Annotated in this window: 223 protein-coding genes, 2 other RNA genes, 7 pseudogenes and 4 riboswitches; of the genes and pseudogenes, 181 read left to right on the top strand and 51 right to left on the bottom strand. The window is 37.8% G+C overall.

The window, feature by feature from the left end; genetic code table 11:
• Positions 1-25: 25 nt before the first annotated feature.
• From ACIQAA_RS15135 to ACIQAA_RS15120, 4 genes are all read left to right on the top strand, one after another.
• Positions 26-391 carry a VOC family protein gene (locus ACIQAA_RS15135; RefSeq protein WP_402620960.1) on the top strand — a complete coding sequence of 122 codons (366 nt, stop codon included), beginning with the start codon at positions 26-28 and terminating at the stop codon, positions 389-391.
• A 24-nt stretch (positions 392-415) separates the two neighbouring features.
• On the top strand, positions 416-1,444 hold the full coding sequence (locus ACIQAA_RS15130) for a hypothetical protein (RefSeq protein ID WP_402620957.1): 1,029 nt from the start codon (positions 416-418) through the stop codon (positions 1,442-1,444).
• A 69-nt stretch (positions 1,445-1,513) separates the two neighbouring features.
• Positions 1,514-2,647, top strand: coding sequence for a M20/M25/M40 family metallo-hydrolase (locus ACIQAA_RS15125; RefSeq protein WP_402620954.1), 1,134 nt, complete (start codon positions 1,514-1,516; stop codon positions 2,645-2,647).
• A 358-nt stretch (positions 2,648-3,005) separates the two neighbouring features.
• Positions 3,006-3,473, top strand: coding sequence for an SRPBCC family protein (locus ACIQAA_RS15120; RefSeq protein WP_402620952.1), 468 nt, complete (start codon positions 3,006-3,008; stop codon positions 3,471-3,473).
• Positions 3,474-3,516: 43 nt separating this feature from the next.
• Here ACIQAA_RS15120 and ACIQAA_RS15115 read toward each other — a convergent pair whose 3' ends face one another.
• Positions 3,517-3,900 (bottom strand): hypothetical protein, encoded by a 384-nt coding sequence (locus ACIQAA_RS15115; RefSeq protein WP_402620949.1) that lies wholly within the window; start codon positions 3,898-3,900, stop codon positions 3,517-3,519.
• 380 nt (positions 3,901-4,280) lie between these two features.
• On the opposite strand from ACIQAA_RS15115, the gene ACIQAA_RS15110 reads away from it, so the two are divergent.
• The 12 genes from ACIQAA_RS15110 to ACIQAA_RS15055 all read left to right on the top strand — a co-directional run bounded on the left by ACIQAA_RS15110 (position 4,281) and on the right by ACIQAA_RS15055 (position 12,372).
• A complete protein-coding gene (locus tag ACIQAA_RS15110) occupies positions 4,281-4,499 on the top strand; it encodes a hypothetical protein (RefSeq protein ID WP_402620946.1) in 219 nt (72 codons plus the stop codon).
• 96 nt (positions 4,500-4,595) lie between these two features.
• Positions 4,596-5,009, top strand: coding sequence for a VOC family protein (locus ACIQAA_RS15105; RefSeq protein ID WP_402620943.1), 414 nt, complete (start codon positions 4,596-4,598; stop codon positions 5,007-5,009).
• A 15-nt stretch (positions 5,010-5,024) separates the two neighbouring features.
• Complete coding sequence (locus tag ACIQAA_RS15100; RefSeq protein WP_402620940.1) at positions 5,025-5,498, top strand: GNAT family N-acetyltransferase; 474 nt, start codon at positions 5,025-5,027, stop codon at positions 5,496-5,498.
• A gap of 58 nt (positions 5,499-5,556) precedes the next feature.
• Complete coding sequence (locus ACIQAA_RS15095; RefSeq protein ID WP_402620937.1) at positions 5,557-6,216, top strand: AraC family transcriptional regulator; 660 nt, start codon at positions 5,557-5,559, stop codon at positions 6,214-6,216.
• 349 nt (positions 6,217-6,565) lie between these two features.
• A complete protein-coding gene (locus tag ACIQAA_RS15090; RefSeq protein ID WP_402620934.1) occupies positions 6,566-7,069 on the top strand; it encodes a CBO0543 family protein in 504 nt (167 codons plus the stop codon).
• A gap of 67 nt (positions 7,070-7,136) precedes the next feature.
• A complete protein-coding gene (locus ACIQAA_RS15085; protein WP_402620931.1) occupies positions 7,137-8,174 on the top strand; it encodes a DUF3231 family protein in 1,038 nt (345 codons plus the stop codon).
• 47 nt (positions 8,175-8,221) lie between these two features.
• Entirely contained in the window at positions 8,222-9,259 is a 1,038-nt protein-coding gene (locus tag ACIQAA_RS15080) for a DUF3231 family protein (protein ID WP_402620928.1), read from the top strand.
• Between the two features lie 70 nt (positions 9,260-9,329).
• Complete coding sequence (gene fosM / locus ACIQAA_RS15075; RefSeq protein WP_402620925.1) at positions 9,330-9,749, top strand: FosM family fosfomycin resistance protein; 420 nt, start codon at positions 9,330-9,332, stop codon at positions 9,747-9,749.
• 104 nt (positions 9,750-9,853) lie between these two features.
• The gene (locus ACIQAA_RS15070; protein ID WP_402620922.1) at positions 9,854-10,597 is read left to right on the top strand and encodes a metallophosphoesterase family protein; all 744 of its coding nucleotides are present in this window, start codon (positions 9,854-9,856) and stop codon (positions 10,595-10,597) included.
• Positions 10,598-10,610: 13 nt separating this feature from the next.
• Entirely contained in the window at positions 10,611-11,213 is a 603-nt protein-coding gene (locus tag ACIQAA_RS15065; protein WP_402620919.1) for a nucleotidyltransferase domain-containing protein, read from the top strand.
• Between the two features lie 63 nt (positions 11,214-11,276).
• The gene (locus ACIQAA_RS15060; RefSeq protein ID WP_402620917.1) at positions 11,277-12,107 is read left to right on the top strand and encodes a GNAT family N-acetyltransferase; all 831 of its coding nucleotides are present in this window, start codon (positions 11,277-11,279) and stop codon (positions 12,105-12,107) included.
• Positions 12,108-12,240: 133 nt separating this feature from the next.
• Positions 12,241-12,372 carry a hypothetical protein gene (locus ACIQAA_RS15055; protein WP_307195828.1) on the top strand — a complete coding sequence of 44 codons (132 nt, stop codon included), beginning with the start codon at positions 12,241-12,243 and terminating at the stop codon, positions 12,370-12,372.
• A gap of 487 nt (positions 12,373-12,859) precedes the next feature.
• On the opposite strand, the pseudogene ACIQAA_RS15050 reads toward ACIQAA_RS15055, so the two are convergent.
• Positions 12,860-13,000, bottom strand: a pseudogene (locus ACIQAA_RS15050) (DUF3231 family protein); the annotation flags it as partial.
• 259 nt (positions 13,001-13,259) lie between these two features.
• Between ACIQAA_RS15050 and ACIQAA_RS15045 the strand changes: the two are divergent.
• From ACIQAA_RS15045 to ACIQAA_RS15035, 3 genes are all read left to right on the top strand, one after another.
• Positions 13,260-13,757: a hypothetical protein gene (locus tag ACIQAA_RS15045; RefSeq protein ID WP_402620914.1), complete on the top strand. Its 498-nt coding sequence runs from the start codon at positions 13,260-13,262 to the stop codon at positions 13,755-13,757.
• A gap of 738 nt (positions 13,758-14,495) precedes the next feature.
• The gene (locus ACIQAA_RS15040; protein WP_402620912.1) at positions 14,496-14,972 is read left to right on the top strand and encodes a hypothetical protein; all 477 of its coding nucleotides are present in this window, start codon (positions 14,496-14,498) and stop codon (positions 14,970-14,972) included.
• Positions 14,973-15,621: 649 nt separating this feature from the next.
• Positions 15,622-15,903, top strand: a complete 282-nt coding sequence (locus tag ACIQAA_RS15035; RefSeq protein ID WP_402620909.1) for a hypothetical protein — start codon at positions 15,622-15,624, stop codon at positions 15,901-15,903.
• A 115-nt stretch (positions 15,904-16,018) separates the two neighbouring features.
• On the opposite strand, the gene cls is transcribed toward ACIQAA_RS15035, so the two are convergent.
• Positions 16,019-17,467: a cardiolipin synthase gene (cls, locus tag ACIQAA_RS15030; RefSeq protein WP_402620906.1), complete on the bottom strand. Its 1,449-nt coding sequence runs from the start codon at positions 17,465-17,467 to the stop codon at positions 16,019-16,021.
• Positions 17,468-17,683: 216 nt separating this feature from the next.
• On the opposite strand from cls, the gene ACIQAA_RS15025 reads away from it, so the two are divergent.
• Positions 17,684-18,274 carry a class I SAM-dependent methyltransferase gene (locus tag ACIQAA_RS15025; protein ID WP_402620903.1) on the top strand — a complete coding sequence of 197 codons (591 nt, stop codon included), beginning with the start codon at positions 17,684-17,686 and terminating at the stop codon, positions 18,272-18,274.
• Positions 18,275-18,310: 36 nt separating this feature from the next.
• Positions 18,311-18,931, top strand: coding sequence for a DUF2238 domain-containing protein (locus ACIQAA_RS15020; protein ID WP_402620900.1), 621 nt, complete (start codon positions 18,311-18,313; stop codon positions 18,929-18,931).
• Between the two features lie 319 nt (positions 18,932-19,250).
• Here the strand turns inward: ACIQAA_RS15020 and ACIQAA_RS15015 are convergent, their stop codons facing one another.
• On the bottom strand, positions 19,251-19,679 hold the full coding sequence (locus tag ACIQAA_RS15015; RefSeq protein ID WP_402620897.1) for a DUF2383 domain-containing protein: 429 nt from the start codon (positions 19,677-19,679) through the stop codon (positions 19,251-19,253).
• Positions 19,680-19,834: 155 nt separating this feature from the next.
• Here ACIQAA_RS15015 and ACIQAA_RS15010 point away from each other — a divergent pair, with 155 nt between their 5' ends.
• Together ACIQAA_RS15010 and ACIQAA_RS15005 are read left to right on the top strand one after the other, a co-directional pair.
• The gene (locus tag ACIQAA_RS15010) at positions 19,835-20,248 is read left to right on the top strand and encodes a sigma-70 family RNA polymerase sigma factor (RefSeq protein ID WP_402620894.1); all 414 of its coding nucleotides are present in this window, start codon (positions 19,835-19,837) and stop codon (positions 20,246-20,248) included.
• The gene (locus ACIQAA_RS15005; protein ID WP_402620891.1) at positions 20,239-20,751 is read left to right on the top strand and encodes a DUF4030 domain-containing protein; all 513 of its coding nucleotides are present in this window, start codon (positions 20,239-20,241) and stop codon (positions 20,749-20,751) included. The genes ACIQAA_RS15010 and ACIQAA_RS15005 overlap by 10 nt, the downstream gene beginning before the upstream one ends.
• 34 nt (positions 20,752-20,785) lie before the next feature.
• Here the strand turns inward: ACIQAA_RS15005 and ACIQAA_RS15000 are convergent, their stop codons facing one another.
• On the bottom strand, positions 20,786-21,397 hold the full coding sequence (locus ACIQAA_RS15000; RefSeq protein ID WP_402620888.1) for a cell wall hydrolase: 612 nt from the start codon (positions 21,395-21,397) through the stop codon (positions 20,786-20,788).
• A 476-nt stretch (positions 21,398-21,873) separates the two neighbouring features.
• Between ACIQAA_RS15000 and ACIQAA_RS14995 the strand changes: the two genes are divergently transcribed.
• From ACIQAA_RS14995 to ACIQAA_RS14970, 6 genes are all read left to right on the top strand, one after another.
• The gene (locus ACIQAA_RS14995; RefSeq protein ID WP_402620886.1) at positions 21,874-22,875 is read left to right on the top strand and encodes an LLM class flavin-dependent oxidoreductase; all 1,002 of its coding nucleotides are present in this window, start codon (positions 21,874-21,876) and stop codon (positions 22,873-22,875) included.
• 220 nt (positions 22,876-23,095) lie between these two features.
• A complete protein-coding gene (locus tag ACIQAA_RS14990) occupies positions 23,096-23,593 on the top strand; it encodes a hypothetical protein (protein ID WP_402620883.1) in 498 nt (165 codons plus the stop codon).
• Between the two features lie 265 nt (positions 23,594-23,858).
• A complete protein-coding gene (locus ACIQAA_RS14985; RefSeq protein WP_402620881.1) occupies positions 23,859-24,524 on the top strand; it encodes an LbetaH domain-containing protein in 666 nt (221 codons plus the stop codon).
• 90 nt (positions 24,525-24,614) lie between these two features.
• The gene (locus ACIQAA_RS14980; RefSeq protein WP_402620878.1) at positions 24,615-25,493 is read left to right on the top strand and encodes an AraC family transcriptional regulator; all 879 of its coding nucleotides are present in this window, start codon (positions 24,615-24,617) and stop codon (positions 25,491-25,493) included.
• 820 nt (positions 25,494-26,313) lie between these two features.
• Positions 26,314-27,081, top strand: coding sequence for an SRPBCC domain-containing protein (locus ACIQAA_RS14975; RefSeq protein WP_402620875.1), 768 nt, complete (start codon positions 26,314-26,316; stop codon positions 27,079-27,081).
• Positions 27,082-27,093: 12 nt separating this feature from the next.
• On the top strand, positions 27,094-27,534 hold the full coding sequence (locus tag ACIQAA_RS14970) for an SRPBCC family protein (protein WP_402620873.1): 441 nt from the start codon (positions 27,094-27,096) through the stop codon (positions 27,532-27,534).
• A 44-nt stretch (positions 27,535-27,578) separates the two neighbouring features.
• On the opposite strand, the gene ACIQAA_RS14965 is transcribed toward ACIQAA_RS14970, so the two are convergent.
• Positions 27,579-28,889, bottom strand: a complete 1,311-nt coding sequence (locus ACIQAA_RS14965; protein ID WP_402621014.1) for a TrkH family potassium uptake protein — start codon at positions 28,887-28,889, stop codon at positions 27,579-27,581.
• Positions 28,890-29,116: 227 nt separating this feature from the next.
• On the opposite strand from ACIQAA_RS14965, the gene ACIQAA_RS14960 reads away from it, so the two are divergent.
• From ACIQAA_RS14960 to ACIQAA_RS14925, 8 genes are all read left to right on the top strand, one after another.
• Positions 29,117-30,145, top strand: coding sequence for a threonine aldolase family protein (locus ACIQAA_RS14960; protein ID WP_402620869.1), 1,029 nt, complete (start codon positions 29,117-29,119; stop codon positions 30,143-30,145).
• A gap of 194 nt (positions 30,146-30,339) precedes the next feature.
• Entirely contained in the window at positions 30,340-30,900 is a 561-nt protein-coding gene (locus tag ACIQAA_RS14955) for a CBO0543 family protein (RefSeq protein WP_402620867.1), read from the top strand.
• Between the two features lie 157 nt (positions 30,901-31,057).
• On the top strand, positions 31,058-31,588 hold the full coding sequence (locus tag ACIQAA_RS14950; RefSeq protein WP_402620864.1) for a cupin domain-containing protein: 531 nt from the start codon (positions 31,058-31,060) through the stop codon (positions 31,586-31,588).
• Positions 31,589-31,952: 364 nt separating this feature from the next.
• Complete coding sequence (locus tag ACIQAA_RS14945; protein ID WP_402620861.1) at positions 31,953-33,410, top strand: amino acid permease; 1,458 nt, start codon at positions 31,953-31,955, stop codon at positions 33,408-33,410.
• A 143-nt stretch (positions 33,411-33,553) separates the two neighbouring features.
• A complete protein-coding gene (gene pabB, locus ACIQAA_RS14940; RefSeq protein WP_402620859.1) occupies positions 33,554-35,296 on the top strand; it encodes an aminodeoxychorismate synthase component I in 1,743 nt (580 codons plus the stop codon).
• 224 nt (positions 35,297-35,520) lie between these two features.
• Positions 35,521-36,096, top strand: coding sequence for a hypothetical protein (locus ACIQAA_RS14935; protein WP_402620856.1), 576 nt, complete (start codon positions 35,521-35,523; stop codon positions 36,094-36,096).
• A 116-nt stretch (positions 36,097-36,212) separates the two neighbouring features.
• A complete protein-coding gene (locus tag ACIQAA_RS14930) occupies positions 36,213-36,752 on the top strand; it encodes a glutathione peroxidase (RefSeq protein ID WP_402620853.1) in 540 nt (179 codons plus the stop codon).
• 135 nt (positions 36,753-36,887) lie between these two features.
• Positions 36,888-37,187: a BC1872 family protein gene (locus ACIQAA_RS14925; protein WP_402620850.1), complete on the top strand. Its 300-nt coding sequence runs from the start codon at positions 36,888-36,890 to the stop codon at positions 37,185-37,187.
• Positions 37,188-37,253: 66 nt separating this feature from the next.
• Here the strand turns inward: ACIQAA_RS14925 and ACIQAA_RS14920 are convergent, their stop codons facing one another.
• Positions 37,254-37,571, bottom strand: coding sequence for a hypothetical protein (locus ACIQAA_RS14920; protein WP_402620847.1), 318 nt, complete (start codon positions 37,569-37,571; stop codon positions 37,254-37,256).
• 270 nt (positions 37,572-37,841) lie between these two features.
• Between ACIQAA_RS14920 and ACIQAA_RS14915 the strand changes: the two genes are divergently transcribed.
• The 5 genes and pseudogenes from ACIQAA_RS14915 (at position 37,842) to ACIQAA_RS14895 (ending at position 41,160) form a co-directional block, all read left to right on the top strand.
• Entirely contained in the window at positions 37,842-38,531 is a 690-nt protein-coding gene (locus tag ACIQAA_RS14915; RefSeq protein WP_402620844.1) for an N-acetylmuramoyl-L-alanine amidase, read from the top strand.
• A gap of 188 nt (positions 38,532-38,719) precedes the next feature.
• Complete coding sequence (locus tag ACIQAA_RS14910) at positions 38,720-39,112, top strand: hypothetical protein (protein WP_402620841.1); 393 nt, start codon at positions 38,720-38,722, stop codon at positions 39,110-39,112.
• Between the two features lie 128 nt (positions 39,113-39,240).
• Positions 39,241-40,197: an alpha/beta hydrolase gene (locus tag ACIQAA_RS14905; RefSeq protein ID WP_402620838.1), complete on the top strand. Its 957-nt coding sequence runs from the start codon at positions 39,241-39,243 to the stop codon at positions 40,195-40,197.
• 124 nt (positions 40,198-40,321) lie between these two features.
• Positions 40,322-40,868, top strand: a pseudogene (locus ACIQAA_RS14900) (N-acetyltransferase family protein).
• Between the two features lie 100 nt (positions 40,869-40,968).
• Positions 40,969-41,160 (top strand): hypothetical protein, encoded by a 192-nt coding sequence (locus ACIQAA_RS14895; protein WP_402620836.1) that lies wholly within the window; start codon positions 40,969-40,971, stop codon positions 41,158-41,160.
• A 30-nt stretch (positions 41,161-41,190) separates the two neighbouring features.
• On the opposite strand, the pseudogene ACIQAA_RS14890 reads toward ACIQAA_RS14895, so the two are convergent.
• From ACIQAA_RS14890 to ACIQAA_RS14880, 3 genes and pseudogenes are all read right to left on the bottom strand, one after another.
• A pseudogene (locus tag ACIQAA_RS14890) lies at positions 41,191-42,015 on the bottom strand (aminotransferase-like domain-containing protein); the annotation flags it as partial.
• 246 nt (positions 42,016-42,261) lie between these two features.
• Positions 42,262-42,588: a hypothetical protein gene (locus ACIQAA_RS14885; protein WP_402620833.1), complete on the bottom strand. Its 327-nt coding sequence runs from the start codon at positions 42,586-42,588 to the stop codon at positions 42,262-42,264.
• 619 nt (positions 42,589-43,207) lie between these two features.
• Positions 43,208-43,363 (bottom strand): hypothetical protein, encoded by a 156-nt coding sequence (locus tag ACIQAA_RS14880; RefSeq protein ID WP_402620830.1) that lies wholly within the window; start codon positions 43,361-43,363, stop codon positions 43,208-43,210.
• A gap of 384 nt (positions 43,364-43,747) precedes the next feature.
• On the opposite strand from ACIQAA_RS14880, the gene ACIQAA_RS14875 reads away from it, so the two are divergent.
• The 6 genes from ACIQAA_RS14875 to ACIQAA_RS14850 all read left to right on the top strand — a co-directional run bounded on the left by ACIQAA_RS14875 (position 43,748) and on the right by ACIQAA_RS14850 (position 48,276).
• Entirely contained in the window at positions 43,748-44,308 is a 561-nt protein-coding gene (locus tag ACIQAA_RS14875; RefSeq protein WP_402620827.1) for an AAA family ATPase, read from the top strand.
• Positions 44,309-44,344: 36 nt separating this feature from the next.
• Positions 44,345-44,878, top strand: coding sequence for a GNAT family N-acetyltransferase (locus tag ACIQAA_RS14870; RefSeq protein WP_402620824.1), 534 nt, complete (start codon positions 44,345-44,347; stop codon positions 44,876-44,878).
• 3 nt (positions 44,879-44,881) lie between these two features.
• Positions 44,882-45,988, top strand: a complete 1,107-nt coding sequence (locus tag ACIQAA_RS14865) for a D-TA family PLP-dependent enzyme (RefSeq protein WP_402620821.1) — start codon at positions 44,882-44,884, stop codon at positions 45,986-45,988.
• A 92-nt stretch (positions 45,989-46,080) separates the two neighbouring features.
• Positions 46,081-46,458 (top strand): VOC family protein, encoded by a 378-nt coding sequence (locus ACIQAA_RS14860; protein WP_402620819.1) that lies wholly within the window; start codon positions 46,081-46,083, stop codon positions 46,456-46,458.
• Positions 46,459-46,616: 158 nt separating this feature from the next.
• Complete coding sequence (locus ACIQAA_RS14855; protein WP_402620816.1) at positions 46,617-47,753, top strand: MBL fold metallo-hydrolase; 1,137 nt, start codon at positions 46,617-46,619, stop codon at positions 47,751-47,753.
• 85 nt (positions 47,754-47,838) lie between these two features.
• Positions 47,839-48,276 (top strand): MarR family winged helix-turn-helix transcriptional regulator, encoded by a 438-nt coding sequence (locus tag ACIQAA_RS14850; RefSeq protein WP_402620813.1) that lies wholly within the window; start codon positions 47,839-47,841, stop codon positions 48,274-48,276.
• A 38-nt stretch (positions 48,277-48,314) separates the two neighbouring features.
• On the opposite strand, the gene ACIQAA_RS14845 is transcribed toward ACIQAA_RS14850, so the two are convergent.
• Positions 48,315-48,509, bottom strand: coding sequence for a hypothetical protein (locus tag ACIQAA_RS14845; protein ID WP_402621011.1), 195 nt, complete (start codon positions 48,507-48,509; stop codon positions 48,315-48,317).
• Positions 48,510-48,711: 202 nt separating this feature from the next.
• Here ACIQAA_RS14845 and ACIQAA_RS14840 point away from each other — a divergent pair, with 202 nt between their 5' ends.
• Positions 48,712-50,166 (top strand): DHA2 family efflux MFS transporter permease subunit, encoded by a 1,455-nt coding sequence (locus ACIQAA_RS14840; RefSeq protein WP_402620810.1) that lies wholly within the window; start codon positions 48,712-48,714, stop codon positions 50,164-50,166.
• 67 nt (positions 50,167-50,233) lie between these two features.
• On the opposite strand, the gene ACIQAA_RS14835 is transcribed toward ACIQAA_RS14840, so the two are convergent.
• Positions 50,234-50,686 (bottom strand): CBS domain-containing protein, encoded by a 453-nt coding sequence (locus tag ACIQAA_RS14835; RefSeq protein WP_402620809.1) that lies wholly within the window; start codon positions 50,684-50,686, stop codon positions 50,234-50,236.
• A gap of 235 nt (positions 50,687-50,921) precedes the next feature.
• Between ACIQAA_RS14835 and ACIQAA_RS14830 the strand changes: the two genes are divergently transcribed.
• Together ACIQAA_RS14830 and ACIQAA_RS14825 are read left to right on the top strand one after the other, a co-directional pair.
• The gene (locus ACIQAA_RS14830; protein ID WP_402620806.1) at positions 50,922-52,082 is read left to right on the top strand and encodes a DUF4317 domain-containing protein; all 1,161 of its coding nucleotides are present in this window, start codon (positions 50,922-50,924) and stop codon (positions 52,080-52,082) included.
• A 135-nt stretch (positions 52,083-52,217) separates the two neighbouring features.
• Positions 52,218-53,444 carry an AraC family transcriptional regulator gene (locus ACIQAA_RS14825; protein WP_402620803.1) on the top strand — a complete coding sequence of 409 codons (1,227 nt, stop codon included), beginning with the start codon at positions 52,218-52,220 and terminating at the stop codon, positions 53,442-53,444.
• 173 nt (positions 53,445-53,617) lie between these two features.
• Here ACIQAA_RS14825 and ACIQAA_RS14820 read toward each other — a convergent pair whose 3' ends face one another.
• The gene (locus ACIQAA_RS14820) at positions 53,618-54,181 is read right to left on the bottom strand and encodes a hypothetical protein (RefSeq protein WP_402620800.1); all 564 of its coding nucleotides are present in this window, start codon (positions 54,179-54,181) and stop codon (positions 53,618-53,620) included.
• A 189-nt stretch (positions 54,182-54,370) separates the two neighbouring features.
• Here ACIQAA_RS14820 and ACIQAA_RS14815 point away from each other — a divergent pair, with 189 nt between their 5' ends.
• Both ACIQAA_RS14815 and ACIQAA_RS14810 read left to right on the top strand, forming a co-directional pair.
• On the top strand, positions 54,371-56,494 hold the full coding sequence (locus ACIQAA_RS14815; RefSeq protein ID WP_402620797.1) for a glycoside hydrolase family 3 protein: 2,124 nt from the start codon (positions 54,371-54,373) through the stop codon (positions 56,492-56,494).
• A gap of 139 nt (positions 56,495-56,633) precedes the next feature.
• Positions 56,634-57,422, top strand: a complete 789-nt coding sequence (locus tag ACIQAA_RS14810; RefSeq protein ID WP_402620794.1) for a DUF2935 domain-containing protein — start codon at positions 56,634-56,636, stop codon at positions 57,420-57,422.
• 115 nt (positions 57,423-57,537) lie between these two features.
• Here ACIQAA_RS14810 and ACIQAA_RS14805 read toward each other — a convergent pair whose 3' ends face one another.
• Together ACIQAA_RS14805 and ACIQAA_RS14800 are read right to left on the bottom strand one after the other, a co-directional pair.
• The gene (locus ACIQAA_RS14805) at positions 57,538-58,005 is read right to left on the bottom strand and encodes a GreA/GreB family elongation factor (RefSeq protein WP_402620791.1); all 468 of its coding nucleotides are present in this window, start codon (positions 58,003-58,005) and stop codon (positions 57,538-57,540) included.
• A gap of 342 nt (positions 58,006-58,347) precedes the next feature.
• Positions 58,348-58,578, bottom strand: a complete 231-nt coding sequence (locus ACIQAA_RS14800; RefSeq protein ID WP_402620788.1) for an ABC transporter — start codon at positions 58,576-58,578, stop codon at positions 58,348-58,350.
• 228 nt (positions 58,579-58,806) lie between these two features.
• Between ACIQAA_RS14800 and ACIQAA_RS14795 the strand changes: the two genes are divergently transcribed.
• The 4 genes from ACIQAA_RS14795 to ACIQAA_RS14780 all read left to right on the top strand — a co-directional run bounded on the left by ACIQAA_RS14795 (position 58,807) and on the right by ACIQAA_RS14780 (position 61,731).
• Positions 58,807-59,802: a DUF3231 family protein gene (locus ACIQAA_RS14795; protein ID WP_402620785.1), complete on the top strand. Its 996-nt coding sequence runs from the start codon at positions 58,807-58,809 to the stop codon at positions 59,800-59,802.
• Between the two features lie 102 nt (positions 59,803-59,904).
• A complete protein-coding gene (locus tag ACIQAA_RS14790; protein WP_402620782.1) occupies positions 59,905-60,087 on the top strand; it encodes a hypothetical protein in 183 nt (60 codons plus the stop codon).
• 228 nt (positions 60,088-60,315) lie between these two features.
• Positions 60,316-60,912, top strand: coding sequence for a spore protease YyaC (gene yyaC, locus ACIQAA_RS14785; protein ID WP_402620779.1), 597 nt, complete (start codon positions 60,316-60,318; stop codon positions 60,910-60,912).
• A gap of 147 nt (positions 60,913-61,059) precedes the next feature.
• Complete coding sequence (locus tag ACIQAA_RS14780) at positions 61,060-61,731, top strand: GntR family transcriptional regulator (RefSeq protein WP_402620777.1); 672 nt, start codon at positions 61,060-61,062, stop codon at positions 61,729-61,731.
• 46 nt (positions 61,732-61,777) lie between these two features.
• Here the strand turns inward: ACIQAA_RS14780 and ACIQAA_RS14775 are convergent, their stop codons facing one another.
• Positions 61,778-62,584: an aspartate dehydrogenase gene (locus ACIQAA_RS14775; protein WP_402620774.1), complete on the bottom strand. Its 807-nt coding sequence runs from the start codon at positions 62,582-62,584 to the stop codon at positions 61,778-61,780.
• A 759-nt stretch (positions 62,585-63,343) separates the two neighbouring features.
• Between ACIQAA_RS14775 and ACIQAA_RS14770 the strand changes: the two genes are divergently transcribed.
• Entirely contained in the window at positions 63,344-64,792 is a 1,449-nt protein-coding gene (locus ACIQAA_RS14770; protein ID WP_402620771.1) for a hypothetical protein, read from the top strand.
• Between the two features lie 168 nt (positions 64,793-64,960).
• Complete coding sequence (locus tag ACIQAA_RS14765) at positions 64,961-65,647, top strand: NAD(P)-binding domain-containing protein (protein WP_402620768.1); 687 nt, start codon at positions 64,961-64,963, stop codon at positions 65,645-65,647.
• A 63-nt stretch (positions 65,648-65,710) separates the two neighbouring features.
• Here ACIQAA_RS14765 and ACIQAA_RS14760 read toward each other — a convergent pair whose 3' ends face one another.
• Both ACIQAA_RS14760 and ACIQAA_RS14755 read right to left on the bottom strand, forming a co-directional pair.
• Positions 65,711-67,093: a hypothetical protein gene (locus tag ACIQAA_RS14760; RefSeq protein WP_402620765.1), complete on the bottom strand. Its 1,383-nt coding sequence runs from the start codon at positions 67,091-67,093 to the stop codon at positions 65,711-65,713.
• 433 nt (positions 67,094-67,526) lie between these two features.
• Entirely contained in the window at positions 67,527-67,862 is a 336-nt protein-coding gene (locus ACIQAA_RS14755; protein WP_192653271.1) for a hypothetical protein, read from the bottom strand.
• Positions 67,863-68,120: 258 nt separating this feature from the next.
• Here ACIQAA_RS14755 and ACIQAA_RS14750 point away from each other — a divergent pair, with 258 nt between their 5' ends.
• The 12 genes from ACIQAA_RS14750 to ACIQAA_RS14695 all read left to right on the top strand — a co-directional run bounded on the left by ACIQAA_RS14750 (position 68,121) and on the right by ACIQAA_RS14695 (position 76,998).
• Positions 68,121-68,450 carry a 2Fe-2S iron-sulfur cluster-binding protein gene (locus ACIQAA_RS14750; protein WP_402620762.1) on the top strand — a complete coding sequence of 110 codons (330 nt, stop codon included), beginning with the start codon at positions 68,121-68,123 and terminating at the stop codon, positions 68,448-68,450.
• A gap of 70 nt (positions 68,451-68,520) precedes the next feature.
• On the top strand, positions 68,521-69,291 hold the full coding sequence (locus ACIQAA_RS14745; protein WP_402620759.1) for a creatininase family protein: 771 nt from the start codon (positions 68,521-68,523) through the stop codon (positions 69,289-69,291).
• Between the two features lie 228 nt (positions 69,292-69,519).
• Positions 69,520-70,251, top strand: coding sequence for an iron-containing redox enzyme family protein (locus tag ACIQAA_RS14740; protein ID WP_402620757.1), 732 nt, complete (start codon positions 69,520-69,522; stop codon positions 70,249-70,251).
• 148 nt (positions 70,252-70,399) lie between these two features.
• Positions 70,400-71,863, top strand: a complete 1,464-nt coding sequence (locus tag ACIQAA_RS14735) for an aldehyde dehydrogenase family protein (protein WP_402620754.1) — start codon at positions 70,400-70,402, stop codon at positions 71,861-71,863.
• A 28-nt stretch (positions 71,864-71,891) separates the two neighbouring features.
• Entirely contained in the window at positions 71,892-72,371 is a 480-nt protein-coding gene (locus tag ACIQAA_RS14730) for a GlcG/HbpS family heme-binding protein (RefSeq protein WP_402620752.1), read from the top strand.
• A 101-nt stretch (positions 72,372-72,472) separates the two neighbouring features.
• On the top strand, positions 72,473-73,069 hold the full coding sequence (locus ACIQAA_RS14725; protein WP_402620749.1) for a chromate transporter: 597 nt from the start codon (positions 72,473-72,475) through the stop codon (positions 73,067-73,069).
• Positions 73,066-73,596, top strand: coding sequence for a chromate transporter (locus tag ACIQAA_RS14720; RefSeq protein ID WP_402620747.1), 531 nt, complete (start codon positions 73,066-73,068; stop codon positions 73,594-73,596). The genes ACIQAA_RS14725 and ACIQAA_RS14720 overlap by 4 nt, the downstream gene beginning before the upstream one ends.
• A 53-nt stretch (positions 73,597-73,649) precedes the next feature.
• Complete coding sequence (locus ACIQAA_RS14715) at positions 73,650-74,339, top strand: GntR family transcriptional regulator (RefSeq protein WP_402620744.1); 690 nt, start codon at positions 73,650-73,652, stop codon at positions 74,337-74,339.
• Between the two features lie 168 nt (positions 74,340-74,507).
• Positions 74,508-74,858, top strand: a complete 351-nt coding sequence (locus ACIQAA_RS14710; RefSeq protein WP_402620741.1) for a 2Fe-2S iron-sulfur cluster-binding protein — start codon at positions 74,508-74,510, stop codon at positions 74,856-74,858.
• A 381-nt stretch (positions 74,859-75,239) separates the two neighbouring features.
• Positions 75,240-75,527: a putative quinol monooxygenase gene (locus tag ACIQAA_RS14705; protein WP_402620739.1), complete on the top strand. Its 288-nt coding sequence runs from the start codon at positions 75,240-75,242 to the stop codon at positions 75,525-75,527.
• A gap of 21 nt (positions 75,528-75,548) precedes the next feature.
• Positions 75,549-76,544, top strand: a complete 996-nt coding sequence (locus tag ACIQAA_RS14700; RefSeq protein ID WP_402620736.1) for a Gfo/Idh/MocA family protein — start codon at positions 75,549-75,551, stop codon at positions 76,542-76,544.
• A 67-nt stretch (positions 76,545-76,611) separates the two neighbouring features.
• Entirely contained in the window at positions 76,612-76,998 is a 387-nt protein-coding gene (locus tag ACIQAA_RS14695; RefSeq protein ID WP_402621008.1) for a GNAT family N-acetyltransferase, read from the top strand.
• Between the two features lie 54 nt (positions 76,999-77,052).
• Here the strand turns inward: ACIQAA_RS14695 and ACIQAA_RS14690 are convergent, their stop codons facing one another.
• The gene (locus tag ACIQAA_RS14690) at positions 77,053-77,751 is read right to left on the bottom strand and encodes a sulfite exporter TauE/SafE family protein (RefSeq protein WP_402620733.1); all 699 of its coding nucleotides are present in this window, start codon (positions 77,749-77,751) and stop codon (positions 77,053-77,055) included.
• Between the two features lie 221 nt (positions 77,752-77,972).
• On the opposite strand from ACIQAA_RS14690, the pseudogene ACIQAA_RS14685 reads away from it, so the two are divergent.
• Both ACIQAA_RS14685 and ACIQAA_RS14680 read left to right on the top strand, forming a co-directional pair.
• Positions 77,973-78,065, top strand: a pseudogene (locus ACIQAA_RS14685) (enoyl-CoA hydratase); the annotation flags it as partial.
• A 36-nt stretch (positions 78,066-78,101) separates the two neighbouring features.
• Positions 78,102-78,401: a hypothetical protein gene (locus ACIQAA_RS14680; protein ID WP_402620730.1), complete on the top strand. Its 300-nt coding sequence runs from the start codon at positions 78,102-78,104 to the stop codon at positions 78,399-78,401.
• Positions 78,402-78,499: 98 nt separating this feature from the next.
• On the opposite strand, the gene ACIQAA_RS14675 is transcribed toward ACIQAA_RS14680, so the two are convergent.
• Both ACIQAA_RS14675 and ACIQAA_RS14670 read right to left on the bottom strand, forming a co-directional pair.
• Positions 78,500-78,766 (bottom strand): DUF3006 domain-containing protein, encoded by a 267-nt coding sequence (locus ACIQAA_RS14675; RefSeq protein ID WP_402620727.1) that lies wholly within the window; start codon positions 78,764-78,766, stop codon positions 78,500-78,502.
• 1 nt (position 78,767) lies between these two features.
• Entirely contained in the window at positions 78,768-79,979 is a 1,212-nt protein-coding gene (locus tag ACIQAA_RS14670) for an MBL fold metallo-hydrolase (RefSeq protein WP_402620724.1), read from the bottom strand.
• Between the two features lie 246 nt (positions 79,980-80,225).
• Here ACIQAA_RS14670 and ACIQAA_RS14665 point away from each other — a divergent pair, with 246 nt between their 5' ends.
• Complete coding sequence (locus ACIQAA_RS14665; protein WP_402620721.1) at positions 80,226-80,570, top strand: avidin-fold protein; 345 nt, start codon at positions 80,226-80,228, stop codon at positions 80,568-80,570.
• Positions 80,571-80,725: 155 nt separating this feature from the next.
• Here the strand turns inward: ACIQAA_RS14665 and ACIQAA_RS14660 are convergent, their stop codons facing one another.
• Positions 80,726-81,538 carry an EcsC family protein gene (locus ACIQAA_RS14660; protein WP_402620719.1) on the bottom strand — a complete coding sequence of 271 codons (813 nt, stop codon included), beginning with the start codon at positions 81,536-81,538 and terminating at the stop codon, positions 80,726-80,728.
• Between the two features lie 314 nt (positions 81,539-81,852).
• Here ACIQAA_RS14660 and ACIQAA_RS14655 point away from each other — a divergent pair, with 314 nt between their 5' ends.
• The 5 genes from ACIQAA_RS14655 to helD all read left to right on the top strand — a co-directional run bounded on the left by ACIQAA_RS14655 (position 81,853) and on the right by helD (position 89,072).
• Positions 81,853-82,203 carry a helix-turn-helix domain-containing protein gene (locus ACIQAA_RS14655; protein ID WP_402620716.1) on the top strand — a complete coding sequence of 117 codons (351 nt, stop codon included), beginning with the start codon at positions 81,853-81,855 and terminating at the stop codon, positions 82,201-82,203.
• 112 nt (positions 82,204-82,315) lie between these two features.
• Positions 82,316-83,929 (top strand): spore germination protein, encoded by a 1,614-nt coding sequence (locus ACIQAA_RS14650; RefSeq protein WP_402620713.1) that lies wholly within the window; start codon positions 82,316-82,318, stop codon positions 83,927-83,929.
• Positions 83,926-85,053, top strand: coding sequence for a GerAB/ArcD/ProY family transporter (locus tag ACIQAA_RS14645; RefSeq protein WP_402620710.1), 1,128 nt, complete (start codon positions 83,926-83,928; stop codon positions 85,051-85,053). Before ACIQAA_RS14650 ends, ACIQAA_RS14645 begins: the two co-directional genes overlap by 4 nt.
• Positions 85,034-86,248: a Ger(x)C family spore germination protein gene (locus tag ACIQAA_RS14640; RefSeq protein ID WP_402620708.1), complete on the top strand. Its 1,215-nt coding sequence runs from the start codon at positions 85,034-85,036 to the stop codon at positions 86,246-86,248. Before ACIQAA_RS14645 ends, ACIQAA_RS14640 begins: the two co-directional genes overlap by 20 nt.
• Positions 86,249-86,765: 517 nt before the next feature.
• Positions 86,766-89,072, top strand: coding sequence for an RNA polymerase recycling motor HelD (helD, locus tag ACIQAA_RS14635; RefSeq protein WP_402620705.1), 2,307 nt, complete (start codon positions 86,766-86,768; stop codon positions 89,070-89,072).
• A gap of 71 nt (positions 89,073-89,143) precedes the next feature.
• Here helD and ACIQAA_RS14630 read toward each other — a convergent pair whose 3' ends face one another.
• Positions 89,144-89,722 carry a class I SAM-dependent methyltransferase gene (locus ACIQAA_RS14630; RefSeq protein ID WP_402620702.1) on the bottom strand — a complete coding sequence of 193 codons (579 nt, stop codon included), beginning with the start codon at positions 89,720-89,722 and terminating at the stop codon, positions 89,144-89,146.
• A gap of 194 nt (positions 89,723-89,916) precedes the next feature.
• On the opposite strand from ACIQAA_RS14630, the gene ACIQAA_RS14625 reads away from it, so the two are divergent.
• Positions 89,917-90,777, top strand: coding sequence for a metallophosphoesterase (locus ACIQAA_RS14625; protein ID WP_402620699.1), 861 nt, complete (start codon positions 89,917-89,919; stop codon positions 90,775-90,777).
• Positions 90,778-91,072: 295 nt separating this feature from the next.
• Here ACIQAA_RS14625 and ffs read toward each other — a convergent pair.
• Together ffs and rnpB are read right to left on the bottom strand one after the other, a co-directional pair.
• Positions 91,073-91,338: signal recognition particle sRNA large type (gene ffs, locus ACIQAA_RS14620), an RNA gene on the bottom strand.
• A 54-nt stretch (positions 91,339-91,392) separates the two neighbouring features.
• Positions 91,393-91,778: RNase P RNA component class B (gene rnpB, locus ACIQAA_RS14615), an RNA gene on the bottom strand.
• Positions 91,779-92,016: 238 nt separating this feature from the next.
• Here rnpB and ACIQAA_RS14610 point away from each other — a divergent pair.
• The 27 genes and pseudogenes from ACIQAA_RS14610 to ACIQAA_RS14480 all read left to right on the top strand — a co-directional run bounded on the left by ACIQAA_RS14610 (position 92,017) and on the right by ACIQAA_RS14480 (position 119,203).
• Positions 92,017-93,561, top strand: coding sequence for a spore germination protein (locus ACIQAA_RS14610; RefSeq protein WP_402620697.1), 1,545 nt, complete (start codon positions 92,017-92,019; stop codon positions 93,559-93,561).
• Positions 93,542-94,642, top strand: a complete 1,101-nt coding sequence (locus ACIQAA_RS14605) for a GerAB/ArcD/ProY family transporter (protein ID WP_402620694.1) — start codon at positions 93,542-93,544, stop codon at positions 94,640-94,642. The genes ACIQAA_RS14610 and ACIQAA_RS14605 overlap by 20 nt, the downstream gene beginning before the upstream one ends.
• Positions 94,639-95,748 (top strand): Ger(x)C family spore germination protein, encoded by a 1,110-nt coding sequence (locus ACIQAA_RS14600; protein WP_402620691.1) that lies wholly within the window; start codon positions 94,639-94,641, stop codon positions 95,746-95,748. Before ACIQAA_RS14605 ends, ACIQAA_RS14600 begins: the two co-directional genes overlap by 4 nt.
• A 129-nt stretch (positions 95,749-95,877) precedes the next feature.
• The gene (locus tag ACIQAA_RS14595; protein ID WP_402620689.1) at positions 95,878-96,252 is read left to right on the top strand and encodes a DoxX family protein; all 375 of its coding nucleotides are present in this window, start codon (positions 95,878-95,880) and stop codon (positions 96,250-96,252) included.
• A 318-nt stretch (positions 96,253-96,570) separates the two neighbouring features.
• Positions 96,571-96,735, top strand: a complete 165-nt coding sequence (locus ACIQAA_RS14590; protein ID WP_402620687.1) for a hypothetical protein — start codon at positions 96,571-96,573, stop codon at positions 96,733-96,735.
• A gap of 320 nt (positions 96,736-97,055) precedes the next feature.
• Positions 97,056-98,336, top strand: a complete 1,281-nt coding sequence (locus ACIQAA_RS14585; protein ID WP_402620684.1) for an ROK family protein — start codon at positions 97,056-97,058, stop codon at positions 98,334-98,336.
• A gap of 137 nt (positions 98,337-98,473) precedes the next feature.
• Complete coding sequence (locus ACIQAA_RS14580) at positions 98,474-99,739, top strand: ABC transporter substrate-binding protein (RefSeq protein WP_402620681.1); 1,266 nt, start codon at positions 98,474-98,476, stop codon at positions 99,737-99,739.
• A 70-nt stretch (positions 99,740-99,809) separates the two neighbouring features.
• Positions 99,810-100,757, top strand: coding sequence for a carbohydrate ABC transporter permease (locus ACIQAA_RS14575; protein WP_402620679.1), 948 nt, complete (start codon positions 99,810-99,812; stop codon positions 100,755-100,757).
• A gap of 69 nt (positions 100,758-100,826) precedes the next feature.
• On the top strand, positions 100,827-101,588 hold the full coding sequence (locus ACIQAA_RS14570; protein ID WP_402621005.1) for a carbohydrate ABC transporter permease: 762 nt from the start codon (positions 100,827-100,829) through the stop codon (positions 101,586-101,588).
• A gap of 40 nt (positions 101,589-101,628) precedes the next feature.
• Positions 101,629-102,603 (top strand): ROK family protein, encoded by a 975-nt coding sequence (locus ACIQAA_RS14565; protein ID WP_402620676.1) that lies wholly within the window; start codon positions 101,629-101,631, stop codon positions 102,601-102,603.
• Positions 102,604-102,633: 30 nt separating this feature from the next.
• Positions 102,634-103,653 (top strand): Gfo/Idh/MocA family protein, encoded by a 1,020-nt coding sequence (locus ACIQAA_RS14560; protein ID WP_402620673.1) that lies wholly within the window; start codon positions 102,634-102,636, stop codon positions 103,651-103,653.
• A complete protein-coding gene (locus ACIQAA_RS14555) occupies positions 103,650-104,618 on the top strand; it encodes a Gfo/Idh/MocA family protein (RefSeq protein ID WP_402620670.1) in 969 nt (322 codons plus the stop codon). Before ACIQAA_RS14560 ends, ACIQAA_RS14555 begins: the two co-directional genes overlap by 4 nt.
• Before the next feature lie 144 nt (positions 104,619-104,762).
• Positions 104,763-105,602 carry a sugar phosphate isomerase/epimerase family protein gene (locus ACIQAA_RS14550; protein ID WP_402620668.1) on the top strand — a complete coding sequence of 280 codons (840 nt, stop codon included), beginning with the start codon at positions 104,763-104,765 and terminating at the stop codon, positions 105,600-105,602.
• A 14-nt stretch (positions 105,603-105,616) separates the two neighbouring features.
• Complete coding sequence (locus ACIQAA_RS14545) at positions 105,617-106,609, top strand: Gfo/Idh/MocA family protein (protein WP_402620665.1); 993 nt, start codon at positions 105,617-105,619, stop codon at positions 106,607-106,609.
• Between the two features lie 251 nt (positions 106,610-106,860).
• On the top strand, positions 106,861-107,808 hold the full coding sequence (locus ACIQAA_RS14540) for a carbohydrate ABC transporter permease (protein WP_402620662.1): 948 nt from the start codon (positions 106,861-106,863) through the stop codon (positions 107,806-107,808).
• 12 nt (positions 107,809-107,820) lie between these two features.
• The gene (locus ACIQAA_RS14535) at positions 107,821-108,696 is read left to right on the top strand and encodes a carbohydrate ABC transporter permease (protein WP_402620659.1); all 876 of its coding nucleotides are present in this window, start codon (positions 107,821-107,823) and stop codon (positions 108,694-108,696) included.
• 104 nt (positions 108,697-108,800) lie between these two features.
• Complete coding sequence (locus ACIQAA_RS14530; RefSeq protein ID WP_402620656.1) at positions 108,801-110,174, top strand: ABC transporter substrate-binding protein; 1,374 nt, start codon at positions 108,801-108,803, stop codon at positions 110,172-110,174.
• Between the two features lie 105 nt (positions 110,175-110,279).
• A complete protein-coding gene (locus ACIQAA_RS14525; RefSeq protein WP_402620653.1) occupies positions 110,280-111,143 on the top strand; it encodes a sugar phosphate isomerase/epimerase family protein in 864 nt (287 codons plus the stop codon).
• 19 nt (positions 111,144-111,162) lie between these two features.
• Positions 111,163-112,224, top strand: a complete 1,062-nt coding sequence (locus ACIQAA_RS14520; RefSeq protein ID WP_402620650.1) for a Gfo/Idh/MocA family protein — start codon at positions 111,163-111,165, stop codon at positions 112,222-112,224.
• Positions 112,225-112,402: 178 nt separating this feature from the next.
• Positions 112,403-113,611 (top strand): MFS transporter, encoded by a 1,209-nt coding sequence (locus ACIQAA_RS14515; RefSeq protein WP_402620647.1) that lies wholly within the window; start codon positions 112,403-112,405, stop codon positions 113,609-113,611.
• A 48-nt stretch (positions 113,612-113,659) separates the two neighbouring features.
• Positions 113,660-113,866 (top strand): hypothetical protein, encoded by a 207-nt coding sequence (locus ACIQAA_RS14510; protein ID WP_402620643.1) that lies wholly within the window; start codon positions 113,660-113,662, stop codon positions 113,864-113,866.
• 235 nt (positions 113,867-114,101) lie between these two features.
• Positions 114,102-115,031 (top strand): DMT family transporter, encoded by a 930-nt coding sequence (locus tag ACIQAA_RS14505; RefSeq protein ID WP_402620641.1) that lies wholly within the window; start codon positions 114,102-114,104, stop codon positions 115,029-115,031.
• Between the two features lie 197 nt (positions 115,032-115,228).
• The gene (locus ACIQAA_RS14500) at positions 115,229-115,765 is read left to right on the top strand and encodes a VUT family protein (RefSeq protein WP_402620638.1); all 537 of its coding nucleotides are present in this window, start codon (positions 115,229-115,231) and stop codon (positions 115,763-115,765) included.
• 138 nt (positions 115,766-115,903) lie between these two features.
• Positions 115,904-116,605: a YwaF family protein gene (locus ACIQAA_RS14495; RefSeq protein ID WP_402620635.1), complete on the top strand. Its 702-nt coding sequence runs from the start codon at positions 115,904-115,906 to the stop codon at positions 116,603-116,605.
• A 340-nt stretch (positions 116,606-116,945) separates the two neighbouring features.
• Positions 116,946-117,179, top strand: a pseudogene (locus tag ACIQAA_RS14490) (carboxylesterase family protein); the annotation flags it as partial.
• 188 nt (positions 117,180-117,367) lie between these two features.
• Entirely contained in the window at positions 117,368-118,333 is a 966-nt protein-coding gene (locus tag ACIQAA_RS14485; RefSeq protein ID WP_402620633.1) for an alpha/beta hydrolase, read from the top strand.
• Positions 118,334-118,546: 213 nt separating this feature from the next.
• Complete coding sequence (locus tag ACIQAA_RS14480; RefSeq protein WP_402620630.1) at positions 118,547-119,203, top strand: hypothetical protein; 657 nt, start codon at positions 118,547-118,549, stop codon at positions 119,201-119,203.
• Between the two features lie 202 nt (positions 119,204-119,405).
• On the opposite strand, the pseudogene ACIQAA_RS14475 reads toward ACIQAA_RS14480, so the two are convergent.
• A pseudogene (locus ACIQAA_RS14475) lies at positions 119,406-119,648 on the bottom strand (GntR family transcriptional regulator); the annotation flags it as partial.
• 175 nt (positions 119,649-119,823) lie between these two features.
• A riboswitch (TPP riboswitch) is annotated at positions 119,824-119,934 on the top strand.
• A 161-nt stretch (positions 119,935-120,095) separates the two neighbouring features.
• Between ACIQAA_RS14475 and ACIQAA_RS14470 the strand changes: the two are divergent.
• The 8 genes from ACIQAA_RS14470 (at position 120,096) to ACIQAA_RS14435 (ending at position 125,752) form a co-directional block, all read left to right on the top strand.
• Positions 120,096-120,695, top strand: a complete 600-nt coding sequence (locus ACIQAA_RS14470; RefSeq protein WP_402621003.1) for a thiamine phosphate synthase — start codon at positions 120,096-120,098, stop codon at positions 120,693-120,695.
• Positions 120,679-121,797 (top strand): glycine oxidase ThiO, encoded by a 1,119-nt coding sequence (gene thiO, locus ACIQAA_RS14465; RefSeq protein ID WP_402620627.1) that lies wholly within the window; start codon positions 120,679-120,681, stop codon positions 121,795-121,797. The genes ACIQAA_RS14470 and thiO overlap by 17 nt, the downstream gene beginning before the upstream one ends.
• A gap of 4 nt (positions 121,798-121,801) precedes the next feature.
• Complete coding sequence (gene thiS / locus ACIQAA_RS14460) at positions 121,802-122,005, top strand: sulfur carrier protein ThiS (RefSeq protein ID WP_402620624.1); 204 nt, start codon at positions 121,802-121,804, stop codon at positions 122,003-122,005.
• 3 nt (positions 122,006-122,008) lie between these two features.
• Positions 122,009-122,776, top strand: a complete 768-nt coding sequence (locus ACIQAA_RS14455) for a thiazole synthase (RefSeq protein WP_402620622.1) — start codon at positions 122,009-122,011, stop codon at positions 122,774-122,776.
• Positions 122,773-123,789, top strand: coding sequence for a ThiF family adenylyltransferase (locus ACIQAA_RS14450; protein ID WP_402620619.1), 1,017 nt, complete (start codon positions 122,773-122,775; stop codon positions 123,787-123,789). The genes ACIQAA_RS14455 and ACIQAA_RS14450 overlap by 4 nt, the downstream gene beginning before the upstream one ends.
• A 549-nt stretch (positions 123,790-124,338) precedes the next feature.
• A complete protein-coding gene (spxA, locus tag ACIQAA_RS14445) occupies positions 124,339-124,734 on the top strand; it encodes a transcriptional regulator SpxA (protein ID WP_402620616.1) in 396 nt (131 codons plus the stop codon).
• Between the two features lie 129 nt (positions 124,735-124,863).
• Positions 124,864-125,277: an RrF2 family transcriptional regulator gene (locus tag ACIQAA_RS14440; RefSeq protein ID WP_402620613.1), complete on the top strand. Its 414-nt coding sequence runs from the start codon at positions 124,864-124,866 to the stop codon at positions 125,275-125,277.
• 133 nt (positions 125,278-125,410) lie between these two features.
• Positions 125,411-125,752, top strand: coding sequence for an IDEAL domain-containing protein (locus ACIQAA_RS14435; RefSeq protein ID WP_402620610.1), 342 nt, complete (start codon positions 125,411-125,413; stop codon positions 125,750-125,752).
• A gap of 61 nt (positions 125,753-125,813) precedes the next feature.
• On the opposite strand, the gene ACIQAA_RS14430 is transcribed toward ACIQAA_RS14435, so the two are convergent.
• On the bottom strand, positions 125,814-126,611 hold the full coding sequence (locus tag ACIQAA_RS14430) for an HAD family hydrolase (protein WP_402620608.1): 798 nt from the start codon (positions 126,609-126,611) through the stop codon (positions 125,814-125,816).
• A gap of 1,039 nt (positions 126,612-127,650) precedes the next feature.
• Here ACIQAA_RS14430 and ACIQAA_RS14425 point away from each other — a divergent pair.
• Together ACIQAA_RS14425 and ACIQAA_RS14420 are read left to right on the top strand one after the other, a co-directional pair.
• Entirely contained in the window at positions 127,651-127,986 is a 336-nt protein-coding gene (locus ACIQAA_RS14425) for an ArsR/SmtB family transcription factor (RefSeq protein WP_335397594.1), read from the top strand.
• 41 nt (positions 127,987-128,027) lie between these two features.
• Positions 128,028-129,026, top strand: coding sequence for an NADP-dependent oxidoreductase (locus ACIQAA_RS14420; protein ID WP_402620604.1), 999 nt, complete (start codon positions 128,028-128,030; stop codon positions 129,024-129,026).
• A 411-nt stretch (positions 129,027-129,437) separates the two neighbouring features.
• On the opposite strand, the gene ACIQAA_RS14415 is transcribed toward ACIQAA_RS14420, so the two are convergent.
• Positions 129,438-132,470, bottom strand: a complete 3,033-nt coding sequence (locus tag ACIQAA_RS14415; RefSeq protein ID WP_402620601.1) for an efflux RND transporter permease subunit — start codon at positions 132,468-132,470, stop codon at positions 129,438-129,440.
• Positions 132,471-132,797: 327 nt separating this feature from the next.
• Between ACIQAA_RS14415 and ACIQAA_RS14410 the strand changes: the two genes are divergently transcribed.
• The gene (locus ACIQAA_RS14410; RefSeq protein WP_402620598.1) at positions 132,798-133,505 is read left to right on the top strand and encodes a DNA alkylation repair protein; all 708 of its coding nucleotides are present in this window, start codon (positions 132,798-132,800) and stop codon (positions 133,503-133,505) included.
• A 118-nt stretch (positions 133,506-133,623) separates the two neighbouring features.
• Here the strand turns inward: ACIQAA_RS14410 and ACIQAA_RS14405 are convergent, their stop codons facing one another.
• Positions 133,624-133,824: a hypothetical protein gene (locus ACIQAA_RS14405; protein WP_402620596.1), complete on the bottom strand. Its 201-nt coding sequence runs from the start codon at positions 133,822-133,824 to the stop codon at positions 133,624-133,626.
• Positions 133,825-134,202: 378 nt separating this feature from the next.
• Here ACIQAA_RS14405 and ACIQAA_RS14400 point away from each other — a divergent pair, with 378 nt between their 5' ends.
• The 17 genes from ACIQAA_RS14400 (at position 134,203) to ald (ending at position 152,096) form a co-directional block, all read left to right on the top strand.
• Positions 134,203-135,567 carry an aspartate aminotransferase family protein gene (locus ACIQAA_RS14400; RefSeq protein ID WP_402620593.1) on the top strand — a complete coding sequence of 455 codons (1,365 nt, stop codon included), beginning with the start codon at positions 134,203-134,205 and terminating at the stop codon, positions 135,565-135,567.
• Between the two features lie 381 nt (positions 135,568-135,948).
• Positions 135,949-136,995, top strand: coding sequence for a putative 2-aminoethylphosphonate ABC transporter substrate-binding protein (locus tag ACIQAA_RS14395; RefSeq protein WP_402620591.1), 1,047 nt, complete (start codon positions 135,949-135,951; stop codon positions 136,993-136,995).
• 135 nt (positions 136,996-137,130) lie between these two features.
• A complete protein-coding gene (locus tag ACIQAA_RS14390) occupies positions 137,131-138,138 on the top strand; it encodes an ATP-binding cassette domain-containing protein (protein WP_402620589.1) in 1,008 nt (335 codons plus the stop codon).
• 71 nt (positions 138,139-138,209) lie between these two features.
• The gene (locus ACIQAA_RS14385) at positions 138,210-140,015 is read left to right on the top strand and encodes a putative 2-aminoethylphosphonate ABC transporter permease subunit (RefSeq protein WP_402620586.1); all 1,806 of its coding nucleotides are present in this window, start codon (positions 138,210-138,212) and stop codon (positions 140,013-140,015) included.
• Between the two features lie 257 nt (positions 140,016-140,272).
• Positions 140,273-141,610 carry an MFS transporter gene (locus ACIQAA_RS14380; RefSeq protein WP_402620583.1) on the top strand — a complete coding sequence of 446 codons (1,338 nt, stop codon included), beginning with the start codon at positions 140,273-140,275 and terminating at the stop codon, positions 141,608-141,610.
• Between the two features lie 29 nt (positions 141,611-141,639).
• Positions 141,640-142,764, top strand: coding sequence for a 2-aminoethylphosphonate--pyruvate transaminase (phnW, locus tag ACIQAA_RS14375; protein ID WP_402620580.1), 1,125 nt, complete (start codon positions 141,640-141,642; stop codon positions 142,762-142,764).
• Between the two features lie 135 nt (positions 142,765-142,899).
• Positions 142,900-143,697 (top strand): DeoR/GlpR family DNA-binding transcription regulator, encoded by a 798-nt coding sequence (locus ACIQAA_RS14370; protein ID WP_402620578.1) that lies wholly within the window; start codon positions 142,900-142,902, stop codon positions 143,695-143,697.
• Positions 143,698-143,756: 59 nt separating this feature from the next.
• The gene (locus ACIQAA_RS14365; RefSeq protein ID WP_402620575.1) at positions 143,757-144,275 is read left to right on the top strand and encodes an MgtC/SapB family protein; all 519 of its coding nucleotides are present in this window, start codon (positions 143,757-143,759) and stop codon (positions 144,273-144,275) included.
• Positions 144,276-144,470: 195 nt separating this feature from the next.
• Complete coding sequence (locus ACIQAA_RS14360; RefSeq protein ID WP_402620572.1) at positions 144,471-145,667, top strand: saccharopine dehydrogenase family protein; 1,197 nt, start codon at positions 144,471-144,473, stop codon at positions 145,665-145,667.
• Positions 145,668-145,841: 174 nt separating this feature from the next.
• Positions 145,842-146,651 (top strand): phosphonoacetaldehyde hydrolase, encoded by an 810-nt coding sequence (gene phnX / locus ACIQAA_RS14355; RefSeq protein WP_402620570.1) that lies wholly within the window; start codon positions 145,842-145,844, stop codon positions 146,649-146,651.
• A gap of 75 nt (positions 146,652-146,726) precedes the next feature.
• On the top strand, positions 146,727-147,233 hold the full coding sequence (locus tag ACIQAA_RS14350) for a BMC domain-containing protein (RefSeq protein ID WP_402620567.1): 507 nt from the start codon (positions 146,727-146,729) through the stop codon (positions 147,231-147,233).
• A complete protein-coding gene (locus ACIQAA_RS14345; RefSeq protein WP_402621000.1) occupies positions 147,233-148,711 on the top strand; it encodes an acetaldehyde dehydrogenase (acetylating) in 1,479 nt (492 codons plus the stop codon). The genes ACIQAA_RS14350 and ACIQAA_RS14345 overlap by 1 nt, the downstream gene beginning before the upstream one ends.
• Positions 148,712-148,724: 13 nt before the next feature.
• A complete protein-coding gene (locus ACIQAA_RS14340; protein WP_402620564.1) occupies positions 148,725-149,006 on the top strand; it encodes a BMC domain-containing protein in 282 nt (93 codons plus the stop codon).
• A 3-nt stretch (positions 149,007-149,009) separates the two neighbouring features.
• Positions 149,010-149,822 carry a phosphate propanoyltransferase gene (gene pduL / locus ACIQAA_RS14335; RefSeq protein ID WP_402620561.1) on the top strand — a complete coding sequence of 271 codons (813 nt, stop codon included), beginning with the start codon at positions 149,010-149,012 and terminating at the stop codon, positions 149,820-149,822.
• A 28-nt stretch (positions 149,823-149,850) separates the two neighbouring features.
• Positions 149,851-150,630, top strand: coding sequence for a hypothetical protein (locus ACIQAA_RS14330; RefSeq protein WP_402620558.1), 780 nt, complete (start codon positions 149,851-149,853; stop codon positions 150,628-150,630).
• The gene (locus ACIQAA_RS14325; RefSeq protein WP_402620555.1) at positions 150,630-150,908 is read left to right on the top strand and encodes a EutN/CcmL family microcompartment protein; all 279 of its coding nucleotides are present in this window, start codon (positions 150,630-150,632) and stop codon (positions 150,906-150,908) included. Before ACIQAA_RS14330 ends, ACIQAA_RS14325 begins: the two co-directional genes overlap by 1 nt.
• A 54-nt stretch (positions 150,909-150,962) precedes the next feature.
• Complete coding sequence (gene ald / locus ACIQAA_RS14320) at positions 150,963-152,096, top strand: alanine dehydrogenase (protein WP_402620552.1); 1,134 nt, start codon at positions 150,963-150,965, stop codon at positions 152,094-152,096.
• A 75-nt stretch (positions 152,097-152,171) separates the two neighbouring features.
• Here ald and ACIQAA_RS14315 read toward each other — a convergent pair whose 3' ends face one another.
• From ACIQAA_RS14315 to ACIQAA_RS14295, 5 genes and pseudogenes are all read right to left on the bottom strand, one after another.
• Positions 152,172-153,389, bottom strand: a complete 1,218-nt coding sequence (locus ACIQAA_RS14315) for an amidohydrolase family protein (RefSeq protein ID WP_402620549.1) — start codon at positions 153,387-153,389, stop codon at positions 152,172-152,174.
• Positions 153,390-153,392: 3 nt separating this feature from the next.
• The gene (locus tag ACIQAA_RS14310; protein ID WP_402620546.1) at positions 153,393-154,481 is read right to left on the bottom strand and encodes a hypothetical protein; all 1,089 of its coding nucleotides are present in this window, start codon (positions 154,479-154,481) and stop codon (positions 153,393-153,395) included.
• 210 nt (positions 154,482-154,691) lie between these two features.
• Positions 154,692-154,973, bottom strand: a complete 282-nt coding sequence (locus ACIQAA_RS14305; protein ID WP_402620544.1) for a hypothetical protein — start codon at positions 154,971-154,973, stop codon at positions 154,692-154,694.
• A gap of 11 nt (positions 154,974-154,984) precedes the next feature.
• On the bottom strand, positions 154,985-155,317 hold the full coding sequence (locus ACIQAA_RS14300; protein ID WP_402620541.1) for an SHOCT-like domain-containing protein: 333 nt from the start codon (positions 155,315-155,317) through the stop codon (positions 154,985-154,987).
• Between the two features lie 12 nt (positions 155,318-155,329).
• Positions 155,330-155,636 (bottom strand): annotated as a pseudogene (locus ACIQAA_RS14295) (DUF2089 family protein).
• Between the two features lie 235 nt (positions 155,637-155,871).
• Between ACIQAA_RS14295 and ACIQAA_RS14290 the strand changes: the two are divergent.
• Entirely contained in the window at positions 155,872-156,702 is an 831-nt protein-coding gene (locus tag ACIQAA_RS14290) for a protein phosphatase 2C domain-containing protein (protein WP_402620538.1), read from the top strand.
• Complete coding sequence (locus tag ACIQAA_RS14285) at positions 156,699-157,196, top strand: peptidoglycan recognition protein family protein (RefSeq protein WP_402620535.1); 498 nt, start codon at positions 156,699-156,701, stop codon at positions 157,194-157,196. The genes ACIQAA_RS14290 and ACIQAA_RS14285 overlap by 4 nt, the downstream gene beginning before the upstream one ends.
• Before the next feature lie 83 nt (positions 157,197-157,279).
• On the opposite strand, the gene ACIQAA_RS14280 is transcribed toward ACIQAA_RS14285, so the two are convergent.
• Complete coding sequence (locus ACIQAA_RS14280; protein WP_402620532.1) at positions 157,280-157,897, bottom strand: NUDIX hydrolase; 618 nt, start codon at positions 157,895-157,897, stop codon at positions 157,280-157,282.
• Between the two features lie 276 nt (positions 157,898-158,173).
• Here ACIQAA_RS14280 and ACIQAA_RS14275 point away from each other — a divergent pair, with 276 nt between their 5' ends.
• The 15 genes from ACIQAA_RS14275 (at position 158,174) to ACIQAA_RS14205 (ending at position 173,330) form a co-directional block, all read left to right on the top strand.
• Positions 158,174-158,842 carry a nitroreductase family protein gene (locus ACIQAA_RS14275; RefSeq protein ID WP_402620530.1) on the top strand — a complete coding sequence of 223 codons (669 nt, stop codon included), beginning with the start codon at positions 158,174-158,176 and terminating at the stop codon, positions 158,840-158,842.
• 226 nt (positions 158,843-159,068) lie between these two features.
• Positions 159,069-160,019: an SGNH/GDSL hydrolase family protein gene (locus tag ACIQAA_RS14270; protein ID WP_402620527.1), complete on the top strand. Its 951-nt coding sequence runs from the start codon at positions 159,069-159,071 to the stop codon at positions 160,017-160,019.
• A gap of 116 nt (positions 160,020-160,135) precedes the next feature.
• Positions 160,136-160,234: riboswitch (glycine riboswitch) on the top strand.
• A gap of 2 nt (positions 160,235-160,236) precedes the next feature.
• Positions 160,237-160,295: riboswitch (glycine riboswitch) on the top strand.
• 249 nt (positions 160,296-160,544) lie between these two features.
• Entirely contained in the window at positions 160,545-161,933 is a 1,389-nt protein-coding gene (locus tag ACIQAA_RS14265) for an amino acid permease (RefSeq protein ID WP_402620524.1), read from the top strand.
• 95 nt (positions 161,934-162,028) lie between these two features.
• Positions 162,029-162,131, top strand: a riboswitch (glycine riboswitch).
• A gap of 195 nt (positions 162,132-162,326) precedes the next feature.
• Entirely contained in the window at positions 162,327-163,577 is a 1,251-nt protein-coding gene (glyA, locus tag ACIQAA_RS14260; protein WP_402620522.1) for a serine hydroxymethyltransferase, read from the top strand.
• Positions 163,578-163,592: 15 nt separating this feature from the next.
• Positions 163,593-164,105, top strand: a complete 513-nt coding sequence (locus tag ACIQAA_RS14255; protein ID WP_402620520.1) for a serine dehydratase beta chain — start codon at positions 163,593-163,595, stop codon at positions 164,103-164,105.
• Complete coding sequence (gene sdaAA / locus ACIQAA_RS14250) at positions 164,105-164,986, top strand: L-serine ammonia-lyase, iron-sulfur-dependent, subunit alpha (RefSeq protein ID WP_402620517.1); 882 nt, start codon at positions 164,105-164,107, stop codon at positions 164,984-164,986. The genes ACIQAA_RS14255 and sdaAA overlap by 1 nt, the downstream gene beginning before the upstream one ends.
• Before the next feature lie 15 nt (positions 164,987-165,001).
• The gene (gene gcvT, locus ACIQAA_RS14245; protein WP_402620514.1) at positions 165,002-166,114 is read left to right on the top strand and encodes a glycine cleavage system aminomethyltransferase GcvT; all 1,113 of its coding nucleotides are present in this window, start codon (positions 165,002-165,004) and stop codon (positions 166,112-166,114) included.
• 67 nt (positions 166,115-166,181) lie between these two features.
• A complete protein-coding gene (gene gcvH / locus ACIQAA_RS14240; RefSeq protein WP_307302133.1) occupies positions 166,182-166,577 on the top strand; it encodes a glycine cleavage system protein GcvH in 396 nt (131 codons plus the stop codon).
• A 1-nt stretch (position 166,578) separates the two neighbouring features.
• Positions 166,579-167,931, top strand: a complete 1,353-nt coding sequence (gene gcvPA, locus ACIQAA_RS14235; protein WP_402620511.1) for an aminomethyl-transferring glycine dehydrogenase subunit GcvPA — start codon at positions 166,579-166,581, stop codon at positions 167,929-167,931.
• Positions 167,924-169,408, top strand: coding sequence for an aminomethyl-transferring glycine dehydrogenase subunit GcvPB (gene gcvPB / locus ACIQAA_RS14230; RefSeq protein ID WP_402620509.1), 1,485 nt, complete (start codon positions 167,924-167,926; stop codon positions 169,406-169,408). Before gcvPA ends, gcvPB begins: the two co-directional genes overlap by 8 nt.
• Before the next feature lie 97 nt (positions 169,409-169,505).
• On the top strand, positions 169,506-170,393 hold the full coding sequence (gene lipA, locus ACIQAA_RS14225; RefSeq protein WP_402620506.1) for a lipoyl synthase: 888 nt from the start codon (positions 169,506-169,508) through the stop codon (positions 170,391-170,393).
• Between the two features lie 27 nt (positions 170,394-170,420).
• Positions 170,421-170,726, top strand: coding sequence for an iron-sulfur cluster biosynthesis family protein (locus ACIQAA_RS14220; RefSeq protein WP_402620503.1), 306 nt, complete (start codon positions 170,421-170,423; stop codon positions 170,724-170,726).
• Positions 170,727-170,832: 106 nt separating this feature from the next.
• A complete protein-coding gene (lpdA, locus tag ACIQAA_RS14215) occupies positions 170,833-172,233 on the top strand; it encodes a dihydrolipoyl dehydrogenase (protein WP_402620501.1) in 1,401 nt (466 codons plus the stop codon).
• Positions 172,234-172,260: 27 nt separating this feature from the next.
• Positions 172,261-173,130, top strand: a complete 870-nt coding sequence (gene purU, locus ACIQAA_RS14210; RefSeq protein WP_402620499.1) for a formyltetrahydrofolate deformylase — start codon at positions 172,261-172,263, stop codon at positions 173,128-173,130.
• 32 nt (positions 173,131-173,162) lie between these two features.
• The gene (locus tag ACIQAA_RS14205; protein WP_402620496.1) at positions 173,163-173,330 is read left to right on the top strand and encodes a hypothetical protein; all 168 of its coding nucleotides are present in this window, start codon (positions 173,163-173,165) and stop codon (positions 173,328-173,330) included.
• An 86-nt stretch (positions 173,331-173,416) separates the two neighbouring features.
• Here the strand turns inward: ACIQAA_RS14205 and ACIQAA_RS14200 are convergent, their stop codons facing one another.
• Together ACIQAA_RS14200 and ACIQAA_RS14195 are read right to left on the bottom strand one after the other, a co-directional pair.
• Positions 173,417-174,445 carry a phosphotransferase gene (locus tag ACIQAA_RS14200; RefSeq protein WP_402620493.1) on the bottom strand — a complete coding sequence of 343 codons (1,029 nt, stop codon included), beginning with the start codon at positions 174,443-174,445 and terminating at the stop codon, positions 173,417-173,419.
• A gap of 75 nt (positions 174,446-174,520) precedes the next feature.
• Entirely contained in the window at positions 174,521-175,297 is a 777-nt protein-coding gene (locus tag ACIQAA_RS14195; RefSeq protein ID WP_402620490.1) for an arylamine N-acetyltransferase family protein, read from the bottom strand.
• Positions 175,298-175,551: 254 nt separating this feature from the next.
• Between ACIQAA_RS14195 and ACIQAA_RS14190 the strand changes: the two genes are divergently transcribed.
• From ACIQAA_RS14190 to ACIQAA_RS14100, 19 genes are all read left to right on the top strand, one after another.
• On the top strand, positions 175,552-176,139 hold the full coding sequence (locus ACIQAA_RS14190) for a nucleotidyltransferase family protein (RefSeq protein ID WP_402620487.1): 588 nt from the start codon (positions 175,552-175,554) through the stop codon (positions 176,137-176,139).
• Between the two features lie 346 nt (positions 176,140-176,485).
• The gene (locus tag ACIQAA_RS14185) at positions 176,486-178,648 is read left to right on the top strand and encodes a xanthine dehydrogenase family protein molybdopterin-binding subunit (protein ID WP_402620485.1); all 2,163 of its coding nucleotides are present in this window, start codon (positions 176,486-176,488) and stop codon (positions 178,646-178,648) included.
• Positions 178,645-179,121, top strand: coding sequence for a (2Fe-2S)-binding protein (locus ACIQAA_RS14180; RefSeq protein WP_402620483.1), 477 nt, complete (start codon positions 178,645-178,647; stop codon positions 179,119-179,121). Before ACIQAA_RS14185 ends, ACIQAA_RS14180 begins: the two co-directional genes overlap by 4 nt.
• Positions 179,106-179,975 (top strand): FAD binding domain-containing protein, encoded by an 870-nt coding sequence (locus ACIQAA_RS14175; RefSeq protein WP_402620481.1) that lies wholly within the window; start codon positions 179,106-179,108, stop codon positions 179,973-179,975. The genes ACIQAA_RS14180 and ACIQAA_RS14175 overlap by 16 nt, the downstream gene beginning before the upstream one ends.
• Positions 179,976-180,011: 36 nt before the next feature.
• Entirely contained in the window at positions 180,012-180,797 is a 786-nt protein-coding gene (locus ACIQAA_RS14170; RefSeq protein WP_402620997.1) for an XdhC family protein, read from the top strand.
• Between the two features lie 398 nt (positions 180,798-181,195).
• Entirely contained in the window at positions 181,196-182,113 is a 918-nt protein-coding gene (locus ACIQAA_RS14165; protein ID WP_402620478.1) for an ArsR/SmtB family transcription factor, read from the top strand.
• 182 nt (positions 182,114-182,295) lie between these two features.
• The gene (locus ACIQAA_RS14160; protein WP_402620475.1) at positions 182,296-183,564 is read left to right on the top strand and encodes an ABC transporter substrate-binding protein; all 1,269 of its coding nucleotides are present in this window, start codon (positions 182,296-182,298) and stop codon (positions 183,562-183,564) included.
• A 329-nt stretch (positions 183,565-183,893) separates the two neighbouring features.
• Positions 183,894-184,577, top strand: coding sequence for a carbohydrate ABC transporter permease (locus ACIQAA_RS14155; protein WP_402620473.1), 684 nt, complete (start codon positions 183,894-183,896; stop codon positions 184,575-184,577).
• A 1-nt stretch (position 184,578) separates the two neighbouring features.
• On the top strand, positions 184,579-185,406 hold the full coding sequence (locus ACIQAA_RS14150; RefSeq protein WP_402620470.1) for a carbohydrate ABC transporter permease: 828 nt from the start codon (positions 184,579-184,581) through the stop codon (positions 185,404-185,406).
• A 48-nt stretch (positions 185,407-185,454) separates the two neighbouring features.
• The gene (locus ACIQAA_RS14145; RefSeq protein WP_402620467.1) at positions 185,455-187,251 is read left to right on the top strand and encodes a glycoside hydrolase family 2 protein; all 1,797 of its coding nucleotides are present in this window, start codon (positions 185,455-185,457) and stop codon (positions 187,249-187,251) included.
• 3 nt (positions 187,252-187,254) lie between these two features.
• The gene (locus tag ACIQAA_RS14140; protein ID WP_402620466.1) at positions 187,255-188,196 is read left to right on the top strand and encodes a glycoside hydrolase family 43 protein; all 942 of its coding nucleotides are present in this window, start codon (positions 187,255-187,257) and stop codon (positions 188,194-188,196) included.
• Between the two features lie 566 nt (positions 188,197-188,762).
• On the top strand, positions 188,763-191,342 hold the full coding sequence (locus ACIQAA_RS14135) for a lipocalin-like domain-containing protein (RefSeq protein WP_402620463.1): 2,580 nt from the start codon (positions 188,763-188,765) through the stop codon (positions 191,340-191,342).
• A gap of 193 nt (positions 191,343-191,535) precedes the next feature.
• Entirely contained in the window at positions 191,536-192,279 is a 744-nt protein-coding gene (locus tag ACIQAA_RS14130) for a DUF4253 domain-containing protein (RefSeq protein WP_402620460.1), read from the top strand.
• Positions 192,280-192,579: 300 nt separating this feature from the next.
• On the top strand, positions 192,580-195,039 hold the full coding sequence (locus tag ACIQAA_RS14125; protein ID WP_402620457.1) for a S8 family serine peptidase: 2,460 nt from the start codon (positions 192,580-192,582) through the stop codon (positions 195,037-195,039).
• 504 nt (positions 195,040-195,543) lie between these two features.
• Complete coding sequence (locus ACIQAA_RS14120; protein WP_402620454.1) at positions 195,544-196,986, top strand: DHA2 family efflux MFS transporter permease subunit; 1,443 nt, start codon at positions 195,544-195,546, stop codon at positions 196,984-196,986.
• A 427-nt stretch (positions 196,987-197,413) separates the two neighbouring features.
• Positions 197,414-201,571, top strand: coding sequence for a 5'-nucleotidase C-terminal domain-containing protein (locus ACIQAA_RS14115; protein WP_402620451.1), 4,158 nt, complete (start codon positions 197,414-197,416; stop codon positions 201,569-201,571).
• A 223-nt stretch (positions 201,572-201,794) separates the two neighbouring features.
• On the top strand, positions 201,795-203,393 hold the full coding sequence (locus tag ACIQAA_RS14110) for a DUF7852 domain-containing protein (protein ID WP_402620449.1): 1,599 nt from the start codon (positions 201,795-201,797) through the stop codon (positions 203,391-203,393).
• A 212-nt stretch (positions 203,394-203,605) separates the two neighbouring features.
• Positions 203,606-204,361, top strand: a complete 756-nt coding sequence (locus ACIQAA_RS14105) for a CsxC family protein (RefSeq protein WP_402620447.1) — start codon at positions 203,606-203,608, stop codon at positions 204,359-204,361.
• Positions 204,362-204,845: 484 nt separating this feature from the next.
• Positions 204,846-205,277, top strand: a complete 432-nt coding sequence (locus ACIQAA_RS14100) for a hypothetical protein (RefSeq protein WP_402620444.1) — start codon at positions 204,846-204,848, stop codon at positions 205,275-205,277.
• A gap of 600 nt (positions 205,278-205,877) precedes the next feature.
• Here the strand turns inward: ACIQAA_RS14100 and ACIQAA_RS14095 are convergent.
• Positions 205,878-206,294, bottom strand: coding sequence for a hypothetical protein (locus tag ACIQAA_RS14095; RefSeq protein WP_402620441.1), 417 nt, complete (start codon positions 206,292-206,294; stop codon positions 205,878-205,880).
• Positions 206,295-206,657: 363 nt separating this feature from the next.
• On the opposite strand from ACIQAA_RS14095, the gene ACIQAA_RS14090 reads away from it, so the two are divergent.
• Both ACIQAA_RS14090 and ACIQAA_RS14085 read left to right on the top strand, forming a co-directional pair.
• A complete protein-coding gene (locus ACIQAA_RS14090) occupies positions 206,658-207,026 on the top strand; it encodes a helix-turn-helix domain-containing protein (protein WP_402620438.1) in 369 nt (122 codons plus the stop codon).
• A gap of 487 nt (positions 207,027-207,513) precedes the next feature.
• Positions 207,514-208,446: a sulfotransferase family protein gene (locus ACIQAA_RS14085; RefSeq protein WP_402620435.1), complete on the top strand. Its 933-nt coding sequence runs from the start codon at positions 207,514-207,516 to the stop codon at positions 208,444-208,446.
• 154 nt (positions 208,447-208,600) lie between these two features.
• On the opposite strand, the gene ACIQAA_RS14080 is transcribed toward ACIQAA_RS14085, so the two are convergent.
• From ACIQAA_RS14080 to ACIQAA_RS14050, 7 genes are all read right to left on the bottom strand, one after another.
• On the bottom strand, positions 208,601-209,569 hold the full coding sequence (locus ACIQAA_RS14080; RefSeq protein WP_402620432.1) for a hypothetical protein: 969 nt from the start codon (positions 209,567-209,569) through the stop codon (positions 208,601-208,603).
• 19 nt (positions 209,570-209,588) lie between these two features.
• Positions 209,589-210,707 (bottom strand): glycosyltransferase family 4 protein, encoded by a 1,119-nt coding sequence (locus ACIQAA_RS14075; protein WP_402620429.1) that lies wholly within the window; start codon positions 210,705-210,707, stop codon positions 209,589-209,591.
• A gap of 33 nt (positions 210,708-210,740) precedes the next feature.
• Positions 210,741-211,637 carry an NAD-dependent epimerase/dehydratase family protein gene (locus tag ACIQAA_RS14070; protein ID WP_402620427.1) on the bottom strand — a complete coding sequence of 299 codons (897 nt, stop codon included), beginning with the start codon at positions 211,635-211,637 and terminating at the stop codon, positions 210,741-210,743.
• Positions 211,637-212,461 (bottom strand): dTDP-4-dehydrorhamnose reductase family protein, encoded by an 825-nt coding sequence (locus ACIQAA_RS14065; RefSeq protein WP_402620424.1) that lies wholly within the window; start codon positions 212,459-212,461, stop codon positions 211,637-211,639. Before ACIQAA_RS14065 ends, ACIQAA_RS14070 begins: the two co-directional genes overlap by 1 nt.
• Positions 212,461-213,447 carry a polysaccharide biosynthesis protein gene (locus tag ACIQAA_RS14060; RefSeq protein ID WP_402620422.1) on the bottom strand — a complete coding sequence of 329 codons (987 nt, stop codon included), beginning with the start codon at positions 213,445-213,447 and terminating at the stop codon, positions 212,461-212,463. The genes ACIQAA_RS14065 and ACIQAA_RS14060 overlap by 1 nt, the downstream gene beginning before the upstream one ends.
• Positions 213,440-214,531 carry a non-hydrolyzing UDP-N-acetylglucosamine 2-epimerase gene (gene wecB, locus ACIQAA_RS14055; RefSeq protein WP_402620419.1) on the bottom strand — a complete coding sequence of 364 codons (1,092 nt, stop codon included), beginning with the start codon at positions 214,529-214,531 and terminating at the stop codon, positions 213,440-213,442. Before wecB ends, ACIQAA_RS14060 begins: the two co-directional genes overlap by 8 nt.
• 231 nt (positions 214,532-214,762) lie before the next feature.
• Positions 214,763-215,476 carry a glycosyltransferase gene (locus ACIQAA_RS14050; protein WP_402620417.1) on the bottom strand — a complete coding sequence of 238 codons (714 nt, stop codon included), beginning with the start codon at positions 215,474-215,476 and terminating at the stop codon, positions 214,763-214,765.
• Between the two features lie 203 nt (positions 215,477-215,679).
• Between ACIQAA_RS14050 and ACIQAA_RS14045 the strand changes: the two genes are divergently transcribed.
• From ACIQAA_RS14045 to ACIQAA_RS14025, 5 genes are all read left to right on the top strand, one after another.
• Positions 215,680-216,405: a sulfotransferase family 2 domain-containing protein gene (locus tag ACIQAA_RS14045; protein WP_402620414.1), complete on the top strand. Its 726-nt coding sequence runs from the start codon at positions 215,680-215,682 to the stop codon at positions 216,403-216,405.
• A gap of 221 nt (positions 216,406-216,626) precedes the next feature.
• Positions 216,627-217,067 (top strand): hypothetical protein, encoded by a 441-nt coding sequence (locus ACIQAA_RS14040; RefSeq protein ID WP_402620411.1) that lies wholly within the window; start codon positions 216,627-216,629, stop codon positions 217,065-217,067.
• 114 nt (positions 217,068-217,181) lie between these two features.
• Positions 217,182-218,603, top strand: coding sequence for a peptidase G2 autoproteolytic cleavage domain-containing protein (locus tag ACIQAA_RS14035; protein WP_402620409.1), 1,422 nt, complete (start codon positions 217,182-217,184; stop codon positions 218,601-218,603).
• A 70-nt stretch (positions 218,604-218,673) separates the two neighbouring features.
• Positions 218,674-219,918 carry a glycosyltransferase family 4 protein gene (locus ACIQAA_RS14030; protein ID WP_402620406.1) on the top strand — a complete coding sequence of 415 codons (1,245 nt, stop codon included), beginning with the start codon at positions 218,674-218,676 and terminating at the stop codon, positions 219,916-219,918.
• 266 nt (positions 219,919-220,184) lie between these two features.
• Entirely contained in the window at positions 220,185-221,234 is a 1,050-nt protein-coding gene (locus tag ACIQAA_RS14025) for a hypothetical protein (protein WP_402620403.1), read from the top strand.
• 106 nt (positions 221,235-221,340) lie between these two features.
• Here the strand turns inward: ACIQAA_RS14025 and ACIQAA_RS14020 are convergent, their stop codons facing one another.
• Positions 221,341-222,417, bottom strand: a complete 1,077-nt coding sequence (locus ACIQAA_RS14020; protein WP_402620400.1) for a glycosyltransferase family 4 protein — start codon at positions 222,415-222,417, stop codon at positions 221,341-221,343.
• 64 nt (positions 222,418-222,481) lie between these two features.
• Complete coding sequence (locus ACIQAA_RS14015; protein ID WP_402620397.1) at positions 222,482-223,693, bottom strand: glycosyltransferase family 4 protein; 1,212 nt, start codon at positions 223,691-223,693, stop codon at positions 222,482-222,484.
• 431 nt (positions 223,694-224,124) lie between these two features.
• Between ACIQAA_RS14015 and ACIQAA_RS14010 the strand changes: the two genes are divergently transcribed.
• Positions 224,125-224,850 (top strand): class I SAM-dependent methyltransferase, encoded by a 726-nt coding sequence (locus ACIQAA_RS14010; RefSeq protein ID WP_402620394.1) that lies wholly within the window; start codon positions 224,125-224,127, stop codon positions 224,848-224,850.
• On the top strand, positions 224,847-226,220 hold the full coding sequence (locus ACIQAA_RS14005; RefSeq protein WP_402620391.1) for a glycosyltransferase family protein: 1,374 nt from the start codon (positions 224,847-224,849) through the stop codon (positions 226,218-226,220). Before ACIQAA_RS14010 ends, ACIQAA_RS14005 begins: the two co-directional genes overlap by 4 nt.
• Positions 226,221-226,236: 16 nt before the next feature.
• On the opposite strand, the gene ACIQAA_RS14000 is transcribed toward ACIQAA_RS14005, so the two are convergent.
• From ACIQAA_RS14000 to ACIQAA_RS13985, 4 genes are all read right to left on the bottom strand, one after another.
• Positions 226,237-226,899: a sulfotransferase family protein gene (locus ACIQAA_RS14000; protein ID WP_402620388.1), complete on the bottom strand. Its 663-nt coding sequence runs from the start codon at positions 226,897-226,899 to the stop codon at positions 226,237-226,239.
• A 40-nt stretch (positions 226,900-226,939) separates the two neighbouring features.
• Positions 226,940-227,902, bottom strand: coding sequence for a CgeB family protein (locus ACIQAA_RS13995; RefSeq protein WP_402620385.1), 963 nt, complete (start codon positions 227,900-227,902; stop codon positions 226,940-226,942).
• Positions 227,903-227,912: 10 nt separating this feature from the next.
• Positions 227,913-228,407 carry a hypothetical protein gene (locus tag ACIQAA_RS13990; RefSeq protein ID WP_402620383.1) on the bottom strand — a complete coding sequence of 165 codons (495 nt, stop codon included), beginning with the start codon at positions 228,405-228,407 and terminating at the stop codon, positions 227,913-227,915.
• Positions 228,408-228,574: 167 nt separating this feature from the next.
• Positions 228,575-229,324, bottom strand: coding sequence for a BMQ_0737 family morphogenetic spore coat protein (locus ACIQAA_RS13985; RefSeq protein ID WP_374932101.1), 750 nt, complete (start codon positions 229,322-229,324; stop codon positions 228,575-228,577).
• A 361-nt stretch (positions 229,325-229,685) separates the two neighbouring features.
• On the opposite strand from ACIQAA_RS13985, the gene ACIQAA_RS13980 reads away from it, so the two are divergent.
• Positions 229,686-230,686 (top strand): coiled-coil domain-containing protein (locus tag ACIQAA_RS13980; RefSeq protein WP_402620381.1); only part of this gene is annotated, 1,001 nt, incomplete at its 3' end.

Here is a 230,686-nt window from a genome sequence, read left to right as displayed (position 1 = left end):
ACTTTTTTTGAAAGGGAGTTTCTGTATGTATCGTTTTAAAGCCATTGATCACATTCAACTTGCTGCTCCAAAAGGTTGTGAAGATACTGCAAGAAAGTTTTTTATAGATATTCTCGGATTTGAGGAAATGGAGAAGCCAGAAGAATTGAAAAAGCGCGGCGGAGTTTGGTTTCGAAATGGCAGTACCCAAATACATATTGGTGTAGAGGAACCATTTGCACCAGCAAAAAAAGCGCATCCTGCCTTTGAGGTAGAAAATATTGAAGCGTTAAAAAAACATTTAAGAGTTAACGAAGTAGAAGTGATGGAAGACAATAACCTTCCGGGGGCAAATCGTTTTTATACAGCTGACCCGTTTGGCAATCGTATAGAAATACTTGAGTGGATCTAATCTTTCATTGGGGGAGGGACGATAATGAGTTTAAGAGATAAAACCATTGAAGAATTAGAAGAGATTGAAGAAGAACTGAATGAGCAGGAAGAGGAGCATGGCTTTTCTAATTATTCTATGAAAATTGAAGTGTACAAGGAAATGTACCGAAAACTCTCCCAGCTTGTCCGGAGCCGTAATGAGGATGTTCAAAGTTCGCTAGATTATGTAAAAAGGAAATTGATTTACTGTCTCATTCATTATGGAACGTATTTGAAGACCGAATATCAAAAAGATGATTACTTGGCGACTCGCTGCTTGGAGGAAGCGTTAAAGTATGATAAAACAAATCCATTGGCAGCCTATCGACTAGGTTTCTTGTCTTATAAATTTAATGATTATACAAAAGCGATTCAATATTTCCGAAATGCATTGGATAATGATCATTACCATAAACAGCATCTCTATCAATTAAATGAACAGCAGCAGTTAAATGCCCATTTGTACTTAACCAATTGTGCGTTGCATATTGCCAAGGAAACGTATGAAAAAATGAATCAATTACCACTTGCGAAGATGCAGGAGATACCGAAACAGGAGTTATCTCCATTGTTCAGCAGTTTAATAGAAAATGAACAATATTTAATGCGCCATGCGTTTTATAAGGTGAATAAAGAGGGAAGAACGACTTGTTCTAAAGCAGAATGTGAGAAACTAATTTCCAGGCCGCCGCATGATACCCTGCTAGTTTATTTTAGTGATCGGACGATTATGGCTTTTTTTAACGGGAAGGAAGCTTCACTCACTCAGGATCAAGGAAACATGCTGAGTTACTTTCTATTAAATAGTTCAGAAGCGGTGCCAGCCACAAGGCATGATTTCTCAGTTGTCGATACGATTATTCCAAACACGTATATTACAAATGTGGGGAGACTGCGTCGGAAATTAATGCAGCAAGGATTTCCATCCATGATACAAACCAAAAGGTATCATAATGAAACAGGCTACTATTATGATGGAACTTATCCATTTTATATCATGTATCGATCAGACGAAGAAATTGAATATCGTTAAAAAGGCGATGACAGGGCTGTCATCGCCTTTTTCGTATACTGAGTTTATAAAGAGTGAGGAGATGGTTATATGAAAAACTGGAATCAATTGCTTATTCGTCACGGTTTTAATCTCGAAGAGGTACAGCACAATGTATTTAGTTGTTTTAGAGAAACGGAAGAGAATGTTTCGTTTTTGATAGAGAGTTTGGAGAAGCTTTCAGTTTCTTACACCTGCGAAAAGGAACAACTATCGATTACCAGCCCGGAGATGGATGAGGAAAATTGGATTCATGCTGTTGATTTTAAATACAGAGGCAGAGGAGAAGGGTTATGGTTTCGTCCAGGTATTGACCAGCCAAAAGTTAGAGAACTAGATACCTATATTGCTGGTTTGGTCAGACAGTTGAATCGTTTAGGACTAACTACTAATGGCTGCTGTGACGGTCATGACAAACGGAATTCTATGGTTAGTTTTATCAATACTGAAATGAAAGACAAAGCCAGCGAGGTTTTACTTGCAGCGGGTATACCGAAGTTACGTTCGAGAAATCGCGAAATTAGTATGAATATCTCCAGATACCAACTTCTTGATAGTACAGAAAAGCTCGCGTCCATTCGCACAGAGTGGCTGGAGGAAGGGATTCCCTTTATCCGCAGACAATTCTTTTTACAACAGCTAGAAGAGGTATTATCCATTCCAGGAGAGAGTGGGAACGAGAATCAGGTTCGTCAATACATTATGCAACAATTGAAGCACTATGTGGATTTTATGGCCGTTGACCGTAGTGGTAACATACTTGCTCAAAAGAAACGTGGAAACGGTCCTGTCATTCTATTAAATGCACACATGGATACCTATGACAGAATTGAAACAGGCAGAAAGTTGATTAAAGACGGAAACATTTGGTGCAGTGATAAAGGAATTCTTGGAGCAGATGACCGGGCAGGAATTGCTGCTATTTTAGAAATTGCTCAGAGGTTAAATACTACAGGCTTTAATGGCACGGTAAAATTTATTTTTACCGTCGAAGAGGAAATCGGTCTTATCGGTGCAAGGGGTATTGACGAATACTTCCTGTGGGATGTTGAGGCAGCAATCGTTATAGACCGGCGCGGGACGGGCGACATCGTAACATCTTGCGGGGGATATATCCCATTCTGTCATGTGAATTACGGAGCTCTTTTTGAAAAAGCTGCGGAGAGAATTGGTTTGCAAGGTTGAAAACTGACAAGTGGAGGCAGCAGTGATACGCGAATTTGGGCAGAACACGGGATTCAAAGTGTCAATTTATCCGCTGGTTACATGAACGAACATACGTCATCCGAGACTCTAGATGTTGAAGCTTGCTATAACACAGTGGATTTAATTACCGAGGTGCTGCGTGATACGAGAACCTTACAAAGGACACTTAGACAAATAGAACTTCAAGAAATTAGATAAAAAAAGGAGGGCAATGACTACGGAAGAGTTTAAAGGTATCCCTTCACACTCAAAAATAAATTTTGAATATTCATTTGTGAAATGAATATTAGTTAAGTAGGTATTTTACCTTAAAGACCTTCAAAATGGAGGGGATCCTTTGAAAATTGAATACCAGCATACTTTTGGTTTGCCGAGAAAGGTTGTCTGGAAGTACATCAAGGATGAAAAGGTTCTAGGAAGTGCAATCCCTAGCTGCAGAACGTTTGTCCAAAGCACAAAGGGATTATATCAAGCCGAAATCGACGTTAACATAGGTCCATTAAAAGATGTTATTACACTCGAGGTTAGTTTGGAAAAGGAACGGGTCCCGTCTTATTTACAATTACTTCTGAAAGGTAGAGGTAATTTAGGGGAAATCAGCGGCAACGGGGAGATATTTTTCAATGACCAACAGGGAAGCACACAGCTCAATATACAAGCCGAAGTGAAAGTCTCAGGAACCCTGTCTGGTGCAGCAGAGCGAGTCATAAGTGGAGGAGCAAACAAGGGAATAGAGAAATTTTTTCTGAGTGTAGAAAAAGAAATAAAGAAAAACCTTTATCTTTTGCGAAAAGGTCGAAAATGAGAAAGAGCAACGTCATTGAGCGTTGCTTTCTCTCATTCAGTATCTATTCATGCTCTGGGTAATTAGCTAATTCTTTGATTCCTTCAATCCAATCCTTGAAATTAGCATATTTGTTTGCATCGAAACCAAAGTGCTCTTTAATTAAAGTAATGGATTCAAGTTCAGTTTCATGAACAATTCCATCTGAGTATACTAAGCGAAGGATTTCAGTTAGAACAATATGTTTGGAGCGTTCCTCTTTAAAAACCTTAAGAATATCATCAATCGCTAAGCCTCTGATTTTATAATCATCAAGATCCATTTCCTTTTTATACTTCGCGATAACAGGATTTTCAAATACCGAGAATTTCCCATCAATGGTGGCCATTAGATATGCTAACTCAAGAAACGCTTCTTTCTCCTCTTGTTGAAGCTTGGTTAAAAACATTATGTGTAGCTCCTTTTTCAATAAATGAATTATGTTACTAGACATCTTACCAAGTTTAAATACCTTTTGTCTATTCTTTAAATGGTGGAAAAAGGAAAATTTCAGTTATAAAGCGAATAAGAATATAGATTAGGAAAAAAAGGGGGTAGAATGTTCTGGAAATACTTCTTCCTATGTTTGTAACCTCATTGCTTGGAGTATTGTTGTTTGTTAATTATGTTTTTTAGTAAAAACATAAAAGAAGAAAAAAGTACTCATAATCAAACAATCTTGGGTTCAGTTCTAACCTTCTTTTTTATTTTTTCTTTTATGTATTTCATCCTAAGTTTGCATTAAACTTATGTTTAAATTGAAAAAAATCATAAGGGGATGTATATGTTTTGGTGAAAACAGTTATTTTAGGTTTAATATCATTCTTTCTGATTAGTTTTTTGCTGCTTTCCATTGGTTATAGGTTTCAGATTGAATGGTTAATGTTTCAGTATTATGAAGAAACTGCAACAGGTTTCTCGACGGGTGGTTCTGTCATCCCTTTTATCATCGCGATTATTGTCACCTTTTTCATTGGAGAGTCTTATCAAAAGAGACAGAACGGTTAATAAAGGATCTTGAACTTTCAAACATGGAAGTTAGTGAAACAGTCATACGATTTGGAGAAGAGCAAGTCATATATTCTATTGAAAGGAAAATATGCAATGGAACAAAAATTACTTAGAGTTGGTACTACTTATTTACCAGTGAGTAATGTAGACCTTTCATCTGAATGGTATATAACCAATTTAGGTGCAGTATTAAACTATAAAGATAAAGACAAAGCTATACTGGATTTTGCCAATCAAAGTATTTTTCTCGTAAAGGCACAGGAAAATCAAAGCGCTAACTTCTATAATTCCTACGGTGAAGAGTGTTTCTCCATGACATTCGAAGTGAATGGACTAAATGTTCTTGAAGACATTCATCGGGAGTTTAAAGAAAAAGAAATTAAAGTGGGAGAAATTGAGAATAGAGGACATAGCGGAAGAAACTTTGTTTTCTATGATCCTGACGGAAATAAATTCGATGTGTGGAGCGAGCTTAGCCCAATTTTTAAAGAGAAGTTTCTTTCTTAATGGGGGATAAACAAAATGATTAAACTAGGAAGTGAAGGGGAAATTGTCATTGCGCACAAACTAATGCAAGAGGCATTTGAAGAGTACCGATTTCTTGAAGTACCTTCAAGTGCGATTAATGAACCTGTCGATTCTTTGAGGAATTCATTTCGTAATGGTTCAGAAAAATTTATATTATGTTACATAGATGGGAATCCACTTGGGTCTTTACGATTTAAAACGAAAGGTCAAACTTTATATTTTTCTAGAGTATCGGTTCCACCTTATGCGAGAGGAAGAGGAATAGCAAAATCAATGCTATCTTGGCTCGAGGATTATGCTAAACAAGAGGGAATTCATAAACTACAATGTAAAGTAAGAAGCAGCCTGACTCATAATGTGCTTTTATATCAATCTATTGGTTATACCGTTACGGAAGAGGAAATGGTTACGAATCCTGATAAATTCCCAGTGAGCATAGTTGTGATGAAAAAACTATTAGAGCAATAACTGATGTTCAAAAAGGAGTGCTTAGTTAAGGGTTAAAGAAAGGGCAGGTTTTGTGTCGATGGTTCAAGAAACAACATTACATATATTAAATGGACAAGCTATGTACGATTTTTTTAAAAGGAAGAGTTTCCTGCAAGGTCAAAAGATGATTCCTTTTAATGAAGCAATGTGTTTTGGGGAAACAACAGAAGACCTATTCACACCGGAATTCGTCGAAAAACGTGCAAAGGTTCATCACGTATCTCCAGAAAAATATACTGATATTACGTTAAACCCATTAAAGCCACTTTTTAGTAATGGTTTTACCCACATAGAACTCTGGTTTGACATGGATATGTTTTGTCAAATCAATATCCTCACGATTCTTGCTTGGCTTGACAAAAAGGGTCACAGTAAGCCCATTGACCTGCATATTGTTGGGGATAAGTTTGAACCTATTGAAAATTACACTTTAATGGCAGCGGGTTATTATGAACTTTTTATGGAAGTATTGGTACATAAAACGCTCCCTGAATCAATCCATCTAGTCCCCTTAAGGAAGGGCGTTGAGTTGTATTTAACTTATCTTCATGAGGACAGTAACCTAATGATTTATATTAAAAATAACCAACATATGACGGAAAAAGAACTTGTATATGCGCTCTTAGAAAATTTCAAAGAGTATGGATTAGGTGATGTACAATATCTAGAAATTATTAGGGCGCACCGTTCTACATGAAATATAAAAATGATAATAGGGGATAAAAATTAAATGTTTATTGTCAATGTTGAAGGTGCAATTAGGAAAGTATAGCATTCAACAAGCAGAAATGAAGATATCAGTCTAATTGTTTCTAAAACTGGTTTTTGTGAAGAGGCAGACGAACTTATAAATGTTAATCAAATAATTTCTTAATAGTGAATGGAACGTCTCTGTGCAAAGCAGAGACGTTTTTCTTTGTCCATAGTTTGCCTATATGGCGACCGAAATAATTACGGAATATCCAATTTATTTCCAGTAAATAATATGTTATACCGAAATAATTAATGTAAATAGAAAAAACGGAGCTGATGAGGTGCACTTATTGTTGAATAGCTTGTTTCTCATTGCCGGATTAAAATGGGGTGATTGGAGGAACTGGACTAAATACCATTCCACTATTCTATTCTTTTGGTTTGGGGATTTGCTTTATAATGTTCTATGTAAAAATTATCTTATGTGGGAATACAAGGAGACGATCTTTGGTCAAAATTTCTTACCTAATCATCTTACTGTTTCATTATTAATCATGTTTGTGGCATATCCTGCCACGGTGTTAATTTTCTTAGGGAATTTACCAGAAAATACAATGAAAATGGTTTTGTGGTTACTTTTCTGGGTCGCTTTATTTTCACTAGTAGAATACATAAATTTGCGTTACCTTGATTTAGTTATGCATCACAACGGCTGGACAATGGCATGGTCCGTTTTATTCAATTTGATCATTTTTTCTATACTGCTTTTACATTATAAATACCCAATTACAGCATTGATCATCTCCATTCCAATCATTTTATTCTTTGTCATTTTTTTTAAAGTACCGATTTATTAACAGAAATGAGAATATATTACGGAATGTAGAAAAAACTAAAGGGAAAATAAGGTTAAGGGGAATAAACATGGATTTAATGAAGCCAATTAACATTAGCTCAGATAAATTAGCTCCAGAAAACCCATTTACGGCCGGCGAAATGGGAAAGCTATGGGCTACCTATGTAGGGAATAGTATGTCTCATAAGATATTGCAGTATTTTCTAAAGCATATTGAAGACGAGGATATCAAGACTCTGTTAGAAAATGGTCTTGCCCTTACTGTTAACTTTATGCAAACAATCGAGAAGTTTTTAAAAAAAGAAGACTTCCCAATTCCTGTAGGATTTACACCAGAGGACGTAAATCTAGGTGCCCCTCGCTTATTTGAAGATCAATTTTATGTGCATTATTTGAAATATGCTGCCAAAGCGGGAATGAGTTTATATGCGATTGCCATTCCGTTGGTAATGAGGGAAGACATACGGGAATTTTTCATCCATTGTAATGAAACGACGACCATTCTGTTGGGGCAGATTAACAACGTTTTGATTGAGAAAGGTTATATCATGAGGCCACCAACCATTCCAGTGCCAAAAAAAGTGGACTTTATTAAAAAGGAAAACTATTTGAATGGTTTCTTCGGTGATGTTCGACAATTACATGCGCTCGAAATCACTCATCTTTATGATAATATTGAGAACAATATTACGAGTAAAGCTCTATTAATTGGTTTTAGCCAAGTTGCAAAAAAGGAAAAAGTGAGACAATTTTTTATAAGAGGAAAAGCGATTACAGATCGGGAAGTTCAGCATTTTCAAGATAAACTACATAAGGAAAATTTGCCGTTTCCATCCCAGATTGACCATTTGGTGACTACGTCTACTTTTTCGCCATTTTCAGATCGACTTATGGTATTTCACAAAGTAGATATGTTTTCGATTAAAATTCGGTCATTCGCAAACTCAATGGCCGTAAATGGACGTAGAGATATTGGTTTAATGTATTTGAAAGCGCTTTCTGAGGTTTCTTTATTTGTGGAGGACGGGGCAAATATTATGATTGATCATGGATGGATGGAACAGCCTCCAAAAGCCATTGATCGTGATGAATTGTCATCTAAATAGTCTGATTTGATATCTTGGATGATCTTTTAAAGTAAAGGAAGGGTGTTATGGAACCAACCCGAATATCTTTAACGGCTCCAGAGATTTCCAGTTTATGGACTCAATTTATGTTTGAAACCATGTCTATATGTTTTATTCGATATGCACTTGAACACTTGGAAGACCCAGATATTATAAAGATTTATAAAAAGTCACTTGAGCTTTCAGAAAGTCATGTTCAAAAGGTGAAGGAGTTTTTTGAAGGGGAAGGTTATCCAATACCAAAGGGCTTTACAGAGGAGGATGTAAACATCCATGCACCACGTCTCTTCCAAGATCCTTTCTATTTATACTATATGTACATAATGACTCTTCAGGGGCTAACAGGTTATTCTCTTTCTCTGAGTACTTCTATTCGCGCTGATCTACGGCAATATTATATTAACTGTAATACAGAAACGATGTCGCTATTTGAAAAAAACATCGAAGGACTTCTCACTAAAGGGCTTTTCTCGCGGCCGCCAGTCCTTCCAGCACCTGAAAATATTGACTTTGTAAAACATCAAAGTTTTTTGACTGGCTGGTTTGGGGAGCGTCGACCATTAACTGGGATTGAAATAGGGGATATTACCTTTAATATGAACAAAATGCATATGCATGTTGCATTAAAAGTTGGTTTTAGCCAAGTGGCTGCATCCAAAAAAGTCCGACAATATATTAATAGGGGCATGGAAATTTCCACTAAACATATCACGGCTTTTGAAAGAATTTTTCGTGAGGAAATGCTCAATTCTCCTGTATCCTGGCAATCCCATGTTACAAGCTCTACCACTTCTCCTTTTTCAGAAAAATGGCTGATGTATCAAGTCCAACTGTCGTCACAGATTGCTATTGCCTTTTATGGCACGGCTTTGAGTGTTACATCCAGGGCAGACATTGCAGAAAAATATATGGTAATGACGACAGAACTCGTCAGATATGCTGAAGACGGTGCCAATCTCATGATTGAAAATGGCTGGATGGAAGAACCGCCAAAAGCAAACGACAGAAGAACCTTAACAAAAGGAAAAAAAGAAGGTATTGAAAATAACAAACAAGAAAAGTAAATTAGTTAAGGAGGGTAGGTTCCAAATCTATCCTTTTTTATATGAAAAATTCTAATTAAGGGGTAAAGAGATGATAAAAGGTTTAAACCATTTTTTATTTTCTGTGACTGACTTGGAAAAATCAATTGAATTTTATCAACATGTGTTTGATGCAAAGTTGTTGGTTAAGGGTAGGAGCACTGCTTATTTTGATCTTAATGGGATATGGCTGGCGATTAATGTTGAAAAAGATATACCACGTAATGAAATAATTCAGTCCTATACACATATAGCTTTTTCAATTGAGGAAGAAGATTTTGAAACAATGTTTGAAAAATTAGAGACATTGGGTGTCAACATATTAAATGGCCGATCTAGAGATAGTAAAGATAAAAAATCTATTTATTTCACAGATCCAGACGGTCATAAATTTGAATTCCACACAGGGACATTAAAGGACAGATTGAATTATTACAAACAAGAGAAAACACACATGGAGTTTTATCAATAAGGGTTTTTACATAGAGAGCCATTATTTTATTATTTATAATAATACAATTATAATAAATTTATGTACCTCGGGGGACTAGAATAGTTAAATGGGAGAGTAATAGTATGAAGCGTTTTGCGGTTTTAACAGATATTCATGGAAACGCACCCGCATTAAAAGCGGTTCTAAAGGATATTGACGAAAGAAGAGATGTTGACCATATCTATTGTTTAGGGGATATGCTTGGCATTGGACCTGATTCCAATGAGGTATTAGAAATGCTTTTTTCTAGAAGTGATGTATCGATGATAACAGGGAATCATGATGAAGCCATTTTATCCTTGGCAAAAGGCGAGGAATATCCACAAAGTCATATTCATGTTAAAGAACATCATCAATGGATAGTAGATAGATTAGACCCGTCTTTTATACCGAAATTAGAGCAGCTGCCTAGGTTCCTGAATGTTACCATAGATCGTTATTCCATCCTATTTATTCATTATCAGATAGAAAATAGCAAGCTCAATGAACACATAAGCAGGGACCATTTTTCTTCAATTGTCGAACCTAGTACGGAAAACATGGAGACATTATTCTTTGATAAAAAGGCGGATTTGATTTGTTTCGGTCATCATCATCCGCTTCATTATTTTGCCGGGAAGCATACAGTATACCTTAATCCAGGATCGTTGGGCTGTAATCATAAACCACTTGCTCCTTATGCAATCATAACCGTTATGAATAATGTTGCAGATGTGAGTTTGAAAGAAGCTTCATACGATAACACTGCATTTTTAAAATCGTATCACACCCTGCAAGTCCCTGAGCGTGAATTTATTTTAAAAGTGTTCCATGGAAACCAACTATAGAGGTGATTATTTTTTGCGAACAGATTATGACAATTGGGAGCCATTAACAGTTTCTAACGTAGTTAACCTTTTTACTGATCTTCCTATTACTTGGTGTTTGGCAGGGGGCTGGGCATTAGATTTACATTTAGGTAAACAGAGCAGGCAACATAGTGATATAGATGTAATCATCCTTCGAGACGAACAAGAATCTTCGTACGATTTTTTAAGCAGGGAATGGAAATTATATAAAGCTCAAGACGGCGTTTTTTTGCCTTGGGTACAGGGTGAGTTCTTAACTGACACAACTGATGTTTGGGTTAGTAAAAATCATAATTCACCTTGGGCTTTTCAGGTAATGTTAGTAGATACTTTCGAAAACAATTGGATTTATCGAAGAGAAAAGTCAATCAAAAAGCCATTGAACGAAATAATAGCAAAGACAAATGAAGGGATTCCCTATTTAAGACCAGAAATCCAACTTCTGTATAAGGGAGGTTCATCAAAGGTTCGAGAAAAAGATTTCATGGACCTTCAAACCATGCTTCCAATTCTATCAACACAAGAAAAAGAATGGCTAACACTCTCTTTGCATAAACAATTTCATGAAGGACATCCTTGGATTGCTTTAATGTAAAAGGAAAATGCCATCTAATTAATATTCTTTCCAAATAAATACGATAAAAAGGAGCATTAAGGAATGCTGACGAAAGAGGAATTAAAAAATATAAAAACGCTTCAGGAAATTTGTGAGAAAGAAGGAAAGCTTCAGCTGAAGCTTAATTTTAATATGTTAGAAAGCAGATCAGAAAATCGTAAGGAAGATTTTTTCCATTATGAAGATGACAAGCTTATAGGTTTTCTTGGAAGCTATTATTTCGGTAATAAGGTAGAAATATGCGGAATGGTGCACCCGGATTACCGAAGAAGAGGAATCTTTTCAAAGCTGCTTGAAGAAGCACTTGAGGAAGCAAAGAAACGGGAGGCTAGGACCATTTTGTTAAATGCTCCTAGCGAATCTCAATCAGCAAAGGAGTTTTTAAAAAACATCCCTTGCACTTTATCAATGGTAGAATACCAAATGAAATGGGAGAAAGTATCGGAATTATCTGACGACCAAACGTTGACGGTAAGACCTTCTATTTCCGGAGATGACTCGGAAGCGGAGATACAGCTGGACGTCCAATGCTTCGGGTTAAATGAAAAAGAAGCACGTCAATATAGGCTGGAAACTAAAGACCTAGATACAGATGCTAGATTAATCATTGAAGTAGATGGAAAAATTGTCGGGAAAATGCGGCTTTCCGAAATGAATGGTGAAGCATGGATTTTTGGATTTGCTGTTTTTCCAGAACTTCAGGGAAAAGGGATCGGCAGAAAAGCTCTATCGAAAGTCGTTAAAATGGAAGGCGAAAAAGGATTTTCTATTTTTCTAGAGGTTGAGGCTAAAAATGCCCACGCCCTAAGGCTATATGAATCATGTGGATTTAGAAGCTATCATTCCCAAGAGTACTATGAAGTGAATGTTTAAATGGGAGGGGTGTTCCATGCCCCTCTGACAACCTAATCCTACTAAAATATTTATTTTTCCAGTATTTAATAGGAGACATTTGTAACCGTTTACATTATAATAATAGTAAGAACTAGGGGAGGGGAAACAAACCATGGAACTTTTATTAGAACAATGTGAACATACCAAGTCAGAAGAACCTTGTGAAGAGTGTGCCCCAAAAAAAGATAATGATGAGAATATGGATTTATATGAGTATGATTATTATAAAAGGATATGGTTTTAGGACTTACTATTATCTAGGTAATAAAATTTGGTAGGATAATCTAAAAAAGGGCTGTCGTATGATAAGACGTTCTCTTTTGAAGTACCCGCAGTAATAAAAAACACATATAAAAGCATTTAAAAGCAGAGTAATTCGCATATGAATTCACTCTGCTTTTTTGTTGATTTGAAGGGGTTTTTGAAGAATATAATACCGAAATTAACGTCATAAATAGCTGGATAATTATCAAGACCATAATAAAAATTATGCTTCTGTTGTTTGATTTGCGAATTCGTATGCTAATTCCATAAATATAAAAACGACAGCATAACTGTCGTCATAAAAAATACTTATTGAACATAAGCACCCTTTCGTATTATAAGGTCCAGCCAGATATTTCTGGTTGACCATTTAGTTTAAGTGCAACTCTTCACAATATATTAAACTAATTAATATGATTTTAAAAATAGCCCTAACTGGCTAAATGCAGAAGGACTTTAAATGTGATTTAAAATTGATTCTTTTTTCTTACTAATTCATCTCTATCGGATGCCGTTGGAGGCTGTTCCAACCATCCATTTTTAATCATTATAATCGCTCCATCTTCAGTATAAATCTGAACTTCTAATGATAGCCTGTTATACTTTGCACTAAATCATATAAATTGGATATTTTTACCATTAATAAAACTTTAGACCTAGAAGATAATATATTTGTCTACTTGATGATCTACAAGTAGATTAACTTGGAGGTGCATTACCATAAATGGAATGTTATTCTTCATAGTCATTTTATTAGCTATTGCTATAGCCGTCATCTTCTTTATGGGCAGAAGGAAAAACAATCCTGTTCCAGCAATAGTTATACCCAAGCAATCTTTGAACAATGAATTTAAGGAGGAATTCGCTTTGGAAGAAAAAGAAACGAAAATTATTAAAGAAAGAGTTAAATCTGCAGAAAATGCTAAAATCGAAAGGGTTGCAGCTGCAAAGGTTGAAGCAGAAATCGGAGAAGAGCTTGCACCCTTAAAAAGCCAATTACAATCAATTCAAAATGCCCTAAATCAAATGAACTCAGGCAACCAGCAATCACAATCTACAATGTCATCTGGTGGGCAGAATCAGAATCAGAATCAATCAAATGACCTATTAACACAAATGCAACAATTTAGTTCACAAGCTCAACAACAACAGCATAAAACTTTTCAACAATTGCAACAATCTGTTCACCAAGCAGCTCAAACGTTAAGTAATGTTGAACAATCAATACAATCCATTAATATGTTAAATCAAATCAGTCAACAAATTAATCAAACACAACAACAATTACAACAGCAACAAAGTCAACAACAACAAGGTCAACAACAACAAGGTCAAGCAGGGCAAATGAATAATCAAACATTCTAGCATTAAATTTGTTAAATGTAGCTGATATCCCTTTGTTATCAGCTACATTTTTATGAATTGCTTAATATCGCTTGATTGTTGAAAAAGTTATATTTGCCTATACTATTTCCACAATTATTTATTTAATGCATCATTTTTTAAAGGAAAATATTGGTATAACCAAATTGGACGGTTTTTGCTTAAAAAATAAAGAGGTTCTTCAAAAAACCCGCTTCGTTAGTATAATAACTTCAACAAAAAAAAGCGTTAATCCTTCTTGGATCAACGCCCTCAGTTAGCTTAAGTACACTTCTTCAAAAAATCTTCAAATTGTACAATTATCGTAATGTGGCTTGTCCCTTCTGCTTACTCTTTTACACTCAAGTCTTTGGTCGTATTTGTTTCTTTTTTAAACAAGAGAAATATTTTGTTGAATTAACTAGGTGAAAATCCCTATAAAAAATTAATAAACACTAGTTATTACCTTCTATACCAAATATATGGATATTTGGAAACTTTGGTCTTTTTTACCATAAATAATACTTTATGCCTAGAACAAAATATATTTGTCTGCTCAATAATTCAAGTAGACAAACTTGGAGGTGCATTACCATAAACGGAATGTTATTCTTCATAGTTCTTTTATTAGCTATTGTTATGGGTTTCATTTTCTTTATAAGCAGAAGTAAAAAGAATCCCGTTCCGGCAACAGTTACATCTAAACCATTTTCAAACAATCATTTTAAGGAGGAATTCGCTTTGGAAGAAAAAGAAACGAAAATTATCAAAGAAAGAGTAAAAACTGCCGAAAATGCTAAAATTGAAAGGGTTGCAGCAGCAAAGGTTGAAGCAGAAATTGGTGAAGAGCTTGCACCGTTAAAAAGCCAAATACAATCAATTCAAAATGCTCTAAATCAAATGAATTCAGGTAACCAGCAATCACAATCTACAATGTCATCTGGAGGGCAAAATCAACAGCAATCAAATGATCTATTAAGACAGATACAACAGTTTAGCTCACAAGCTCAACAACAACAACAAAAAACTTTTCAACAATTGCAACAATCCGTTCATCAAGCTGCTCAAATGTTGAATAACGTAGAACAATCAATACAATCAATTAATATGTTAAACCAAATCACACAACAAATTAATCAATCTCAACAACAATTACAACAACAGTACCAAGGTCAAGCAGGGCAAGGGAATATGAATGGTCAACAATATCAACAATAAATTTTTTAAACAGGCTGATATCATTTTGGTATCTGCTACGTTTCTAAATATCCATAGGTTTGGTTTTTAAACCCAAAACATAAAAATGTAAAGTTAATATTTAGGGGAGATTAAAAATGACCTACAGTAATCAAATTAAAACAATTCTAGGCATCGATGTTCGTGCACGTAAGTTGTATGATGATAATGAGATTCGTGACTCCTTTTAAAAACCCCATAATACATAAACAAATAAATGGGCAAGAGATTGTACCACTTAATTTGTTAAAACGTGGTGGTTAAAAAAATGCTAACTTGGTTATACAGCCATTTTATATACACAATTTGGTTTATTATTGTTTGCTCTTCTATACCATTTCTGTTCTTGATTTACTGCGCTTATCTGTGGCTCGAACAAAATAAATCCGGGGGAATGTAAAACAACAATCTTATTTCGGAATTTTGCTATTACGTCATAAAGGAAGTTTATTTTTACCTCTCTCTTATCTCCAATTACGGATACTAGCCATAGAGAAAAAAGTTTTAACCAGGGTATTTAAGGAGACCTATATTAGTGAGTAAAACCATTTCACTTGGGCAAAATATGTTACGGGAACGGTGCATACAAGGATGCGAGTCCTCCCGATTAAAAACAATGGGGTGAAATAAGATGACTGAAAATAACGAACGCAATCGAAACGGCGGAAATGCAAACCAAGCTGGCAACAATGCGACTAATCAAGGTGGAAGTGACATTGGTGAAGCGGTAGGTACTGTTGGCGGCGGTGCTGCGGGTGCTGCTGTAGGTTCAGTTTTTGGACCACTTGGTACTGTTACAGGCGGTCTTGCAGGCGGTGCACTTGGTAACCAAGTGGGTGAGGAAGTTGGCGGCAATAAAAATGCAGCTAAAAACCGTAATGCGAGCAATAACAGGGGATCTATAAACAAGTAATTTTCGAGGGGGGCGTGAGGAATCGTCAGCCCCTTTTTAGTTTCCTTTTAAATCACCAAAAAATGAGAGAAGGATTTTAACTGTTCCTGAGCTAAAATCCCCCTTTAGGTTAATTTTATAAAATAGGCGATAATAGCCTAGATACTGATTCTTTAAAATGGACCCATAGTGGACGATTTTGATACTTTTCAAGAGTAAATTCCCCGGATACTTTAACATCCTCATAAAATGTTGCTGCCAGTCTTTGTGCTATTTCTTCGTCATAAAGAAAAGCATTCACTTCAAAATTTAATTTGAAGCTTCTTACATCTAGATTTGCTGTTCCAACAGATGATATTTCTTTATCTATAATAACGGTTTTGGAATGAATAAAACCACCGTTGTATATGTAAACTTTTGCCCCTGCCATAAGTAATTCACCAACATAAGACAAGGTTGCCCAATATACGAACATGTGATCGTGTTTATTAGGAATCATAATTTTGACCTCAACGCCAGATGAGCATGCAATTCGAAGAGCATCTAAAAAACTCATATCTGGAATAAAATAAGGAGTTTGGATGAGAATCGAGTTTTGTGCAGATAAGATCATCTTTATGTATCCATTTTTTATATGTTCTATCTTAGAATCCGGTCCACTTGTAACGATTTGAATCCCTATATTCCCCAAAGAAATATGATTTGGAAAGTAATTTGGCATATAGTTGATTTTTTGATGAGGCGATGCCTGATTCCAATCAAGAATAAAACGAGTCTGAATCGCGTGAACAGCTGTGCCCTGTATCCTTAAGTGAGTGTCCCGCCAATACCCAAATTTTTGATTTACTCCAAGATACTCACTACCGATGTTAAAACCGCCTAAATAACCGGTTTTTCCATCAATTATGGCTAATTTCCGATGATTCCGATAATTCAGTCTCAGATTAAAAAAAAAGAACTTGGAAGGAAAGAAGATGCCCACCTCACCACCAGCCTTAAGAAGATCACTAAAAAATTCTTTAGATAACCTCCTCGAACCCACTTCATCATATAAAACCCGTACTTTAACTCCTTCATGTGCTTTTTTGGTTAGAACCTCTTTGAGCTTTTTGCTGAGCTGGTCTTTTTTAATAATATAATACTGTAAATGAATATGGTCCTTTGCACCTTCGATATCTTTTAATAAACTGTTAAACTTCTCAATACCATCCGTCAATAATTTAACTGAATTATCTTCAGTTAAAACAGCATCATTGTTAATTAAATTCATATAGATTAAACTTCTGCCTTTTCTTGTAGCTTTATTGCTAAATTGAAATTGGTGGGATCTAATCTGGCTCAATTGTGTGTCTAATTTTTTTTGGATTCCAACCTTTTTTTGATCCTCCCATTGAAAGAGGTGAGATCGGCTGAGGTTTTGTCCAAAAAGAATATACAATAAAACCCCCATTAAAGGCAAAAATACTATAACTAACAACCAAGCCCAAGAAGAAACAGCATCTCTTTTGTTCCGAAAAGTAATAATAAGCGCCAAAAAAATATTTAATACAATGACTAATCCAATCAATAAAAAAGTAATATACATAATGAAATCCTCACAAAGATTTATGTGTAATAATAGTGTAACTAATTTAGCTTTATTTACTCATGAATAAAAGAAATCGTTAATAGTTATTCTTTACTTTAATTAGCTATTGATTATTACCAATATTAACCTTGCCTTTAAGTTTTTTTAAAGGTATAAAATGGCTGCTTCCTTCTTATTCTAAAATTATTGTGCAAACAAAAAATTTAAATTAGTGTGGTGCTTTGGTTGCAATTATCACCAAGAATTTATCACTCATTGATTCGACCTAAATGGCTTACAAAATTATATATTCAAAATCATATTCAGCAGCACTTTAATTTTTCAGGCAAAAAAGTGCTGGATTTTGGAGCAGGTACTGGGGCAAACTGCACTTTATGTACACCTGAACATTATTTTGGTATTGATCCGGATTCATACAGGATTGAATTCGCCAAAAGATTGTATAAGCAATATCGATTTGAAACTTTTAATGGAAGTGAACTTCCTGCAGACAACAATAGCTTTGACTTTATTTTGATTATTGCTGTACTACACCACATACCTCCCGAAATTGTTTATGGTTATGTAAAGGAATTCAAGAGGGTCTTAAAACCAGAAGGGAGAATTGTTGTTATGGAACCTTGCTTGTTTGAGAAGTCTCCATTCAGTAATTGGTATATGAGGTCGCATGATAAAGGTGAGTACATTTTAAGAGAAGAGGAGTATTTAAGTTACTTTACAAAGGAAAAATTTCAATGCACTGTTCTAAAAAAATTTAAAAAGTGTTTTTTTTATAATGAGCTGTATTTTTCCGCTTCCTTATAATTACGTGGAGTAAAGCATTTAGGAGTGATAGAAGATATGAAGGAAAAAACTGTTGTGACGATTCATGTTTTGTTATTACTGGCTGTTTTAGCCGTTTTTATTTGGTCAATAATCAAGCCTGCCAGTTATTCATCATGGGTATTAGAAGTCACTCCTGCCATTATCATCTTAATTTTCGTAATAGTAACATACAAAAAGTTTCGTCTAACTACTCTTTCTTACACCATTATTGCTATTATGGCTATTTTAATGTTTGTAGGAGGACATTACACCTATTCAAAAGTTCCACTCTTTAATTGGCTAAAAGATACTTTTGATTTTAAAAGAAATCATTACGATCGGTTTGGACATTTTATAAAAGGCATGTTTAGCATTGTAATAAGAGAATTATTATTAAGGAAAACTGCCTTAACAAAAGGTAATTGGTTATTTTGGATCGTTACAAGTATTTCTCTTGCCATCTCAGCTTTGTATGAAATTATTGAATGGATAAGTTTTATTATCGGTAAGGGAGGGAAAACTGCTAAAAATTTTTTAGGGAACCAAGGCGATATATGGGATGCTCAGTGGGATATGGCATTAACCATAATGGGTACAATCGTAACCTTACTTTTCCTTTCCAAACTGCATAATTGGTTGTTACAGAAAGAATTATGAACAAATTTCGTTCCAAATTCTAAACAGTAGGCTGTGTTAAAAAACTCCTATTGACCTCCGCTCCACTAAGGAAAGCTTCTTTGAATAATCACCGCAGGGACAGGCGGTCTTTGCCTGTCACGAGGCACTTCGCTTTCCGTGGATTGTCCGGGGGAGCCTTCTCGGCACTAAAATGCCTATGGGGTCTCCCCTGCTCCGTACTCCAGTAGGAATCTCGTACCTTCCGCTCGAATCACAAACTTAACGAACCTGTTGATTTTTATCTGGATTATAAAAAAACTGACGTGTGGAAATTACACGTCAGTATTTTTGATTACAATTAGTGAAGTAAATGCTGCAGCTGTTCGATTTGTCTCCGGCTTGTGTCAAACACTTCTTCGGCAAGCTGCCTGCTATCAGGGTCAAGGTCACCCCTGACAAGTTCCTCAGAATATTGAACCCCATAATGATCTAAGCCTTTCAAAGCGTCCTCAATCATCTCCTTTGTATCATCCGGAAGCATGGCTTTGTGCATAAAACTATGCATAGAACCAGAGAAGCCTTCATCGTCAGCTGGGACACCGCCTAGATTCTGAATCCGCTCAGCAAGTTTTTGCGCATTCAATTTAACCTCCTGCTGCATGGATTGAAAGACTCTCCTTAATTCATCATCTTCAGCCTTTTGGATATAGTGTTCGAAAGACCGAATCCCCATATATGTACCTCTTAATAAGGTATTTAGCTCCTCTATAATGACTTCATTCGACATGCCCACACATCCTTTCATTCTATTTTGTTGCCATGACAGGCGTTTTTATTCGAGATTTGGATTCAACTCATTCATAATTTAGGAAAAAAGATTTTTATTACGGAACTGAAGAGGGGATTGCTTCGTCTAAGTTTTTGGAAAGAGGGGGGTTTTGAATGCTTGTGAAAAAGAAAGAAACAAGTTCATCACCAATTGAAATCCATGAGTTAACAAAAGAAAATCAATTACGTTGGCTGATGGAAGAGTATGGAGATATGGTGGTTAGGCTGGCTTTTACGTATGTTAAACAAAAACAATTGGCAGAAGATATTTCACAGGAAGTGTTTATTAGCTGTTATAAAAGTATGGATACATTCCAAAATAAAGCTTCGTACAAAACATGGCTGTACCGAATTACTGTGAATAAATGCAAGGATTATTTTAGAAGCTGGTCTTATCATAATATCAGTTACCAAGACTTTTTTCGTTCGATTTTTCCAAGCGGGGGACAATCGGTTGAGGAGAAATACGTCTGGCTGCGGAACCTACTCCTCTGGAAAATGAATATAGTAGAAAAAGCATGGAGCTAGAAGAAAAAGTGCTCGACCTGCTAGAGAAAAATAATTACCAGCCTGCATTCCCTATACAAGTGCGAATAAATAGCATGGAAAATTTTATGTATATTGCATTGCCAAATACGGAAAAAAGAGTTCCGGAGTTAAAAGAGAAATTAAAAGTGCTTACTAAAGAATATGGTGAATTTAAATATAGAATTACCAGCATCGATATGGCTGCACGGGAACAAGAATTAAGATGGGGAAAACATGATATTATTAATATCCTTTTTGGCGGACTAATGGAGAATAAAGCGTTTAAAGTAACGGGTCTTTCTTATTCCTTTCATCCGCTGCCACTGCAAATCGAAGTAAAAATCTCGCTTAAATCTACGGATCCCGATGCAAAACAACTGGCAGAAGAAATTGAAAATGAAATTACGGAATTTATCCAAACACATGAAAAGACTACAGAAGTACGAAATGATCCATATGAGCTGACTATTTATGGTAAAGATAAGAAAATAATTTATAAATAATTTTAAGGAAAAGGACCAAAACCGGTCCTTTTTTTTATTTTTTAAATACGTGTTGTCCAATTACGAGCGTGGTTTCTCTTGTATCAAGCCAACGGCTGGTAGCGATTGCGGGATTATAGAAGAATAAGGAACCAGGAGCCAATTGGCGTTGTTCTGTAAGAGCGGCTTGTACGGCTTGAATCGATTCCTCATCCGCTGGCTTATTGATTTCACCATTTTGCACTGGTTGAAATTGACCAGGGGCATAAATGACTTCCTTAATGGTGTCTGGGAATTGGGCACTTTCGACTCTGTTAAGAACTACACAAGCTACGGCAATCTTCCCCTCTAAAGGTTCCGTTTGTGCCTCAGCTCTAACTAATCGTGCAAGCAAATCTATTTCTTGGTTTGATAGACTTTGGTTCACAGATTCTTCTATTTTCGGTTCATTAGACCTAATAGTTTTATTTGTGTTGATCTCTTGACCAGGGAAAATGAGATTCAAATTGGAAATTTGGGGATTCTCATCAGCTAATTCCTGAAGGGTTAAATGATGCTCTCTAGCAATACTTGACATCGTGTCTCCAGGCTTAACTGTATAAGCAAATGCGGGGGAAGCGAACAGTAGTGAAGCGGCAAGTGTTAAGAAAGTGATTATTTTTTTCATCAATCTAGTCCTCCAAGTTGGTTTAATGTATTTAAAACTATTACTATGAATTGAAAAAATAGAATAGTATTACAGTTAAATTACATAGAGAAGACAATTTGAAGTCTATGAGAATGGTCGAAGGATATTCCAAATTAATAGAATTGGCGATCCGTCGTAAACATAAGGAAAAGCAGAGTTATGGAGTCAAAAGTTAAGGTGAAAATCCTGAAGTGGTCCTTATTAAAGATCGATGAAGCCCGAACTTTTGAATGGAAAGGAAAAAGGTCCTCATGAAGAATTCATGAAGCCCAAAATAGCTAATCACCATAGAAAACAGGACACATGAAGTATTTTGAAATCATGTGGTGAATCATTTTATCAGAAGTGATGCAGGATAATTTTAGAATTAGTAATCAAAGCATATAAGTTTGTTTCTTGTATTTCTATTGTTACTATAGAAATACACCTTTAAAAAGAAAGGACTAATAAATAAAATGGGAACATTTAATATACCTGTATCCGTCTTAAATCTAGCTCCGATCCGCGAAGGACGGACATCGCAGCAAGCAATTGATGAAATGGTGGATCTAGCGCAAGCAACAGAGGCAATGGGCTATAAGCGATACTGGATTGCCGAACACCACAACTCTCCGACACTTGTCAGTTCAGCTACAGCCATCCTAATTAAACATACATTGGAGCATACCAAAACAATCAAGGTAGGTTCAGGTGGAATTATGCTGCCAAATCATTCGCCGCTTGTCGTAGCAGAACAATTCGGCACATTAGCAACCATATATCCAAATCGAGTAGAACTGGGTCTCGGACGCGCTCCAGGGACAGATATGATGACTGCCAATGCGCTGCGCCGCTCAAAAAGTGACTCCGTATATACGTTTCCAGAGGATGTTCAGGCATTGCTGACTTATTTTGGACCAGAAGAGCACCAAGGTTATGTAAAAGCCTATCCGGGCGTGGAAACCAATGTTCCAATTTATATTCTAGGATCATCCACAGATTCTGCTTATTTAGCAGCAAGCTTAGGTCTGCCATACGTATTTGCATCACACTTTGCACCAAAATTCATGGGTGAAGCGATTAAGATTTATCGCGAGCGATTCCAGCCTTCTGAGTACCTGGACAAACCATATATGATGGTGTGTTTAAATGTCATCGGCGCAGAAACCGATGAAGAGGCTAAAATCTTACAAACCACCATGCACCAGTTTTTCCTAAACGTGGTTCGCGGGTCACGTAATCCGCTACAGCCGCCTGTTGAAACCATGGATGGAAAATGGACTCCAATGGAAGAAGAAATGGCAAAGTCCATGTCAAGTGTGACCTTAATCGGAAGCAAAGAAACCATCCGACAGCAGCTGACAAACTTTCAAAACTACTATGGTGTTGATGAAATTATGGCAGTGTCGTATATCTACGATGTTGAGAAACAGAAACGATCTTATGAAATATTTAAAGAAGTGGTGGATGGGAAGTAATTCTTTACCTTCCAGCCGTGATTGTGCTACCTAAATTCTTGGTTTTTAGAATTTTGGGCACAATTAAGGTAGATAGGAAAAGATGACGTGTTACAATCGTCATCTTTTTTGTGCTCATTTGTATTTAGTAAAATAACATTATTGGGCTTATTTAACCTAAATTAGTCACGACCTTATCCGTTACCACATAGGATGGAGTATCACAAGCGGGGTGATTTGGGTGAATAATTGGTTAAAAGCCGGTATTTTACTATATCTTTCGCTGCTGTTTTTTGGGAGTTTTATAGCAATAGGGATTGTATGGACTGGAGCGCTTGATGAATCACTGCCATTTATTGATGACATTAAAATATTTCTGTATTATTTCTTCGCTGGATCCATTGGGGGCTCATTGCGACATTTATATATGTTTTGTTCTCATTACATGAAAGATGAATTAAAAGACTATAGGGAATGGATTATGTACATCTTTTACCCGATATTCGCAACAGGTACAGCAATAGTGGCAGTCACCTTAATCCAAAGCGGAATCTTACTAATCGAATTCGTAGACTTTGAAGATACCCCTTATGCACAAATAAGCTTCGCCTTCTTCGTAGGGTTTGGATTCAACCGCTTCGTAAACAAACTAAACTCCCTATCAAAGGACCTCTTCAAAACCAATCAGCAGCAAGCAAACAACGGAGAACCAAAAACGAAACAGCCAGAGTCCGAATAGGACACTGGCTGCTTTTTGGTGACAGGCACCATTTATACATAATTACCCCGATTATGCAGCTTTATATGTATTTTTGTTTTCTTCATGTTTATTGGCTGCTGAGCCGTAGAAGAAGCTTCCTCTTGCTAGTTGCGTCATTTCGCTTAACTAGAGGGCGGCAACACTGCTTCCGTCCTTTTGGTGATAAAAAGAAAATAATATGAATACATATGTCACCATTAGCTACATACATATTAACGATTTCAAAAAGAAAGGAGAGATAAATTTGTGGAATCAACAAGGGTATCAATATGGACCATTCAACCTATACAGTTACTATGTCGGCTATAATCCGCCAACTTCGGTAAATCCCTATCCTCGGTTTCCCATTATTCATAATCAAGCATTTTTAAGTCCTTTTACGTATGTGGTTGGTGATGTAACCATTCAAAATAATACCTTCGTCGGACCATTTGTAAGTATCAGGGCGGATGAAGGAACTCCTTTTTATATTGGGAGCAATAGTAATCTTCAAGACGGAGTGATTCTTCACGGCTTGAAAAATAAGTATTTTGAGAAGGAGAATAAAAAGTATTCTATCTATATCGGGAACCGGGTTTCGGTTGCGCATGGTGCCCTGGTACATGGTCCATGCCGAGTGGAAAATGACGTATTCATCGGCTTCAAGGCAATCGTATATATTGCTGTCATTGGGGAAGGAAGCTTTATTTCCTCTGGAGCGGTGGTTACCAATGGAGTCGAGCTGAAACCAAACAGCTTTGTACCGCCTGGAGCTAACATTGATACCCAGGATAAGGCGAATTCTTTAGCAGCGGTCCCGAAAACAGAGGAGGACTTTGCAAAAGAGGTCCAGCGAGTGAATCAGGAATTTCCTGCGGCTTATTCATTGTATTTTGGAAAAAATAAATGTACATGCGGCTTAGCCTGTTAATAGATGGAAAATAATCCTGCAAATCTGTGCAGGAATAGTCGGATGTGTCCATTTCCTTTCTGCTATTCTTTTAATGAGAGGAGGTCATTCATGGATTCGCTAAGAAGATTAAACGATGCAATAGGGTATATAGAAGAAAACTTGCTGGGCGATATCGATTATAAAGAAGTGGCTAGGCTCGCTTTTTGCTCGGAATATCATTTTCAAAGAATGTTCTCTTATTTAGCGGGTGTATCGCTTTCTGAGTATATACGGCGCAGACGTCTTTCACTTGCAGCTTTTGAATTGATGAATAGTAAAGCGAGGATATTGGACATAGCCATTAAATATGGATATAACTCACCAGACTCCTTTACAAGAGCTTTTCAGAGCCTGCATGGAATTACACCGTCGGAAGCAAGAAACGGCGGTCAATCGTTGAAAGCTTTTCCAAGGATGACCTTCCAACTATCCATTAAAGGAGCAAGTGAAATGAACTACCGAATAATCGAAAAAGAACACTTTAACCTAGTAGGAATTAAAAAGAGAGTTCCCATTATATTTAATGGCGTGAATCCGGAAATTTCAGCGATGTGGCAAAGTTTAGATATGGAGAAAATTAACCGTCTTAAGCAGCTTTCTAATGTCGAGCCACTTGGTCTGCTTAGTGCATCGACGAACTTTTCAGAAGGACGAATGGAGGAAAAAGGGGAGTTGGATCATTATATCGGAGTGGCAACAACGAAGGAATGTCCTGATGATTTAACGAAACTGGAAGTACCTGCTTTAACTTGGGCAGTATTCGAAGCAGTCGGACCATTTCCTGATACGCTTCAGAATGTTTGGGGCAAAATCTACTCAGAATGGTTTCCTTCATCCAACTATCAACTTGCAGTTGGACCAGAAATGTTGTGGAACGAGCATAAAGACGTAACTTCTCCAACTTTTCGCAGTGAAATTTGGGTGCCAGTTACCTCGAAAAATGAGTAGAGTTCTATTTAACACTTGCACAAATGGACAAAGTTTTCCTTTTTCTAGGAAAATTAATGAACTAAAAGCCCTCAGTCACTTAACTGAAGGGCTATTTTTATACTTAATCGTTCACAATATTGACATATATTTTCATAATATTCGAAATACATTTCGACATGAATGGGATAATTTCTAGTCATATTCTTTTTCAAAGTGTGAATACCATGAAATTAACAGTGAATTTTGTAATATTACGTTAGAATTGGTCGACCTTTTTAAATTCTCAATCAACAATATCTTTGCTAAAATAAAAACATAATCACGAAAATTTAAAATTAGTGTCCATTAGATAAAAAGGTAGAAATGTGTAGAAGTATTTGGAGTTGCTCCAATCATAGTAAGGAGGGCTTTTTATGTATTTCAAAGTAAGGATTTGGAGAAGATTAACCAAAAAACAAAAGATTAGATTACTTAAACAAAAAGCTCACATTAATTTAGTTAGTAAAGGTTTTATTGCATAAGTAGAATATTTGGCAGAAATTCTGTCATTGACTTTTAGCCATTTAAATAAACACCGTCCAATTGGTCGGTGTTTATTTTGTCCATCGAACCTTTTCTACAATTGTTCATTATTAAATAATGGAGTACAAGATATGAAACAACTAAAATGAATTTAAATGGTGGACTTAGGGGTTGTCTCTTTAGGGAGATAATGTCTTTTTTTATGATATTAAGTCTGCTTGACCGCTGTTTGTTAACATGTTACTATAAGGTCACGTGAAATATATGTGACTTTTTGGTAACATGTTTTTCAATCCTTGAAGAAAGGGTTTTAGTAATGGACGAAGAACTTTCAACGGTATTTAAAGCATTAGGTCACCCGACCAGAAGGCAGATTTTGGATATCCTTAAGCAGTCGCCTAAAACAACGGGTGAATTAGACGAATACTTTCCGGATGTAACTAGATATGCCATCATGAAGCACTTAAGGATTTTAGAGGAAGGCAATTTGGTGGTGGTCAGGCGTGAAGGGAAGTATAAACGAAACTTTCTCAATGCGGTACCTCTGCAGGAAATGCATAACCGCTGGGTAGGGAAATATATGCAAAAAACTGCCAGCTCACTATTAAACCTACGTTCGACAGTAAAACAAAAAGGAGGAAATGGAAAAATGAGTGAATTTCGAATTGAACAGGAGCTATTTATTGACGCACCACGTGAAGAGGTTTTCAAAGCATTGACGGAAAAAGTGGAGGATTGGTGGGAGTTTCGGATCGCTCCTAAAGGTGTAACCTCTCACTTTACCTTTGATCCTGTTCCAGGAGGACATTTTATTGAAAAATGGGGTGAAAAAGAGGGTGCCATTTGGGGCAATGTATACTACGTGAACGCTCCTGCAGAAATTCGCCTCTTCGGTCATCTCGGTATGCAGGGAGCAGTAAATAGTGCCTATACTTATCGTCTTCTTGAAAAAGATGAGGGTACGGTACTGCAGCTTTCACATACAGCCTCTGGTGTCATCCAAGAACAATGGGAACAAGAGCACAAAAAGGGCTGGGAATACCTTCTCGGAACATTACTTAAAAATTACGTAGAAAAGAAATAAGGTGGGATTGATATGGTTGATGTCGTTACAGAAATAACCATTAATTGTCCTATTTCACAGGTCTCAGGATATGCAGCGGACCCTGACAATGCCCCTGAATGGTACGTAAATATTAATTCTGCTGAATGGAGAACACCAAAACCACTTACTTTAGGCTCACAAATTGCGTTTAATGCAAAATTTCTTGGCCGTGATCTTGCCTATGTGTATGAAATTGTAGAACTTATTCCTGGAAAGAAACTAGTGATGAAAACGGCTCAAGGACCTTTTCCAATGGAGACGATCTATTCATGGCAAGCTATTAATGATAATCAAACACGAATGACCTTAAGAAATAAAGGGAATCCAACTGGCTTTTCAAAAATAATCTCGCCGTTTATGTCTTTCATGATGAAGAAAGCCAACATGAAAGATTTGAAAAAAATTAAAGAAATCCTAGAAAATAATCGATAAACCTGCAAAACACACCGTTCAAAGCATAAACGGTGTGTTTTTCATTATCCAATTAATATTTTTTCTTCTGCGTATTTTACCTTGGCTTCTTTTTTAGGATTCAATAAAGCAAATGCCATGGTTAATGGCCCAAGTCTGCCTATAAACATCATAATCGTAATCAATACTCTTCCGAATGGGGAGAGTTCTGGTGTGAAATTTGCTGACAACCCCACCGTTCCAAACGCTGAAATGGTTTCAAATAGTAGTTTGCTCATATCAGCTTTTTCAGTAAAAGTTAGTAAAAAGAAGATTAAAAAGATAAAAAATAAAGCGGCTACGACAATCGACAGCGATTTATTTACCAATTCCCATGAAATTCTTCTTTTAAAAAGGTTCACGTTGTCCCGATTTGTCACGACTGCCCAAAAAGCTAAAATAATGATGGCAAACGTTGTTACTTTAATGCCGCCGCCAGTCGACCCTGAAGATGCACCAATAAACATCAGTGCCATCATAAAAACAAGAGAGGAAAGATTCATGGCTCCAATATCAATCGTGTTAAAACCAGCGGTCCTTGTAACGACTCCTTGAAAATAGGAAGCCCAAAGCTTATCTTCAACCGCTAGGTTTCCAATAGTAGCCGGATTGCTATATTCCGAAATCAAGATAATTAGAAACCCTATAATATTTAAAAAGAGTGACATGAGTAACACAACTTTGGAATGAAGAGATAGTTTGCGAAAAGATTTCTTAGCCCATAAATCAAGGATAACGGTAAAACCAATCCCCCCAGTAATGAAAAGAGAAGTGATGGCGATGTTTACAACAGGGTCACCAACCCATTTGCTTAAATTATCAGGTTCAAGCCCAAAACCGGCATTATTGAATGCGGAAATTGAATGAAAGATTCCATAATAAATGGCTTTCCCAAGCGGCATTTCAAAAGACCAGCGAATGGCTAAAGCAGCAGCCCCAAGAAATTCCACAATAAATGTAATAAGAATGATCCGCTTAACTAAGGTGACAACGCCTGCGAGAGAAAACACATTTAAAGAATCTTGCAGCAGTAAGCGTTCCTTTAATCCAATTTTTTTCCCTAAGATAATGAACATAAATATTCCTGTGGTCATAAATCCCCAACCGCCCACCTGAATCAAACAGAGGAGAACGATCTCTCCAAACAAGGTAAAGGTCGTTCCCGTATCGACAACCGCCAACCCTGTAACGCAAACGGCTGATGTTGCCTCAAATAATGCATCAATAAAGCTTAGTCCACGACCCTCTTCATAAGTAGCAATCGGCAGCATAAAAAGAAAAGTCCCCAATAATATTAGCCCGCCGAATCCCAGAACAAGGATTTGCGCAGGGTGCATTTTAACTATATTTCCTTTTCTTTTATAAATCTTCACTTGTTTGGTCTCCCTTAATAACCCATTTTGAAATTCTAATATTGGTAATAATACCAAAAGCTTCGAGTGAGTGGTAGTGAATATTGTACTTCTTTTCGGTTTGAAACATGTGACTTTTTTTGGCAGGCTGTGCAAAATCTTGGTAAGATATAGTACGATGATTACAAAAAGTTATAAACGGGGGCAATAAAATGTACAGCTTTAAGAACGATTACAGTGAAGGGGCACATCCTAGGATCCTAAATGCACTGCTAGAAACCAACCTGGAGCAGGATGAGGGGTACGGGGAGGATAGATATTCGAAAGAAGCAAGTGAACGGATAAAGGAGAAACTCCTAAATGACAACGTTGATATTCACTTCATTTCAGGAGGAACACAAACCAATCTTATTGCTATATCAGCTTTCCTTAGACCACATGAAGCGGCAATCGCCGTTAGCAGCGGACATATTCTTGGGCATGAAACAGGTGCCATTGAGGCAACCGGTCATAAAATACTATCTGTTGAGGGCAAAGATGGAAAGCTTTTACCAGCAGATTTGCAGGGAGTCCTTGAAGGTCATCCAGATGAACATATGGTAAAGCCAAAATTAGTTTACATATCGAATTCTACTGAAATTGGTTCCATTTATTCTAAGAGCGAACTACAGGAGTTACATGATTTTTGTCAAAGTAATCAACTTATTTTGTATATGGATGGTGCTAGGCTTGGTTCTGCGTTGTGTTCAGAGGAGAATGACCTGCAGTTGAGCGATCTCCCTAACCTAGTCGATGCATTTTATATTGGCGGGACAAAGAATGGAGCTTTAATCGGTGAAGCATTAGTGATTTGCCGTGAATCTTTAAAGGAAGATTTTCGTTATCATATTAAGCAAAAAGGGGCGCTCCTTGCAAAAGGAAGATTGATGGGCATACAATTTCTTGAACTTTTTCGGGAAAATTTGTTCTTTGATTTGGCCGCGCATGCGAATCAGATGGCAGGCAGGATTAGAGATGAGCTCGTAAAAGCAGATATCAAGTTTTTGACCCACTCACCGTCCAATCAAATTTTTCCGATATTGCCGAATGCAGTTATCACCGAGCTTCAAAGCAACTATGCTTTTCATGTCTGGGAGAAGGTAGATTCTGATTCATCTGCCATTCGCCTCGTAACATCGTGGGCAACAAAAGAGGAAGAGGTAATTGGCTTTATTGAGGAATTAAAGAGAGTACTATTATAGTAAAATAATGCTGCCTTTAATCGGTGGCGTTTTTTTATTTGGGTGAAGATAAAATAGAAAAGTGTGTAGGTATCAATGGAAATTTTATGTGCGGATACCTTACAATAAACTGGTTTACTTTTGAAAGGGGAATAGTTTAAAAAGCTGCAGTATAAACTAACATGGCATGAAATCGTGAAGAAGGTGCATAGTCGATGACTTACCAAGAAGGATTGAAACAAGTAGATAAAGCAACTAAAATGATCAATGAGGCAAACCAGTTAATTGTTGAAACAGTTATGAATGCCTTTTTATTTACTTGGCAGTGGTGGACAGCATTAGCTATGATCGTTGCCCCTTGGATTATTTGGGGGATTTTCCGAAATCGTGAAAGCACAGCTCGATTATTTTCTGCAGGTTTATTGGTAATGGTATTATCAGAAATCCTTGATACGCTTGGAGTTAGTTTTGGAAAATGGGCTTATCCGGTAAAGGTAGTTCCCGTAGCCACAATAAATTTTTCGTTCAGACTTTCTGTTTTACCAGTGTTTGTCATGCTATTGTTGCAATATAAGCCTAACTTTAATCCATATCTAAAAGCAGTTTTTTTCGGAGTACTAGGTGCATATATAGGGATGCCTGCATTGGCTAAATTTGATTTATACAAGAAAATTGATTGGTCTTTTACATATTCTTTCTTGATCCTAACCTCATTCTATTTACTGGCTCACTGGTTTAGCCACTTAAATTCCTTCGAAAAGTTAGAAAAGAAATAAGGTAGCCTTTTTGTTTAGAACGATTTTTTAATTAATTTGTTGAACCAGAGGATAATCTGGTAAGAATATTGCTGCCATGAAGGCAGCTTTTCTTGTTGTGTAAAAAAGGACATTAAGTTATAGATGTATAGAACATTAGAAATGGAGGGATTATGTCATGCATATTAATGATTTGAATAACTTAGTTTCAAAGCTTGGCCTTAAACCGCATCTTGAAGGTGGTTACTACATAGAAACTTTTAAGTCAGATGAACATATTAGTGACAACGAATTGTCCGTTAATTACGAGGGGAAACGCAAGCTTTATACCAGTATTTATTTCCTTTTAACCTCTGATGATGTCTCCCATTTTCACCGGCTTAAATCAGATGAACTTTGGTACTATCACGGTGGAAGTTCCTTGAGTATTCATGTCATTGATGAAAGTGGAGAATATAAGGAAATAAAGTTAGGGATGAATCTGGACGCAGGTGAAGTACCACAAGTCTTAGTAAAGAAAAATTCAATTTTTGGGTCTTCCGTTTCGGAAAAGGATACTTTTTCGCTAGTGGGATGCATGGTTTCCCCAGGATTTGAATTTCAAGACTTTGAACTGTTTACACAAGAAGAACTGATGAAAGTTTACCCGCAGCACAAGGAAATCATTATGAAATTAGCTTATCAACAGCTGCCAAGTTCGTTGGAATAAATGAAGAGGAGTATTTGTGAAGGTCTTAGTAGGAATAGGTTGAATTTTAATGAAGGAATTTATTACATAAAGGTACAAATTGGAATCAAAATGACGATTCTAAACATGAACTCGCGCATGCAGCATCCTCCCTTAAAAATATGTCCTTGTTACATTCAGTATAGAAGAAAATTGTAAAGGCAAAGTTGTTGAATTGTAAATTTTTTGTCAATTAAATGGCTGCTCATTAAGCGTTTCTGTAAAAACAAGCAACCCAACTGATCAAAGCATCTTACAAATACTAGCAGGAAATCCCATAGAATCCTTTTCTAAATGAAGTAAATAATAACGTTAGATTATTTTAGAAAATGGGTGAGCATGCATAATGGCTGAAAATGTAATGAAAAGCAAGCGAAAAGGGTTGTCTGCATGGCAGCTAACGATGATGGCGTTAGGAAGCGTCATTGGGGGGTCTTTTTTCCTTGGATCATCTGTGGCGATTAATGCAGCAGGTCCATCTATTTTATTATCGTATATTTTAGCCGGCGGGCTTGTGTATCTAATCTTATATGCCTTGTCAGAGATGACGATAGGTGCGCCAACAGTAGGTTCCTTTAGTACATTTGCAGCAAGGGAACTTGGGCAGGGTACAGGATTTGTTGTCGGCTGGCTATATTGGACAGGAACCGTTCTATCAATGTCGAGTGAAGCAACAGCCATTTCATTGTTGGTTCGTGAATGGGTACCGAATGTATCAATCGCTTTGTTAGGTGGATCCATTATTGTAGCGGTTACGCTGCTTAATTTATTAGGAGCAGATAAAATTGGTAAGTTGGCGAGCGGGTTATCTGCTGTTAAAATTTTTGCGATTATCTTTTTTATCTTAACGGCATTGGTATTGATTGTAGGTTTAATGCCTGGAACACCAGCGATTGGTGCCGGAGAGTTGGCGAGGGAACCAATCATGCCTGGCGGGATACAGGGGATTGCCGGAAGTATGCTTCTGGTTGTTTTTGCTTATGCGGGCTTTGAGATCATTGGATTAGCGGCAACGGAGGCCGATAATCCAACTGAAACGATACCGAAAGCGATTCGCTATACCGTTTTTTCATTGGTCGGATTATATATCCTGTATGCGGCAGTGTTACTGCCACTTATTCCTACTGCAGAACTAAGTGAAAACGTAAGTCCGATGGTTGCCTCACTAAATCGGTGGGGGATTGGCTGGGCAGGTACGGCATTAAATCTGGTATTGATTTCAGCCATTCTCTCAGCGATGCTGGCATGTATTTTTGGATTAGGAAGAATGATCCGTTCCCTTTCTGATGAAGGTCATGCACCCCATTGGCTTAAGGACAAAAGAGATGTTCCGTACAAAGGTATTTTATTTTCCGGTCTATCCATGATGATAGGATTGTTTTTCGGTTTGTTATTTCCGAGAGCCTATCTTGTTTTAATTACATCAGGAGGCTTTGCTCTTATCTTTACCTATGCCGTAATCATGGCAAGTCATATCCGCTTTCGTAAAAGGGAAGGGTGTCCGCCGGGAGGGAACTGTCAAATGCCGGGGTTTCCTATTACATCTTGGATTGCATTAATAAGCTTAATCATCGTTTTATTATGCATGCCTTTAATTCCAGGACAAACAGCTGGGCTCATTACTGGAAGCAGTATGGTCGTCATTTACTCCCTCATTTATTTTCTGATGAGCTACAGGAGACGTACAGGAGCAAATGATACAGCCAAAAAAGATTTGTCTCCAAGAGAGTTCCGGCCAAACTACGCCACCGAGTTAGCACAGGAAATAGCTGAAAGAGTTGACGAAAGAAACAAGGATAAATAAACTAAAAGAAGTTTCTTTTCTTTACAAAATTAGCCGTGTTAAAGGAGACTGTTGATTTTAGAACCTGTTGATTGGAGCGCAAATCAACAGCCAATTTTAACACAGCCGAAAAATTAGAAAACTTAAGGGTGAAAGCATAGATTATGAAACAAAAAGAACCTCTTTTAGCATTTGAATTTGCCGATTCAAACGGAAAAATAAAACCATTAACGTTTCAACATCCAGTCAGAGTGATAGCCGCACATAAAGTGGAAGATGTCTTACCGTGCTTTCAGCTTGTACAAGAAGCTGTGGAAAAAGGGTATTACGCTGCAGGATATTTATCATACGAGAGTGCTCCCGCATTTGATCCAGCATTTAAAGTCAAAAGCGAGGGTTCTTTTCCTTTGCTCTGGTTTGGTATTTTTTCAAAACCCGTACCTCAACAAATTAGCAGTGATGGCGATTTTTCCGTATCTAACTGGAAACCAGCCATTACGATGGAGGAGTATAATCAAGCAATCTCCTCTATTAAAAAATCTATACAATACGGGAATACATACCAAACGAATTATACCATCCGTCTCCATTCACAATTTAGCGGTGATAGTCTTGCTTTTTATAATAGGCTGAAAATAGCACAAAGCTCTAATTATTGCGCTTACATACATACGGGTGAACATAGTATTTTGTCTGCTTCACCTGAGTTGTTTTTTCACTTGGATAATGGAAAAATTACGACTCGGCCAATGAAAGGGACGGTAAAAAGAGGGGCGTCATTTGAAGAGGATGCAAGAAACGCAAACTGGCTGCTTCAATCTGAGAAAAATCGTGCAGAAAACCTTATGATTGTCGATTTGCTCCGAAATGACCTCGGAATGGTTGCTAAATCAGGAACGGTTGAGGTTGAGAAATTATTTGAAATTGAACAATACCCGACGGTTCATCAAATGACCTCTACCATTTCTGCAAAGGTAACAGAAAACACGACCCTTGTAGATATCTTTAAAGCACTTTTTCCATGCGGGTCCATTACAGGTGCACCAAAGGTTAGCACGATGAATATCATTGCAGATTTAGAAAATGAACCACGTGAGGTTTACTGCGGTGCCATTGGCTATATTACACCAAATAAAGAAGCGATTTTTAACGTGCCAATCAGAACAGTGCTGATTGACCATTCAACTGGCTGCGCCGTATACGGTGTAGGCGGAGGAGTTACATGGGATTCCACATCAGAAGGGGAATACCACGAGATTCTTGCCAAAGCAAAGCTGTTAGAGGAAAAACCATTGGAATACCAGTTGTTAGAAAGTTTGCTGCTGGACAATGGGGATTATTTTTTGCTTGACGAGCACCTTAAACGCCTAGAGAATTCAGCTCGGTATTTTGGGTATCCTATCGAAGTTGAAAGGATAAAAGGATTGTTAAACGAGTTTAGAGATAAACAACATAACGGGATGATCAAGGTTCGATTATTATTGGCTAAAGATGGAGAGATAATGATCGAAGGTCAACCTATTACTCAACAGGATGCTGTGTTAAAAGTGGTCATAGCAGATGAGCCAGTCGATAACACCAATCCATTTCTGTACCATAAAACTACCAATCGCGAGATCTACGAAAAGTTTCAAAAACAGAAGCCAGGAGAAGCTTTTGATGTCCTGCTTTGGAATCAAGACGGGGAAATAACCGAATTTACAAATGGCAACGTTGTCCTGGAAATCGACGGTGTACGATGGACTCCGCCAGTAAGAAGCGGTTTACTAGCTGGAACTTTTCGTGACAGTTTACTCGAAAATGGAGAAATGCACGAAAAAACACTCACACACTCTGATTTAAAAAAAGCAGCAAGAGTCTGGTTTATTAATAGTGTCCGAAAATGGAAAGAGGTTGATCTAGTATAAAAGTAAAAAGCAATGTTAGGAGCCATGTAATCACCTATCCCAAAGGAAAGGTGATTTTTTTTGTTTTAAATAGTAGAAATCAAAAAAGATTTCGCATTACATATAAATAAACACTCCTAAAAGTTAAGAATATCTTAAGGATTCTATGAAACTTTTCTTAAGTTTGTATTTGTATAGTTAAAACAGAGAAGTTCTTGAGCAATTTTTTAAGGAGGCTAATGATGATGGAAAAACAGATGTACCTTCTTTTAACGAATACGGGGTCATTATTAACAAGATTAATAAAGTTATATACGAAAAAACCATATAATCATGCATCCATTGCCTTTGATAGCCAGTTATCTGAGGTATATAGCTTTGGGAGAAAAACTGTTCGAAACCCTTTCATCGGAGGATTTGTTATGGAAGATGTGAAGGCAGGTTTATTTAAACAAGCAGACTGTGCCATTTATTCTATTACCGTAACAGAGGACCAAATTCAAAAGATGAACCACGTTTTAAAAGAATTTGAAGCACAGAAAAAAGATTATCGCTATAATTTTTTAGGTTTATTTGGCGTTATGTTTAATATACCGATAGAACGGAAAAATGCCTTCTTCTGCTCACAATTTGTTGCTTTTCTTTTTAAGGAATCTAACATCATCGATTTTGATCTGCCTCTATCACTGATTACACCTCATGATTTGCAAAGTGCATCCAAATTTCAATTCATATATGAAGGAAAGTTTAAAGATTACTATAATGAAAATAAAGCTGTACTTCCTTTTCATTTTGTATCAGTTCGTAGATTTTCGTTGTGAAATAGCTCAGTAAAGAGATAGAACTTTTTTGTTTTTTGCAGGTTTATGACCGTCTTTTGTGGAATAGTAGTATTGAGTTTTATCGATTTACGAAGAAAAAAGCTGGAGGTATACATATGTCGATTTATGCGTTTCAAGCTGAGCTTTCAAATGGTGAAAATAGTAGCTTAGAGGACTTTAAGGGAAAAGTATTGCTCATTGTGAACACTGCAAGTAAATGTGGTTTAACTCCGCAATATGAGGGGTTGGAGAAAGTATTTAGGACATACAAAGATCAGGGATTCTTGGTTTTAGCCTTTCCTTGTAATCAATTTGGCGGGCAGGAACCTGGTACGGATGAGGAAATCCAAGCATTTTGCTCCGTCAACTATGATGTAAGTTTCCCTGTGTTTAAAAAAATTGATGTAAACGGGGAGCATGCACATCCGCTTTATCGGTATTTACGTGAACAGGCACCAGAGGATAGTAACATAGATAGCGACAGTAGATTATACCAACATCTCAGTAACAATTTTCCACAGATTCTAGAGAGTTCTGAAATTAAATGGAACTTTACTAAGTTTTTAATTGATCAAAATGGAAATGTTGTTAAACGCTATTTCCCAAGTACCCTGCCTGAAGAGATGGAAAATGACATTGAGAAGTTACTAAAATAATTTTTAAATCGAAAGGGCCATATTGGTCCTTTTTTTGCACCTATGAGAAAACCTGTGACACAATATTGAAACAGATGGTTATCTTGAAGAATGGTAAAATATAATAATCTAGAGTATAAAAGAGGTCAGTCAGATATGAACAAAACTGAGGTCATTGCACGTAGAATACTTGGGTGGAAATTAAATCGGTATGACAGATGGTATGACGCAGAAAAAAAGGTATTTATTTATGATTTTCAGCCGGAGGAAAACCTTGAACACGCACTTTTAATTGTTGAGCGATTAAAAAGTTTCGGCTATACATATTCAGCAGCAGGTGAACATGAAGTTTGTTTTAATGATGTTTACGCGAGTGGCAATACCTTAGCACAAGCGATAACCAATACAGCATTCTTACTCGCCGACAATAGTACAATTGATGAAGGATGGTTTTAGATAAATAATAAATAAAGGAATCGATTAAAAAAGAGCACCTCGAGAAATTTGAGGTGCTCTATTGCATCATCCTTTTATTACTTCATGTTTGAAACCGTTCTGTGTGGCATAGACTTCATACCATTCGTATTGCGGAGATTTAAACCATTCATACTTTGGCAAATACACTAAGTATCTAGTATTGCCATCAGCATCAAGGATTGATTTGAAGATCGTTACATTGCCAAATCCAAACGTTTTGTCCAAATATCCTTCCATTCCGTCTCTGATGATATTCTCTTTGTCTTCCTTTTCTTGCTTATGTAACTCCAGCACACCAGCAATAAACATACTTAACATGACCAAAGTAATAAGGATTAATACGAAAATAAATAACTTTAACAACACAATACCCTCCTTTAACTTTTTAATGATTCAGTATCATTTTACATTCGTAAGAAAGCGGAAGGTGTGATAAAAATAACAGGGAATAAAGGATTTCGGTACCTGGGTTGGCATGAAAGAAATGTTTGATTTCTGGGATTTTTATTTGACCCTGTCCATTTTGATTTTTTATCCATATATATAGGGTGAATGAAAAGGGAACTGAAAGGTGGGCTGTCATTGTCCAAGAAGATAAAAAAAGTTCCATTTTCAAAAAAAGGAGGGTACTTTATGTTGAATATATCTCACGCTGCAGGACATGCACTTGTCACACCAGGAAAGCAGTCACCCGATGGATATAAAGAATGGCAGGTAACGAATGAGATTGTGACGATTGTAATGATGGAACTTGAAAATTATGAAGGAGTTAGTCAAAAACGAATTGATGATCCTACTGGGAGTAGTGATTTTCCGCTAAACAAACGCTGTGAATTAATAAATACCTGGGGAGCAAATGTTCATATCGACTACCACCTCAATGCGTACGGCTCTGGTTGGAATAATGCGGGTGGCACTGAAACGTATGTGTATACCACGAGGCCAAGTGAAGCTGCTGCCCTTGCCGAAAAAGTACAAGCCAAACTGGTTAGAGAATTAGAGTTTAGAAATCGCGGAGTAAAAACGGCTAATTTTCAAATATTAAGAGATACAGACATGTCGGCAATTTTAATCGAATTCGCCTTTATGACTAACCATAATGAAGCGATGAAAATGAGGACAACGGAGTACCAGAAAAAAGCAGCGAAAGCAGTGGTGGAGGGGCTTGCAGCTCAATATGGTTTAGTAAAGAAACTAGTTAAAATTCCATCAACCGATGTATTTTATCGCGTACAAGTGGGGGCATTTACAGATATCAATAATGCAAAGGGCTTGGCAGAAGAGTTGAAAGCAAAGGGATATCCAGCGATACTTATTAAGTAGATTAATTACGTTTAGAAAAAGAGGTTTATATCAATAATTCGTCGAATAGTAGTCTAAGTATTTTATTGTAACTATATTTTCAGAGGGGACAAAAGTGATGGATTCAATCAGTCTATCATTTTGAGATAGTAATTTTATCAGTCATACTTGAGAATATTTTACATCTCTTATATAGAGGTGTTTTTTTTATGAAAAAAAAGTTCATTTGGTCCATTATTGTGTTTGTGTTTTTGATTGCATTTTATGAAGTGATGTTTCGAACAAAAACCGTCACATATGTAGGTGGGGATGAGAATTGGCTGATAAAAATAAATGCTTCAATAGTCGAATTGAATAGCAGTTATCGCGTCGAAGTTCAATATAAAGGCAACGAAGATATTGAAATCGTTAATTTTAATATTCATCCTCATTATGAAACTGGTTTGCCAACACTAGATGAAAATGGCTATTACATATATGAATGTAAAAATGAATGTAATTATCATGATAAAGAGTCTAAACTTCTGTTATTTATCATTTGGATGGAAAAGAACGATTCAGTTGAAAATATGGATTTTATAGAATTGAAGAAAATGGAATGAAATTAGTTGGGGGAAAATAGGTCTAACAGTCTACTAACACGTTATAACTTTAAATTTAATTGCATATGATTACTGTACGAGCTATGATTATTCATAGAAAAGAAGTTTTGTATAGGAGGGATTTTTGAATGGATTTTATGAACAGAGTAGCACCAGAATTGAAAGAAATACTTACAGTGTTCCCGCCGCTTAGTCTTCCTGAGGGGTTGGAAGCAGCAAGACAAGCACCAGCCATTCCTATTGAAAAACTTGAAAACGTTAACATTTCTGCGCGCAGCATACCTGGCGGTGACGGCCAGGAAATGAAGGTTAAAATTTATGAACCCACACCTCGAAATGGGTCAAAGCTTCCAGCTCTATTGTTTATCCATGGAGGAGGTTACGTATTAGGAGATGCAGATGGTTCGGACGGAGACTGCCAAGAGTTTGCACAGGAAGCACAGTGTGTAGTCGTTTCCGTGGATTACCGCCTTGCACCTGAACATCCATTTCCGGCACCACTCGAAGATTGTTATGCTGCATTGGTATGGATGATGAAGGCCGCTGATGAGTTGAATATTGATGTGTCGCGTGTTGCTGTTGCGGGTCAAAGTGCAGGCGGAGGGTTGACTGCCGCTTTAAGTTTGTTAGCCCGTGATCGAAAGGGTCCGGCCATATCTTTCCAAATGCCATTGTACCCAATGATTGATGATCGTAATGTAACACCTTCCAGTTACGAAATTACGGACGAACGTGCCATCTGGAACCGTGGAAACAATCTAGCAGGCTGGAGGATGTACTTGGGTGATCATGCAAACGGAGAAATTTCACCATATGCAGCACCTGCCCGTGCAAAAAATCTTTCTAATCTGCCGCCAACCTATACATGTGTAGGTCAGTTAGATCCATTCCGTGATGAAACCATAGAATATGTAGCAAAATTGGCGCAAGCAGGAGTTCCTGTGGAATTCCACCTGTATCCAGGTGCTTACCATGGTTTTGAACTATTAAATCCAACTTCCGAAATTGGAAAAAAGGCAAAAAATCAATATGTTCAAGCTTTGAAAAAAGCGCTCCAGCCACAGCCTGAATCTGTAGGTATATAATATAAAATCTAGTACAATGGATGAGGTTTCGTCCATTGTACTTTTTTATTTACAGTTGCAACAATAGAATATTAGAATTAATGAATGAGTTTTCAGTATTATTTATCAATAGGAGGAACCTTTAGTGCTAGTTGATTCAAAAGAGTTTACTATCAATGGTTTACGTTATATCATCAGGGCTGCGATGGAGAAGGATGCGAAAAGCCTATCTGAAGTCCGAGCCAAGATTGATGGAGAAAACAGAGAATATGGATAGGGAACAAGGCTAGGCATACATAGATGAATCAGGTTTTAAACATGTTATTAAAGAGGACACAGAACGGGCTAATAACCTATTTTTGGTGGCTGAAGTGAATGATAGAATAATAGGTTTTTGCCGATGTGAGGGGAACCAATTAAAACGATCCTCTCATAAAGTAGAATTTGGGGTCTGTGTCTTAAAAGACTACTGGGGTTACGGGATAGGAAAAAGGTTTTTAGAAGAATCAATTCAGTGGGCAGACACAAATGGAATAAAGAAAATCAACTTAAATGTTCTAGAGACGAATGATAAAGCAATTAAACTTTATCAAAAATATGGCTTTGAAGTGGAAGGTACTTTAAAAAATGATAAATTGCTTTCAGACGGAAATTACTATAATACCATTTTGATGGGAAGATTGAATTTTTAAAGTGGATGGTCATTTTTCAGGTGGATTGGATGGTTAAAGATGGTTCCAGTTGCGCTATGATATAAGTTGTAAAAGCACTAAAAAAAATACGAGGTGCAGCATGGAAATATTATCAGTTTTAGTTATAGTAATCTTGGTTATTGCAGTAGTCTCAACCCTTGCTTTAACGGGGAAGCCCGACGAGAATTACAGCAGTTCTACAAAAAGAAATACAACCAATTTGACCTTAATATATGTAGTGATTATTTTTATAGCATTAGTTTCCCTAGGAATCTACATTTGGTTAACGTAATGATGAAGGATCAGAATAAATCCTGATCCTTTACTTTGAAACTGCATGAAGAGCATCAGCAAACCTTCTTATGCCTTCATGAATTTCTTCTTCTTTTTCCCGAGAAAAGCTAAAACGGACAAATCCTTTCTCAGACCCCATTGTGGATCCAGGTACATAAATCACGCCTCTTCTAATCGATTCCTCTAATAATTGCATTTCATTGAATTCACTTTTTATTCGGCACCATAGATGAATCCCACCTTCAGGAATATAAAAATCAACCTGTTCACTTAAAAAATACTGAAGGCTATCGACAATTTGATCTCTTCTACTACTTAACTGTTTTATTAAATGCTGGATATGTGACTCAAAATCTTTGGATTCTAAAAAATCATTTGCTATCCATTGTGTGTAACTTGCATGCCCAAAATCAACTTGCTGCTTGGCATCGGATAACCTTTCGATTACCGCCTTTGGTCCAATAATCCAGCCGATTCTTAAGCCTGAAGCAACGATCTTTGTTAGTGAGCTAATATAGAGCACATTCCCATCATGATCTAATGATTTAAGGGTTTGAATTTTTTCTCCAGTAAACGCGGTTAAACTATAAGGATCATCTTCGACAATCGGAATTCCATATTCAGATGAAATTTCCAGAACCTTTTTGCGCCTTTCTTCCGACAATAAACTACCTGTTGTATTTTGAAAAATTGGATTTAGGAAAATCATCCTGATTCGGTGCTTTTTATACAATGCAGTGATATCATTTGGGTTTATTCCTTCTTGATCGCCGTTCAAATAATAGGTTTTGATCCCTGCAGATTTAAATACAGGCAGATTATAATGATAGGAAGGATTCTCAATAGCCACTGCGCGCTTCGTAAACAACTATGGTGATTAGCTATTTTGGGCTTCATGAATTCTGAAAGCGACCTTTAAATGGGAGCTTTTTTTTCATTTGTTTTTATGCTCTTTATCAAGCACTTTTTATTTAATAATTCATTTGTAGTAACCAATTCTAGAGCTTATACGATGGAAGGGAAAATAATTAATGGAAAGGGGTGGCAAATATTTTGGCATCTGGAGGAGGAAAGCGTAGCTTTATAAAGGGGTAAGCACCTAAAAGCGCTTACCAATTAATACTTCATCTAAAGAAAGGACTCTATGTTTTAACTCATTATTCGAATCTAAAAAACCAATAACCATTTGGTTACCCTCTGTTATGGTAGCATATCTGAAATGTTCATTTCCATTTACTACAAATGCTTTTTCGTGCATTGCCTCCATCTTCGCAAATACATATTCACTGTACTCAAGTGGTAGAAAATCATCTATTCCTTCTGGTGGTCTACCAACCCATTTAAACAGGAAATCTTTGATTGCAAATTGCTCAATCATCGATAATTTTTTCTTGAATGTCAGCTTATCTACGGTAATTGTGTTCAACTAAATCACTCCTTATATAGTAGATAAAGTTTATACCTTCAATCCTCCAACATCAACTCTATTACAGTAACAGATTATTTACATTTTGATTGCGAGCAATTGTTATATTAGCTCTCTGATAATCCGACTGAAGCTTCTGTATGGCTGACATTCTTATCTGTTCTTGTTAGCCCAATAAAGATCATGATACAGACCAATCCCATAAAACCAAACATAATTGAGATGGGGAAAGTTGGTACCCAATGATGCTAAAAAGAGCATAAATGGCCATGTATTTGATGCGGGCATGGTCTGTAACCATATTTGCTAGTAGTGTTTGTTTTAGAATATACAAAATAAAATTTGAAGATTGAAATGTTAAAATCAAAAAATTTAAGGACATTTCGGCATAGTATCTGGTCATTTCTGATCTCAAATTATCATAAATAACTAAGAAAATGTTTAATTAGGGGAGGATGATGGATACGAGCAAATTACAGAAGATGAAGGTTTAAAATTAGGAAGACAAATCGGAGGTGTCTTGCTGAAAGTATTAAGAGCTCAAAATGTTAAATTTAGGTAGAAAAGGGGCGATGCTTAAATGGGCATCGCTTTTGTACAGATTGGTACATGTTTGCCTTTAACTAGGGTCGTTTTCATCTAATGTCAATACCGTTACATTCGTTGATTCTCCGTTCTCAATTTCTTCCTGTGTGGCGTCTTGATTCAAAATATCCTCTGTATTCATGCCCTCTGCAAGAGTGGGTTCCCCTTTTGAATTTTTGTCTTTTTTCATACCAATCACCTCTGCTGATTTATTTTGTGTTAGATATAACACTAGAATTATTGTTTGCAAAAAGTAAAAAGACATACTAAACTTTGGATAATTAGAAGAACGAAAATTGGAATTTTTCTGTTATAATTTTGTAACACCATCAATTGGAATTTTTTATTTAGAATTCTGGAGGTCTAGATGATACCAATCAATTTAACAAGCTTTTTTTTATCCAATATTAGTAATTTATCGTTAAATTTTACTGAAAATCTTTAAATTTACTTAAGTTGGAAAACTTTGTGATTTAGTGAATTTAAAATTGGCTACATGCAGCAAAAGAAGGAATTTTGTAATAGAGAGAGAACTTATTATCTTCATAGTGTATGCATATTTTGGGAGGATTTTATGAAATTTGTATTGATATTTGGACCACAGGCTGTTGGAAAAATGACGGTAGGTCAAGAGCTTGCTAAAATTACAGATTTAAAGCTTTTTCATAATCATATGACCATTGAACTGGTTACGCCTATTTTTGATTTCGGTACGAAGGAAGGTCAAAGATTAGTAACCTTGTTTCGAGAGGAAATATTCGAGTCTGTAGCGAAAAGTGATTTGGAAGGATTAATCTTCACATATGTCTGGGCCTTCGATCATCCATCAGATTGGGAATATGTAGATAAAGTCTGTCAGATATTCGAGTCAAGAGGAGGAAAAGTTTATTTCGTCGAACTAGAAGCAGATTTGAATGTAAGACTGGAGAGAAATAAAAGTCCTCACCGCCTTGAGCATAAACCAACCAAAAGAAATATAGAATGGTCTGAAAATAACCTAAAGAAGTCGATGGAAAAATACCGGTTGAATTCTCTCGAGGGTGAAATTACAAAACAAGAATATATCAGAATTAATAATACAAATATGAGTGCCGAAGAAGCAGCGAAAGTCATAAAAGAAAAATTTCAATTATAAATTTATTTATATTGAATTCCAGAAGAGGAGACCATCATGAAGACTAATTTCTTCAAATTAACAACACCTACTCAAACGCTTGTTGATGTATTTAACCGTTGGGAAAACAATCCCGACTTAATCCCGTTAACCCGCCCCAACCTAAACCAGGCTGCATTGGAACGGCGTGACACGATGACACTGGATGAATTAAAACAACGATTGGAACACCAGCACACCTACCTGATTTATCTTGACGACCAGATGGTCGGTGAAATGAACTATATGGTTGATCCCGATCACCTTTACAAGAAAGAAGCAGGAACAGCATGGATTGGCATTACCATTGGAGAACCTGAAGGCAGAGGGAAAGGTATTGGATATCAGGCGATTCAATTTTTAGAAGAGGAAATTAAGAAGGCAGGATTAACTCGTGTGGAATTAGGTGTGTTTGAATTTAACACACAGGCTAGAATGCTGTATGAAAAGCTAGGATACAAAGAGATTGGACGTATCGAAAATTTCACTTACTGGGCGGATAAAATGTGGTTTGATATCCGAATGGAAAAGTATTTATCAAAGGATGTATGAATCATGACCAACATTCAAACATTAGACACTCCAACCTTGCTGCTAGACCATCAAAAACTGTTAAAGAATATAAATGACATTGCTCATTTTGCAAATGAACAGGGTGTTTCGTATCGCCCGCATATCAAAACCCATAAATCTGTGAAAATAGCACAGCTCCAGGTGGAATCAGGAGCAGTTGGAATAACAACGGCAAAAATTAGTGAAGCAGAAGTAATGGCGGCTGGAGGAATTAAGGATATATTAATTGCCTATCCCATTTCAAATCCAGAAAAAATTAATAGATTAATAAAGTTATTACAAAAAGGGGTTCGACTGAAAGTATCCGTAGATAATCCTGAATCCTTAAGTTATCTGCAAAGGGGACTAGAACATACACCATTTACATTAGAAGTCTGGATCAAAGTAAATTCTGGTCTCAATCGTTGTGGGGTAGAACCCGGGAAGGAAGCTCTCCTTTTAGCACAGGCAATAATGACTCATTCCAAGCTTAAACTCGGTGGGATTTTTACACATGCAGGACATTCGTATGCAGCAAAAAACTTTGAAGAAATTGAAACCATAGGCCTGCAGGAAGGATTGGCAGTGGTAGAAAGCGCAGCGGAGTGTGAACAAGCTGGTATTCCGATACCAGTACGAAGTGTTGGTTCTACACCAACATTCAAGATTGCAGGAAAAGTACCTGGCGTAACAGAAATCAGGCCAGGTAATGCCGTGTTTTTCGATGCTATTCAAGCAGGTCTTGGTGTAACGGACATAGAAAATTGTGCCGTAACACTACTAGCATCAGTTGTCGGTGTCTATAAAAATCGGATTATTTTAGATACAGGCAGTAAGTCTTTATGTTTAGACAAAGGTGCACATGGCAATCAGACGGTAAGCGGGTTCGGCCAGATTATCGAACACCCTGAAGTAATCATCGAACGTTTATCTGAAGAGCATGGAGTTGGAGTTTTCGTACAAGAAACGCATTTAAAGTTAAATGATAAAGTACAAATCATTCCAAACCATGCCTGTACGGTCGTGAATCAGTTTGAAGAGTATGTAGTTCATGAGAATGGACGGGTAATCGACGTTTGGAAAGTCGACGCGAGAGGAATGGTTAAATAATTATCTTTGGTGGTCGAAGTGATGAATAGATAGCAAAAATTTGATTAGAATGGAAATAGTAAAATGATGAAAAGTAGAAAGGGAGAGAACAAATGATTAATATAGTAGGACAAATTATGCTTTATGTGAATAACCAGGAGGAGTCCGTAAAGTTTTGGACAGAGAAAGCGGGGTTTTCTTTGTTATCAGAGAATGATAATGGTGCCATGAAATGGTATGTCATTGCACCAGCCAAGGACGCTCAAACAAGTATCGTCCTGCATAACAAGGAAGTAGTGGCTAAGTTCTCACCAGGAGTAAATCTAGAAACCCCTTCACTGATGTTTTTTACAAAAGACCTGGATCAACTATACAAGGACTATAAAGATAAAAATATAACCGTCGGAGAAATCGTAAATATCCCTGACGGAAGAGTGTTTAACTTTGCAGATAATGAAGATAATTATTTTGCTGTCACAGAAATAAAGTAACGTACCCTAAACACCGCCATGAAAAATTGGCGGTGTTTATATTTTTTAAACACTGTCTGTCGCTAAATTTGATAGATATAACCTTGTTAGATATGATAAGGGAAAGAAGCATTAGTTTTTAAGAGATGAGCGTATTGGAAGGGAGAAGAACAGTCATAATGGAATATCTTTTAATCATATTTGGCGTTCTATTTATTGGTACCATCCTGTTTATTACTTTACACCCGACTTTTGGGGGCAGCCCAAGTAAGGAGGAGCGTGAGCGATTTCGTCATTTCGACCATTATAAAAATGGGGGATTTGTCAATCCCAATCCTACCGACATGAAGATGGGGGTATCTACTATTCTTTCAATGATGAAAGACTCCATAACAGGAAAAAAGGATCGCAGTCCCACTGCCCCTATCCCGATTTCTTTTGATTGGAAAAAAATCCACAGTGTAGAGGACAGCTTAACATGGTTTGGTCATTCAACCATGCTGCTTACAATAGACAAAAAGAAAATCCTTATTGATCCAATGTTTGGACCTTCTCCATCACCCGTCTCGTTTGTTGGCAGCAAGCGTTACAGCGAAGATCTATTATATGTGATTGAGAAACTGCCACAAATCGATAGTGTGTTAATCACACATGACCACTATGATCATTTGGACTATCCATCTATTATCAGGTTAAAAGATAAAGTGGGTCATTTCTTCGTCCCGCTTGGTGTAGCAGCTCACCTAATCAAGTGGGGAATAAAAAAAGAGCGAATAACGGAATGTAATTGGTGGGATGAAGTCAAGTGGGAAGGTTTAACGATTGCGTCCGTTCCGTCACAGCATTTTTCTGGCAGGGGATTATTCAATCGAAACAGTACCTTATGGAATGGCTGGGTGATCCTTGGAGAAAATCAGAGGATTTATACAAGCGGGGATGGCGGATACGGACCGCATTTTAAGCAAATCGGTGAAAAATATGGTCCCTTTGACCTCACCTTAATGGAAGGCGGCCAATATGATAAACGGTGGTCAGCAATCCATATGCTGCCAGAAGAATCCGTTCAGGCCCATCTTGATGTAAGAGGTAATAACATGATGCTGATTCACTGGGGAGCTTTTACATTGGCTTATCATAGCTGGACAGACCCAGTAGATCGAGCGATCACTGCCGCTGAACAAAAAAAAGTAAACTTAATCGCACCGAATATAGGTGAAACGATTGTCTTAGATGGAAGATTCCCAGAACCAAGTTCCTGGTGGAAAGCACCAAGCACGAATAACTCTATTGAAATAGAATCATCAACACCACTTTAGCTGTCACAATTGAATGTCAACTAAATTGACATCTAATTTTGGGTTTTGTATAGTATGGGTGTAGATTAAGATTGGAGTGAAACAGTTGATCCCAACCTCTGAATTACAAAATTTAGATTTGATTGACCTATTAAGTGAACGTCATACTTTAGTCCGAAAAATCTCAGAGAAGGCCTGGAACAATCAGAGTGAGATTCATATTTCTAATTCTGAATGGTATATCATGGCTAGAATTTATAAAAAGAAGCCGACCTTTTCGTATATCACAAAAAATGTAGAAATTTCTCGTCAAGCGATACATAAGTTTATCAATAAGCTTGCAGAAAAGGGATTAGTGGAAATCAATAATGTCGAAAACAATAAGAAGGAAAAGTGTATCCAGTTAACAGCTTTTGGTGAAGATTGCTATGAGAAAAACGAGGCTCTTAAAGCCCAACTTGAGAAAAAAATTGCCGAAAAAATAGGTACGGAGCAAGTAAAAATCCTTAAAAATCTATTAAAGTTAGATTGGGATATAAATTAATGAATCAAACCCCCGCTTTGCTTAAAGCGGGGGTTTTTCTAGTTCAGGCCCTTTATAGTATTTATGATCATTTCATTAGTTTCTTCATAAGAAGTGTTAAATGATATCGCTAATTCCTTGAAGAGGATATTTTGTGCATTAATCAAAAGCTTACGGTCTTGTTCATTAATTTTTTTATCATGGAGTTCAACATCGATTTTTTTCCTCATCAATGTATTGATTACTCTCGCAATTTCTTTTCTTTCTCGTCAACCAAGTTGATAATAACTCAAAAAATATTTTTTGTCAACCAAGTTGACGTTAAGAAAAAATTTTTGATATAGTTAAAAGGTTCGAATGTAAGTAGGGGGATAAAACGGAAAGAGGTAATTCCTAAATAATTGATGGGATTACCAAAACGGTCAAATTTAATAAAAAGGAGATAGTTATAATTTTATGAGTACACAAATTCAAGTTAAAAATCCTAAGACAATGGCATTTATTTTAATGTTAGGCGCTTTTGCCGGGTTATTCGGTGAAACGGCATTAAACATGGCATTATCAAATATTATGGAACAATTTTTAGTCACCGCTGCAACTGCACAGTGGCTTACCACAGGATATTTATTAGTATTAGCGATTTTAGTTCCGATTTCAGCACTATTAATGAAATGGTTTACGACAAGACAATTAGTCATTGGAGGACTTGTTATTTCATTGTTAGGGGCAATATTAGCAGCCTTAAACTTCAGTTTCAGCGTTTTGCTGCTTGGCCGTGTCGTACAAGCAGTCGGAACTGGTCTATTATTACCGGTCATGCTTAGTGTAATGCTGCTTATTTTCCCAATTCAAAAACGTGGAGTGGTAATGGGGCTTATGGGTCTTGTTATTACTTTAGCTCCAGCCTTAGGACCAACACTTTCAGGTGTCATTATTAGTACATTAAGCTGGCCATATATTTTTTGGTTTAGCGCCATTGCCTATGTGTTATTGATCCTAGTTGCAGTAGCTAAGATTGACAATGTTTCCGAAATTACGAAACCTAAAATCGATGTTTCGTCGATTCTTTTATCAACGATCGGTTTTGGCGGATTAATATTTGCCTTAAGTACGATGGCTGAAGTAGCTATTTCATCACCTAAAGTATGGGCGCCTTTACTAGTAGGTATTATCGCACTACTATCATTTGGTATTCGACAAAATAAAATGGCTCAGCCGATGGTTAATTTACGTGTCTTTAAATATCCAATGTTCACATTAGGAACATTAACGATGTTTCTTGGTATTTTAATCATTTTATCAACGGGTATTTTACTGCCACTTTACTTAAAAGGTGCTTTATTATTTAGTGCTGCGATGGCTGGTTTATTATTACTGCCTGGTAATGCAGTAAACTTTATTTTGTCACCAATTGTAGGGGCGCTTTTCGATAAAGTTGGACCGCGTCGTTTCACTATAGTTGGCTTTATCTTAGTCTTAATTGGGAATATCGTATTTCTTTCCACTATTTCAAGCCACACACCTGCATGGCAAATCATAGTAGCGTTTATGATTTTATTCTTTGGCTTAACCATGGTGATGATGCCAGCCCAAACAAATGCAATGAATCAATTACCACGTGAGTTATATGCGGATGGATCAGCAGCAATGAATACGTTAAATCAAGTTGCTGGGGCAGCTGGTACAGCAATCGCCATTACGGTCTTTACAAGTGGACAAAACAGTTATGTAATGGACTTTCCGAATGCCACCCAGCCTGAAATATTAGCTGCTGGAATTAAATATGCTTTCTACTTTATTACAGGGATTTCAGTAGTTGGATTATTAAGTTCTTTCTTTGTAAAAAAACCAAGTGCAGTAAAAGAAAAATCACCAGCTATGGTGCAAACAGCAGAACCTGTCCGCAGGTAGCAGTAGTTTCACAAAATCTATGAAAATATCAAGAAACCATTCGTTTTAGTTACGAATGGTTTCTTTTTTAAGATGAAATAATTTTTTTAGAAATATTTTGGATAATGTCTCCTCTGCTCAGCACACCAATGACACGGCCAGCTCCATTCACGACAGGGAGTTTTTTGAAGTGATGACGCGATAATAATCGGATGGTCTTATCAAACTCTTCATCTGGTGATACAAAGTAGAGATTTCTTTTTGTCATGATATCCTTTACGGGTGTATCCAACTTTTCTTGTAGTACATCCTCAATTTCTCCATCCTCTATGATATAAATAAGTCCCGCAATACCAAGGGGTTTTGGAGCAAGGTAGCGTAATACGTCTCCATCAGATACCATACCTGCCAAATGACCTTTATCATCGACAACCGGTACACCGCCGATTCGATTGGAATTGAGTATATCGAGCAATTCTTTGACAGTATTCTCAGGTTTTACAGTAAATACTTTTGTAATCATGAAGTCTCTTACCTGCATTATTGTTCCCTCTTTTCGTGTTGAAATCGCATACACTTTTTCGTTATTACAATCTTAACACAAATAAAAAACTGTCATTAAATTAAAAATTGTGTCAATTTAACGTACAAGACCAATAATTTTTTATCACCTTAACAGAATAGTTGCTTCTGAGAGATTGATATAAAGTCTAGAAATTGTCAAGTATTACTATTTTTCTTTTTGAACAGTATAATCAGGGATGGGAGTTGAGAAAATGAATTCAAAAGATATCGCAAATATCCGGAAGCAATTTAAGTTAAACAACAATCTCATGCAAATACGAGAGATATTAAACGTGTATGTTCAGAAAGAATCAGGTGAAATCTACCATTCCGTCATTTCACCCTTTGAATTGTTAGACCAAGAGTCACAAGAATTATTTTTAATGAATTTTAAAAAGGTGTTAACGGGACAACTCGATGCAAAACTATTTGAACTTAAATTTAAACGGGATGTGGAAGACAGCACCCAAATCATCCTCTTCGACGGATTACAGGCAGCAACCACCGATGATTGGATCGATCAAATGCACCAAATCGTCGGAAAGATGTTCGCTCATACGGTTTATGAATTTGATACAGTGGTGACGTTCATACGTGGTGAGTATAGGAAAGCGACCAAGAAACGAGACCAGGAATCCGAAGAAGGCGGGGATGATGAAGTTTATTCAAACGAGTTTATCCTTTGCAGTCTGAATAGAACGGATCAGCCGAAAAGAGCCTTGGTGTTCGATTATGTTGAAAGAGAATTTAGATCTAGTAATGCCTTTGATCCTATCATTAATTTAGCTTCACCGATGTCAGGATTTTTGTTTCCTGCTTTCAATGACAATTCTGCCGATGTGAACCATATTCTTTATTGTGCAGGTAAAGCGAATCAACCAGATGAGACATTTATGGAAGAGGTACTCAATTGCGAGGAAATTATCACGGCATTAGAAGAAAAGGACAGCTTCGAAATCATCCTTAATAAAGTAATCGGTGACAAAGTAGAATCCCAGGTCATTTCGAATGTGTATGAGGAAATTGACAGGGTCGTCCAGGAGAGCAAAGAAAATGAAGAAAGCGAAGCTCCGACGTTGGATTCTCGGGATATCGAACGCATTTTAACTGTCAGCGGGGTTGAAAATGTTGATACAGCTAAAGTGGAACATGCGTTCAAAGCCATCTTGGATGATGAAAAACATGAACTTAAAGCGAGCAGTTTACTTCCTAAAACAATAAAAATTGAAACAAAGGTTGCAAATTTATCACTAAGCCCGAAAGACTTGAAACATGTAAAATATATTATGTTCCAAGGAAAACGGTGTCTAATGCTAGAAATTGACGATGATGTAGTCGTGGAAGGATTCACATTAGAATCAGAAATAATCTAAGGGCATGGCGCTAATACTTTGTATACAATAAATGTCAGTTGGTTCTCTACTATTCATGGGAACCAATTTTTCTTGTATACCGTTCAACTTGTTAGCTTAGCTGCTGATTTGATATCATTTGTTTAGGTGATTAAGTTGGAAGAACTGATAAGTAAATGTTGGCTAATCAATAAAGCCTTTCAAATTGGTGTACAAGCAATAGATGAAGAATTGAAGACAATCATTCATATCGCCGATGATAATGAACCCTTGTTGGTGATTGAAGCCCGAAAGAGAATGTTAGTGGAGTTGCAAAAAGAATTAGGTAAGGCAAATAAAGATAGTTTTTGTTATCAAACTGATTCTTTTCAACTATCATATTTGGCAGTACCTATTCACGAGGATGAACTGTATAAGGGGATGGTGGTGGCTGGACCATTCCTAAATGAACGGGTCACGGACCATATGATTTGGAATGTAATAAAGGACAACAATCTTGAGAATAATTGGTTGAAAAGAATAGAAACCTATTTTAAATCATTACCATTATTAGCAAACTCTTACTTAGCCATCGGTGATTTGTTAGTGAATATCGTTATTCACCCACATGTGAAAGCTCAAATCATTGCCGCTAAAAATAGTGGTGAGCAGTATCGTCTTGATGTAGAGCCTGAGGACTATGACCAGAGTGGGATTGAAATAAAACAAAGGTATGAGGCAGAAAAGAAATTATTGCACTACATTGAAATCGGCGATAAAGAAAATGCAATGAAAGCCATGCTTGATCATCATACAGGTGATTTTTTATATCGTGTGCCAGGTAACCCATTACGAGCGAGGAAAAATATTACCTTTTCAGGTAATACGATGTATAGGATAGCGGCCGGTAACGGCGGGGTGGAGCCGCAGTATTTACATGCCATTTCGGAGAAATTTGCGCTTAAGATCGAGTCAGCGGTAGCTATGTCCGAATTAAATACGATTGACGTAAGTATGATAGATGAATATTGTGAGGCGGTTAAAAATTTCGCTATAAAAGGATATAGTCCGGTTGTAAAAAAAGCCTTAATGTATATAAATCTCCATTTTAATGAATCGATAAATTTGCAATCCGTAGCAGATGAAATAGGATTTAACCGTACGTATCTCGCAAAAAAATTTAAATCCGAAATCAATCTATCGGTGATTGATTATATCCAGAAAAAGCGAATCGATGAGGCAAAATTTCTAATCGATCTGGGCAGGTTATCGACAACAGATATAGGTTTGCAGGTGGGTTTTAGCAGTTACAATTATTTTTGTAAAGTATTTAAAGAAATAACAGGAATGACAGCTACGGAGTATAAACGCAGCAAACAAGTGGAAAAGGAAGCAAATGCATAGGCATTGCTTCTTTTTTATTTCTTTGGCTGTGTTAAAGGAAATTGTTGATTTTGCACTTGTTGATTGGAGCGGAAGGCACGAAGACTCCTCAAATATCCATGGTCCATAATTTATCGTAACAATCCAACCGGGATAGTGCCGATAAACCAAGGCTCCCCAATTTATCGTAACGATCAGGCTTGGATTGTGCCGAAAAACAAAACTCCACAATTTATCGTAACAATTAGACCGGGATTGTGCCGATAAACCAAGGCACCCCAATTTATCGTAACAATCAGACCGGGATCGTGCCGATAACCCAAGGCACCCCAATTTATCGTAACAAACCGACCGGGATAGTGCCGATAACCCAAGGCTCCCCAATTTATCGTAACAATCAGGATTGGATAGTGCCGATAACCCAAGGCACCCCAATTTATCGTAACAATCAGGCTTGGATAGTGCCGATAACCCAAGGCACCCCAATTTATCGTAACAATCAGACCGGGATAGTGCCGATAACCCAAGGCACCCCAATTTATCGTAACAATCGGACCGGGATAGTGCCGATAACCCAAGGCACCCCAATTTATCGTAACAATCAGACCGGGATCGTGCCGATAACCCAAGGCTCTCCAAATTATGGTAACAATCTCTGACCGGATAGTTTCGATGAACCAAGGCTCTCCCGTACGCCGGCTGATAGCGAAGTGCCTAGTGACAGGAAAAGACAGCCTGTCACTGCGGTGATTATTCAAAGAAGCTTTCCTTAGTGGAGTGGAAATCAACAGTCCGTTTTAACACGGCCTATTTTTTTATAAAGTGTAAAAATTTATTTGAATGATAGTTTCAATTTTGTATAAAAGACAACAATATTGGGTGTGGAAGCCTTGTCAATTTGCTAATATTAACAGTAGGGGATTTAAACAAGTTTAGGAGGCAATACATTGGAAAGTAATCATAAACAACCGAAATTAGAAGTCAGAGTTAAAAACATCATCGAGGTCGATGGATTAAAATTTAAAGATTTAAATAATAGCGGGAAACTAGAACCATATAAAGATTGGCGTTTAAGTCCAGAAGAACGGGCTGAGAATCTAGTTTCTTTGATGAATATCGATGAAAAAATCGGCATGATGCTGATTAACACTCGTAAAATGGGTCTTTCCCAAGAAGATAAGAGCAAGACAAGTCATGATGGTGTGCTTGATGAAGCAATTGTTGAAAAAGGTGAAAATATCTTTGCGGTTGCAAAAATATATGGAACTACTCACACAATTGAAAATATGCATTTACGACACTTTATTCATAGAGACAATCATAGTCCAGCACAAATGGCAGAGTGGATTAATAAAATGAATGAAGTAGCCGAGGGGACACGTCTTGGGATCCCTTGTTTGATCGCATCTAATTCACGAAATGAAAATGGTGAATCCATCTTTGGTATGAACGATGCAGTTGGGATCTTTTCAACATGGCCAGGCACTTTAGGGCTTGCTGCTGCAGCGATGGGAGATATCAAAAATGGCGGCGATACCTCACTTATTAGCCAATTTGCAAAAATTGCGCACGATGAGTGGGATGCGACAGGAATCAGAAAAGGTTACATGTATATGGCAGATACCGCCACAGATCCTAGATGGCAGCGTACGTATGGTACATTTGGAGAGGATCCGGAATTTATTTTAGACGCAATTGGCCGTATCATAGACGGATTCCAAGGAAAAGAGTTAGGGAAACATAGTATTGCCATGACAACGAAGCATTTTCCAGGCGGCGGAGCAAGGGAAAATGGATTTGATCCTCACTATGCAGAAGGAAAATGGAATCTGTACCCAACTCCAGGAAGTTTAGAAAAGTATCACTTACCTCCATTTAGAGCAGCGGTCGAACATGGAACTTCCTCCATTATGCCATATTACTCAATACCAAGTATCAGTAAGAGTGTCGTGCAAGAATTCGAGGGTGAAGACATTCCATTCGAAGAGGTTGGCTTTACGTTTAATCATTATTTCTTACAACGTATCCTTCGAGAAGGACTAGGGTTTAAGGGCTATATCAATAGTGATAGCGGCATCACAAATAAAATGAGCTGGGGCGTTGAAGATAAGAGCGAAGCGGAACGTTTTGCAAAAGCAATCAATGCCGGGACCGATCTTGTTGCCGATACCAATGATATCGAAAACCTGAAAATTGCAATTGAAAAAGGCTGGATTAGTGAAAAGCGTATTAATGAAGCGAATGTACGTCTTCTTACTGAAATGTTTACATTAGGATTATTTGATGATCGTACTTACGTTTCACCTGAAAATGCGACTGAAGTGGTTGGTACTCCAGCTCACTGGGAAGCGGCATACGAAGCACACAAGAAATCCGTAACCGTCCTTAAAAATTCAAATGAGACATTGCCTTTACGTGCTGAAAATCTTACGAATAAAAAGGTGTATGTAGAAGTTTTCCATAAGGATCAAAAGCTTGCAGCTACGTATACGGATCAAGCAAGGAAAGAATGTCTAGAACTTGGATTCTTCACTTTAACGGAGAATCATGAGGAAGCAGATGCAGCGATTTTGTTCTTGCAGCCAAAATCCGGTTCCTATTTCAATGCGACACCTGGACTTTTAGAACTTGAATTATGCGAGAATAAAACGATCAAAGCGTTAGATGGCTCGGAGTATCAAGAAACAACTTTGAGTGAAATAGATCATCTCAAAGAAGTATGTAATACCATTCATAATCGTGGTGGTAAAGTTGTGATCAGTGTAAATGTGACATTGCCATGGATTCTTGGAAATGCTGAACCGTTAGCAGATGCATTGATTGCTGGTTACGATACCTTCTTTAAGCCGCAATTTGAGGTAATTGCTGGCCAGTTCCAGCCAGTGGGCGTCCTGCCGCTATCATTGCCAGCAAGTGAAGAGGTAATTGCTGTCGATGAAAATGGTGATTGTGTGTCGCCAAATGATGTACCAGGCTATGACAAGGATAAATATATGCCTGAAGGACTTTCATATGCTTATAAAGACAGTGATGGAAATGTCTATAAGCTTGGTCATGGATTAACTTATTAATAATTTGATTTTCTCAAGCTAAGGTGAATGCCTTAGCTTTTTTTGTACACCCAAAAATGTTAATAAAGAAATTAGGTAATAGGGACTAACAATCAATACATATATTTAGGAGGGAAGTATATAGTTAAGGAGGGACAACATGGTAAACCCGATTGTTGCTCGGTCATTAGACGAAATTAAATTTTGGTCTCGGATTATGAAAGAGCATTCTTTATTCTTAAGTCTCGGATTCACGTTTGAACAGAAACAATTAATTGAAGAAGCCCAGCAGTTTATCGATTTATTCGAGAGGATTGAGGAAAAGCTTGCTAGATTTACAGTAAATTCGGATCTTCGTCAAGTTCAAGCTTTTAATACTGAGGTATATCAAGCAGCAGCAGCGATTTATGGGTATAAAAGGAAGGTATTAGATTTAACACTTCGATGTCAAATTAGGCATAACAATTACCCTTTATTAGTTGATCATATTAGTAGAGAAGCAGCCTATTTTGCGAATCGGTTAAAAGAATTAAATGAAGGCAAATTAGCCCCGACACCCGATACAGTTATTCAAGAAAATGTATTTTTCTTAAAAATTATGGCTGACCACGCAAAGTTTATCGGACATCTTTTAGATCCTTCAGAAAGAAAATTAGTAGATCAGGCGAGAGAGTTTAGTAATGATTTTGACCAATTATTGTTTCAAGCTGTAGATTTGGATTATATGCGGCCACAATCAGAAACAGAACCGATACTTAGTCAATTTTTAAACCAAAATAAAGTATCCGTTAAATCCTTAAGGGACTTCAAGAAAACAGCAAGAGAATTAATTGAAGCATGTCGTATCAAAAGCAATATTCACCCGCTCTTAGCAGACCATACATTTAGAGAAGCAGAGAGATTTCTAGAAATCATTGATTTATTTGAGGCCAGTCTAAATAGAGCATAATGGTGTCTATAAAAACAAACCTTCCTTTTAACACTGATGGAAGGTTTGTTTTTATTTATTCATCTAGATTTTTTCTAACAATGTTATTAGTGAAAGTGCATTCAAATCCTGTTATTTAAGCTTCTTTTGTCCTCGATTCTGAGGTGAAAAGGTGACCAACAAACGATATTTCTTGAATGGTTACGGAAATTTCCCCAGTTGGAATTTTTAACGATATTTTTTCACCTATTTTCTTTAAAAGAAGCTGCCTGCCGACTGGAGATAAAAAGGAAATGTAGCTGCTATCCGGATCGGACTGTTCGGGGTAACAAATAACATAATCCTCTGTTTCATTTTCCTCATCATATAATACTGTAACCTTTGTACCGATAAACACTTTTGGGAAAAATGAAATGATTTCATTTCTTTTATTTGTTTTTAATAAGTCCTCAACTTCTAACACATATAGATTAAAAAAGTGTTTTAATCGTTCTTGAATAGGAGTGGAAGAAAGATAGAGGTTGGTTAACTCTTTAATGTTTTCGTCTATATAATTTAACTGTTGAGCGTAGTAATTCTTAGTGAGGTGCAGACTATGGTTCATAGTAGATAACCCCCAAACTTGGATTTAACTTTTTGCAAAACTTCATTGATTGTTTCATTTATAACTCCTCCTAAATATAAAAAATAAACCTTCCTTACAGAAAATAAGATAACTCACAGTAAATGTGGCGTTATCCGTATTTCTGTACAATAAAGAGGAATATGTCCCTTTACCTATTGGAAGATATTAGTTCAATTTTACCATATATCAACAAAAATAGCATGAATAGCAATTATTGTTCAGAAGTGTATAAGGAAGGTGCAAAAATTATAAAAACAGTCCCTTTAAAGAGACTGTCAATAAAATATAGTTTGGTTTTATAAAGTAGAGCACACTTTACCTTTAAAAGTAAGAGCGCCAAACTTTCTTGAAGATGAGTAAACCAAAAACAATGACAACGAGGAAGCCGATTAATCCAATTAGGATGTTTAAAATAGGGGCAAGGGCACCTAAAGTCAGGAGTGTTAGCAAAGTAGTAATAACATTTAAAGTGACAAGCAGCAACCAAATAACACCTGTTAAAAATCCAAGGAAAAGTCCCAAAATCCCAGAGGAAGAATGACCATTACTCATGTAATTCACCCCCTCACTATGGTAGTTCAATATCATAATATGCTGAAGGTGAAGAGCATGTTTTACAAACACAGCAAAAGGGGCGGAAAATAGACTATTGGTGACAGGCACCGCTCGTGGACACTGTCCACCTCAGGCGGACAGTATGTCTCTTTTTGGAATAATGAAATCGAACATTAAATATCTAACTCTAATTTGGGAATTCTAAGAGTTATGGAGGGATATGTAATGACAAATAAAGTAGAGATAGTTAAATTAACAAGTGCTGAGATTTCAGCACTATGGGCAGCTAGTATAAATATCAGCGTAGTAATTTGCATGATGACTCACTTTATAGAAACTTGTACGGATCCTGAGATTCAAACACTTCTAGAAGAATCAAAGCATTTAGCTGAAAAACATAAGAATCAGATTGAACAGTTATTTTTAAAGGAGAAAATCGTTGTACCGGAAGGTTTCAAAGCGGAGAAACATGTGGTCCCAAAAGCGGACAAACTTTTTACTGATCTCTATTACATACAGTGTATCCTTCAAATGAGCAAATTTGGGGTTGCTTCGCATACTGCGGGTTTAACCGTTTCCGCAAGAGAAGACGTGCGAAAGTTATTCCGAAACCTTATGGACGATGTGGCTCAGTTATACAATGATGTAGTAAGTAAAATGCAGGAAAAAGGGATTTATGTGAGAATGCCTTACATGAATTATCCATCGGAAATTGATTTTGTAAACAAAGAAAATTTTCTGACCGGTTGGCTAGGACGCAGGCGTCCGTTATTAGGTATTGAGGTCACACATTTATTGATTAATGCCATCCAAAATGAAATGGGGATGCAAATGTGCACCGCATTTTCACAAGTAACACAGGATCGTGAACTTCGTGAATATTTCCTTCGAGGAAAGACTTTGTGCAAACATATCTTAAGCTCCATTCATGATGTATTACAAGAAAGTGAAGTGCCCGCCGTTAATTCATGGGATCACGGTGTTACCGAGTCAACTGTAGCTCCGTTTTCGGAACAATTAATGCTTTATGTCATAGGAATGCTTTCAAATCTAGGAATGGCAGCATATGGTGCTGGTTTAGCAACTACGATGCGCAGAGATATTAGCGCCATGTACGCTAATTTTCTGACCAAAACAGGAGCTTTTGGGGAAGACGGAATGAATTTGATGATTGAAAGAAAATGGATGGAGCAGCCTCCTCAATTTGAAGCTGCAAAATGAGAAAGATTTCTGAGAAAAGAGCAGTTTACTACTGCTCTTTTCTTGTATGTTTTGTGAACGGGCTGTAAAATTACTATCAATCACATAGATTGAGGTATGGTTATGAAAAGATATAGATTAATAAAAGATTACAGAGATATACATAAGAAGGGAACCATTTTTTTTCTCATATCCGAATCTGAGTTTATTGGTGTAAAAGAGTATGTTTTACAAACCAAGAATTTAGACGGCAAAATCATTCTATCTGAAAAAGAACTAAAGGGTTTCTTTAGGCAGATATTTTAATATTTATTGGAATTTTTTGAAACTTCATGATTGGAAATCCGTATTTATCTATATCTATCTCATCTAGAACCAAATAATAATAAATTTTTTTGTACAAAGTTTTATTTAAATCATTTTAAATTTAACTGTTTTCATTACCAAAAAGGGAATAGGCTCAGATTTATTTATTAAAATATAATTATTGAATTTCGACTCTCTATGCAATAATAATTGAGGAGTTGGATTAAGATGTGGTCTTTCTTTCGTAGTAAGAAAAGTAAAGACGAGTTAGAAAGTTCAAATATGATGTCCCTTCAAAAAAACTCCAAAGAATCAGAAATTGAAAAAATATCAAATAAACTTAAGGAAGTTCTTAGCCAAACTCCTAAGGAAATAATCTTTTTGTGCGTTGGATCAGACAGGTCTACAGGTGATTCACTCGGGCCGTTGGTTGGAACTATGATAAAGGGAAAGAATATTCCATTTCCAGTCTATGGAACATTGGAGGAGCCTGTTCATGCATTAAATATAAAGAAAGTGTTGAAAGAAATCCATAAAAAATATGGGGAAGCATTTATTTTTGGAATTGACGCCTCCTTGGGGGATGAAGGTCAAATAGGGTATATTTTTATAAATGAGGGGCCATTTATTCCAGGAAATGCTGTTAACAAGGTTTTACCAAGTGTGGGTAATTACCATATGAAGGCAATCGTTAATTATCTTGATCCATTCTCACCGGTACAGTCGTTAAATAGCACTCGTTTGTATACAGTTACGATTCTTGCAGAAATAATAACCGAAATTATCACCAGGGTTGCATTTGATGTTAGAGAACCCATAAAATGATCAATAAGCATAATATTTATAGTAATAGGAGTTATCTGAAATTTTCCTGCTGGTGAAATATACCTAAAAAATTGAAGTTATGAAAAAGGATACGTTATAATTGGTATATAGTATACCGTTTACGTGTAGGAAGAGGGAGAAAAAATAATGAGTAACTGGACGGAGGATAATCTTATCTCGTTAAGAGAAAGGGTTTATATCCACATTAAAGATCTAATATTAGAAGGGGAATTCAAAGCAGGCGATCGATTATTGGAAAGGGAACTAGCAGAAAGATTAAACATCAGTCGAACACCTATTCGTGAAGCGTTATTTCGCTTAGAATCACAAGGGTTTGTTAAAACTGTGCCTAGAAAAGGTGTTATTGTTGCAGACATCTCTGAAAAAGAAATCATTGAGGTGTTTACGATTCTTTCATCCCTTGAGGTATTGGCAGCAAAATTAGCTGTTCAAAAGTTAGACGATGAAACAAAAAGTAAATTTATTGCCTGTATTAAAAAAGTGGAAGCTTGCTTGCAAGATAAAAGAGAATCTGATTACTCAGATTTACACTTCGAGATGAATCAATTACTATACAGTTCTGCAAAAAATTCTAAGCTTTATGAAATTCTTAGTGGGTTATCAGATTATATAAAAGCCTTTGCAAAGCTAGGATATAAACAAACGGGAAGAGCAGAACAGTCTATGGAAGAGCATATAAGAATTATGGAAGCCATAGTGAATCAAGAAACAGAGATGGCAGAATTTCTAACAAAAATTCATATTGAAAATTCTAGAAAAGCCTACATTGAATCTGTTAAAAAGGAAGAAAAAAAATGATTATAATAGGGAGAAAGAGCTGACTCCAGCTCTTTCTCATTATCATTTAAACTCCGATTACGATGGAAGATGTTAAGTTATTTAACACTTTTGCGACGCTCATCGCAACAATTGGACTGGATTTAGGATTTTGTTTGTATGGTTCATTTTGAACAGATATCTCGATTTCTCCAAAATAACCTTTAGCCTTAATAGTATGAATATTACGCTTAATGGTAGGATCTACGTAAACTTGAACGTTGGTTTTTTCGAATCCGATTCCGGCAAGACTTAATGTGGCTGAAACGTTTACATTTTCAGGGAATAATTTGGCTGCATTTCGAGCATTGCCTTCAAAAATACAATAGGGCTCAGTAATCTTTTCAAGGTTAACTTTTTCTTCCGCAATGGTTCCGTACCAACTTTTGACAGGCTTCCTCGTAATAAGGGTAATCCCTTCAATTTCACCTAAAGCCCCAGCAGCAATTCGATCTAAACCACCAATAGCAGCAGAAGGGATCAGAATTTGTTTATTATTTTTTTGAGCTGCTTTTTGCAAGGTTTCCAGAAACTCATTGTCGGATAACGCTCCTACTGAAATAATCATCAAATGACTACCGCTTGCCAAGGCCTTTTTCCCGTATAATTGTAAGGCATGATGACCAGCTGCTTCGATAACAATGTCTAAATCTTGATGGAAAAAAACCTCTTCATCGTTAGTGATAGAAAAACTGTTCATCGGCAGCTCCCCAGTTCGATCTAGGTTCCTGACCAGAACGCTTTTTAGTTCAATGTTTCCAGCTTGTTGTGATTGTATTAACTCCGCAATACTCTTTCCAATTGTTCCATAACCAATGATTCCAGCTTTAAGCATTTTTAAATACACCTCAATTATTATATTTTCTACTCGAAAACTGTTCATTAATAATGACTTCATAGCTCTAGGCATATCTAAAATATGTTCTATATTTTCTCTGTTTTGTTTCGAAAGAAGTCATTACAACATTAACATTGTAAAAACACGGTTAGATTTCCTCACAACTTTCTGGTGATACCCATTATTACATGCTATCGTATACGTAATTAATAGTAGATAGAGAGAAAACATCATGTAAGAAAGGGGATGGAAATATTGTATTGATTATTTTGTATACGATATACGGATTTTCACTCTATTTTACCGAAAGCTTTGAATATAATCAATATAGTATTTAAAAAATACGAAAATATCAAAATATTTAAAATTATTTGCATGTTAACGGTAATGGTGTTATTATGATTTACAAGGTGTGTATAGTGAAAATGAGGAGGTGAGATGTCCGTTAAATAAAATATGAAAGCGTTATCTTAAGTTGTTTCGAGGATTATTCGTTAGAAATCAACAGTAAATTCTAGTAGGGACTCATATTCTTTTAAAAAGAAGAAAAAATTTTTTATTATTAATATGGTATACAATCTACAATATACAATATTCAAATATTGTGAAGTTTCAGAGTTAATGAATCTATTGGGAGTGAGGTAATACATAAATCAGCCTGCATAATAACTGCCTCATCCACTTTGTAAAGACTAAAATCACTTGTCATCCAAAAGGAACTTAGATCTAAACAATGTTGAGAGCCGGAGGGGAAATATGGAATTAACATTAGCTCATTGGGTGTATCTATTTGTCACTGTAGCCGTAATTGTTATCATGCTCTTTAGAAAAGGTATTGTTTTACCTCTTATTATTGGTACATTTGTAATAGCTGCAGTTTATAAAGGGAGTTTTATAGCAGGGTTTCAAGCTGTCTTTAACGCTAACCTCGTTGCAGCTAAAGAGCTATTCAGTATTTTCTTAATCATATCTATTATGATAGGTCTCCTTAATTCTTTGAAGGATCTAGGAGCGGATAAAAAGATGGTCGTACCTATTCAAAAAATAATGGTAAACGGTCATGTCTCTTATCTCGTTTTAATGGTCACGACCTATGTGATTTCCCTCTTTTTCTGGCCAACGCCAGCCGTTCCACTTATTTGTGCTTTGTTAGTTCCTGCTGCAGTAAGTGCGGGATTACCAGTGATGACATCTGCAATGGTTATTTGTATTGCAGGTCAGGGAATGGCACTTTCATCAGACTATATTATGCAAGTAGCGCCAATGCTTAGTGCAAAAGCGGCAGGAATTGATAAAGCTTTAGTTTCAGACAAGGCATTCATTCTTTCTCTCATTACCGGAATAAGTTCACTAGCGATTGTGTATGTAACGCATCGAAAAGCAATTACCAAAAAATCTGGATCTGTAACGGACGTAAATAAAGAAGCAAAAGCATTCTTTGAAGTGAACCAGGAGCTTGCTGCTACAGTTGAAGAGAGTGCTAAAATTCTCCAGATAAAAGATAAATGGGGTAAAATATTTGCTATCATTGTGCCTTTAGCAATGTTGGCTGTTATGATTTTTATGTTCCAGACCAAAATTGGTAATGGAGCAGGATTTGAGGGTGGCGACGGAGCAGCATTTATTGGTGGAGTTGCAACCATCCTATTAGTATTAGCCACTATTGCTTTCAACCGTATTCATGCACTCGAAAAAATAAGCGAGCATCTTACCGAAGGTTTTGTTTTCGCATTTCGTGCAATGGCGCCAGTAATTCCCATTGCAGGTTACTTCTTTATGGGTAGTGGTGATTTTTCAGCTTCCATCCTTTCATTAGGTGAAGATGCAGCAAAACCAGCATTTCTATTTGACTTAATCCAAGCAGGACAAAATTATATACCGCAAAGTCCCTCTATTGCAGCGTTTAGTATATTGATAATTGGAATTATTACGGGGTTAGATGGTTCTGGATTTGCTGGGCTTCCTTTAACAGGCGCTTTGTCTGGAGCGATAGCCCCTGGTAGTAACATCGATCCTGGAACTTTGGCAGCTATTGGACAGATGGGTGCGGTTTGGAGCGGTGGAGGCACACTTATTGCCTGGTCATCCCTCGTAGCAGTAGCAGGCTTCCTACAAGTCTCACCATTAGAGTTAGCCAGGAAGAACTTCTTCCCGGTCATAACGGGACTAATTATTGCTACAATTTTAGCCGTAATAATTTGGTAAATTGAAAGGGTCTATCCCTTATATAAGCGTAGGTTTGTTATTAAACATCGGGCTATTCCAAAAGTCAGTAAGGCACTGATTTTTGGAATAGCTTTATTATTTGAGTTGTAAATTGTTGTTTTTTGAAAGATGGATTACATAGGATGACTAGATGAAAGGGGAATAAGGATGATACAAAAAAGAATCGGTTTAGTTGGTATCGGTAAACTCGGCACGGCGATGATGACTCATTGGAATAAAAAAGGAATTAAAATAGGGGTTTACCACCCTATGAAATCAAAAGCAGAACAATTTGTTCAAAATTTTCAACATAGTTATATCTTGTTAGATAGCGAATTAACTGAATTAGATGTTCTAATACTAGCACTTCCAGCAACGGAGGTTATTCCATTTATCTCAAGTTTAAAGATCCAAAGTAATTTACAGCAGACACATGAAATCATCAATATGGCAACAAACCTCCCTACAAGGGAAATTTCTAGTAAGTTTCCATCCTTAAACGTTTATGGTGTGAAGTATATGGGTCACGGGAGAGACTTACTGGAACATGGAAATGGCCTATTTATTACTGAAGCTGCTTTATCTAAAAAATCAGAGGAACTTTTTCGGATTCTAGGAAAGGTAATAATAGATAGTGAGAATTGTTTAACAGAGGTAAACAAATTAGCGACTTATTTCGCATTAAAAACAGCGATAGATTTGGAGACTGAATTTACCAAAAGAAGATTATCACCAGAATATCTTAAAAGAGCATTAACATCTCTTGCACCCGAAGTAATCCGTTCTTATAGTAACGGGACCCTGGGTCACTTTGCAAAGGAAATACTAAAAGAAATTCAGTCAGAAAAAGATTAAAAAAATCGAAAAAACCAGGAGCTGTTTTCCCAGCTCCTGGTTTTCCATATTTTATAGTCCATGCTAGCCAGTAAATACTTGCAAAAGAAACAGGTAAAGCATAACAATGATGATATAAATTGTAGTAAAAGAAGTATTCCAATTTGATACTTTATAAGATGTATCTTTTACTAGGTTTGACATCAGGCCTAATGTGGCATTATAAGGACCTACTAGGAAGGAAGATACCGCTCCAGCCAACATGGCCACTGTTAGAATGTGTGGATTAAGTCCAAGTGCAGATAAATCCAATCCTCCTGTCATAAGTGCAAGGGAAACAGCAGGATGAAGACCTAAAAAGGCAAAAGCTAAAGGTACCAAGGGAAGTAGAATCATAAAGATTTCCACACCAGCCACCTGAATAAACTTCATAATCCAGTCATTCAACAATTCATCGGTATGGGAAATATTAATCGTCGATATAAAAAATCCTGCTGATAGAAAAATAAAAAATTGATCTTTCATACTGATTGAAAAGGATTGAAAATGGTTTAGTAACTGATTGCCAAAATCTGTTCCTTTTTTTAGGAATAGGGCCCAAGCTAATGCAAATGGAATCACAATTAATGAAACTAGGATTAAAAAGGAATAGTGAAACAGTGACTCAGCCAAGGAAATGGCTGCAATAAAAATAATGATTGCCAAGAAGATTTGCAAGATTCTTCTAGGAGACTTCATTTGACCCGTTTCGATCGCTGCTGCTGTTTCATGAGCAGATACGTCTTGAACAGAAGGAACCATTCTTTTAGACCTACGTGCTCCTATGAACCAATCCATCCCCAAGCCTAATATGCTTAGAGGTACAACATAAGGTAAAATGGATATCCAGCTTACATCGGTTACAGAAATAACAATCCCTACAATAGGTGTAACGGGAGCCCACAGCAAAGGCATAGCAAAACCTCTGGTAATAGCTCTACTCATGAAACGTTCTTTATTCTCGACTGAAAACATGTTCAAAGCTGGACGAATGGAATAATATGCCATAGGTAAAGTTGCAAGATTCATAAAAATACTAAAGAAATAGGATATACCTGAAGTGATCATATATAACTGACCCGAATTATTTATCCTTCTTTGAATAATCGTTTGAATGCCACCACTATATCCACCTAATTTGATGGGGATACCTAATATGGGAACTAATGTAAACAAAGTAATCAAGTCTAACATAGGGCCAAAAGATAATATGTAATTGTGCCAATGTGACCCACTTTTCCAAAGCAGCACCATACCAAGGAGCAGAAAAGCGCTCCCTAGTAATTGAACAGAGCGTTTAGCAAGAAAAATTGTAGATAATACAATAATAAAACAAAGAATCGATAGCAGAACACTAAAGTCTAGTTGAGGCAGTAAAGTAGATAGTAAATACATAAAAATGACCAATAAAAATAGGAATCTCAACATAGCAACACCCTGCTTTTTTAGAATTTGTTCAGTTTACTAAACTTTTAAAATTTACTATCTTGGTATACCAAATCAAATTTTCATGTGATCTGTTCACCATTTATACATATTATACACCGATTTTTGGTATTTGGTATACAATTCTGTTGTGTTTTTTTCAATACCGTAATAGAATAAGAGTAAGCAAACACCAATATAGGAGGTAATGGGGATGTTTAATTTTCTATTTGGCTCAAAGAAAGCTATGGAAAAAGCTGAAAAGAAGTTAGCGCGGCTTAGAAAAACATTAAATTTTTAACTTTCCCATATGAATAAAAATAACCGTCACTCCATAGTGGCGGTTTTTGACGTATTGAAAATACTCAAAATAAAAAACCGGAGGTGAGATGGGTGCTCCGGTTTTTACATGATCAATGTATGAATTTCGTCTAGCTTATAAAACTACTTCTGCCGTTTTTACCAGCTTCGAGTGAATGGAATCTTCACTATTCCCTGAGGCTTTTACAATTTCATTTAATTCTTCTCGTGCAGCTTCAATCGTTTCAAATCTTTCGAAAAACTTCACAGCAATGTGGTTCACATATTCTTTTCCTTCAAATTCTTCGAATAATTGAATCTTAATATTTTCATCGATAACTTTTGCAATTGTGTATTTGGCTTTTAATTTTTCAAAAAAATAAAAGTCATAGGTTTCAACTACCTGTAACCCTTCGTTTTCAAGTATGGTTTGAAAAGTATCTTTATTTGTTAATACAATATAGTTCCCCATTTGCAACACTCCCTCTATTATTCTTTTCTTCTTGACATAAATAGAAACGTAGGAATAAACGGTTGTAATGATCACCTCTCATTTTGATATATTGTATACCAAATACCTTACCAGTAGTTTATCTCAAGTTGTCAATTTGTTCAATGATAAATTCTAATTTTTTAAAAAATTATAAAAACTTCTTTTCTTTCCCTATGAAATGATTGTATAATTCAGAAAAGCATCAAAATAATTGCTCATACTGAAAGGGGTAATGTTATGCCGAAAGTAATTCTTCATGTCGATGGGACTGTTGTCGAACAGCAAGTAAAGGAAAATGCAAATTTAGTAGTTTTAGCTGGTATACGTCAATTTCCTCAATTAAAGTATGGTTGCGGAATGGGCAGATGTACGAAGTGCACGTGCCGCGTGATCAGCGGTGGAGAATCCATTGCACCACCGAATTGGAAAGAAATTAAAATGTTAGGTGAAAAAGTGGAAGAGGGATATCGATTAACCTGCCAATTGACAATAGAACAGGATATAGAAATCTCTCAAGAAAATATCTCAATTCAGCCGCCAAAAAAGCAATCTGCTACACTAAGATAGCAGATCATTTTTAAACAACTATTTGGTATACAAAATACCTAATCAATTAATATATAGTGAGGGGATTTTATTGGAGTGCTATAAATTAACAAATATGACGTGGAAGGAAGTAAAAGAGTCTTTAAAGAATGTTCAATTTGCAATCATCCCCATTGGAGCACATGAACAACATGGTCCCCATATGACTGAAAATTGTGACGCAGTATTGGCTGAAAAAATGGCCGAACTGCTTGGTAAAAAAATGTTCCCATATGCTTTAGTTACTCCAACGATAAATATGGGAGTTTCGCCACACCATTTAAACTTTCCAGGAACCATTTCGCTCCAGCCCAATACATTGATTGCGATACTAAGGGATATGATTTCTTCCCTAAGTCATCATGGAATCAAAAAATTTTTATTACTAAATTCACATGGTGGAAATCAAACTACCTTAAATGTTGCATCTATGACTCTGACAAAAGAATTGAATGTAGACATTTACTATGCTAAGACCACCGCATCGGCTAAAAAAACAATCGGAAATTTCATCACATCACCTTTGTTTGGGCACAGTTGTGAAAGAGAAGTTTCAGAAGCATTGTATTTAGCTCCAGAAATTGTAAGGTTAGATGAACTTGAGAAAGGTGATATTCAAGAAAATGGAAGGTGGAAGCAGCTTAGACCTGGAAAGGCTATTCAAGGCTTTTATTATTATGAAGAAATGACCAAAAATGGTTGTATTGGAGATGCCACAAAGGCAAGTTGGGAATTGGGTCAGCAGATCGTTGAGGAAGCATTGGAGAATCTCTCTAAGGAACTCAACAATATATTACATTTAAATATGGATGTTTATATATAAAATCTTGCATTTTAATGTTTAGTTGATTGATATTTTAAAAAATTCTAAAAATTGTATTTACAAATAAAAAATAATAGGTTAATATTTTTATTAAGGTATACCAAATACAAAATTTTAAATCTTATAGAGTGTAAGTGATTACATCTATATTTTTTTACAAGTATTTTGGTATACAAAATATCAAATACAATAACGGCGAAGAATGCCCAGGAAACAGGAGGAGTAAAAATGACAGAATTATTATCAAAAGACGAATTTCGTAAAGAACTAGAAGAAGCAATTAAAGGTAATCATAGCCAGAAGGCTCCATTTACAGTCGCTTGGGCTGAAGGAAAACTAGAAAGAAAACACTTTGCCAGATGGGCAGAGAATCATTACCACTATGTAGGACCTTTCGCGGACTACCTATCATATATTTATCACAATACTCCAAGCGATCCAAAATTTGCAGCTGCTAAAGACTTCACATTGCAAAACATGTATGAAGAGGAGATTGCAGCAGATCGTCATACTGATCTATTGATTCGTTTTGCAGAAGCATGTGGCACAACTGCTGAACGAGTCATTAACCCAGATAATATGGCACCGACAACATTAGGTCTTCAAAGCTGGTGCTTCGCAGTAGCTGCACGTGAACACTTCGTTGTTGCCACAGCTGCTTTAGTAGTAGGTTTAGAATCTCAAGTACCTGATATCTATAGAAAGCAAACACCAGCATTACGCGCACAATACGGATTTACAGATGAAGAAATTGAATTCTTTGACTTACACATTGTTTCAGACGAAATTCATGGTGAACGTGGATATAAGATTGTTCTTGACCACGCTGATACACCAGAATTACAACAACGCTGCCTTGAAATCGTTAGAGTTGGTGCTAAAATGCGCCGTATGTACATGGATGGTTTATGGAGAGAGTATCTTGAGCAAGACTTAGGGTCTTTAGTTCAAACCAACTAAAATACTTAGTTTCATACAAATAGATTGGATTTCCAAAGGATAAAAGTCCTTTAAAGAATCTATCTTTCCTGGCCGTCATATTAATCTTGTAGAATCGAGGTTTTAATTGACGGCCATTTTCTATTAAAAAAATGAAAAAGGTGATCGTTTGTTAACAACTAAAGTGAAAACGTTCAATAACTATATAAATGGTGAATGGCAGGAATCAGTAAGTAAAAAGCAGTTCTTAAGTGTGAATCCTGCGAATACAGAAGATATTGTCGGCGCCTTCCAAGCTTCCAATGAACAAGATGTCCTGGCAGCCATAGAAGCAGCCCAAATTGCATTTCCAAATTGGGCAAAGACATCTCCTTCAAAACGTGCAGCTATCCTAAATAAAGCAGCAAGCATACTTGAGGAAAATGCTGATCAATATGCAGAAGAGTTGACAAGAGAAGAGGGCAAGCATGTTACAGACGCAAAGAATGAAGTGATTCGTTCTGCTCAAACTCTCCGATTTTATGCTGTTGAAGGGCAGACGATTACTGGAGAAACATATCCGAATGATGATCCAGACATGAGAGTTTCATCCGAAAGAGAACCTCTTGGAGTCATAAGTGTCATTACTCCATGGAATTTTCCGCTTTCCATTCCTGCAAGAAAGATTGCACCAGCATTAATCACAGGTAACACGGTAGTTTTTAAGCCTTCTTCAGATACACCATTAATTGCATTACGTCTTGTTGAAGCATTACATCAAGCTGGTATACCAAAAGGTGTCATAAATTTTGTGACTGGAAAAGCTTCCGAAGTAGGCGATTCTTTGGTTACCCATCCAGCGATTAAGGCTATTACGTTTACAGGTTCGACTGCTGCGGGAGAAGATATTCACAAAAAATCCTCTTTTACAACTCGAACACAAATGGAGCTCGGTGGCAAAAACCCTTTAATCGTCATGGACGATGCGGATGTTGAACTGGCTGCTACATTAACGATCAACGGTGGATTTTCTTTAACGGGTCAGGCATGTACGGGAACAAGCCGTGTGATCGTATTAAAAAGTGTAAAAGAGCAATTTGTTCAAAAACTTATTGAAAAAACAAGTAAGTTAAAAATTGGTAATGGCTTTGATGAAGGCGTGAAAATCGGTCCTCTGGCAAATGAAAAGCAATTGAAAAATGTCTTAAAGTACATTGAGTATGGGAAAGAAGATGGTGCTTCATTAGTTTTCGGCGGTGAACAACTAACAAACGATCATTTTAAACAAGGTTATTATGTTCAGCCAGCTATCTTTATCAATGTCAAACCTGATCATCGCATTGCAAAAGAAGAAATCTTTGGTCCTGTAGTGGCGGTCCTGGAAGTAGATACATATGAAGAAGCCATTCAGGTTGCAAATGACGTTGAGTATGGTTTATCAGCTGGGATTGTAACAAATAATTTGAAAATTGCTAACCGATTTACGAAAGAAATTCAAGCCGGAACGGTAAAAGTAAATCGAACCACGACTGGTAACTTAATGAATGCACCATTTGGCGGGCTGAAAAAATCAAGTACATCTACATTCCGCGAATCTGGCAGAGTTGGTTTGGAATTCTTCACTCAATTGAAGACTGTTTATATCGGATACTAAAATAGAAAGTTTGAGGAGATTATCAAAAATGAAGAGTATTTTAAAATTAGAATTAGAAGAAGCAAAATTAATGATTGAAGCAGCAAAGCAAAAATCAGAAGAAATCAATGTATTTGAAACAATCGCCATTGTTGATGATGGAGGGAATTTAATTGCTCTTGAAAGAATGAATGGAGCGAGAATCACTGGACCTGAAATTGCGATTGCTAAAGCATACACTGCTTCTGGTCATAAACGATCCACTCACTTATTTAATAAAGAGCCGAATGGTCCTGCGTTACCTGGAAACGAAGCATTTGGGATTCAACAGATGCTGCCTGGGAAATTTGCCATTTTTGTTGGAGGATTCCCCATCGTTGTGAATGGTGAAGTAATCGGAGGAGTTGGCGTAAGCGGGGGGAACGGAGAGCAGGATATAGCCGTTGGAACAGCAGCTCTCGAAGCTTTGCAAAAGCATGTAGAAAGTGATGGCCTTTCAGTATTAACACAAGCGGATATTAAAATTTAAGAAAATATGGACCTCATATATTGTAAAAATAGGAACTATATGGGGTCCTTAATATGCTTAACACTTCAAAGGCTAGCTACAAAGGAAGGATGGAGAATTAATTGAATAAATATTTGGAATTAGCCATTGGATTTGCGCGCACCGGAGTTACAGGCTATGGCGGGGGACCTTCTACAATCCCGTTAATCGAATTTGAGGCTGTGAAAAAATATAAATGGATGTCAGAAGAAGAGTTTGGTGAGGTTTTAGCGTTAGCCAATACACTCCCAGGTCCCATTGCGACTAAAATGGCTGCCTATATCGGTTATAAAGTGAAAGGAAACTTAGGGGCTACGGTAGCAATTCTGACCCACATTCTTCCATCCGTCATTGCCATGCTTGGTTTGTTAGGTGTTCTTTATTCATTTAGTCATTCACCTATTGTAGGCGGTATGGTACAAGGTGTTACACCTGTTATTGGGTTTATGCTAGCAGAAATGGCTTATCGCTTTTTCCAAAATGGCAAAAAGGGTTTGGGGTTGTCGAAGATGCTTTTGTTCTCTGCCATTTCTTTTATCCTTATTCAATTGGTCGGACTTCACCCAGGAATCTTAATTGCCACATTTTTAATTTCTGCCTTTTTTATTGCTAGCCGGAAAGAAAAGACTGCAAATACTCCTCAAAAAGATGTGATTGAACTAAAGGAGAAAAGCTCATGATTTATTTAGAAATATTTTGGTCGTTTTTTATTGCAAATCTGTTGGGGTACGGAGGAGGACCTGCTACGATCCCATTAATACAGATCGACGTGGTCAACGAAAATGACTGGATGACTCTATCAGAGTTTGGAGACCTGTTAGCTATCGCCAATGCCTTGCCAGGTCCAATTGCGACGAAGATGGCAGGCTTTATCGGGTATGAAATAGGTGGTGTTCTAGGCTCGATTGTTGCACTGGCCGCTACGATTCTTCCATCGGCTATCGCGGTTATTTTGTTGTTTAAGTTTGTAAATTTATTCAAGGATTCACCAAAAGTAAAACTAATGACAAAATCTGTACAGCCAATCATCGCAATTTTACTTGCTGTGATGGCCTATCAATTCTTTTTAACAGCCTTTGAAAATAGCGGAGTATTTCACCTAGTGCTTCTATCTGTACTCAGCTTTTTGACCTTAAGCAAGCTGAAGGTTCATCCATCTTTTGTAATCATTGGTGCATTACTATACGGCGGTATCTTTTTATCTTAATCTAAGAATTCAGCAATGAATCTATAATCAAATTAACTTAGCAGGTGGTATAAATGGAAGTGATTTGGGAGGAAAATAATCTATTATCGATTAGAGAACATGCCTATCTATATTTAAAAAAAATGATACTAGAAGGTGAGTTTAAGGCAGGAGATCGTCTTATTGAGAGAGAGCTCGCTGCTAAATTGAAAATAAGCCGCACTCCCATTCGGGAGGCCTTGTTTCGGCTTGAATCACAAGGGTTTGTGAAAACAGTCCCGAGGAAAGGGGTCGTACTCTCTGATATTTCAGTAAATGAGGTCATTGAGGTTTTTACGATTCTTGCTTCATTAGAGGTCCTGGCAGTAAAATTAGCATCCCAAAGAATGGATCAAGAAACCAAAAATGAATTGGATGAAAAAATAAAAGAACTGATAGAAATTGAAGAGAATGAAGAAGAAAATTTTAATTTTGAACATATTAAAATGAATCATTTAATAAACAAAGCGTCAAAAAGTCCCAAATTATTTGAAATTCTCTCTGGTTTAATAGACTATATCCATATGGCTGCGAATATGGGCTATGAGACACCAGGAAGAAGGAAAGTATCTTTAAGGGAACATATAGATATTATGAAGGCATTACGTAATCAAGAAACGGAAATGGCTGAATACTTGATGAGGATTCATATTGAAAACTCTAAAAAGGCATATATCTCGTATATGGATAGTATCCAACAGAAGCTACTAAGAAATAAAAGTTAAGGCAGGCAGCTAAATTTTTATGCAGCCTGTTTTATTTTTAGCTTTTTTAATAGGATTATAAAAAATATAAAATAAATAATTAGAATATTTAAAATTTACACATTGTCTGAAAATTAAAATTATGGTATATTGTATACCAAGAAGAACATTTAAAGGAGGAATTCATAGATGCCACAAATTCGATTTATTAATAGTAATAAACAGTTAGAGGTTCCTGAGGATTCGAATATTTTAAGAATGTCACTTCGCTATGATGGAGAGCTTCCGAATCGATGTGGAGGAGGAATTTGCGGCACTTGCGTTTTTAAGGCGGAAGAAGGTGCTGAATTCCTAGATAATGTGAAAATTCAAGAAAGAAGGAAATTGGGAGAGGAATGGCTAGAGAAAGGGTATCGCTTAGGTTGCCAGACCTTTGTTACAAAAGGAGATATTGAAATCTCATGGGATGATGAAATTACCCAACAAGTAAAAATGAGAAAACCAGATAAACTGAAGCAAGAAGTGGCTACGAATAAGTAAGGATTATAATTAAACTCTATCATATCATTTGAGGTGAGAACATGTGGGTCTGTCACACACATATGAAAGAAGTATTGACAGTATTAGAAATTCCCCATATTAGAAAAGCTCCCTATAAAATTAAGTGCTCGCTATGTGAAAAAAGCGCATCTGCAAAAGTATATTATACTCATCAGACCTACAAGGCAACAAAATATCAATATATGAATATGCAAAAAAAGTTAAGTTAAATCTGAAAAAATAGAATGCAAGAAAAGGAAAGCAGTGGATGTCAAAACAAATCCACTGCTTTCCTTTTTTAGTCAAAGAAGTTGTTAATTGTTAGAAAATTGTTCAAAATAGGAGATGTAAGTTTTCTTAAAAACGAGAGGGGTAAATCAAATGATAAAAGTAGTGGCAAAATGCAAATTGAAACCTGATGTAAAGGTAGAAGAATATATACGTGATGCTAGAGAATTAGTAGCAGAGACCAGAAAAGAAGAAGGATGCATCACATATGCTCTTCATCAGGATATCAATGATCCATTAATCATCACTATGCTTGAAGAATGGGTGGATGAAGAGGCTTTGAATCAACACAATAAATCGGAACATGTTAAAAGAATTGTTCCTGAGCTTAGGAAACTGCGAGAAAGCACAGAAGTTAACATTTATAGAGAGGTAGAATGATTTCGGGAAGGGGGGACCGTGATGAAGTTGGACAAAGTTCGTTGGGGCATCATCGGCTGCGGAGATGTAACCGAAGTAAAAAGCGGCCCAGCATTCCAAAAAATTAACAACTCTGAGCTGGTTGCAGTGATGCGCAGAACAGGGGAGCTTGCGAAAGACTATGCGGAACGCCACCATGTTCCCAAATGGTATAACGATGCAGACCATCTCATAAACGATCCAGATGTAAATGCCATCTATATTGCTACACCTCCTGGCTCACATATGGAATATACTCTAAAGGCAGCTAAGGCAGGGAAGCCTATTTATGTAGAAAAGCCGATGGCACGCAATTACGCTGAATGCCAAGAAATGATTAAAGCTTGCGAAAAAGCAGGAGTTCCTTTATATGTTGCATATTACCGCAGGGCACAACCGCGATTTTTAAAAATTAAAGAGTTGTTGGAAACTGGGGCTATCGGCGAGGTTCGTTTCGTATCTGCCACACAATATCGAATAGATTCGGAAGCGGGGAAAGAACCTGAACAGCTCTCTTGGCGAGTACAACCTGAATTGGCCGGCGGAGGCTTGTTTTTTGATTTAGCTAGTCACACACTCGATATACTCGACTTTTTGCTGGGACCAATTACGTCTGTCCAAGGATTTGCATCAAATCAAGCAGGCTATTATTCCGCTGAAGATATAGTGTCAGGTACATATTTGTTTGAATCGGGCGTTCATGGTGTAGGAAATTGGTGTTTTACTGCTTTTGAGAATGAAGATATAAATGAAATAGTAGGAAGCAAAGGGAAGATTACTTTTTCGACATTTGGAAACGAACCAGTGAGATTGACAACCGCTCAGGGCACAGAAGAGTGGAGTTTCGAACGACCACAGCATGTTCATCAACCCCTAGTTGAAACCATTGTATCTGACCTAACTAGTGAAAGCAGCAAATGTCCAAGCGCCGGATGGACAGGTGCCAGAACGAATTGGGTTATGGAAGAAATGGTAAAGAATTATTACCTTAAGGGGTGATGTTGTGAGTAAAAGCAAAATAGAACTCATTAAGTATAACCCAGCCTATGCTATTCAAACAGTTGAAATGTGGCGGAATAGTAAGGAGGCGGCACTTGGCCAGAAGGAAATACACAGCTTTGACAATCACGTTGATTTTTTAAATCAAATCCTAGCAAAACAATATCAAGTAGATCTAGCATTAATGGATGATAAGGTAGTCGGAATGATTGCCTATAACCAAGGGGAAATAAGCCAGCTTTATATTCAAATAGACTATCAAGGGATGGGTATCGGCCAAACTCTACTAGAAAGAGCAAAAGAACAATCAACTGGGCGTTTAACCCTTTATACGTTTGAAGTGAATAAGAAAGCACAACACTTTTATGAAAAGCATGGATTTAAGATTATCGGCAGAGGAAATGAAAACGAAGAAAACTTACCTGATATTCTTTATGAATGGAAATCAAAATAATTATGAAGCAAAAAAGTAACCATCCTAACAGGAATGGTTACTTTTTTAAAGATATTAAACTAATATAAGTCTTAAAGCTCCGATCAAGGCAAATCCAATAATAAGAGTTTGGAAGGCTTTTTGCGGAATAAGAGGCACCACTTTAATTCCAATCACAGCACCTATTAAAATAGTAGGAATCAACCACATATTAAAAGTAATGGAATCAAATGTAATTAAACCTAAGCTGATATAAAATGGTATTTTAATCAAATTCACGAACATGAAAAACCATGCCCCTGTCCCCACAAACTCATTTTTCGGCAAGCCTTTCATTAATAAATAGATGGCCATAACCCCGCCTGCCGCATTTCCAATCATGGTTGTAAATCCTGCTAAGATTCCCATGGAGATAGTAAACAATAAGGACTTTGGCAGAGCCTTCGTAAACTTTTCGCCAAATCGTTCACGACTGATATGCAAAATAATGAGTGCTAATACGATGACACCAATCAGTGGTTTTAATTGATCGCTGTTTATCTGATTAAGGACAAAATAACCGATAACGATTCCAATCAATACCCAAGGAATCAATGAAATGAGATATTTCCAAACCACACTTCGACGATAGAAAATAACCGCAAACAGGTCACCTACGACCAACATTGGCAGCAAGATTCCTATAGATTCTTTTGCTGGAAATACGTACATTAGAATTGTCGCAACCAGAATCCCCATGCTGGATACACCTGTTTTTGTAAATCCAATAAACACTGTGCTTAAAATAACAATAAACCATTCGATGTAGGATAATTCAAAAATGATGACTCACCTCAGTTTTTAAATTCTCTCTATTATTTTAAAGCAGAAAAGGATTAATTTCTATGTTTACTTTTTAGGATTTCCACAAGTATGAAAGATAAAGTAGTTTAATATCTATTGGTAAATGGTAAAATTAAGGAAAAGTCGTAATGTTAATAAGGGGGAGAATGAAATTGTCTTTAAAAGCAGGCGATATTATTACATTCGAACGGACCTTCACCAAAGAAGATGTTGAATTATTTAGTAAGGTTTCAGGTGATGAAGGTGCTCAAAAAAATAACGGTTTATAAAAGGAGTTCAAAATGAAGATGATTGATGAGTACTTTGAAACTGCGATGGAGGCCTGGAGTATGATGCAAAAGACTTCAGGTGATGAAGGGGCAGAATGGGCAGAAAGATTTGAACGCTACTTTTATGAATTTATCGATGAATTAAAGAAATGGTGGACAACACTTGATCCAAAGCCAAAAGATATTGAAGAGGCTGAAGAGTTACCTGAAATAAAAAAGTGGATGGAACGAATTCCAGCTCCTGTACAACTAAATTTTCTTACGGAACTAGAGGATATTGTGGATGGAGTAGATACAGTGAGGTTCGATTGATCCATGAGATAGAAGCTTAATGGTGAAAATAAGGAAAACTCCCTGAAAAATCGTGGCGAGTTTTCCATTTTTATAAATTTGTTTGCGATTAAACGTTACTAGTTCTTTTTGAATTTGCTGCCTTTACTCTTGGAACGAAGCTTTGTCATCAAATCATCGACTTTTTCCTGTTCTGTCTGAGTAGTTTGCCCGTCCAATTTCATTGATGTAATTTTGTTATTTTCGATCGTAATCTCGAAATAGGACTTTTCCTTGCTTCCTTCCGGTAAGTCCTCGACTGGAATAATAAATTCTTTTTTGATTTCCTCTGCTAAAATTACAGCAAATTGATTGTCTTCGATTCTGTCTAAGTAGCCCTTAATCATCCTAACCTCCTATGCAAGCGAGTCCTTGCGATTTTATATCTGCAATCCTTGCTGGACCAATTCCATTAATTCTTCCTAAATCATTCACTGAGGAAAACGGCCTTAAGTTAATTAAATCTTGGGCACGGGCAGGGCCAATGTGCATGATTTCCTGCAGCTGCTCGATGGATGCCGTATTTATGTCAATACAATTGCCAGCAATCGGAGCAGGTTCCACTTTAACCTCATCTTTTACGGTATTTCCGCTGCTCGAGGGTGTAATGGTTCCATCTTTTTTCGTCAGTATTTTAAAATCTTTTCCGTTTGTTTCGACAATTACGGTCCCGTGAACATTTGTCCCATATAGTTGGATAGTAGAATTTTGAACAAGATTCACCACTTCTTCATGGGGGTGTCCATATGTATTGTTCAATCCGGCACTGTAAATCGCGACAGCTGGCTGCACTTCCCGTAAAAAATGGGGGTGCGTCGATGTGGAAGACCCATGATGACCAAGCTTCAGAATGTCAGCTTTAACATCGATACCACTTTGAAGCATTTTTAACTCATCATCCGTAGTGGCGTCTCCTGTTAAAATAAATCTTACGTCACCATAAGTTAGTTTCAAAGAAATCGATTCTTCATTATCCTGTTCACTAATCGTTTTAGGATATATGACATCAATGTGGAGGGGACCTACTTCAAATTGTTCTCCCATTCTCGGCTCATAATAGTCCACTTTTTTCGCATCGATCGCTTTTAACAGTCTTTGGAACGTTTGAGAGGGATTTGTGTTCCCTGATAACCAGACCTCACCGACATTGAAGGTGTTAATGACCTGATCTAACTGCCCAATATGGTCGGCGTCTGGATGTGTTCCAATCGCAATATCAATTTGTGATACCTTCTGTGACCTGAGATATTGGATGACCTCATCACCAGTCCAGTTGCCTGCGTCAATGAGTATCGTAAAGTCTTCACCAGCATCTGAAAACTGAAACAAAGTTGAATCGCCTTGACCGACGTCAATGAAGTGAGCTTTAAGTCCTGATAAATCGGAGGGTACTACTTTACCTTCTTCAGGTGTTTCATCTTTTTCCGTTGGAACTGACTTTTCTACGATGCTTTCTTTCCGTTGTGCTATATCTTTTGATTCATGTGGTTCTTGGCCACATCCACCTAAGAGAAAGATAAGAATGAAGCTATATAGAGCAAAAAGGCAACGTTTCTGCATTCTATTCCCCCTTTTCACCTATTAGCTTAACACAAATCAACCATTTTCAGACAATTCAAGCCTGACCCATGTGTATTCAGTCTAGTCAAAAATAAAACATGAGTTAGTATTAAATCAAAAGGGGAGAGTGGGATTAGTAAGAAAGCATAAAATAGGAACTAAATAATTTATAAGGTGTACTTAGAGGTATGCCTAGGAAATAAATGGTATGATTATAAAAATATATCAAAGGAGAAGTGGGTATTCTTGATAAATTATAATGGCCGTAAGTTTATTGCAATTGAAAATACGGAAAATGGTGAGGTTTCTTCACAAACAGTCTTTGAATATAAACAGGAGGGAAAAATTATCTCAGCAGCCTACGGCGGCGGAGAAATCATACAGGGGACTCTAATTGGGCTGGTCAGGGAAGATGGCAGCTTAGAGTTCAGATACAATCATGTGAATTCAAAGGATGAAATCAGAGGAGGAAAATGCGTTTCTACTCCCCAAATATTGCCTGATGGAAGGATTCGACTTCATGAAAAATGGCAGTGGCTTGATACTGAAGCTGCTGAGGGAAGTTCCATAATAGAAGAAGTTACTAGATAAAAATTTATGAAGATTTCAAACTACTAAAAAGCTACTAATCAGCTGTGTGACAAAGAGCATATCATTAGCTTAATAAATGGCTAAGTGCCAGGAAACGTCCTATCCATTGGAAGGTGCCTGGCACTTTTTTAAGTAAACAGCTATATCTAGTTGATTTAACCCTGTTCAATCTGATTAAGCCGCTCTAATATTCTTCGTTTTCGAAATAACATTTTTCCTGCTTCGGCAACATCATTAATGGAAGAGCGATTAATAAACGCTCCGAAAATCATGCCAGCAATCGGAATCATTTGAAATAGCTTTTTCCATCCAAAGGAATCTCGGTAAGTTGTAACCACTTCTCTCCATCCCTGCAATTGAGAGATCATTTGTTGGTTTTGTCCCCCTTGTCTAAAGGAAGAAAGATCCTCTAAAATAGCCTTTTTCCCGACAATATCCGAGGAAGTAAATTGGAGACATTTCACAATAAAAATTCTTTCCGATTTTTCTTTAGGGTCATACCCATAACAAATGGAGATTTCTTGGAGGACTTTGAGTGATAATCCTAATAAAACGGGAATATCAATCGCCAGCGTAAAAAGCCCGCCAATTCCAGTTGTTGCGCCTTGCACCGTTGCCATTTTCGTTCTTGAACTTCTTAGCTCTTCCGCAATTTCGTCCATTTTGCTTATCGGAACCTGTTCAAGTAATTCAATGTGAAGTTCATTGGATGACGAATCTGGTGCAAATTTCTTCAGTATATTTTCTTCTTTTATTAAATATTGCCCGCCTGTCTGGATATAATTTCCTATTTCATCGATGGCCACGCCGATTTTATCCTGAATAAATTTTGGGGTTAGCTTATCAAGCAGCATGAAAGGCAAACGGCCAATTTTTTCCCAAAACCATAAATCCTTCTGTTCATTTTCCCAAGCTTCGATCTTTTTCAATTCATCTTTTAAATAATCTGCTGATTCACCATTTATCAAAACAATTCCACTCCAATTTCAACAAAATCTTTACATGTATATACGTGAAAGGCGCAAACAAGTTTCATCCACTAGTTACAATTAATAAAATTTCAATAGAATACACAAATGATCGATATATGTACAAGTGGCCGTTCTGCTTTCAGCGTACTTTGGGCATACTGATAGAAAACAGTTGAAGGTCAGATGTTTGATTTACGATAAAAATATGCCGAATCCACACGGTATTGTAGAATATGAAAAAATAGCGGATTATAAGGATACAATCTATCATTAATCCTAGCATTAGACGCATAACGAAAGAAGGAAAAGAGATGTTTGGTAATCGCCTAAGGGAATTAAGAAAAGAACGAGGGTGGACGCTTGAACAAGCAGGGGCAAAGATCGGACTTAGAAAATCCAGTTATGCTTCCTATGAATCCAAATACCGTAAACCGACAATGGAACGATTAAATCAGCTATCCAATTTATACGGAGTGAGTGTAGATTATATTCTCGGTTTAACAGATGAACGTAATGGCACCTCAGATCGTAATATTCGTACTGTTTTTGAAAAAGAAGGTCTGCACTGGGATGGTATTCCGTTACAGGAGGACGTATTACTAAAAATATTAGACGTATTAAAAGAAGCAAGTGTGATCGAGAAATTAGATAAAGAAGGCTAGAGATACCCATTAATAACAAGTTGGGTATCTTTTTTGTATGTTCAGGTACGCTATCGGCATACTAAACATAAAAGTACGCTAAGCGTGTACTATGGTGAGGTGGTCATACATTATGCCTGTCACAAAAAAAATGGGCAGCAAAAAGAAACCAGTTAAATTACGTATACCTGAAAGTCAATTGATAGAGTCGCTAAAAAATACAGAAACTCGAAACCTTCCATCCACGGTGCAGAAGATCAAAGATATTTTTGGACAAGATCATGACTTTTTCATAAGAGAAGTAGAGCTATTAGGAAACATTGAAGCAAGCATTATTTACATTAATAGCATTACGGACAAAAATGCCATTAGTGAAGAAGTAATTAAGCCGTTAACGGAATTTAAGTTAGATTCTAGAGTTGATTCGGAGGAACAAAAAAGAATCATTTTAAAAAGAGTATTATTCCATGCCGACGTCAAAACGGAAACGCATCTGGATCGAATTGTACAAGCCTTGTTACATGGAAGTACCCTTTTATTGATCGAAGGGGTAAGAGATGTTTTTTTAATTAATACGTTTCAGATGGACAAGCGGTCTATCGCGCAGCCAGAAACCGAACAAGTCATAAGAGGCCCACGAGATGGGTTTATTGAAAACATCTCAAGTAACACAGCTTTAATCCGTTCCAGGCTGCCGATTCCCGAATTTCGTGTGAAGGCCATGCAAGTAGGGACTCTTACCAAATCAAGTGTCGCCTATTGTTTTATAGAGGGCATTGTCAATCCGGCATTGGTAGAGGATGTAAAAAAGCGCTTAGACTCGATTGATGTAGATCGAATCCTTGACGCTGGTTATATCGAGCAGTTTGTTCAAGATAATCCTCGTTCACCGTTTCCACAGATAAAAAGCACGGAGCGGCCAGATGTGGTGGTTGGCAATTTAGTGGAAGGAAGAGTCGCGATTATGGTAGATGGGTCCCCGTTTGCACTCATTGTACCAGCGACGTTTACTCAGTTTTATCAAACGAGTGAGGATTATAATGAACGTTTTATTATGGCCAGCATGATTCGGATGATTCGGTTAATTGCTTTATTGTTTTCATTGATTATGCCCTCTTTGTATGTGGCGGTTTTATCCTATCACCCCGAACTCATTCCAACCTCTTTCGCTGTCGCAATTACAAGCGGAAGAGCTGGCGTGCCGTTCCCAGCACTCGTGGAAGTGTTTTTAATGGAGCTGGCGATGGAAATACTCAGAGAGGCTACGGTCCGAATGCCAAAGCAGGTAGGGGGAGCGTTGTCTATTGTTGGTGTGTTGGTTATAGGTCAAGCAGCTGTATCAGCAGGATTCGTATCACCTATTACCGTAGTGGTTCTTGCCCTCACCACAGTAGGTTCTTTCGCAACGCCCGCCTACAATATGGCGATTGGGTTTCGAATGATGAGGTTTCCACTGCTCTTAATAACCGGAATCTTTGGCTTTTACGGTTTGATTCTTGGACTTTTATTTGTGAACAATCATGTGTTGTCTTTAAAATCTTTTGGTGTTCCGTATTTAAGTCCGGTTGCTCCTATAAATTTAAGCGGATTAAAAGATACGGCAATCCGGGCACCTTTAAACTGGCTTTTGGATCGCCCTGAACATCTTTACGTTAAGAATAAGAGAAGAATTCGTCCAGATGACTCACCACCCACAAATCCGCTGGCAATGGAAAACATGGATAGGCAAGGAGGGGAGGAATCATGAAAGAACCAAAGGAAATAACGGCATTTCAAACCACAGCCATTATTATAAATAGTACCATCGGAATCAGCGTATTGGCATTACCTAGGATTGCCAGCGAGAAAGTGGGTTCAGGAGCTTTCTTAGTCACGCTGATTGCCATAGTCCTATTCATGCTCATCATGTGGGTAGTGGCTAAATTGTCCAAGCGATTTCCAGCAGAATCGATTGTGGAATATAGTCAAAGGGTAATAGGCAGACCTTTAGGAAAACTAGCTGGACTACTTTTAATTTGCTTTTTCATTGTCACAACTTCACTTGTACTAAGGGAGTTTGGAGATGTGATGAACACAACATTACTTCCCGATACGCCTATTACAGCAACTTTGTTTGGAATGCTTCTGCTGGTAGCTGTATCAACAAGAAATACTTTCTCTGTCATCTCGTATATGCACACATATTACTTACCGTTTATTGTGATTCCGTTGATTCTAATGGTAGTTTTTGCAATCCAAGATGTTGAAATGAGGCATATGAAACCTTATATCGGGAACGACACAACTTTTGTTGATTTTTTTGCTGGTGGATTTGCGCTTACGGGGCTCCCATTTTTCCATATTGGCTTTTTTATTATCACGGTTCTTGCCCCTTATATGAAAGAGCCCAAGAAAATTGTGAAAGCATGTTTTTGGGGGAGTTTTATCTCAGGAATCATGATTTTACTTGGCGTGGGAATTACAGTGGCAGTTTTCGGTTCGGAGGAAGTGAAAGCCTCTTTATGGCCAATGCTTGTTTTAACCCGAATGACGGAGCTGCCTGCGGCTATTCTAGAAAGAGTCGATGTCATCTTCTTAGTGGTTTGGATTATTTCTGCTTTTACCACCATCCTATCTGGTTACTTAATTAGTATAGAACTCTTTAGTAAATTATTCGCCTTAAGAAGTCATCGTGTCATGTCATATATAATTTTCCCTGTCGTATTGGGTATGTCTATTTATCCAAAAAATGTTTTGCAGGTGTATCAGCTCATTGATGTGATAGGAAAATGGGGTCTAGTTATCACTGCGGGGTATCCTTTGTTGGTTTTAATAGTTGCTCTTGCTAGAGGAAAAAGGGGAGTGGTGAGTAATGAAGCATCGTCCGATTAGTCTATGTATTATCCTGCTAACTTCCATATATCTTCTGACAGGTTGTTGGGATCAAAGAGAAATTGAAGAACGAGCCACAATTTTGGGTCTAGCAATTGATATAGCGGATAAAGATAAGCAACCGATACCGCTTACTCATCCTGAAGGTGCAGAAGTGCCAACATCGGAAATTGGAAAACTGGAAGTCACAGCTCAATTAGCGGTTCCTGGACAGATCCCTTTAGGTCCATCTCAAGGAGGTTCTCAAGGAACCTCACAGGATCGCGTGTGGGTGGTAAAAGCAGTCGGTCAAACCATAGACGATGCCATCCAGGGACTCCAACAGCAGCTAGCACACAAAGTGTTTTTTGGTCAATTGCAAATTATTATCCTTTCCGAGGATGTAGCTTCAAAAGGTGTCGGTCATATCAACGAATTTCTGAGAAGAAGACCTGAGATTCGAAGAACGGCATGGATGGCAGTGAATGAAAAAGATGCGGCATACACGATGCAAATCGCTCCTAAGTTAGAAAGGGTTCCCGCCATTTATTTGTCTACGATGTTTGAAGAAGCAGTGAAACTGGGGAAGTTTCCTGAGAATGATTTAGGGAAGTATTGGGTCCACACTTCTAATAAAGGGTGGGATGGCTTTTTACCTTATATAACCACAAAAAAGACGGACAATATTGAAATCAGCGGTCTTGCCTATTTTAGCGGTGATAAGATGGCTGGGAAAACGAAGCCCTATCAAATTGCCTATTTTAATGGCCTAACCGGACAGAACCCAGGTGGAGCAGCTTTGGTGGTTAAGCTATCAGAGGACGAGTCGGTGATGGTTCAATCGACGAAACGGAAAGCAAAATATAAAGCTTCGTTGAAAAAAGGAAAACCTCATTTTGATATTGATGTAGAGATATGGGGGATTGTTCGTGAGACGAACAAGCAGCAGCTAAAGCTGGATAATCAAAGGATCGTAAGGAAAATTGAACAAACCTCTGGTGAAATGCTAGAGAAAGAAATGTTGAAATTAATCCAGGAAACGCAAGAAAAGAAGGCTGACATTTTTGGCTTTGGGGAGTATGTGCGAGGTGATTTAGCGCTGTATTGGAATCATGAAATAAAAACGAGCGAAAAATGGAAAGAAATTTATCAGGAGATGAGTGTCGATATCAACGCAAAGGTTAATATACAACGGGTAGGGATGAAAGCGTCGTAGGTGTTAATCCATTTTCAGATATTTTTTGGACTTTCCTTTTTGGAAGTCCTTTTTTTCTATACTGAAGGCAATACAAGGATGGTACAAGAAGGAATATTTCCACCTGCATAAAAATATTTATATAAATAACAAACACATGATTGTCCCTGTAGAGATTCTAGAAGGGAGCTAAATCTTTGAATCGGAATCGAAATAGAAATGTTCAATTAACTATTTTTTTGCTATTTTGCTTATTAATCGTTCTGATCGTTCATGCGGTTCTTCATATTAAAATTTATATTGTGTACAGCACAGGACTTGGTCCTATATTTGTCATTGGATTGATCATTTTCCTGATCGTCCTCCTATATTACAAAGGATAAAGGAAATTAAACAAATAATTTGAATTTATAACTTTTAAATGGTAAAATATAGCTCCATTGTGAATGAAAACATCTGCAAAAAAATTGTAGATGTTTCTTTTTGTGCCTGTTCGACAGACGGTAACTTTTATTTGGAGAGGTGGCGGTTTAAGAGAATGAGTTCAGAAAAACAAAAATCTGTTCGTGACCACAAAGATTATCAATTAGAAATTGAGCGCTTAGAGTTTACCAAGGAATACATAAAAAGTGTTTTGGAAATGTCAAAGGGGAATAAAGAACAGTTCGTAGAAAACTTGAAGGAAGCCTTTGCTGAACTGGATACTTCAGACAGCAGTTTGAGTTACATGACCTTACTAACGAATGCTCAGTATCTAGAATTGGCACAGAGTGAATTGGAAAGATTGACAAGTGTCATTGGAAAGCCGTACTTTTCGAGAATTAATTTTAAAAGCAGCGGTGATACGGATGAAGAAATTCTGTATATTGGGAAAACCTCACTGTTCGACCGTGTCAATCAAATCCCTATTATAGTGGATTGGCGGTCTCCGATCGCAAATGTCTACTATGACGGCAGGCTAGGGGAAGTTACCTATGACGCCTATGGGGAAACGCAAAGTGGTTTCTTATCTCTAAAAAGACAATATGAAATCGAGGACGGTTTTCTAAAAGAGATAAGAGATATCGATTTAACCACCCATGATGAACTTTTACAAAAATCCTTATTTGGTAAAGCGGACAACCGGTTAACTGAAATTGTCGCGACTATCCAAAATGAACAAAATGACGTCATTCGAGCCTCTCTTAAACATCCGATTATTGTTCAAGGGGCTGCTGGAAGCGGTAAAACAACGATTGCACTCCATAGAATTTCTTACTTTCTCTATTCTTCAGGATATCGATTTCCTCCAGAAAAATTAATGATTCTTGCACCAAACCGATTATTTATTGATTACATTTCCGCCGTACTCCCTGATCTAGGTGTAAACAAGATTAAACAAACCACCTACATAGATTTTATGAGAAATTGTCTCGGAAAGAAAATTAAATTATTAACTCCAAACTCAAAATTAATGGCCCTTATGAAAGGGGAAGAAAAATCAAAATGGATAAATTGGGTGTCGGGTTATAAAGGATCCCTGGATTTTAAAGAACTAATCGACACTTATGTACAAGAAATCGAACATAATCTAGCACCGACAAAGGATTTTATTATTGAAAAATCGCTTCTCATGAGGGGGCAAAAGATCAATAAATTATTTTTAAAGGAGTTTAACTACTTACCAATCTATAAAAGACTGGATAAAATAAAAAATTTATTAGCCAATGATTTACGATTAAAAAAATCGATCATTCTAACTAAAATTAATAGTAAGTATGATGAAGCTTTAGAAAAGGCACTTTACAGTACTAGGATGGATGCGGATAAAAGAAAAGAAAAAGTCGTCACCATCATGGACACAAAGGAAAAACGCATTCGTACCGTGGAGCAGGAGTCGAAAGCGGCGATCAAAAGTTATATGGATCCTTTTGTAAGAAAGGATATTTTTACCTTATATAAGGAACTGATGACATCTCCAGAACTTTTACAAAAATATTCACACACACTGATAGAAAAAGAATGCAAGAAACTAAGCCTCTATAGTCAAAAGATTTTTGCCAAAAAGGCGCTGGAACTCGAGGATTTGGCTCCATTATTTTATATGAAAGCGAAACTTGAGGGCATTGATGAACCATATAAAATGAAGAGCATATTCATAGACGAGGCACAGGACTACAGCTATTTCCAATTTGCTGCGATGAAAGAAGGTTTTGAAACAGATTTGTTCACGATTGTTGGCGACTTAGCTCAAGGAATCCATTCCTATCGGGGATTAAACAGCTGGGAGCCATTAGTAACGGAGATTTTTCCAAATGCAAATTATCATGCCTTACAAAAAAGTTATCGAACCACGGTTGAAATCATGCATTTAGCGAATGACATCCTTTCGATTATGGGCAAAGACTTGCCAATTGTACAACCCGTCATCCGGCATGGTGACAAACCGCGCTTTACAAAAATTGACCCTAGCAGCCTTCAACAGGTAAGTGAAAGATTAGAAAAAGATATTCAATTACTAAAGGGACAAGAACTCAATTCGATTGCGATTATAGGAAAAAACGACAGCGAGTGCTTACGAATATATAAGATGTTGGAAAATAGCAATCTGCCAATTCAGCTGTTAGAAGAAAAAGAAGATATGAAAAAGGGCAGTGTTGTGATTGTACCATCCTACCTTTCAAAGGGATTGGAATTTGATGCGGTACTTATTGTCACCTTGGAAGAAGCATATTCCGAAGCAGAGTTAGATATCAAATTGTTGTACGTGGCCATGACAAGACCTATGCATAGGTTATATTTATATGGGAGCTCGCTATCGGACATGTTATTAGACAATGTTACATCCGTTCATTTTGATCAGTAATGAAATTAAGAAAAGTGCCAGGCACCCTCCATTTTTTGTCGGTGGCTGGCACTTTCTATGTATAAAAAAATTTAAAGGGTCGCCGTAAAATACAGTTCGTTGTAAAAAAAACATTTTTTAAATCTTTTTAGAATTTGGCACCGAAAATTTTCCTTTGTGAAGTAAGTAAGATACTCCTTTTCACATTGAATGTACTCACCTTTATCATTTGATTTCATGAACCAATTGCTGACTGGTGACTTTTCAAAAAAGCATGGTTCTAATACGACGATTTTGCCGTTGGGTTTTAAGACACGCTTGAATTCTTTGACATAGCCTGTAATCATTTCTGGAGGGATATGATGCAGTACGGCAATAATTAATATATAATCAAAACTATTGTTTTCTGCAGGAAGTTCATTCCCTTTAAATGCTTCAAAGCGGTACTGAGTGTACAAGCGTTTGGCATATTCGATACGATACGAATCTGGGTCTATCCCAAAATAATAATCAGGAGAACATAGGGTGCAATTTGCCCCGGTTCCTGCACCAAAATCCAGCACTTTTTTATCTGTGAAATTAAAATGCTGCTCAATGTTATTTTGAATATAGATTTTTGTCAGCCATTTAGGCCGAATCAATGAGTGATAAATTCTTGGTGATAATTGCAATCAAAAGCACCTGCACTTTTATTTTAGATAGGTTTATATTCCATCTTTGAAAGAACAATGTTAGGTTAAGTTGGAAAACGATTTTTTATGTCTGCCATTTACATCCAACAAGAACTATTTCTATAATCACCATTAATTCCCGGTAATATTTCCTTCTCTTTTTCTTTATAATAGAAACAGAGGAGGAGATTCTATTGCTATTATTCTTTTTAATTCTAGTGTTTTTAGGTACTTTGCTCCTTTTCTATAGAGCTTATAAAAATACTCATAAAGTCGCCTTAAATAGAGTGAAATTATCTACTATACATCCTAATCATTCACAAGGACCACAATTAAATATCTTACAAATCTCAGATATGCATTTGGAGAAAATCTCTATTTCACCAGAACAACTTTATAAAAAGCTCGTGGGAGAGAAGATTGATTTAATTGCACTAACTGGGGACTATCTCGATAAAAGACGCAGTATTCCAAGACTAATTCCATACTTGAAGGTATTAAACCGCTTGAACCCACGTTATGGTATGTATGCTGTGTTTGGAAATCATGATTACAAATTAAAACAAACTGACTTTAAATCATTGAGAAGCTTAATGGAGGATCATGGCTGTATTACGCTTCAAAATGAGAATAAGACCATTTTTGTAGAAGGAAAACCCCTTCATATAATTGGAATTGACGACTTTCACACAAAAAGAAGCGACCTGTTATCATCATACGCTGGGCTAAATGAGGGATATCATTTAGTTTTAACTCATGATCCTAACATCGTTCTCAAGATGGGAAATTGGTCATTTGACTATCTTCTTTCAGGACATTTCCATGGGGGCCAAATCTACTGGCCAAAGCCATATCATTTAGCGAAACTAGGAAGATCGATGATGAAAATGGATATGATTAAAGGACTGCATTATTATGAGGATAAACCCTTTTATATTAGTGAAGGTTTAGGACAAACATCCGTTAATATTAGAGTAGGCAGCCGGCCCGAGATAACACTTCACCAACTATCAATAAATTCAATCAAACAAGTAGAGGATCAAAAGGCAGTTTAAATTCGGATCTAAAATAGTTCATTAGCCTTTATCAATAAAAAAATAAGTCGTTAGAAGATAAAAAGACCTGATTCTTTAAAGAATTAGGTCTTTTTTACGTGAGCACACATGGTATTTGGATTTTTATAAAAATTATATGGATTAACAACTTATGTACATCCGACAGCCATTTGTTTTTTATGATAGACAGTAAGAAATCTATAAGAAAAGTGCCAGGCACCATTCAATATCGAATGGCGCCTGGCACTTTTTCTTTTTTATTTTTAAAATTGGTCAATTTGTAATTAAATTAACACCGTGCACCTGCCTTTGATGAGAACAACCAAGCGTTACTTGTAAAAGTTAGCTCAAACTAGGCTTCCCCGCGGCACATAGTAGTGACTACTTATGGCTGCTTCCTTCCGGACCTGACCAGATTCATAGGTACCATTGCGCAGGACCCAGTTTTTCAACACTATTTTTACAAGGCAGACCTTACCAAATCAAACCTCAGGCAGGAATTCAACCCCGCTATGGCGGATTGCGGGTTACAGGGCACCGCCAACTCCCCGTCTAGCACGGTATGTATATGCTAGACTATTGCTTATGTTAGATGATAAAGCCGGCGCATGAAATGGCTGTAAGCCAGGTTCTGTTCCTGCGTGCTCAAACGATGCCAATCTCGCACAACAGGTGTAATCATATGACTATCAGTCACGAAGACTGATCCATCCGTTTGGTTCATGATTCCCGCGGGATGGTGCCCCTACCAAAGTTTGGGTTGCTCGCTCGTGGGGTTTACCCGTTCCATTTCTTCTGTTTCCAGAAGAATTCGTCACTGTGGCACTTTCAGGGTACTCTCAGCATATCCATGAAGGACTTAGCATAATTTCCCCGCCGTCAGCAGTACGAAGACTGCTGCCCACCTTTGCAGATGGCACGAACACTCCGGGCATCTCAGCACCGGGCGAGCCTGGACTTTCCTCAACTCATGTAAACATGAGCCGCGATTACTCACCATTTCATGTTTGTGTCTCTCGACTACGTTAACAAATATACCATAAAAAAGAGAATGTCGTCATTAGGAGAACTACTCCAGAGATGGAATATTAAGGGTTGATTTAATGACATAACGTTTCTGATTTAATCAATATGACAATTTAATTTCATTAGGTTCACAGTTAAAAATGAAAAGGAAGATTGACATAGTTATACCATAATTGGGGGAAAGTATTGGAAAAAGGATAAATGGAGTAAAAAATGAAATTTATTTCTCGTGGTATAAAAAGACACATAAAAAAAGATTTCAAACAGGTTCCTTCTGATCAAAAGTCTGAACCGTTTGTAGAGGTATTTACTTCAATAGATGAGAATATTTCTTTTATTAAAAATACTTTTTCTTGTTCAGATGATTTAATAATCAAGGAATTTACCGTAAGAAATAGCCGGGGGATTCTTGTCTTCTTAAATACGATGACAGATTCGGATAAGATTCAAAATAATATTTTAAAACCTGTTCTAGAAGCGAATGGTGACCAACTCGAAAGTGTACTTAAATCTAAATTTCTAAAATCAGATAACTTAATCAAAGCGAAAGAAGAACTATTAAATGGATCCTGTATCATCCTCTTTGATAGAGACCACCAATTTTACAGGTTGGAAGTGGCTATCTCCAAAGATCGGGCAGTCATAGAACCTAATAATGAACAAGTGATACAGGGATCTCATGAAGGTTTTATTGAAAACCTTTTGATCAATCTCCATTTAATTCGAAAATCGGTAAGAACTTCAGACTTAGTCATGGAACATTTATCAGTGGGTGCGAATATTCAATCCAAACTTACCATGGTTTATATGAAAGATCTCGCAAATAAGGAAATTATGAAAGAATTTAAACGAAGGATCGATTATATTTCTATAGATCATATACCCAGTATTGGATTTCTTCAGGAATTGATAGAAGATTCCACCTGGTCACCTTTTCCACAGATTTTAAGTACAGAGAGAGTAGATCGTGTAATAGGTCATTTGAATGAAGGAAGAGTTGCGATATTTATGGAAGGGAGTCCTTCTTGTTTACTAATACCTGTCACATTCTTTGCATTCTTTCATTCACCTGATGATTATAATTCACGATGGATGATTGGAACGTTTATCCGTTCCATGAGACTTATGAGCATTGCAATTGCGGTTAATTTACCTGCTATTTACATTGCGGTCATTGGTTTTCATTTCGAAGTACTGCCGGATGATTTAGTTCTCCCGGTTGTAAGTTCTATTCGAAATATTCCATTTCCCCCATTAATTGAAGCACTTGTCATGGAGTTGACCATTGAGCTGATTCGTGAAGCGGGGGTAAGGCTACCAGCAAGGATTGGACAAACGATTGGTATTGTCGGGGGGCTTGTTATTGGGGATGCAGTTGTCCGTGCTGGACTCGTTTCGAATACCATGATTGTCGTTGTGGCGATTACGGCGGTTGCAGCCTACAGCATCCCTTCAACAGAAATGAGTGATGCCGTTCGATTTTTGCGTTTTCCCCTTATGCTTCTTGCTTCAACCTTTGGATTTGTTGGGATAGTTTTTGGCTTTATGTTTACTTTAGCTCATTTATGCCGGTTAGAATCATTTGGTACTCCCTATTTTGCACCTTGGGCACCATTTCGATTAAAAGATATAAAAGATACTTTTATTCGTTTACCACTATGGAAATTTAATACGCGTCCGCTCGATTCAAATCCGAAAAAGTTGAGAAAGCAATCCTTGTCAAGAGGGTGGAAGACTAATGAAACTAACGGCGAATAAAATCACAAATAAACAGCTTGTATTTATGATTATTCAGGCACAAATTGGTGTAGGAATATTATCATTGCCACATGATGTAGCATTAATAGCTAAACAGGATGCTTGGATTTCAACTATAATAGCAGGAGTATTGTCCCAGGCGATTATTTTCATCATTTGGGGACTTTGCAGAAGATTTCCAGACCTTTCACTGTATCAGATACTTCCCAAATTACTAGGGAGAGTTATCGGGAAAATACTGATTCTAAGTTATTCCTTGTACTTTATGGTAACCGGGAGCTTAGTTCTAGCGAGATATAGTGACATTATCGATAAATGGATTTTGCCGCATACCCCTAATTGGATTACCATGCTTTTAATGCTATTAACCTGCATTTACATCGTTAGTGAAGGTTTAACCAGTATTGCAAGATTCTATGTACTGGTATCGCCAATTTTGATTGTATTAGTAGCATTGATTTCGTACGCGATGAAAGATGCGAACTTACTGTATCTCTTTCCAATAGGGGAACATAGCATACCAACGATCTTGAAAGGAACAAAAGAAGCAGCTTTCTCGCTGTTGGGCTTTGAACTTTTTCTCTTTATCCATCCCTATGTTCAATCTTCTGGAAAAGAGAAGCTCATCGCCATCACGACAGCAAATATCTTTGTCACAATCTTTTATACCTTTATGGTGATCGCAAGTATTGTCTTTTTCGAACCAGATGTGGATATTGCACTGACTCCTGAGCCATTATTGTATATGATTAAAGCTTATTCGTTTCAGGTTCTCGAAAGGACGGATTTGTTTTTCTTATCACTCTGGCTTGTCATCGTTGCGACTTCCATCGCAAACTGGCTATTATTATCCTCAATGGGGTTGGCCAGCCTTGTTCGAAAAAAACACTATGCCCGCTTTCTCCCAATTGTTGCTGGGATCTATTTAGTTTTGGCCCTAATCCCCGATCAAGGGAAAGACTTTGAACGTTTTAATCAGGTTCTTGGGCCTTCACACTATATTTTTATTGTCATTATCCCTGTACTTCTATTTATTCTTTCGTTTATTTTGAAAAAAAAAGAAGTGGTGAATAAGGCATGAAAGGCAAAAAGCCTATCTTGGTAGTTCTATGTATATTACTTACTGGCTGCTGGGACCAGCACCTGATGAAAAATGCGGTATTGGTTCAGATTTTAAGTTTTGATTTAACTCCGGAAGAAGAACTTTTATTAGGGGTCTCCATCCCCATCATTGAGGAGTCCTCCGGGGGGGCCCAAGCCATGGTGAAAAGTGAAACATTTTCTGCAAGCGGTCATACACCGAGGGACAGCCGTCTGAAAATCGACCGTGAAATAGCTGGTATATTAGATACATCTAAAAATAAACTGATCCTGTTCGGCGAACGTATGGCTGGTACCGGTATTTATTCCTCGTTGGATGTGATTTGGAGAGACCCACGAAATTCACTGGGTGCTACACTAGGGGTTGTGGAAGGAGAGGCAGTTGACCTGCTTAATCTTAAACCAAGTCATGAGACAAATGTAAGCGAATATATACAAGATGCTATTACTAGCGCAGAAGAAAACTCGGTCATTCCGAGTCAAACGATCCAGATGCTCGCTTCAGAAATGATTGATCCGGGAGAAGATATCGTCCTCCCTTTCCTTAAAATGAATAAAAAGAAAAGCGCAGTGGTTGTAGGATTAGCCCTAATGAATGAGAACAAATATTCAGGAAATTTACCACCACAAGAATCAACCCTCCTGCTTTTATTGAATAACAAAAAAGGAAAAAACGCACGATTTACAAAACAAGTAAATAATGATAAGCAGCACGAAGTAAATGATTATATTTCCTTTAATGTTCAAGATATGAAAAGAAAATTAAAGGTTCAAGTTAAAGATAGAGAGGTATTAGTTTCGATAAATTTGGATTTAAAGATAAGCGTGGAAGAGTACCCAAAGGGGGATGTTCCACAGGATATAGATCGACTAAATAAGTTATTATCAAAGGAGCTTACTGAAGACGCTAAACAGGTAATAACAAAATTACAGCAGGCGAATTGTGATGTATTTGGAATTGGAAGGAGATTGATCGCGTTTCACCCCAAAACCTGGGAGGTTAAAGATAAAAAGGAATATTTTAAAAATATAAAATTTAATACTATTGTCAAAGCTGAAATAATCAAGCACGGAATTGTCAGCTAACGATTAAAATTAGAAACCACGAGCTCTATATAGCTGCGTAGTTTCTTTTTTTGAAAAAGACGGAATATTCTTGAATCAAAAGTATATATGTATAGTGAGAGTATAACCTAATGAAAGGATGATGTCTGAATGGATTGGCTATGGCTGGTTGGTCGGGCTGTATTTGGTCTTTATTTTGCTTACTCAGGTCTAAATCATTTCATCCAATTTCAAGGTTTGAAGCAGTATGCTTCCTATAAGGGAGTACCAGCACCAGGATTATCAGTAGTCGTAACCGGATTAATGCTGCTAGCGGGAGGATTGAGTATCCTCACGGCATATTGGGTCGAATGGGGGCTTTATTTATTAGCAATATTCCTCGTGGTTTCAGCGTTCTTAATGCATAATTTCTGGAAGGAAACAGATCAGAATGCAAGAGTAGGCGAAATGAATCAATTCCTAAAGAATATTGCATTAGCCGCAGCTGCTTTAATGTTACTGTCCATCACAAATTGGACTTGGTAGATTAAATAAATTCTCTGGAAATGTTAAAGATAAAATGAGTGAAAAAGCCGACTCATCTCCTGATTATTAGAAGGAAGGAGGAGTCGGCTTTTTTCCTATATGCTCTAGGTATTAGATACCATTTACAATAACTGAGATAGATTCGTTATAATTTTCGGCAGCATTTTGTAAAAAATCCCAGCAATAATATTGACCAGCATGATAATGGCAGGTATGACGAAAAGGGCAAAACTTACATAGGTCAGTCTCATCCTTCGATTTGACTGGTCAACCCATATGTTAATAGTATCAATGAAATAGATAAGAATGAGAGCAACAATGAAGAATAACGCAGAAAATAGCGATACACACAAAGGGGCTGGTTTAAGACCAGAAGCGTTTGAATTTGAAGTAAAGTTTAAGCCTTATTCAAAAAATCAATGTTCCCCAATAGAGCTTAGTAAGATTCAATTACAAGCAATGACTGAAAAACAATTTGTATAAGACAAGTGTAATAACCTATTGTGTTACCTGCACAATAGGTTATTACTTTTGTTTCGAATGAAATAGCTTATTACAAATGTAAGGTAATGAAACAGCTTAGTAGTTTCAATTTTTGAAGAGTTTAAATTGAAATGAAAGACTGTTAAAAATAAAAAAAAGTTGGTAAAAGGTATCTGGGTAAATATTCCTGTTTTTTTGAAATTTTGATATATTTAAATGAAAGGGTTTACATTTCTGAAAATTCATTTTATTATACTTAATAAAGACGCTGGAAAAAGTAATTAGTTAATCTCGGTGTTTTCATCAGATAAAGAGTTGGAATGACAAAATATTTTACAAACTTAATAAAGTCACTGAAAAAAGTAAGTCTAATAGATTATGAGGTGTTTGGTCATATGCGCAGGACAGGTGATTTAAAACTTATGCAAGAACTAAATAGGTCCATCATTTTGGACACGATTCGAAAAGAAGGACCTATTTCCAGAAGTGACATAGCGAAATTGATCAACATAAGTCCAACAACCGTTACTTCTGCAGTCAATGATCTGATTCAAGAAGGGTATGTTCGTGAAGATGGTGTGGGTTTTTCCAGTGGAGGGAGAAAGCCTGTTTTACTAAGGTTCAATCCTAATACGAGATTTATCATTGGTGTATCAATTTCAAATTCATCGATAAAAATTTCTGAAATGAATTTGGAAGGCCACATAATCAGAAAGGAAATCCATTCCACTAATTTATCTCAAGGTCAGGATATTATCAACTTAATTATCAAAATGATTAAACAGTTTCTGGAGTCTAAAGAAAATCTCGAATTGTGTGAAGGAATCTCCATTATTACTCCCGGGATTGTCAATGCTAAAAAAGGTATCATCTCTTACAATACAAAACTAAAACTATATGATATCCCTTTAAAGCAAATGGTTGAAAATGAATTTGGTATCCCGACCTTTTTAGACAATGATACAAATGCCTACGTACTTGCAGAGAATTACTTTGGTTCATTCAAGAAATATAAAGACCTGGTATATATCACGATTGGTGATGGTGTTGGATCAGGAATTATGTACAATGGGCAAATTATCCGAGGATATAAAGGCAGTTCAGGGGAGCTTGGTCATACTACTATCGTTAGGGGAGGCCAGAAATGTGAATGTGGGAATGAAGGGTGTTTAGAAAACTATATTAATTGGCCGGCAATTTACTCGCAAGTTGTAACAGCCTTAATGACACGAGGAAAGGAAACCATCATTCGGAATTTAATTGAAGGTGATATTAATAGAGTTTCACCAGCTGTGTTTGTTAAAGCGCTAAATGAAGGAGATACATTGTGCTATCAGATTATGGAAGAGATTGTATCACATCTTTCTACAAGCATCACTAATTTCATTCACCTTCTTAACCCAGAAGTGATCATTCTTAGCGGAGAGATTGTTCAAGAAAATAGTATATTTTTAGATTTATTAAACAAATATGTTTCAAAGCAAGTTATACCGATTTTAAAAGATGAAGTAAATATTCAGCCTACTTCCTTGGGAGCAGAATTTGAAATGCTCGGAGCAGCAGCGGTAATTTTACAGGAAAAATATCAGTTTACTATTTGATGGGCGAACAGTCCATTTTAGGGGGTGATGATAACACTATTCATACAAGAATAAAACTACATACAGAAAATTTATACTTCCTTGCTTTTATAATCTTTTATTGGTTTATGAGGACAAAATGATCGAGGGGGATAAACATGAAAAAAATGAGGTTTTGGGTTCACTTGCTTCTAATATTTACAGTTATAGCTATGTCTGCTTGCAGTAAAGAAGCAAGCAGCGGCAAAGAAAAAAAGACGATTGAAGTAGCTTTATGGGATAAAAATGCTAGCGAAGCAGTAGATAAATCGATTCAAGAATTTAATAAGAGGCACCCTGATGTCAAAGTCAATGTAACGTATACACCTTGGGAGGATTATTGGACCAAGCTGAAAACCAGCATTGGCGGTGGAAAAGGTCCAGATGTTTTCTGGATGAACGCACCGAATTTTTATCAATATGCTTCTTCAGGTTTTATTAAGGATTTAGAACCTTATATTCAGGAAGACGGTGAATATAACAAGGAAGACTATTTCCCTGCAGTGGTAGATTTATATACTTATGAAGGAAAATTGCATGCTGCTCCTTATTTTATTGACTCTGTTGGGCTTTATTATAATAAAAAGTTTTTCGATGAAGCCGGAATTCCTTATCCAGATGAGACTTGGACATGGGAGGATATTGAAACAGTCGGCGGCCAGCTTACCGATAAAGAAAACGGTGTTTATGGGTATTCCATGGATATCAAAGCAAGTCAACAGGTTTATTATAACCTGATACATCAAGCAGGCGGTTTTATTATAAGCGAGGATAAAACAAAGTCTGGATTTGATACCCCAGAGACGAAAGAAGCATTTAAATTTATCGAGAAGATGATCGGCAAAGGGATCTCACCTTCAGCTCAAACGGTTATGGAGACAGAAGGTAAGCAATTGTTCCTATCCGAGAAAGTTGCGATGTTGCCTGCAATATCTGTAAGCGCAGGAGAATTTAAAGAGGTACTCGGTGATAATTTGGGTGTTGCTCCGCTTCCAAAAGGTAAACAAGCTGCTTCGATTGTTCACGGTATCGGCTGGGCGATGAACGAAAAAACGCAGAATGATAAATTGTCATGGGATTTAATCAAAGCTTTATCAGGTGAAGAAGGTAATAAAGTAATTGCTGAAACTGGATTTTCTATTCCTGCTGATAAAGACATAAGTGACATTTGGCTTAAGTCTATTCCGTCATTAGATTTACAAGTATTTCTTGATGCACAGGAATATGGAGTACCATATCCAATTTCCAAGAACACCTCTGAGTGGCAGGATGTTGAAAAAAAAGAAATTCAAGGAGCCTTCTTGGGGCAGCAGTCGATTGATAAAGCATTGGATACTGTTGCTAAAAAGATGAATGAAATTCTTGCTAAGGAAAATTCGAAATAAAACAATGCCTAAATGAATAGTCAAACAGGCTGTGTCACAGTCTGTTTGACCATTGAAAGGAGAGATGATTTTGGGCGGCTTTTCAACGACAATTGGAAAAAACAAACAAAGTATCGTGGTTGTAGAGCGGAAAAGGAAAAAGCTCGATAAAGAAGCAATGATAGCTTTATTATTTATTGCTCCAACTTTTTTAGGACTTCTTGTTTTCTATATGCTGCCTGCCATTGCGTCCTTTGGTTTATCCTTTACAAGCTGGGATGGGATTACAACTCCAGTATTTGTAGGACTAGAAAATATCAATACTATTTTACAGGACCCAACGTTTCAGCGTTCCATTATCAATACCATTGTCTTTACGATTGTGTCGGTGCCTTTATCTGTGGTCATAGCCACCTTTGTTTCCCTGTTGCTTAACCAAAAGATCAAGGGAATGGTGATTTATCGAACATTATACTTTCTCCCGGTTGTGACGATGCCAGTTGCCGTGGGAATGGTTTGGAAATGGCTTTATAACACAGAGTACGGATTAATCAACTATATTTTAAGTGTATTCCATCTTCCTCAGCCATCATGGCTGTTCAATCCCAATCTAGCACTGTTTTCAGTGATTCTTGTTTATGTATGGATGACGGTGGGAAATAATGTCATCCTGATACTTGCAGGTCTTCAAGGGGTTTCCAAATCCTATTACGAAGCAGCGCAAATAGATGGTGCTTCGAAACTAAAACAATTTTTTAACATCACATTGCCTTTAATTACTCCGACATTATTTTTTGTTTTTATCACTTCTATGATCAGTTCTCTTCAGATGTTCGATTTAATATTCGTTATGATCGGTGACAACGATGCTCTATTGGATCCATTAAGAACCATTGTATTTGGAGTATACGAATCTGGATTTAAATATTCACAAATGGGAATTGCCTCTGCTCAAGCCTTTCTGTTATTTATCGCAATCCTAGCCATAACCATTGTCCAATTTATCTTTCAAAAGAAATGGGTTCATTACGACTCATAGACAGGGGGGATTTAATTGAAAGAAAACAAAATTTTCATTCATGTATTACTGGTGATTGGGGCAATCATCATGATTATCCCTTTTTTATGGATGATTTCCACATCATTTAAATCCTACGGTGATTCCATGCAAGTACCACCGGACATCATTCCAAAAGAATGGCATCCTGAAAATTATTCAAAGGTTTTCGAAAGTGTTGATTTTTTTAAGTACTATTTAAACACGATTATCGTTACGGTTGGACGAACTCTATCCCAGCTATTACTTTGTTCGTTAGCGGCATTTGCTTTTGCAAGGATGAAATTTCCGTTTAAAAATGTAATTTTTATTGCAATTTTATCAGTATTGATGGTTCCTCCTCAAGTGATTTTAATTCCTAATTATGCCATTTTAGCTAAGTTAGGATGGATTGATACCTTTTATGCATTAATTGTGCCAGGAATCTTCAGTGCATTTGGAGTGTTCTTGTTAAGACAGTTCTTTATGGGAATTCCAAAAGAACTGGATGAAGCAGCGAAAATCGATGGATGTTCTTGGTGGGGGATCTATTGGAGAGTACTTCTCCCGAATGCTACCCCAGCCTTAATTGCCTTGGGAATTTTTACAGCACTAGCATCATGGAACGATTTCCTGTGGCCGTTAATTATGACAAACTCTGAAAATATGAGAGTTCTTTCAATAGGGATTGCCTCTTTTCAAGGGCAGTATTCTACAAATTACCCATTACTGATGGCTGGTGCATTGTTATCTACTATTCCGATGATCATTTTGTTTATCTTTTTACAGAAACACCTTATTGCAGGTATTTCACTAAGCGGTGTCAGAAAGTAGTTGGGGTATTGTTTCGAATAAGTAGCAGGGAGGAACTTCAATGGAACAAACAGATGATTTAGCCATTGGTCTGGATATAGGAGGGACCAAAATACTTACAGCACTGGTGTCCAAGAATGGAGAAATCCTTTCAAAATTGCAGTGTGATACCAAGGGGGGAAAGGAAAACTTTGGTGAACTAATTATTAACACGATAAAGGCACTCATTCATGAAGCAAACGTAGAGATCACTCGGATAAAAGGCATAGGCATTGCAACCGCAGGGGTGATCGATTCAAAAAAGAAGGAGATCATCTTTGCGAGTAACCTAGATATAGCCAATTTTTCTGTCGGATCTTTACTAGAGAATGAGCTCAATCTTCCTGTCGAGTTATATAACGACGGTACTGCCGCAGCTGTAGGCGAATGGATGTGGGGGAGAGGAAAAGGAAAAAAGAATCTCATCTACATTACAGTCAGTACAGGAATCGGCGCAGGTATCATAAGCAACGACAGACTTATCACGGGTATTACGGATAGTGCCGGGGAATTTGGACACATTTCCATTAATATTGATGGTCCACTTTGTTCATGCGGAAATAAAGGATGTTTAGAGAACTATGCTTCGGGGACCGCGATATCGAAAATTGCCCATGAACGAATAGAAAATGGCTCTGTAAGTGAGTTTTTTCCGCAAGAAAGTAAGATTACCTCAGTGGATATTTGTAATGCAGCAAAAATGGGTGATCCGTTTTCAATCGAATTACTGGATGAAGTAGGGGAATATCTTGGCTTTGGAATGATCAATCTAATCCATCTGTTTAATACAGAAGCCGTCATTCTTGGTGGCGGTGTAATGAACGGAGCAGAATTTTTGCTGCCGGCTATCAAAAGGACCGTTCAAAAACATGGAATCGCTAGTATGGTAGATAAAGTTAATATCGAGATTTCTCAGCTAGAAAAATATGCATGTGTAGTCGGTGCAACCGGTTTATTTTTTAAAAAAAGCAACAATAAATCAGCATTGCCAATATAATATTGATCTTAAAAGTAGGGAGAGATGACATTGTTAAACGTTCTATTGATTGGAGCAGGCACCATGGGAAGTGTTCACGGTGAAGCTTATACCAAAATGGAAAATGCCGTTCTTACTGGAATCGTGGATAAAAATCTGGAAAAGGCCAAAGTGCTTGCAGAAAAATTAAAAACAAAAGCATTTCAAACATATGAAGAGGCAATAGAAGTAGTAGAAAAAGTCGATGTAGTCTCTATTTGTGTACCAACCGCTTTCCATAAACCTTATACAAAAAAGGCCGCCGATCACGGGATTCATGTCATTTGTGAAAAGCCCCTAGCCAGAAATCTCGAGGATGCAAGAGAAATGATTAACTATTGTCAGGAAAAAAACGTAAAACTTTTCGTTGGCCATGTTGTTCGCTTTTTTCCTGAGTATGTTCAGGCTAAAAACATTGTAAAAGAAGGAAAAATTGGAAATGTCGCCGTTGTACGAACATCAAGAGGAGGCGGCTTCCCAAAAGCTTCCGATGATTGGTATGCGGATTATGAAAAAAGCGGCGGTCTGGTTTTAGATATGATTATCCATGATTTTGACTTCTTGAGATGGTGTTTTGGTGAAGTAGATCGGGTTTATGCGAAAAGCATAAAAGATGGAAACAAAAAACGAATTGATTATTCTTTGGTTACTCTGCGCTTTAAAAGCGGCGTTATTGCTCATGTTGAAGGGACATGGGCGCATCAAGGATTCACCACTAAATTTGAATTTGCGGGTGAAAAAGGAATCATTGATCATGATAGTTCTAAGTCTGTTCCAGTGGTATTTGAAGGCAGAAACAAAACTACCGCTGGCGGAGGTGTTGCTGTTCCTGAAAGTCCGTTAAAGCATAATCCATATTTTACTGAAATACAGCATTTTATAAACTGCATTGAAACCGGCAAAGATCCGATTGTATCGGCAGAGGATGCATATAAAGCAATGGAAATTGCATTAAATGCCCTTAAATCAATTGAAACAGGCAGAGCAATTGTAATTGGTGAAAATCAAAAAGAGGAGGCGCAAATTCGATGAAGGTAGGTATTATTAGTTTTGCTCATCCACATGCTTATGGATATGCCGATTCATTAAAAAAGATAGATGGAGTTCAAATAGTAGGAATTGCTGATGATGACCAGAAACGTGGAGAAAATGCAGCTGCTAAATATAATACTAAATTCTTCAAAGGATATGAAGAGTTGCTGCAACAAGATCTGGATGCTGTCATTATTACTTCAGAGAATAGTAATCACCGAGAACATGTAGTGGCGGCAGCAAAGGCTGGCAAGCATATTTTATGTGAAAAACCTTTAGCTACAAAGGTTGAAGACGCAAAAGAAATGATTGAGGTTTGTAAACAAAATCAAGTCATTCTTCAAACTGCTTTTCCGGTTCGATTTAATTCGGCTGTTGTTCGGGCAAAAAAAATCATTGAAAATGGGGAGCTTGGGCAAATATTTGCGATTAGAGGAACGAATCGCGGGACGAATCCTGGCGGCTGGTTTGTTGACCAGGCCAAATCAGGAGGAGGAGCTGTTATCGATCATACCGTGCATGTGGTCGATCTCATGAGATGGTTCATGGGTGCAGAGGTCAAGGAAGTATATGCTGAAATTGATAATACAATCTCTTCTGGCTCCATTGATGACTGCGGTATCCTCAACATTGAATTTGACAACGATGTATTCACAACTTTGGATTGCAGCTGGTCGCGGAATGAAACGTACCCAACTTGGGGGGACGTAACGTTAGAAATTATTGGAAGCGAAGGGAATCTGAAGGTGGACGCGTTTGCTCAAAAATTAGATGTTTATGCGCCGGATGGAGTTAATTGGAAATATTGGGGCGATAACATGGATTTTGAATTAATTAATGACTTTTTGACTAGTGTTTCAAATGGTAAAGAACCATCCATTTCTGGATTTGATGGTCTGAAGGCTTTAGAAGTAGCATTAGCCGCATATGAATCTTCTGAAAAAAGGCAGCCTATTAAATTATAAATTAGCAGGACTAGACGTAAAGAAAATGGGTAAATCAGTAATCTTTTTTTATAGGAGGTGAGGCAGCAGTCTACCATTCTATATATGTATATGTTTCTTAGAATCAAAGGAATTGGCTCGAAAAAAATTAAGGGGTTGTTTGCTATGTTAAAAGGAATTAATCAATGGTGCTATCCAGAAGGAACATCTTTGGAGGATGTTTTTACATTCAGTAAGGAAGCAGGCTTCGATGCCGTGGAATTGAATTTATATAACTCTGACGGAATCGGTTTAACAATGGATACAACACCACGTGAAGCAGAAGCAATTGTTAACCAAGCCTCGTCCTTTGGAATACAACTAAGAAGCATATCTACCGGGTTATTATGGCAAAGTCCGTTATCTTCTCCTAATGCAGAGGTTAGAGAACAGGGCAGAAAAGTCATCTTAAAGCAAATAGAATTGGCTAGTGCGATGGGAATTGATACGGTATTGGTTGTTCCTGGCTCTGTAACTGCGGATGTCTCTTATGATGATTGTTACAATAGGAGCCAGGATGAACTAAAAAAAGTATTAGTTAAAGCAGAAAAACGCCAGGTGGCAATTGGAATAGAGAATGTATGGAATAAATTCTTATTGTCACCACTTGAAATGGCGAGATATATAGATGAGCTAAATTCCGATTATGCGAAAGCCTATTTTGATGTAGGGAATGTCCTTCAGTTCGGGTATCCAGAACAATGGATTCGCATCTTAGGGAAACGAATCAGTAAAGTTCATGTAAAAGATTTCAGCACAAAGGTAGGAAATATTACTGGATTCGTACCGCTATTAGCTGGTGACGTGAATTGGCCAGTTGTTGTAGCGGCATTAGAAGAAATTGGGTATAAAGATACCATCACAGCCGAGCTCAGTCCTTATGCAATCAATCCTAGACAGCTGCCAAATGATACAGCGCGTCATATGGATGTCATTTTAGCAAGTCGTTCTAAAGTGAAAAACTAAAGGAGATGAATTTCATGAGTAAGGTAAAAGTAGGATTTGTAGGTGTTGGTGGAATTGCCGGTGTACATTTGGAGAATGTTTCAAAAAACAGTGATGCTGTAATTGTTGCTGTATGTGACATCGTGGAAGAAAGTGCGAAGCAAAAAGGATTACAATACAATGCAGCTGCTTATACAGATCTAGATGCCATGCTGGAAAAGGAAACATTAGATGCAGTCTTCGTATGTGTTCCTCCATTTGCACATGATGAGATTGAGGAAAAGATCGCGCAACGAGGAATTCATCTGCTAGTAGAAAAACCTTTAGGCCTCGATTTAGAAACGGTACAAAGGAAAGGAAAGGTAATAGAAAATTCAGGCGTTATTTGTGGCGTAGGTTACTGTTTACGTTATTTAGATACAGTTGCGAAGGCGAAAGATTATTTAAAAGATAAGAAAATCGCGATGGTAAGGGGACACTACATAACCTCATTTGTTCCAACTCCTTGGTACCGCGAAATGAGTAAATCAGGCGGACAACTTGTTGAGCAGTCCACTCATACCCTCGATTTAATGCGATATTTAGCGGGTGAAATTGATAATGTGTATGCGAATATGAGCTTGCAGGTTTTATCTGACATTCCTAATATTGATATTCCTGATGTCACATCAGTGAATTTGACATTTACGTCTGGTGCTGTGGGACATCTTGATTCTTCCTTCACTCAGTGTGATCATCGTTCAGGAATTGAGATATTAGGTAAGGATTTCCGAGTGGTGATTGATGGGACTAATTTAACGATTGTTGATAAAGATTCTTCTATTACCTACAAATCGAAAGTTGATTTTTATCAAGAACAGGACAGAAGATTTATTGAGGCAGTGATAAAGGGCGACCCTGATCTTGTTTTATCAGATTATGAAGACGGAGCAAAAACACTTGCTGCCACATTAGCTTCAAACAAGTCGAATGAAGTGGGTCTGCCAATTAAACTATCATCATTAGCGAAAGATAAAATCACATTATAAAAATTGGGCATTATCTGATCTAATTCATGTTATGAAGTTCTTGAAATCTGTCGTAAGTGTGATGTCCAACTATTAGTTGGACATACACTTCGATTTTTTCCAGAGTACAAACTTCTCTTGAGCTTTTATTAACCATGATGGACCAATAATAGAAAGCTAATCTACTACGCTGACCTTAATTTAACTTTATTTTTCTGATTTTTCTGTCATATCTAAATTATATATCCACACCTATTAAAAGGAGTGAGGTAATGTCTACCGAATTAAAAACCTCAATAGACATTCCGAAGCAAGGGATAACGATAAGGCGAAAGAAGTTTTTCACACGCCGAGACGTGGCAGGTTATTTATTTTCTGCACCCTTACTAATTGGCATTGTCGTATTTTCTATTTACCCCATGATTGGAGCATTAATCCTCAGCTTCAAGAAATCATCACAAACTTTTGAGGGAGATTGGGCAGGTTTAAGTAACTATAAATATGTTTTAACGGACTCTCTGTTTTGGCAGTCCATCTATAATACATTTTATATGGGGATATTATCCGTTGTCTTAGGCGTAACATTCTCTTTTATTTTAGCAACCTTAATCCACAATATCAGCTGGTTAAAATGGAGAAATTTCTTTAAAGGAGTTTACTTTTTACCTAATGTCGTTTCATTGGTTGCAACAAGTATCTTATTCTCATTTCTATTTAATCCTGGAAGTGAAGGATTATTAAACTATGTTATTGGTTTAGTTGGAATTGAGCCAATTGGATGGTTTACGGATCCAAAATACGCAAGATTTAGTATCGTGATCATGACGCTGTGGGGAATGCTCGGTTATAACACCATCATATTTATTGCTGCTTTAACAAGTGTACCAAGGGATTTATATGAAGCTGCTGAAGTCGATGGCGCCAACTGGCTGAAAAAATGGATATATATCACCGTTCCGTATTTAAGACCCATTATTATTTTTATGGTCATAATCGGAACCATCAATGCCATGAAGCGATTTACTGATGTTTGGTTAATTGGGGGCACTGCTGGTAACCCTGCAGGCTCATTAATGACAGCTGTTCTCTATATCTATCGAAATGGATTTCTATCTTCACAAATGGGTATAGCCACTGCCGCTTCTTATATCTTATTTTTCTTTATTCTTGTTCTAACGATCGTCCTTATGCTCACGAATAGAAAAAGTAATTTTGATTAAGGGGGGCAAATGATGAAAGCGTCAACAATTACAGGGGATGTGACTGACAAAAATTCAAGACGTTCCAAAAAAGTTGCAGATTGGATATTAACAAGTGTTTTACTTATAGGTTCATTGGTTATGATCATTCCTTTTATTTGGATGGTTTTAACAAGCTTTGATTGGGCTGCAAGACTTAAAATACCATTCCCGCCAAGATTTTGGCCAGAAGAGTTTTCGTTTAAAACTTACCAAATGGCTTTTACGAATATCCCAATGCTAAAATATATGATTAATTCTATTTTTGTCTCAGTAGGAGTAATCGTAGTCAGTCTTTTGTCAGCGGTATTTTCTGGGTATGCGATTTCAAAGCTGAAATTTAAAGGAGCTAGTATTGTCCTTTTGCTCGCTTTAAGCACCATGATGATTCCCTTTGAGATGACGATGATTCCACAATATTTGATGTTTGCCAAGATCAAGCTTTTAGATACGTATTGGTCTTTCTTTTTACCTGCTTTGAATTATGCATTTGGAACTTTTTTAGCCAAATCATTTATTGACCAGCTTCCAGGAAGTTTACGAGAAGCGGCAATCATTGATGGTGCTAATGAATTCACCGTTTTTGTAAAAGTATATTTGCCTCTATGTATTCCAATTTTAGCGACTATGATAATTTTACAGTTTTTGGCTGTTTGGAATGATTTACTCTGGCCGTTATTAGCTTTGAAAACACCTGATAAATACACCATTCAATTGGGACTAGCAATGTTTTCATACAACAAAGATTTACCTCTGCCGTCAGTCATCATGGCTGCAACCACAGTCAGTCTTACCCCAGTTATACTCCTTTATCTATTCTTACAGCGCTATATAGTAGAGAGTATTGCATTGTCAGGCGTTAAACAATAATTGTCTTTTTAGCATTTCGAGGAATTCAAGAAAAACTGCATATATCATGATCATCTTGGATGGAACAATACAATGAACAATTTATTCTTTAGGGGGAAGTTATGATGATCAAAAGATTTTATCTTGTTTTAATCGCTTTAATTATGTTAACAACAGCAGCTTGCTCTTCTACTAGCAGTAATGAGGAGAAAGCAAGTGATGTTGAGGTTGTTTCTGAAGTTAAGGGCACAGTTCGTGTTTCTCTTGCAGGCTGGCAACTAGAGAGTGGAATTGATCCTATCACGGGCATTGAGAACGTGGGGTTAGAAGAATTTATTAAAAAAGAATTTGAACCAAGATATCCAAATATTAAATTAGAATTATATCAAGTACCTTGGGAAAATGCGCAAGCAAAACAAACAGCAATGTTAAAATCAGGAGATGTTGATGTTCTTTATACGGGTGGAGCATTTGCTTCCCAATGGCAGCAACAAGGATTATTAAAAGGATTAGATGAATTGATTGCAAATGATTCTACTTTTGACCCTGGCATTTATTTAGAAGGTGTATGGGAAAATTCCTATAGTACAAAATCCTATGACAAAAGCGTTCATTTTGGAATTCCTGCGGTCCTAGGAAGACGAATTATTATTTATGATAAAAAGCTTTTTGATGAATGGGGAGTAGATTACTTATCAGAAAATCCAACTCCTGATGAAGTATTAGAAAAAGCGAAGGAAATGACTGGAAAAAATCCTAAAACGGGAGAACAAAACTTTGGTATTTGGTGGGATGGAAAAGCATTAAACGCATCAACCTTTGTTGCATTAAGTCATGCTTTTGGAGCAACTGGAGGAGAAGGGACATTAAATGACCTAAAAAACATCAAATGGAATTTGAATTCACCAGAAGTGGTGGAAATATTCGAATGGTTAGAAGCGGCAGCAAAATATGCACCTCCAGGTATTTTAAACACCCAAGGAAATGAAAACTTTGGCTTGGAGAAAAACAATATTGCCATTCATCTTGATGCAAATGGTGCAAGCACGATGGGAGAAGTCATGGCTAATGGGAATACGGAACTGCTAGATCGCTTTGAATCAACATTAAATCTAGGTCCTAATGGTGAGGGATGGGTTGCGGTTGACCCATTTGTAATGGCAAAAGACGTGAAAAACGTTGAAGCATCCTGGGAGGTTTTAAAATTCCTAACTGGACCTATCACACAAAAACATAACTATGATAATTTTAAATTTACCCCAACCCTTGCAGATGCTAGTTTTGTAGCAAAAGAAGACAAATATATGAAAACATCTATGGAAATCGCTCAGGTTTCTAAATCGACTCTATTTGATGAAGCCAATCCATTTTTCGGAAGTGAGCTGGTACCGGCTATCAATGGCTTTATTAGTAAAGCACATAACGGAAATGCTCCTGATATTCAATCCTATTTGGACGACTTACAAGAACGTGCTGAGAAGTGGTCTTCTAATCAATAGGATCGTTCTTCAACAGGGGAGTATTGTAAACTCCTCTGTTGTTAAGTAATTCTTTCCGTGCTGCCAAAGGTTTTTTCTGAAGATAACTTAATTTGGAGGTAAAAAATGAAACTAGGTTTAAGTTCATATAGTTTGTATTCAGCCCTTAAGTCAAAGGAATTAAATATACTTGAAGCAATTGAATGGATCGCTGAACAAGGCGGGGAGCATATTGAAATCGTTCCGATGGGATTTTCTTTGGACGATAATCCTGATTTAACAGATGCGTTACGTCAAAAAGCGGAGAAAGTCGGAATTGAGATTTCTAATTATGCAATCGGAGCAAACTTTATCATGCCTGATGAAGAGCAATATGAACAAGAAATCGAAAGAGTTTTTAAACAAGTGGATATAGCCAATCGGTTAGGTGTAAAGCTGATGCGTCATGATGTGGCTTGGAGACCAATCGGCGAGACGTCTATTCTTCAATTTGAACAAGATTTACCTAGGATTTCTGCTGCGTGCAGAAGAATTGCGGATTATGCAGCAGAATATGGAATTACAACAAGTGTTGAAAACCATGGTTATTTTGTTCAAGCTAGTGATCGTGTTCAAACCCTAATTCATCATGTAAATAAGCCAAATTTCAAAACTACATTAGATACCGGTAATTTTCTATGTGTAGATGAAAATCCTATTAAAGCAGTGAAGAAAAATATTCATCATGCTTCAATGGTTCATATTAAAGATTTTTATTACCGACCTGAGAAATTTGATCCAGGCGAAGGATGGTTCCAAACACCTTCAGGAAACTACTTGCGAGGCTCAATCGTTGGCCACGGGGATATTGATATATATGAAATCATTAAAGTAATTAAGTATTCAAGTTATGAAGGCTATATCTCAATCGAATTTGAAGGCATGGAAGATTGTAAGAAAGGGTCAAAAATCAGCTTAGACAATGTTCGTAGAATTTGGGAACAAGTTTAATAGAAGGGGAGAATAAGGAATGGGTAAACTAAAAATAGGAGTAATCGGTGCTGGTTCAATCTCGGATATGCATTTGCAGTCATATGTAAAAAATGAAAGAGTCGAGTTATATGCAGTATGTGACATGAATGAAGAAAGAGCTGAAGAAAAAGCAAAACAATATGGTGCAGCAACCTTTTATGGAGATTATCCTTCATTACTAGCCAATAAAGAGATTGATGCCGTGAGTATATGTACATGGAACAACTCTCATGCGGAAATCGCCATTGCAGCATTAAACGCAGGGAAACACGTTCTAGTTGAAAAGCCATTATGTACCACTGTAGAAGAGGCAAAGAAAATTCAAGAAACTGTTAAACAAACAGGAAAAGTTCTTCAAGTTGGTTTTGTTAGAAGATATGCATCAAATACAAAGATATTAAAAGAGTTTATTGATACGGATGAACTTGGTGAGATTTATTATGCGAAAGCATCATGTTTAAGAAGATTAGGGAATCCAGGTGGATGGTTCTCAGATAAAGAAAGATCAGGTGGGGGCCCTTTAATTGATATTGGTGTACACGTGATAGATATATGCTGGTATTTAATGGGGAAACCAAAAGTTAAGAGCATCACTGGGAATACATATTATAAACTAGGGAACCGCTCTAATGTTAAAAATCTATCATTCTACAAAGCAGCAGACTATGATCCAGAAAAAAATACGGTTGAAGACATGGCAAATGCCTTGATCCGTTTTGAAAATGGTGCTTCTTTAATGGTAGACGTAAGTTTCACCCTTCATGCAAAAAAAGATGAAATTACCGTCAAACTATATGGAGAAAAGGGAGGGGTAGAAGTTGAACCAGAATTATCCATTATCACAGAAAAGCATAATACAATTTTGAATGTTACTCCTCAGGTAGATTCGTTAACCTTTGACTTCGTTCAAGGCTTCCAAAATGAAATTGATCACTTTGTATTAACCTGTTTAGGTGAAACAGAGACCTTAAGTCCAGTGGAAGATGGCTTAGAGATGATGAAGATTTTATGTGGAATTTATGAGTCCAGTGAAAAAGGGATTGAAATTTCGTTTGACTAAAGTGGAATATAGCGGCAGAAAAGACCATGACAAGTTTTTCATGGTCTCTTTTTAAGATATGTTTTAAGTCGTGGTTTTTCTCCCTCTCAAAGACTATATTGCAAATTGGTTTATAGCCCAGTTGGTCATGTTTTCAATATAAAAAGGTGCACTATAAAAACTATTACCCGTGAAGGTGATGAAAAAAGTGACAATAATGACTGAATTTAAATTATTTTTGAAAATCAAAGGAGCGTGGATTCTTTTTATTGGTATTTTTTTGTATGGCATTGGCACAGGTATATTGGCTCCGATGAACGCAGTTTATATGCGTGATGAAATAGGTTTATCCAAAATTGAAATCGTCTCGATTTTTTCAATTTCGTTATTGCTAAACATGGTTACCACCATTCTGATTGGTATAATCAGCGATAAGATTAAACGAAAGAAGCCTCCGCCTATCATTGCCTGTATCCTTTGTATGACCGGGTTACTCATTTATATGAATGCGACAACCTATGTGGAAACACTGATTGGTATGGTATTTGCTGTTGCGCCATCTGGACTCATAATGGGGCAGTTTTTTGCAATGGCACGAAATCATTTTATGACGCTTGCTCCTGACATTTATGAAATGGCGCAAATCTGGCTTCGCGCCATGTTAAGTGTAGGTTTTTTTACTGGATTGCTAGTAGGAGCAAATTTATATATCATCGGTGATTTTAAAAGTGTTCTGTGGGGGAACTTTTTTGGATATGCAACATTGTTTGTTGTTCTTATATTTTACAAAGAGTATGCGGAACCAGCATCAATTTCATCTGTAAAAGGTGAATCATTCTCCCTTGTTATGCTTTTTGCTCTTCTTTTGCTCGCATGTGCCGACGCATTACGAGGACTCTATTTGCCGCTTGTTGTCTTTCAATTGTTTAAAGAACCTCAACTAATGTCTTACTTGTGGAGTATTCAGGCCGTTTTTGAATTACTCTTTATGACGGTGGCTGGATATTGGGCAAATAAATTCGGTAGTAAACCGGTGATCATTATCGGCAGCTTATGTGCTCTAACAACATATATATTGTACTCTGTAAATCCGCCGATTTGGGTGTTCTTTCTCGTTCAGCCCCTTTATTCCTTCTTCGTCTCTGTTTTGTACGGGGTAGCGATGGGGTATGTACAGCGCATGTTTAATACCCGTATTGGATTTGGTTCAAGCTTATATGTTTTCTTATCTCAGACCGCGGCTTTGATCGGTTATGTTCTACCATTTTTAATTCCTGGTTACCATCCTCGAATCTTCATTATTCCCAGCGTGTTGGTTTGTGCGGCATTTATATTAATGTTTGGACTTTTTATCATTAATCGAGTAAGGGAAAAGAAAGATCCTCATTCAATAGGAGCCACAGGATAATAAATTTCATGATTTAATGGTCTACTAAGGAAACATGGATTGGATATCTTGCTCAAATTTTCTTTTCCTTATTTTTACGAAAATGATCCGATGCTTGACCAGGGAGCATGGCTGCCTAAGTTATTCCCAGGTATGAGTGTTCATATGGGATTTGTTATTGCAATTGTATTAGCAATTATTCTATTTATTATTCTGCGATTCACCTCAGCGGGATATGAAGTAAGAATGCTTGGATATAACCTTTTTTTTTGCTGAGTATGGCGGGATTATAAGTATTCGTGTTCGCTGAAACGTTGAAGATTTGATAAAAAGCCGGCTTACCTCCATATTAATGGAAGGAATAGCCGGCTTTTAATCTTTCATTTACCAAAACAGGGACTCTTTGAATTTATTTTTCTTGCTGTTCTGAAAATTTTACTAGTGTTTGGTAACGTTTCTTTGAGATAATAGTTGCATGTGTTTATTTTTAGGGTGAATGGATGGCGAAAACATGACATCAAATACGTTTTATTATTTAGGATTAATTTTTGTATCGATTATTTGGGGGATCAATTTTGGAGTTTCCCGTTGGGCAATGGACGTATTTCCTGCTGAGGTGTTTGTATTTCTTCGATTTGGTCTAGCCTTGCCTGTCTTATTTCTCATTTTAAAGTGGACAGAAGGCAGTGTAAAAGTGGAGAAACGTGATTTATTAAAACTAGCTATTATCGGTTTAATTGGCGTCACCGCGTTAGAAATCATGGTTATGTACTCTATCAAATATACAACCCTTGCGAATGCTTCTTTATTAAATGTTGCACCATGGCCCATTTTTGCTGCTCTTTTTGCACCGTTATTTACTCGAGAAAAAATAACCTTCAGAGTGGCAATTGGCGGATTTATAGCCTTAGTGGGGGTAACACTGATTATCCTAGGGGGAAAAGATGGCTTTGATCTCAGTTCTCAGTATATGCTAGGAAACTACATTGCTTTAGCAATCAGCTTGATCGGGGCACTATTTAATTTGGCGTGCATGCCACTGATGAAGAAGTACTCACCTCTTCGTGTAACCACGTGGTACGTTTTATTTGGTTCACTATTTTTACTTCCATTTACCTTGAATAAATGGAGTAGTATCCAATGGGATCATCTTTCACTCATCACATGGGGAGCCGTAGCTTACAATGTGTTACTATGCACAGTGGCTGCCTTTGTTGTTTGGAATATCTGTATGAAACATGTAGGCGCAGCCAAATCAAATTTCTTCCGTTATTTCGTACCAGCTGCGGCTGCTTTGGCGGGTGCGTTATTCTTTAATGAATCCATTTGGATTACACAAATCGTTGGTGGATTAGTCATTATTCTTGGTTTAGTTTGGATTGGAACGGAGAGAAAACAGCAGATTCCACCGATTATGAAAATCTCTAAATCTATTAGATAAGCAATTAATATCTCTTCACAAAGTTATCGACAGATGGATTGAAAAAGTGTAAAATAAATAAATCCTAAATAAAAATCCGCAAACTGTGGTCGAGGTTGTAGCACCCCTCGTTAAAAAAACTAAGACGAAGCAGCATTTCTCTTAGAGGTGCTGTTTTTTTGTTATTCATCTTAGATTGTAAAGGGAGAGTGGTATTTGTGAGAATACTATTGTATTTAGTTTCAATCGTTGCTGCAAACGTTGTAACCGCAGCATTCGCACCATTAACTATGGGTATGTTCATCGTTCCAATGGGAACATTTTTAATCGGGGCAACATTTATCTTTCGTGACCTCGTACAAAACAAGTACGGCAGAAAGAAAACGTACATGTTTATTGGATTAGCACTGCTATTATCGGCAGTAGTTTCATCCATTCTAGGGGACACCCTAATCATCGTTTTAGCATCTGCAGTTACTTTCGCGATTGCAGAAACAACCGATACAGAAATTTATTCAAGACTCAAATTGCCAATGAGCTTACGTGTTCTTTACAGCGGAATTGTCGGAGGAATCTTGGATTCAGCGATATTCGTGGTTCTTGGTCTAAGCCCGTTAGGTGCAAACTTCCTTCCATGGGAAGCTGTTCCAGCAGCAATTCTAGGTCAAGTTATTGTTAAAACCATCATTCAAGGAATTGCAGCGCTTATCATTCATCAAACCAATAACATGAGCAAAAATACAGTTGCCAACTAGTTAACGCCCCAAACTCTTTTATGTGAGTTTGGGGCTTTTATTTTATATAAATCATTGTCCATCAACGTCTAGTACGGACTATGGCAGTCATATATTCTTATTACTCTTGAATTCTTCAGAAAAGAGGTGGTTGTTATCATGTTTTCTGTTACCGGAATGCAGACTTTCACATTCTTTTCAATGCCCCATGTTATGACGTTAATTCTCTTTTTTCTAACCTGTTTTCTTTTGGTGTATTACAGGAAAAGTCTTAAATCATATAAAAATATCATAAAATGGACCTTATTTACGACATTAGTACTTTGTGAAGTTTCCTTCCATTTGTGGTTAATCCTAACGAACCAATGGGAAGTGGCCGATCTCCCGTTACAGCTTTGTTCTTTGAGTACGTTTTTATCTCTGTTTTTATTTATGAAACCCAATCAGAAAGTGTTTAATCTGTTATTTTTTATCGGACTTCTTCCAGCCATTTTAAGTATGGTTACACCCGATATCGTCTACCAATTTCCTCATTTTCGTTTCTTAAAATATTTCCTTCACCATTCAGCCATCCCATTAGCTGTGTTGTACTTTATTCTCTTTGAAGGGTACAGAGTTCCAAGAAAAGCGGTTATCACCAGCTACCTTACCTTAAATGTGATTGCAGTACCCATATTTTTCTTGAATCGGCTGCTCGGCACTAATTTTTTCTTTTTAGCCAGCCCATCGGAAACAGAAACCTTACTTTCATTCTTCGGCAGCGGGATTATCTATTACATTAGTCTTGAGATAGCGGCTATTATTGTATTTATCATCACGTATATTCCAATGGGAATTTTAATAAAACAGCAAAACCAATGATAAAGTGTAGTATTTTTACAATATAGTGTAGAGCTTTATGATAAACCGTACAGTTTATACAATAAAGTGTACAGCTTCTACGAAAAACCGTACAGTTTATACAATAAAGTGTACAGCTTCTACGAAAAACCATACAGTTTCTACAAAAAAGCGTACAGGTTCTACAAATAAACCGTATCGTTCCAATAAAGGACATATTTAATTTAATACTTTTTTGTAAATAACAGGAAAATTCCTTCTCCTTCTCGAATATTTTTTAATGGCAGCTTAGAAGATTGTACGAAAACTTCTAAATTGAGAGGAGAAGGGTAATAATACACTAGATACGCCAAATACGGAAAATTTCACAGGGTCTTCTCCAGAACGCCAATTGGTAGCCAGTCAAATGCATCAGGCGTGGATAAACTTTGCGCGAAGCGGCAATCCAAATTCAGAAAGCCTTCCTGAATGGCCTCAGTATAATTTGAGCGACCGATCTACTATGATTTTTAATATAGAAAGTGCAGTAGAAAATGATCCAAACCGTAAGGAACGGATGATTTGGGAACAGGCAACAATGATGATGAAATCCTAAAAGAGTGCCAGGCACCATCTTATTAAAAGGATGGTGCCTGGCACTTTTTCGGGTGCCTTTTTAAAGATTTCACCACATTTATTTTCTATTTCATTATAATATTAAAATATTAGTTTCATCCTTTTACAGACTCAGTGAAAGGAACCTTAATACTTACCTGAGAGAATAGTAGATAAAGGAGAATTAAGTTGAAGAAGAGATTAACAAGAATAGGGATAGCAATTGTTTTAATTTTTATAATAGGAATGGGAATAGCCGGGAATTATTTCTATAATGTCGGCATCAATCGGAGCCAAGAAGGACCAGACCTGCACGGAGGAGGAAGCTCTGCGGCAGCTGCTAGTATTGAAGGGTCAGAAGAACAGCAGGCAAAGATAGCGGAGTTAATGAAATGGACGGAGCAGCAGCCATTTGAAATCGTTCAATTGAAATCATATGATGGCTTCAGGCTAAAAGGGCGCTTTTTGAAGAACCCTCATTCTAACGGCAAAGTGGTCATTTTGGCACATGGTTATAAGGGAAACAGCGAACAAATGCCAGGGATTACAAAGGATTACTATGATATGGGATATGATGTTTTAAAGCCTGATGCCAGAGGACATGGTATGAGTGAAGGGGACTATATCGGGTACGGCTGGCATGACCGGAAGGATTATGTCGATTGGATTGACTTTTTAATCAAAGAGAAAAAAGAGAATAGTATATTCCTCCACGGATTTTCAATGGGGGCCGCAACCGTCCTCATGACTTCCGGTGAAAATCTCCCTAAAGAAGTAAAAGGAATTATCGCAGACAGTGGTTATACAACCGTTAAGGCAGAGTTATCTCATCAATTAAAATATCTCTACCATCTTCCAGCCTTTCCGCTCATGGAAGTAACGAGTGTCATTACAAAAATTAGAGCGGGCTATACCTTTGATGAGGCGTCTGCATTAGAGAGCGTAAAGAAAAATAAACTTCCATTGTTTATTATTCATGGCGACCAGGATGAGCTCGTTCCAACTGAAATGGGAACTGAAATTTATGAAGCTGCTTCTAGTGAAAAAGACTTGTGGATTGTGAAAGGTGCAGGTCACACCGAGGCATATACGGTTGCTGAGGAAGAATATAAGAAAAGACTACAAAACTTTCTAGATCGTGCGATTCAAAAATAATTTAATAGGATTGTCGTGCCATAGCTCCCTTCATCAAGGGAGTTTTTCTTGTTTTTCCGGTTGACTGAAGTCATATATTTGCATATGGGTATTGGTCTAATCCTGGGACAATCAAGGTACATAGTATGAGATTGTGGTTATTTAGTGTGTGACAAATGACCAAATCATTAGTGAATGAAAATGTTGAAATATACAAATTAGGTGGGGGAATGTATGAAAATGAATGAAGAAAAACATTACCGGGATGATTTGTTGGAATGGTGTTATGCTGTTGAGGAAAATTGGGAAAGTATGAAACCGAGGTTTTCAAAACTATATGACATCGAAATCATAAAGGAATGGGAAGAATCTTGCCGCCAATTAAAAGCGAAGTTATGGGAAGAAAAAAATGCCGACATCGAGGACTATGAAACTGCAAAAAATTTATATGAACAATGGGAACTGCTTTATAGAGAATCAATTGCTTATCCGGAAGAGCTTGAAGTCCAATCTGAAAATCATGTGGAGATGGATGGACATATCCAAACAAATGAGGATGATTTACAACCAAACGCTCATCGTGAAGAGATCGAGAGTGAATCTGAACCATATATTGATTTGGAGGAACTAAACCAATACCGAGAAACTTTGTTGGAATGGTGTAATAACCTGTATTCCAATTGGAATAAAAGTAAACTGAGGTTATCAAACCTTGTTGATAACGAAATCTTAGAGATATGGGAAGGAATGTATTCCGAATTAAACGAAAGATTAAAGGAAGACCTGCCACTGGACTACGAAGACTATGAGACAGCTAATACATTGTATGAACAGTGGAAAAATCTTCTTGACGAATCGTATTCTAATCAAGAAGAGATTGAAGTTGGATGAGTAATTAAAGTACAGAAGTTCGCAAATTCTGATCAATCATAAGGGATAAATACAGAAAACTCCCTCCAAGCGTAGAAGGGAGTTTTCTTACGGATCCTAAATGGTGAGTATGAGTAAAAGAACAAATTTTGTATTTATGTGGCCTGTCCAGCTTTTTCATGTATTATTCATTTTTTAGTCGATCGAAAGAGGATTCACTGAAACCTTGAGGAGAAGAGATAATCGCGCCAGATTTTGGAACAATCTTGATGATTCCTTTTTTCTCTAATAGGTGATAGCTTTTGTTAACGGTATGCATGTTAACGCCAAGGTCAGATGCAAAAGCCCTCACTGAAGGCAGCGTTTGACCTGGTTGAATCAAACCTCGAGCGATTCCTTCGACAATTTGATTGGATATTTGCTCATAAATAGGAATGTCAGAGTCGGGTTCAATTCTAATCATCATTTTCTTTCCTTCCAAATCTGTTCTACATATAGTATAACACATCTGTTCTATATAAACTAGAACAAAAGAAATAGTATTTAAAATTGGATTAAAATAGAATCGAATTCACTTGAAACATTCCAATTATTGTATTAGAATTACGGTTGTACTCTGAATAATCAAATAAACTGAATAATTCAATTGCTAGGGGATCCCTTGATAAGGGCTGAGAATAAAGTAGTTACTTTTTAAACCCTCAAAACCTGAACAGGTTAGAACCTGCGTAGGAAAGTAGCGAATGTTTGTACTTGTTTGCATGTGAACAAATTTCAAACCAAACCACTTTTCTAATTTAGGAAAGTGGTTTTTTTATTGAAAAAAATGCTGATAGGATCGATACTATTTGATTTCTTTAAGGAGGTGTCTAAGGTTTTTAATTGGATTTAAGGAGAGATAAACGTGAAGCTAATGGCAGTAACAGATGATAGGCAATCAGTACGTGTTCTGGCATCTAAGATTATTGGGTTAATAGATAAGATCGATTTTGTCCAAATACGCGAAAAATCAAAAACAGTTCATGAAATCATCACCTTGCTACAGTATATGGAGGAGGGTGGTGTTGATAAAGATAAAATCATCCTAAATGACCGTTTGGATATTGCTTTGTTATTGGGTATCCAAAGTGTTCACTTACCAGAAAAAGGTCTTCCTGTAAAAATGGTTAAACAAAATTTTCCTCATATAAGGGTTGGACGCTCTGTTCATTCTTATGAGGGAGCAAAGATAGCGGAAAGAGATGGCGCGGACTATGTTTTATATGGTCATTGCTTTGAGACGAATAGTAAAAAAGGAAAGACTCCAAATGGGATTCAGCCTTTTCTCAAAATGAAAGAAGAGCTAAGGATTCCTATTTATGCTATTGGTGGTATTACATTAAATAAAATAGATACTTTGCAACAAGTGAAAGCAGATGGTATAGCGGTGATGTCAGGAATTTTTTCCGCAGAAGATCCATTCTCTTCAACAAAAAAGTATTATGAGGCGATAAAACATGAATCAAAAATTTGAAGTAGCCATAATTGGAGGCGGAATAATTGGTTGCTCAATTGCTTACTATTTAGCAAAGGAAAAGATGAATGCAGCATTGTTTGAAGGCAACCAAATAGGTTCGAAATCGACAAGTGCTGCAGGTGGAATGCTTGGCGCTCACTCTGAATGTGACGAGGATTTTGAGGTGTTTTTCCCATTTGCAAGAAGCAGTCAGAATGCCTATTCCCAACTTAAAGAAGAATTAAAACATGTGAGCGGTTTCGATATAGGGTACGGAAAAGGTGGGATTTTAAAGCTTGCTTATAATGAACCTGATACAAATGGGCTTCGGTCCATCTTATCTCAACCGACTGTAAAATGGCTCGATAAAGAGGCAGTATGGGAGATGGAACCAGATGTTTCTTCCAATCTATTAGGAGCAGCCTACATTGAAGAAGATGTCAATGTTATGCCAAATGCCGTTTGCCAGGCATTTGCCAAAAGTGCCCAAATGCTTGGGGCTTCTCTTTTCGAATTTTCCCCTGTACTAGATATTCAAAAGAAAGATCATAGCTTCTTGATCCAAACAGCAACAAGTCATGTTGAAGCTAAGCATGTTGTGGTTGCCAGCGGGGTTTGGAGTACAACATTTTTTAAACAGCTTGGGTTAGACCATCAATTGACTCCTGTAAAAGGGGAATGCCTTTCTGTAATTGATGAAAAAGCGACTTTAAAACATACAATCTTTCATGATCACTGCTATATTGTGCCGAGAAATAACGGAAGGCTTGTGATTGGAGCTACCATGATTGAGAATGACTGGAATGAAAGAGTTAGTCTCAGTGGGATTGAAACTATCATTGCGAAGGCAAAAACGATGCTTCCGACTGTTGCAGATATGAAAATGGATTCATTTTGGGCTGGACTACGTCCGCAAACATTTGATCAAAAACCATTCATCGGGCACCATCCTGAAGAAGAAGGGATATTATTTGCTACAGGGCATTATCGAAATGGAATCCTGCTTGCTCCTGCAACGGGGCAAATGATTCGTGATTTGATACTTAAAAGACAAATAAAAAGCGAATGGGTGGAGGCCTTTAAAATCGACCGCCATCAGCCATTGCTGTTAAGTAGGTGAAAAAATGTCCATTACATTAAATGGAAAGAGTGTTGACCTTCTAGAGGGAGTCAATACGGTGGAACAATTACTTTCCCACTATCATTTAGAAAACCGTATTGTCATAGTTGAGGTCAACAAGGAAATTGTCATGAAAGAAAACTATAAAACAATGAGTCTCTCGCATGGGGATGCCGTTGAAATTATTCATTTTGTAGGAGGAGGATGAAACATGTTAAAAATAGCCGATCGTACATTTCAATCAAGACTTTTATTAGGAACTGGTAAATATCCATCATTTGAAATTCAAAAAAAGGCGGTAGAAGTATCCGAAGCAGAAATTTTAACCTTTGCTGTTAGAAGAATGAATATTTTTTCAGATAAGCAGCCCAATTTTCTTGAACAACTAGATTTGTCTAAATATACGCTTCTTCCTAATACGGCTGGTGCCAAAACAGCTGAAGAGGCGGTGCGGATTGCGAAACTGGCAAAAGCTTCTGGATTATGTGACATGATTAAAGTAGAAGTAATTGGAGATGATCGAACACTTTTACCAGATCCTGTTGAAACATTAAAGGCCTCAGAAATATTATTGGAAGAAGGATTTATTGTTTTGCCTTATACATCCGATGATGTTGTATTAGCAAGACGTCTTGAAGAACTTGGGGTACACGCTGTTATGCCAGCTGCATCACCGATTGGTTCTGGTAAGGGAATTATCAATCCACTTTACTTAAAGTTTATTATTGAACAGTCTTCGATTCCGGTGATCATTGATGCGGGTATTGGTTCTCCTAAAGATGCAGCCTTTGCGATGGAGCTTGGTGCGGACGGAGTGTTACTAAATACGGCCGTTTCAGGTGCGAAAGATCCTGTTAAAATGGCTCAGGCAATGAATTTGGCAGTAACAGCAGGGAGATTAGGATTTGAAGCTGGAAGAATAGAAGAAAAGGAGTATGCGGTAGCGAGCAGTCCAACAACTGGGATGGTGACATCTTGACAAATCGGTATTCGAGACAAGAGTTATTTTTAGGTAGTAAGGCACAAGCCAAAATAAAAGAGGCAAGTGTAATCATCATTGGTGCAGGAGCTCTTGGATCTGCAAGTGCTGAAATGTTAGTAAGAGCCGGGATCGGGCGCCTGACGATCGTCGATCGAGATTATGTCGATCTGAGCAATTTACAAAGGCAACAATTATATACGGAAGAAGACGTAAAAAATCAATTACCAAAAGCCATTGCTGCCAAAACAAGACTCGAACAAATCAACAGCGAAATTATTATTAATAGTTTCGTTGAGGATGTTAACGGACTGAATATTGAAGAATTGATAAAAGATCATTCAGTGATCGTGGACGCAACTGATAATTTTGAAACTAGTTTAATTGTGAATGATGCAGCTGTGAAACATGGAATTCCGTTTCTATTTGGAGCATGTGTTGGAAGTTATGGACTTACATATCCGATTATTCCGGGAGAAACACCTTGTTTACACTGTTTATTAAATCATTTGCCAATGGATGGGATGACCTGTGATACCGTTGGCGTGATAAGTCCGATCGTTCAAATTACTGCGGCATTACAAGTTACACAAGTTTTACAGATTCTTTCAGGTGAAACACTTTCTCCGATGCTTCAATCCATGGATATTTGGAAAAATGAAAAAGCGGAGATCAATGTGACTCAGTTAAAAAACAAACTTTGTCCAACATGTGGAGAATATTCATCCCATCCTTTTTTATTGTTTGAAAACCAGATGAAAACAGATGTATTATGTGGAAGAGATGCTGTCCAACTTCGTCCAGGGCTGAGGCCGAAAACATATTCCCTCCCTCACTTGTTGGAGAGATTGGAGAATCACGTTACTAATCCTGTATTAAATGAATATTTGCTTTCATGTAAATTTGAGGATTATCGAATCGTTTTCTTTAAGGATGGCCGTGCGATTATTCACGGTACGAATGAAGCGAAAAAAGCGCGAACTATCTATAACCGATTCATTCAATTTTATTAGGATTTTGTTTAACGGTGGACCACAGAAACATTGAATGATAATGATAGACTAAGGTGATTCTAAAAAATAAAACCATACAGCTAAAAGAGAATTTTATACATGCTAAAACTTGTTTTATGGGTTTCTTAGTATTACCTTGGCTTTCATTATTCTTTTTAAACCATTCTGCTTTCCGTAGATATATGCGGTTGCCTGGTTTAGGGTTTTGTATCAGTATGCTTTAAAACCTAAGTGATTATTAATATGGTCACTTCCGACTTGAAAGATATATAGATGATGTGTTCAAATATCCTTTTCCTTTTTGAAATTATCAATGAATTCAGCTTTAAATACTTCTTTTAATAACTCTGAAAAATTAATTCATTTACCCATAAAATTACATTTGACTTTTTCAACTGTAAAAATTAATATTACAGTATAGCCATTGAGTTTAGCTCTCTAAATTTATTTGTAAATAACATGTTTTTATTGCCTCTTAACTGTAATACTTTTCATTACATTTAGGGTATTAAGCAATGGTTGGACGATAAAAAGGGAGTGTGTATAGGTATGGTAACTGTATTTACAACACCAAGTTGTGGATCTTGTCGAAAAACAAAGGCGTGGTTTGAGGAACATCAGATTGATTATATTGAAAGAAACATACTAGCTAATCCGCTTACGATCGATGAGATTAAATCGATTCTTCGCCTGACAGAAGAAGGGACGGACGAAATTATTTCAACGAACTCAAAAGTTTTTCAAGAATTGAATGTCGATATTGAATCTCTGCCGCTTAATGCATTATATAAATTAATAATCAACAACCCCAAAATGTTGCGACGGCCAATCATTATAGATGAAAAAAGATTACAAGTTGGATATAACGAGGACGAAATAAGCAGGTTTTTACCACGCGGGCTTCGTACATTTGTAACCATTGATTCGCAAAAAGCGGCAAATTAATCGGGAGATAAATTAAAGTTAGGTTGTGTCCAATCTGTAACGTTGATCATTACAGTATAGTAAATGATATAATAGTTAATAGCAGCAATATCTATAATAGAAAAATGATGAATGTATAGGAGGCAGGTTATGAACAGTGATTTTACACTTGCCATTCACAGTTTAACTCTACTTGCATTACAGCCAGACCGGATGTCAACAAGTGAATATATAGCAGAAAGTGCCAGTGTCCACCCAGTTCGTATTCGAAAAGTATTAAGTTTATTAAAAAAACATGGTTTTATTAAGTCAAAAGAAGGAACAGGCGGCGGATTTATTTTTGCTTTAGATCTTAGTGAGATTAATCTCTGGGACATTTATAAAATTACTTCTGAAGGTGCACTACAGCCTAAATGTCCTGAATCAAATGAACAGTGCATTGTGGGGGCAAATATGCAAAGTGTCTTGTTTACCATTTTTTTAGGTGCGGAAGACCATCTGGGTGAATATTTAAAGGACTACACCATTAGAGAAATTGTTGATCTTATCAATCAAAAACAATAAAGAAGAATTGCTGGGCTTTTGCAACAGGTTTCTTCTTAATTTAACTGTAATAAAATAAATTACAGTGGAGGAAGGTCTTCGTAGAAAAACATGTTTAAAGCAGTACTATACTTTTCCAAGCGGGTGAAAAATTATGTTGAGTAATAATCATTTTCCAATGTTAGAAACAGGTGATTGGGTTAAGGGGAATTTGCTGAGTGGGGAATTAATTATAGGTTATATTGACTCGCTGAGCAATTTAGAAGGAGTGGCAAAGGTCACGATTGTAACAAGTGACAATAAAGACATAAGTGGCAGAACAGTAGCATTATTAACCAGCGAGCTAAAACGCCTACCTGCTGCAAATGTTACCAATAAGGAACAAATCCTTTTCCTAATTGATTTGGCGTTAGCAACCGGGGATGAAGAATGGTTTAATGAGCTATCAGCCAAATTGCATTCAATTAATCAGCTGGTTAAGGCAGTTAATGCATAAGAGCGACCATTGAGTAAAAAATGACAGGTGAATCGCACCTGTCATTTTTTATTACATTAATTTAAATCGCATTTGATTTATATGGCTGCAGAAGATATCGTTCTATAAACTCTGCTAATCCATCACTTTCGTGATGTCCTGTAACAAAATCAGCTGCAGCTTTTACCTTTTCGCTAGCGTTGCCCATTGCTACACCTGTACCTGCATGACGAAGCATCTCTATATCATTGGGTCCGTCTCCAATGGCTGCGACTTCATCTGGACGAATTCGAAATTCGGTAAGTAAGCTTTTAATAGCAGACCATTTGGAAACATTAGGAGCTAGCAACTCAAAACCGTCATTCCAATCGACAACTTCTGCTTCCTTTTTAAACAAAGCGGAAATTTGCGGGCTAGGTTCCCCAGTCCGAACACTATATTTAAGGACATCTTGATAATTCGCCTGTCTTAAATCTCCAATATATCGTGGCGGAATTTGCCCAACTTCTGTCCAATAATCGATTTCTTCATTTGTTTCCTTACAGTAGAGCCCATTTGCTGTATGGATCATAACATTATAAGGACTTTCAGCGGTCAGATGGTGAAATCGTTCCTCGTTCAATCGGACAGTTTTCATCTCGGTAATTAATCCTGTTTCTTCATCGTGTATAGCGGCACCATTCAAACAGATCATCGGTGTTCGTAAACCTATTTCTTTATGGTAAGGTGCGGTTACTTCATAGTGCCGGCCAGTGGCTAGAAAAACCTGTACGCCTTGATTTATGAGCCCATAAATGGCTTGCATATTTCGGCGGGAAATGCAGTTTGAGGCTTTAAGTAGTGTACCATCCATATCAATAAATACTGCACGTACATTCATTTATATTGCCTCCTCATTTGTTGTTAGGCCAATCATATCATTTGAATATTAAAGCTTAGTAAACGAAGTGTATAGATTACGTGAAGTTAATAGGCGAACAGGAGACCTTTCCTTGTATGATAACTTTCAAGAGAGTTCCGAGTAGTGAACTAAGAGAATAGTATTGGAACTATTTGAATCTTGGATATCACAATAATCTGAGGAGTATCGGTAAAGAAGAATATATTTTTTACCCTTGTACTTAACGAATTGTCTTTTCAAACAGATTCACTCCTTTTAATTAACCTTAAATATGTAAAATTTAACTGCCAGTAATGGCTCCACCTACGCCAAATACCATGATAGCCACTCACGCTATCCCCACTAATGGTAGAATAAAAAATCAATGTTAAGAACCTGCTTAGTTGATGTTAAGGTTATGTAAAATCTAATGTAAAAACGCCAGGAAAAATTAATCCGAAAACATTCAAGTTTTTTAGTAACTCTTGTATGTTTTCGGCTTTGTTATATTGAATAACAAAAATATAGAAGGTCAAAATAACGGATCCGGTCCTATCGTAAACATTAAAAATGTAAGTTAAAATGAGTGTCAATTTGTATATGAATTGACGCTCATTTTTTATTGGTGTAAAGCCATTGCGCGGAAATTATACAAAAATTTATATAGGAAAATGCACCCCAAACAATTTTACTCTCAATTTGATATACAAATTGCCTTACAAAAATCCTTAGAATATGGCGTTATAATTGGATATATATGTTACGGTGAAATAAAGTTTGTGAAAAGATGTACTTACACTAACCAAGCAGGTTAGTGGAATAGAAAATTGTTTCATATAGTACAGTGAATCATCAAACTTAGTATCCTTTCTTAAGTTCCTGAACACTAAAGGTAATTGGTATGCCATTTCTAAGAAGTGATTCGTCTCGATTTTCTTTCTCAATATTGCACCGAATACAACCATAGTATATAGTTGTATTCGATCATATGGTTCGTCAACTTAAACGATTCAACTGATCATTGGAGGTATTAAATAACATGAATAAACATGACCAACTAAAAATTATTAAAGAGGATTTTATTAATTGTCAAAAGGTACTATTGGCGATTGGTGATGAAACACGTCAATCGATCTTGTTAGTTCTAATGGGAACGGATTGTCAAACAGGATTACGTGTGGGTGAGATCACAGAACAAACCCATCTTTCTCGACCTGCTGTGTCCCATCATCTAAAGGTCCTACGAGATGCCGGAGTTATTTTAATGCGTAAAGAAGGGACAAAGAACTTTTATTATATTAATGTACGTACAGAATTAGGTTTATTAAGAACACTTGTGTCGGATATTGATAAGTTCATGCAGAACTTTTATTGAAATGATGGAATTTTAACATATATTATTTGGAGGTAAAGGCTATGAAAGCAATGGTTATTGATAAATACGGGAAAGTACCAATGCGTTTGGCAGAAATGCCCACACCTGAAATTGGTGAATATGAGGTACTCGCAGAAATTCATGCAGCTAGTATCAATCCTGTTGATTTTAAGATACGCGATGGGAAAGTGAAATTGTTAGTTAACTATAAAATGCCTCTTATCTTAGGGAATGACTTTTCTGGTGTCGTTGCAAAGGTTGGCGCAAAAGTGACTCGTTTTAAAGCTGGTGACGAAATTTATGCTCGTCCACGTAAGAGTAAAATCGGTACGTTTGCGGAATATATCTCCATTCATGAAGATGACATCGCCTTAAAACCTAAAAATTTGAGCTTTGAAGAAGCAGCATCAATCCCACTGGTTGGGTTAACCACCTATCAAGCGTTAATTGACATTTTGCAATTACAAAAAGGACAAAAGATTTTGATTCATGCTGGGGCTGGTGGTGTCGGTACCTTTGCTATTCAATTGGCCAAATTAATGGGTGCCACTGTGGCAACGACTGCAAGTGAAGCCGGTACGAATTTAGTAAAATCTCTTGGTGCAGATGAAATTATTAATTACAAGACAGAAAAATTTGAAGAGATACTTGAAAACTATGATGCCGTATTTGATACACTTGGTGGCGAGATACTCGAAAAATCATTCAAAGTGATAAAAGACGGAGGAAAGATTGTTTCCGTTTCGGGATTACCAAATGCTCGTTTTGGTAAAGAATATGGTTCCGGATTTTTTAAAACGTTGTTGTTTTCAGCAGCAAGTCATAAACTTACTGCGCTTGAAAAAAAGCATAATGTTCAATATTCGTTTTTGTTTATGAAGCCAAGTGGAGAGCAATTGCGTAAAATCGCAAACTTTATTGAGACTGGTAAAATCAAACCGATAATTGATAGAGTTTTTCCTTTTGAGGATGCTCAAAAAGCGATGGAATATGCGGAGTCAGGAAGGGCTAAAGGGAAAATCATTTTAAAAATCAGATAGTTATCAAACGAACCAAAAAACAAGTTCTATCTTTCCATTTTTTATATGATTTTATTATATTATCCTTACTAACCTGGCTAATTTCTATTTAATTCTGTTTAATTGTGATTTTTATATTGAACTTTTCGTAACGTTGTAAATCTAAATTTTAAGTCTATCCCAAAAATTAGCTGAATAATGCTTATTTCAGCAATAATATTGTGAAATGTTGCACTTAAATAAACAGGTGCGTTAGTTTAACAAGATACAAAATATGGATATCAAAAATGACTCAGTCTGGTGAACTGAGCCATTTTATATTTAATTGCAAAAAACAGATACAAAAGGCAGTACAAATTAGATTACTTTTTGATTGCATTTTCAGGGTTTCGCGATAGGAAACGGAACCCGTTAAGGTAAAAGCTTCTTTTTTTACATTTCAATATGCTGCTTTGTTGATTCTGACATTCTTTGTTTCTTTGATTTTTTAAAATACAATAATTCGTACACACATGGGATGACGATCAACGTCAAGAGGGTAGCGAGGGCCAAACCGCCAATCACGACAACCGCTAAGCTTTGAGAAACCAAGCTTCCGCTCTGAGATGCTTTAAACAACAGTGGAATCATCGCGCATATCGTGGCGATCGCGGTCATCATAATCGGCCTCATTCTGGTAGCAGTCGCTTCAACTATTGCTTCACGAATCGTCATTTTTTCTTCATTTTGTCTGACACGGTCAATCAAAACAATTGCATTGGTTACGACAATTCCAATCAGCATCAGCGCTCCAAGCAGGGCAGTGATATCAACCGTTATCCGGCTGATTAAGATTCCTAAAATGGCACCGATTGCTGCTAGCGGCAGGGAGGTTAAAATCGCGATTGGCGCTTTAATCGACTTAAATGTGATAACCATGATCAAGAACACAATTCCGATGGAAACAAGCATGGTTAAGAATAAATCGGTAAAATCCTCCATCTGCTGCGCACTTGCTCCTCCAACAAGAACTTCCACATCTTCAGGAATATCCATTCCTTCATTGTCTTTTTGATCTCCGAATAATTCTAGGTTAATCTTGGTCGAGATTTCAGAGAGCTTAGCAGGATCGACGGATGCTGTGATGCGAAGGTAGGTTTCTCCATCTTTATGAAATTGGCTAGTTGAACTCTCAGTCTCTTTTAAAGCTGCAATCTCAGAAACGGGTATCATCCCGTTTTCGGTCATAATTGGAATGTTTTTCAAGTCAGCTTCCGTTTCTGTGTTAAGTAAAGGTTCAAGAACAACCATGGTTTGTTTTTCATTTACCGTGATGGTTCCTAGATGTGTTTGATTTAGCATGACTCCAAGCTGCTGGGCGATTTGCTGTGTATTACCCTTTGCCGGATCTACGACGAGAGAGTAGACGGTTTTCTTTTCATCTTGATTGGTTGTTACTTTTTCAACACCGTCAATATCGGTTACCTTATCTTTAATACTGTTAGCTGTTTTTTCTAGCTGTTCGATATCCTCACCAACCACATCGATGGTAATATTGGTTGCTGAGCCGCCCATCATAAACGAAGCAGTCGCGACTTCTAATACAGCATCCTTATAGTCGTCCTTTTTCTTTTCAATTTCTTTTAAAACCTTATCTGTATCGTCTTTATCTTTTAATAGAATACTTATGACCGCTTCGGTTGGCGAACCGATTTGGCCAAACTGAGCAGAATCCGCCGAAGAACCGACTTGGTTAAAAACGTATTCAACCTCATCCATTTCCGTTATTGAATTTTCAAGCTCAATAGCTTTTTCCTTGACCGTTTCAAAAGGTGTTTCATTTGGGTATTTCAAGGTGGCTGAAACAAAGTCGGCAGTAGAATTGTCAACGGCACCCTTCGGTACGGCAAAGTATGCACCGATCGATCCGGCAAACAATAAGAAGCTAATCGTAAATACAATCCATTTATGGTTTAGAGACCATTTCACTGCATTTGGAAAGCGTACCGCCGGTTTATGTTCTGGAAGCTTCGTGTTTTTCAATAAACCAGCACTCATTAATGGAACCAATGTTAAGGCAACCAATAACGAGGCGAGCAGGGAATAGGTAACCGTTAAGGCAAATGGTAAAAGGAATTCCTGCAGTCCGCCGTTTAATAAACTCATTGGCAGGAAAACCGCAACCGTTGTTAAGGTGGAGGCGGTTATCGCAACACCTACTTGTTTCGTTGCGTCAATCACCATTTGAACAGAGAATTTCTCTGTCTGCATTTTGCGGTAAATATTTTCAATGACAACAATACTGTCGTCCACAAGCCGCCCAACCGCAACGGCCACACCGCCAAGTGTTAAAATGTTTAACGTTACCCCGGAACGTGAAAGCAGAAACAGGGTAAAACAAAGTGATAACGGAATAGAAACAATCGTAATAAACGTTGTTCTGATATTGCGTAAAAAGACCATAATCACAATCGTTGCAAATAAAGCACCTAGAAGGACTTCTTTCATCATCGTCTGCACAGATGTTTCCACCATATCAGCTGAAGCAACATAGATGGTAGATTCTTGTGAATCGTATTTTTTGTTAATTTCCTTTGTTACTTTTTCAATTTCTTTACTAATGGTTACAGCGTTTGAATTACTGTCCTTCGTAATACTGATGCTTAATGCTTCCTCACCGTCGAAACGGTTGAGAAAATTTGATTGTTTTGTTTCCTTAATCGATGAGATATCCTCAAGGGTTACATTTTGTGCAACTGGCAGTTTTTTTAGTTTTTCGAGACTTGATACGTCGCCAATCACCTTAATATTGCTGGTTTTTCCGTCAATATTCTTTTCGCCGACTGCAAGGGCGCTGTTTTGACCTTGAAGAATTCCAAGTACCGTTTCTAGAGATACCTGGTTTTCAGCTAACTTTTGATTATCAATTTTTACTGAGATAACAGGATCAACCAATCCATAAGTTTGAACCTGGGCCACACCGTCAATGTCTTTATATAACGGTTCAATTTTTTCTTTTACCAATTCTAGGTTTTCGGTCGTGAGGCCATCTTTAAAGGTTACAGCGATGTTGGAGATGGGAATCATGGAGGTATTTAGCTGCGAAATAATGGGCTTTGATATGTAAGCTGGAAGTGCCACATTTGATAATGCCTCTTGAACATCTAATTTTGCTTGTTTCATGTCTGAGCCAGCTTCGAAAAATAAATCTACTTTTGAAAATCCGTCTCCTGTTGTGGAATAAATCGAATTTTTGCCTTTAATTCCGGTAACAGCCCGTTCAATCGGAGAAGTAACATCACTTTCCATTGTTATTGAATCTGTTCCTTGCCCCATCGTAATAATGGTTACTTGCGGATTGTCTGCGGAAGGCAAGAACTCCATTGGTAATCTAAAATAACTAACGACCCCAATGATTAATACTAATATCGTCATTAATGAGACCGCGGCTTTATTCTGAAAAGCCCATTTCGTAAACATCGACATAGGTACATCTCCCTTTTAATATAGATAGAAAGTCCAAAATGAATCTTAACACAATTTTTTAAAACCATCCATTATTTACCATAAAATTTCAAAAGCTTAACAATTTCTTAATGAATTTAATTACACCGCCTCCATTGGTAGTTCTATTTGACTATTTCATCGATTCTGCTACCTAAATATCCCATATTTTTCTTGTTTTGAGGAGACTGAATTTTTTCTACGACTTAAGTCTTACCAGCAGCTAAGAGGCAGGATTATAGAACGGTGTTCAAGGATGTATGAAGACGGTAATGTTTGATATGATGATAAAGAAGGGAGTGTAAAAGGATGGATTTTGAAATCGTAATGCAGGAACTGGAAGCTTTGGGTAAGGAACGATTGAAAAAGACTTACATAAGCAATGGTGCACATGAACCACTCTTCGGCGTTGCTACAGGTGCAATGAAACCACTCGCAAAGAAGATCAAGAAGAATCAACCTTTGGCCGAGCAACTTTACGCTACCGGGAATTATGATGCCATGTACTTTGCCGGTATTATTTCGGACCCAATGATGATGACGGAAGCGGATTTTGAACGTTGGATAGATGGCGCGTATTTTTACATGATCTCTGATTATGTAGTCGCCGTAACTTTGTCAGAAACGGATATTGCGCAAGCTGTTGCCGATAAATGGATCGAAAGTGGGGAAGAACTTAGAATGTCCGCTGGCTGGAGCTGTTACTGCTGGCTTTTGGGGAATCGCCCAGACAGTGAATTTACCGCAAGCAAAATTGCCAGCATGCTGGAACAGGTAAAAAATACGATACACGAATCTCCTGAACGTACAAAATCAGCGATGAATAATTTTATTTACACAGTCGGGGTTTCCTATTTGCCGCTCCATGATCAGGCGGTTGAAATTGCAGAGGCTGTAGGTCCAGTCGAAGTCAAGAGGGACAAGAAAAAAAGCAGTATACTGCTTGCTTCAGAAAATATTCAAAAGGAATTGGATAGAGGGAAGCTCGGTTTCAAACGCAAATATGTAAGATGTTAGCATGTTGGGAGCCTTTTAAAAAAAACAAGCAACAAATACCGGCACTATCAATTTGGTGCCTGTATTTGTTGCTTGTTCTATGTCCGGTCAATTACGTTAACACCTTTATAGAAAACATTTATAATTTTTCAATCTCTACAATTTCCAATCCCGGAACACCCTCATCTACTAAAAAGTTGGCTTCTAACCCTACTTCAAGTCGTCCAAACTGGTCATCTTTTCCTAATAGTTTAGCAGGATTGTCTTTTAATAGTGATAGAATCTTATTTTCATCAAAATGATGCTTCTTTAATAGCAGCGTCGCTGGCTGTGCAATCATCATTAAAACATCAGGCCATTTTAGTGCATTTTTTTTTGGTTCCTGGCACTTTTTTTATTAAATTCGGTAAATTACTTAAACATCTTTAAACATATTTAGAGGAAAGTCCTTCTGTTTGACTTTTGTCACTTCTACAGTGAACTTGAAAGGGTTACATTTCTTAGGTTTTATTTTCATGAAGTAATGTTTAATAGAATTTATTTCTCCTAAGATAATTTTCTTAGTATTTTGAATATTTAATTTACATTTTCATTTGCATGTTATACCATAATACTAGTATTTTTTTGTTTTCATTGGTTTGTTTGAAGTTTTTGGTTTAAAAAACAAATTAAAACAAATGTGGCGAATCAGGTGAATTTGATAAAAGGGGGAATTGAATTGAAATTTAATCAAGAAGTGTTAAGAACAGAAGGTGACGTAAACTTATCTGAAAATCGTAAATTGTGGCAGAAGAACCACCTTAGTGAAGACACCTTTCAGTATTTAGAAAAAGACAATGAGTATTTTATTCATCAATCGCTATCTACTCCCTGCCTGAATGTAATTGAGAAAAGTTACGGCATTTATATTGAAGATATCGATGGTAGAAAGTATATGGACTTTCATGGAAATAGTGTTCACCAGGTCGGATATGGAAATGAATATGTAATCAAAGCTGTAAAAGAGCAACTAGAGATACTTCCATTTTCACCACGTCGTTATACAAACAAAATCTCTATTGAGCTAGCCCAAAAACTTGTTAATCTCGCTCCAGGCAGGTTAAACAAAGTCTTATTTGCTCCAGGTGGAACATCAGCTGTAAGCATGGCATTGAAGCTTGTACGGAAAGCGACTGGCAAGTATAAAACTATTTCTATGTGGGATTCGTTTCACGGAGCGACATTGGATGCCATTTCGGTCGGTGGAGAAGCAATCTTCCGCAACGGAATGGGACCTTTAATGCCAGGTAGTCTTCATATTATGCCTTTCAATTCATATAGATGTTTCTTTGGGGATTCTGGTGCTAGTTGTGCTAAAGGTTTGGATTATCTAGAGTATGTTTTAGAGCGGGAAGGGGACGTTGGAGCAATAATTGTAGAACCAATACGGTGTACGGATGTACAAGTGCCGCCAAAAGAATATCATCAACGGTTGCGGAGAATTTGTGATCATTACAATGTTTTATTGATTTTTGATGAGATCCCAACGGCGCTTGGGCGAACTGGAAAAATGTTTGTATTTGAACATTATGAAATAGAACCTGATATTGTTTTATTAGGTAAAGGTTTGGGGGGAGGAGTGTTTCCAATGGCTGCAATAATTGCACGTGATGACTTAGATGTAGCTCAAGACATTGCTTTAGGACATTACACCCATGAAAAAAGCTCAATTGGTTGTGCAGCAGCACTTGCCACTCTTCAATACATTGAAGATCATCGCTTATTAGTGAAGGCGAATAAATTGGGTGAATACATGAAATTGCGTCTTATGAATATGCAAAAGCGCTTTGACATCATTGGGGACGTTAGAGGTATTGGGCTATTATATGGGATTGAATTGGTGCTTGACCGACACTCAAAAGAAAAAGCGATTTCAGAGGCTGAAAATGTTATGTATAAATGTATGGAAAAAGGGTTAAGTTTTAAGGTTTCACAGGGAAATGTGTTAACCCTCGCACCACCATTAATCATTACAGAACAAGAGTTAGTAGAAGCTATGGATATCGTTGAGTATTCAATTCAAGAAATTGCAACCGAGGGATAATACCAAGATTATGGAAATCTCTGTAAAGAATCAAGGTACTAACAATTCAAACAAACAGAAAAAAGGTAAAACAAATAAAAAAATCTTGCATTCATTTGATTTACGGTATATATTTAGTTTAAATATTAGGAATGTTTAGAATATTTAAAAGAGGAGGAAAACAATTTTCCGAAGTATATGAAAAAAGAGTGCTTCAACACTTATAAAAAAAGAATAATGAAAGCGTTATCATTAATGATTGGTAATGTAGTACTGGTAACAGAAAGGTAGATCAGAAGATTACTTGCTTTAACGTTAGTAATATTAAAAATCTCATAACTTCCATTACTCTTTAGCTTCTCTAGTAGCTAAAAAAAAAAGAAAATAAAAGGGGATGTTTGAATGAAAAAAGTATCTACATTATTGATCATGACACTAATTTGCATCATATTAGCTGCCGGTTGCAGCAGTAAAAGTTCTTCAGGGGATAAAAAACAGGAAATAACCGTTTACACGGCAATTGAGGATGCTCAAATTCCCGTGTATTTAGAGGCATTTGAGAAAGCGCATCCTGAAATTGAGGTTAAACTAGTTAGAGATTCTACAGGGATTATTGCTGCGAAATTATTAGCTGAAAAAGATAACCCTATAGCAGATGTGGTTTGGGGTACAGGAATTACCAATCTAATGCCATTGGATGAATTAGGATTGTTTGAACCTTATAATCCTAAAGGAATTGACAAAATTCTACCTGAGTTAAAAGACAAAGCTGATCCAGTTCACTGGGTTGGTATCGACGCTTACATGGCTACTTTTGCCGTGAATACAGTCGAATTAGAGAACAAAGGCTTGCCTATTCCTAAATCTTATGAAGATCTATTAGACCCAAAATATAAAGGGTTAATTTCAATGCCAAATCCAGCCTCGAGTGGAACAGGTTTTTTGACTGTGTCAGCATTAATACAGCTAATGGGTGAGGATGGAGCCTACGAGTATTTGGATAAGCTTCACGACAATATCGGTATTTATACACATTCAGGATCAAAACCGGCAAAATTAGCTGGACAGGGAGAATTCCCAATCGGTATTTCTTTTGATTACCCAAGCTTCAAGGAAAAAGAATCAGGGGCACCTATAGAAGTTGTATTTCCTAAAGAAGGTTCTGGGTGGGAAATGGAAGCCAATACGTTGGTGAAAAAACCTGAAATCAAAGAAGCGGCAAAAACGTTCCTAGATTGGGCGGTAAGTAGGGAAGCTCTTGAATTAGTAAATAAGAACTTTGCAGTTGTTTCCATAGATTTGGGTAATGAACTTCCAGAAGGTTATCCAAACAATCTATTGGAAAAACAATTAATTGACAATGACTTCCAATGGGCGGCAAAACAAAGAGATTCAATCTTGGAGGAATGGACAAAAAGATATGATTCGAAGAGTGAACCGAAAGAGTAAACTGACTTAGTTTGAGACTCATAATGAATAATCTAAGAAACTTTGCAAGGCTTCTATAGTAATAAAAGACCTTGCAAGGTTTTCTTACATATTCTTTAAAAATTTGAAAGAAAAGAATTAGGAAGGGGATTGTTAATGGAAAAACTTTTGGAAATTCGGAATGTAACGAAAACATTTGGGAAGTTTATCGCTTTAGAAAATATCAATTTTAACGTAAATAAAAAAGAGTTTGTCTGTTTACTTGGCCCAAGTGGCTGCGGGAAGACAACATTGCTGCGAATTATTGCAGGACTTGAAGATCCTAATGTTGGTTCGAAAATACTCCTAGAGGGAAAAGATATAACCGATTCCCCCCCCTCCAAAAGAAACTTTGGAATTGTTTTTCAATCTTACGCGTTGTTTCCCAATTTAACCGCCTACCAAAACATTGCATATGGATTGAAAAACAAAAAACTACCCAAAAAAGAGATAGATGAGAGAGTAAGAGATGCACTCTCTCTAACCCATTTGGAACATATTAAGGACCGCTACCCGGCACAATTATCGGGAGGTCAACAGCAAAGAATTGCTCTTGCCAGAGCACTCGCTTTATCACCGAGCTTTTTGCTGCTGGATGAACCTTTATCTGCCTTAGATGCAAAGGTAAGGCTAAAACTAAGAACGGAGATTAGGAAACTTCAGGAAACATTGGGGATTACAACCATTATGGTTACACATGACCAAGAAGAGGCTTTAACGATGGCTGATAAAATCGTTGTTATGAATAATGCTAGACTTGAACAAATGGGCACTCCTCAAGAAATTTATGAATTTCCTAAAACACCTTTTGTGGCAGATTTTATAGGTACTGTTAATACGTTAGCGCATGAGGGAACTTCTTTGGCTATAAGGCCGGAACATATTCATATTGTGAATAAAGAAGTTGAAAACAGTGTTAAGGCTGTAGTCAAAGGTCTGGAATTTCGGGGGGCATTTTATCGCTTATTTTTACAAATGCTTGATAAAAATAAATATCAAGTGGCGGACGAATTATTAGCGGCTGATGTTCCGGCTTCCCTCGTAAGAAAAATGAACATTGAAAAGGAAAGTATCTTATATGCTGAATTACCGCAAAACCATCTTGTAACCTATGAACATGTCTAATCGTTTGAAGGGGAAAATCATAGCCGAAGTATGTATTTGGTATTGTATCAGAAAGGAAGGGGTGATGATCAATGATAGAACCAGAACAGGTCTTAAATCAATCGGAAGTTCCAGTACCATCTAATGTTTATAGCAAGAAAATACGACAAAAAACAGGAAAAGTGGAATGGCTTCACAAAGCGTTAATTGTCTTGGTGCTCATAGGACTAATAATTGGAATTGTTCTTCCATTAGTCGAATTATTATTTGTGGCGCTTGAAAAAGATGGGGAATTTGTTGGACTGGCTAACTTTATCCATTATTTTCAGACACCATCTCTTGTTCAATCAATCTATAATACCTTATCTGTCTCTCTTATCACAGGTGTTATTTCAGTTGTACTTGCATTTTTCTACGCGTACGCCTTAACAAGAACGAATATACGGTGGAAATCCTTTTTCAAATATATTGCTTTTCTACCTCTCTTCGCACCCACGATGATGCATGGTATTGCGCTAATCTATTTGTTTGGTAACAAGGGTGTTATAACAACAGGTTTCTTCGGTTTTATCGAAAAAGTGACCGGCCTTAATTTAGCTGTAGACATCAACTTATATGGACCTCTAGGAATTATTATTTCTGAGGTAATCTACACATTTCCACAAGCATTCCTAATCCTAATGGTTGCAATTGCAGTTACTGATTACAGACTTTATGAAGCTGCGGATACACTTGGTGCAAGCAAGTTAAAAAAGTTCTTTACGGTTACAGTTCCTAGCATCAAGTACGGTTTAGTCAGTGCATTTTTTGTTGCCTTTATATTAAGCTTTACTGACTTTGGTGCTCCAAAGGTTGTCGGTGGACATTATAATGTCCTGGCTACAGATATTTACAAACAGGTAGTCGGACAACAAAACCTAAGTATGGGATCGACGGTAGGGATTATCTTAATCATTCCTGCATTAATTGCCTTTATCGCGGACCGTATGATCCAAAGAAAACAGAGTTCAGCGTTTTCTTCCAAATCAGTAGGTTACCAAATCAAGAAAAACAACCTCCGGGATAGGCTTTACTTTGTTTATTGTTTGATTATTTCAGTTGGAGTTTTATCCCTTATTGGTTCTGTGTTAGTTGCTGCACTTGTAAAAGTCTGGCCATATGATTTTTCCTTAACCTTTGAACATTTAACATTCAAAAATGTTGCAGGTAACGGGCTGCAGCCATATTTTAATAGCATCTTTGTGTCGTTGATTACAGCGGTTTTGGGCACTATAGTCATTTTTATTGGTGCTTACTTAATTGAAAAATCTCGTTTTATGAAATTAACCAGACAGGTAAGTTACTTCCTGTCCATATTACCACTGGCATTACCGGGATTAGTAATTGGATTAGCGTATATCTTTTTCTTTAATAAACCTGAATTTCAAATCCCGTTTATTGGTATGACTGTGGTGAATCCTTTTCAATCTTTGTATGGGACGTTCATGATCATTGTCATTGCCAATATCATTCATTTTTATTCGGTCAACTTAATTACTGCAACAACGGCTTTGAAAAAGCTTGATAAGGAGTTCGAGCCTGTATCTGAGTCAATGAATATCCCATTTTATAAAACCTTTGCAGGTGTCACAGTTCCAATGTCTTTACCGGCCATTTTAGAAATGGGAATATACCTCTTTGTTAATTCAATGACCACCATTTCTGCTGTTATTTTCCTGTATACAGCTGATACCAAGCTCGCTTCCATATCAATAGTGAACATGACCGATGCCGGCGACACAGCTCCAGCAGCCGCAATGTCCATTATCATCGTCCTCACCAATATTATCGTTCGAGTTGTATATGAATTCGCAACGAAAAAAATCAGAAAACGAACACAAGCATGGCAGCAGCGATAAATTGTCAAATAATATGTAAGACACAACCATCGGCAAACATGTTAAATGTCGATGGTTTCTTTTTACATCCAAAGTTGGAGTAATGTAGCCGAATCTCAATAAAACAAACCAAAACAAGATAAAACAAATAAAAGAACCAATAAAATAAAATTAAATATCGAAAAACTATTCACAATTGTCTGAAAACATGCTATTCTTATTACAAATAAATGAAGCGCTTCCAATAGTAGCTTGCATGTGATAAGGAGGAGTTTTAAATGTCAACAGAAATACCAACAAAGAAGGTGAGAGTAAAAGCGCTAGTTGCTAGTCTGATTGGTAGTTCGATAGAATACTATGATTACCTGCTCTATGGTACTGTCGCTGCATTAGTTTTTAACAAACTCTTCTTTCCAAACTTTGATCCAACTGTAGGTCTTTTGATTGCCTTAGCGTCATTTGGAATTCCATATTTCTTCCGTCCGCTAGGGGGAATTATCTTTAGTCATATTGGTGACAGGCTTGGCAGGAAGAAATCCTTGGTATTGACTTTGGCGATAATGGGGATAAGCACAGCCTTAATTGGTTTCTTGCCTGTTTATGAAAGTATAGGGGCATGGGCTCCAATACTGCTTGTTACATTAAGATTGATCCAAGGAATAGCAGTTGGCGGTGAATGGGGAGGTGCAGTGCTTCTTGCAGTAGAATATTCGGAGAAAAAAACACGTGGATTTGCTGGAAGTATTCCGATGATGGGAGCAGCGGTCGGAATGATCTTAGCAACTGCCACAATGTCTCTCATGAGTTTATTGCCTGACGGTCAATTCCTATCATGGGGCTGGAGAGTACCGTTTATTGGAAGTCTAATTTTGGTTTTCCTTGGCTTATGGATTCGGAACGGATTAGAAGAAACTCCGGATTTCCAAAAGGCCAAAGAAGAAGGGACAGTATCTAAATTACCTATTGTTGATACGTTTAAATACCACTGGAAAGAGGTCATTTTAACAACAGGAGCAAAAGCGATTGAAACGGCTCCATTCTATATATTCGCAACATTTGGAATTTCATATGCAACGAATAATTTGAATATGCCTCAAGGTCCTGTACTAAATGCCATTACGATCGGAACCCTTATTTCATTGGTCATGATCCCATTAATGGGCCACTTATCTGATCGAGTTGGGCGTAAAAAGGTTTTTATAGCTGGGACCTTGGGAGTAATAGTATTCTCCATCCCATATTTCTTTTTACTATCAAAAAGATCCATCCTCTTATTAACCATAGCCGTTATGATAGGATATGCTCTTTGGTCAGTTATAACAGCTGTTTTGGGTACGATGTTCTCAGAAATGTTTAAACCAGAGGTTCGCTACACTGGAATCTCGGTTGGATATCAACTAGGTGCTGCAATTTTCGGTGGAACAGCTCCTTTAATTGCGACATCACTAGTGGCAACTTTTAATGGCTCTTATCTTCCTGCTGCAATCTACCTTATGCTGCTCGGAGTATTATCTCTAATATGTATAAGTTTGGTGAAGACGATGAGCGAGGAAGAAAAAGTAGCAATAAAGCAGATTAAACCAGGGTTACTTCACAACACACGATTTTTAAAATAAAAATATTATTGTTAGAGGAGAGAAGAATAATGAATTTAAAAGAGTTTACAAACAATCCCTATTTATTACTAACACCAGGCCCATTAACGACAACAGATACTGTAAAATTAGCGATGATGAAAGATTGGTGTACTTGGGATGATGATTATAATAATATTGTCCAGGGAGTCAGGGAGAAACTTGTTAGTCATGCTACAAAGGAAGTCGATAAATACTCAGCTGTTTTAATGCAGGGCAGTGGAACATTTAGTGTGGAGTCTGTTATTGGAACAGTCCTTCCAAAGGATGGAAAACTTTTAGTGATTGCAAATGGAGTTTATGGACATCGAATCGCGAAAATTTCGAAAACACTTGGTATTGATACTGTGGTTTTAGAAAGCGGAGAAACGGAAGAATTAGATCTTAACAAATTAACGATCCAGCTAGAAAATAATCCAGATATCACCCATGTTGCCATCGTTCATTGTGAAACAACCACTGGGATGCTCAATCCAATCGATAAGGTAAGTGAGATTGTTAAGAGGTATAATCGTATTTTTATCGTCGATGCCATGAGCAGTTTTGGCGGTGTGGAAATGGATATCGATTCACTTCAAATTGATTATCTTATCAGTAGTGCAAATAAGTGTATCGAGGGAGTTCCTGGTTTCGGTTTTGCCATCGTTAAAAAAGATGAGTTTGAAAAGTGTAAAACGAATGCACGATCAGTTTCCCTTGACCTATACGATCAGTGGAAAACAATGGAGGAACAGAATGGCAAATGGCGATTCACTTCTCCAACTCATGTAGTGAGAGCCTTTGCCCAAGCATTAAAAGAACTGGATGAAGAGGGTGGAATCCAGAAAAGAGCGGCTAGATACAAAAATAACCAAAAGGTTCTTTCTGAGGGCATGCGCAGGCTTAATTTTGAACCAATCCTTCCAGAAGACTTACAATCACCCATCATAACATCATTTTATTATCCAAAATCGGAAAATTTCGACTTCTCAACATTTTATTATAAATTAAAAGAAAAAGGTTTTGTTATCTATCCAGGAAAAGTATCTAATTTAGATACTTTTAGAATCGGCAATATAGGGAACGTACATCAGGGTGACATTGAATCCTTGTTGACGGCAATGGAAAAGAGCTGCTATTGGCTTAAACTTGTATAAATACACCCATAAATTCCTTGTATCTTCCACTATAGTTTCTTATACATTAATTTGTTTTGTTTTGTTTTACTGCAAAAATTTTCTAATACAAGTATAATATACTATAGTGGAAATTAATTACGTGGGGTGAAAGTATTGTCATTAGCGGGGGAAGAAAGAAAACGAAAAATACTTGAAGAGCTAGAGATCAGCGGGAAAGTAAAGGTAAGTAATTTGGCGGAAAAATTAAATGTATCAACTGAAACCATCCGCAAATACTTAGATGAATTAGCTCAAGAAGAAAAATTAAAAAAAGTTTATGGAGGAGCGATAAATCTTTCGTTCTTTCAAGAAGAGCCTTCGACATCTGAGCGAGAGGTAATTAATTCTGAGGCAAAGAAAAGAATCGGGGAATTGGCAGCTGGTCTTATTCACGATAATGATGTAATTGCCATTGATGATGGAAGTACACCGTTACAATTAGCGAAAAGTTTACAGAAAAAGAGAAACTTAACCATTTTTACTCCTTCTATTACTGCTCTGTCCGTGCTAATTGATTTACTCCAGAAAAATATTTTTACCGGCAGGATTATCATTTTAGGCGGAGAAATTAATACCACTCATCATCGCGTGACAGGTGGATTTACTTTGCAAATGCTTGACAATTTGTTTGTTGATAAATATTTTATTTCTGCTGATGGGTTAACGCTGGGTGAGGGGGTAACTAGTTATGATTCATCAAAAGGAATTGTAACCAAAAAGTTAATTGAACACTCAGATAAATCAATCCTATTAGTGGACCAATCTAAGATTGGAAAGCGGACCCATTATAAAATAGCGGACTTTAAAGATATAAACATGGTCATATCGAATGGAGATTATCCAAAGGATTGGGAAAATCTATTAATTGAAAACGATGTAGAGTGGTTAGTTGCAAATGAGGAATTAGAATAATATGGCTATAGACTCTCCGAACCTGCAGTCTTTTGACTGTTTGTAAAGGAGGAATCAAAATGGAACATTTGGGAGTCTTGTACGAAGAAAATTTTTTAAAAAATTTTGAAGTCTATATGCGTTTGATTATTAGTGCATTACTCGGAATGTTTATCGGTTGGGATCGCAGTGCTAAAAATAAGCCAGCGGGATTGAAAACTTTTACCTATGTTTCAGTATCTTGTACTCTAATTACTCTTGTTTCTATCTATAGTGCCGAAGTTTTCGGGAGTTCTAATATCAATAATCGAATGGATCCGATGCGATTAACGGCTCAAATCGTTTCTGGACTTGGTTTCTTAGGGGCAGGACTTATATTGAAGGACGGATTGCAAGTCAAAGGATTGACTTCTGCAGCGATGGTGTTTTACGCAGGAGGAGTAGGGATTGGCATAGGTGCAGGTTTTTATGGATTTGTCCTTGTATCAGTATTGATCACCTTTTTATTAGCGAAATTAAGCCACATTATCGAACAAAAGCATACCATGGCATTAGAGATGAAAGAAAAACAACGAACGCTCCAACGTAGCTCTGGGTAATTCAAAACGCTAAGTTCTAAATCAGAACTTGGCTTTTTTTATTAAAAATAAACACAAAAAAGGGAATAACAAATATATTTTAAAATTTTTAGAAAAATACAAATAAAAACCAAGACAAACCAAGTTCATTGTGTTAAAATCAAATTAACTCAAGAATTGAGTGAATATTTAAAATTATTGGGAGGGCTGAAGAATATGAAAGTATTCTGTTTAGGTGGGGCAGGTCGAATAGGTAGAGAAGCAGTATTAGATCTTGTTGAGCACTCCGATTTTGATGTCATTACCATTGGTGATTTCAATGAGGAAATAGGGTTGGAATTAGTAAAAGAACTTGATGATCCTCGAGTCAATTTTGTAAAGGTAAATGTGTTTAATCATGAGGAAACGGTAGAGCAGATGAAGGGTTACGATATTGTCATGGATGGCACAACCATTACCTTAAATGGTCTTTCAACAGCATGTATTGCCGAAGCAGGCTGCCACGGAATTAATTTAAATGGCTTTGGTGCAGAGGATGAATTCTCTGACATTTTCAAGAAGAATAATAAAACCGCTGTCCCTGGTTTTGGAATGACTCCTGGTGTAACCCAAATGATGGCTTTGCATGCTGCTAACCAATTAGATGAAGTGGAAACAGTCAGAGTAAGCCACGGCTCCTTCCGGCCAATTGCATTTTCTAAATCCATCACTGAAACGACTACATATGAATATGACCCTGACCTCCCAGGTCGGATTGTGTACGAAAAGGGTCAATTTGTGCAAGTACCTCCATTTGCTAGACCTAGAAAAATTCGACTCCCTGAACCATATGGAGAAACCGTTCAATATATTATTCCGCATTCTGAAACACGTACTCTTGCGAAAGCACTTTCAAATAAGGGAGTACAGTTAATTGAAGTTAGAGGAACATGGCCGCAGAAAAATATGCAGTTAGTCCGTGCCCTTTATGACTATGGGATTATGCGTAATCCTAAAGTAATGATAAATGGAAAGGAAGTTGGGGTTATGGATGTTATTGGTGAATACCTGCTCCAATCGAAAGAAGGCCAAGAAACCGAACTTTATGGTTACTCACTTCATATAGAAGTGATTGGTAAAAGGGACGGAATTAAAAAGCGACATGTTTTGTATCACACACATCCAGCAAGTGATGGATCTGTAAAAGGGTGGGAGAATTTAAGGGCCTATACTAGAAACGTAGGGATTCCGATGGCAATAGCAACTGAGATTCTTGCTAAGGGATTAGTAGAAAAAACAGGTGTGATAATACCTGAAGAAGCATTTGAACCAACGATGATTTTTGAAGAACTTAAGAAACGAGGGATCCATATTCACGAAGAAGTTGAAGATTTGGACGAACGTATGGAAGAAGAAATATTTGTTAGGATTTAAATCCTTTCTTCCATCATGGATTTATTATTTTTAATAAAGAAGATATTGCAGCAATTCTCCTAGAAACCTAGAGAATAACTGTTCAAAATAATGAATGAACTAATAAAATAGATCCTTACCAATGTTGTGGAAGGAAGCTTTAGTATTAGTTGTAGATAAAGGAGGGTTTACGTTTTGGGAAATCAATCTCCTCAGATTGAAGCCGTTATATTTGACTGGGCAGGCACCACTGTGGACTATGGCTGTTTTGCTCCCTTGGATGTATTTAAAGAGATTTTCAGAAAAAGAGGAATTGAAGTATTAGATGAAGAAGCCCGGGCTCCAATGGGAATGTTAAAGTGGGATCACATTCAAGAAATGTGCCAAATGGATCGAATTGCACAATTGTGGAAAGCAAAGTTTGGAGGAATACCAGAAAAGAAGGATATCGATGACTTATACGCCGATTTTGAACCTATGCTCTTTTCCATTCTACCTAATTATTGCAATCCGATTCCTGGTGCGATTGATCTCGTCGAAAGATTAAGGAGAAAAGGAATAAAAATCGGTTCCACTACAGGATATACCTCTGAAATGATGGCCATTGTAGCACCGGAAGCGAAAAAGAAGGGGTACGCACCCGATTTCTTGGTAACTCCAAATGATGTTTCAGCAGGAAGGCCCTTTCCTTGGATGTGCTATCGAAATGCTGAATACCTTGGTGTTTATCCAATGAAACATATTATTAAAGTCGGGGATACTGTCAGTGATATAAAAGAAGGTGTAAATGCAGGCGCTTGGAGCGTAGGTATTTTAAAAGGCAGTAGTGAATTAGGCTTGAAAGAACATGAAGTTAATGCGCTAGACCAAGAAACACTAGCAGAAAAACTCGAAGTTGTTGTGAAGCGCTATAAAGCCGCAGGGGCTCATTATATCATTGATAGTATTGGAGAGTTAGATAAACTAATTCCAAAAATTAATCAGCGCTTAGCGAATGGGGATTAAATACAATTATCCTTCAAAAAAACTCTTATATAGTTTTTTCAAAAAAGCTTACGAGAGGTGAAGAGGTGAGATACATTGAAGAAACAATCATATGCACTTGGTATGGTCGAGACGATCGGATTCCCAGCTATGGTAGCTGCTGCAGACGAGGCTGCGAAGGCAGCAAATGTAAAGGTTACCACCTATCAAAAGGCCGACTCCGGGATTGTTACGATCTACATCATTGGCGATGTGGCATCCGTAAAATCCGCTGTTGATACAGGTAGAGAAGCGGCTAATAGAGTAGGCCAGTTCCGACACTCACATGTCATTCCAAGACCCGATGACCATGTAATAAAGATGCTATTCCCTGAGTTAATAGACGATTCGGTTGAAAATGCTGCTAACCTGAAACAGCATGAAATAATCGCGAATGATACTAGCAATAAAGAATTAAATAAAAAGAATTTACAAGAGCTTAGAGAACTTGCCAATTCCATTGAAGGCTTCCCTTTGCCCTCAGATGAAATTGCAAAAACGAAAAAAGAGGAGTTATTGAACATAATTGTTAAGTTCCAAGCAACGAAAGGTGGCGAAAAATGATGTACCTGGATAATGACCTCGAATCGATTCAAGAAGCAAGACAAAATCTTGAACGAGCAAAAATCGCACAAAATGCCATCTCGAACATGACACAAGATCAGGTTGACCAAGTGGTACACAGCATGGCTCAAGCGGCGATGAGAGAAGCAGGCAGGCTGGCGGCATTGGCTGTAGATGAAACAGGCTATGGCAAAATGGAAGACAAAATGACCAAAAATCTTTTTTCTGCTAAAGATGTGTTTGAATCAATAAAAGGGAAAAAGACCGTAGGAGTGATTTCCCGTGATGATGAAAAAAAGGTATGGGAAGTAGCAGAACCTGTAGGAGTCATCGCTGGAATAATCCCCTCTACTAATCCTACTTCAACCGTTATTTTTAAAGCCTTAATTGCGATAAAGTCAAGAAATGCGATCGTTTTTAGTCCACATCCTTCAGCAGCAAAATGCACAAAAGCAACAGTAAGTGTTTTACATGAAGCAGCCAAGAGGGCTGGTGCACCAGATGGTGTTATTTCATGTATAACAAAACCAACCCTAGCTTCTGCACAGGAATTAATGAGCCATAAAATCACGGATCTAATTTTAGCTACAGGCGGACCAGGGATGGTAAAGGCTGCCTATAGTTCAGGAAAGCCGGCATATGGAGTAGGTCCAGGGAATGTTCCGGTTTACATCCACTCAAGTGCCAATGTCCCAAAGGCGGCAAGACAGATTGTGCATAGTAAAACTTTCGACTATGGGACAATCTGTGCGTCCGAGCAATCACTTGTTGTAGAAAAATCCATCAAAAGAAAACTGAAGAGCGAACTGGAACGTGAAGGTGCATATTTCCTTGATGATTATGAAAAGAAAAGAATGGAGCAGATCATTTTACGAAATGGAAGCTTAAATCCTGATCTTGTTGGAAAATCCCCACAAAAGTTAGCAAAAATCGCAGGAATCATAGTTTCGGATGATACTAGATTATTCGTTGCTGAAGAAACAAACATAGGGAAGTCATTTCCTTTTTCACTTGAAAAATTGTCTCCAATTTTAGCATTTTATACTGTCGAGAATGCCCAAGAGGCAAGCAGGGTTTGCACCGAACTGTTAGAGCTGGGAGGATTAGGCCACACGGTGGGAATTCATTGTGAGGATGAAAAAATCATTGAAAGCTTTGGAGTGCAGCAAAAAGCCTCTCGAGTAGTGGTAAATTCCGGTACGACTTTCGGCGGCATCGGTGCAACTACGGGAATTGCACCATCGCTGACACTTGGATGTGGGACGTTTGGAAACAATATCTCATCAGACAATATTGGTCCCGAGCATTTAATCAATAAAAAACGAATAGCATTTGGGATTCGTGAAATGAAAAATGAGGTACCTTCGAGAGATCTAGGTTCTACCGAAAGTGCTTCGCCTAAAGAAGAAAATAATATTACTAAAGCCGATATCATGGAAATCGTGAAAAATGTGTTAAAGGAATTAAATTATAAATAAGGAGGAATAAACAATGAGTGGAGAAGCATTAGGATTGATTGAAACAAAAGGATTAGTCGGTGCTATTGAGGCCGCAGACGCGATGGCAAAGGCGGCAAATGTTAGATTAATTGGCAAAGTTCATGTAGGGGGCGGTCTGGTAACCGTTATGGTTCGTGGGGATGTTGGTGCAGTGAAGGCGGCTGTTGACTCTGGTGCAGCAGCGGTTGAAAGTGTAGGAGAATTGGTTTCTGTTCATGTGATTCCACGCCCCCATTCAGATATTGAGCTTATTCTTCCTAAATTGGAAGGATAAACCATGGTGCTGATAACGGAATCCAAATTAAGATCGATGTTGATAAAAGGGATTCCTAATCCTTTCATTATTCGGGAGGATGATAAGCTTACACCTTCAGCGATTGACTTCCTACGGGATAGGCGTATTCAACTGAAGGACCAACGGTTTACAAAAAGCTCGCATCCTACAATAGAAAATAAGGGAAGTTTAATGATTCCTGTTGGTGTATCAAATAGGCATATACATTTGGCACAACAGGATGTGGAAGTACTTTTTGGCGAGTCTTATACCTTAACTCCCATGCGAGAATTATCGCAGCCAGGTCAATTTGCGGCTTCGGAGCAAGTTACATTAATAGGTCCAAAAGGGATTATCCAAAATGTAAGAATTCTTGGTCCTGCAAGAGGAGAAACTCAAGTAGAAATTTCAATTACGGATGGATATCAATTAGGTATTCATCCTCTAGTTCGATTGTCTGGTTCTTTAGAAGGCACACCTGGACTCACACTAATTGGACCAAAGGGCTGTGTTTCTCTTCAACAAGGAGTAATTGTGGCAAAGCGCCATGTTCATATGTCTCCTGAAGATGCAAAAGCATGGAATTTGGAGCAAGGAGATCGACTGATTCTAGAAACAGAAGGTGAACGTCCAATTATCTACACGGAGGTTATCGTCCGTGTGAACCCCAATTATGTATTGGATTTTCATATTGATCTTGATGAAGGAAATGCAGCTGGCTTAAAAACAGGGGACCAGGTGAAACTAATCGGAAAAAATGGTCAATTTTTTCGATACATAGGGGGTGAGGAGGATCGATATCCGTGCAATGGTTGAGTCGGTTGTACATGAGGTTATCCAATCGATGAAAACCGAAAGGGAAAAAGCATTGAATGGAAAAGTATTATTTATTTTTTGCGATAGTTCCGCCCATGAACCATTTGCAGATCAGTTTATCAAATTGAAAAATGCGAAAATTGGTTATGATCTTTTATTCTTAGATGGTGAAACATCATCATGGCTTGGAATGCAGCGGGTGGAGTCAAGCGGGTCCGAAAGAATTATTGCTGCTGATGAATATTCACCAGCGGCAATTGAGCTATCAAAAGATTATGATGGGATTATTATTCCGGAAATTGATTTAGATAATGCTGCACGTGTAACGGCAGGGATGAAGGGAACGATTAAAGCAGAGGTTATTTTTTCAGCTGTTATGCTGAAGAAATTTATTTTGGTAGGTGCTGACACTCCAGGAATTAAACGATCCGACCGCCGTTGCTTAAAAGAGCTCACATTACCTGCACCTTATCGGGAGCGTTTTGAATCCTATAAAAAGCAAATGAATGAGCTTGGAATTGATTTTAAACCACAAATGGAATTGGCCGATTCCATCATACAAAAGATTGGTAAAAAACTAGAAACAAAAAAAACAGAAATTACTTCCTCGAAGAATAATAGTATTACTCAAAATAACCAGTTGGTTTTTGAGAAAAAACTTCTCACAACTGACTGGATCCAAGCTCAGTCTCTTATCCCAAATGATATGATTGTTCTTCCTAAAGGCGTCATCATTTCTCCTTTAGCCAAAGATCTGTTGAAACAAAGAAAAATAATGGTTAAATGGATCGAAAGGGATGATGGTTGATGTTATTAGCGAAGGTGGTGGGGAGTGTTTGGGCCATTCAAAAAGAAAAAGGCATGGAAAATATAAAACTACTTATTGTCCAGCCAATCAACCTATTAAGGGAACCAATTGGAACACATATTGTCGCAATGGATAGGATTGGGGCAGGTGTTGGAGAGTTTGTACTGATTACACAAGGATCACCAGCCCAAAAGCTAGCTTCTGAAAAAAACTCTCCAATTGATGCGGCTATTGTTGGAATTATCGATTCTTTTGATGCAGAAGAGGTAAGTAAGTAGGAGTTTAAGGTATCAATAAAAACCATTGAATGGTTTAGGGGAGGATTGGATATCTTGATTATTGGTGTACCAAAGGAAATTAAAAATAATGAGAATCGAGTGGCGATCACACCAGCGGGGGTTGTTACATTTGTAAAAGCTGGTCATACAGTTTTAATTGAAAAAAATGCTGGAGCTGGCAGTGGTTTTACTGACAAGGATTATCAAAAAACAGGAGCGGAAATCGTGAATCAAGCCTCAGACGTTTGGGCTAGGGCCGAGATGGTCCTAAAAGTAAAGGAGCCCCTTCCAAGTGAGTATAACTACTTTCGTCATGGGTTGATTTTATTCACATACCTACACTTAGCAGCAGAACCATTTTTAACAAAAGCGCTAAAAGAAAAAGGAGTACTAGCGCTTGCGTACGAAACAGTTTCGGATCAACGAACTTTGCCTTTATTGACGCCAATGAGCGAGGTGGCTGGGAGAATGGCGGCACAGATTGGGGCACAATTCTTACAAAAATCGAATGGTGGAAAAGGGATTCTTCTAGCTGGCGTACCAGGTGTCAATCGAGGGAAAGTTACCATTATTGGTGGAGGTGTAGTTGGAACGAACACGGCAAAAATGGCTATAGGACTAGGAGCGGAGGTAACGATTATTGATCTTAGTGCCGATCGATTACGCCAATTAGATGATATCTTTGGTAACCAAATAAAAACACTTATGTCCAATCCATATAACATTGCAGAGGCAGTTAGGGAGGCTGACCTTTTGGTAGGCGCTGTATTAATTCCGGGTTCCAAAGCTCCTAAACTTGTAACGGAAGATATGGTTAAAACGATGAAGTCAGGATCAGTAATTGTTGACGTGGCAATTGATCAAGGTGGGGTCGTCGAGACGATTGACCATATTACTACACATGATTCACCAACCTATGAAAAGTACGGTGTTATTCATTACGCTGTTGCTAATATGCCAGGTGCAGTCCCTAGGACATCTACAATCGCACTAACCAATGTTACGATTCCGTTCGCCTTGCAAATAGCCAATAAAGGCGTTTATAAGGCAATTATGGATAATCCATCATTAAAGCTTGGAGTAAACACAGCTAAAGGTGAAATTACTTATGAAGCAGTAGCTAAAGATCTCGGATATAAATATGTACCAGTTGAAAGTGTCTTAGAAAAAGAATTTGCAAACGTTTAAATTTAATTAGAAATAAAATGAGACAAAGTGCCAGGCGCCATCCAGTTTTTTGGGTTGGTGCCTGGCACTTTGTTTTTAATTCCTCTCCATTACTTTAACTCCTTTATAGTAAACCTTCCTTATCTTATCAATCTCGGTAATTTCTAATCCAGGTACACCCTCAGCTACTAAAAAGTTGGCTTCTAAACCAACTTCTAGTCGACCGAACACATCGTCTTTTCCTAATAGCTTAGCAGGATTGTCTGTTAATAGTGATAGAATCTTATTTTCATCATAATGATGCTTCTTTAATAGCCGCATCGCTGGCTGTGCAATCATCATTAAGACATCAGGCCCTTTTAATGCTTGGTCTTGAAATGGCAGCCATGATGTTCCAAGATAGGGTGGGAGATAGGAGTCCGTTGCAATGGATACAGGTATGTCTTTTTCTACAAAATTTAGAATTTCTTCTGGAGAGTTCGGCTGTAAATGTGTACCGCCCATTGGAGTTGCAACGATATTAATTCCTTGTTTTGCTGCTTTCTGAATTTGTTCATCTGTAATTCCATGTGCATGGTGCAGAACATCGATTCCTGACTCTAAGGCAAGTTTAATTCCTTCTTCGCCTGCAACATGAGCGCCCATTCGTTTTCCTAATCGATGATAGATGTTTACGATCTTTTGTAACTCCTCGAGCGTGTAAATGATTTCACCAGCACGTGGTACTTCCTTTTCGGTAAAATTTGCTGGTGTGGCGTTGATAAAAATATTTTCTCCTGGATAGTCACTTTCAAGAGCAATCATTTGCACGAGAACTGGGTCGGATAAATCGCATTGTGTAACTCCCCGTGATTGTGTGATAGAGGTAAAATGCGCCAAATTTTCGAAACCTATCGAAATACTCGTTGTGGCAAACGTTATATCAAGCGGAAGATCGTGAACAGCTTTTTGATAATCTTCTTTAGAAAAATCGCATAGCGGATGACCGCAGATCTGCTCTCCAAGTGCCGTAATACCCGATGATAATGCATGTAAGAGAAGGGCTTTACCTGCTAAAAAATGAGTTTCTGGCGTTACGGGATAGAGTGAGGTGGGTGCAAATTCTAGTAAATGAGTATGACAATCGACCAAGGAGGGGGTAATTACAAAACTCGAACAATCAATCACATCACTATCAGGATAATCCTCCTTCAACTGCTCCCAACTGCCAATCGCAGCAACTTTTCCATTTTCAATGACCATTGCACCATCCTTCAGTGTCCCCAGCTGACTAACTGTTACGAGTTTCTTACCACGAATCATGTATTTCATCATTCGTCACACCAAAAATGGAGTTAAAAAATAACCCAAGATACATGCAGTAATAATTCGAAGAACGGTGCCAATAATGGCCGCTTCTAATGTTTCTTTTTCATTTAGGGCAGATGTTTCGGCCCAGGTGACAGGCACCTGTCCAAAGATAACGGATAATGGCAAACCAGAATTGGCTAAGACGAATGAGCCAACAATTAGGCGTGGATCAATGGTATTTGCGAGCTCCGCAAGCTGAGCAACGGCAAGTGTCGGAGCGGCGAGAATGGACACGATTCCAGTTGCAGGTTCAATACTTAGGAATGTAAGAACAGAAGATAAGCTAGATTCTATGAGGCTCCAAACACCTATGAATTTTAAGGCTCCGATAAAGAAAAAGACGGCCGCAACGGCTGGAATAATGATTAAAAACAACAGTTCAACGCCTTCTTTAGCAGATGAGAAAATGGTTTGCAAAAACTTTGTAGTAGGTGTAAAACGTGGTAATTCCTCAAGCTCCACTTTTTTGGTATCCCGGTAAATGGTTCTAGATAAGAGAAACGGTACGACGATGATTGGGGCAAAAATCGATAAGATTACGAGTGGAAAGGCTTTAATGCTAAATGCGGATAGTGCGATAAGTCCTAATACAAACGTTGCAAAGGATTGTGGAGATTGAATCATGGTCGCGACAGCAATTTTTTGCTCGGCTTTAGTGGCATTTGCTTTCACAAGAATCGGACCTGAGATTTTTCCAGCAGCGTTAATATCTCCAAGGATATTATAGACACTTGGAATAATCACGGAAGGATTGATCTTGAACCACTTCATAATAGGAACAAATAGGCGAATTAAGCCATCCGTAAATCCTAATCGCTCCAAAAGGCGACCGACAATAACGCTTACAATAATGGCAATCCCAACTTCACTTGTTAGAAAAATATCGACAACAATCGGTTTTACTTCTTTGATAATCGTATCAAACAGGTTTGAAAGTGAATTAGGAGCGAATAAAAGCAAAATCAATGACCCAAAGACTAACAATATACCAATCACTTCAAAAGTCTGCCATTTGGACCTTGAGGAATTTGAAACAGATGCTTGTTCCTTCTCCATAAAACGACCTCCTGCCATTTTTATTTATGGTATGTATGGGCGGGAAATGGGTGTTTGTCATTTGGAATAATAATTTGTAAGAAGGAATGGAACAAGATTACATATGGAATATTAATTCCTGCCTTTATCAGAAATAAGAAAACGCGAATCCCTTGGTATCAAGTGATTCGCGTTTTACTTTGAGGGAAATCTTACAGCAATCATTAAAATTTACAATCTTACCTTAACCTCAGTACCATCCTTAGCTTTGACATCTACCAGCACCAAACCTTTATGGTTTTTCAGTTCCTTGATGATTGGCTTTAGCATTTCTTTATCTATCTGTGGAATTGTAAGGTCAAGTTTTTTTCTTTCAAAATGTTCTTTCGTCCATTTGTTTGCGTATTGATGTAAAAGCTTTGAAGACAAAATTGAACTACAAACGGTTAGAATGGCATATGGAATTGGGATGGTAAACCGAACGTCTTTTGCTTTAACTTTTATATGCAGCATTAGCAATTACACTATTCAATGATGACAGAAACGGTATCACCGATCAGATTTATGTCAAGATCCTTTACATATTTTTCTGACTGAGGAATACTTGCAGCGATGCTATGTCCAGCCATTAATACTACCTTGATAAGTTTTATGGGCAAATTCACGGTAACGTTATCATTTTCAGCTGATACAACACGAATTTTTAATGTTTTATCGACATATTTAGTCGGTTTTTCTACTAGCTTACTTCCTGCTTCTTCTTTCTCTTTTAATACTTGAATCAGTTCTGATCCTTTATCTGCATCAATTTTCCCTTCTTGCACCATGGTTAATACTCTTGCAATTTCTTCTTTCATGGTCAAATCCTCCTATTCCTCTTTTAAAAGCTTAATGGCTTCTTCTGGTGTGATTTCGCCATTTTCCAACATAGTGACAACCTTTTTCTCGTCTACTTCATTTTTCTTTTTTTGCACATATCCAAGGGATGATGTCAGTTAGCTTACTTCGGACCGTTGGATACGAAATTCCCAGTTCTTTTTCAACTTCTTTGATATTTCCTCTGCATGTTAAAAATACTTCCACAAAATGTAGCTGATCTTTTGATAAGGACGCTAACTTGGTTAATTCAAACTCATTTTCAATCGTAGTGTGACAATGAGAGCACTGCAGCTTCATAATCTTCAATGTATTGCTGCAGACAGGACAATTTGTTGATTTGATTATATCGATAAATTCAAATAGTAAATAATAAAAATTAATTTTTTTAAAAAAAATATTTAAATTATTAATTTGTAAATTGATTTTATTAAGTTGGTGATTAATTATGTTTCAAATGTCTATTAAGTCATATAATATGTAAATTTAGTTTATTGATTTTTTTGTTAATCGAAAGAAAGAAGGTGAACGACCAATGATAATTGAGTCTTTATTCAAAGCTTCCCCTCATAAAAGGGTCAGTGAAGATTCAATCGTATTAAATGGAAAGATAAATGTATATGGGGTTTTTGATGGCGCAACTCCATTAGTGCCATTCAAAGATGAAAAAGGAATGAACGGTGCATATGTAGCTTCAAATTTATTTAAGGATTATTTCTTACAACTCTACAGAAGTCACCTTACATTAGTGGAAGGGGTAGTGGCTGCTAATAAAATGTTGAGAGAGCGCATGCAAAAATACAAGGTGAATCAGGAAAAATATGAAGAACTTTGGTCCACATGTGCTGCAATGATAAAGGTTGAAGAAGAAGGAAAGATCTCTTATGTTCAGCTTGGAGATTGTATGATCATTGCTGAATATCAAAACGGAACCATAAAAGCCTTAACAAGGGATACCGTAAAAGATATAAGTTATCGAGCGAAGGCATGGCGTGAGGAACTAAGAAAGCAAGGAGTTAAACTTCCAGATGAGAAGTATTTTCAGGATCGTACTCACCAGCTGATCTTTAATCGTTCATTAGCTAATAAGGAATATGGGTACACTGTAGCCAATGGAAAAGAAGAAGTAGTAAATTTTATTCAGCATGGTCAAGTCACTACCAGTGAAATCAAAAGATTATTATTAATAACAGATGGCCTTTTTTATCCAAAATGTTCAATGGAAGAAACATTTAAAAGGATACAAACAATCGGTTTAGAAGTATATTCTATCGAATTAGAAAGATATGAGAAAAAAAATAATCTTCGTTCAGATGATAAGTCAGGGATCATGATTAGCTTATGTGATGAGGAGAGGTCTACATGAAAGGAGAACCAGGATGGATTAAAGATAGTAATTTATCGTTTAAGGAACCGCTTGTAGCACTAAAAGATGTCATGTACATCATTGTGCACCATACCGAAGAAATAGGTTGGGATGTTAATAAGACCCACAGGTTTCATCAGGATGATCGTGGATGGAGTGGAATAGGGTACAATTTTTTTATTGAGGAAAGCGGTGAAATCATGAAAGGTAGAGGATATCATGTCGGAGCACACGCCTATTCATATAACCAAATATCAATTGGTATATGTTTAGCAGGGAATTTTGATATTCATACTCCCTCAATAGAGCAGCTAAAATCATTGAGTAAACTCTGCCTTTTCCTTTTAGATCAATATCATATATCAACTCCTCAAATTATTGGACATCGTGAAGTAAATGGCATGGCAAAAAGTTGTCCAGGTAAAAATTTTAATATGGACCAATTCAGAGAATCTATTAAACTTAATAAAAGCTGTGAAGATACGAGGCATTAATAATAGAAATGAAAAACCAAGATGTAATTTAAGTTCATCTTGGTTTTTAACATTTAAAGATATAAGAAAGCTGGCAACTTAATTTAATCAAAATAAACCGCTCGATCGGGATTTGTTAAGTATTTAAATGCAATCTCAATTTGTGATTTCGTATTCCTAGCTATTGACAGGGGAGGCAGTTCGTTTTCCGCAAAGAACTTCACTTCACTGGTCTCGATTCCTTTAGCTGGCTGCCCGCCAATTATTTCACATTGTATAAATATTTTATAAACATGATAAGCAGACGGAGGGTGTGGATGGCACTTTTTATCGGTTACCGCTATTACTCTGATCGGTTTTACAGTAAATCCTGCTTCTTCTTTTACTTCCTTAACAGCGACCTCACTTGGGGTATGTCCAATATCAGCCCAGCCTCCGGGTAATGCCCAATTTCCATCAGTATTTTCACGGACCATTAGTATTTTATCATCCTGAAAGACCACTGCCCTAATATCAACTTTAGGAGTTGCGTAACCAGTTTCACCAGCAAATAAATCTTTGATTACAGGCCTGTCCATTTCTGTATAATGCGCTAAAATCTCAACGCTGATATTTCTAATTAATTCAAATCTCTCCAAGTCATAAACATCTTTTGAATACGTTAATCCCGCCTGCGCAATGGATTGAAGCTGTTTCGCCCAATCCAGCCATTTCGGTTCCAATATCAACACCACCAGCTTGTCTAATAATATTTAATAGTACCATATATATGAATCAAGCAAAAATTTGCTATACCTCCTGTACTACACATCATCTTTATTAAGTTACCAATGCATTAGTTTTGACAATTGTATTCAATGTGAGTAAGGTAACTTAGTAGGATACAAAGTATCTTTTTCACACATAGGGTTAAAGACCCTTCCTAATATAAGAAATTTATAAAAATGTTCATAGTAGAGTTGAACGAAACAATCATGTTATTACTAGGAGGAATTATAATGTCAAACTCTCAAACTATAGAAAAAATTGAACAGCAAATGTTCTTAGATGTTATTCGTGAACGTCGATCTGTCCGTGCATACGATCCAGCCGTGCAGATTTCACGTGAAGAAATGACTGAAATACTTGAGCTGGCAGCGTTGGCACCTTCGTCTTCGAACCTGCAGCCATGGCGTTTTCTAGTCATCGATAAACCGGAATTAAAGGAAAAGCTTTTGCCCATCGCATTTAACCAGCAACAAGTAGTCGAAGCTTCTGCCGTGATTGCGGTACTTGGCGATGTGGAAAGCTACAAGAAAGCAGAAAAAATTTATGGACAAGCTGTTGAAGCAGGCTATATGCCAGCTGATACGGCTAACTCATTCATCGAACGAACCGTCGGCATGTATTCAAACTTACCGCCTGAAGTGGCTCGCCAAATTGTATTTACCGATGGCGGCCTCATCTCGATGCAGCTCATGCTTGTCGCGCGTTCCAAAGGGTACGACACTGTACCAATGGGCGGATATGATAAAGCGAAGTTCGTTGAAGCGTTCGGAATTTCCGAGCAGTATGTGCCGGTCATGCTAATTGCTATTGGTAAAGCAGCGAAACCAGGACATCCTACTACACGTCTTCCGATTGAGGATGTTACGTTCTTTAACGAAATGCCTTCAGTTAATGAGTAATACACTACGAAAGACGTTTCTAAAAACAACTTTAAAAACGTAATCGAACCCCGTTCTTTCTTAGAACGGGGTTATGTATGTTTAACAATCCATTTTATAGGGTATCTGGAAGGAATAAACTACCTTAGATTTCTTTCGGAATGTTGCCATGCATGATAAAATGAATAACTATATATTATGAAGTTGTTAGATTATAATTTTACAATAGTAATAGGTGTGATGGATTTTGAAGAGAAAAAAAACGCTGATGAGTATTATGATTGGTATCTTAGTATTTAGTGGTTGTCTATATTTACTTCTGCCAGATCGTAATCAAACAAAGGTGGAAAGTGTCAAGGCGGTTGCTTCTGCTCATAAAGAACAAACAACAGTAGATAAGGCAGTTGAAGATACTAAAGCTGAAGAACAGGTACAAACTGAACAAGCAGACGAGAGTGATAAGCCAATTACGGAAAATATTAAGGATAAGGTCAGGGAAGTTGTCGAAGTTGCACTAAACTTTCTTAAGAGAGATCAGAAGATTGTGGCAATCGGTGACTCTCTAACCGAAGGTATTGGAGATGAATCAGAGAACGGCGGTTATGTGGGAATTCTTAATCACACGTTTGAAGACAAAAACCTAAATATCACCGTAGAAAACTATGGTAAAAAAGGAAACCGGACAGACCAACTACTGAAAAGGCTGGAGAAAGAAGACGTAGCTTCCTCCATTAAAGAGGCTGATATTGTTCTAATCACAATTGGCGCGAATGACATTATGAATGTATTAAAATCCAATTTTATGAATGTTACGATGGAACCCTTCCAAGAGGAAAGGGTGAAATATATAGAGCGATTAAAGGCCATTTTTAATAAAATTAATGATCTAAATCCAGATACCCAAATTTACTTAATAGGTTTTTATAATCCATTTGAACGCCATTTTGGTGAAATAAAAGAACTTGGCATGATCATTGACCATTGGAATGACGCAGGAGTATCTCTTGCAGAAGAATATGATAATGTAAGGTATATTCCAACAAAAGACTTATTCAGTAATACTAACATGGACTTATTGGCGGAGGATGAATTTCACCCAAACACAAGCGGCTATAAACAAATGGCCCAGCGAGTTTTAGAATACTTGAAAAAATCCAATGAAAAAACCGAGATTAACACAGTCGAAGTCGCGTCATAATCCCCAAAAAAAAGCTAGGTTTGCTTCTGTTAATTTATAATAGTGTTTAAATTCTGAAAATTAATTTGACATCTTGATTTTGATAAACTAGTATATATTTATATTCATACTAGCGGATGATTATTGTGGGAGAGACTAAACGCATTGTTTAGCACCGAAGGAGCAAGTCCCAAAATTGGGCTCAATCTCTCAGGTAAAAGGACCACAATAGGACGCGTCTCTGGAGAGCGCCATGTGCCACCAAAGGAGTTAAACTCTCAGGTAAAAGGACAGAGAAAAATAGGGATACGCCTATTTTTCTCTGTCCTTTTTTTGTGGAGAAAAATAGAGAAAAACAGAAAAAGGAGGGTGTTAAACGCAAAACGAATAGTTGGGGAGTCCATATTTTTCGGTTTCCAATAAGGTTGATCAGGTAAAGTATTTACTTTAAAAAATGTAAGCGCTTATTTCTGCCGATTTGACTAAGTAAATTAAACTTTTATAGGGATATTACCTATCCTGGAAAAGAAGAAAGAGGGGATTCATTTGCAGGAACAAAAATTGTCGCGGGGTTTAAAAAACAGGCACGTTCAACTTATCGCTATTGGCGGGGCTATTGGAACAGGATTATTTCTAGGAGCAGGAAAATCGATTCATTTAACAGGTCCATCGATTTTATTTGCGTACTTGATTACAGGTACCATTTGCTTTTTAATCATGCGTGCACTCGGAGAACTGCTTCTATCCAACTTGAAATATCATTCTTTTGTTGATTTTGTTAGAGACTATTTAGGTAATATGGCAGCATTTATTACGGGATGGACCTACTGGTTTTGCTGGATTTCCATCGCAATGGCCGATTTAACAGCCGTTGGTCTCTATACACAGTTTTGGTTTCCGGACGTACCACAGTGGATGCCAGGATTAATTGCACTTGTCGTTCTGCTCTTTATGAACTTAGCAACCGTAAAGCTATTTGGCGAAATGGAATTCTGGTTCGCCTTAATCAAAGTCATTGCGATTCTTGCACTAATTGTGGTTGGGATATTCATGATCGTTAAAGGCTTTTCCACAAATTCAGGCACATCTAGTTTCACGAATTTATGGAGCCACGGCGGCATGTTCCCGAATGGCATTAATGGTTTTATTTTGTCATTCCAAATGGTAGTGTTTGCGTTTGTTGGGATTGAACTTGTTGGCCTTACAGCAGGTGAAACAGAAGACCCAGAGAAAGTAATCCCAAAAGCAATAAATAATATCCCTATACGAGTTTTGATTTTCTACATTGGTGCCCTCATAGTCATCATGAGTATTTATCCGTGGAATGCGATTGATCCAGCGAAAAGCCCATTTGTCCAAGTCTTTGTGGCAGTTGGCATAGCAGCAGCGGCTGGTATTGTCAATTTTGTTGTCCTAACCTCAGCAGCATCGGCTTGTAACAGCGCCATCTTCAGTACAAGCAGGATGGTATACGCGCTTGCCAAAGACAAAAATGCACCTGTACCATTAGCGAAACTGGATTCCCGTAAAGTACCTTCCAATGCATTGTTCTTCTCCACTATAGTCATTCTAATTGCCGTTATATTGAACTATGTGATGCCAGAAGGAGTTTTTACGCTGATTACAAGTATTTCTACTGTATGTTTCCTCTTTATTTGGGGAATTACGGTCATCAGTCATTTAAAATACAGAAAAACCAGACCAGATTTAGCGAAAGTGAACAAATTTAAATTACCGCTCTATCCATTTTCCAATTACTTAATCCTTGCTTTCTTAGCGTTTGTGCTAGTTGTACTTGGGCTTGCGGAAGACACTCGTATCGCCTTATTTGTAACACCTGTTTGGTTCATCATGCTGATAGCGATTTATAAGATGATGATCAAGAAGACAGATGATGTGGAGCAGGAGAATCAACAAGAAGTAGTAGGAAATTAGGCGGATTTTTTAAAATAAAAATGTTTCCGCTTACAAAAAGCTTGACTTGTATAAGTGTTACTATTATTCTGAAAATAATAAAAATGAATAAGCGGAAGATGGTTGTGGGAGAGTGCAAATTTACACGCCACCGAAGGAGCAAGTTCCAAAAAGACCCTTGGAACAAATCTCTCAGGTAGATGGAACCACAATTGGACGCAGCTCTGGAGAGCGCATATACGTTATATGCCACCAAAGGGGAAGGTTCTTAATCGGACTTAAACTCTCAGGTAAAAGGACAGAGAAGGGTAGAAGAAAGCCTAGTGCTACCCTTTTCTGTCCTTTTTTGCGTGCAAAAAAAAGGTTCTAATCACAGAAGAGGTAGCCAATACAACAATCAAGGGGGAAACGGGAATGAGTTTACAACAAAATGATTCCACTATCTTTGAAGCAATTCAGAAAGAGCAGCAGCGTCAGCATCAAACGTTGGAACTGATTGCCTCTGAAAATTTCGTAAGTCAAGATGTTTTAGAAGCAATGGGAAGTGTGTTGACGAATAAATATGCGGAGGGCTATCCAGGGAAGCGTTACTATGGTGGATGTGAATTTGTCGATGTGGCAGAACAAGTTGCCATTAACCGCCTAACTCAGTTGTTTGGTGCTAAATATGCCAATGTTCAGCCTCACTCAGGTGCGCAGGCAAACTTCGCTGTATTTTTCGCTCTCCTTCAACCTGGTGATAAAGTGATGGGGATGAACCTCTCACATGGCGGACACTTAACGCACGGAAGTCCTGTTAGTGTTTCAGGAAAATGGTTTGAGGTAGTGTCCTATGGTGTCAGAGAAGATACTCAATTGATTGATTACGATGAACTGGAAACGATCGCGAAAAAAGAAAAACCTAAATTGATTATTGCCGGAACAAGCGCTTACCCTAGAACGATTGATTTTGCACGGTTTAGACAAATTGCAGATCAAGTTGGCGCAAAATTAATGGTGGATATGGCGCATATTGCAGGACTAGTTGCAGCGGGTCTTCATCCATCACCGGTTCCTTATGCGGATGTTGTAACGAGTACTACGCATAAGACGCTCCGAGGACCGCGCGGCGGCATTATTTTAACAAATGATGAAGAAATGATAAAAGCCATTAATAAATCGGTGTTCCCAGGAATTCAAGGCGGACCGCTGATGCATATTATTGCGGCTAAGGCCGTTGCATTCAATGAAGCATTGCAGCTAAGCTTTAAGGACTATGCGAAACAAATCATTGTAAATGCAGCAACATTAGGAGAAACATTAAAAAAGCAAGGCGCAGCGCTTGTTTCTGGTGGAACCGATAATCATATTGTCCTATTAGATTTACGTCCGTGGAATTTAACTGGAAAAGAAGCAGAAAAGTTATTAGAAGAAGCCGGCATTACGGTTAATAAAAATACGATTCCATATGATCCAGAAAAGCCATTTGTAACGAGTGGTATCCGCATGGGAACTGCGGCTTTAACGACGCGTGGTATGAAGCAGGATGAAATGGTGAAAATCGGGGAAGTCATCGCAGCTGTTCTGAAGAGCAAAGGCGACAAAGTCGTTCTTGAGAAAGCAAAAGAAACAACCAAAGCCATTTGTAGTGCCTATCCGTTATTTCAACAGGCAATCACAGTATAAGAAGGGAGCATGAGGATGGAATTTCAGAGTTGTTTTGACATTATTGGCCCTATTATGGTCGGACCGTCGAGTTCACATACAGCCGGTGTCGTATCGATTGGGAAATTTATTTATGAACTTGTAGGAGATTATCCGCAAGAGGTCAATATTGTATTTTATGATTCCTTTGCTGAAACCTACCAAGGACATGGAACAGATAAAGCACTTCTTGGCGGATTGCTTGGGATGGACACCGACGATACAAGGATAAAACATTCATTGGAGTGGGCAAAAGAGGCTGGGATGCAGTACCATTTCGAATTTGAAGATAGCTGTGAGTACTATGATCACCCGAATACAACTTTGGTAACAGTGAAACACGATGATCGTCTTATAAAGGTTGGTGGTGCGTCACTTGGTGGCGGCTTATCCAAAATCTTTATGATTAACGAGATGATGGTAGATATTCGTTTAAGTGCAGGCGATGACTTTACGGTCCTTGCCCGTTCTTACCAACCAAGAGGGAAAGTACTGATGGAGGCAATATGATGAAGATACAGTCCATGAAAGAGCTGATTGAGGTTTGTGAAAGAGAACAAAAAACCATTGGTGAAATCATGCTAATGATGGAAACAGAAAAATCAGGAAGAGACAAAGAGACCATTATTAGCATGATGGAAGAGCGCTTGCTCAAAATGAAAGAAGCCGTTGATAGCGGTATAAAAGATGCCTCAGCCGCACCAAGTGGAATTTCTGGCGGGGATGCCGTGAAAATGTATGATTACGTACAGCAAGGGAAATCTCTGTCAGGAAATTATGTCAGCAATGCAATGAGCTTTTCATTGGCAACGTCTGAAAACAATGCACGGATGGGGGTTATTGTAGCCACTCCAACTGCTGGGGCTGCCGGCATATTGCCTGGTGTATTGTTTTCGCTTCATAAAAATGATGGCACTCCCTATAAAGATTTAGTCATGGGCTTGTTCACAGCAAGTATGCTCGGGTTTATCATTGCAAACCGTTCATTCATTTCGGGGGCAGCGGGAGGCTGTCAAGCAGAGGTTGGATCTGCAACAGCGATGGCCGCTGGAACCATTGTAGAGTTAAAAGGGGGCACACCGCAGCAGGCTGTCAATGCGACTGCCATTGCCATGAAGTCACTCTTAGGATTAGTTTGTGATCCAGTTGCGGGTCTTGTTGAAGTGCCTTGCATTAAACGTAATGTAATTGGAACCTCTATCGCATTTTCAGCGGCTGATATGTCGCTGGCAGGGATTGAAAGCCGCATACCGTGTGATGAAGTGATTGAAGCGATGTATCGAATCGGAAAAGATATGCCTCGGACACTTCGGGAAACAGCGCTTGGAGGTCTAGCAACGACAGAAACAGGTAAACAGGTGAAGGAACGACTATTTTGTAAGAAATCTTAAGGAGGAGGTATCTCAATGGGGATCACAACAACATTAAAGCAAACACCACTTTTTGAAGTTTATGGAAGGTTTGGTGCCAAGGTGATAGATTTTGGAGGCTGGGCACTGCCAGTACAGTTTTCCAGCATTTTAGAAGAGCATGAGGTGGTTCGTACAAAAGCAGGACTTTTTGATGTTTCTCATATGGGTGAAGTGCTTGTAGAAGGGAAAGATGCAGAGAGCTACATCAACTACCTTGTCACTAATGATGTAACAAAGCTTAGCATCAATCAAGCACAGTATACCGCAATGTGCTATCCAGACGGCGGAACGGTCGATGACTTACTCGTTTATAAATTAGATCATGAAAAATATTTACTCGTCATTAATGCCGCAAACATTGACAAAGATTACGAATGGATGAAGCAGCATGTAAAAGGAGATATGATACTAACAAATATTTCGAATGAAATTGCTCAGATTGCCATCCAAGGTCCCAAGGCTGAAGGTGTTTTACAAAAGTTAACAGAAACTGATATATCCAAAATTGGCCCATTTAAATTTGTGCAACATGTCAACCTGGACGGGATTACTGATGTGCTCGTATCTCGTACTGGTTATACAGGGGAAGATGGTTTTGAGCTTTATTTATCCGCTTCTCAAGCGGAAGCACTTTGGGTAAAGCTTTTAGAAACAGGAAGTGATGATGGCTTAATGCCATGCGGCCTTGGTGCGCGTGACACCCTTCGTCTAGAAGCACGTCTTGCACTCTATGGTCAAGAGTTATTAAGTGATATAAGTCCCCTTGAAGCAGGAATCGGCTTTGCCGTAAAAACAAACAAAGAAAGTGATTTTATCGGTAAATCTGCATTATCAGTACAAAAAGAAGCCGGATTAAAACGAAAATTAGTAGGGATTGAAGTCACCGGCCGGGGAATCCCGCGTCATGGGTATAAAGTAGTTTCAGAAGATGGAGAGGTTATTGGTGTAGTGACATCAGGAACCCAATCACCATCTTTAAAGAAAAGTATTGGTCTTGCACTCATTACGGCTGAACATACTGAAGTAGGAACACCATTGAAAGTGGAAATTCGTAATAAGTTGATTGAAGCGGTTGTGGTTAAAACACCTTTTTATAAAAAGAGTTAATAGAGTTGTAACTTACTAGCAGATAGGCATTACGTTCGTAAATAAAAATTGGAAGGAAGAGAAAAAAATGACGAAAGCGACAGCAACTTTACTTTATAGCAAAGAACATGAGTGGGTATTACAATTAGACGGAAATCGAGTACGAATTGGAATTTCTGATTTTGCACAAAAGCAATTAGGAGATATCGTCTTCGTTGAAACCCCAGAAGTGGATGATGAAGTAACAGCGAATGAATCAATGGGAACCATCGAATCAGTAAAAGCAGTATCTGATCTATACTCTCCTGTATCAGGCACGGTTGTTTTGGTAAACGAAGAGTTAGGAGACGCTCCTGAGACGATTAACGAGCACCCATTTGAAGCAGGCTGGTTAATAGAAGTGGAAATGTCAAATCCAGAAGAATTGGATTCACTTTTAAATGAAGAGGCGTACCAAGCATTTATTAATGAAGGAGAGGAATAAAATGACTTCCACTTATCGATACCTCCCTGATACGAAACAAGATCAAGAGGAAATGCTTTCGTTTTTAAATATTACTTCAATAGACGAGTTATTTGAAGATATTCCAGCAGATCTGCAACTGAAATCGGAGCTGAATATCCCAAAGGCTGTCCCTGAATCACTTCTTTCAAAAAAAATGAATCAGCTTGCTTCTAAAAATAAAAATGCGAATCATTACCCGACTTTTCTTGGTGCGGGAACCTATGATCACTACATACCAAGTGTGGTCAACCACATGATATCACGTTCCGAATTTTACACAGCCTATACACCCTACCAGCCGGAAATCAGCCAAGGTGAATTACAGGCGATATTTGAATTTCAGACCATGGTTTGTGAGCTGACAGGAATGGATGTCGCCAATTCTTCGATGTACGACGGCTTTACTTCGCTGGCAGAAGCTGCATCACTTGCAGTCGCATCAACAAGACGTTCCAAAGTTCTTGTGTCGAAGGGGGTTCATCCTGAATCACGTGCGATCCTAAATACGGTAGCAGATGGCCAAGGGTATATCGTTGAGGAAGTCAATCTTACGGATGATGAAACAAGCTTAGTACAGCTGCAAGGACAAATTGATAAAAACACTGCTGCTGTGATTGTTCAATACCCAAACTTTTTCGGTTCCATTGAGGATCTAGCAGAAATTAAGAATATCGCTGATACAAAAGGCGCGCTTTTCATTGTAAGCGCCAATCCGTTGGCACTCGCACTCTTACAGGCTCCCGGTAAACTTGGAGCAGATATTGTGATCGGGGATATGCAGCCATTAGGAATTCCGATGTCCTTCGGCGGTCCGCACTGCGGTTATTTTTCAGTAAGCAAGAAATTTATGCGAAAAATCCCTGGACGTATTGTCGGGCAAACGACAGATGATAAAGGACAGCGTGGATTTGTATTAACTCTGCAAGCACGTGAGCAGCATATTCGCCGTGATAAGGCATCATCCAATATTTGTTCAAACCAAGCTTTAAATGCACTTGCTTCTGCGGTTTGTATGAGTGCACTTGGAAAGCAAGGAATTCGTCAGATGGCGCAGCTAAACGTTGAAAAAGCCGATTACATGGCAAAATTGCTAGATAAAAAAGGCTTTACCATTATGAATAAAGCTCCATTCTTTAATGAATTTGTTGTCAAGCTTCCTCGTCCAGTAAAGGAAGTCAATTCAAAACTCCTTGAGGCAGGTATCATCGGCGGGTTTGATTTAGGAAATGATTACGGCTTAGAAGATCAAATGCTGATAGCAGTAACAGAACAGCGGACAAAAGAAGAGATTGACCAATTTATCGAGGTATTGGAGGCAGCTGTAAATGGTTGAATATAATGATCTAATTTTTGAAATCAGTCGTGAGGGACGTGTTGGTTTAAGCCTTCCAGAGAGTGATGTTGATCATGTTGATTTAAATGATAAACTTCCGAAACATTTGATTCGTGACCTGCCAGCAGAACTCCCAGAAGTATCAGAGTTACAGCTTGTTCGGCATTACACGGCGCTTTCGAATAAAAACCATGGGATTGATAATGGTTTCTATCCACTTGGCTCATGTACGATGAAGTATAATCCGAAAATAAACGAGGACGTAGCACGTTTGGAAGGGTTTAGCCGCATTCATCCCTATCAGCCTGCTGAAACGGTACAAGGCGCATTAGAGGTTTTATATGAATTACAGGAAGAATTAGCGGTCATCACAGGAATGGATGCCGTAACGTTACAGCCTTCAGCAGGTGCTCAAGGAGAATGGACCGGGTTAATGATGGTCAAAGCCTATCACAAGCAAAAAGGTGAGGTAAGAACGAAAGTCCTTGTTCCAGACTCCGCACACGGAACAAACCCTGCAAGTGCAGCGGTTGCCGGCTTTGAAACAATCACGATTCCATCCAACGAGCATGGGTTAGTCGATTTAGAAGAATTAAAGAAACATGTTGATGATAATACAGCCGCATTGATGCTGACAAACCCAAATACTCTCGGTCTATTTGAAAAAGAAATAGTAGAAATTGCTAAGGTTGTTCATGAAGCAGGCGGCTTACTCTACTATGATGGAGCCAATGCGAACGCCATCTTAGGGAAAACAACCCCTGGGCAAATGGGATTTGACATCGTGCATTTAAATCTTCATAAAACCTTTACAACACCTCATGGCGGGGGCGGCCCAGGTGCAGGACCTGTCGGTGTGAAGGAGAAATTAATTCCGTTTTTACCAGTACCTCGTGTTGAAAAAGTAAACGAAGTATATGTGCTGAACACTAACCAGCCGCTTTCTATTGGCCGTGTGAAAGGATATTATGGAAACTTTGGTATTCTTTTGCGAGCGTATACCTATATTCGCACAATGGGAGGAGAGGGGTTACGTCAAGTATCAGAAAGTGCCGTACTTCATGCGAATTATCTGCGCAAAAAACTAGAACCGTATTTTGATGCACCCTATTCGCAAATTTGTAAACATGAATTTGTTTTATCTGGATCAAGACAGAAAAAGCTTGGTGTCAGAACACTGGACATGGCCAAACGTCTGCTGGATTTTGGCTACCATCCACCTACCATCTACTTCCCGCTAAATGTAGAGGAATGTTTGATGATTGAACCAACAGAAACAGAGACAAAAGAAACATTGGATGCTTTTGCGGATGTTATGATCCAAATTGCCAAAGAAGTAGAAGAAAATCCAGGTGTCGTATTAGACGCACCACATACGACAGTAATTGGCCGGTTAGATGAAGTACAGGCTGCTAGACAACCGATCTTGCGCTATACAAAAGAAAAAGCAGTAACTAAAGAATCAGTGTTGTCTTAAATAAGTGGGTAAACATGAGCCACTTGGAATGACTATTTCATTCTTGGTGGTTCAAAATAACCCAAAAACTTCATGACTGTTCATAGGAGTGGTAAATATGTCAATTGATTATGTCCGCAAACCAGACTGGCTAAAAATTAAATTAAATACGAATGAAGAGTATATGGGCTTAAAAAAAATGATGCGTGAAAAAAAGCTCCATACTGTCTGCGAAGAAGCAAAATGTCCCAACATTCATGAATGCTGGGCTGTACGCAAAACTGCAACCTTTATGATTTTAGGAAGTATCTGTACTCGTGCATGCCGTTTCTGTGCCGTTCAAACAGGGCTGCCGACAGAGCTGGATTGGGATGAGCCTGAACGTGTTGCGGAGTCAGTGGAACAAATGGGACTAAAGCATGTCGTGATTACCGCCGTTGCTCGTGATGATTTAAAAGATGGCGGAGCTGGGGTTTTTGCAGAAACAGTACGGGCAGTAAGACGCCGCAATCCATTTTGCAGTATTGAAGTCCTTCCGTCTGATATGAAGGGTGAATACGACAACTTAAAAACATTAATGGATGCCGGTCCAGACATTTTAAATCACAATATTGAGACAGTGAAACGTTTGTCACCAAAAATTCGTGCCCGGGCAACATATGAACGTTCCCTTGAATTTCTAAGACGTGCAAAACAAATGAATGCTGCGATTCCAACAAAATCAAGCATTATGATTGGTCTTGGAGAAACAAAGGAAGAAATTATCGAAACGATGGATGATCTTCGTGCTAACCATGTAGATATTATGACAATCGGTCAATACTTGCAGCCAACCAAACACCATTTAAAGGTTCAAAAATATTGGAGTCCACGAGAATTTGAGGAACTAAAAAGCATTGCCATGTCAAAAGGCTTTAGTCACTGCGAAGCAGGTCCGCTTGTCCGCTCCTCGTATCATGCTGACGAACAGGTCAATGCAGCAAAAACGAATGCATCATCTATGTAAAAAGCGAAAAAGGGGGAGTGAGTTCCTATGGTGATAAAAATGACAGAATCGGCCATGCAAAAACTAAAGGAATTAGTTGTCAATGGAGATCAGACTCCCCGAATTGACGCCGATGTCGCCGGCGGATGCGGTATGACGGTTAAGTTTTCCATTGTATTTGATGAACCACGCCGAAACGACTTGATCATTGAGATGGATGGGATTCAGATTCGGCTGGATCGTTTCACAAAACGTTATTTAGATGAAGAAACACATATTGATTATAATGACGAAAACGGTTTTCTAGTTGGAGAAAGCTTTACCTCAAGTGCATGTGCAATTGAAATAGAATAATAGGAGCATGGCTGCATTCTATGAGCGTATGGAGCCCCTGCTGGTACTATTATTCCAAGTTTTCCTATAGATATAATGACATATTTTGATAGAAGGGGATACGAACATGACAAAAGAATATGATGTTGTAATTATCGGCGGTGGAACAGGCGGATACGTGGCCGCCATTCGCGCTTCACAATTAGGTTTAAAAGCGGCGGTTATTGAAAAAGGAAAAATTGGAGGAACATGCCTTCATGCTGGCTGTATCCCTAGCAAGGCTTTATTAAGAAGTGCAGAAGTGTACGCTCAAACAAAAAAAGTAGATAAGTATGGAGTCATTGCGCCAGAAGTTGGACTTGATTTTTCAAAAGTACAGGCTCGAAAAGAAGAAATTACGGAACAGCTTTTTAAAGGTGTCCAATATCTGATGAAAAAAGGAAAGATCGATGTTTATGAGGGGAAAGGCAGTATCTTGCAGTCAAAAGATGTTTTAGTGGAATTGAACAATGATGAAGCTGAGATCATTTTAAGCCCACGGAATATTTTGATTGCAACAGGCTCTCGCCCTAGAACACTTCCTGGCCTAGAAGTAGATGAAAGCTATGTGATGACATCAGATGAAGCGTTGAAAATGGAGGCACTTCCAACTTCGATTATCATTGTTGGAGGCGGTGTGATCGGAATCGAATGGGCATCGATGCTTGTAGACTTTGGATTACAAGTAACCGTACTTGAATATGCCGATCGTATATTACCAACAGAAGATCAAGATGTTTCAAAAGAAATCCAGCGTTTAATGAAGAAAAAAGGTGTAAAAATCGTTACGAGTGCAAAGGTGCTACCTGAGACCCTTGAAAAAGGTGATGGTGTTTCGATTAAGGCGGAGCATAAAGGAAAAGAAACGTCATTTTCTGCTGATAAACTTTTAGTATCCGTAGGACGATTACCGAATACAGAAGGCATTGGGCTGGAAAATACGACAATAGTTTTTGAACGTGAATTTATTAAAGCAAATGAATTTTATCAAACCAATGAACCAAACATTTACGCGATTGGTGATGTGATTGGCGGCTTGCAGCTTGCCCATGTGGCTTCACATGAAGGAATGATTGCGATTGAACATATCGCCGGTGAAAATCCTGTACCACTTGATTCGACTCTTGTATCAAAATGTGTATACAGCAGCCCAGAAGCAGCAAGTGTTGGGCTTACAGAAGAAGAAGCAAAGGGAAAAGGGTACCAAGTAAAAACTGGTAAGTTTTCATTCCGTGCCATCGGAAAAGCTTTGGTTTTTGGTGAATCAGATGGTTTTGTCAAACTGGTTGTGGAAGAAGGATCTAATAAGCTGTTAGGAGCTCATATGGTAGGTCCGCATGTAACGGATATGATTACGGAAGTTGGACTCGCGCGTGTATTAAACGCAACCGCCATGGATATCGCTCATACCATCCACCCCCACCCAACCTTGGCAGAAGCAATTGGTGAAGCTGCCCTTGCCGTAGATGGAAAGGCAATTCATGCCTAAATCATACCTAAGGATGGAGGAAGAGCAATGAACACAAAGGTAAAGCCGAACCGTGCAAAATTATTAATTTCTTGTCCTGAAAAGCCAGGAATTATCTCGACTGTAACCAATTTTTTATTAGAACACAAAGCCAATATTGTACATTTTGATCAACATACAACCGACCCGCAAGCAGGTATATTCTTTATGCGGATCGAGTTTGATTTAGAAGATTATGATTCTACTTATGAAAAAATTGAAAATGATCTCGACGTGCTGGCGCGGGATTATGCGTTGGATTGGCAGTTGAGCAGTAATGAAAGAAGGAAGCGAATGGCAATCTTTGTTTCCAAAGCGGACCACTGTCTCACTGAGCTTATTTGGCGGTGGAAATCGAATGAAATTCCTGTGGATATCCCAATGGTAATCAGTAATCATCCTGATTTAAAAGAAATGGTTGAGGGTTACGGCATCCCTTTTTACCATATCCCGCTGACACAAGATACGAAAGAAGAAGCCGAACAGAAAACATTAGAATTGTTAAAAGGAAACGTGGATTTTATTGTTCTGGCCAGGTATATGCAAATTCTTTCTCCTAAATTCATTTCCCATTATCCCAAACAAATCATTAACATTCATCACTCGTTCTTGCCAGCTTTTGTTGGGGCAAACCCTTATGTTAGAGCCTTTAACCGAGGGGTGAAATTAATAGGAGCCACAGCGCATTATGTCACGAATGATCTGGATGAAGGACCCATTATCGAGCAAGATGTACAGCGTATTAATCATCGCTATACAGCAGCGGATTTAAAGACTGCGGGACGTCATGTGGAAAAGAGAGTTCTCGCCGAAGCCGTTTCCTGGCATGTGGAAGATAAAGTACTGGTTCATGGTAATAAAACGATTGTATTTGCATAAGTTGATCTCATTGATCATAGGAGATGGTGCTAATGGCGGGAGATGAACATGTACTAGACTTACTTCATATCGTTTTAGCGATTCTTTGGATATGGATCTTTCTTCAAAACAAACGGAAAGGCAGGGTAAACTACATACACATCATGCTGCTACTTTTTGCCGTGGGTATATTAATTGATTCATTAGTAAGGTGGTCATAAGTGTGCTATGGGGACGGTTCTTTTGGTTTAACTTAAACAAAAAGTTAATACCAATAGAACCGTCCCCATGGTCTTCCCATGGTCTTTTACGCATTTAACAAATTATTAACACAAAAAGTAATCAGTTTGTTTTTATTATCCGTGATCCAATTACAGCGTAGCGCACATTTTTGAATATATTCTTTAACGATATCAATAGGGCTGACCTGATCTAAATAACGGCCCAGAAAGTGGATGAAAACGTCTAGACTTCTAAGTTGGATAAGGACAGGAACAGCTTCGATTTCAGCTTCTTTCAATTTTAACGATTGCCCATAACCGGAAAGTAACGAAAGAATTTTTGCCCAAGTAATGGTTTCTTCTTCGCTGGGCTGGATGAAGTCTGATAAGCAAACAGCCAGTTCCATCACTCGCAAATCGTTCGTAACAAATTCAAAATCGAGAACGGCAGACACCATTCCATCTTCATCGACGAGAATGTTGGACGCATTTAGATCGCCGTGAACAAGCTGATGTGGCAATTGCCTTAATGTTGGAACTTGCTCCATAAAGGAAGTGAGCTGTTCATAAATCACAAGTAAATCTTTCGTCTGTTCTGCAAATTCGCTTGGAGGGTTTTTGCAAAAGCTCAAAACATCCTGTAAAGAACAACTAGGATGAGTACTTTCAATCTCATAATACGGTCTGTAGGCAGGACGAAGTTGGATTTGTACATGTGTTAGCGAAGCTGACAATAGACCAGCAGTTCTCCCGTAAGATTGAATTTCTGATAATTCATCCAAGGTAGGGTTTACTCCATCCAAGTACTGAAATAAACCGGCAATCTTTCCATCCCTGGTTCTGACAATCGTTATTCCATCCCTTGTTCGGATAGGTTTGGGTATAGAAAAAGGTAGAGGCATTTCCGCTAATGCAGCTAGAATTGCATGCTCATACTTTACCTTATCTACTTCCTGATGGGTTTCGTAAACGCGGAGTACAAATTGCTCATCATCAACACGAACAAATCGGGTCGTATTGTTTGCACCACTTTGCCCAACACATGTTACCCAGCTGCCTGCCGGAAAGTACTGGGCAAGTATTTCATCTATGTATATATTATTTTGTACCATCATAATCAGGACCTCCAGAGGGACGGTTCTCTTGGCTAAAGTTACAGTAGTAGACCAATAGAACCGTCCCCATTGTAATCAAAGATTAAAATATTCTTTTTTTATTTCATTGAATCGTTTTTCATCAATGACTTCTTTGTTCAATGCTCTATCAACCCATTGTGTAAACGAAGTGTCAGTTAATGTTATGTTCCCTTTATCTGTTATCTTAGTGATTAATGGCTTCTTATTAAATGCGGATTCAGGATGTTCCATGATAATTCTTTGCACTTCATTTAATTCAGTTATATTATGAATCTCTTCTTTAGAATTAAAAGCGTAACCTATTTTCCAATCCTCATCTTTGCGATTTAATTTCATGTACAAAATATAGTCCCCATGTTCACTTTCTGCATGATCCACTCTAAATTCTCCATTACTAGAAGCGACAGTCTCTCCGCTTAACGGAACAGGCTTTAATGGTAAGTTTCCTCCAAAACCAGTATCAACGAGATAGACCTGCCCGTTATGGGTAATGAGATTAACCACATGAGTATTCCCGGTCCCACTCCACTGTTGATTCATAGGATTGTAAGTTACTCCGCGGACTAAGGAGGGGTTAAAGCCATTTTCGTATAAGAAAAGGTAAAGAATTGTATTTAGTTCATAACAAAGACCTCCCTCGTTATGTTGAAGTATTTTACTCGTTAAATTTTCTTTCGTAATTTCCTTCGTTCTATTTTCGATAATACATAAATTCTCAAAAGGAATGGTTTTTGCAGTCTTTTCAAGAACACTATCTAAATAATGAAATGTAATTACTTCATCTTGTGGGATACCTAATCTATTACGAAATAGTTCGTTTAAGTTGTTCATTCCACGTCCTCCTTGATAACAACCTACATTAAATGATAGCAAAAAGATCCAGGTAACCCAAATAACAAGAAAATTGCGCTGCACCATTCAAAGAAGTAGAAGGGGCCTTGTCTTTCTTTTTTACTTTTGTGAGTCTAAAATTATAAATAATAGAATAATGTAAATCTCCAGAGGGAAAGTTCTCTAGGCTTAGGTTAGGTCGAAAAGAAGACCGTTAGAACCGTCCCCATGGTCTAAATAGCGAGGTGAGTATAATGGAAGCGATTGTCTTAGCTGCTGGATATTCCAGTCGAGCGAATGCATTTAAAATGACGTTACCACTGGGGCAAATGAGCGTGTTGGAGCATACGATTTCTAAATTTGAAGGAGTATGCAGTCGAGTCATCGTCGTAGCTGGGTTTCATGCGGACCTCATCAAAGAGGAAATCAAAAAAATTCATAATAAAAATATCTATCCATTTCGGATAACGTTTATTTACAATGAAAACTTTAACCAGGGAATGTTCACCTCCATACAAAAGGGCTGCAACGAAGTAAATGACCCAGCCTTCTTTATAACACCTGGAGATTGTCCGCTTGTTAAAAAAGAAACACTCCAGCTACTAGCAGAATACAAAGGAGACGTAGTGATTCCCAGCTTCCATTATAAAGGCGGACACCCGATCAAATTATCAAAAGTAGTAAAACAAAAAATTCTCGAAACGGACCCAGAAAGTAATTTACGGGTGGTCCTGAATGGTTTTAAAAAGCAATACATCAGTGTAAATGACCCTGGAGTACTCATGGATGTGGATACGCAGGAGGATTACCAACAAGCCATTGATTATTATAATAAAGATTAAATTTGTCAATATCTTCCCCTTTCATCAAGCAGCTTGATTCGATCAGCTTTCCTAGTTGAATCGAATCAAGCTGCTTTTTATTGTATCTCCACAGGTCTCCACAGGGACGGTTCTCCTGGTCCAAGCTAGACAAAAAGTAGTCCACTAGAACCGTCCCCAAGGTTCAAAATACTTTGTCAAAATTTCTTACAGATATAAGTAAAGTTACACGAGATTAAAATATAATGTAAAGAACGAATTTCTTGAATGAAATTAATCATAAAACATCATGCTGATTTATAAAATCGTAGGAAGAGGTTCTATTAATATTGTATTCTTTAAAAATGAGTCGAAGGGTGTTGTTGGAATGAATCTAAAAGACATAAGCACCTCAGTGCCCAAAAAGGACCATAAAGGCAAGGTATCTGGCCAGTTGGCCTATATTAGTGACGTGAAAGTAGAAAATATGGTTTATGGAGTTTTGTATCGGTCGCCGATTGCTTATGGAAAAATCAAATCCATACAATTACCTGACCTTCCTGAAGGATATGAAGCGGTTGGTGCAGAGAATATCCCTGGTCCGAATTATGTCAAAATTATCAAAGAAGATCAGCCCATTTTTGCCAATGAATGGGTCAGTTATATTGGTGAGCCGATTCTAATGCTCGTTGGAAAAGACCTTGATATCCTGTACAGTCTACTCGATGGCGTAAAAATTGAATTGGAAGAACAACAGGCGATTTACACATTGGACGAAGCCATCAATCAAAAATCCGCCCCTGGGGTTAATATGGCAAACTATGAATTTGGGGAAAACTTAGAAATCATTTCAGCTATTGAGCAGAGCGCCCACCAAATTATCGAAGAAGAATATGATACGGGTTATCAGGAGCATGTTTACCTTGAGCCACAAGGAATGCTAGGCATTTATAAAGATGATGAAATTGTCGTCCAGGGATCGATGCAATGTCTTTATTATATAAAAAATGCCTTGCTAAGCGCTTTAGCCTGTGGCGACGATGACGTCAGGGTGGTTCAAAGCCCAACGGGCGGAGGTTTTGGAGGCAAAGAAGAGTTTCCTTCGATGATGGCGTGTCACGTAGCTATTGCTGCAAAAGCAGTCAAAAAATCGGTGATGCTCGTGTTCGACCGTTCTGAGGATATGACAGTTACCACGAAAAGGCATCCTGCCAAACTCAAATATCGAACAGCACTTGATAAGGAAGGAAATATCTTGAGCATGTGCGTGGAGATTTTTCTTGATGGCGGAGCGAATGTGGGATTGAGCTCAGTCGTGCTGCAGCGCGCCTTACTAAACAGTGCCGGTGTGTATAAAATTCCGTATTTTCATGCAAAAGGATATGTGTTAAAAACTAATACCGTTCCGAACGGTGCCTTCAGAGGCTTTGGTGCACCACAAAGCTTTGCTGGAATCGAAAGCCATATCGGTCATCTTAGTAAACTTGCAAACATTGATCCACTTGAATATAAACGAAAATACCTCGTCAAACAGGGAGACCCCACCATCACCAATGGAAATTTCCGCGATCCGATATTAATGGAAGATATGATTGAGGACTTGCTAAACGTGTCCAATTACAAAAAGAAAAAAGCAGAGTTTCAAACTTTTAATCAACAAAATCAGCGTTATAAAAAAGGGAGTGGAACGTCGCTGTTCCTCCACGGGTGTGGGTTTACAGGCAGTGGTGAACGAGATCATATAAAAGCAAAGGTCAAGCTTTATAAATCCAAAGATGATCAGGTATCGCTGAAAATCTCAAATTCTGATATGGGACAAGGCATTTTTACAACGCTGAGTAAAATCGTCGCCAAAGAACTAGACCTCCCATACGAAGACGTTTTGTTCCCTTATCCCGATACAAAAGAGGTCCCTGACTCTGGTCCGACGGTAGCCTCAAGGACAACAATGATTGTCGGTAAATTACTTGAACGTGCTGCAAAAAAACTAAAGGCTCAGTGGCAGAAAGGATTGGAACAGGAAGTAACGGAGGACTATGTTCATCGTGAAATGATTCCTTGGGATGAGAAAACCTTCACGGGAGACGCCTATCCTGCATATTCATGGGGCGTCAATTTTGTTGAAGTAGAAGTAGATACGTTAACAGGAAATGTAAAGCTGGAAAACGTATATGCCAATTATGAAGTAGGGAAGGTCATTGATGACCGGGTTATGAAAGGGCAAATTGACGGTGGCTTAGCACAAGGCTTAGCCTACGGGTATCTAGAAAAAATGACCTCAAAAGAAGGTAAAATTCAACAAAAAAGCATAACGGACTATGGACCTCCGACTTCAATGGACGTTGTTTCCATACAAAGTAGGGTATTTGATAACCCCTATGCGGACGGTCCATATGGAGCGAAGGGTGCAGGTGAATTGACTTTAATTGGCGGCGCTCCCGCCGTCCAAGCGGCGATCGAGGATGCATTGCAAACTTCTTTTCAGCAAATTCCGATTACACCTGAAGTCATTATTGAAAGTCTTTGGATGAAAGAAGGTGAAGAAGGATGATAAAATTTACCCTAAATGGAAGAAAAATAGAAACAGACGCACCTCCTACAGCAAGATTACTAGATGTAGTAAGAGAGGATTTTAATTTAATCGGCACAAAGGAAGGCTGCGGGGAAGGAGAATGCGGCGCTTGCAGCGTTTTTGTCAATAACCTCCTGCAAAACAGCTGCCTAATTCCAATTGGCTCGATTGAAGGTGCCGACATCGTAACGATAGAAGGAATCATGGAGTCGGAACAATTTAGGATTTTAGATGAGAGCTATTCCGAGGCCGGTGGAGTCCAATGTGGTTACTGCATTCCTGGGATGGTTATGGCGAGTGCTGCTGTATTATCTCAAAACCCACATCCTTCTGAGGCTGAAATTCGTGAAGGGATTTCCGGAAATCTGTGCCGATGTACGGGCTACAATATGATTGTCGATGCTATTAACCTTGCAGCTAAAAAAGGGGACGGCTTATGGCAGAAAAAATAACCGCCTACCGATTCGACACTTTAGAAGAAACCTTGAGCCAATTGAATAAAGAAAACTGTGCAATCATTGCCGGGGGCACCGATGTAATGGTCATGTACAAAAGTCGAAGGGGAGTTCCGCCAAAAATCCCGCAACCCATTATTTTTATTGACCATCTTTCTGAACTAAAACGGGTGTATCAAAATGGTAACGATCTCCATATCGGTGCCTGCTCCACGTATAGCGAATTACTCAATAACCCTTTAATTCCATTACCTTTAAAAAAGGCAATCAAAACGATTGCGGCTCCGGCGATTCGAAACAGAGGGACATTGGGAGGAAATATTTGCAACGCTTCTCCAGCTGGCGACACACTGCCCTTATTATATGTATACAACGCGAAACTTTTGCTACGTTCTGTTAATGGTGATCGAATCGTTGCTATTAGCGATTTTATTCAAGGAGTGCGAAGGGTGCAGCGTGAGCCGAATGAAATACTGACTGAAATTATTTTGCCGTCCGTATTAGAAACAGGAGCTCATGTCGTTTTTGAGAAGGTCGGCAACCGCAACGCAGATGCCATTGCAAAAGTAGGGTTTGCAGGATATATCAAGACAAAAGGTGCTGTCATTGAGGATGTTCGCTTTGCATTCGGTGCGGTTGGACCTACGATGGTTCGTTCGGTTGATATTGAGAAGAAGCTGTTGGGCAAAACCATACCATTAAATGATGCAGACATCACGCAGGTTGTCGCAGCCTTTGATAAAATCATAAAACCAATCGACGATCATCGCTCCACTGCTATATACAGAAAAACAGTCGCCTTAAATCTTTTAAGATATTTTCTAAGCCTGAAACAATATCAACACAATTAAAGTTTTATATATAGGGGGGAGCTATACTTGCTGCTGATGGAAAAAGTCGCCTTACTGAATCGTCAAAACGAAACCTTTGCTCTAGCCATGATTATTGAATCAAAAGGCTCAACTCCCAGGCATGTTGGAAAAATGATTGTATACCGAGATGGCAGCATTGAAGGTACTGTCGGCGGGGGCTTGGCTGAACACTTTATCATCGAAGAGAGTGTAAATGCGCTCCAAAACGGTAAATCGAAAATCGTTGAATACAAATTAAATAAACACGCAAAAGACGGAATTCAAATGAATTGTGGCGGCACACTAAGGGTGTTTATTGAGGTCTATACCAGCAGGCCGGAACTTGTATTGGCTGGAGCCGGTCATTTAGCACATGCATTATCAAAGCTTTCCGATTCCCTTGAACTTCCTTATTGCATTGTCGATGACCGGGTGGGTTATGCAACCAAAGAACGTTTTCCCAATGCAACGAACCTTTTTATAAACGAAGATATTGGAAAGGCTTTGCTCGCTGCCAACTTAAATGAAAAGTCCTATGTGATCATTGTGACAAAGGATCGTGATGATATCGTATTAAAAACAGCACTGCAATTTCCGATTGCCTATGTTGGAATGGTTGCCAGCAAGCGCAAGGTGATAACCATCTTTGAAAAACTTAAAAATGAAGGTGTCAGACAGGAACAGCTGGAACAAGTTCATTCTCCAATCGGATTGGAAATTGGCGCAGAAACAACAGAGGAAATTGCCATCAGTATTATTGGGGAAATTATCAAACTAAGCAAGGAAACCAAGCCGATTAAGGTAAAACAATTAAATAGATAAGTAGAATCAACGTTTCTTGCATTTTGTAAGGAACGTTTTTTTATTTATCAGTAATTCTATGATACAAAATATTGTATAGGTACTCTGGATCGTTTGAATTTCAATGAACAAATTACCTATTACAGTAACTTACAAACTGATTATCATTATGTGTGAGAATTAAAAACCTAAGTAAGTTCTATGGCACTTCTAGACCTATCTATGGATCATACGTAAACTACAACATAGCTAATATATTCTGAGAAGGACGATATGTCTCTTTTTATTAAAAAGTTTAGTTTTAAAACAAAATATTGTAAAATGAAGGAAAGAACATCGTTTTATTATAAGAATAGTTGCAGGTGAATACATTTTCCTGTATTTTATTATAATAAAACATGTAATAAAGGGAGAGCAATGTGAGAACATTACAATTAACATTACAAGAAGCAATTGAAATTTGTAAAGCGCTCGCAAATGAACACCGGATGGATATGATTCGGTCGTTAACTGGCGGCCCCAAAAATGTGAATGAGCTTTCTGAGCTGTTAAACATCCCGTTTTCTTCGGCAGCGGTGAATGTAAGGAAGTTAGAGGAAGCTGGTTTGATCACGACTGAGATCGTACCCGGTCGCGGGAGCCAAAAGGTGAGTTCAAAACGCTATGACCGTATCATTATAGATCTTGAAGAGAAAGAACCTGCCATGGAAGATGTGTTAACCTTCGAATTAGAGATAGGCGAATACGTTCAATGTGATATTGAACCAACTTGTGGCCTACTTAGTGAAAAGGGCATCATTCATATCTTAGATGATCCCCGATCCTTTTACGAACCAGAGCGAAAAAATGCCCAGCTTATCTGGTTTCGTTCTGGTAACATTGAATATCACTTCCCAAACAGGATTCCTTACGGTGCAAGGGTTGAGGAACTAAATTTTTCTGTTGAATTATGTTCGGAGGCTCCTTATCATAATTTAGATTGGCCTTCTGATATCACCTGCTGGATTAACGGGAAGGAAATCGGCTACTGGACAAGCCCCGGAGACTTTGGGGGTGAGAGGGGATTTTTAACACCAGGCTGGTGGGAAACACATAACACTCAGTATGGCGTTTTAAAATATTGGAAAATCAACCATGACGGCAGTTTTATCGATGGAGTGAAAATTTCTGCGGTGACGATTGATGATTTGAAATTACAGGAAAAGCCGTACATCTCACTGCAACTCGGGGTGAAAAAGGACGCGAAAAATCAAGGTGGCATGAATTTGTTCGGATCGAAGTTCGGAAATTATGAACAAGGATTGATCATGAAAATTCAATATGCTGTAGCAGATTAATTCACTACAGGAGAAAGCTGACTGGATGTCATTCCGGTCAGTTTTTTTATGACAAAAAATATTATAATAAAAACACTTGATTTGTAATAATAAAATATGTAATAATAACCTCGTAAAGTTGAAAGCGTTTTACAAAAAGACCTTTCAGCAAAAGATAATCTATTTCCTAGGGGGAAAACTGAATGAAATCTTTTAAATGGCTAGTTTTATTAATTGCTAGTGTCCTAGTTTTAGGCGCTTGCTCGGGCGGCAATGGTGCGTCAACTAAGTCAAAAGATGGCAAGATTCAAATCTCGTTTATCAATGGTTTCACCGGTGGAGACGGGGCATACATGAAAAAGATTACAGATGGATTCAACGCTTCTCAGGACAAGTATGAAATCGTCGAAAGCCAAGAAAAAGAACACTATACAAAATACAAATCCGGTGACTATGACCTTGTTGTCATTCATGGGAACAACCTAGAAACATACCGTCTTGATGGCATGATTCAGGATGTTGGCACTCTATACGAAAATGCTGGTTTGAAAGAATCCGATTTCCACAAGGCTGGTATGGATCTTGCGAAATTGGATGGAAAGCTTTACGGTTTCCCGATTGATATACATCCTTTAACAATGTTCTATAATAAAGAGTTCGTAAATGAAGCTCCAAAAACATATGAAGATATCTTGAAGCTGAATCAAGAGCTCCAAGCAAAAAATAAGGATCTATACGCATTAGGTGTACCTTCAACCGGTCTTGTAGAATTTTACATGCTAATGATCGCTGCTCAAAATGGTGTAGAACTGAAGGATGGCAATGCCTTGAACTTTGCGCAGCCTGAATTTGCGGATGCACTGATGACGTTCCATGACATGGTTTGGAAAGATAAAGTTTCTCCAGCAGGATTAGGTCTTGATGGAGAATTTAAAACCTTCATGAAAGAAGCAGAATCTGGCAAAGCAGTTCAATCGGCTGTTGCCCTTACAGGTCCTTGGTTCTATGGAGCAGCCAAAGAAAAATACGGTGATAACCTAGGAATTGCACCGATTCCTCAAATCGGCAAGCAGCCTGCTGCTTACGGTAACGCTCACATGCTTGCTGTTTCTGCAAGTGTTAAAGACGAGCAGGTTAAAGAAGGAATTGCTGAGTTCGTCAAATATATGTTCACCCCTGAAAATCTGATCAATTGGGCAGATGGAGGACAGGCTCCTGTTCACTTGAAGACAATCGAAAAAGTGACAGCTGAGAAAGACAAGTATCAAATCGCGTACCAGAACTCTTTACAATTTGATTCATATGTCGCTCCGCCACAAGTGTATCAGTTTGGAGAACAAATCCGCTACATGAATGAAAAAGTCTTCAGCAAGCTTGTAACAACTGAAAACCTGACAAAAGAACAATTAATGAAAGAACTTGAGTCTGCAACAAAGAAAGCGCAGCAAATTGCAGAGACTCAACCAAAGTAATCATGAAAACAGGCAGAGTGGCGCGGGAATTCCTGCGCCATTCTCATTAAAATCATGAAACCAGCAAAAAGGTGAGCATTAGTTCTCCTACTTATTGGAGGGTGTATAAAATGCACAAAGGAACTTCGACAAAAACATGGGCATTCCTGATGATTTCCCCATTTATACTTTGTTTTATTTTATTCTGGCTTGCTCCGATGCTATTAGGGGTTTGGGTCAGTCTACACAATTGGAATCTTTCATCGGGCAATAACGGCTTTATCGGTCTGCAAAACTACGTTGATATTTTAACCCCTGGCTCTCTCTATAATGAAGCGTTTATGCTGGCCTTGAAAAATACGCTAGTATTCGTTGTCATAAGCGTTCCTCCGCTTGTGATCATCGCTTTAGGACTTGCGCTTATTCTCGATCATCTGCCAGCGAAGCTTAAGCCGGTATTCCGGACGATATACTTCGTTTCTTATTCGATTTCAGTTACCGCTGTATCTGCTATCTTTTTGTGGCTCTTCAATGAGAATGGCGGTTTTATCAATAATCTTTTGGTCAGCATGGGTATCTTAGGCAAGCCGATTAACTGGCTTAGTGAACAGCCCTATGCTTGGACGTCCGTCCTCATTGCGACCGTCTGGTGGACAATAGGATTTAATATGATGCTGTTCATCAATGCCCTTGACGAGGTTGATCCAAGTCTTTATGAAGCGGCTGATCTAGACGGAGCCAATGGGTTCAAGAAATTTATTTATATCGCATTGCCTCAGATCAAACATGTCGCATTCTTTATCATTATTATGACTGTAATCGCGTCATTCAACCTGTATGGGCAGTCAAGGCTCATCACAGCAGGTGGCCCGGAGCAGTCGACTACCACATTAACGATGAGCATCCAGAATACCGTTTTCGGTATGAACCAGCTTGGTGTTGGTTCTTCAATGGCTATTTTAATGGGGATTATTATGCTTCTTGTGACTGCTTCTCAGTACTTTATGTCTTACCGCAAAAAGGAAGTGAATTAACATGAGACGAAAACAAAAAAACATCATCGTTGTCACTCTGGCAGTCTTAATCGCCATTTTGTTTCTTTTACCGTTAGTCTGGATGGTTTTCACTTCCTTTAAAACATTAAGTGAGTCCATGTCCAGTTCGGCCATCCTTCCAAAGGTTTGGACACTGCAAAACTATATGGATATTTTCTCGCCGACGAGTGACGCCCCAATCCTTCTCTGGGTTTTTAACACAGCTGTAATCACGATAATCGGAACAATTCTTGTTGTTGCCATTGATATTCTTGCGGCCTACTCTTTGGCGCGATTGCAAGTGCCAGGTAAAAAAATCATCATCGGTACGATCATCATCGCCTTGACAGTTCCAGGCATTGTGACACTTTTCCCGGCGTTCTATATGTTTAAAAGTTTTAATCTGCTAGACACTTTTATCCCGCTAGTTCTGCCATATACAGCAAGTACAATGGGTGTCTTCCTGATTTACAACTTCCTTATAAGTTTCCCAAAGGATCTGGAAGAAGCAGCCTACCTTGACGGTGCTTCTCAAATGCAAATCCTGCGCCATGTCATATTCCCAGCCATCAAGCCGGTAGCGGTAACACTGGGCGTTATCACGTTTATGGGGATTTATAACGATTACCTTTGGCCGTCACTCGTCATTAACTCTAATGAAATGAAAACGATGACTCTGGGAATTGCGACGCTGATCCAAGGGTCGAATTTCGTCAATCCCGCTGGAATGATGGCTACGACCGTTGTAGCAACCATCCCGGCAATCATTGTTTTCTTATTGGCCAACAAATATTTTGTAAAAAGTGTAACGAACTCAGGAATTAAATAATGGTTTGTTGCTTCAACATGAATAAAGCAGTTAAAGGAGAATAATGTTATGATGCGTCAAGAATATCCTCGACCACAGTTGAAACGAAAGAATTGGTTAAATTTGAACGGAACTTGGCAGTTTGCCTTCGATGATCAAAATGAAGGGGTAAAAGAAGCATGGCAGACGAATGCGGCTGCTTTTACAAAAGAAATCAACGTCCCTTTTGCCTACCAGACAAAATTGAGTGGTATTGAAGATCACAGCTTTCATGATCATGTCTGGTACCGCCGCGAGTTTACGGTTCCGTCTGACTGGAAACGACACCAGGTCATCCTTCACTTTGGAGCGGTGGATTACCGAGCGTGGGTTTATGTGAATGAACAGCTCGTAGGTTTCCATGAAGGAGGAAATGTCTCCTTCTCCTTCGATGTCACCCATTATTTAAATGGCGGGACTGAGGTTGTTGTCGTAAGAGTAGAAGATCCTTCAACCGATGAGACGATTCCAAGAGGAAAGCAATACTGGATTGAAAAATCTGATTCAATCTGGTATACACGGACTACTGGAATTTGGCAGACAGTTTGGATAGAGGCGGTCAACCCTGTCCATTTTTCAAAGGTGAAATTTACACCTGATGTGGATCATGGCACTGTACACCTTGAATTGGAAGTGGAAGGGGAGTTTGCGGGCAAACAGGCCGATGTGGAAATTTCCTTTAAAGGCGAGACTGTTGCGAAGGATGTAATCCGTTTATTTGCGAAAAATGCTCAGCGTTCAATTAATCTATTTCAAAATAAAATTTTCCGTACTCCGTTTCACCACAATGGCTGGTGCTGGACGCCTGAGAACCCGAATTTGTTTGACGTTAAATTGACTATAAAAGAAAACAGCTCCGTTCTTGATGAAATTGAAGCGTACTTCGGAATGAGGAAGGTTCATACAGAAGATGGAATGGTATACCTCAACAATAAACCATACTATCAAAAGCTCGTGCTTGACCAAGGTTATTGGCCAGAGGGCTTGTTGACGGCGCCAAGCGATGAAGTGTTAAAACTTGATATCGAGCTAGCAAAGGAAATGGGCTTTAATGGCTGCCGAAAGCACCAAAAAGTCGAGGATCCGAGATTCCTATATTGGGCTGACCAGCTCGGATTCCTTGTCTGGGGCGAATGCGCAGCATCTCCTTCTTTTAACGAACAAGCTGCCGCCAGGCTGACAAGAGAATGGATAGAGATTATTGAGCGTGATTACAATCATCCTTCTATTGTTGCATGGGTGCCGCTCAATGAAAGCTGGGGCATCCCGAATGTGCGCGGTGACAAACAGCAGCAAAACCATTCGCTTGCTATGTACCACCTTGTTAAATCTCTTGATGCTACACGCCTTGTGATTTCTAATGACGGCTGGGAGCTGACTCGATCTGATATTTGTGCGATCCATAATTATAATCATGGAAATGATAATGAAAAAGCCAAATATGAATATTATAAGCAATCGATTTCGACGAAAGAGCAGCTTTTGCAGTCTCAGCCGGCTAAGAGGAAAATTTATGCCAATGGTTTTGAGCATCAGGGAGAGCCAATCATCCTGACTGAGTTTGGCGGAATTGGTTATAAAGTTGGCGAAGATGCGGGCTGGGGTTATACTTCTGTTACCGGCTCTGATGAATTTGTGACGGATTATCAGCGAATCATGGAAGCCGTGTATGCTTCAAAAGCGCTGCATGGGTATTGCTATACCCAATTAACAGATGTTGAACAGGAAATTAACGGATTACTCACCTATGACCGCAAGCCAAAATGCGACCTGAAAGAAATCCGGAAGATTAATGATATATGGCATTCAGAAATCGTGGAGGGCTAAACAATGAAAATAGGTTTCCGTACCGTACAAAAGGTGAACCGGAAAGACATTCATATGAGGGACCCATTTGTATTCCCATACCCTGAGGAAAATAAATATTATTTATTTGGGACCACATTCGCGGATGGCTGCGGTGACAAAGACCCCGTTTTTGAAGTGTATGTGAGCCAGGACTTGGAGACATGGGAAGGCCCCTATATTGCCTTTGAACCGCCGCGCGGCTTTTGGGGCGTGCGCCATTACTGGGCTCCTGAGGTATTTTCGATTGATGGCCGGTTTTTTATGTTTGCGACGTTTAAAGGCGGAATTGGCGAACACCGCGGGACAGGTATCTTGGTAGCTGACCATCCGGCGGGTCCATACGTTCCGCATAGTGACCTCGCCGTCACGCCTGCTGAGTGGGAATGCCTTGATGGAACTTTTTATGAAGACAAGGACGGGCAGCGTTGGATTGTATTTTGCCATGAATGGACCCAGGAATATGAGGGGAAAATCAAGGCGGTCAGACTGACGCATGACTTGAAGCAATCTTATGGTGAACCGGTCGATATTTTAAATGCAGCGGAAATGAGATGGATTCGGCTGTTCGGAGATCCGAGGATTGAAAAGAAGGGATTCCTAACCGATGCTCCGTTCATGTACGAAGCCCAAAACGGCGACCTTTTGATGCTTTGGTCGAGTTACTCTGTTCCAAACTATGGGGACAAAGGTTTTGGAGGCTACACGGTAGCCGTTGCCCGCTCCAAGTCAGGAAGCATCGAAGGTCCATGGCATCATGAAGACGAGCTGTTAATGGACCGGAACGCAGGGCATTCAAGTCTTTTCACCGGCCTGGACGGGCAAATCTATATTTCTACCCATTATCCCGATACCCCGCACGGAAGCGAGCGGCCTCTGTTCATAACAGTAGAGGAGCTGGCTGATAGGCTGCGGATAAAAGAATAATAAGAGTAAACCCGGCGTCTTTTTCAATGCCGGGTTTCTCTTTGTTGTTGACAATTACGATTAGTTTAATATAAAGATGCTCTTTATGTGGTGAGTTTTTTGTATTTTTGCAAATGAATCTTTATCTAAAAGGAAATATGGTTCTAACAAGTAACTCTAACTTGTACGGTCATATACACCGCGTTATTCTTGAAAGTTGTTCAACAAGTTCGAAATAGACTATTGAGAATTTTAAAATATTATAGTATTGTTTAATAAGTAGTAAGCTTGCTTATGGCTATATGTAAGCGGTTCACTGATTGTAAGTACAACTTTTTCGGGATTGGAGGGTTTATAAGTATAAGTTAAAGGATTAGGTATAATTTGTACGTATATTTACACAACTATGAATCTACATAAAACATATTTTTTTATTCTACTATCTTAAAAACTAAGATAAGATTACCTTGCAATTTCAGAATATTGGGTAAATTTTACTATAGGTCGATGTTTATTCACTCGTGTATAAGTTTAGTAGAAATAGAATTCAAAAATGATTGCGCTAACATAGGAGGAGAAAGGACGAAATGAAAATATATTTTAAAAGATTGATATTTATTTCTCTAGTATTGCTGTTGTTAATTCCAAGCGGTGTCCTAGGTAACGAGCAAACAAGTAATACAAGTAATGCTGAACCACTTGAGTTTCGAAATGCTTCCGTCCATGACCCTTCCATCATTAAAGATCCCAAAACGGGAACCTACTATGTGTACGGTTCACACATTGACGGTGCAAAATCAACTGACTTAGTAAATTGGGATAGATTTACGAATGGCTATACCACTCCAGATAATAAAGTTTATGGCGATTTGTCAGCAAACCTTGCTGAGTCCTTTAAATGGGCTGGAGAAAATGATTCAGACAGCAGAGGCGGTTATGCCGTTTGGGCTCCGGATGTTTTTTGGAATAAACATTATGTAAATGAAGATGGTACAAAGGGTGCCTATATGATCTACTATAGTGTGTCTTCCACTTATATCCGTTCTGCAATTGGTATTGCAGTGTCAAAGAATATTGAAGGTCCATTTAAATATGTTGATACCATTATGTATTCAGGATTTACCAACTATGAAACGTCTGATCGAAACAGTGTCGTGAATAAGCACTGGGAGAATACGAATATCGCAGATCTGATTGAAGATGGTGTGATTGACGAAGTGAATCCAGATTGGTTTACGGCAAAGGGAGATTACAATAATAAACTGTATACCAACGCCATTGATGCCAACATTCTTCAGGCAAAAAATAATAAGTTATATATGACATACGGCTCCTGGTCTGGCGGGACCTTTATTTTAGAATTAGATAAGAAAACAGGGCTGCCAAAGTATCCTGGTAAAGATGGAAAAACAGAAGATGGCCGTATGATCGACAGATACTTCGGTACAAAAATTGCTTCTGGCTACGGCCGTTCTGCTGAAGGAACATACGCTGTATATGATAAAGAGACGGGCTATTATTATCTATACATTACTTATGGCGGTTTAGCTTCTGATGGCGGTTATCAGATGAGACAATTCAGATCAAAGAATCCTGATGGTCCATATGTCGATGCAAAAGGAAATCCTGCTGTATTCCCAGAATCCTTTGATATCGGTGTAGGTAACTTCCCAAGTAACAAGGATCATAAAGATATCGGTAATAAAATGATTGGTAACTTCTTATTTAAAAGAGATCTTGGCGAAGCGGGCACAGGAATCGGTACAGGCTACCTTTCTCCTGGTCATAACTCTTATCTGATTGACGAAGAACTAGGTAAGGAATTTATCGTTACGCATACTCGTTTCCCGCAGCAAGGGGAAATGCACGAAGTTCGTGTACATCAAACATTTAAGAACAATGACCAATGGCCGGTGCCAACACCATACCGCTATGCTGGTGAAACAATTGAGAAAGTTTCAGAAGCGGATGTAACGGGTGACTTTAAATACATTAACCATGGAAAAGAAATTACGGGTGAATTGACTGAATCTACATGGGTGAAATTGAACAAAGATCACACCATTACTGGTTCAGTAACAGGTACATGGAAACTTTATGACAATTACCGAGCGGAATTAACAATTGATAATGAAGGTACGTATGATGGTGTATTTATCCGCCAATATGACCCTACTTCTCAACAATGGGTGATGACGTTTAGTGCAATGTCCGATGAAGGAATCGTCATTTGGGGAAGTCATGTAGAAGCTTCTTCAGACGGAGAATTAGTGCAGGCGATCAAACAAGAGTTGAGTACTAGTTTCCCATCTACTGTAATTAGTGATTTGACGCTGCCAACCGTAGCAACAAGAGGAGCGCAAATTACATGGGAATCTTCTAATCCAGAGGCAGTGTCTGTTGATGGTGTGGTTACACGACCAAATTCAGATGCTGAAGATGCGGTGGTAGACTTAACCGCAACGATTGAATTAGGTGAGGCAACCGAAACATTAACAGTAAGCGTTACCGTGCTGAAAAAGGAAGAAGGCGGCTTAGCGGCTTTCTACGACTTTAATGATGGTTTTAAAGACCGTTCAGGAAAAAAAGCGGATGCAACTGTGACAGGAGATCGAATAAATAACACAGGCGGACAAATCACATTTGCCGAAGGTGTTGTAGGGCAGGCTGCTAAATTCGATGGGAATTCTGGACTGCGTTTAGCTGACGGTTTAATTACTGGTGATACTTATTCTGTATCATTGTGGTTAAAGCCTGAACAAATCACAGAATTTACAACCTCATTCTTTGGGACAGAAACCCCGAATAATTGGATTAGTGTGGTACCAAAAACTGGATGGGGTAATACGATGGTTTGGTCACACAACGGTGACCAGTGGTATGATGCCGTAACGGATAGGACTATACCTGTAGGTGAGTGGTCACATCTTACTTTAACGGTAAAAGAAGGCGACGTTGTGTTTTATGTTAATGGTGCAGCTAAATATACAGGGACCAACTTCCCAAATGTATTTACCTCCATTGATGCTGAATTTGGGCTAGGTGTTAACTACTGGGATACACCTTTTAAAGGATTAATGGATGAAGTGCGTGTTTATGATGGATTAGCCCTTTCGGCAGATCAAGTACATTCCCTTTACCAAAATCCTGGTCAAGCTGCAGAATAAAAAAGAATAGAATTTTGACCTATTAAAGGTGATACATTTTCTGTATCGCCTTTTTGGGTTGAATTTAGACTTGCATTTTTCTTACTATAATTTTTCGATTTTAACAGTGCTGTCATTATATAAAGGAAATAATCAAATCCTATTGAATTTATAATAGGTGCATTTTTATCCAATAACATAGGAGATGAAGAATGTGGGTATATTTGATAAATTCAAGAGGAAAAAAGAACAGAAAGATTATCTTGAAGAAATAATTACCAAATTGGGTTGCGAATGTTTGATTATTGAGGGGAACGATGCTCAAGGTATTATGGAAAGGTATCATCAAGCTCTAATAGAGGGTAAAAGAGAAGGCTACACACCACTAATTATTATTCCTTCCGAATTGATGGTAGAAATGTTTGATATAGGTGCAGAAAACACGAACGATGACAGAGAGACAATTATTGCAAAAGCAAAGGATATCAATGTAAAAGAGTTATTCAAGAGACTGCTTGATGATGTTATGCCCGTGGATGAGGACGAAGACGACGATATCACAGGCGAGTTTTCAATCGAGGAACAGACACATCGATTTTTATCAATTCAAGACGTAATGAATGAGAAGATCATACTCGCTAGGATTCCGACTGACAAACCTTGGGAAGTTGCCGCATGGGTCCCAATGGGCGGGTTTAACGAATGTCCGCTGCCAGAGGAGCAAGTGGCAGTATTCGAATACTGGTTTGAAAAATATGGTGCTGCGCCTGCATTAGTAACCCATGATGTATGGGAATTATTTGTTGAGAATCCTCCTAACACACAAGAAGAGGCAGAATCACTTGCATGGGAACAATTTGGATTTTGCAGTGATATTGTCTGGCAAGGAGTTGGTACCGTTAATGGTCTAGCTGGAACACTTATCCATTCATCAGTTTGGTATTTTTGGTGGGATTAGTTGGAAAAGGGTATTTGAAAGGGGTATAGCTATACCTGAAATGTTTAGCGGACAAAAGTCGTATTAGCTGAAGAAAGTATCCCGGATATTATTCATTCCTTTCCCACATTGCCACATCAATCACGAACGAAAATAAAAACGTAAACCACAAGGCAGCTTGTAATTGAATGTGGTTACTACTTCTGTACTAGAACAAATAGGTATAAAGGCAAAATAAGATACCCCTTTTGCAGAATAGTTATCATCCATTTTCTAATAGATAATGAAAAGGAAAATAAACATTCATTAGGGGGTCTAATTTTGAAAACGAAAGCACTTTTACTAACGTGCATACTTGCTATCTCACCTATTTTTTCAATGGCATCTGTATCCAACGCGACCACACAGGCAGGAGCACATATTGATCCGGATATAACAGAACTACTACAAAAATCAGTTGATTCAATCCAGGCAGTTGTAACCTTCAAAGGTGACGGAGCGCCATCTGCTACTCAGTTAGGAGTACTAGAAAAACTGGGGATTAAACAGGGGATGTCATTTCAAAGTTTACCGATCACAGGTATAGTTGCCACGCCCGAGCAAATCAGTGCATTGGCTGCGAACCCAGAGGTTTTATCCATCTATTATAATGAGAAAGTAACATACGAAAATGAAACGGGAACAGAGCTAACGGGTGTTGACCAATTGCGTAAAGACGACACCTTCCGTAAGTTAAATGGCGGACTGCCGGTCTCAGGTAAAGGGATTGGGGTTGTGGTGAACGACAGTGGAATAGATGGCACGCATCCTGATTTAGAATTTGGAAATCATGTGGTCCAAAATGTTATGGCCTCCACCAATCTGCATGCTCTTAACGATTTGCTGCCGATCTCATACGTGGAAGATGTTCCGAATACAGACTCAACTGGCGGTCATGGAACCCATGTTGCAGGGATTGTTGGCGGAACTGGAGAAATGTCTAGTGGAAAATATGAAGGTGTAGCACCTGGTGCCAATATCATTGGATATGGTTCTGGCGCGGCTGTAGCCATCCTCGATACAATCGGCGGATTTGATTATGCGCTAACACATCAATCGGAATATAACATACGCGTAATTACCAATTCATGGGGTACAACAAGCGATTCGGGGACGGAATTCGACCCGTTTGACCCGATTAATATTGCTACGAAGAAGTTATATGACCGCGGTATCGTGACGGTGTTCTCTGCAGGGAATTCAGGACCAGGTGAATCTACCATTTCTGGAAATTATAAAAAGGCACCTTGGGTAATAACCGTAGCTGCCGGAACAAAGCAAGCAAAACTAGCCGAATTCTCTTCTCGCGGAGTAAACGGCAAAGGTGGAACAGTTGTTGTCGATGGTGAAACTTTTAAGTGGGTGGACCGTCCAGCGGTAACTGCACCTGGAGAAGGCATTATTTCTACTAGAGTAGTAGCACCCGTTTCTAGTCTTAGTGCAACCGACGATGTACAAAACATTGATCCAGCCCATCTTCCTTATTACACAACGATGAGCGGCACCTCGATGGCTGCCCCGCATGTTGCAGGTATTGTTACACTTTTACTAGAAGCAAATCCTAGATTATCACCAACGGAAGTAAAAGAAATTTTACAGAACACTGCTTCGAATATGTCTGGCTATGAAAAATGGGAAGTTGGTGCTGGATATGTAAATGCTTATGCTGCTGTTGATGCTGCATTTAGCAATCGTGCATACGGGACAACAGTGAATGCAAATCGTTCATTTAATGCCAATGTTACTCTAAATGTTAAAAGAACACCATTTACAATTAACTATAGCAATTTAAACCTAGATGGGAATACCTATACTTTTGATGTTGAACCAGGCTTAACAGAAATAACAGCTCGGATTAACGCAACAGGATTACTTGGTCAGACTGGAAACACCATTAACCTTGTATTAGTTGATCCAGACGGAAACGAATATAGTTCTGGAATTTATTTGCTATTCCCGCTTTACACCGATCGTACGGTTCAAGTTACTTCACCAAAAGCAGGCCAATGGACAATGAGGCTTGAAGGATTAGACGGAATTGCCCTTGATGAAGAAGTCAAAGGTGAATTAACAACAAAGAAAGCCGGCAGTTTTACAGGTTTATCGGATATCGCGGGACACCCTGCCGAGTCAGCCATCAAGATTGGTGTAAATGAGAGATTACTTGATAGTTATGCTGACGGAAGCTTCCGTCCAAATGACAACTTAACGCGTATGGATTTAGCTAAATATGTGGTTATGGGCGCAGGTATTCGTCAGTATTTGCCGGTGACAGGCACCACTACTTTCCAAGATGTTAAAGGGGAGGACTTAGCATTCGCTGAAGCAGTGGCGGCAAAAGGTGCGGCACTACGTGATCCCGCATACAAAGGCAAAGGGGTCATGGCTCCGACTGCAACTGGCAAATTCTCTCCAAAACAAGCTGTAACACGGACTGATTTAGCTTATACCCTTGTGCAAAATCTCGGCCTTCAAGCAGATGCAGAATCGAAGATGAACGAGTCATTAACCGTTCAATATGGTGATTCAAGGATTGCTATTGCCGATAGTTCTTCGGTACCGGCACACCTTCGCGGCTATGTTCAGCTTGCATTAGACTTAAATATTTTAAATGCCTACTTTGAGGTTACGCAAGGTCCTTACGATCTGCTACCCACGGTAACAGCTAAATTCAAACCAGATAATAATGTAGCAAGAGGCGATTTTGCAGTAGCCATTACCCGCTACTATGCACAATACTAAAGGATTACTAAGTAAGAAAAACAAATTCTTAATACGCTAAGAATAAAGCAGTCATCCTATCTGATGACTTTTTTTTCGTGGTAGAAGTTTCCGACAAAAAACACCGCCTCTCATACAAATATTGACAAAACCCTTTCTGTTTTTATAGTAAAATAGTAAATAAGTACTAGTTTTTTTAAAATAGCAAGTTTTTACAAGCAAGTGGAGAGCTTCTGCAAAAAAGCGTACAGCTTCTACAAAAAAGCGTACAGTTTCTACAAAAAACCATACAGCTTCTACAAAAAACCATACAGCTTCTACAAAAAAACGTACAGCTTCTACAAAAGACCATACAGTTTCTACAAAATCTCCCTTCAATGCACACCAATAGCTGTCCTAAAATCTAAAAAGTTAACCTCTAAAGCCTGCTTTATTTGACATTAAGCTTCTAGAACATTTCATTGGAATTAAGAAGGAAAACAAGGTAATCTGTAACAGTATCTTTTTAAATAGGGAGTTGAATGAATGAAGAGTTCAGAGAATAAGCAATCGCTGATTGTGGGCCTTTTGCTGGCAGGAGCTTTTATCGCGATCTTGAATCAAACGCTGATGATAACAGCAATCCCTCCGATTATGGATGAAATGAGCGTTACCGCAAATAGTGCACAATGGCTGACCACAGTCTTTATGTTGGTGAATGGGATCATGATTCCCATTAGTGCCTTTTTATTAGAAAAATTTACCACAAGACAGTTATTTATCTCGGCAATGAGTGTTTTTACGGTAGGAACGGTTGTCAGTGGGATTGCCCCTAATTTTGAAATTCTTCTTATGGGAAGAGTCATTCAGTCTGTAGGAGCGGGAGTCATGCTGCCACTAATGACAACCGTATTCTTACTTATCTTCCCGGTCAATAAGCGCGGTGCAGCAATGGGTCTTGTCGGCCTTGTGATATCCTTTGCACCAGCCATCGGACCAGCATTGTCTGGTTGGGTGACATCGCAATTTTCGTGGAGAGTATTATTTTTTATTATTTTGCCTATTGCTATTATCGATATAGTTGTTGCATTCCTTTTCTTGAAAAATGTCACAGAAGTATCAAAGCCAAAAGTGGATATCATTTCGATCCTATTATCGTCATTCGGTTTTGGCGGGCTGCTTTATGGATTTACGAGTGCTGGAAATTACGGTTGGACTCATACTGCAACCCTGCTATCACTAGCAATTGGCGTTGTATCATTGATGGTATTTATTTTCCGCCAACTAAGACTGAAACATCCGATGCTGGAATTTCGTGTTTTTACGTTTTCAATATTCCCTTTTTCCGTAGCAATTGGAATGATCAGCTTTATGGGATTAATTGGAGCAGAAACCATCATCCCGCTCTTTATGCAGAATATGAGGGAGTTTTCTGCCTTTGAGGCCGGGCTTGCTTTATTACCTGGTGCAGTGATTAGCGGGTTTATGTCACCAATTGTTGGAAGAATATTTGATAAAGTCGGGGCAAGATGGCTCGTGATGATTGGATTAACCATCATGACGGCAGCTTCTTTTGCGTTTACGACTTTAAGTCCGTCGACCACGTTGACCTATATTACAGTCCTTTATGGGATCCGAATGTTTGGTCTCTCTATGGTCATGATGCCGGTCGCAACAGCTGCCTTGAATCAGTTACCAAAACGATTAATTCCCCATGGGGCAGCCATGGATAATACGATGAAAATGATTGCCGCTTCGGTCGGAACCGCAATCCTTGTTACGGTTATGACAACAACAGCGGAAACAGCAAAACAGCGCCCGGACATTGCCTTTCCGGATATATACGGAGCGAACATCGCCTTTATGGTCGTATCCATCCTTTCCTTAATAGGACTGATTCTCACTTTTTTCATTAAGCATAACCGCCTGCCAAAGGGTGAATCAGATGGAAAAAGACAAAGAAATGTAGAAGTGAAACTTCAGGAGTAGTGGCAGTGGTTTCCAATGATAAAAATACTGATACGTTCCTTACATTGTATGGAACGTTTTTTCTTTTAGCGAAACGCTTTTAATCATCCATAGGAGAAAAAACAAATTTTCTTCAATTCTAGCAATTATCTAAAATCTAGGAGGAAGGTTATGGTAATTTGTTCTCATTTAAGAATAATTAATAAATAGTATGATAGAGGTGTAGTAGTGTCAATTCGATATTTTATTATGTAAAAATTATTAATGATTTGTATAAAATGAGTAAAGTTTTCGTTAAATAGAACGAAAAAACAAGAGAAAATGGTAATTTAGGAATATATCTGTGGTACTTTCCTAGATAAGAAAGGAGGAAAGGTTTAATAGATTTGGAAGAATTTGTGGAAGTACTACTTTTATAGAGGTAAATAGATTTAGAGGAGGGATACTTATGAAGAAACATAAAAAACAGTTTATGGCTATAACGACAATATTGGTCATGTTAATAGGGATGATTCTCCCATTTCGTGCACAGGCGGCTGAACCGATTACGGTTGCAGAAGCAATTGCGAATAATACGGGAACAGCAACAGTTGAGGGGTACATAGTCGCATATACAACTGGGACGAATAATTATGATTTTGAGGCACCGTTTGCTGGAGATACAAACTTTGCCATCGCTGACAGCCCTACGGAAAGGGACCCAAAAAAGATATTACCCGTTCAAATTACTACTAGTTTCCGCCCAACCTTTGGATTATTAACAAATCCTTCGATCGTAGGTAAAAAGGTTTTTGTTACTGGTTCACTTGAAGCTTATTTTACTGTACCTGGCCTAAAGTCTCCAACAGCCATTACCTTTGATGGTACAACACCGCCTCCAGTTGAAGACCCTATAGATGGCATATCAGGACTAAAAATTCGCGACATTCAAGGTCAATCTCACATTTCATCGTATAAAGATAAGAATGTAATAGATGTACCTGGGGTTGTTACGCAAGTAGTCGACAACAGCAATTTCTACATGCAAGACCCTAATCCAGATGAAAATTCACAAACATCAGAAGGCCTTCTCGTTTACAAGCCAACTCACGGTGTTGCTGTCGGTGATAGTGTAACTGTTTCAGGACTTGTAAAAGAGTGGGTACTAGATGGTTATGCCGAAAAACTTCAAACCGATTTAGCGATGACAGAAATTAATGCCCAATCTGGAAAGATTACAAAGGTTTCTAGTGGAAATGAACTACCGAGTCCAATTATGATCGGTAAGGACGCTATTCCACCAACTTCTGTCATCGATAACGATCAATTAGGAACATTTGATCCAGCAGAAGATGGCATTGATTTTTATGAAAGTCTTGAAGGAATGCTTGTTTCTATTGAAAATCCAACAGTAACAGGACCGCAGAAATATGGGGAAGTACCTGTTATTTTAGGTCAAGTGGATGGAAAAGCATATACAAAGGAAGGAACTCCTCTTTTAACAAAGGAAAATCAAAATCCAGAGAAAATGCTTCTTCAGCTGGATAATCGCAGCTTTGTAACAAAAGCGGGTGACTCTTTTGATGGAACTGTCACAGGAGTGGTTAGCTATACGTTTAGTAACTTTAAGATTCTAACAAAAGCAGCTGATTTACCAGCACTAGTAGAACGTGAAAGAACGAATGAAGTAACGACAATTCAAAAAGAAGAAGACAAACTAACAATCGCAGGCTACAATATCGAAAACTTCGCAGCTTCTGATGCCGTTAAACGTGATAAGCTGGCGAAATCAATGGTCGAGAACTTAGGCTCTCCAGATATCATTGGTCTTGTTGAGGTTCTTGATGAAAGTGGAGAAACAAATAACGGTGTGGTCAAAGCGGATGCCAACTATAAGGCATTAAGTGAAGCCATCCAAAGTTTTGGTGGACCAGCCTATGCTTGGACAGAAATTGCTCCTGAGGACGGTAAGGATGGTGGAGTGCCAGGAGGAAATATCCGTGTAGGTTATCTATACAATCCCGATCGTGTGACGTTAAATGAGGCACCAAAGGGAAATGCCACAAGTGCTGTGGCGTATGAAAATGGTTCTTTAACATTAAACCCTGGTCGCATTGATCCAACAAATGCTGCATTTAACAGCAGCCGAAAGCCACTTGCAGCGGAATTTACTTTCCAAGGCGAAGAAGTTATTGTCATTAACAATCACTTCAACTCAAAAGGCGGGGACGAACCTTTATTTGGAAAAAATCAACCGCCGTACCTTGAAAGTGAAGCACAACGTCTGCAAATTGCCACAATCGTTAATAACTTTGTTTCTGGCATAAAAGAAAAGAATGAAGACGCCAATGTAGTGGTATTAGGCGACTTAAACGATTTTGAGTTTTCTGCACCACTAACAGCTTTAAAAGGTGATGACTTAACGAACTTAGTTGAAACGCTTCCTGCTTCTGAAAGATACACATACAACTATCAAGGAAATGCACAAGTGTTGGATCATATTCTAGTATCCAATAACTTAGCTGAGGCAGCTACACTAGATATCGTAAACTTTAACTCTCCATATATGGAAGAGCATGGACGTGCAAGTGACCATGATGCACTTGTAGCTCAGTTAGATTTGGCTGTAGAGGAAGGACCATTTACGCTGTCGCTTCTTCATACAAATGATACACATGCATATGTTGAACAATTCCCTAAACTGATTACTGCTGTGAATGAGTTGCGTTCACAGAAGGAAAATAGCCTGTTGTTAAACGCAGGGGATGTGTTCTCAGGAACATTGTATTTCAGACAGTATTCAGGTCTAGCAGACTTGTATTTTATGAATCAATTAGGCTTTGATGCCATGACACTTGGAAATCATGAGTTTGATAGGGATTCGGCGACATTAGCGAACTTCATCAGGCAGGCAGAGTTCCCAATTGTGTCTTCCAACGTAAATATGGCTGACGATGCTGACCTTGGACCATTATTCTATACATCAATCGGCGGAACGAATGAACAAGGAGAAATCTTCCCTGCGATTATTAAAGAAGTGGATGGAGAAGAGGTAGGAATATTTGGATTAACAACAGAAGATACAGCTTTCCTAGCGAATCCTGGAGATAACATTGTGTTTGAAGACGCAGTTGAAAAAGCCAATGAGACAATTGATAGGCTTGAAGCACAAGGTGTAGACAAAATTATTGCTTTATCCCACTTAGGTTATCAACCAGATTTGGATTTAGCTGAAAAGGCAGACGGAATTGACGTGATTGTTGGCGGACATTCCCATACAAAACTAGATGCACCAGTTGTTGTCGAAAAAGAGGAGCCGACACTAATCGTCCAAGCCAATGAGTATTTAAAATACCTTGGTGTTCTTGATGTAACATTCGATGAAAATGGTGTAATAGCGAATTACACGGGGGAACTAAAGGACTTAAGTAAGTATGCAGAAGATGCTGCTGCTAAAGCAAAGGTGGAGGAATTCAAAGCTCCTTTAACAGAACTTCAAAAACAGGTAGTAGGAAATTCATCCGTTGCATTAAATGGTGAACGTGCTGATGTTCGCAGCAAGGAAACCAATCTAGGAAACTTAATTGCAGACGGAATGGCTGCAACAGCAAATGAGTTCATCCCAACGTATATTGCGATGCAAAATGGCGGCGGAATTCGTGCCTCTATTGATCAAGGCGATATCACGTTAGGGGAAGTGTTAACGGTACTGCCATTTGGTAACAACCTCGTGACTCTTGACCTAACAGGAGAAGAAATTCTGGCAGCGTTAGAACACAGTGTGAGCGCACCTGGACAAGGTTCATTCATGCAGGTATCAGGGTTAAAGTTCAAGTACGATCCTGCGCAGCCTGTTGGTGATCGCGTCTGGCATGTTGAGGCATTAACCGCTGATGGATATGAAGAAATTCAGATGGATAAAATGTATCGCGTAGCAACCAATGCCTTTACTGCGGACGGCGGCGATGGATACAGTATGTTTAAAACAGCGAAGGCCGAAGGTCGTATCGCAGAGTTATACATTGTAGACTTTGAAGTGTTTACTTCCTATTTAGAAAAAGTAAACCCTGTTTCTCCAGTGGTGGAAGGTAGAATTGTACAAGAAGTTGAGGATAGTGAAGCTCCAAAGCCTCCTTCCGTAAACGAAGTAACTGACCAATCGACACAAGTGACTGGAACATCAGAACCAGGTTCAACAGTTGAAGTGTCGGTTAATGAAACCGTTATTGGTTCAAGTACGGTATTAGAAAATGGTAGTTTTGTAGTCGAAATAGCTAAGCAAGCTGCTGGAACGGAGCTTTCCGTTACTGCAACAGATGGTGCTGGTAATGTCAGTGATGTGACGGTAGTGACGGTAGTAGACGTAACACCGCCAGATCAACCAAAAGTCAATCATGTCATTCACAATGATACGGCTATCACAGGAACAACGGAAGCCGGGGCAAGTGTTAAGGTCATGTTGGGTAAGGTGGAGCTCGGTTCAGCTGTAGCAGATACGAACGGTAAGTTTAAAGTATCTGTGCCAAAGCAAAAACATAAGAATTTATTAACCGTGACGGCAACAGATGATGCTGGAAATGTTAGTAATGTAACGATTGTTGACGTATTAAAGAAAAACGAGATGTAGAAGGAAGGGCAGGTTGCTGTTTGGGCAACCTGCCTTTTTAATTAGCTGCATTAATGTTTTTAATTTACCTATAAATAAACCACCTTTAAGGACAGTTAAACCGTTATTTGGTCACATTAATGAGTATTAGGCATACATAAATATAATAATGATTTTAATTTAGGAGTTGAATACTATGCAGACTCCATGGGTAAACAAAAAGATAATGGATGAAATAATCTCTATGCAAACTGATACATTTATAAGGTTTCCGTTAAAACCGATCTTAGAATATGTGAACGAAACTGAAGAACACTTAGTGAGTAGCAGAAGGTCCAGTAAACAGGAGGAAAACAAATCAAATAGAACAGGGGATACAAAAAACAATAAAAATGAAGAACTGGTCCTTTTTACCGAAGAGAATATAATAGAACCACTGGTAGACTGGCCCTCTTTACAACAACTTGTCGAGCCAACTACAGAAATGGATATTTATGAATACACTTCGGAAAACGAGCCAATGCATGTGGAAGAAGTGTATGTCCCTTCCCTTGAAGATAATGTAATGAGATCAATAGTAGAGGATTCTTCTTCATCAGACCAGATTAAGGTTACGTTAGAAGAGGTTCTTGGAGAAAACGCTGCTAACCATGGTAGCGAGCCGTCGGAAACTAATAAGGGACCGCTTTCTTCTTTCGATGAGATAGTAATAACAGCAACGGTAGAAACCCCCTCTTTAATCCCACTGAGCAAGGTTATAACAGAATCAACTTCTGTTGAGAATCCTCCTATTGATTCAATCGTTGATATGGGAAATAAACAAATAACTCCTTCCTTTACAGAAGAATCTGGTCAAGAAAACACCTTTCATGTCCGAAATGTTGATGAAAAAGAAAAGGAACTAACAAAAGTTTCAAGTGATAAGCTAAAAACAGACCTTGAAGATCAAGAATTACAAAAAAAGTCTTATGAATATAAAGAGGAGCAATTAACCAGTTCTATAGATTTATTTGGCATCAATGATTTGAAAGAAAATGACATGATTACAGCAACTGACCCCTTAAATATTCAGATTCCTGTAATCGTTGGAAAATACAATATTGAAATTTGTTTAGAGGATGAAGAAATTTTCGAGGAAAAGGTACAAGAAATAAGAGAAATTTCTAATAAAGTCCTATTGACCACTTGTAAATTTATACCATATGAGTTGTCGTCAGTGTTAGATAATGGTTCTTGCAAAGCCTTAAAGGGGAATTTATTAATTGATGGAATCATTGAACAACAAATTAAGTTTATTTTTGAAAATAAGCAAACTGCTATTATACAAAATCATTCAGTATATACTCAAATGAACCAAAAGAATGCAAAGTACTTACGTAAACTTAATTTCGGTAGATATAGTTATGTACCTCAACCTGACTCTATAAACAATCCCAACCCAACTTTTGAAGTACAAACCAATCATGGCCAGTACTCTAAACGGCTGATAAATTCCATGAATAAAACCATTCCCTTTAATAGTGTAGTAGCAATAGACCATTTCCTGCACCCGCCTCTTTACGGTTCCATTGGGGAAAAATTATACACGTTTCAAAAAAATCTTGACCATGAAATGTCTAATGCTGATACAACACAATTTACTACTACAACCTATTATCCCGAAAATACACATGGCAAATTAATTTATTCTAAACTGCATGAAAATGTAAATATTTTAAAACACGAAGAAAAATATATCAAGTTCCCTAGAATCAAACTTAGGCAGTTTATTGTATTGGAGTTATTGATTCATTTACTCCAAGAGCAGTCTGTTCAAGTTCAGATCCCCAAAAAAGGGATTTAAGCTAACGCTAGCCTACTAGTCAAGTAACTGTTCATAAGTAGGCTATTTTTTTCTCGTCACGGATAATTCTTGAATACATAGTAAGAGTACACATCCCCCACCTTTCTAAAAAAAGGCTCTTTCACCACTATCATAACCCAAACTTGTTTGTACATGCTGAATACAATATTGGTGTAGATAAATATATATAATATAGGAAGGATGATTTTTTTATGTGTAAAAAGAACGATCAAGTTCAACCGTTAGTCTGTCCAGTTGTTTCAGACCAACAAGGCTCATTTAATGACTCTCCAGTAAACCGTGTTCTAATTCCTAGTACAGCAACCCTTAAGGTCCCAGTTGTATTAGCGGAGCGAACTCTGCAAATTGTAGTTGAGGCAAATGTTCCTCTTAACCCTGCGGCTACAGAAATTAAAAGAGTTCATAAAAATGCGCAGCTTACTCAAGTTAAACTCGTACCTGTTGCCTTTACACCTATTCCAGGTACCAACTTTTTTAATGTAACTAGAGCAAAATTATTTGTTGCTGGGACAATTCGTAAAAATATTGAGTATGCTTCAGTTGCTTGTAATGCACCACTAGTTGATAGAATTGCTACAATCCCATTTTCAGGCTTTGTAGAACTAACTGCTGGAGACTTCCTTGCATTCCCAGTTCTTGCCGCATCTTCAGACGCAACAGCACAATTTCTAGATGATAAAGATGACTTATCTCCACGCTTTGATAAATATTTCTTTCAAAATCAAGTCAATTATAATGAACAACCTTATGGTGAATTGATCCGTGCAAATTTCTTTGAACTCGATTTTTCACCGAACAGTGTAAAACCAGGAGCTGCATTTAACCTTTTACGAGAAAAAATTGTACTGGATCTAACTCTTAAAGTATTACAGGTTCAACAATTTGAAGTAGAAGGAAACCGTGTAATCCCATCATCAACTAATGGAATTGTTGGTCCAGGTAATTAATTGAATTAAAAAATTAGCTAATATAATCAAATATAATTGACTTTTTTAAACCGATGGGTGTATATCGAAAGGCACTCCAACTTTATGCATATTGTAAAATCAGTCCCTACATGTGATTACAGGAGAAGAGAACGCATCTAATGATGTGGTCTCTTTTCTTTTTTTAGTTTGCTTTTAGTCTGGTAAAACTTTCAGCAAATGATGACTTTTTTACCATCAGTCCAAGCCTCGTTATCATCATAGTAGAAATAAGTACTATATCCGTGTTTGTAAAATAAGTATAAATAATCATTGTTTTTTTATTTTGTTAAGTAAAAGGTTATAAATTTTTTAACAAAAGCCCCCATTCTCGTAAATGCGGTTTCGAATAATTTTATACTTCATCTTGAAATAATTGTATTTTTTGTCCCGTGAAAATCAGATTTACTAATGATTAGAAAATGGAATTATTAGTAATGAGTTATACAAAAAGGGGGAATAAAGTATGAGAGAAATAAATTTAGTCCATCTTATGAGCATGCTTATTAGAGATTATGAAAAAGTATGTGGCCGGGCAAGATTTGAAATAAAAAAGATTGATGGTACCTTTACATTGATAGATATACATCAGAAATTACTGGATTTAGTTAATTTACAACGGAATAATCTTATTGGGAAAAAAATTTCTGATCTCCCTATTAAAAGAGATTGGACAGAGAAATTGCTTTCTATTTTTGAGAAGGCATGGAAAGGAAAAGAAACGATTTATTATCTATTCCCTCCAACCAATGATAATATTTTTTTAGTTGTTCAATTAGAGGCTGTCGTAAAGAATGGAGTAATCGATAGGATAGAAGGGTGTTGTGTTCCTTTAGAATCTAAAGAACTCAAAGGGAGATTTATGGAATCTATTATATCCCATGATGATGAAATATAAATAATTTAAAAATATTATGTGCTGCTATAAAACAAACCGATTATCTTTTTGCGTTCTATTAATAATTTTAATGTTTAATACATTCTAACATGATGGTAAAAACGTATGCCTAAATTAGGGTTCGTACGGTTTTGTAATGGAGGGAAGCCTTGTGAAAGGTTTCCCTCCTTTTATTAGAAAATCTATATTTGGAACAGCGTTAATGCTAGTCTCAAATTAATAGTGGTAGAATCAGGTTATGGTGATTTGGGAAAATGCCTCCTTTGAGCTCGTGGAAATAACATAATTTGGAATTTTTTTCTGACGTAAGTTATACGAAGCATTTTCTTTTCATAACTTGAAAAAGAGTGATATAAATAGAAAGGAATAATAATAAAAGGAGTATAAATGGACCCCGAAATATATGGAGCACCATTATAAAGGTGAAGGAAAAAAATATTTCATTGAAATTTTGGTTAACATACCTAATAAATTTTAATATTATTTCTTATTTTACCAATAATGTATTTTTTCTGCAGCATTCACTTATATATGTTATCAGTAAAAGCGCTACAGTTATCAGAACTTAAGTATTTCACATCTGGAATTGTAAATATGCAATTAAAAGTAATAAATAGGTAAACGGGTGCCTTCAATATGTTTAATGTCAATCGGTACACAAGATCCGATTAATCTATCCTTATTTCCCTCTTTTTTGACTGGTCTAACAGTAACAACTAAACATACATTTTCATTGGTATTGGGTGTTAAAAAAAAAACCACTTTTTGACCGTTCAATGCTTTATTAAATATCGCAGTAAGTTTCTCTGTATTGTCTTGGTTTATAGGAAAATCTATAAGTGACTTTCCGATTATATCGTTTTGGTTTAAATTTAGGATATCTAACAATTTTTGATCTACGTTTGTATAAGTAAAGGAATTATCCATCTTTTGAACTTCAAACTGCATCCTTCCATTTACTTTCTCATAATCGTCTATTAGTTTACTTACAAGGCTGGCAATGTCAATTTCGCGCAAATGTTCCACCTCGTTTTATGAATGTAATCGAATTATGATAAAGAAAATGTCAATTTGAAATGATTCAAATTGACATAGTTCTAATTTCCTGAGCATATTTTACCATTCGTTTATTTAAAAAGCAATATATCCCACTTTGAGCAAGTCTGATTATCCGAAAAGCGAAATATATAAAAAGACAACAGGTCTGTGACCTGTTGTTAAATGGATGATTTTTTCTGTATTAATATATGCGCCATTTTGGTTTTATGAACCAATTTTTTATTTTATTTTTGCCGTTTTTACAAAGGAATATGATAAATATACCATTTTCCACTTTTTAGCGATAAAATAAACTTAAAAAAGGAGTTTAGAACCAACCACATGAATTACAAAATTAAAGCTCTTCGGAAAAAAAATGGTGATACCTTAAAGGAATTATCCAGTAAGATAAATTATGATTATAGTAATCTTTCTAAAATTGAAAGAGGAATTTATCAGCCTTCATTGGAAATTTTAAAAAAGATAGCTGAAGTTTATAGTGTGTCGATAAATTATTTTTTCGAAGAATGCAATAGTTATACTCCAGATGAACGAAACTTTATTGGAGAACTCGATATTTGTAACGAAGATCTATTGAACAAATATGAGCTAGTGATAGACGGAAAGAAGCTGTCAGAAAAAGAACTGGAATTTGTAATCGAAGTTATTCGCAATCTTCGGAGTACTTTCAATAACAATAATAAACAATAACGTTAAATTATTAAGCCCCATAACTTGAATGATACATACTCCTAACACTTACAGCATAAAACTGACCTCATACTTATAGCGAACCTTAAGGGGCTTATTATATACTACAGAATACCTTCATCAAAAATAAAAATTCATATACAAAAAAAAGCTTTTTGTATTTTTTTAACAATAAATATTATTCTAGTGCAACCGTACAAGCAAAAAACACCTTTATAAATATAATATATTATGAAGGTGAGGTGGTCTTATGTGTTTATGTAGTGAGTTTAATAAAAGATTATCACCTAATGGCTTGTACCAAGGAAGAGCTCCTTTAACCAAAACTGCTAAATTAGTTTCACCACAAACAATGGTGAAACAAACTACGCAAATGTATAAAAGGAGAGGGAAAAACAAGTAATGGGTATGACAAAGCGATTGTATACAATTCAATCGCTTTCTTTATGTAATTTACCATCTAAGTTTATTTAGGGAGGTAATAAATATGAATAGAATCATTAAAAAACCCATTTTCTTGGTAGGCTGTATGCGTAGTGGAACGACAATCCTGGCAGACTTGCTGGGGAGCCATCCAAATATCATTCATTGTCCGTTTGAATTGCGCAGTGTTTGGTCTAAGACTGGCAATATTCCAATGGCATCCCCTAAAACACAAGATTTAAAATGTCCTTGTTTAAAAGAATTTGACGTCCAGCCCGGTCAAGCAGAACGATTGTCACGTGCATTTATAACTGAAATGAAAAAAAACAGAGGAAGCAAAAATTTAAAGCATGCATACTTTTTAAATAAAAATCCCCACCTAGCTAACAAGCTGCCGTTAGTAAATGTTCTTTTCCCTGACTCAAGGTTTATTTGGATTTATCGAGATATGCCAAGTGTGACTGCTAGTTTAAAAAAAATACTAAACCGAAAGGTAATTCATTATTGGCCGGAAAAAGATGACTTGGAAACAGTACGATGCTGGGAATGTCTCTTTAATGGTAACAGTATTCCTCCCCAGCTAGATCGGAAACGCTGCTTCCCGGGAGGAGACATTAAGTACTTAATGGAATATTGGTTAGAAACAAATAAAGCCATTTCAGATTTTTCGCAAACCATCTCTTCAGATAGAATTTTCTTAGTCAAAGAAGAAAAATTAATTACTGAGCCAGATAAAGTGTTAGCCAATTGCCAGTCGTTCTTAGGTATCCCAATCAATCTACCCAAAATGATGATAAATAAAATTGACAGGAACCGGAATGAGCTATGGAGTAACAGTTTACCAAAGGTGGAGATTCAATCCATGTTAAATTTTGTCCAGGAACATGGCGATTCTTTAAATGGAATATTTCCAGAAGGGAAGCTTTTCGAAAGGTACAATGCAATGATTTTATCTAAACTTTTTTCTGAAAGGGCAGAATCGATAAAAACAGATTGATAATACTGACAGGAACTTAATCAATACTAACTTACCGCTAAAACAAGTATTGCACGATAAAAACTTAGGCATCTTCATTAGAAATATGGTCTAACACTGATGCCTAAGCTCTTAAGTTGACTGAAATTTACTAAATAGTTTTATATTGTAATTTTTACTCATCTTCACTGTGAATTGAAAAAACAGCGTTTAGTCCATATGGTTCGAGATTGATTTCCCACAACAGTTTTCCCTGAGATAGATGATAACAAGCAATTCTTGTAGGTAAAATATAATTTTCTTGTTCGAAAAGCGGGGCACCTTGTAATCCGTTTTTGGATGGCCGTATCCTTGTAAATCCTACAATCACAGTATCATCATTAAGTACTTTAATTCCTCTGCACCAACCTAATCTATTTTTAGCTTGGGAAAAATCATTTAAATCATATTCTATTTTAACTTTAAGGGTTTTAGCATCAACGGCAACTATATGTCCGTCTACTTTTGTGAAATAAATGGTATTCCCGACCAAAACCCCATCATGAACCAATGACCCTCCGATATTAATGTGGTGATTGGATTTAGTTAAACAAATTGCGTCTTTTTGTAAGCAGCGAGTTACCCAAATATCATTGCCGAGAAGGAAAACATAATTAGGGTGTGATTGATGCGGTTTTGTGGTGAGAACCTTTCGATAATCAATCGTTCTAGAAAAGCGTTCCCATGGATTTTGACCAAGAACATTCCACTCCTTTAAAATAGTACCCTTTGGATCAACCTCCACAACCATATCCAAACCAGTATTAACCACCATATAATTTCCATTATGGTTCGGGCGGATATGATGAACATCATTAAAGCATGGTAATGATAAATAGCCAATCTGATTCAGTTGTGGCAGGGAATAGATAAGTATTTCAGTTTGTGTACATACGTATAGCTGTTTGTTTTTAACGGTTCCGGCCTTAAAAACGATGGAAGGATCTTGATTAGGACAAACTTCTTGAGGAGAAATATATTCCAAGCTTTTTATAAATTGCTTGTTATCTAAATCAAGTTGTACAATAACCCCCTTTTGATACTGGTGCCATTCGTCTGCAATCCTGTCCTTTTGTTGTCCACCAACAATATATAACGTTCGCATAGGTTTCAATGCTCCTTTTTTATACCCGCTTATTCCCACCCTTTAATAAAGCCTGGTGATAAACAGCTATCGTATTTTGGATCATTTTTTCAATTGACCAATTTTCGATGGCCCATGTTCGTCCATTTTTTGACATGGAATCCCTAAGTGGTTTATTTTCTATAAGGTTTTTTATGTTTAAATAGAGAGAATGACCGTCTCTCCTAGGGTTTACCAATCCAGTATCCCCATTTTTCACCATTTCTGGTATTCCGCCAGCATCGGAGACAGCAACTGGGATTCCTGCGAGTTGTGCTTCCATTACGGCATAGGGCATATTATCCTGCAAACTAGGAAACACAAACAAATCTGCCTTCTTTAATAAGGCAGGAACATTTTCTTGATTCCCAAGAAATTGTACGTATCCACCAAGCCCTAATCTATTTACTTTTTGTCTAAGCTGAAGCCTTAGTGGACCGTCGCCTATAATCCAACAAACCCAATCCTGCCGTTGTTGTTTTAATTTTGAAAGTGCGTCGAGTAGGAATAGATGCCCTTTTAAGGGAATTAAGCGGGCCGTACAAACGAGGATGAATTTATCATTTGGTTTTGCGATTGGAGTGTGAATCTCCATTTTTCGGAAAAACTCTTTTGAATCGATACCATAGGGAACAATGTTAAATAGTTGATTTTGTTGGATTTTATACTGAGTTAAAAAAATATTTTTTAACCAATGTGAGGCAACGATACATATATCACTAGATGTTATCGCTCTGGACTCGAGATTCATCATTTCCTGCCAGGCAGGTGTATTTTTCTTTAAAGCACCGTTAATTAACATATTGAAAGCTAGAGCCCCGTGCAAAGAACTGATCAAAGGGACTTTTTTTGGTCTTATTTGTGAAATTGCTACTGTGGGTATAATACCTTGTGAATGAATTATGTCGTACTTTTCAAGAGATAAATGAGCAGCTGCTGTTCGGTAAACGGCTACCTGGGCTTGGGTTGTCATATTTTTTTTTGCATTTTTTATAAAAGGATTATGTGAAAATACATCGACAAGGTGACCTTGAGATTTCAATCCTTGTATAAGTTGTTCAATATAGGTTGAAACACCGATTTTTCCTGGATAATTTATTGATGTAATGAGGATTTTCATGAGTTATTCCCTTTCAGTTTGCTAGGTTAGTAATTAAATTACACGATAAAAGTTGAGCGTATCAAGCAATGAAGTTTCAAATGAAAAAGCAGGTGTCCAGCCTAATTTCATTAGTTCAACTGGTATTGTTTCACCCTTCGATTCTATTAGTTCATTTGAATGACATTTAAGCTCAAAGTTTACGCTTGTTAATGATTGTAATCCGTTAATGATTTCTTTGAGAGAACGTTTCTTTCCTGAAGCTATGTCATATATTTCTCCAGGTTTGCCTTTCAAGAGGAGAGTTTCATAAGCACTTACAGCATCCCTCACATCGATAAAATCACGCTTCGCATTTAGATTATTTACTTCAAGAACCTTTTCAGCTTTTTTATTTTCCATATCTGCTATCTTTTTAGCAAAAATAGAACATACACCGTTTGAGAAGCCTGGCCCAACTAAATTAGAGGGTTTTGCGATGACAATATGCATATCGTATAAAACCGCCCATGATTGGGCAATCAGTACTTGAAGTGTCTTGCTTAAACTATAAGGGTGAGTGAGAGTAGATATATCTTTTGGATTAAATTGGAGGGCTGAACCTGCCACTACGATTTTACAAGCTGGGTTTTGTCTTCGAAGGGCGTCAATTAAATAGGCAGTTGAGAGTGAATTCGCTTCTATTGATGCGATCGGATCCAGCCATGATTGCCCAACGTGATTTTGTCCTGCTAAATGAAGAAGAAAGTGGGGTTTGATTTTTTTTATTAGATTATTTACTTGATCTTTATTGGTAAGATCACAACATTCTATCTGAACATCTTTGTTTTCAGAAGCTCTTGTATTTACAATGGCGGTAACGTCAAAACCCGATTTCACAAAATGTTTACATGCATGCTGACCCGTGAATCCACTTGCCCCTGTAATTAACAATTTTTGCTGTTGATTCATTACCTTTTCATCCAATCCTTTAATTCCACTAACATTTTTTCATAGGGAGGAACCAAGTGATGAAAGTCAGTTCTAGTACTTTTAATGGTACGATCAAGTACTACTTCATCATCCTGAATGATTTCTACATCATTTTTATCAAATACTTTTTGAATCATTTTTAATAGCTCATACTTTGAAACTTTTGTATCTGAACCTAAATGATAAAGCCCAGTAATGTTATTCATAATCATTTTTTCAGTTGCTTTGGCTAGTTCCAGTGTTGTAACGCCATTCCATAGGGCTTTTTTATATCCTTTAATTTCTCCGGTTTGTTTCATGAACCACAGGAATAGTCCAATTCCATTTTCTTTTAATTCTGGCCCGATGATGGAGGTGCGTATGGTTAAATGTTGATTACTTAAAACTTCTCCTAATAGTTTGGATTGAGCATAAATTGAGGTTCCATCCGGGATATCATCTTCGATATAATCACCTTTTTTTCCAGAAAAAACACAGTCTGTACTGATATGGACTAATTTCCCTTGATGGCGCTCGACTATTTTGGCCAACTGATGGGGTAATAGGCTATTAATCTGGAAAGCCAATAGCCTGTTATTAGTTGCATGGTCATTTAAAATACCAACACAGTTGATGATAATATCCGGTTTTGTTGATTCGATTATTTCTTCGATTTTAACTGAATCGGTAACATCAAGATAAAGACTATTTTTATCATGTAAATCCCTAGATGTATAGATGACATCATACTGTGGCTTTTGCATGAAATAGGCGGTCATTACATGCCCGGCCATTCCTTTGCCTCCAAGAATTAATATTCTCATTAAATAAACCTGCCTTCTGATAACATCTCTTTAATTTCCTTTTTACTCATTAATCCTGTACTAGAGTTATAATTTTCTAAGTTTACAGGTTTGTAATTTGAATAGTGTTCCTTCAAGCCATTGATTTGAATAGCTGGCAAAATAACATAATATTCTTCATCGTAGGAGACGGTCATTGTGCTTTCATAAGCAGACAGAAGCAATTCATGGATTTTTTCCCCAGGGCGGACACCTAGTATTTCAATCCCGACATTCTCAATTTGTGAGGCTTCTATTAATACCTCGGCCAGGTCAATAATCCTACACGCAGGCATTTTCAAGACAAAGATTTCACCGCCAAGACTATCAAATGTTGCTTTAAAAACCAATTTGATTGCCTCTTCGACGGTTATAAAAAATCGTGTCATATTTAAATCTGTAATTCCAACCTTATGCTTTTCTTGAATTTGCCGCTTAAAAACATGGATGACACTCCCATTTGTTCCTAAAACATTTCCTCCACGTATACATACGAATCTTGTTTTCGTATTTAATGTATTAGCATGAATGATTAATCTTTCACCCATTGCTTTTGATAATCCATAGAAATTGGAGGGGTCTGACGCTTTATCTGTTGAAATATATATGACTTTATGGACTTTACAGGCAATGGCTGCATTTATTACATTCTGGGTACCAATAACGTTTGTCTTTAAGGCTTCAATCGGCTGATCTTCACATACCGGAACATGTTTTAAAGCCGCCAGATGGTAGATATATTCAACATCTTGGCATGCTTCGATTAGCTCCTCTTTCTCTTTAATGTCACCAATGATAAAACGCAGTACCGGATTATTATCAAATTCTTGTTTCATGGCAAACTGACTGGATTCATTTCTTGAAAAAATACGAATTTCCTTCGGGTGGTAGGTTAATAACTGCTTGACTAGTTCATGGCCCCATGATCCTGTACCGCCAGTAACTAAAATAATTTTATTTTTAAACAACATTCATACCTCCCATTAATATTTTTATGACTTTATCCGAAACATTTTGGTGGTCATAGCCTTCAGGGATCGACCATGATTTTGGCTGATTCACCATCACATGAACACAATTAAGTATCTTGTTTGCATTGATACCTGATAAAATATTGCTTCCACATTCTACAGTTTCGGGTCTCTCAGTAGTTTTCCGAATGGTTACGGTCGGAACGGAAAAAAGGCAGCATTCTTCCTGGACTGTACCACTGTCAGTCAAGACACAAAAAGCATTTTTTTCTAAATTGATAAAATCAAAAAAGCCAAAGGGTTCATGAAATTCGATTAATGGATGAAAACTAAAAGAAGACTGGCCTTCTAATCTGGATTTAGTTCTAGGGTGTATACTAAAAATTACTTTTTTTTGATAGGTCTCTGCTACCAAATTTATTCCCTTCATGATTTCTAATAAGCGGTCTTGATGATCAACATTTTCAGCACGATGGGTGGTAACCAAGAAGTAGTTGTCCTTCTCTAACGACAATCTACTAAGGATATCACTTTGTTGTATCTTGTTCTTGTAATTCTCTAACACCTCATATATGGGATTACCAGATACAATGACTCGATTTGAAGGAATACCTTCCTTAAGTAAATTTTCTTTGCTTTGAGGGGTATAGGGTAAGTTGAGGCTTGAAACAGCGTCGATCACACGACGATTTTTTTCTTCCGGTACTTCTAGATCAAAACAACGGTTGCCAGCTTCCATATGGGTCACTGGAATTCCCATTCTTTCCGCTAAAATCGCACTTAACCCGCTATTGGTATCCCCTAAAATTAAAACTTTATCTGGTTTTTCCTTTAATAAAATCGCCTCTAGGCTTTTAAACATCTCTGAAAGTTGCTGTCCGAGTGAATGATGTTGACCTGGCAATATATAATCAGGGTTTCTAACCTCTAATTCTTCGAAGAAAATATCACTTAATGAGGAAGTGAAATTTTGCCCAGTATGGACTAAAATGTGGTGTTCGGCAAGATCATCTAATTTTTTAATAATTAGACTCAGGCGGATAATTTCAGGCCGGGTCCCTAAAATGGTCATTACTTTCACTGTTTACACTCCTTAGTTGAAATAAGTTGTCGGTTTTTTTCATGCTTGCCCTTTTTTTTAATAGATTATGCGGTTATCCTCTTGGTGCAATAGGCAGCTCTATTGATATATTTACCAATTAAAATGGCTCTCTCAGCCAATTTGGCAACTTTGTGAGAGAGTGGCAGGATTTATGGATAAACCTATTCAAATAAATAAACCCCTTGGAAGCCAAGAGGTTTATCACTGTTATTATCGTTCGATGTATTTTAGAAGAAGTGGTCGATAATATATTTCAATTTCAGCTAGTTCTTTACGCATTTGAGACTGGTATTTACTTGTACCTGATTCTTCGTGCTGCCTAAATTTCAAAAGTACTTCATCTAAGTAATGTAATTGATGGCCTTTTACTAATAGACGAAGCCACATTTCATAATCATGTGTGTACCGATGATAAGGATTAAAGTAACCAATCCGGTCAAAAAGGTCTTTCTTCACAACAACTGTACACCCATTGACAGGGTTAATGTTAAATGTTAAGAAAGCTTTGTATATCTGTTTTAAATCAGAAATACGGTAGCTGGCCCACGGAATAACAACCTTATTATTTTTATCAATAATATCATAATTTGTAAAACTCGCTTCAGCGTTTCGGTTAAGCATAAATGAAATCTGTCTAGATATTTTATGGGGAAGAAAATAATCATCGGAGCTTAACCAGGCAATATATTCTCCCGTAGCAGAACGTATTCCGTGGTTTAATGCTGTAGCGGTACCTCCATTCTCTTTTTTTAGATAAGTGATTTTTCCAAGAAATGGAGTGATCTTTTCGGTGTAAATCGTCGAACCATCATCTACGACGATAATTTCGATATTTGGATATGTTTGATTCAAGGCGCTATTAATAGCCTGATCTACGTATTGACAGTTGTAAAAAGGAATAATAATGGAAACCTTTGGATACACATCTCATCCTCCTGAACTTAAAGGGAAATCCGTTCTCACTACTAAGATTCTATTTTCCTCGGAATACACTATTTAATATATGTGATAAATGTTGAATGTGATATATATTGGTTCTTTAAACCTATTAGCTTAACAATATTGAATATAAATACATATGCTGTTTAAAATAAAATGTTTCTAATAGAGTGGAGATGATTAACAACATGACAAACGATAACCTTACTGTTTTTATGCATATACCTAAAACGGGGGGAACTACTTTAAATGATATTTTTAGAAAACAATACCTTTTTGGTGAAATATTTGATCATGATTCGTTAAAAGGGATAAAGAAAACAATTGATAAGGTAACCATGGAGGAAAAGAAAAACATTAAAGCCATTGCAGGGCATTATTTTTATGGAATCCACCAGCATTTTCAAAAACCATATACTTACTTTACTATGATGCGGGAGCCAATCGATCGTGTTTTGTCTGCGTATTATTTTCTACAGAATTATCCTGGTTATGAAAGAGTAAAAAATATGAGTCTTGCAGAATTTGTGTTACAAGAGCCTGAAGCCAATAATATGCAAACTAAGCTGGTTTCCGGACAAATGTTTAACCCTACTTTGGAAAAAGCAAAAGAAAATCTAAAAGCGTTTAAAGCTGTAGGTATTACCGAATCATTCAATGAGTCACTAGTTCTATTTAAGAAGGAATTTGATTGGAAAAATATTTACTACACAAAACAAAACATAACAAAGAATCGCAGGAAAAAACAGGAAATCCCATCTTCGGATATCAACTTGATTAGAAAGCATAATGCACTAGATTTAGAACTTTACGAATTTGCAAAGCAGCTTTTTTATCAAAAACTTACTACTTTAACCATAGATGAACAAAAAGAATTGCAAAAAATCAAGGAACAGCAAAACAAGCTATCCTAACAGCGTAAATCGAAAAAATAGAGCAACTTTTTTCTGAGCAGAGGGGTAAAGTGACCTCTCTATATTTTTTGTTAGTTATTGGTTTAATAAGAAAATTAATGATAGAGAAATTGCCAATTCTACCAAATATATAAAACTGTGTGATAACACTAGTATACTTGTCCATCAGTTTATAAATTCATTACATAGAATTAAGTACAATGAAAAAGGAGGTGATTTGCTTGACTAGATTATTAGACGCGCAAATTTCCCAAAATATCAGCCATAGCGGTGCGATTTCCATTCCTCTTTCTGCTACTCCTACACTTTTTGCTACTCTTGGCCTTAACACTGCCGGTGCGGGGGTAAATCTTCGTATTCAATTTACCGGGACCGTCGGTATTAGTTCGCTTGCTCAGGTAGCGGTGCCAGTCACAGTTGAAGTTTACAGGGGAACAGGGCCAACTCGTGTTCTTATTTATTCTGCCACGGAAACATCAGATGTTGCTGGTACCGTAGGGGTCGCTGCAAGAAATATATTAACTTTTACCGGCGCAGATTTTAATCCGCCAAATCCTGGATTTTTAATTTATCAAGCTTTCGTTAGAATACCTGGGGGAGTACCAGTTGCACCGACACGTACAGGTCCTGAAAGCTTCAATGCCCAAGCCTACTCTGAATAATTGATTTCACTTAGTTCTTTAAATGAAAAACTCCTTTCTTGGGAGTTTTTCTCTTTATAAAAAAATGATTTAACTCAAACTTATACAAATTGACTTTTTTAGGGGAGTAGAGAAATGGCTAATGGATGTAATCGAAATGCTATAGGGACCTGTTCCGAAGCGGAAGGGATGAACACGACTTCCAATGGGACAGCCTCACATACCGAAGGTGCCAATACAACTGCGAATGGGAGGGCTTCTCATTCTGAGGGTTTTTCCACTCTAACAACAGCAGATGCAGCGCATGCAGAGGGCTCCGCTACCACTGCCAATGGTGTGGCATCGCATGCGGAGGGATATTTTACAAGAGCTAGTGGAAATACAGCACATGCAGAAGGCAGTGGATCTTTAGCCTCCGGTTATGCCTCACATGCAGAGGGTTCAACTACAAGAGCATTGAATTTATATGCCCACGCTGAAGGAAACCTGACAACTGCGACTGGTATCGCGTCCCATTCCGAGGGGGAAAATACCATCGCCAGTGGACTCGTCTCTCATGCAGAAGGACAAGGTACCAGGGCTCAAGGGGAATCTTCACATGCAGAAGGCGACACGACTCAGGCCAACGGAAGAGCTTCTCATGCAGAAGGAAACTTGACAGTTGCTTCCGGTATTTTTGCCCATGCGGAGGGGCAGCGTACCTTCGCTTCAGGTGATCTTTCACATGCCGAAGGAAATCAGACACAGGCAACAGGACAAAATTCTCATGCTGAAGGGGCACTTAACATTGCTAGCGGTTTTACATCACATGCGGAGGGAGTAAACACGGTTGCATCCGGTTTTTTCTCCCATACAGAGGGGCAATCAACAAATGCAAATTTTCTAGAAGGTGTTCATGTGATGGGGAAATTTGGTGCAGCAAATGAACTGCCCTATTCGTGGTACCTGGCAAATGGCCAGGACACCTCAACGCCTGGATTGGCTGCTAAAATATTAAGCGACGGAAACGTAAAAGTTGACGGAACGGTCTCAACCCCGGCAGCCGATTATGCAGAAATGTTTGAAACAGCTGATGGGAATCCAATTGAATTCGGCTGCTTTGTAACATTGGAAGAGGATAAGGTTCGTATAGCAAACGGACAAGATGATTATATTCTTGGAATCACAAGTGCAAAGCCTGCATTCTTGGCGGATAGCGGAGAGCTAAGGTGGAATCACAAGTATTTGACTACCGAGTGGGGGGAAATATTGTACGAAGATGTCATAGTCCCCCCTATAATGGACAATTCCGGCAATGTAATCGTACCGCAACGGAAAGATCATAGACCGGTACTGAATCCTGATTGGGACGCTTCCCGCGATTACTTGCCCCGCAGCGGCAGACCTGAATGGGTGGCAGTTGGGCTATTAGGAAAATTGTTGGTAAGAGATAATGGCCTCTGCAAAAGCAATGGATACTGCATGCCGAACGATCAAGGAATAGCGGTCCCTGCTGAAAATGGATATCGTGTCCTGAAACGTACGGCTCCAAACCAGATATTGATTCTTTTTAGATGATGATCGGGAAAAGTTGGCGCCCGGTCCATTTTTTTGTGGGTTTCATATGATAGGGTAACTCGTAAATGAGGTGTCAGAGTTGAAAATATTATTAGCAACTTTTTGGAAACACCCTGTCATAGGGGGATCTGCCATGTATATCGATCAATTAAAGCAAGGTCTGGAAAGGAAAGGTCATGAAGTTGATATTCTTGCCAAGCATCCATCTTTAAATCGATATTATCTTGTTAATACCAATAAATTTGTTGAAATAAATAACATACAAAAGGTTGTAAGCAGAGTTATAAGCCACTCATTTTCTAAGAGGGATTCTTTCTATAAAAGTAATGAAATGAATTACTACTGTTTTGAACTGGCAGCAAGTTATTTAAATCTGGAAAATTATGATTTAATTCATACCCAGGATATTTTTTCGACACGATTATTGTCACGTGTTAAACCAAAAAAAACTCCACTTGTGGCAAGTATTCATGGGTGTATAGCAACGGAATATTTATTCCAAAAAAGGAATCCTTCTATTAAAAAACAGGCCATCAATAACAGAAACGATATGGAATGGAGTTATATACATTGGCAGGAATATATCGGCGCTGCATCCAGTGACATAACAATTGTTGCAACAAAATGGCTAAAGGATCTATTAATAAATGATTTTGGCGTGGAAGATAATCAGTTAACGATTATCCCTTATGCTCTTGACATTAATCAGTTTACAAAAAGTATGGAGGAAACTCCTCCTGTTCTTGCTCCTCCTGGTAAAACCGTCATTGTCTGCCCGGCCCGATTGGCGTTTATCAAAGGGCATAACACTCTATTAGATGCTTTTGCCAAACTAAAAAAGCAGCGTACGGATTGGGTTTGCTGGCTGGTGGGGGATGGAAATTTGCAAACTGAGTTAGTAACCAAAGCAAGAAAGTTAAATCTGCTTCAAAACGTAAGGTTTCTTGGAGCACAAAAGAATGTTCCAGCTATCTTAAAGCAAGCAGATATCTGCGTGCTTTCAAGTTTACAAGAATCCTTTCCATATGCCGTTATGGAAGCTCACATCGCGGGAGTACCTGTGGTGGCTACGGATGCTGGAGGATTGCCCGAAGCAGTAGCCCATGGTCATACCGGTTTTATATCACCAATAGGAAATAGTGAAATCTTATATCAAAATATCAAGAATTTGTTAGATAATACAGAACTTCGAAATACCATGGCCTCTAACGCTCAAATACGCGGAAGGGTGAAATGGGACTTAGAAACAATGATCTCTAAAACACTCGCAATCTACGAGAAGGTACTTAAACGTAAGGGAGGAGAAAATTTGTGAACAGACAGGATCGAAAATTCAATCAACCGAGGAGGGTTCAGCCAAGGCTCAGCAAACAGATGAAATTGCCTCACTATCATCAATTTGGAAGGCTTACTACACGACCGCTGCCAAACCCTCAGATGCAGAGAAGGACTTTTTCACAATCCCTTAAGTACCATCAGCTTGGCCACAGAGCAGTCCCCGGAAGTTGGTCCTCAAATGTCAGTCGGCAGCAAAAAAAACCAGTTAGGTTCTTTGAGACGAGGCAACAGCAACAAATAAGAATGGGCCAGCAAAAGATTATCCAACAGCAGAGAATCCAAGGCGGTAATAGACAGTTAAATCATCCGAGAAGGAGCAGGGGCAGGATTCCCCAGCCGATTTCACAGCAGAGAGGAAGAATCATACCTGCGCAGGGTAACGGACAACAGAGATTGAACACATCTTCCCAGGTAAAGCAACATCAGTGGGGAAGAAATATACCTGCGCAGGTCAACGGACAACAGACATTGAACAGGACCTCCCAGGTGAAGCAACAGCAGAGGGGAAGAATCATACCTGCGCAGGTCAACGGACAACAGAGATTGAACACATCCTCCCAGGTGAAGCAACAGCAGAGGGGAAGAATCATACCTGCGCAGGTCAACGGACAACAAACATTGAACACATCCTCCCAGGTGAACCAACAGCAGAGGGGAGTAATCATACCTGCGCAGGTTAACGGACAACAGACATTGAACACACCTTCCCATGTAAAGCAACAGCAGAGGGGAAGAGTCATACCTTCGCAGGTCAACGGACAACAGACATTGAACACATCCTCCCAGGTGAAGCAACAGGAGAGGGGAAGAATCATACCTGCGCAGGTCAACGGACAACAAACATTGAACACATCCTCCCAGGTGAAGCAACAGCAGGGGGGAAGAATCATATCTTCGCAGGTCAACGGACAACAACCAATGAACACACCTTCCCATGTAAAGCAACAGCAGAGGGGAAGAGTCATACCTACGCAGGTCAACGGACAACAGACATTTGACACACCTTCCCAGGTGAAGCAACAGCAAATTGAAAAAATCGGGCCTTTGAATCAATCGAAACCACAACAAAGAATAAGAGAAAGATTATCCGCACTTCATGGAAAAAAAGGGCATCCTGAAAAAGTCTTACGTATTAAATTAGTAACACCGAAAGATTTAGTACTTTTAGCTCCCATACAAGACAAGGCCATGTGGGAAATGATTGTTGACCGGCTTCCGCCTGACTATACGATTCCCGATCCTCGATTTCTTCAGATCTTTAGTTCATATAATAAGCTAAAACATAAACTTTAAAGCAAATCATTCGAAACCAAATCCCGCCCTCGATTGTGTGCAGGGATTTGTTTCATTTAAATAGAAATCACACCGGCAATTAATTTAAGTAATTTTCAACTATTATCTAAACCTTTATTCCAAGTGCTTTAAGCATATTAATAAAATTTATACTATACTGATCAGGATTAAAATGTTTCTTTACATATTCTTGAGCATGTGAACGAATTTGTTCTCTTAATGTTTTGTTTGTCATTAATTCTTTCGCTTGAATGACGGCTTCCTCAATATTTCCTAAAGTATAATATTTTCCGGTCTGGTTTGGCACAATAGAACTTCTTACACCATCTGAATCTGTAGTCAGTACAGGGCATTTACAGCTCATGGCTTCAAGAAGGGACAACGGGGCTCCTTCCACCTTGGAGGTCGAGCATAGAAAGCCGCCGGAATCTCCAATCATGGAGAAATAATCAGCCATTTTAGAATTCGGTACATTCGAATGAATGGTAAGATTTCGTTTCAAATTAAGTTGTTGAATTAAATTTTCAAACTCCTTCCTTTCCATAGGACTACTGATAGTAGGATCCTCAAACATATGTAACTGGAGATTCGAATTAAAATTTTTGACCAGTCGATTGCCAATGTGAAGAAACTCCCGCCAATTTTTGTTATCTTCAATTCTGCCAATCCATGCAACCATCGGGGTGGTGTTTAATGGTAATGAACGATAAGAAAATTCAGTCGTATCAAAACAATTATTGAAACTGAATTTCGGAAAAGAGGGATATATTTCATCTAATAATTGCGTGATATGTGGAGTTTTGGGATTGAGAAATCCATTTGCATGGGATAATACAAGGGGCTTGGCATTCGTAAGTGCATCACGTGCTGTCTCTTTTGGACCGTATCCTTGAATTTCTATTATCATTTTTCCTTTATAACCCAACTTTCGGAACCTCGGCAATGCTTGAAAATCTGAAACAACAACAACAGCACCGTAATTTCCTGTTTGTAGGATTTTTTTTATTTCGGTGTCATTATTTGTTATAAACGTAGGAGCATTATGATCATTCATTAGCTGCCGTCTTTTCTCATAATAAAGGAAATGACTATTAATATTATACTTTTTAAGTGCTCTGCCTCTTTGCCGATTTAAAGTCTCTACTCCCCCGCTTGGTACATAAAAAACAAATAATATGTTCATTCACCGTTTCCTCCCTTAATTGTGGATAACCCCAGATGTTGATAGGTTAGACTGGTTAAAACATTTATTTTTTCGGAAGCGCACTTTGGTAAACACCTAGCAAGTTATTAACCGCTGAGTCAATTGACCAGTATGTTAATGCCCACTTTTTGGCATTGGAACCGAGGGCTTCTCTGTATTGATCATTTGTCAATAATTCGGTTAATTGTGAAAACAGAGCAGTTGGATCCCCCGCTCGTGTAATGATACCTGTCTTTCCATGTTCAACCATCTCAGGCAATCCACCTGCGTCACTAACAATAACAGCTATGCCGGCAAGTTGAGCTTCGATTACGGATAAAGGCTGGTTATCAAGAAGGCTGGCATGTACAAAAATGTCCGAATTGGACAATAAACTGGGAATATCATCACGTTTCCCTAAGAATAAAATATTTTCTTCTAAACCCAAAGCCTTGCTTTGATGTTGTAATTCTTCTTTTTTGCTGCCTTCTCCCGCAATCCAGCAGACCCAATCGTCCCGTTTTCTTTTTAAGTGGCTGAGTGCCGTTATCAAATGGTGAACGCCTTTCAACTCGACCAGCCGTCCCGCATAAAAAATGACTTTCTTGTCATTTGGTTTCTTAACAGGAGAGGCTTCACTCATTCCTTTCACAAAAGTATCTGTATCGTATCCATAGTGCAGTACCTTTAGCTGTTCAGGAGGTACATTAAAATCGTTTGATAAAATATTTTTCATCCATTCATTTGCCACGATTGTGTATCTTGCGGACGTAGCCCCGAGATATTCCATGTTCTCAAAGTATTTGATGATTAGGTTTGAGGAGGGTTTTTTATAAACGTTAGTGGCGAAATCCTTCATTTCTTGAGCAACACTGCCATGAAGAGTAGCTACTAAGGCTGTTCTTTCCGGCTTTATTCGATTAATGCATGCAGTAGAAAGGACATCTTGAGTATGAATCAAGTCATATTTTCCTAAATTGAAATAGGCTGCACCTAACTCGTAACAATATCGTAGATTTTCATAGTAATTCAATACGGGTTCTTTATAATAAAGCGATTCTGATTCTTCATATATTTTATTAATAATGGGAAGGAAGCGGTCGCATTCAATAACCTTCTTTTGCGGCAATAAATGCAAGTATTTATTGCCCTCTCCATACCCCATTAAGTCCACCTCATGGTCAAGAGATTCAAGCATTTTTTTTAATTGCTCCATATAATTCCATACACCACCCATATGGGGAATGCTCCAAAACGTGGCAAGCAGAATTTTCATTCCTACATCTCCTTTAAATATCATTTCAAAGGTAAAATTGTTTCTCGTTCTCACTTATAGGTATGAACATAGCATATATATAATGAAGAATTGGTGAATGCCGCCAATGGGATTAAAAATGTATCGTATTATATAATGAAGGAATTGGTATGAAACACCATGGGATTCTGATTTGCATATATAAAATGGAGGATAGATAAAAATCGAAATAGGAATCTTAGTTCCATTTAGTTCATATATATAATGAAGTAACTCGTAAAACATGTAATATTATGTTTAATATATCTAATGCAGCGATTGGTATAACAATCCAATTTGTTCTGCAAAAATATAACAATTATGAATAAGTAAAATGGTGTATTTACCCAATGAGAACAAAATCCTGATGCTTGCAATATATTAACAGTAACTGTCAGGAGGGATTGGCGAAAATGTGGAATCAGTATTATAATTTAAAACTTACCAATCTGGATATACAAAAAGGGCGCCATCGCAGTAAAGTAGGTGGAATGTGGGATGAGATGGGGAAGAAGCAGCTTGGATTTATGCAAGAGATGGGGCTTAAGCCACAACACGAACTATTGGATGTAGGATGTGGCAGCTTACGGGGTGGAATTTATTTTATTAAGTATGTAAATGAAGGCAAGTATTGTGGCTTGGATATCAATTCTTCGCTTATAGAAGCTGGTCGGGCAGAAATAAAAAAGGCTAATCTAACAGGAAAAAAACCAATGTTATTGGTTAACGATCATTTTCAATTCAAACTTTTTAATAAAAAATTTGATTATGCAATTGCTCAATCGGTTTTCACTCATTTGCCAATAAATGTTATCCAAAGATGTTTGATCAATATAGAAAAAGTACTTAATCCAGGCGGGAAATTTTATGCCACCTTTTTTGAAACGAACGACGATTTTAATGATGATCCCGTCAACCAGCCGGGAGGCCCTATTACGTACCTTGATAAAGACCCGTACCATTATCATCTTTCCATATTCGAATATTTTATAAAAGATTCGTCCTTACGGCTTGAATATATAGGTGATTGGGGGCATCCAAGGAATCAGAAAATGATTTGCTTTACGAAAATGGAACAACCTGCCTCGAACAGAGATCCAAAAGGTGACAAATTTGAAGGGGAGGAGGAACCGAATTGAATCTGAGTCATTTTATTCACTCTATAATGCCAAATGTTGAAACAGAAAAGGTATTAAATTGCTGCCAGGTAGAAGATCTAAATGATAACAACCTTTATCAAGTCATTATGTTTTTGAATTTATTGGAACATGTTCCTATCTTTGAAATGGCTTCCGTATGGGAGAAACTAAAAAAAGCCCTTAGTCCGGGTGGTTTAATCATCATTAAAACAACCTTTTTTGAAAATCCTAACGAACTTGGGACGGATGAATTAGACTTTAGCCGACTTCGTTGTAACAAACAAACATGCAGCACATTATTAAGGGAATGCCTGCAAAACGATTTGATTATGGCTGCATCAGAAGACGACGTCTATGCATTTGTAAGGAAAGCAGACCTTTCTATATTTAGTGAAGATCAAAAGGAAAGATTTTTAAGTCATCATAAAAAATGGTTAACAAAATACACTGTCGACGCAAAAGAGGTTTATACAGAACAAGATTATCGCCATTTAGTTTCTGGAGCCGGACGCATGATGGTTGGGTGTGTGGCGGAAAATAATAAGAAATATCAGACACAGGCCCTTAGACTTGTACAATCCATCCGATGGTTTGGCGGAAAGATGGCGGGAGCTAATATTTTCGTTTGTATGGTAGATCAAGCAGATCCTGAATTTGTGAAAGAACTAGAAAAATGGGGTGTGTTTGTACGAATTGTTAAGCGTTTCAGTGTAGCACACCCTCCTTCTAACAAGCTAAGACTGTTTGAGTTGCCTGAAATAACTTCTTATGACACGGTTATGCTGTTGGACTGTGATACCATTATGGTTCAGGATCCATATTCTTATATTGACGGAGAGCATTTTCAGGCGGAAATGGCAGCAGGGTTAACGGTTCCGAATACCATATTTCATAAACTTTTTGCTTATTACCGTCTCCCGCTGCCAAAGCAAAACTATTTGACTGCAATCACAAAACAGAAAACAATCTGGTATTGTAATGCAGGGGTATTAATTTTCCCAACTACGATGATACAGTCTTTTTTTCCAATTTGGAAAAAATACACTTTAGATTTATCACAAACAAGAAATTTGTTAGGTAAGTATTTCTTCTTTTGCGAGCAGGCAAGCTTAACCCTTGCTTTTGCAGCCCATTCTTTGCCATTTGCAAGGTTGCCGTTGATAATGAACTTTCATTTAACTCCAAACATAAGCTACGAAATGAAAAAATGCGATCCCGTAATTATTCACTACCACAAAATGAATGATGAAACAGGATTTTTAAAACCTTTTTCTAAAAACCATTATACGAATAGGCGTATTAGCCAATTTAATGAACGATTAAAAACCTATTTGACAAGTGATTCGAAGCTCAAGAGCAGCAAAAATTAGGAGTTAATGAATGTCGTTAAAAAGTTTTAAGCCTTTTATCTAAAAAAGTTTCGACCTCCGTAAGACGATATTCGGGCGGATTACCGACTTTTTCGTTTATTTTCTTAACAAAAGGTTCTGGATTATTTAGGAAATCTACGTAACAAACATCAATTATGTTTTCAGGAGGCAGGCTGAAATTATGACGGTAATGGTAGAGGTTTTTCAAATATGGGATTAAGATTTGATTTGCCGCACCAATCGTATTTCGGTCCCTGTTTGCAAGTGACTGGACGGAGGCATCGAATGGTCGATGAACGAAGACATAGGTGATATCCGCTGCTTCTTCTAAATAAGGTTTCCAGAGTTCAAAAGTTAATAGTGTCCGGGGATCCTTAAGTCCCCAAATAGGTTTTTTATTCTTGTCAATAAAAGCCTGTATTTTTGCAACGGAAAATTTGGTCTTTTCAATTTGTTCCTGACTCGGCGGCTTGTTCCAAGTGCTTCTGACACTTCTCAAAATTTCCTGATTCAACTGTACAAAATCAACATTTTCGTAGTGTCCTTTTAGATTGTGCTTAGTTGCCTGGAGAAGTTTATCTCCCATATGAATACCTAAAAGGTGCATAACACCCGCAGTTGCACTGGACCCGGAACGGTGAAGACATAAAACAAGAAAAAGCTTGCTTTTTTTTTCCAAATGTAACATCTCCTTCAATTAAAATGTCATTTTGTAGAGCCTAATCCTTTACTATTTCTAGCAGACTTACGAGCCTATGCTCAAAAGTATGGTCTTCTAATACTCGTTTTCTTGCATTGTCCGCGATCCATATGCGTTCTTCTTCAGATTCAAGATAATAATCTAGCTTTTGGCAAAGCTCTTGAGTATTCGTAAATGATACAATTTCCTTATCCTGGATAAAAGAGTTCGGCAAATCCTCTCTGAATTGAATCAGTTGAAATGTACCGCATGCCGCAACATCGAATGTTCTATTGTTTATACTTTTGGCGACAACCCCGAGCTTGTTTTGGTTTTCCTTCAGGTTGAATGGTCGATGTGTATTTAATACAACCTTTGCACCATTATAATAATCAGCGACCACTGAAGGATTCACCCAGCCTTCATGAATCTTTAACCTAGGATTGCTCCGAAAGCGGAATAACCGACGTGCCCATTGACCTACAACTTTAATATTGTAAGAGGTATTTTGTAAAAGATATTGGATTAGTTGGATCCTGTCGGGATAGGGAAAACCGATGAGGCAAATATCGCTCCTGAATTTTGCTTCGACTTGTTTCGGTTTATATACTTGTGGCTCTGTAGCAAGCGACAATTGGTGAGATTGTAAATGGCCGTTATTTTTATAGTAGTCCTGTGCCGCAGAATCAATGGTGAATACAAAATCATAATAGTGAGAAAGCACTTTTGTCCGATCCATAAAGTAGGGGTCCTCTGTGAACCATACAGCTGTCTTAACTAGATTCTTTTTTAACCAGTCAACCATTTGGAGTGGTAACTTAAAACCTACTAATGTGAGGGCTAGTTCAGGTTTAAACTCTTTAGTAACCAACTGTAATTTAGTTAGTCCATCCTTCAACTGAAATAATTTAACCTCATGCTTTTTAGCTAGTTCATTCTTGATCCATACTTCGAAATAATCATAGATACCTTTATAACCGGAGGTTATCATTAATATTTTCATTGTTTATCACCTAAAAGTTTATTGTAATATTGTTTAATGAGGGAATTCCGTTTTTTATTTCGTCACAATAAAAAAAACCTTCAATTAAGGCGAAGCTATGCTCACTTGTTGTAGAAATACGTATCTCGTTTGAAAATATCAGATTTCCATCGGTATCTATATATTTGCAATTATTAGGTTTGAGTACATGTTCTCCTGTTTCCAAGCTTCTTTGCTTCCAATTATCGAACAAATAATGCCATGCTTCCGTATTAGTACCGTCAATCATTAGAGCAGCATGGGATACAGAACCAATTTTTCCACCAAGATGAACATTTTGTGGAGGGGTTGTTCGTATACAAATGATTGGATTATTGAGTACTATCCCGCTGGTATTTTTAATAATAAAGTTTCCAATGATGGTTATCTCCTTTTCTTCTTCATCCTTATTCGGAAGCATTACAGCATAACTGAACCATGCTAGGCCCTCTGCGTTTTTCTGCTCCTTCTTTTTCCAAAACAACACTGGATCACTCCTTCGGGTTTCACTAAATATTGCCACTATTCTATGCTTTGACCTTTTATTTCATGATAGTAACATCTTCTAACTAAGGTTGGTTTCGTTATTTTTTTTGCTGCCAAAACAAAAAAGAGGAGTTTTACCTCCTCCGAAAGCTTCTTATTTTCCCTCTGTTAAGGTGTGGGTACTGGTCCTACTCCTGGGAAGACGGTAGGACATTGTGGTGGGAATGCAAGTGGCGGACATACAAACGGCATATCCGTCCGCGGCTGACAGAAGTCAGCTGTTATCTCAAGTTTTACCAATGCCTCCATCTGAACATTTTGGCAGAGATTGATGGAGATATCGAGTTGTTGAAATTCAAAAGTTCCAGGTGTTGCTAATGGTCGACAAATTAGGTTTGCATCACATTCAAAGTCTGTAATTTCACATTGAAGGAACGTGCCAGGAGGTGCACAAAGGAAGAACTTCTCGGAAACAGCCCAAGGAATTGGTAAGGATGTACAAACCTCGCCTGCAGGGTTTGTCACACGAACAACAATAAACCCCTTTTTTAATACCTTAACCTTTTGAAGTACAACTGTGCTCCCATCAGGCAATTGAAACTGCCCACTTGCACGGCCTTCTGGCTGCGGGATTTCAGTACAAAGAATAGCACCAGGTGCTAAAGGATCAATAGGGTTTCCATCTTCGTCGGAAGGGAAACATTCTACAGTATAATTACCACCAAGGATCGCACATGGGTCATCAGATCCTGGCGTTGGTGTAATTCCCCCTGGGCAATCAAAAAACAATGTAGCCCCAAGGTCACCTCTATCAAATGCCAATAAAGGTACATCTACCTGGCGAGTGACCCAGTCGTAGACTTTGTTTACCTTAATACAAAGAGTCTCCTGACCGCCATTAATAGCTTTAAAATCCATGAAAAAATCATCCTTTCTTTTTCTGTATCTTTATTGGGTTGCCTATTGTATATTTAGGAATCCAACAGTTCACCCATTACAATATATTCCTAACATGTTAGGATGTTCTCTAATTTTTGGTAAACCAAGCCTAAAAATTTATTTTTTATGATTTGAACAGTAAAATAGGAAAAATTAATAATTAAAATAATTCCCTCGAATTGCTTAGTATCCCTACACACTGTTATATTCACTTGCCATTATTTTGTCACGGAATTTATATAAAAGATTATTTTATTGGAATGTTAGTAAAAGTTAGACTCAAAGTTGCATAAAAATATTTGTAAGGCAAAATGGGCTTTTGCCTAGGGGAGGGCAACGAATGTTAAAAAGGCAGCGATTAGAAAAATTAACCACATTACAGCTGCAACAGAAAGTAATTCATTTGGAGTCGGAACTTCTGCAAGGCCGTTCTATTAGCGAAAAAAGAGAGCGGGGCTACCAAGAACAAATAGTAAGATTACGGTATGAGAATGAAAATCTAAGAAAGGAAATGCAGGGGGTTGTAAATGAGCATAATCGGTATTTTCAGGAAAGAGACCGACTCTTTGTCGAATACAATAAGGTGCTCCTGGAAAATAGGGCTTATCAAACCAAATTAGCTCGACTTAAGGAAGGTGATCAGGGAAAGGAAGTAGTCCTAAAAAATAATCAACTTGAAGAAAAGTATGAAATGCTTGTCAAATCGACTGAAGAATTAAGAAAAAAGGCTCAAATGCATAAGGAAAACTCAGAAAAATTATTAAAAGAAAAACAATTAAGTGAAGACGAACTAGAAAAGTATAAAAACGAAATAATTCAATTGAGGAAAGAGGCCAAAGAATACCATCAGAATAATTCAAAAGGACATGAGTGGGAAGCCGAATACAGAAATTTGGAAACTTTATTAAAAACATCCATCAATGACAGAGAAGAATTCCTTAGAAATAATGAGGCATTACAGGCTCGCCTTAATGTAGCGCTTGAACAATTAACTAAAAAAGATGAAACGATCGAGAATTTACAACAGGATATTATAATACTACAAGCGGACAAAGAACAATTCCTTAGAAATAATGAGGCATTACAGGCTCGCCTTAATGCAGCGCTTGAACAATTAATTGAAAAAGATGAAACGATCGAGAATTTACAACAGGATATTATAATACTACAAGCGGACAAAGAAGAATTCCTTAGAAATAATGAGGCAATACAGACACGCCTTAATGCGTCGCTTGAACAATTAACTGAAAAAGATGAAACGATCGAGAATTTACAACAGGATATTATAATACTACAAGCGGACAAAGAAGAATTCCTTAGAAATAATGAGGCAATACAGAC

The organism is Neobacillus sp. NPDC093182, from assembly GCF_044754045.1.
This window is presented reverse-complemented; position numbering and strand designations above follow the sequence as displayed.

Coding starts and splice junctions, on each gene's coding strand:
- sdaAA (WP_402620517.1), top strand. CDS start 164,105: ATGAAGATACAGTCCATGAAAGAGCTGATTGAGGTTTGTGAAAGAGAA.
- ACIQAA_RS14600 (WP_402620691.1), top strand. CDS start 94,639: ATGAAAGGCAAAAAGCCTATCTTGGTAGTTCTATGTATATTACTTACT.
- ACIQAA_RS15125 (WP_402620954.1), top strand. CDS start 1,514: ATGAAAAACTGGAATCAATTGCTTATTCGTCACGGTTTTAATCTCGAA.
- ACIQAA_RS14640 (WP_402620708.1), top strand. CDS start 85,034: ATGAAGCATCGTCCGATTAGTCTATGTATTATCCTGCTAACTTCCATA.
- ACIQAA_RS14870 (WP_402620824.1), top strand. CDS start 44,345: ATGAAGACTAATTTCTTCAAATTAACAACACCTACTCAAACGCTTGTT.
- ACIQAA_RS14340 (WP_402620564.1), top strand. CDS start 148,725: ATGAGTGGAGAAGCATTAGGATTGATTGAAACAAAAGGATTAGTCGGT.
- ACIQAA_RS14305 (WP_402620544.1), bottom strand. CDS start 154,973: ATGCTGCATATAAAAGTTAAAGCAAAAGACGTTCGGTTTACCATCCCA.
- ACIQAA_RS14390 (WP_402620589.1), top strand. CDS start 137,131: ATGGAAAAACTTTTGGAAATTCGGAATGTAACGAAAACATTTGGGAAG.
- ACIQAA_RS14955 (WP_402620867.1), top strand. CDS start 30,340: ATGACTTACCAAGAAGGATTGAAACAAGTAGATAAAGCAACTAAAATG.
- ACIQAA_RS14975 (WP_402620875.1), top strand. CDS start 26,314: ATGGACGAAGAACTTTCAACGGTATTTAAAGCATTAGGTCACCCGACC.
- ACIQAA_RS14585 (WP_402620684.1), top strand. CDS start 97,056: ATGACAAAATATTTTACAAACTTAATAAAGTCACTGAAAAAAGTAAGT.
- ACIQAA_RS15130 (WP_402620957.1), top strand. CDS start 416: ATGAGTTTAAGAGATAAAACCATTGAAGAATTAGAAGAGATTGAAGAA.
- ACIQAA_RS14565 (WP_402620676.1), top strand. CDS start 101,629: ATGGAACAAACAGATGATTTAGCCATTGGTCTGGATATAGGAGGGACC.
- ACIQAA_RS14680 (WP_402620730.1), top strand. CDS start 78,102: ATGAAGATGATTGATGAGTACTTTGAAACTGCGATGGAGGCCTGGAGT.
- ACIQAA_RS14090 (WP_402620438.1), top strand. CDS start 206,658: ATGAATTACAAAATTAAAGCTCTTCGGAAAAAAAATGGTGATACCTTA.
- ACIQAA_RS14965 (WP_402621014.1), bottom strand. CDS start 28,889: ATGCACCCTGCGCAAATCCTTGTTCTGGGATTCGGCGGGCTAATATTA.
- ACIQAA_RS14020 (WP_402620400.1), bottom strand. CDS start 222,417: ATGAACATATTATTTGTTTTTTATGTACCAAGCGGGGGAGTAGAGACT.
- pabB (WP_402620859.1), top strand. CDS start 33,554: ATGAAACAAAAAGAACCTCTTTTAGCATTTGAATTTGCCGATTCAAAC.
- ACIQAA_RS14960 (WP_402620869.1), top strand. CDS start 29,117: ATGTACAGCTTTAAGAACGATTACAGTGAAGGGGCACATCCTAGGATC.
- ACIQAA_RS14860 (WP_402620819.1), top strand. CDS start 46,081: ATGATTAATATAGTAGGACAAATTATGCTTTATGTGAATAACCAGGAG.
- ACIQAA_RS14395 (WP_402620591.1), top strand. CDS start 135,949: ATGAAAAAAGTATCTACATTATTGATCATGACACTAATTTGCATCATA.
- gcvT (WP_402620514.1), top strand. CDS start 165,002: ATGGGGATCACAACAACATTAAAGCAAACACCACTTTTTGAAGTTTAT.
- ACIQAA_RS14705 (WP_402620739.1), top strand. CDS start 75,240: ATGATAAAAGTAGTGGCAAAATGCAAATTGAAACCTGATGTAAAGGTA.
- ACIQAA_RS14645 (WP_402620710.1), top strand. CDS start 83,926: ATGAAAGAACCAAAGGAAATAACGGCATTTCAAACCACAGCCATTATT.
- ACIQAA_RS14525 (WP_402620653.1), top strand. CDS start 110,280: ATGAAACTAGGTTTAAGTTCATATAGTTTGTATTCAGCCCTTAAGTCA.
- ACIQAA_RS14730 (WP_402620752.1), top strand. CDS start 71,892: ATGAAGAGTATTTTAAAATTAGAATTAGAAGAAGCAAAATTAATGATT.
- cls (WP_402620906.1), bottom strand. CDS start 17,467: ATGTATATTACTTTTTTATTGATTGGATTAGTCATTGTATTAAATATT.
- ACIQAA_RS14310 (WP_402620546.1), bottom strand. CDS start 154,481: ATGGAGAAGGAACAAGCATCTGTTTCAAATTCCTCAAGGTCCAAATGG.
- ACIQAA_RS14455 (WP_402620622.1), top strand. CDS start 122,009: ATGTTAAAAATAGCCGATCGTACATTTCAATCAAGACTTTTATTAGGA.
- ACIQAA_RS15005 (WP_402620891.1), top strand. CDS start 20,239: ATGGAGCTAGAAGAAAAAGTGCTCGACCTGCTAGAGAAAAATAATTAC.
- ACIQAA_RS14805 (WP_402620791.1), bottom strand. CDS start 58,005: ATGAACCATAGTCTGCACCTCACTAAGAATTACTACGCTCAACAGTTA.
- ACIQAA_RS14065 (WP_402620424.1), bottom strand. CDS start 212,461: ATGAGAATATTAATTCTTGGAGGCAAAGGAATGGCCGGGCATGTAATG.
- ACIQAA_RS15055 (WP_307195828.1), top strand. CDS start 12,241: ATGGAACTTTTATTAGAACAATGTGAACATACCAAGTCAGAAGAACCT.
- ACIQAA_RS13995 (WP_402620385.1), bottom strand. CDS start 227,902: ATGAAAATATTAATGATAACCTCCGGTTATAAAGGTATCTATGATTAT.
- ACIQAA_RS15070 (WP_402620922.1), top strand. CDS start 9,854: ATGAAGCGTTTTGCGGTTTTAACAGATATTCATGGAAACGCACCCGCA.
- ACIQAA_RS14025 (WP_402620403.1), top strand. CDS start 220,185: ATGGGCCAGCAAAAGATTATCCAACAGCAGAGAATCCAAGGCGGTAAT.
- ACIQAA_RS14970 (WP_402620873.1), top strand. CDS start 27,094: ATGGTTGATGTCGTTACAGAAATAACCATTAATTGTCCTATTTCACAG.
- lipA (WP_402620506.1), top strand. CDS start 169,506: ATGTCAATTGATTATGTCCGCAAACCAGACTGGCTAAAAATTAAATTA.
- ACIQAA_RS14530 (WP_402620656.1), top strand. CDS start 108,801: ATGATCAAAAGATTTTATCTTGTTTTAATCGCTTTAATTATGTTAACA.
- ACIQAA_RS14715 (WP_402620744.1), top strand. CDS start 73,650: ATGGAAGTGATTTGGGAGGAAAATAATCTATTATCGATTAGAGAACAT.
- ACIQAA_RS14360 (WP_402620572.1), top strand. CDS start 144,471: ATGAAAGTATTCTGTTTAGGTGGGGCAGGTCGAATAGGTAGAGAAGCA.
- ACIQAA_RS15085 (WP_402620931.1), top strand. CDS start 7,137: ATGGATTTAATGAAGCCAATTAACATTAGCTCAGATAAATTAGCTCCA.
- ACIQAA_RS14110 (WP_402620449.1), top strand. CDS start 201,795: ATGCAAACTGATACATTTATAAGGTTTCCGTTAAAACCGATCTTAGAA.
- ACIQAA_RS14610 (WP_402620697.1), top strand. CDS start 92,017: ATGAAATTTATTTCTCGTGGTATAAAAAGACACATAAAAAAAGATTTC.
- ACIQAA_RS14915 (WP_402620844.1), top strand. CDS start 37,842: ATGTTGAATATATCTCACGCTGCAGGACATGCACTTGTCACACCAGGA.
- ACIQAA_RS14145 (WP_402620467.1), top strand. CDS start 185,455: ATGATGCGTCAAGAATATCCTCGACCACAGTTGAAACGAAAGAATTGG.
- thiS (WP_402620624.1), top strand. CDS start 121,802: ATGTCCATTACATTAAATGGAAAGAGTGTTGACCTTCTAGAGGGAGTC.
- pduL (WP_402620561.1), top strand. CDS start 149,010: ATGGTGCTGATAACGGAATCCAAATTAAGATCGATGTTGATAAAAGGG.
- ACIQAA_RS15135 (WP_402620960.1), top strand. CDS start 26: ATGTATCGTTTTAAAGCCATTGATCACATTCAACTTGCTGCTCCAAAA.
- ACIQAA_RS14035 (WP_402620409.1), top strand. CDS start 217,182: ATGGCTAATGGATGTAATCGAAATGCTATAGGGACCTGTTCCGAAGCG.
- ACIQAA_RS14895 (WP_402620836.1), top strand. CDS start 40,969: ATGGAAATATTATCAGTTTTAGTTATAGTAATCTTGGTTATTGCAGTA.
- ACIQAA_RS14700 (WP_402620736.1), top strand. CDS start 75,549: ATGAAGTTGGACAAAGTTCGTTGGGGCATCATCGGCTGCGGAGATGTA.
- ACIQAA_RS14670 (WP_402620724.1), bottom strand. CDS start 79,979: ATGCAGAAACGTTGCCTTTTTGCTCTATATAGCTTCATTCTTATCTTT.
- ACIQAA_RS14290 (WP_402620538.1), top strand. CDS start 155,872: ATGATAATTGAGTCTTTATTCAAAGCTTCCCCTCATAAAAGGGTCAGT.
- ACIQAA_RS14015 (WP_402620397.1), bottom strand. CDS start 223,693: ATGAAAATTCTGCTTGCCACGTTTTGGAGCATTCCCCATATGGGTGGT.
- ACIQAA_RS15035 (WP_402620909.1), top strand. CDS start 15,622: ATGACTGAAAATAACGAACGCAATCGAAACGGCGGAAATGCAAACCAA.
- ACIQAA_RS13985 (WP_374932101.1), bottom strand. CDS start 229,324: ATGGATTTTAAAGCTATTAATGGCGGTCAGGAGACTCTTTGTATTAAG.
- ACIQAA_RS14010 (WP_402620394.1), top strand. CDS start 224,125: ATGTGGAATCAGTATTATAATTTAAAACTTACCAATCTGGATATACAA.
- fosM (WP_402620925.1), top strand. CDS start 9,330: ATGATAAAAGGTTTAAACCATTTTTTATTTTCTGTGACTGACTTGGAA.
- ACIQAA_RS15000 (WP_402620888.1), bottom strand. CDS start 21,397: ATGAAAAAAATAATCACTTTCTTAACACTTGCCGCTTCACTACTGTTC.
- ACIQAA_RS15010 (WP_402620894.1), top strand. CDS start 19,835: ATGCTTGTGAAAAAGAAAGAAACAAGTTCATCACCAATTGAAATCCAT.
- ACIQAA_RS14380 (WP_402620583.1), top strand. CDS start 140,273: ATGTCAACAGAAATACCAACAAAGAAGGTGAGAGTAAAAGCGCTAGTT.
- ACIQAA_RS14415 (WP_402620601.1), bottom strand. CDS start 132,470: ATGTCGATGTTTACGAAATGGGCTTTTCAGAATAAAGCCGCGGTCTCA.
- ACIQAA_RS14650 (WP_402620713.1), top strand. CDS start 82,316: ATGCCTGTCACAAAAAAAATGGGCAGCAAAAAGAAACCAGTTAAATTA.
- lpdA (WP_402620501.1), top strand. CDS start 170,833: ATGACAAAAGAATATGATGTTGTAATTATCGGCGGTGGAACAGGCGGA.
- ACIQAA_RS14080 (WP_402620432.1), bottom strand. CDS start 209,569: ATGCGAACGTTATATATTGTTGGTGGACAACAAAAGGACAGGATTGCA.
- ACIQAA_RS14135 (WP_402620463.1), top strand. CDS start 188,763: ATGAAAATATATTTTAAAAGATTGATATTTATTTCTCTAGTATTGCTG.
- ACIQAA_RS14150 (WP_402620470.1), top strand. CDS start 184,579: ATGAGACGAAAACAAAAAAACATCATCGTTGTCACTCTGGCAGTCTTA.
- ACIQAA_RS14190 (WP_402620487.1), top strand. CDS start 175,552: ATGGAAGCGATTGTCTTAGCTGCTGGATATTCCAGTCGAGCGAATGCA.
- ACIQAA_RS15020 (WP_402620900.1), top strand. CDS start 18,311: ATGAAGGAAAAAACTGTTGTGACGATTCATGTTTTGTTATTACTGGCT.
- ACIQAA_RS15105 (WP_402620943.1), top strand. CDS start 4,596: ATGGAACAAAAATTACTTAGAGTTGGTACTACTTATTTACCAGTGAGT.
- ACIQAA_RS14300 (WP_402620541.1), bottom strand. CDS start 155,317: ATGAAAGAAGAAATTGCAAGAGTATTAACCATGGTGCAAGAAGGGAAA.
- ACIQAA_RS14435 (WP_402620610.1), top strand. CDS start 125,411: ATGTTGAGTAATAATCATTTTCCAATGTTAGAAACAGGTGATTGGGTT.
- ACIQAA_RS14840 (WP_402620810.1), top strand. CDS start 48,712: ATGAGTACACAAATTCAAGTTAAAAATCCTAAGACAATGGCATTTATT.
- ACIQAA_RS14580 (WP_402620681.1), top strand. CDS start 98,474: ATGAAAAAAATGAGGTTTTGGGTTCACTTGCTTCTAATATTTACAGTT.
- gcvH (WP_307302133.1), top strand. CDS start 166,182: ATGACGAAAGCGACAGCAACTTTACTTTATAGCAAAGAACATGAGTGG.
- ACIQAA_RS14075 (WP_402620429.1), bottom strand. CDS start 210,707: ATGAAAATCCTCATTACATCAATAAATTATCCAGGAAAAATCGGTGTT.
- ACIQAA_RS14255 (WP_402620520.1), top strand. CDS start 163,593: ATGGAATTTCAGAGTTGTTTTGACATTATTGGCCCTATTATGGTCGGA.
- ACIQAA_RS14590 (WP_402620687.1), top strand. CDS start 96,571: ATGAAGAATAACGCAGAAAATAGCGATACACACAAAGGGGCTGGTTTA.
- ACIQAA_RS14425 (WP_335397594.1), top strand. CDS start 127,651: ATGAATAAACATGACCAACTAAAAATTATTAAAGAGGATTTTATTAAT.
- ACIQAA_RS14720 (WP_402620747.1), top strand. CDS start 73,066: ATGATTTATTTAGAAATATTTTGGTCGTTTTTTATTGCAAATCTGTTG.
- ACIQAA_RS14160 (WP_402620475.1), top strand. CDS start 182,296: ATGAAATCTTTTAAATGGCTAGTTTTATTAATTGCTAGTGTCCTAGTT.
- ACIQAA_RS14405 (WP_402620596.1), bottom strand. CDS start 133,824: ATGATTGCACAGCCAGCGACGCTGCTATTAAAGAAGCATCATTTTGAT.
- ACIQAA_RS14195 (WP_402620490.1), bottom strand. CDS start 175,297: ATGAACAACTTAAACGAACTATTTCGTAATAGATTAGGTATCCCACAA.
- ACIQAA_RS14220 (WP_402620503.1), top strand. CDS start 170,421: ATGGTGATAAAAATGACAGAATCGGCCATGCAAAAACTAAAGGAATTA.
- gcvPA (WP_402620511.1), top strand. CDS start 166,579: ATGACTTCCACTTATCGATACCTCCCTGATACGAAACAAGATCAAGAG.
- ACIQAA_RS14180 (WP_402620483.1), top strand. CDS start 178,645: ATGATAAAATTTACCCTAAATGGAAGAAAAATAGAAACAGACGCACCT.
- ACIQAA_RS14800 (WP_402620788.1), bottom strand. CDS start 58,578: ATGAGTAATGGTCATTCTTCCTCTGGGATTTTGGGACTTTTCCTTGGA.
- ACIQAA_RS15100 (WP_402620940.1), top strand. CDS start 5,025: ATGATTAAACTAGGAAGTGAAGGGGAAATTGTCATTGCGCACAAACTA.
- ACIQAA_RS14795 (WP_402620785.1), top strand. CDS start 58,807: ATGACAAATAAAGTAGAGATAGTTAAATTAACAAGTGCTGAGATTTCA.
- ACIQAA_RS14385 (WP_402620586.1), top strand. CDS start 138,210: ATGATAGAACCAGAACAGGTCTTAAATCAATCGGAAGTTCCAGTACCA.
- ACIQAA_RS14555 (WP_402620670.1), top strand. CDS start 103,650: ATGAAGGTAGGTATTATTAGTTTTGCTCATCCACATGCTTATGGATAT.
- ACIQAA_RS14910 (WP_402620841.1), top strand. CDS start 38,720: ATGAAAAAAAAGTTCATTTGGTCCATTATTGTGTTTGTGTTTTTGATT.
- ACIQAA_RS14835 (WP_402620809.1), bottom strand. CDS start 50,686: ATGCAGGTAAGAGACTTCATGATTACAAAAGTATTTACTGTAAAACCT.
- ACIQAA_RS14470 (WP_402621003.1), top strand. CDS start 120,096: ATGGCAGTAACAGATGATAGGCAATCAGTACGTGTTCTGGCATCTAAG.
- ACIQAA_RS14830 (WP_402620806.1), top strand. CDS start 50,922: ATGAATTCAAAAGATATCGCAAATATCCGGAAGCAATTTAAGTTAAAC.
- ACIQAA_RS14925 (WP_402620850.1), top strand. CDS start 36,888: ATGAACAAAACTGAGGTCATTGCACGTAGAATACTTGGGTGGAAATTA.
- ACIQAA_RS14765 (WP_402620768.1), top strand. CDS start 64,961: ATGATACAAAAAAGAATCGGTTTAGTTGGTATCGGTAAACTCGGCACG.
- ACIQAA_RS14185 (WP_402620485.1), top strand. CDS start 176,486: ATGAATCTAAAAGACATAAGCACCTCAGTGCCCAAAAAGGACCATAAA.
- ACIQAA_RS14550 (WP_402620668.1), top strand. CDS start 104,763: ATGTTAAAAGGAATTAATCAATGGTGCTATCCAGAAGGAACATCTTTG.
- ACIQAA_RS14755 (WP_192653271.1), bottom strand. CDS start 67,862: ATGGGGAACTATATTGTATTAACAAATAAAGATACTTTTCAAACCATA.
- ACIQAA_RS14540 (WP_402620662.1), top strand. CDS start 106,861: ATGTCTACCGAATTAAAAACCTCAATAGACATTCCGAAGCAAGGGATA.
- ACIQAA_RS14285 (WP_402620535.1), top strand. CDS start 156,699: ATGAAAGGAGAACCAGGATGGATTAAAGATAGTAATTTATCGTTTAAG.
- ACIQAA_RS14045 (WP_402620414.1), top strand. CDS start 215,680: ATGACAAACGATAACCTTACTGTTTTTATGCATATACCTAAAACGGGG.
- ACIQAA_RS14315 (WP_402620549.1), bottom strand. CDS start 153,389: ATGATGAAATACATGATTCGTGGTAAGAAACTCGTAACAGTTAGTCAG.
- ACIQAA_RS14855 (WP_402620816.1), top strand. CDS start 46,617: ATGGAATATCTTTTAATCATATTTGGCGTTCTATTTATTGGTACCATC.
- ACIQAA_RS14655 (WP_402620716.1), top strand. CDS start 81,853: ATGTTTGGTAATCGCCTAAGGGAATTAAGAAAAGAACGAGGGTGGACG.
- ACIQAA_RS15080 (WP_402620928.1), top strand. CDS start 8,222: ATGGAACCAACCCGAATATCTTTAACGGCTCCAGAGATTTCCAGTTTA.
- ACIQAA_RS14120 (WP_402620454.1), top strand. CDS start 195,544: ATGAAGAGTTCAGAGAATAAGCAATCGCTGATTGTGGGCCTTTTGCTG.
- phnW (WP_402620580.1), top strand. CDS start 141,640: ATGAATTTAAAAGAGTTTACAAACAATCCCTATTTATTACTAACACCA.
- ACIQAA_RS14175 (WP_402620481.1), top strand. CDS start 179,106: ATGGCAGAAAAAATAACCGCCTACCGATTCGACACTTTAGAAGAAACC.
- thiO (WP_402620627.1), top strand. CDS start 120,679: ATGAATCAAAAATTTGAAGTAGCCATAATTGGAGGCGGAATAATTGGT.
- ACIQAA_RS14170 (WP_402620997.1), top strand. CDS start 180,012: ATGGAAAAAGTCGCCTTACTGAATCGTCAAAACGAAACCTTTGCTCTA.
- ACIQAA_RS14865 (WP_402620821.1), top strand. CDS start 44,882: ATGACCAACATTCAAACATTAGACACTCCAACCTTGCTGCTAGACCAT.
- ACIQAA_RS14275 (WP_402620530.1), top strand. CDS start 158,174: ATGTCAAACTCTCAAACTATAGAAAAAATTGAACAGCAAATGTTCTTA.
- ACIQAA_RS14440 (WP_402620613.1), top strand. CDS start 124,864: ATGAACAGTGATTTTACACTTGCCATTCACAGTTTAACTCTACTTGCA.
- spxA (WP_402620616.1), top strand. CDS start 124,339: ATGGTAACTGTATTTACAACACCAAGTTGTGGATCTTGTCGAAAAACA.
- ACIQAA_RS14675 (WP_402620727.1), bottom strand. CDS start 78,766: ATGATTAAGGGCTACTTAGACAGAATCGAAGACAATCAATTTGCTGTA.
- ACIQAA_RS14880 (WP_402620830.1), bottom strand. CDS start 43,363: ATGAAAAAAGACAAAAATTCAAAAGGGGAACCCACTCTTGCAGAGGGC.
- ACIQAA_RS14495 (WP_402620635.1), top strand. CDS start 115,904: ATGTTTTCTGTTACCGGAATGCAGACTTTCACATTCTTTTCAATGCCC.
- ACIQAA_RS15015 (WP_402620897.1), bottom strand. CDS start 19,679: ATGTCGAATGAAGTCATTATAGAGGAGCTAAATACCTTATTAAGAGGT.
- ACIQAA_RS14515 (WP_402620647.1), top strand. CDS start 112,403: ATGAAAAAAGTGACAATAATGACTGAATTTAAATTATTTTTGAAAATC.
- ACIQAA_RS14570 (WP_402621005.1), top strand. CDS start 100,827: ATGATTATCCCTTTTTTATGGATGATTTCCACATCATTTAAATCCTAC.
- ACIQAA_RS14100 (WP_402620444.1), top strand. CDS start 204,846: ATGAGAGAAATAAATTTAGTCCATCTTATGAGCATGCTTATTAGAGAT.
- ACIQAA_RS14430 (WP_402620608.1), bottom strand. CDS start 126,611: ATGAATGTACGTGCAGTATTTATTGATATGGATGGTACACTACTTAAA.
- ACIQAA_RS14780 (WP_402620777.1), top strand. CDS start 61,060: ATGAGTAACTGGACGGAGGATAATCTTATCTCGTTAAGAGAAAGGGTT.
- ACIQAA_RS14345 (WP_402621000.1), top strand. CDS start 147,233: ATGTACCTGGATAATGACCTCGAATCGATTCAAGAAGCAAGACAAAAT.
- ACIQAA_RS14775 (WP_402620774.1), bottom strand. CDS start 62,584: ATGCTTAAAGCTGGAATCATTGGTTATGGAACAATTGGAAAGAGTATT.
- ACIQAA_RS14070 (WP_402620427.1), bottom strand. CDS start 211,637: ATGAATCAACAGCAAAAATTGTTAATTACAGGGGCAAGTGGATTCACG.
- ACIQAA_RS14115 (WP_402620451.1), top strand. CDS start 197,414: ATGAAGAAACATAAAAAACAGTTTATGGCTATAACGACAATATTGGTC.
- ACIQAA_RS14995 (WP_402620886.1), top strand. CDS start 21,874: ATGGGAACATTTAATATACCTGTATCCGTCTTAAATCTAGCTCCGATC.
- ACIQAA_RS14875 (WP_402620827.1), top strand. CDS start 43,748: ATGAAATTTGTATTGATATTTGGACCACAGGCTGTTGGAAAAATGACG.
- ACIQAA_RS14205 (WP_402620496.1), top strand. CDS start 173,163: ATGGCGGGAGATGAACATGTACTAGACTTACTTCATATCGTTTTAGCG.
- ACIQAA_RS14420 (WP_402620604.1), top strand. CDS start 128,028: ATGAAAGCAATGGTTATTGATAAATACGGGAAAGTACCAATGCGTTTG.
- ACIQAA_RS14980 (WP_402620878.1), top strand. CDS start 24,615: ATGGATTCGCTAAGAAGATTAAACGATGCAATAGGGTATATAGAAGAA.
- ACIQAA_RS14535 (WP_402620659.1), top strand. CDS start 107,821: ATGAAAGCGTCAACAATTACAGGGGATGTGACTGACAAAAATTCAAGA.
- ACIQAA_RS14505 (WP_402620641.1), top strand. CDS start 114,102: ATGACATCAAATACGTTTTATTATTTAGGATTAATTTTTGTATCGATT.
- ACIQAA_RS14930 (WP_402620853.1), top strand. CDS start 36,213: ATGTCGATTTATGCGTTTCAAGCTGAGCTTTCAAATGGTGAAAATAGT.
- ACIQAA_RS14520 (WP_402620650.1), top strand. CDS start 111,163: ATGGGTAAACTAAAAATAGGAGTAATCGGTGCTGGTTCAATCTCGGAT.
- ACIQAA_RS14770 (WP_402620771.1), top strand. CDS start 63,344: ATGGAATTAACATTAGCTCATTGGGTGTATCTATTTGTCACTGTAGCC.
- ACIQAA_RS14950 (WP_402620864.1), top strand. CDS start 31,058: ATGCATATTAATGATTTGAATAACTTAGTTTCAAAGCTTGGCCTTAAA.
- ACIQAA_RS14595 (WP_402620689.1), top strand. CDS start 95,878: ATGGATTGGCTATGGCTGGTTGGTCGGGCTGTATTTGGTCTTTATTTT.
- ACIQAA_RS14750 (WP_402620762.1), top strand. CDS start 68,121: ATGCCGAAAGTAATTCTTCATGTCGATGGGACTGTTGTCGAACAGCAA.
- ACIQAA_RS14085 (WP_402620435.1), top strand. CDS start 207,514: ATGAATAGAATCATTAAAAAACCCATTTTCTTGGTAGGCTGTATGCGT.
- ACIQAA_RS14605 (WP_402620694.1), top strand. CDS start 93,542: ATGAAACTAACGGCGAATAAAATCACAAATAAACAGCTTGTATTTATG.
- ACIQAA_RS14760 (WP_402620765.1), bottom strand. CDS start 67,093: ATGTTGAGATTCCTATTTTTATTGGTCATTTTTATGTATTTACTATCT.
- ACIQAA_RS14365 (WP_402620575.1), top strand. CDS start 143,757: ATGGAACATTTGGGAGTCTTGTACGAAGAAAATTTTTTAAAAAATTTT.
- purU (WP_402620499.1), top strand. CDS start 172,261: ATGAACACAAAGGTAAAGCCGAACCGTGCAAAATTATTAATTTCTTGT.
- ACIQAA_RS14105 (WP_402620447.1), top strand. CDS start 203,606: ATGTGTAAAAAGAACGATCAAGTTCAACCGTTAGTCTGTCCAGTTGTT.
- ACIQAA_RS14695 (WP_402621008.1), top strand. CDS start 76,612: ATGTGGCGGAATAGTAAGGAGGCGGCACTTGGCCAGAAGGAAATACAC.
- ACIQAA_RS14945 (WP_402620861.1), top strand. CDS start 31,953: ATGGCTGAAAATGTAATGAAAAGCAAGCGAAAAGGGTTGTCTGCATGG.
- yyaC (WP_402620779.1), top strand. CDS start 60,316: ATGTGGTCTTTCTTTCGTAGTAAGAAAAGTAAAGACGAGTTAGAAAGT.
- ACIQAA_RS14710 (WP_402620741.1), top strand. CDS start 74,508: ATGCCACAAATTCGATTTATTAATAGTAATAAACAGTTAGAGGTTCCT.
- ACIQAA_RS14325 (WP_402620555.1), top strand. CDS start 150,630: ATGTTATTAGCGAAGGTGGTGGGGAGTGTTTGGGCCATTCAAAAAGAA.
- ACIQAA_RS14810 (WP_402620794.1), top strand. CDS start 56,634: ATGGTAAACCCGATTGTTGCTCGGTCATTAGACGAAATTAAATTTTGG.
- ACIQAA_RS14790 (WP_402620782.1), top strand. CDS start 59,905: ATGAAAAGATATAGATTAATAAAAGATTACAGAGATATACATAAGAAG.
- ACIQAA_RS14740 (WP_402620757.1), top strand. CDS start 69,520: ATGACAGAATTATTATCAAAAGACGAATTTCGTAAAGAACTAGAAGAA.
- ACIQAA_RS14200 (WP_402620493.1), bottom strand. CDS start 174,445: ATGATGGTACAAAATAATATATACATAGATGAAATACTTGCCCAGTAC.
- ACIQAA_RS14480 (WP_402620630.1), top strand. CDS start 118,547: ATGAAAATGAATGAAGAAAAACATTACCGGGATGATTTGTTGGAATGG.
- ACIQAA_RS15115 (WP_402620949.1), bottom strand. CDS start 3,900: ATGTTTTTAACCAAGCTTCAACAAGAGGAGAAAGAAGCGTTTCTTGAG.
- ACIQAA_RS14140 (WP_402620466.1), top strand. CDS start 187,255: ATGAAAATAGGTTTCCGTACCGTACAAAAGGTGAACCGGAAAGACATT.
- ACIQAA_RS14935 (WP_402620856.1), top strand. CDS start 35,521: ATGGAAAAACAGATGTACCTTCTTTTAACGAATACGGGGTCATTATTA.
- helD (WP_402620705.1), top strand. CDS start 86,766: ATGAGTTCAGAAAAACAAAAATCTGTTCGTGACCACAAAGATTATCAA.
- ACIQAA_RS14905 (WP_402620838.1), top strand. CDS start 39,241: ATGGATTTTATGAACAGAGTAGCACCAGAATTGAAAGAAATACTTACA.
- ACIQAA_RS14330 (WP_402620558.1), top strand. CDS start 149,851: ATGAAAACCGAAAGGGAAAAAGCATTGAATGGAAAAGTATTATTTATT.
- ACIQAA_RS15095 (WP_402620937.1), top strand. CDS start 5,557: ATGGTTCAAGAAACAACATTACATATATTAAATGGACAAGCTATGTAC.
- ACIQAA_RS15060 (WP_402620917.1), top strand. CDS start 11,277: ATGCTGACGAAAGAGGAATTAAAAAATATAAAAACGCTTCAGGAAATT.
- ACIQAA_RS14545 (WP_402620665.1), top strand. CDS start 105,617: ATGAGTAAGGTAAAAGTAGGATTTGTAGGTGTTGGTGGAATTGCCGGT.
- ACIQAA_RS14410 (WP_402620598.1), top strand. CDS start 132,798: ATGGATTTTGAAATCGTAATGCAGGAACTGGAAGCTTTGGGTAAGGAA.
- gcvPB (WP_402620509.1), top strand. CDS start 167,924: ATGGTTGAATATAATGATCTAATTTTTGAAATCAGTCGTGAGGGACGT.
- glyA (WP_402620522.1), top strand. CDS start 162,327: ATGAGTTTACAACAAAATGATTCCACTATCTTTGAAGCAATTCAGAAA.